Genomic DNA, 230,686 nt, shown 5'->3' on the forward strand with positions numbered 1-230,686 from the left:
GCGAGAATTGGGACAACGCCCACGAATAAAACGGTTGGGTTCTCAAACTACAGATTCGGCTTAATTATGAGTAGCCTTAACCTATCCCTAAGCAACTTAAATTCTGGCAAGATTCGTACCTTGGCTACCAGAACCCTGGATGGCATTCGGGCGATCGGCGGCGCAAAAACTCAAAACGAAGATGAAGACGGCAACGTGCTAGTCAGAATTTTCAACAAAGTTAACAAGCTTGGGGCAGGAGTTTCTGGCTTTCTTCTTAATGCCATTGGCGGGGGGCTTCAGTGGACGTTCACCAGCATCATGACCCAAGTTCAAATGGGGGTGCGTTATCTGTGGAATTTTAACTGGAATGCCACTGATGCAGAGTTGGATCAACAGTATGTAACTTACATGACTATGTTGGCGGGAACCCTTGGAGGAACTATTGGGAATGCGGTGGGGTGGGCAGTTTGCGGGGCTGGGCCTGGGCTGATCATGATGAAATTCAATAAGCTTCTGGCGTTGCGAGTGTTGAAAGAGGTAGGGGAAGAGGCCCTTAGTGAACTTGTGAATAACTTGCGGATGCTGGTTCAACAGTCGGCCCAACTGGTTTTTCGACAAACCCTAATCACTTCCTACAAAAATGGGCGGAGATTATTAAAAGAAATTCTGTTAGACCCTGATGGAAGAGGAAAAGTATTCCGAGATGCACTAGGAATTAACGCCAGCAGAGTTAAGGAGTGGGGAGAGAAAGGAACCAAGCCATGGACTTTTGCCCTTGCCCTAGACAATTGGATTGAGTCAATTAAAAACCCAATAATCCAAAACTTCACCGAAGAATTAATTGAAGAATTTTTTGATAGTTGCTCGGAGGCTTTCTATGTAGTCGCTAACACCGCCGACCAATACATGCTGGAGCAAAAGCTTAGCCAAACCACATTGTTAGGCGATCAAGAATTTGTAGAGATTACACCCAATCGAGACTATGAAGAAGAAAAAATAATTATTGCCGGGCCAGCAGAATTGATTAAGCCCACCATTGTCCAGACCCTAGCTCAGCACCAGTTACTAGAGGAACGTGATCTGGGAATGTGGGTGGGAGAACCTGTTAGACAAAATATAACCGGATCTCCCTTGCCGATTATGCTCCGAGTAATTTTGAGCGATCGCGAAGGGGTTTTAAGTGGAGCTAAACGAGTCCAAATCACTATTCCAGATGTGAGACGGGAGAAGCTGGGCTGGAATGAAATTAAATCAGCAGTGGGAGGAATAAATGGTTATATGTGGGGAGAATGGAAAACAAGTGCTCGTTTAGATGGGGGCCGAGAAATAAGCGTTTATACGGCATCAGAGGACGAAGGGCTAGACATGGTAGCCAAACTAGCCGTATTTAGTAACCAAGAAATTATAGGGATTACTTCAGTTAGAGAGCGTAGGGAAGGCGCAAGAAAAAGACTAGATGCTTTACGAAAAAAACCAACAAGAATTTATCCCTACGGGTTTACCATCCTGAACCAGCAAAAAGTAATCAATGAAGAAGCAGGGACAGCAACTCTGTCAGGGGTTTACCAGCGGCGCAAAACTTCTCTCATTCCTCTATGGACAGACACTCAACCCACCGGATATTCAGAGTTAGTTGCAGAATTGTTTAGGTCGCCGGGGGCAGATGGATAAGCTCGCAAAATTCAATTATTCTCCTTTTTTTAAATCAAGGGGGAACCAGGGGTTAGCTAACAGCCAGAATCTCTCCCTTTCAATTTCGGTGCGTACCTTTTGCTCTGACCAGCCAAATTCCCGGGCCACATTCCTAATTAAGTCTTTGCGCGGTTCATAGACGTATATTTTTCCATAACGCCATTTTTTGCGGCGCATACAAAGGCGAGTCTTGCGAGAAGAGCGGGCATAAATTGGTACAAGGCTAGATAGCGTCATGGGACAGAACCATCATGTAACCCCTACGGGTTGTACGATCTCCAATTATCTCCGATTTGCCCATAGTACGGGGTTTTACTGGCTACGATCGCCTTATAAATTCACCCATTGCCAGGAGGCAAAATGCCGTTATCAACGAGGGGGCGCAAACGCAATGTGCCCATGGCAGTAAAAGTCAATACGACCCTAACCTATGGATTTATGAGTTCGGATCTATCCGCTATTCCGGGGGTTTCTGCGGGCGACATAGCCGCAATTGGACAAACCGCGTTAGCTGGGGCTAGCGGGTTAGTAGTTTTTTCGCCTCGATCTCCTAAGCCGGCTCAGTTTCGTAAAAAGCTTTCCTCAGGTACACAAGGCAGTGTTACTGCCTACGGTGATGGCACTACGGCCGGAAATATAAACCGAGCCGCAGGCGCAGGCTGGAAAATGGCTAAAGGTGTACGTCGCACTTCCTTTGGGAATACCCGGACACAAACGGCGATCGCCGTGCCTGTTAGTAACGGTTTGTTGGTAAAACGGTTTGTGCCTAACAGTGACGCGGGGAACGCAGGGCTATTGGGCTGGGATGTAACTATGTCTGCGGCCAATTTGGATAAACTGGTTGCCGCTCCCCAGGGGGCAAAATTGGCCCTTGTTGCTCAAGTTTCGGACAATTTCACCAAAACTTTGCCCGTAGCTAGCAGTAAAATTGCCGATGCTATTCAAGCGGGTTGGAAATTGGTGCAACCTGAATCCGGGTTTGAAGCAGTAGCGGCCGCTGAGTAATAGCCATGCCGATCGCCACTAGAGGAAGAAAAAGGGTAATCCGGGCGGTGCGCGTCAATCAGAATCTTCATTACGGATTCAAAGGCGCGGATATTACTGCTATCCCTGGAATTTCCCAAGGCGATGCTACGGCCATAGGGCAAAAGGAAATTTCCCAAGGCTTAGGATTGGTGGTCTTTTCCCCCGATGCTCCAAGACCGGCACAATTTACCAAGAAAATTTCCAGCGGTTTGCAACGCAGTGTCACTGCTTTTGGCGATGGTTACACCAGCCAGGCGATCGCCAGGGCCATTGGAGCCGGTTGGAAACTGAAACGCCCCGTTTTCCCGCTTGTATTAGGAACAACGAAAAAGAGCAAGGAAATAGTAGTTAGCACCACTAACAACCTATATTTTGCCTATTACGTGCCTTTAATCGATGCCACCGCCGAAAACGGAGCAACGCTAGGTTGGATCGCTAACGTTGGGCCAGTGACTCTTTCTAAGACAGCCCGGGCCCCCAAAGGCGTAAAAATCCCCCTGGTTACCAAAGATTCTCGGACTTTGCCCTGTTCCCCAGCCAAGCTGGGCAATGCCTTGGCTGATGGCTGGAAGATAACTAGAGCAGAAAGAGGACTCGCTAGCCTCACTTAATGCCATGCCTGGACTAATTCTTACTCCTGGTGATCCCGGATTTGACGAAATTCTTTACAGTTCACCCCCACCCGACGTTAAGCCCACCGATAACAATTTCTGTTATGTGGTGGGGGCCGATGGCATCCCTCGATCCATCACTGGCGATCGGGAATTAGAGGACTTCCTTTATGGAGGGGAATATGACTTGATGATGCAAACCTACGGAGAACCCGAAGGCTGGGAATTAGAGGAATGGTAAATGGCTACTGATTACGCCGGGGAATGGATTTACAAGGGGACAGTAACGCCACGGTTTGACCAATGGACACAATTCCCTTTTGCTTCCAATGATGGCAATTCAATTATTAGAATCACCGGCATTGGTGCCCGCCCTGACAAAATTATTAGCTACGGACATTTGCGCGTAGTTTACGATGTAGGTAACCTAAACTATTCCCCTTGGAGGCGTTTTTACTTCTCAGAAACACCGCAAATAATTAACCTTAACACCCCAGAGGAAGTCCTGATCAATCCCACCGTTATTCGCCATTTTCAAGTTAAGAAAACCTTAAAACGGGCATGGCGTAGGATAGGGACAGTGGAGGATGAACCCTGGGCAGTGAGCCTGGAAGGGTTAGCTCAAACAAATTTACCCGCCGACGTTTTAGCCGCATTAGACGGCGCTCCCACAAGGATAATAAACGCTGGAGGGTCAGGCAATATCGTAATTGTTTTAACTGCAACAGAGGAAACCACAAATGGCTAAGCCGTTACCGACTGATTTATTTCCCGGTTTTGAACTTCTTGAAACCGGAGACACCGCCGCCGCCGATTCTATCGCAATCCCCCTTACTGCTTTAGAAGGATTGACCACGACCGAAGCTAATCCTTTGACCGGAGATGGGCGGGAAATTATGCTTTCCCTTTTAGGTGCCTTGTACGACAACTACACCACTTTGCCCAGTCCATCGGCACGGATGCAGGTGACCCGAGGGGAAGCCATCACCGGAGACACCACCCGCCGTGTGGACTTTAGCGTTTCCATTGCTGTTCAAATTCCCACCAGTACCTATCAAGTGTTGGCCGAACCTGCCTAATTAACTCCCCAATAGCACCATGGCTTTAATTCCTTCCCTAAAAACGGAGAGCTAACTTTTTATGATTACTTACCTTTCAGTTTTCCCCAATTCGATGGGAGCAGGGGTTGGGAATGGTGTTCCGGCGGGGCTTTGGATTGGAGCCAATGACTTAATTGGGTTGGAATCGGCAGAATTATCTGATACAGGGGCGATTCTAGAGGGCAAGCTTGCCTATGCCCTTCTAAATTCCCTTTACGAAGCCATGATGCAAACCACCCCATTAGGTTTTCCAGAACCTACTAAGCTTCAACCTTTTGGGGTTGGGATTAATAAATTTACCGAGGGGGTGACCTTTGGAATACTGCGAATGCTCGATATTCGGGATGGCACTGTTACTCTTCCCCCTGCTCCTACCTTTGGGAGTAATTTGGGGACGGGGAAAATCACCTTTGAAGATATTTGGCCAGCGGCCGCCTTAGTGGCCAATGAAGGGGCTGTTTCTGCTCCCGGAGTAATCATCCCCAACAGCATAATCACCAGCTATGGGGGAACTGTTCCTAACACGGTTTCTGACGATGCCCGGGAATGGGTAGCGGCTTTGATTGTGTTTCTAATCCATCGCATTGGAATAAGAACGGCTTCCACTGCTAGTGCAATAACCAGAAGAACAGATCCTTTAGCAGTTAGACCGACAGGGCTAAGCGTTCCCCAGGAATATTACGACGCTGGGAATCCCACCGCAGGAATAACCAGTTCTGATCTGCCTTTTCTCCGATTAATTAGAGAAACCTATTCCATTGAATACGAAGTTTTGGTTAATCCTGACACTCAAACTTTAGAAGTAAACATCGCCACCAGCTAGCCATGGATGAAAGACAACACGAACACCATCGCCAGAGCGACGAGTGGGTAAAAACTTCTTTGGTAGCAACGGTAATCACTGTGGTTATCGGAGTAGTTGGATTCAGTATTCAGATCACCAATTTGACCAGAGTGTATGAGCAGAGACAGACAACCGTGGAGGTCAAGCTCCAAACATTGCTGGAAGACCTAGCGGAATTGAAACAAACTTTAAAATGATTAATTCCATTTACCCCGTCAAGCATCCCGTCAGCCTGGACAAATTGACGGATCAGGATCTGCTTCAACTCCAGAAATGGCTATTGGCGGCAAAATTTAGCCCTGGCCCATTAGATGGGGATTTGGGGCCACGGACGATAGAAGCTTGGGCCCAATTTAAGGAATCAGTCCATCTCCATGACCCTGACCAAATTGATCTGATTGGCCCCAGTAGTTATTCAGCATTGAAAGCGGCTGTTAAACGGCAGGAAGAGGGCAGATACCACGATTTCAGCACTAAACAAGGCGTTATTGATGCGATCCGCTGGGAATGCAATCAGCACGGACTTATTTACAAAAATCAGCAAGCCTATGTCCTGGCAACTACTCAACACGAAACTGCTTCAACATTTCGCCCTTTGGAAGAATACGAAAAAGGAAAGGGACGGAGCTATGGCAGACCAGACCCCCAGACTGGCAAGACTTATTACGGCAGAGGATTCGTACAGCTCACTTGGCGGTCAAATTATGAGCGATACGGAAAAATCCTGGGTATCGATCTGGTCAATAAACCAGAATTGGCTTGTGAACCTAATGTTGCGCTATTCATCTTGGTTCACGGCATGAGAAACGGTAAATTTACCGGCCGCAGTTTGCCGGAGTTTGTTAACGCCACCAAATCAGACTTTTACAATGCCCGTCGGGTGGTGAATGGGATGGATCGGGCCGGGGCGATCGCCGAGTTAGCAAGGAAGTATTTATGAGAGATCTAGATCCTGAATGGGCCAGTTTGGCCCAGATTGGTATCGGGGTGACCTTAGCAGTGGCCACAGTTTTTTTGCCCATTGAGAGATCGGAAGGTTTGATGGGGATGGCCAATTTTTTGGCCGGAATGGGGGCCAGGGGATTAGGCACGGCGATCGAATCCCATTACCGGGATGGCAGAGAAGACTAATTTATGCAAGTTTTATGCAAGTTTATGCGATATGCAAGTTTTCAGAAACTCCACCCGTAGAGTCTGAGTGCCGAAACCCATGCTGTATATGGTGTTTTGATATGCCAGGAGGCGGACTTGAACCGCCGACACGAGGATTTTCAGTCCACTGCTCTACCAACTGAGCTATCCCGGCTTTTTTAGCGCATTAACAACATACCAAGAAGTATCACCCTTGACAAGCTCTTTGAACAAATCCATAAACCGGGGTGTTAACTCCCCGATCGCCAGGGGTTATGGGAGTGTGGCAGAATAGAGGGCGGACAATCTGTCAACAGAGAAACTAAACAGCGATGCAGATCCGCGGAACCGACTACACAGCTTTGACTTGGCAGGGGGATGCCCTCGCCCTAGGATTTTTTGAAAATGCGACGGAAATCACTGGGGATCTGGCCCAACTAGACGATCGCCTGGAAGGGGTGTTACGGGAATTGATCGAGGAAAAGGAATTTAAAGGCAAAGCGGGACAGAAGTTAGTGGCCCGGGTGGGTAGTAAAACCCCGGTGAAAAGGTTGATACTGGTAGGTCTAGGGGAAATTGAAAAATTTGATAGCCAGGTTTTAGGAGAGGCGGCGGCGGCGATCGCCCGGTTAGCAAAGGGTGAAAAAGTAAAAACCCTGGGGGTGAGTTTGCCCCAACGGGAGCACGATCAAGCGGTAACAGCGGGCATTTTAACGGAAGGTATTTTATTGGCCTTGCATCAGGACAATCGTTTTAAGTCCGATCCGGAAGATAAGGAAATTAAACTGACTACGGTGGAATTGCTGGGTCTAGGGGAGCAATCAACGGCCATTGGCAAAGCAGAAAAAATTGTCTCTGGGGTCATTCTGGCCCGGGAAATGGTGGCTGCTCCGGCCAATGCGGTGACCCCTCTAACCTTTACGGAAATTGCTGCGGAGTTGGCCCAAACCTATGGCTTGGAACTGGAAGTGCTGGGGCAGCAGGAGTGTGAAGCCCTGGGCATGGGAGCATTTTTAGGCGTTGCCAAAGCTTCCGAGTTGCCACCACAGTTTATTCACCTCACCTACCGCCCCGCTAACCCGGCGAAAAAATTGGCTATTGTTGGTAAAAGTCTTACCTTTGACTCCGGTGGTTTAAACATCAAAGGGGCCGGCAGTGGCATTGAAACGATGAAAATGGACATGGGGGGCGGCGGTGCTACCCTAGGAGCGGCCAAGGCGATCGCCCAACTGAAACCCAATGTGGAAGTGCATTTCATCTGTGCCGCCACGGAAAATATGATCAGCGGTAAAGCCATGCATCCTGGCGATATTCTCACCGCTTCCAACGGTAAAACCATTGAAGTTAATAACACCGATGCGGAAGGTCGTCTGACCCTGGCCGATGCCCTGGTTTTTGCAGAAAAATTAGGCGTAGAGGCGATCGTCGATCTAGCTACCCTCACCGGAGCTTGTATTGTGGCCCTGGGGGATGACATTGGCGGTTTGTGGAGTCCCAACCAAGCATTGGCCGATGAGTTGAAAACAGCAGCAGAAAAAGCAGGGGAAAAATTCTGGCAAATGCCCATGGAAGCCAAATATTTTGATGGTTTAAAATCCCCCATTGCTGATATGAAAAATACGGGGCCCCGCTCTGGCGGTTCCATTACCGCGGCGTTATTTTTGCAACAGTTCATCAAGGAAACCCCCTGGGCCCATCTGGACATTGCTGGCCCCGTGTGGACAGACAAACAAAATGGCGTACATAATGCCGGAGCCACGGGCTATCCGGTAAGAACTCTGGTGCAATGGGTGTTGGGATTAGGGGAATAGTTTTCCTCACTAATCTTTACGCCCGCATTTTCCCAGACTGAATCTGACTCCTGGTCCAAGCACTGGTTGGCTGACAAAATCTGTTTGAAAATGGGTAAAGCCATAGACCCCGATCGCCATATCCTATGGACGTTGACATCCTCCCTAGGCTAAAGGCGAAGGATTCCTACGAAGCAAACAGATTTAACTGAATAGCTTTTCGGTGGGTTGACGCTTCACAGGATGCCGCTACCGAAGTAGTCTGATGGTTTCCTCCACGTCCGTTTTGGGTCTCCGAATGTCCTCCGGCGACCAGTATATTTGTTGCGGCATTAATATCTCTGTCGTGGTTTGCCCCACAGAAAAGGCAAGTCCATTCACGGATATTTAACTCTTTTTTGCCGCCAATTTCACCACAACAGGAACAACGTTGAGAAGTCGGTTCCCAACGAGAGATGATCCGAAAGTCCCTACCATACATTTCTGCTTTGGCTTCTAACATAGTGCGAAAGCTACGCCAACCAAGGTCAGAAATGGCACGGGAAAGACAACGATTTTTCATCATCCCGGCGGTGTTTAAATCCTCCAAAATCACCGTTTGGTTTTCACGGATCAATCTGGTGGACAATTTATGCAAAAAATTGGTGCGGGTATCTTTTACCTTTGCATGAACTTTTGCAACCCTTAACCGTGCCTTTTCCCGTCGTTTACTGCCCTTTTGTTTACGGGCAAGATTGCGCTGGCACTTCCTGAGTCGGTTTAACTTCGCCTTTAAGGGCTTGGGGGATTTAATCTTTTCCCCTGTACTTAAAGTGGCAAAGTCAATGATGCCCAGGTCAATCCCTACAGACTGCCCATTGTCGGACAACTGTTCTGGGTTAACTTCAACAACAAAGCTCAAAAAGTACCGATTAGTCGCATCTTTGATTACCGTTACTGAACTAGGTTTTGATGGGAGAGGACGACTCCACACCACATCAAGAAATCCAATTTTGGCAAGGTAAATTCTGTCATTGTCTTTGAGGGTAAATCCTGAGTTAACAAAAGTAGCAGATTGTTTTGATCTTCGACTCTTGAACTTAGGGGGATTAACCTTTTTGCTCCTGCGTTTTCCTTTAACAGAATCAAAGAAGTTTTTATAGGCTGTACTGAGATTCCTAATGGACTGTTGCAATGGAACAGCCGAAACATCAGTCAACCATTTTCTTTCCTCCGTTTGCTTGCATTCTGTTAATCGTTTAGACAGAGCATTGTACGAGGGTAATTTCTCTGAATCTTTGCAAAAAGCTAAAGCATCATTCCAGACCACACGGACGCAACCGAACAACTGAGCTAAACTCTGTCGCTGTTGGTCTGTTGGGTAGAAACGGTATTGATACCTTAACTTCATTGCTTGCGCTAAAATGGGTATGTATCTGATTTTAGCTTAGACAACCCCAAAATGACAACTAATTTGCGTAGGGAGAGAAACAGTGTATCTAGCTTAAAAATTCACTTGGTTTTTGTCACCAAGTATCGTCGTCAAGTCCTAACTTCAGAAGGGCTTGCTATACTAGAAAAGTCGTTTAATGATGTCGCAAAGAAGATGAATTTCCAAGTGATTGAATTTAATGGCGAGTCAGATCATGTTCACGCTTTAATTGAGTTTCCACCTAAGCTATCTGTGTCGCAAATAGTCAACGCCTTAAAAGGTGTCTCTAGTCGTCGATATGGACAAGCAAACCTCCCTAAACCCTATGGCAAAGATTCTTTGTGGAGTCCTTCTTATTTCGCTTCTACTGTTGGTGGTGCTCCTATCGAAATGCTCAGACTCTACATACAAAACCAACTAAAGCCCTCCTGAAGGAGGGGGTTTTAAACCCATTTTTCTGATAACCTTATGGTGGCCCTAAAACTAACAATTATGGCGCTATTGGCCCAGATGCTATTACGCCAACAGTAGATGACTCCGCTGAACAAGACTCTCCGGAACAGGGATTCACCTCCACAATCACATGGGCTAGGGAAGAAATGTGGCTCAGTTGTTGTTTGTAGTATTCCGGGCTTTGGGGAAAGTGGGTGACTAAGGCAATGGTGCCAGCTAGATAATTCTCATTGAGATACCAAACATGGAGGTCCATGACGCGGGTGTCAGTATTGGCTTCCAGGGCCGTCAGAATTTCTAATTGAATTTTTTTGTCCACCGAACCATCAAGGAGAATGGCACTGGTGTCATTCACTAAACCATAGGCCCATTTGATAATCACCGCCGCTCCCACTAGCCCCATGGCCGCATCCAGCCAAACCCAGCCCCAAAATTTACCAGCTACTAGGGCAACAATGGCGAGGACGGAAGTTAGGGCATCAGCTAATACATGGAAATAGGCTGCCCGGAGATTATGGTCTTGGTGTCTATGGTGGTGATGATCATCATGATGTTCGTGGTGGTGCCCATGGTGGTGATGGTCGTCACGGTCTTGTAACAGCCAGGCACTAACAAGATTAACCAATAGCCCCAGAATAGCCACGGCGATCGCCTCGGAAAATTGAATGCTATGGGGAGAAAAAAAACGACCAATAGACTCAAAAGCCATCAGAAAGGCAATTACCCCTAGGGCCACCGCGCTGGCAAATCCCCCCAAAACACTGACTTTGCCGGTGCCATAGGTATATCGGGGACTAGTGGCATAGCGACGGGCGTATTGATAGGCGAACAAAGTAATGCCAAAGGCCGCAACATGGGTGGCCATGTGCCAACCATCCGCCAATAGGGCCATGGAACCAAACACGGTGCCTGCAATGATTTCTGCCACCATGGTGACAGCGGTGAGCACCATAACAATTTTGGTATTTTTCTCGGCGTGGCTTTGGTGTTGGTTGGCAAAATCATGGGAATGTTGCCAGGACTCTGGGGTGTGGAAATGCATAGTTAATCAACCCGGCTCAAGGTTAAATCCGATTATGCCATGGAAAAAAGGGAGAATTTAACAATAAATAAAAATGTTCTCTTATCTATCAAAAGAGGGAGAGAAACAGCTTTATTGAGCCTTGCCCAGCAATGGATACAATGGGTAACAGCCCAGAATGGGTTTGACTAGTCCTTGGTTCCCCCAACCCCGGAGGAAATCCACATAATGGCCATTATTGCCGGGGCTTTAGTAGGTTGCTCTGGGGGCCAGAATCGGACTTTATCAGCAGGTTATCAATTATTTTTTCTGACTTCGCCATGGTCAACGCTACTTTACCCCCTAATCTTGCCAAAATTGTCGAGCGCTTTCAACGGCACACTGACCCCAAAAAACGTTATGAGCAGTTGCTGTGGTACGGCAAAAAGCTAGAGCCGATGCCAGAGGAGGGGAAAATTCCCGCCAATAAGGTGCAGGGCTGTGTTTCCCAGGTTTTTATCACCGCCGATCTCGAAGATGGCAAAGTCATCTACCAGGGGGACTCCGATGCCCAATTGGTTAAAGGTTTGGTGGCTTTGTTAATTCAAGGTTTGAACGGTTTAACCCCCCAGGAAATTGTCGAGTTAACACCGGATTTCATTGAAGCGACGGGTTTACAGGTTAGCTTGACCCCCAGTCGGGCCAACGGTTTTTACAACATTTTTAAGATGATGCAGACCAAGGCGATCGCCTTTCAGTTGGGTCAGTCCTATGGGGAAAGTTGAGAAGTCTAAACTTTTCCTTGGTTTAGACTTTGGTACATCCGGGGCCAGGGCGACAATTATTGATCAGCACAAACAATTAATTTGGCAGAACAAAATCCGGTTCCAGCAAGTTCCTGGTTTGCAATTAGCCAGCATTTGGCAGGAAAGTTTATTTCATCTTTTGGACCAAATCCCCGTTGAACTAAGTAGCCAGATTCAGGCGATCGCCATTGATGGCACTTCCTCCACTGTTTTGTTGTTGGATAGCCAGGGCAATGTTTTAATGGAGCCTCTTTTGTATAACGATGACCGGGGCAAGGAAGTTAAACATTTATTGTCACAAGTAGCTCCGCCGGATCATTTAGTACAAAGTGCTACTTCTAGCCTGGCTAAATTGCTTTGGTACTCCCAACAATCGGAATTTCAGCAAGCTCATTACTTTTGCCATCAAGCAGATTGGTTAGCAAGTTTACTCCACGGTAGCAGATCGGTTAGTGATTATCACAATGCCCTCAAACTGGGCTACGATCCCCAGCAATTAACCTATCCTAATTGGTTAAAAAATGCCCCTTGGTTTTCCCTTTTACCTCCAGTAATTACCCCTGGCAGAGTAATTTCTCGGTTATCTTCTAGCATTGTCAATGCAAAAAAGTTTGCTAAAAATTGTTTAGTTTGTGCCGGTACTACGGACAGCATTGCTGCTTTTTTGGCCAGTGGCGCAACGCAACCAGGGGAAGCAGTGACTTCTTTGGGTTCCACTTTGGTGCTGAAGTTACTAAGTGACAAACCAGTAACGAATTTAGCCAGCGGCATTTATAGCCATCGTTTGGGCGATTTATGGTTAACAGGGGGAGCTTCCAATGCTGGGGGAGCGGTGTTGCAACATTATTTTTCGTCGGCACAGTTAACGGCATTAAGTGCCCAAATTAACCCCCATCAACCCAGTGGTTTAGATTACTATCCCCTTTTGCAACCGGGGGAAAGATTTCCCATTAATGATCCTAATTTATTACCCCGATTGGAACCCAGACCAGGGGATGATGTGGCATTTTTACACGGTTTGTTGGAAAGTTTGGCTCGCATTGAAGTCCAGGGCTATGAAAAGTTGCAAAAGTTGGGAGCAACAACCTTAACAAAGGTGTTTACTGCTGGGGGGGGAGCACATAATTTAACTTGGCAAACCATTCGGCAAAATTTGCTCCAGGTTCCGGTACAAAAATCCGCTCAGTCTGAGGCAGCCTATGGTTCTGCTTGCCTAGCCATAAATAGTCAATCTTGGGAATAAAGTTGAATGGTCGTCCCTAAATGGTTGCCTACAATATAATCAACCAAACCCTATACCCCAATTTTATGAAGCTGAAAGTATTAGTCTGGCAAGAACAAGACCAATGGTGCGCTTCTGTTCCCGCCCTACCCGGTTGCCACACTTGGGGGAATAGTTACGATCATCTGATGGAAATGGTTAAAGAGGCGGTGGAAGGATGGCTTGAAGTTGCTAGTGAGCAAGAAGAGGCGATCGCCTATGGGAGTATAGGCGTTTATCACTACGATCACAGATAATTTAATCACTTTCATGAGCAGCACATCCGTAGCAGAAGTCATCACCGGGAATTGGAGGACGATTACAAAAGCGACAGGTTTTAGAATAAACACTGAGAGAAATAATTTGTTTTTGAATATGTTTGGGAGATCTGGATTTTTGGAATTTAGGCATGGTAATGGTGCAGTTTAAAATATTGAATTTTTTACAGATTTTGAAGATAAAAGTAACAATTTTTAATTTAGTTGTAGGAATTCAACGGGCACGTTGTTTTGTTTTGGTGTGCCAGTAAGCGGTGATGATTTCGGGTGTAGATTCCGTAGAGCGACAAACAACTCGTAGTCCCCGAAGAGAATCAGCGAACTTGGCGTAGGGGGTTTTGCTCAAAGTGCGGTCTGTCAAGGTGAAGCGTACTGCGCCGTAGCTATAATCTTTATTTCCATAGGTCAGAGCCACTTTAATCATGTCGTCGTTGATCGCACGCTGTTGTTGGCGGCGTTGCAAGTGATTCTTGTCTTTGTGAGAATTAAACGAGTTAAGAGTTTGACAGGGAACGATGTTGTTATCCTGTTGAATTAGTTGATTAATAATGGTGGATTGTTTGCTCATAGGATTAAAGTTGGGGGTAAATTGGATTAGTGACTCAGGCAGTTTAAATAGTCATGTTTTTTCTTTCACTGGCCCATCACCAGGTTGGGAACCTTCTCTCAGGGGTCTTGGGGGTTTGCCCTCTCGGTCTTTGGTTTTCTGCCCTCGACAATTCCAGATTAAGTATTTCAATCCTCAGAAACCAGTGCTGTTAAATGAACTTAAGCATCGTCTTAACTTCACTTATTTTCACTAAACGTCACTGGGCAGATACCAGAGTTTCTTGGTAGATTGAGAAGCACACGGGATTTTGAACGACAAAATGAGCGAACAACCCAAACAACGCCGTAAGCGTAGTTATCCTGTCAAACCTGAAGTATTGCCTCTGTTGGAAAAAACAATGAGGGAAAAGGGTTTTGTGTACACTACGCAAGAGCAAATGTATGAAGAATTGTACGAAAAGACAGGGAGAGCAATAAGTATTGATACAATCAAAAACTTTTTTAACCCACAATTTGGACGTAATCCAGAAAAGAATACGATTCAAACTATTGCCACTACTCTTGGATGGATGCCGGAAGACTTGGTAGAAGAATGGGTTGCTCCAACAAAAATCAAGAAAATATCAACAAATAATTCAGAAGTCACCATAGATATTTCCATTTTCCAGAGAATGCTCGATAAGCAAATTAATAACTTGACATTCAATAATTCTTTTTTAACTGAAAAACTAATTAAAACAGCGGATATCTATGTTCCTCTAGGACTAATTGAACGCAAAGAAAAATCAAAACATGGAGAAGTTAAACCTGAACAAGGATCAGCCTTATATCGGGCGAATGAGTATGAAATTTCCCGTAAATTTGAAAATGATCAATTTTTGACTGAGGTATTGCTCCAAAGAGATAGCCCCAAAAGTCAGGGTCGAAGGATAGCTATTATTGGGGAACCAGGATCTGGTAAGTCAACCCGCTTACAACAAGTTGCTTTATGGCTAATAAAGCAATCATCAGAAAATCATGTGATCTGGATTTCATTAGCTGATCTTAGAGGTTGTTCCTTAGAAAATTATTTACTTCGAGTATGGTTAAAAAATGCCTTGAGTAAATTAGAAAGCAGTAAAGAAGACCAAGAGGAATTAGTTGAAATATTTAATCAGGGTAATGTCTGGTTATTGCTTGACGGGATTGATGAAATGGGATTGTTGGAAAATCCCTTAGCTTGGGTTAATCGTCAACTTTGTGGTTGGCTTGATCAAGCCAAAATTATTACAACATGTCGAATTAATATCTGGGATGGCAATCGTCAAGCCTTAAATGGGTTTGATGTTTATCGCAATTTAGATTTTTCTGACTATCAGCGTGATAAATTCATTAATATTTTTTTAGATAATAAAGAACTATCTGAGGGGCTAATAAATGAATTAAATAAACCAGGAAAAGAGAGAATTCGTGATTTAGCCCGAAATCCTCTGCGTTTAAAGTTAATTTGTTGGTCATGGCAAAAACGACAAGGAACATTACCCAATACTAAAGTAGAACTTTACGAAGAATGCGTTGAAAAGTATTATGATTTGAAACAAGAGCCTTCAACTACACTGACTCAACGAAAGGAGTTAAATAGAGCTTTAGGAGAGTTAGCAAAACAGGCTTTGGACCGGGATGATTTTCGGTTTCGCATGACTGAAACACAAGTAAGTCAGGTTTTAGGTGAATCAGATCAAGGATTATTTAAGCTAGCTCTAAATTTAGGCTGGCTAAATGAAATTGGAGAGGCAGAGGAAAATCATAAAAAAATTTATGCTTTTTTACATCCTAGTTTTCAGGAGTATTTTGCAGCAATTACCATTGATAATCCTAGCTTTTTCTTTCATCACGATAATGAAAAACCTAACCCATTCAAAAACATTAATGGACAACAATGCCAATACCGTATTTTTAGAAGTCAATGGAAAGAAGTTTTTTTACTATGGATGACAAGAAGTAATATTGCAAATGAGGTACAAGAAAGTTTAAGATATTCTCTTATTAACTTTAATGATGGATGTGATGGTTTATTTGCCAAAGATTATATTCATATTTTGATAGATGAACTTATCGGAATAATAGCTACATCATATCCAGGACATGATCAAGATTGGGATAAGTTAGAGAATGTGATACAAAAAACGAAAAAAATAAAAGATATTTATTCTTGGAATTCTGGAATCAAGGATTTGTTTTTTTATAAAACTTTTTATAATTTGGGTATTTGGATTCATGATTTTAAGAAGTGTAAAATTCATTATTCTTCTCAGGTACTTGAACAAAAATCAGTCACGGTAAGTTTTGTATCAAAGCTAAAAGAAGACAATTATTATGGTCATAGATTTTCTATGATATTTTTGCTGGATAGCTTTTATGCCAAAAATTATAAGCAACATTATGAGCGAATAAGGGACATAAATATAGTTTTTGAAGATCATGTAAATAAAATTCTTTTGTCAAAAGATCTCGCTTTTTTATGCGATATTATTGGCGGAGGAACCTTTGAGCGCGGGCTTGCAATTAGACAATTGACAGAATTAGTAAGCTTTAAACAAGTTAGCATTATAAATTTACTTGATGAATATCAATTAAAAGAACGGAATGACATTTTCTTGTCTTCACTAATTTATATTTTAGGCGATGTTTTTTGTATAACCAATATTCGAGAAGTCAGAGAAGAAGTAATTGATACTTTACTCACACTAGATTTCAACGGTAGAGAAGAACCAACACTAAGCTTTTTGCTAGCATTTATCAAGATCATTCTTGAAGACTTTGTTATACATGGTTTAATTATCAAAGATAAACTATGCATTATTGTTAGATTATTAAAATCAATATATTTAACAAATTTTGGTCACAACAATGAATTATTACATATAATATCTGAGGATTTACTTAGGATATTGTCTAATCAAATGTCATATCCTGAGTTTTATAATGCATGGAATAATGAATTTATTAAACTACAATCTCAGCAAGAATTTCTTGATGAGCAAATTAAAAGCTCTCCCTATTCACTCTCAATCAAAACTGAAAACTTGAACTCTATTGTTGACAAAATAAAATTATTGCAACGTTTTAAAAAACGTATTTTTCAGTCTTTACCCTTAGAGATTAAGCCTCAAATTCAAATAATATTTGGTCAACCAACTCAAAACATAGAAGTAATTGCTGAAGATTTAGTTGATCAAATAGAAGACATTTTTATAGAAATAAAAGATCAATTAAAAATCAATGATCTTGTATTATTTCTGGATAACCGACAACCTAGTCAACTACTTTTAGAAACCTGCGATCAATTTAATGATCTTGTCAAAATTGAATGGAATCGCTAAACATTTTTATATGGTAAATTATATCAAGTCACCAATTAAAAATGAAGCATTTTTATCAAAGAAGTTAACTTGTACGGTAAATATATAATGAAAACTATTGAATTCACGGCTAAAATTAATCAAGGAATGATTGCCATTCCCAAAGAATATGATCAAGAACTTCAAGAAGAATTAGAAGTAGAAGTTACTGTTAAACCCAAACGAAAAAAACGTTTAATGGATCGACTTGCAGAAAATCCGGTTTCTGTCGAAGGATGGCGTAACCTAACAAGAGATGAAATCAACCTTAATATTAATCGTCACTTGAAATGATTTGTAGCAAAAAGGGTCAGACTTAGACCCCTATGTATTATATGAAGTGATTAGCCAATCTCCGTTTGGGGCGTTTCCGTTGTCGAGTCATTCCCCTTGCCCCACTGTTTGGTAATAGCCCCCGTGATCAGATGGGACAGCAGACCAATAGGGCCAGCGAATAAACATAAAATGAGGGAATGGACTGTCCAAACTCCTGTTTCCCGTCCCTGCCAATAAATCCAGCGACCCACAAACAAATCCATCACCAGATAGTGGACCCAACCCACTGCCATAATTTTTTCGTCAGCAAAAGCTTGGGCAATAGCCGATAATTCCGGACTGGCCAACGCCGCCGCCGATTCGGAACCCAAGGAACCGATAAATAAAAATAGATAAACCGCAGCTAAAATGGCGATCGGGATCAGGGACTTCATCACCTTTTCCGTCCATTGCCACCGTGGTAGTAGAATCATCAAGCCCCAAAACGGCAATACAAATAGATTGCTTAGATTAAAAAGTAGTTCGGTAGCCATTTTCAATAACAGTTGCTTACCAACAAGTCGATAGAACAATTTAGAGTATAAAAGAATTTACAGAATCATGCCGTGCAGGCGATCGCCTTATGTAGCAGACAGGCATCTATCAAGCTCTGTCGTAAATGCAAAAAAAATCAACAATTCGAGTAAGCCATGCTACAAGACATTGTCGCTGTTAACCCTCTCAAAAACTACAAGCTTTATTTACGATTTGAAGACAATCAAGATGGAATAGTTGACATTAAAAAACAAATTGAATTTACAGGTGTATTCGAACCACTTAAAGACCTTGAATATTTTGCTCAAGTCAAAATCAATCCGGAACTTGGAACTATTCAATGGCCCAATGGAGCAGATTTAGACCCCGACGTGCTGTATGAAGTAATTACCCGATCGCCGTCTCCAAGCCCCTTAAATCTTGAAGTTTAAGGAAGGGGAAAAAGGCTTTTAACTAAACCTAAACCAGCTTATGATTAAGCAATGGAAAAGCTTACCATCACTCGACCCGACGACTGGCACCTGCACCTACGGGATGGAGAGGCCCTAAAAGCGGTTCTGCCCCACACTGTCCGTCAATTTGCCAGGGCGATCATCATGCCCAATTTAAAGCCTCCGGTGCGTTCCGTCACTGATGCGGCCGCCTATCGGGAAAGGATTCTCGCCGCCATGCCTGCGGGGAGCCAGTTTGAACCGCTGATGACCCTTTATCTGACGGATAATACCAATCCCAAAGAAATTATTGCGGCTAAAGCGTCCCAGTTTGTTAAAGCCGTGAAATACTATCCCGCTGGAGCCACCACCAATTCTGACTTTGGCGTTACGGATATCAGTCGGTGTGATGCAGTGCTGGAAGCAATGGAACGGGTGGACTTACCCCTATTACTCCACGGCGAAGTAACGGATAGCCATATTGATATTTTCGACCGGGAAAAAGTTTTTATTGAAAAGTATCTAATTCCCCTTAGGGAAAAATTTCCTCGACTGCGGGTGGTGCTGGAACATATTACTACCTCAGATGCAGTGCAATTTGTTTTATCTGCTAGCAATATTGCCGCTACCATTACCCCCCAACATCTACTATTCAGTCGCAATGCTTTATTCAAAGGTGGCATTTGTCCTCATTTTTATTGCCTGCCAATTTTGAAGCGGGAAGAACATCGTTTGGCATTGCTACAGGCGGCTACTTCTGGTAATCCTAAATTTTTTCTGGGCACCGATAGTGCTCCCCATGCCCGCAATAGTAAAGAGAGTTTTTGTGGTTGTGCTGGTTGCTATTCTGCCCTCCATGCCATGGAGTTATACGCCGAAGCTTTTGAAAGTGTTAATGCCTTGGATAAACTGGAAGCCTTTGCCAGCTTTTATGGCCCAGATTTTTATCAATTGCCCCGTAATATAGAACAAATTACGTTGACGAAAATCCCTTGGCGTATTCCCGCTGAATTGCCCTTCCCTGAGTCTGGGCTGGTGCCACTACGGGCCGGCGAGGAAATAACTTGGCAAATGGTGTGATCCAAAAAGGTGGAGTGCAGTGAAAATTATTGATAGTAATTAAATGGATTTGCTTTTTCTTTTCACTGAGCCACAATCATGACCTACTTTGCCAGCGATTTTCAAGATTTAGATAACTCTGGAAATATTGAAAACTTTATCAGTTGTCTGGAATTACAACAGTCACTAGACCTGTATAAACATTACAAACAAAAAACGTTTGAGAAAATGCAGTTAAAGCCCGGTGATTCAGTGCTGGAGGTGGGATGTGGCACCGGCAATGACGCACTTTTGTTAGCTAATTATGTCGGAGAAACGGGTAAAATTACAGCGGTGGACCGCAGTCAATTTATGCTCAAACAGGCAAAGGAACGGGCAAAAAAATCCACCACTGAGTTTGCCTTTGTCTTAGCTAACGCAGAGCAATTACCCTTCCCGGATTACACTTTCACTGCGGCCAGGGTTGACCGAACCCTACAGCATATGTCCCATCCCCAGCAGGCGATCGCCGAAATGACCCGAGTTGTGCAATCCAATGGTTGGGTGGTGGCCTTTGAACCGGACTGGGAAACATTGGTCATAGATTCAGACCAGCGGGGCATAACCCGTGCATTGGTTAATTTTTGGTGTGATAACTTTCCTTCTGGCTGGGTGGGTCGCTATCTATTTAAATATTTCCGGCAAGCAGACTTAACTGACATTACGGTAGAACCCGTTACCATTTCCCTAACCGAGTTTGAGTTGGCCGATAAAATTTTAGACCTATCTCGGACGGTAGAAAAAATTAGCAAACAAGAAATAATTAGCCAGGATGATCTTACACTTTGGCTCAGGACTATTAATCAAAGTGACCGGACTGGGCAGTTTTTCTGTGCTTTTACTGCATTTTTAGTCAGTGGCAAAAAACCTTAGGTCTTCACCAGTATTAAAGATCAAAATTTTTATATTTGCTTAATTGTCTGGCCACCATCATTGTCCATTAAGTAATATCACTGAACATAGCTATTTTTCTAACCTTCTCTGACTTTCAAACTAGTTGTTTTTACTGTTGTTTCGTTATAATAGCGGAGAGCAAAGAGGGAATCGGCGAAAAAGCAAAGTAGTATCTCAGTATTGAGTGGGCAAGCCAAGTTAAAGCCACTGGTTTTGCCTGTTTTCCCAGCAATTAACCGAACTTATGACTATCAATTTGGCCGATCGCCTTTCTGCGCTCACTACGGATTCAGCAGGTACTACCCACATTGTTTGGGTCGAGAATTCCTTACTCTGGCACGCTGTTTATAACGTTAATTCCGGTACTTGGGAGAACGCCCAGGCGATCGCCGACGTGGGCAATCAATCCCTCACCAGCTTGAACTTGATTGCTAATGATAAGTTAATCCAACCCACTAGTGGAGAAAGCAGTGCCGCCCCAGCCCCAGGACTCGTGGTGGTTTATCAGCAGGGCAGTGGCAATGACAGCAATCTTTTTTACACCGCCGCCCGCTATAACTCCGGGGGCAGAACCCAATGGTTAGCCACTCCCCAAGCCCTAACCGCTGATTCCGTAGGAGATTTGGCCCCCAGGGCGATCGCCGAAGAAAATGGCACCGTGTTTGTGGTTGGGCAAAAGGTCAATGTGGACAGTGCTAACAATCAAGCCATTCGAGAAGATACCGATCTTTATTATCAAAGTTTTACTATCAATCAAAATCAGTTTAGCGGCAATGTAAACTTATTTACAGCTTCCGTTGATGGTGTTACTCAGAGCAGTTCTTACAATTATCTAGGTCGTAATCTCAACGCCCCTGCGGCTAATTACACCGTTCTGAGTGAAGGGGAACAAAATTTCCTTGGCAATAAACCTAGCTACCAAGGATTAGGGCAAAACTGGAACGCATCCAGTGATTTTAACCTCAACGGCTTATCTTTAATACTGGCAAAAAAATTAGGTCAACAACCCGATAAAGTCCTAGAAACAATCTTTGGCCCTTTAATTCTTTCTGTCTCTTTACAGGGTTCATCCGGCAATAATCCCGAGTGGAGTTTGTTTGGGGGCGGTGAGGCAACCAATGGACGGCTGCTACTGAATGCCCTAGCTACCATAGGCAGAAAACAAAGGCGGAATATTGGTAATAACGAGGATAGTAATCGTTTTGATAAATGGAGAAGACAAGGAAGAGGGGCCCTAAGCAAAGACTCCAAAGATGGGTTTGATCTGTCTTTTACCCTATCTTCTCTATACAGCTACGGCAATAGTAATGGTAATTCAGCTGGAAAGTTACCACTCTACGTTGAAACCGGAGGAGCACTAGCTAGTTTTGCAGCCTCCATTCCTTTGTTTGGCTTTGACGACATATTAGACCTTGGTTTAAATGCTAATTTTGGTCTATTTTTTAATGCCGGTGTTGCTCTGCAATGGCAAGTGGAACCAAAAGATCCAAATACATATTCTCCCCTACTAGCTCCCTATCTTGACTTAAGCGGCAACACGGATCGTTTATTAGTTACTGATTCTCTCTCTTTATTGCCGGGTTTTTCCCAATCCACAGCAGCCCTAGCATTAATCTCCAATCTGGAAGCGGCTTTTGCCTCCATTAATCAAAATAGCTCCGTGGAATTGGAATCTTTATTGTTGGGAATTCCCGTTACCTTAGGGTTTGAAGGCAGTATAGAAGTTCCCTATATTTTTAAGCTTTTTGGTTCCATTGGCTTTTTTGCCGATGGCACGTTTACTTTGAAAGGGGATACGCCATCTTCAGTAACCGTCGGTGCCCCCTATAATATTAACGTTAATTTGTTGGGCTTTCTGAGTGCAAGATACGCAGGTTTTCCCACTTGGACACAGGTTTTTCCCACATTTTTGCCGATAGAAAATCCCCAAACTAATTTATCCTCCGCCGTTGATTCAGTTGCCAGTGTAGATGGCTTTCTCCTAACAATTAACCTTTCCCAATCCCTAGCCCCTAATACTAATCTTACCCCCACAGAATTTACTGTTACTGTTACTAGCCCCGGTGGCCAAATATCCACTATTCCCGTCTTTGGAGTAGTTTTACAAACTGATGCCCAAACTAATACCAGTCAGGTTGTTTTACGACTAGAAAAGGAAATCCCTTACACCACCCTGAATGATCAACCTTTTGCTAATGTAGTAGTTAGTTACTCGGGCAATCAACTAGGCAATTTTACCAGTAGTCCTGTTGCTATTAATTCTGCCGATACTCTCATTTATACTTACAATCCCACCAGTGGTACAGGCAATAGCTATAGCCAAGCAAATCAACAGATTGTTATCGCTTTTAATGGTGAATTAGATACGGATATTGTTCCGTCACTAGATGAGTTTATTGTGACTAATGGTAATAATGGTAATAATCAAATAGTCAATACTGCTAGCATTACCCTCAACTCTAAAAGTATTGTTTTAACCCTTGCTTCTGGTTCAACTATTGCTTTGGGGGAAAACTACACTGTTCAATATAATCCTGACCCAAATAGTTCCAGTAAACTACAAACCGCCAACCAAGAGGCGATCGCCGCTTTTTCCGTCAGTAACACCACCCCTCCCACCGCTAGGGGTCTAATTAACCGCACTTTTGCGAGTTCCGCTAATGTTCAAACCCAACCTGTTCTCAGTAATTTAACCAGTGATTTTGCCCAGGATAGTTCCCCCGCCTTAGCCCTCACCAGTCAAGGGGACATATTACTGGCTTGGAGCAGTGACACACCCCCCATTACCCCGATTTCTGTTTTAGCAGAGGGAGACTACCTCTATTTAGTCTTTGCCGATAACCTTAAAAACGATTCAGCCAATCCCCCCAGTAATGATCAATTTACGATTAAAACCAGTGATGGTAATTCAGCCAATCCCACTAATATTTCCCTGTCGCAAAATACAATTATTCTGACCATTGGCAATGGTATTGATCTTACCCAAATCACTGAGGTTAGCTATGGTTTAAGTGGAACAAATCTGGGTAATAATCTCTATTTATCTGACGCTACCAACACTGAATTTTGGGTTCCAAATTTTACCAGTGCTGTTCAAGTTTCTAGCAGTGTTACCACCGCCCCTACCACTCTGCAAGGGTCAGTAATTTCCAATTTAATTACTATTCCCTTCAGTCAAACTTTAAATAGCAACAGTATTCCCAATGGTAATCAGTTTACCGTTGTTGTCAATGGTGATACTAACAGCCCAGTTAATGTCACTAGTGTCACCGTTGCCGATACTTCCGTCACCCTGGTATTAGCCAATATTATTGGCCAGGGTCAATTGGTGTCCGTCACCTATAATCCTAACTCCAATGGAGAAAATAATTTAGTTAGCAATGCCAGCACTCCCCAGACTGTTCAGCAATTTACCGCCAATAATTTTTTAACAACAGCATCCAGTACCGGCACGGTTATTAAAACAGCCTTTTCTCCCTTTGGTGACAGTGGTATTTCATCCATTACAACCATTCCCGGCACTAGCGGTATTAACTCCGATGTTGTCGCAACTTTGTACACCAATCCCACCACGAACATAGCCCAAAATATTGTGGCTTGGGTTAACGTGGATAGTTCCGCTTTAGCACTGAAATCGGTTCCGGGACAAAACTATAATTCCGATGAAGCAGAATTAATTAATACCGCCCTCAGTCAATCAGACATTTACTATTCTGTGCTTGGTCCCGATAATCAATGGAGCTTGGCCGCCCCCATCGTTTCTAACCAGACTGGTTCTAATAATTCTGGTCAAGATCAAAAAGTAACTTTGGGAATTGGCCCAAATGGCAGTTTATTAGCGGCTTGGTTAAATACCCAACTGGACAGTAATAATAATCCCAATACCACTATTCAATTAGCAAGTTTTGATGGCACCAGTTGGACAAGTCAAACTACCTTAGGGGGAGCTAACTCAACCATTGCTCCTAATAGTTTTAGTGAATTAACTATTAGCTCTATTAATGGTCAACCAGCTATCTTTTGGACAGAAAGTCAGCCCGCTTCTTACAGTAATTTGGTCTTCAACGAAAACCCTTTACTTTATCTACGACTGGGGGAATTAAACGGCACAACAGCGGTCAATGAAGGGCAATTATCTCTGGCAGGAAATGGCACCTACAGCGCAAGTGGAGTTGGCCTTGGTCAAGTGGGAGCCCTGGAAAATACTGATACCAATACGGGAGACTTTAACCCTGCAGCATTATTTAATGGCGGTAGCGTCACAATTAATTCTCCTATATCCATTCCTGTTCAGGGCTTTTCCGTTGAATTTTGGTTCAAGCTGCCGACGGCGGGGGGTCTAGTTAATTTAGTCGATTTAGCAGGGGTTTTTGACCTGAGTTTAAATGGAGAAATTCTAACTTTTGCTCTCAATAATAGTGCTAATTCCCAAATTACCCAGACGATTACCACTAACCATTGGCATTATGTGGCGGGAATCTATGACCCCGTTGATGACATTCTGACTCTTTATGTAGATGGGCAACTGGCAGGTAGTTTAGAAAATGTTGTTTTTGCCAATTTGCCCCAGTCGGGAACGTTAACTTTAGCGGGCAATGGTGGGCCAGTTTATTTGGATGAATTTGCCTTTTATAACTCGGTTCTTTCCCATACTTCCACGAGTCCTAGCTCCGGTTCCCCCAGTGATAATTTATTGAGTTTAACCGGCAGTCAATTGGTGGACGGCGTTTTGGGAGTGAACGAAATTGGTGGTCGCTACGAAGCCCGCTTTTTTGAACCAGTAACGGCGGGGCCAGAAACCTATTACAGCGTTTGGGATAGTAACAGTAATAGCTGGCAAACTCCCACAAATATTGATCCCATTGATGAAGTAATACCCACCATTTTATCGGCGGCGAATAACCCGATTTGGGACATTGTTTCCGCTGACTCAGCTCCCAATAACAATAGTCAAATTGCGCCTAATGGTAATCCTGATGCCATTTTTCAAGTTAATTTAACCGGGCAACAAGGCCTTGAGATTGTTGGTGTTTCCGTTACCACAGCTAATAAACAACTTTGGAGTGTGGGTACGGATGGCACGGAAAATCCCCTCGGTGGTTGGCAACTAGGGGTGGTTTTAGCAGAAAACGCAGATACGACAACGCCCCAGCTAGAGTTTATTTCCGGCGATCGCCTGCTGAATAGCCTGAATCCCACGTCTAGTTTTTCCCATCGGGTGATGGGGGCAACGGAAACCTTGACTATTTTTGTGGATACGGAGGGTAGTCCCCTCACTTCCTCCGCCACGGTTAATGTTTACCTCCAGGGGGTAAAAGATCCGGTTCAATTTATGTCCCTTTCCCCTTTGCCTAATCAGGGCGGCCCGGTCTCTACTAACGCTCTGGACTATTTAGGCAATCAGGTGTTGGGCATCGCAACGGTAAAAGAAGCCAATGATGCTTCCCTTTCCCTGGTGGACAGTGGTTTTGTGGTTAATACCGACAATCCGGCGATCGCCGCAGTTATGGCCAGTGGTTTTAGTAACGGGGATTTAGCCTATGTGGCGGTGGGCAATCGGGGTTATACCAGCCAGGGAAACTCGGTGGGGGGCACAATCCAGCTTTTATTTGCCGGGGGCCAAGTTTTAAGCCAACAGTCCACTAATCCCTTAACAACAACAAATTTATCCGGTAATCCTGATGGTGTACTAATTACGGGCATTACCGACGGGGGCGATATTAACAACAATGTGCCCATGGCCCTGGTGACGGGGAATTTAGACGGGGATGGCATTGATGATTTGGTGATCGGTGACGCTAACTACAACGGGGGAACGGGGCGCATTTACGTCATTTACGGCAAATACCTTGAAAGTCTGAAGGGTCAAAATCAAACCATTAATCTTAGTAATGCTAGTCAGTGGAGTAGTGATCAGGGTGTGGTCATTGACGGCATAGATACGGGCGGTGGAGCTGGTTTTTCCCTGGCGATCGGCAATTTCACTGGTAATGGCCCCCAAATTGCCTTTGGTGCGCCCTTTGCCCAAAACAGTGATGGAGTTGCAGTGGGTAAGGTCTATCTCGTTTCCCTCAGCAGTCCCAGTCAACTTTCCCCAATCCACACTGGGAAAACGTTTAATCTGACCAATCCCCAAAATCCAGCCCAGACCATTACCGTTGGGGAAACGGCGGGTTACAGCTTGGGGGTTTCTCGCCACATTACCGGTGGTCCTCTTACTTTTACCAACAATGTCACCGATGACTTATTTATTGGTTCCTCCACCTATGGGGTGAACATCAATAACCAATGGGTAGGCAAAAGTGCCTTACCAACCGGCAACCAAGGTAATTACCCCGATAACATCATGATCGCCGCTGGGGCAGTTCATGTTTTTTCCCAACCCAGTGGTCAATCCTTTGGCAAAATCGCTACCTACACCGGGCCCAATGTTCCCGCCGCCAATGGAGTAGGAGCCAACTATTTGGCCGGAGCGGCGATCGCCCTGGGGGACTTTACGGATTTAGATGGGGACGGTCAACAGGATTTGGCCATTTCGGCCCTGGGGGTCAATGGCAGTGCTGGAGCGGTCTATGTGCTGAGTGGGGACAAGGCTGTGGCCTCCAGTTCTGACCAAGCCCTCAACGAAGTCAGTCATCTGACCATCAATGGTGGCATTGCTGGGGGTAAAGCAGGGATAACCATCATGGCTCCGGGAGATGTGAACGGCGATGGTTACCAGGACTTTTTAATTACCGCTCCCCAGGCCAGCAACGGTACAGGGCAGAGTTATTTATTATTTGGCCCCTTAGATTTATCCGAAGTGGGGCGACAATTCGATCTCAGTGCGACGGGCAGTGACAGCAAAAACGTGTTCTTGCTCAATGGCAGTCTCCCTAATCAGTTGGCAGGAACAGCGGTAACTAGGTTAGGTAATATCACGGGAAAAACTGGCACCAATAACAATCCCATTGATAGCTTTCTGATCAGTGCTCCCAACGCTCAACAGTTTTATGTAGTCTATGGTCAGCCCTGGTTAGCCGACGATGGCAGTCTCAATTTAGCCGATGTCGCCTCTGATAATGGTTTTGTAATTGACGGCAATTTGATAGGCAATCCTCCTACGACCTTTGAGACCACTTCTCAGTATATTGACACTACTCCAGCCATGCTGGTTAATGGCACAACCCTATATCTGGCCTATAAAGGTTTCGGTGGCAATAACCAAATTTATTTCACCGCCAGTACCAATAACGGTCAAAGTTGGAATTGGGAAGTACAGTTACCTCAGGCCGCCCAAACAATCTTTCCCCCAGCGATCGCCTTTTTTAACAATGTTTTATATCTAGCCTATGTGGATAGTTCTAATCAACTTTATATCATCACCAGTCAAGATGGAGGACAAAACTGGAATTCTCCCACTCCGATAGAGCAACAATATTCTTCGGTGCCACCAACTTTAGTGGTTTATCAAGGAACCCTATCTCTGCTCTTTGCCGCCAATAACAGTAATTCCAATGTTTTGCAACTTTACTTAAACAGCAGTAATGAGTGGATTTACGCCGGCGAGATTGGCAGCAATCAAACCGCCATCAGTGCCATTAGTGCGACGGTGTTAGGAGATACCCTCTACCTCGCCTATAAAGGGGGAACCATCGCCAATCCCAATGCCGACGATTTTCTAACTTCTACCAATAACCCTGACCTTTCCGCTTCCGATTGGAATAGTATTCCCATTCCTGGAGTTAGTTCCCAGGGCGGCCCTAGCCTTACCAATGATGGCCAAAATCTCTATCTGAGCTACGTCGATACCACTAGCAATCAGCTTAATCTCGTTAGTTCCAACAATGGCAGTAATTGGTCACCGCCCCAAGTTATCAACAACAGTATTACCCAAGCTCCCCCGGCCATTACTTTTGCCAACAATGAACTTTATCTAAGCTATCCGGGCCCCCAAGGTTCCCAAGAAATCAATGTCACCAGTTTTCCCCTTCCCTTCACAGGAAATATTGTCGGCAACGGTAGTTTAGTCCGCTTCCTGGGGGATGTTAACGGTGATGGCTTTGCCGATGTTTTTTCCGGGGGAAATAATGCCGGAGCAATTATTTTTGGTAACAGCACCAAAGATTTATTAACGACGGCCAGTGGCAGTGAAGATTTACTGATTTACGTTCCCAATGCCACCCTTCGGGACTTGATTAGTTTGGGGGATTTCAACGGCGATGGTTTTAAGGATTTCGGGATTTTAGATAGTAACAGTAATTTTTATGTTGTTTTGGGAGATACCAGCCTTGGGGACTTAAAAACATTAAGTATTACCTCCAGCTCTTCCCCTGTGGTCATTAACCAAGTGGGGGGAGTGACAAAATCCATGGCCATTGGGGACTACAACGGCGATGGTTATGATGACGTACTACTGTGGGGAGATAACGGCAATCAGGTGGCCTGGGGTAACGAAACTGGTAGTCTCAACAGTTTTACCAATGTTGATTATCCCGAAACCCAAACATCCGCCACCGGGGTTGATCTCAATGGGGATGGTTATACAGAGATTGCCATTGGTAGCGATCGCCGGGAAATAGCGGGACAGATTTCCACCGCCGGTAGTTTTTCCCTCCTGCCCACCCCCACTAATGCTTCCGTCATTGATACCCTAGCTGGAGCTAACCAATTAGAAAATATTGGTGATTTCAACGGGGATGGCATCGCCGATTTAGCTGTCCTAGCTTCCAACTACTATGCGGCGGCGATCGGGGAACCGAATAATCTGCCCAACTATTTAAGTCGCCCCGGCAACCAAGGGGGTGTTTTCATTTATTACGGCACTACCCAGGGTTTAAACAGCAGTGCCCAACCCGATGTAATTCTTGCCGCTCCCTTTACTAATCCCAATGGACAAATAAGTACATATCAACTTTCCCACATTGCCCGAGCAGGAGATGTTAATGGGGATGGTTTTGATGATTTATTAATCAGTTCCCCCTACACCGTTGATGCAGAAAATAACCAGGGAAGTGTGTTTGTCGTCTTTGGTGGGGAAGAATGGAATAGTCAACCCTTCGATCTAGGTCAACTGCGGGCTAACCAATCCCAGGGTTCCAGTGTCCAAGGTTTTGCCATTGACGGCCTGCCGGACTCCCAAGCCGGTATTGCCATCAGTGGTGGCAGTGATATTAACGGTGATAGTTTTGCTGATTTTATTATCGGTGCCCCTGGTCAACAAAATTTGCAATATAACCAGCAGAGCGTATTTATAGAAAATGGTCGAGATAACATCGACCAAGATTATACATTTATCTATTATTTCGACGGTAGTCAGACTAGTATCCTTGGCAATCCAGAGTGGAACGAGACGGACAACAGGACTAATCAAATTTCAACCAATTGGAATAATCCCGGTCAACCTCCCCAAGCTATCATCGGTCAATCCAACGGCGACATTTGGTACTATCCCGGTGGCACTGGCCAAGACTGGCAAAAATGGGGCAAATTTTCAGAGGCGATCGCCGAACTGGCGGTGAACTGGAACACGGGAGACAATCCCCAAATCGTTGCGGGGTTAGCAGGCAAAGGGGGTATTGAATACTATAACGGTTCAACCTGGGTCAACAGTGGCCCTTACCAGGGAGAAGGTTGGCGATCGGCCATTACCCAGATGGCAGTGCAATGGGGTAGTGATGGCGCTCCCGCGCAAATTGTAGTGGGGCTACAGGATGGGGCCGTTATTTACTACAACATCCAATCTGGCTGGCGAACTCTCAATAATTTTGGCAAAGGCGTTACCCAATTATCAGTACAGTGGCAGGAAAACGCTAATCCTAATATTGTGGTTGGTCTGGATAACAGCGAAGTGCAATATTACCAAGGCAATAACAACACTTGGACTCAATTCCACGACGATGGCTGGGTTTATCCGGTGCAACAAATGGCAGTACAGTGGACAAGTCCCAATGCTCAACCTTTAGTGGTAGTCGGCCTGGGGGATAATAACGGCAATAATGGCACCGTTTGGTATTACCAAGGTTCCGGTGGCCAGGGGGGCTGGACTTTGTTATCTGGTCTGCCCTCCGGAGCGGCGATCGCCCAAATGGCCGTGCAGTGGAATGTTAGCCCTAGTCCCACTTCCTCTAGCAATGTCAGCAATTTAAAAATTGTTGTTGGTCAAGCGGATAGTACGGTCAGTTACTATAACGGCTCTGGCTGGACTGCCACACCAGACATTAACTCCCCAAGTTCCCCCTTGAATGCCATGACCGTACAGTGGAGTGCTGATGGCCAGCCCCAGATTACGGCGGGCTTAGGGGATACCCAAAATCAAAACGGCGAACTTTGGTATTTACCGAACCCTGGTCAGTCTTGGCAACAGCTTCAGGGTAATTCCCCCGTCACCCAAATTGATAGTTTATGGACAGAATCTCTCGTTCCCAATAGTCAAGCCGATAACCTGAGCTATGTTTTCTTTGGCAGTGATTTTAACCAGACTGTAAATCAAACTGGAACCATCGGTGATGATGTGATGCTGGGAAGTCCCACGGGGGAAAGTTTTCTGGCGGGCCAAGGGGATGATCAGATTTACACCAAAGGTGGGTTAGATGTGGCCTATGCGGGCCCTGGGGATGATTGGGTTTCCGTCAGCGATACCTATTTTCGACGGCTGGATGGGGGAACCGGGTTTGATATTTTGGCTTTGCAGGGCTACAACGGCCAAAATTGGGATATTACTACCCTTTCACCGGGACTTAGATTGAGGGATTTTGAAAGCATTGATATTCGGGATTATGGGGCCAATCAGTTAACCCTTAATTCCCTAACAGTCACTAATTTATCCAGTGACAATACCCTCGTTGTGTTAATGGATGAAAGTGGCGATAGTCTGCAATTGAGCAATGACTTTAGTGCGGATGGAACGATTTATCAATATGGGCAAAGATTTTATCAATATAAATCCAATAATTCTGCTGCCATTGTATTAGTTAACCAACCAACGGTACCGAGCTTTACCGCTCCAAATCAGAATACCCCCCAGCTTATTTTACCCAGCGGTAATGGAACGGCTAATGGCAATAATTTAATTGACTCTGACCAAAGTTTATTTACTTTTTCTGATCCCAATGCTCCCACCAAATTATTTGTTTCCAATCCCATTACTTCCGAAGCCAGAGAGGAAGTAGATTTTGTCATTGAGCGAACAGGGAATTTAGACAAATATGTTTTAGTTAGTTATCTCACCCAAGACTTGGACGGCAAAGCAGGTAATCGCTATTTACCCGTGGCAGGACAGCTAATATTTAATCCTGGGGAAACGAAAAAAACAGTCAATGTTAAAACTCCCAATGATGGTATTTACACTGGCGATCGCCAATTTGGGTTATTGGTTTCTTTAGTGAATGAAAGGTTACAGTGGGGCAACTGGGGAGAAACTTTTTCCGTAGTGGGGGATGCCAATGGCGCACAAATCCGCAATTGGAATTATCTGACGGAAGAATTAGAAAATGGCTTAATGGCAGGGGCAATTAATTTTTCTAGCACTGTTGACGATGGTTATGGTGAAATTAACCTCAACGTTAATGGCTTGACAGAATTTAACGACTTTTTGGGCTATGATCCCCTCACCCAAACCTATCAATCCCTGATGCTTAATGGCATGACCGGGGCTAAATTTACCACCTTTAATAGTCAAAATAATCCCCAGGCAGTGGCAATTCAACTGTGGGATGGCGATCGGGGTGATGCAGACGGTTTAACCAATGGTTTGGTAGAAACTAAAGGTTATTTGAGCCGGGTAATTCCGGGCTTGCTCACCAATGATAATCGAGTTTTTTGGGCTCCCACCAATGCCGATGGGCAAGTGCAATTACGGTTAATCAGTAGCCCTAATCAAAATTATGAACTGGGCTGGATTGCGGTAGATAATGCTGATGGTTTAATCAATGGTTTGCGACCTGATGATCCTGGCTATGAAGCGGCAGCTTTAGCCCGCAAGCAAATCATTTTCAATAGTCAAAGCAGTGCTTCTACCAAGGCCTTAACCCGTAGTTTAGCCCAGCAAAGCTTCAGTGATGTGGATAAGCTGATTGAAACAGAATCGCAACTTTTTGGTAGCTTTAGTAATTCCAATTTAGAAGCTAATCGTTACTATTTACTCTACAGTCAACAGGGCTCCCAGACAACTTTTTCTATTAACGCTCCTCCCACCGTAGAAACGGATAGCCGGGGTTATCATCAACTGAATTTTGATGGTATTACCGCTGAAATTGGCTCCAAAACCTTGGTGGTACCGGGCCCATTGGGTCAATCCGTCACTGCGGAAGTTTCCATCAGTCGGGCCGGAGCCTATGACAATTTCATTGCCCTGTACCAAGTTGACAGTCTCACTGGGGGATTGGATGTTAATGGCGATCGCCAAATTGATCTCAAACCCGGCGATCCAGGTTATACCGAAGCGGCATTAGGCCGTGCCCAAGATCCCTTAACTGGTGTCAGTTTAACTGCCCCTGATGGCTTTTTTAGCACCAGCCAAGAAACGATTAAATTATTGGGCAATGGTATGTACGGTGTGGTTATTATTCCCAATGCCACCATTTACCAAGTTTTAAACCAGAATCCTACTAACGATCCTAATCTTGGCCCCGTTGCCCTATTCTCTTTCAATGGAGCTAACCCCACCGGCATCAGTCAAGTGGCTCGTCTAGGTAGTAATCTTTTCGGCTTTGAAGATATGGTCGGTGGCGGAGATCGGGATTATAACGACTTGATTTTACAATTGGAATTTTCACCTTTGTAAAATAAGTAAAAATAAATTGTCCTAAAATGTTTAACTTTAGTTTTTTGCATAACTTAATCCAACTTAGTAAACGTAGTTTAGTCCACAATTTATTCCACTGATTGACACTACAGCGACGTAACTTTTCTAGACAACTTATGGATAATGAAACTATTGTCAAATGAGCAGTTCATTGCCGGTGTGTTATTCAGTGGGGTAGCTGGTTTTATCGATGCAGCTAGCTTTTTAGGGCTCAATGGTCTCTTCACTTCTCACATCACGGGAAATCTGGTCATCGCAGCAACGGAAATCATTGGGGTAGGGGGAAAAGCTTTATGGGTTAGGATTGCAGTCATTCCGGTTTTTATGTTTGCTGTACTCTTGACCACTGTCCTCGCCCGTCGCCACCAACTACGGCTAGCCCATTTAATTAGCTTGGAAACTTTGGTCTTATTGCTGTTTACAATCACCGCAGTTGCCTTGGATCCAACTAACCATAAATCAGCTAATAACTTACCACTATTTGTGACTGGTTCTCTGGGGGTATTTTCCATGGGAATGCAAAATGCACTAATGCGGGAATCCCTGGGTCGCATTGCTCCCACCACTGCCATGACCAATAATTTAACTCAGTTCACTATGGATTTGACATTGATTAGCGGATTGCAAAGTCATGCTCGACTACAACTATCCTTTCAAGATCTTGATGCTTCCCGCACCAGATTAATCAAATTTGGTAGCTCCTTGCTTGGATTTACTATCGGTGCTGTCTACGGTGGAGTATTAACCGCTAAGTTTGGCTTAATTTCCCTATGTTTTCCCCTGATCTTGATGATATTTTTATCGTTCAGAGTGGAGTTGGTATTTGGAAACACTAGCCTTGATGACAAGATAAAATAAAAGGTCAAAGCAAAGGTCTTGCATGCTATCAAAGAATCTGGATACTGTTCTAATTGCCTAATTCATTGGGATGCACTAGTAAAAACATAGCTGAAACAATGTCCCCGATCTACCTAAATTTATTGCAATCAACCTCCTATCAGGTGGGGGGGAGCTTGGCCGCCAACCATCCCAGCTACAGTCAACGGGAGGCGGATAAAGAACTATTGGCCCAGTTGCGGGGGGGCAAATTTTGCTATGTGTTCAACTGCCGGCAGATGGGCAAATCTAGCCTACGGGTGCGTACCATGCATCAACTCCAACAGGATGGGGTGGTGTGTGTGTCCATTGACATTACCAGTTTGGGCACCGAAGCTGACCCACAGAAATGGTATAACGGCATTATTACCCAGCTTTACCTTGGTTTGCCTTTGGCGGGGAAGGTGGCCCTCAAGCCCTGGTTACGGGAGCGGGAACAACTCAGCCCGATCCAGAAGTTACGGGAATTTGTTGAAGCAGTTATTCTTCAGACCATTGGCGATCGCCAGATTGTCATTTTTATCGATGAAATTGATAAAGTATTGAGTCTGCCCTTTTCCCTGGATGACTTTTTTTCCTACATTCGTTTCTGCTATAACCAACGGGCTGATGACCGCGAATATAATCGCCTGAGTTTTGCCCTGTTTGGGGTGGCCACCCCTTCAGATTTAATTGATAACAAAACCCAAACGCCATTTAACATTGGCCAAGCCATTGCCCTAACAGGTTTTACCCTGACGGAAGCTCTGCCCCTGAGTGCTGGTTTGCCGGTGGACGAAGTTAGCGCCCAGGAAATTTTAAGGGAAATTCTAGTTTGGACAGGGGGTCAACCATTTTTAACCCAGAAGGTCTGTGAACTGGTGGCGGAAGCTTTACAGGAAGGGGATTTAGATTTCCAAGCTCAAACTATTCCTACTACCATTGCTCAACTGATTGAAGAAAAAATTATCCGCCATTGGGAGTCTAACGATGAACCAGTGCATTTCCGCACCATTGGCGATCGCCTATTGAAAGATGAGGCCCGTAGTGGACAACTGTTGGGACTGTACCAAGAAATTTTGCATCGGGGTTTTATCCCAGCGGACGATAGCGTCGAGCAAACCGTGTTACGTCTAACGGGACTGGTGGTGAAAATTGAGGGACAATTGCGACCCTATAACCCCATTTACCAAGCAATTTTTAATGCCCAATGGGTGAGCAAGGAACTGAACAAACTCCGGCCCTACGGCACCAACCTCCAAGCCTGGATCAATTCCGACTACCAAGACTCCTCCCGGTTACTGCGGGGGGAAGCCCTACGGGAGGCATTGGCCTGGGCCAGCAGTAAAAACCTCAGCGGGGTGGATTACCGCTACCTCAACGCCAGCCAAAATCAGGAACAGGAAGCTTCCCTAGCCGCCAACCAAATTTTGACCCAAGCTAACGTCAAGGCCAAACGGATGATTAGTTTTGGCATTGTGGTGCTGATGATGTCCCTGGGGGGGTCGGCGATCGCCTTGAGCCAGGCCTACTTTGCCACTCTCAAACAACAACGGAGCCAACAGGGTACGGAGTTGCAACGGCTAGGCACCAGCGCCCAGCGGCAATTTACCTTTGATCAAATTCCAGGATTGGTGACAGCTTTGGAAGCGGGGCATCAACTCTATCACCTGGTCAAAGCGGACGAAACCCTGAGCCAATATCCCGCCACCAGTCCTTTGGTCAGTTTGCAAAAAATCCTTAGTCAAATTGCCGAAAAAAATATTCTCACAGGGCATAGGGATGGGGTCACTAGTGTGGCCATCAGCCCCCACAAGAATTTGATTGCTTCCGCTTCCCGGGATGGGGCGGTGCGGCTTTGGACTCCCCAGGGGGAATTTTTGCGGGAATTCACCGGCCATACAGGTAGTCTATACCGGGTGGCTTTTGCCCCCAATGGCAAGATTTTCGCCACCGCTGGTCAAGATCAAACGGTCAAAATTTGGGACCTAGACGGTAATCTACTCCAAACCCTTAGGGGCCATCAAGATTCTGTCTACAGCGTTAGCTTTAGCCCCGATGGGGAAACATTAGTCTCCACTTCCCGGGATCGTACTGTGCGCCTTTGGCATTGGCGATCGGGAAAAACTTTGACTGTGCTGGCCGGGCATACCAAGTCCGTAGATGATGCCCAATTCAGCCCCGACGGCCAAACCCTAGTTAGTGTCTGTCGGGATGGGCAAATCCGCCTCTGGAATTTACAGGGCAATCTCATTCGTCAATTTGGTTTACCGGACGTGGCTTTTTTTGGGGTGAGTTGGCATCCCCAGGGAAATTTGCTGGCAGTAGCGGGGGACGATGGCACCGTCAGGCTCTGGAATACCCAGGGAGAGATTAAAGCAACCCTATCGGGCCACGATGAGTTTGTCACCAGGGTTGTTTTTTCCCCCGATGGTAAGCACTTATTTTCCAGTAGCAGTAATGGTAGTGTGATCCACTGGTCCAGCGGTGGCAAAATGCTGAAAAAATACCAGAGTTACCCGGAGGCAATTTTTGGTTTGGACCTGGCTCGCAATGGTACCCTGCTGGCCATTGGCGCGGAAAATAATTTGGTCAAGTTGTGGGATATGACTCCCAAACCGGATCTGATTAGTCTCAATTTGCCCGGCATGCTTGGGGCTGTGGCGGAAAATGCCAATACCAACACCATTGCTTTGGCCATGGAAAATGAGCCCTTGATTTTGTTCAATACAGAGAATCAAAGCCGACAGGTTTTATCCGACACTAGGCAAAACTTTGATCGCCTACAGTTCAATGCCGATGGTCAATGGTTATTGGGGCAACGGGGTCGGGAATGGCAACTGTGGCGACGCCAAGCCGAGCTTAAACAGGTCAAAGTCTGGAGAACGGACATCGGCCGTGTTTACGATGTGGCCCTACGTACCAGCCCCCAATCCCCCCAGTTGGCGATCGCCATGGCCAGTGGCAGCGGAGAAATTTGGCTTTGGCAGGGGGAATATAACGAATATAAAAATGGTGATAGGGTTGATGGGGTTGAATTGGAAGACCCCATGGCTCTGGCCCTGGGTAACAACGTGCAACGCAAAGAACCTATCCGTAGTACTAGCATTCACCCCACCTTGCCTCAATTAGCGGCTGGGGATGAACAGGGTAATCTCACCCTCTGGAATTTCGACGGCAGCCTGATTAAAAGTATTGTCGCCCACGGTGATCGCCTCAATCAACTGCAATACAGCCCCAATGGCAAGTATTTGCTCAGCGCTGGAAGGGAAGGCACCGCCAAAATTTGGACTGTGGACGGCGAACTATTGCATACCCTGAGAAGTGACCCCCTACCCATCGACCAAATTGCCATTAGCCCCGACAGCCAATGGATTGCCACCGCCGCCAGTGATGGCATGGTTAGACTATGGGATCAACGGGGCAACCTGCGGGGAGAATTTACCAGTGCCTCCAGTTCATTATTGGGACTAGGCTTTAACGAGGAAGGGCAATGGTTGCTTGCAGTGGGCCAGAACGGTGACCTCCAAAGTTGGCCCGTCACCCCAGAAAAAGAACGCCTCCGACAACTGGTGGAACAGGGCTGTAACTGGTTAAAAGACTACTTAGCCACGGAAAGTCAGCCAGACCAATCATATTCCCCTGAATTCTGCCATGGTGACTGGTAACTATTGGCTTCAGTCCACTGCTTATCTGGAATTGGCAAGGTGAAATGGTACTATTTCTGTCCTATTCCAAAGGCCTTTGTCCCTGAACAGGCCCGGGTATTTAAGAAGGCATCAGGCTATTTTGTAATGATCACTCCGCTCCGCGTTCCCCGTTGCTGTTTTTCCATTGTTCCGTCCTCGGGATAGGGGATAATTTAGACGAGAACATTAGGGAGCTTGACCATGCAGAAAGCCGATGAATTTGCCATTCACCTATTTTTGACCAATGGTCATCGGGAGGAGGTGCGCTTCATGACTATTCAGGATTTTCAAAAATGGTACAGCAATGAAGTTGTGCCCAGACATGACTCCCAGGAATTTATCAATGTGCCGATTAAAAATGTCCAGGGTGAGTATATGGTGGTGCGGCCCTCGGCCATTGTGGCCATCCGAGTGGAGCCAATTTTCTTTGGCAGTGTGGAGCGTATGTAGTCAATTGTGTATAATCTCGATACAGAATGGGGTTTTGCACTTCCCTTGATGCCCCCATTACCGTGAGTGTCAATGGACCAGTCCCTAACCCAAGATCGCCCTCTAGCGGCAGTTTTCCGACGCTTAGGCAATGAGTTGATGCCCCCGGTGGTGGAAACTTTTGAGCGCAGTAAAACAATTTTTTTCCCCGGCGATCCGGCGGAGCGGGTTTATTTTTTGCTCAAGGGGGCGGTGAAGTTATCTCGAGTTTACGAGGCCGGTGAGGAAATTACCGTCGCTCTGTTGAGGGAGAACAGTGTTTTTGGGGTACTATCCTTAGTGACAGGGCAACGTTCCGACCGTTTTTACCATGCGGTGGCGTTCACTCCGGTGGAGTTACTTTCTGCTCCTATTGAACAGGTGGAACAGGCCCTTAAGGAGCATCCTGACCTGTCATTGCTGATGTTGCAAGGGCTTTCTTCCCGCATTTTGCAGACGGAAATGATGATTGAAACCCTAGCTCACCGAGATATGGGTTCTCGTTTAGTTAGCTTTTTGTTAATCCTCTGTCGGGATTTTGGCGTACCGGCTCCAGACGGCATTCGCATTGACCTCAAGTTGTCTCACCAGGCGATCGCCGAAGCCATTGGTTCTACGAGGGTGACGGTGACCCGCTTGTTGGGGGACTTGCGGGAAGGCAATATGATCTCCATCACAAAAAAGAAAATTACTGTGCATAATCCCGTTGCTCTCAGTCAACAGTTTACCTAGCCCATCCCTATGACCAGTGCTTATATTCTGGTTCTTTCTGTCCTAATTTTGGGCGGTATCATTGCTGCGTTGGGGGATCATTTAGGCAGTAAGGTGGGCAAAGCTCGCCTGCGCTTATTTAAACTCCGCCCCCGACAAACAGCGGTGGTGCTGACGGTGATCACTGGCACTCTAATTTCTGCTTCCACCTTGGGTATTCTCTTCACTTTCAGCAAGTCCCTACGGGAGGGAGTATTTCAACTGGACGACATTCTTGGTCAGCTGAGGGTGGCCAAGGCAGAATTGGAGGAAGCGAGTCGGGCAAAGGAAGAAATTGAGTCGGAACTGAGTGCGGTGCGCCAAGAACAGCAGTTGGTACAGGAACGGAGTCGGGAGTTGGACCGGAACTATAACCAAGCGTTGCAACTATTGCGGCGGGTGTCCCAGCAGTCCCGCAATCTGCGTCGAGAAGTGGCTAATCTTTCCACGGAGAGGGCAGAGTTAAATGAGCAAAAGGACAACCTGTTGGCCGAGGCTGCGGAACTACAGAGCCAGGTCAAACTGAGGGATCAGGAGTTGTCGAAGCGCCAGGAACGCATTGCCCAACAAGAACAAGTCCTCACCCGCCAACAGAAGCAGGTGCGCTCATTGGAGCAACGTTTTGCCTCCTTAGAAGCCCAACGCCAACAGCTACAGGCGGAAATTAATCAACGGGACGCCAAAATTGATCAACTCGACCAGGCGATCGCCGCTAAAGACAATGATATCCAAGTGCGGGAAGACAAGTTGCAGGGGCTAGAAACGGAGCTGAGTTTTTTGCAAAGGGAGGTAGAGGAGCTAGAACGTTACTACCAAGATTATCAGGAGTTGCGGGGGCAACAAATCGCCATTTTGCGGGGCCAATTATTGGCCTTTGGGGCTCTAAAGGTGGTAAATACGGAGGCCATCAGTGGAGCAGTAGATCAACTATTACGCCAAGCTAATCGCACTGCCCTACAACTAGTCAAAACCCCCAATATGCCAGTGCCCGATGAGCCCATTGTCCGGGTAACCACAGCCCAGGTGGATAACATCAGAAGTCAGCTCCAGCCAGGGCAAGAGTACGTGATCCGGGTTTTATCGGCGGGCAACTATGTGCAGGAGGAAAGGGAAATTCGTGTCTTTTTTGATGTTGTGCCCAACCGTCAAGTTTTCCGAGAGTCAGAAACCATTGCTACTATTTCCCTAGAATCTTCTGATTTTAGCGAAGCTGATGTGCAAAAACGAATTGATTATCTGTTGGCGGCGGCCCAATTCCGGGCTCGGCGGGAGGGAATCCTTGGTCCTATCCAGGTGGAGGATGGTCGCATTAAAACTTTGATCGACTTCATTGAACAACTCCAGCGCCAGTCCGATAATCCCCCCAATGAAGTGCGGGCGATCGCCGCAGAGAACACTTCCGTGGTGGGACCTCTCAAAATCAGAATTATTGCCCTGCGGGGAAGTCAGGTGGTTTTTGAAAACTGATAACCACTTTGCCCAATCAACCCACTAACCAACGATGCCCACGGTCAACCGCATCAACGGATTGGCTGGCCTGGGGGGGCTGACTACCATGACTACCAGAGGGTGTTTTTGGGATCAATCTGCCGGTCGTCCATGGAGGGCGTTCTGACGGGGGGAGGCAGAGGTGGTAATGGTACAGATCGCCGTTCATTAATGGTGGAAGGAGGCGGAGTTTGGGCAGTGGTCAATTTTAAAAAAGCTTGCCTTAATAAGGGCAAACAATTTTCCCAGGTGACCTCCTTATTCACCGGCTCCAAGAGACGGTAACGCTTGAGTAATTCTTGAATTTGTCCCAGGGTATTTTCCGCCCCTCGATAGTTCACCTCAATTTCCGAAACGATGGGTTCTGAACTGCGTAAAGGATCCCTCTCCACTGCGGCGATCGCCCGACGAACAGCGGAAGTTAGCTCACTGCGATATTGGCGGGCTGCCACCCGTCGTTGCTCTTCCACCCCCTTAACACTGGAAGCATAGAGGGGAGGCAAACGGTTGAGGGCATAGGTGGCCACCTCCGTCAGATTGAGATAATTTCTCAGGTTTTTGGGGTAGAAACGGAGTTGCTTATCAATCTCCTCATAGACCAACGTTTCCATCACATTGACATGAACGCCGGAACTGACTGGGGCGGGAGACTCGGAAGCGAGAAAATCCATGGCAGAGAGTTGGGACAGTGACGACTAGGGGAAGAAAAATATCACAGGGTAGCAGGTTCCAAAAAGTAAGGAGGAAAATACTGAAAAAATATCTTCCTGGATTCAGGGGTCACTCTGATTTTAGCCGAATTGAGCGATTCTCGGTGTGCCAGTTCAACACAATTTAACCAGTGTGGGATAATGTAACATTCCGTCATTTACCTAGGTTTACTATGCGACTGTCCCAGATGCTCTTTGTTACCCTCAGAGACGATCCGGCGGATGCGGAAATTCCCAGTCATAAACTTTTGGTAAGAGCTGGATTTATTCGCCGTTTGGGCAGTGGTCTGTATGCCTATTTGCCACTGATGTGGCGGGTGCTGGAAAAAGTTAAGCGCATTGTCCAGGAAGAAATGAATCGCACTGGGGCCCAGGAATGTTTATTGCCCCAACTACAGCCGTCGGAGCTGTGGAAAATGTCGGGGCGTTGGGATACCTATACGGAATCTGAGGGCATTATGTTTGCCCTACGGGATCGGCTGGAACGGGAATTGGGCCTAGGCCCCACCCACGAAGAAGTGATTACGGCGATCGCCAAGGAAATGATCCGTTCCTATCGTCAATTGCCGGTGAATTTATATCAAATCCAGACTAAATTCAGAGATGAAATTCGTCCCCGTTTTGGGCTGATGCGGGGGCGGGAATTCATTATGAAAGATGCCTATTCTTTCCACAGTGACGAAATTAGTTTAAAGGCAACCTACGGGGCCATGGACCAGGCCTACAGAAACATTTTTAGCCGCTGTGGGCTAGATTTCCGGGCGGTGGATGCGGATTCCGGGGCGATCGGTGGTTCTGGCTCCCAGGAATTTATGGTGCTAGCGGATGTCGGGGAAGATGAAATTCTTTACACCGACGATGGTTTATATGCTGCCAATGTGGAAAAAGCGGTGTCTCTCCCCTCCGATGCCAAGCCCTCCCCTTTCAGTGGGTACAAAAAACAGTCAGCCCCTGATACCGCCACGATCGCCAAGATGTGTCAATGCCTGGACTGTGACCCCAGCAATGTGGTGAAAAATGTTCTATATCAAGCGGTCTACAATAACGGCAAGACGGTTTTGGTACTGGTGAGCATTCGGGGTGATCAAGAAGTCAACGAAGTGAAGTTGACTAATGAGTTAACTAAGTTAGCGGTCAACTATGAAAGTAGTAATGTTTTAAATCTCATTGTTCCCGATAAAAACGAACAGCAAAAATGGTCTACAAAATCTTTACCTTTGGGCTATATTTCCCCTGGCATTAGTGATGATTACATTGCCACAAATAAACAGGTAGTAGGCAAATTTCTCCGTCTTGTGGATCAGACCGCAGTGGAGTTGACCAACTTTGCCACCGGGGCCGATGAAGTTGATTACCATGTCACCGGAGCTAACTGGGGCACCGACTTTATCCTCCCCAAACTGGTGGTGGATGTGCGTAAGGCCCTAGTCGGCGATCGCCCGGTGCACGATCCCACGGGGGAAGTGAAAAGTGCTCGGGGCATAGAAGTGGGGCATATTTTCCAGTTGGGTACCAAATATTCCCAAGCCATGGGAGCTACCTTTACCAACGAACAGGGAGAGGAAAAACCCTTGGTCATGGGTTGTTACGGCATTGGCGTATCCCGTTTAGCCCAAGCTGCTGTTGAGCAACGTTACGACAAAGACGGCATTATCTGGCCCACGGCGATCGCCCCCTATGAAGTAGTGATCGTGGTGCCCAACGTCGGGGATGGGGAACAAATGCAGGTGGCGGAGCAAATTTATACGGAATTACAAGCTGCTGGGGTGGATGTCCTGCTTGATGACCGCAACGAACGGGCTGGGGTTAAATTCAAAGATTCGGAACTAGTTGGTATTCCCTACCGCATTGTCACTGGCAAATCCCTCAAACAGGGCCAGTTGGAAGTGGTTAAGCGGGCCGATAAAAGCGTTGAAAATTTGGCGATCGCCGCAGTGGTACCCACCCTAACAGCTTGGATCCAAGCCGATAAAAAAGCTAGTTAAAATTCCCCACCATCAAAGTCAGTCCAGTTGCAGAAATAGCACTCTTTTGCCCCAGGCTTTTAGGGGAAAATGCTATGGTCAATATGTCTTGAATATCTTGAATCACCTTTTCAAGGGGGTAGGTTGTGATGAAATCTTTACTGCGGGGTGTTGCTCTGTCAGGGTCGATATTACTGGCCACAGGGGGCTATGGATTGACAGCCTCAGCCCAAGTCGCCCCGGGGGACAATATACCTACTGTGGAAGAAGCCTTGGATAATCCAGATGTGGATGACATTACCGATCAGCCCGACCAGTTGATTACCTGGGTGTGTAAAAGTGGCGATAAAACCGTAGCAGTGGAAGTCAAAGAACTTCAAAACTGGCAAGAAACTGTTGACCCAGACCAAACTTGGCAATGTGAACAGAACATTCCTGTCGTTGATCCAGGAGACTCCACTTTTTCCTGTGAAACCAATGCCACCATGGGCCTAATCACCGTTTTCTGGCTGGAAGGGGAAGGTGGCAAGGCAGAAATGACAAGCTGGATGAATAATTTGGCCAACAACCAAAATATGGTCTGTACCCATGGGCAAACTAATCCCTTTTGGGAATAGCAATTGATGTTTCTATTCGGGTGAGTTAGGGGGACGCTGTTTTCGGCCTTGGATAACAGTTTCCCTGGCTCCACTTTGTTAATTTGTTTTTGTTAAAGTTAAAGCATTGACTATTAACAGTTTTCCATGGCAATTCATCTGAAGGCATCACATTTCGGCGTGGCGTTCCTTTTGCTACTGTGCGGCGGGGCGATCGGTGCCGCAGGGGGACGCTATCTTCTGTCTTCAGGCCCAACCTATTCTACCGAGAACCCTTCGGCCAGCACTGGTGCTGAAAGTTTCTCCCCAAAGGATGAAAATTACCGCAGTGCCCTCCCCTTGTCTCTACCTCGTTCCCCCCAGGATGATGGGGAGTTAAATTTTATTGCCCGGGCTGTGCAGAAAATTGGCCCCGCGGTGGTCAGAATCGATGCGGAGAGAGTGACCAACACTGAGAATAATCCCATCCAGGATCAACCATTTTTTCGTCGCTTTTTTGGCGAAGAAATGCCCCCTAACCCCGATCCTAGGGAACAAGGCACTGGCTCTGGTTTTATCCTGAGTGCTAACGGGGAAGTTTTAACCAATGCCCATGTGGTAGAAGGGGCAAGCACCGTTAAGGTCACCCTCAAAGATGGTTCTGTCCTGGAAGGTAAAGTGGTAGGCATTGATACCATGACCGATGTGGCGGTGGTGAAAGTTGAAGCAGAAAATTTGCCCGTGGTGGAAATTGGCCAATCCGATCGCCTGCAGGCGGGGGAATGGGCCATCGCCATTGGTAATCCCTTGGGTTTAGACAACACTGTTACGGTAGGCATTATCAGTGCCCTGGGGCGTTCCAGTTCCGAGGTAGGGGTGCCGGACAAAAGGGTGCGTTTTATCCAAACCGATGCCGCCATTAATCCGGGTAATTCCGGTGGCCCTTTGCTTAATGCGAAAGGGGAAGTGATTGGAGTCAACACTGCCATCCGGGCCGATGCCCAGGGGCTAGGATTTGCCATTCCCATTCAAACAGCCCAAAATGTGGCCGAGAATTTATTCGCCAAGGGCAAAATGGAGCATCCCTACCTTGGCATCCACATGGTTACCCTCTCTCCAGAAATGACCAAGCAGTTGCGGGCTAGTGGGGAATTACCAGCCGGCGTGACAGCAGAAACAGGAGTTTTAATTGTCCAAGTTAGCCAAGGTTCTCCCGCAGCCCAAGCAGGATTAGCGACCGGAGACATTATTCTCGAAGTGGGGGGAGTGGGGGTTAAAACGGCCACTGACGTTCAAGAACGGGTGGAAGTCAGCCAAATTGGAGAACCATTGGCGATCGCCGTTAAGCGTCGGGATAAACAGGAAATGATCGCGGTGCGACCGGGGCCTTTTCCCGAAGACTTTAACCGTTAGGGCAAACCCAATTTGTTCTTGAATATCAAATTATCTCTCTATCCTTATCCTTGGCGATGGTTGAATTTCCACAGGGCACTGGAAACCCAATTGGTGAGAATATGGGCCACAATGGGCACCAATAAATTACCACTGGCGATCGCCCCATAGCCCAGCACCAGCCCCACCACCGTTGCCCAAACCACGTAGGGCCATTGTTCCGTACTGCTGAGGTGTAAAACGCCAAATACTAAGCTAGAAACCACCACCGCCAAAACACCTCCCCCCAAAGCGGAAAGCATCACTCCCCGAAACAGTAATTCTTCGCTTAAACCGGGCAATAGTCCCAACCAGAGCAAGTCTGCCCACACTAAGGGTTTAATGACAAAGGCGAGATAGGCATCGGCACTGGCACGATAGGCGGGCCAAACCCGATAGATCAATCCACTGGTCAGAATAATTGCCGCTGCCAAGCCCAACCCTAATAAAGCATCTGGGACATTGAAACTGATTTTCAATAGGGTGACATCCCCCCACCACTGCCAAAGTTTAGCAATGATCAGCAGTAACACCGCTGTGAATCCCATCACCGCCAGAATTTGGGTACGGCTCAGGGGTTCCATTTCGGAAGGACTATTGGATGAAGACACAGATATTTAGGGTAGGCGGTGGAGAGCAGGAAAATTCGGTTGGAAACAATCGAGGTTAATGCCGGCCCGATGGGCACAGAGCACTCCGATCGCCTCTAGATAAGAGTTTACCCTAACCACAGAAATGCCTAGGTCTTCGGGATAGACTTCTAGCTGGGTGGAATTATTTTCCACGGCAATAATACGAGCCGAAGTGTCACTAAAACTCATCAGGGCGGAACCACCGCAGGCACTGGCGGGTACAACCAGCGCATTCACATCCCGATTCCAAAGGGTTTGGCTGTTACTGTTGGGAAACCTTTGGTAATGGGGAGCCCGGCTTAGCCCCATCAACACACAGGGTAAAAAGGTGTAGCCCAATTCCTCCGCCGCTGACCGGGGGGAAATGTCTGGATCTAGAGGCAAAGGACTCAACGCTGGGGCATGGGCACAGGGCACTTGAAATTGCCGCACAATTAAATGGGAAATCACCGCTTCTGCCCCTGACAAGGGATCCACCCCATGGCCATGGCGATAATCGGTCAAAATCTGACTGCCCACATCATCGGGGAAACGGGCAATGACGGCGATCGCCTGGGCTTTGGTTTGGGTTAGTAATTTATCGGCAGCTCGCAATAAACTTTCTGGGTTGGCAATGGTCCCCCAACTGGTGCTGGAGTCCGACAGGCGCAATTCCACCCCCAAAGGCTCATCGGTGATAACGTAATCAGTCAGGGTCAAACCTAGGGTTGCCCGGGCCCCGTCCGCCACCTGGAGATGGCGCCAAAGTAAATCATCTTCAATGCCCTGGTCAAAAATTAGGCCGATGGCGTTGTTACCCACAGGAGTTAAACCCCAATCCCCCTGGGCAAAACGATCCAGGGCGTAACCTTCCACGTACAAAGCATTGGCAATGGGGTAGTAAAGCTGGGCCCCGTTCAATACATTGGGATGGGTAATGAGGCGATCGCACACCTGGGAAATGGCCCTGGCGATCGGTAAAGCATCCCCGGCATAGCCACCAATGGCAGCCCCCACCCCAGTGGGAATAATTAAAGTGACGTTGTAACTCAAAGTGACTGTAAAGGACTGGAATTTTTCGGTCTGGATCGCTTGATCTAAACTTCCTGCACTGCTGTTATCGTTACCACCGCTTCCACCTGAGCTTTTTGTTGCTCTTTATCCACCACTGTCACCGCCCACCGCAGGGGATCGCCTCGTTTAGCCAATTCCTGTTCAATTTCCTGTTGCAGTTTCAGGGGGTTTTCCTGGAGGTCAATTTCGGCAGTGATGAAATGTGTGGTCATGGTTGATTTGAGCAATGTATGGGGGCTAGACAAAGGATAGTCTGACTGAATCTTAGCAAAACCCCGGGAATTTTCCGCTAAAATTTGAGACTATCATCAAGTTTTACCCCGGCAAACAATAGCTTGAAAAAGGTTTTAACTAGCATTGTTGCCCTGCTCATTTGGACTTTACTGGTGGGGACAGTGTTATGGGGAGAAAGTGTTTGGTTCTCCCATCCTCCTCTACGGCCCAGGGAGCAAACTTCCGTCAAAGAATATTTAGTTAACCGCCTCAACCAAGCAAAGGGTAAAGCATTGGGCAGTGCGGCCCTAGCCCTGATCCGGAACGGGAAAGTAGAGACAATACAGACCTTTGGGGTTCAGGAGTTTGACCCAGATTCCCCGGTGAATCCCCAAAAGACCCTCTACCAAATGGCTTCTGTGATTAAATTAGTCCCCACCTGGGGGGTGATGATTGGGTTTATTGGGAAACTGGTAAGTTAACCAAGGCGGCCAGGAAAGATTTTGGCAATCCCGTCTCCTAACGGGTTTAGTGGCCATTGGGGCCGGGACGATCGCCATTGTCATTCTGAATGGTTGGTGGCGCCGATTTTGCAACCCCTGAGGGAGGCTGGGAATACTGACCTTGGCCCTAAGCTAAACGCAGACAGGAAGCCGGAACAGCAAATTCTTTACTTTGGCTAGATGTCGTTCTCTGCTCACACTTGAGGTAGATGGTTAACACTTCCTCCGATGGCGATCGCCGTCTGATGGTTAACTTTCCCCCCAGGAGTTGGAAGAGGTTTTTGGTCACATCCCAATTCAAACTCAGACATCCGGTTTCCGGCTGGAACATGAGCAGTTCTCCCAAAGCCTTGACGGGGTTGGCCTGGTGGGCTGATTGGGTATGGAACTGCACTTTCAGCTGATCACCAGCAACGGTGATCTGTAAATGAATTTCCCCACCCCCATTAAAATTACGCACAAATTTTTCGATCATCCCCCCCAGCACTTGATCCAACAGACTGGGATTACTCCATACCTGGGGCAGGGAATGGGGAATCTGAGCTTTTAAGTTGACCTTGTAGCGTTGGGCTTGCCTTTGCCAGCGGGGAATGCCAGTTTGAAAAACCGCTTCTAGGGAGGTCACTGTTAGGGGCACCACCAATTCCGGTAGAGGGGTGGATTCCAATTCCGTCGCCCGGAAAATTAAATCCATACGGCTAATTTGGTCGCTACATTCCCGGTCAATGGACTCAATGCGTTTGAGCACTTCCGGAGAAAGGTCTTTGCGCCGTAGCAACAGTCGGGTCAGGGTACGAATACTAGTTAACGGGGTACGTACTTCATGGGTCAAAGCTTGGAGCAATTCCACATCCGGGGATAGTTCCGGGGATTCCCGTTCCTGTAAGGGAGTAAAAATAGGGGCGTTGGGTTGATAGTCCAACATCAGTTGCCCAAAATAACTTACCAGGCGGAAATCCGGAGTGGGAAAGTCAAAGTCAGCTACCGTTTTTTCTAGAAAAGGTAGATCTGGACTAAAAACACAGCGTAATCGAGTCTGGAGACTCAGCCAAGCTCGTTGTAGAATCTCCGGGTCAAAACTCCAATAAAACTGGGTTAAGCCCTGCTCATTTTTGCCCAGTAGTAGAAGTAAACCGAACTTAGGGGTCATTAGCCAGCAAAACTGCTCTTCTGCCAAGGGATCCCGGGGAAACAAGGGAATTTCCCGCATCCGAGGAATTTGCACCCAGGCCGACTGCCCACCGGCTAAACAAGGCAACGGGGAAAATTCTTCCCAGGGAGTGGGGACGGCAATGCCTTGGTAGAAACTTTGCGTCAACAGAGGATCTTTCAACACCGGAGCAGGACTGGCCAAACAAATTCCCGCCAATTCTTCCCCACCATTGGGCAACGTCTGTCTTAAAAATGGTTCCAAAGCGGCGATCGCCCCAAACCATTGCTGCTGGGCTTTAGGATGGGCCCACTGGGGGGCCCGCCCCTGGTCATATCCTCCCCAACCAGAAGATACAAACAAATCGCTCAACTTTAGACAAACTTCATTCACGGGAACCAGATTCTAGAATGGGAAGATTAATAGTTTAAATTTAACAATGCAGAACGCTACTCCGAAAAAGGCTTGGGGAACAGCAAAACCCCCTGGTTGCCATTGAACAAACTTAACAGTAAGCGGCATTGCCCATATCCCCTGATGGTAAGCCCATTTTCCCCACCTTAATTAGCCGTAAAACCGAACCAGATCCGGCGGATGGGCGAAAAAAGACAGAAGCTCCACAATAAAAATATTTTTCAGTAAAAATTAGTGAAAAAAGAGAATTATGGCCACCGGTGAACAAACCCATCCCCAAGGAAATAGAGACCAGGCAATTGTTGACCGCCTCTTGCAATCCCCCGCTGAACCGGCCCATCTGTTGTCCTTAGCCCGGCTGAGAATCCGTTACAAAAATTTTCCCGGAGCTAGGGGTTTACAACGGGATCTGGATACTGTGCTCCAGCAATGGCACTTGACTGAAGAAGAACTTTTTGCCCAAACCAGAGCCCTCTACGCCAGCGGTGCCGCCCATGCTAAGCAAGGTGTCGAGGAGCAGCAAGATTGGAGTTAGAGGGATTTTGAAAAATCCTTCTGTATTGCCCGAGCTCTAGTAAAGAAATCTAGTAGACAAGCTAAAACCATGTGAACACGGTCTTGGGGGCCATTTCTCACCCCATTTTTCCCACCGTCATAGACATTGATTTTAGTCTATTGTCTAGCTTTTCAAGAATGATTAATCTCGATTATTGATGCAATAAGCAATCCCAAAGCCAAAAGTAAAGACTTTCCCCTATGCTTGATGCAGAAACTACATGTTACAAAAGTTCACGAAATGTCCAATTTTATTGCTGTTGCCTTCTGTGGCTACTTTGCTTTACTGATCATTCTTTTCTCCGTTAAAAATCTGCTCCTCAAAGACAAAACTAGCCTCAATCTCCCTGAATAATCGTCTCCAAGCTAGAAAAATGGGGATTAAGTCGCTATAATCTTGTTTTCCCAGGTCTGGACCAGACTAGCCCAGATTTAGATAGGCCAAAGCAAGGTTATGAATCCACCCCAAACATCGGGGCATAAAAAATTGGGATTGGTTTTACAAGAAGCCGGTCTCATTACCCCTGCCCAGTTGGAGGTGGCACTTAATAATCAACACCATTTTGGTTATCTAATTGGTGAAGTAATTGTTCTCCATGGCTGGCTAACGAAAGATACCATCGAATTTTTTGTCAATCAATGGTTTGACTTGATTTATCGTCCCAATCCCATGCCCTTGGGCCACTATCTACAGATGGCAGACCTGTTAAATCAATGCCAGATTGACGAAATTCTCCGGGAGCAGAAAAGGCTAGGGCTACGTTTTGGGGCCACCGCAGTGCTCCGAGGCTGGCTAAAACAGGAAACAGTGGACTATTTCATTGCCCATCTGAAGGTGGATATGGTTAGTCAATCGGCTTTCAACACCCATGGGACAGGAAGGGGAAAAGAATCCCGCATTGGTCAGACAAAAACTAGCAAGACGGAACCCCTACGACCGAAGGATAATCGGCCCACGAAAAAGAGTGTTAAAGCTAGGGAAGAAAAGAAAAACCGCCGTTCCAAAGTTGGCAGACATAAGTCCGCACTGGAACTTTCGGGGGAAGTGTCGGGAGCCCTGCCGGAAAACTTTGATATTTTTATCGCTGACGACGAAAATTTCGATTTAGCTAGCGTACTCGAAACGGATGATGGGAATATTTCCTTCTGATTTGGTTGAAAAAAGTTTTTGCCTGCCCTATGGGCACATTGCCCTCAACCTTGCCTTGATGGGTTGTGGCAATGGGGGAAAGATTGTTGCTTTAGTGCGGTTTTTCATCGGATTACCGCCCTTTCAACGGAGGAAACTTTAGGGTAAAGTGGGAGCCATGGAATCCCCTATTGAGTAGAGAATTTAAATTTAAATGGCTTACGCACTACCTAACTTACCCTACGACTACACGGCCCTGGAACCCTGCATTTCCAAAAGCACTCTGGAGTTCCACCATGATAAACACCACGCCGCCTATGTTAACAATTTCAACAATGCAGTGGCGGGTACTGATTTAGATAATCAATCCATCGAAGACGTAATTAAGGCCGTTGCTGGGGACGCTAGTAAAGCCGGTATTTTCAACAATGCCGCCCAAGCTTGGAACCATAGTTTCTATTGGAATTGCATGAAGCCCGGTGGTGGTGGCCAGCCCACTGGTGCTTTGGCGGATAAAATCAATGCCGATTTCGGTAGCTTTGATGCTTTTGTAGAAGCTTTCAAACAGGCTGGTGCCACCCAATTCGGTAGCGGTTGGGCTTGGTTGGTATTGGACAATGGCACTTTGAAAGTGACCAAAACTGGCAATGCCGAAAATCCTATGACTGCGGGTCAAACTCCTTTGTTGACCATGGATGTGTGGGAACACGCCTATTATTTGGATTACCAGAACCGTCGTCCCGACTACATTGCTGATTTTCTCGGTAAGTTGGTCAACTGGGACTTTGTGGCGGCTAACTTAGCAGCGGCCTAGTTTGCTCGGTCAACCCTAAACATTCTCTCCGAGTCAGTCATTATCTAAATGGAAGACCTTAACTGGCTTTAGTTTAGAGAACGTTCGACAAATCTCCCCGATTCTCAGTTATGGGGCAACTTAAGTCGGATTGGTCATATTCTTAGTTTCAATTACCCTTTCCCTGAACTATTGGGGGAGGGGTATTTGCTGGGTGGCGATCGCCAGTGGCCGAAGCTTCTAATCTGCGGCCCCAATCCTCTACACTGGGAAAGCTTATGGAATCCATTCCCAAAGCCCGTTTAAATTTACTTATTCGATCAAAGTTTTTCCAGTTTTTCCACTACCATGTCCCAGACCTATAACGTAACCCTGCTCCCCGGCGATGGCATTGGCCCCGAAATTATGGCGGTGGCGGTGGCGGTGTTAGGCAAAGTGGCCGACCAGTTTGGCTTTGTGTTTAATTTTCAAGAGGCTTTAATTGGGGGAGTAGCCATTGATGCCACGGGCCAACCCCTGCCGGAGGCAACCCTAGCCCAAGCAAAGAATAGTGATGCAGTACTATTGGCGGCGATCGGGGGTTATGCCTGGGACAATCTACCCCGTTCCCAAAGGCCAGAAACTGGTTTGCTCGCCATTCGGGAAGGTTTGGGGCTATTTGCCAATTTACGTCCCGCCAACATTTTCCCCCAATTGATTGACGCTTCCAGCTTGAAACGGGAGGTGGTGGAAGGGGTGGATATTATGGTGGTGCGGGAACTGACCGGCGGCATTTATTTTGGCAAACCCAAGGGTATTTTTGAGACGGAAGCGGGGGAAAAACGGGGAGTCAATACCATGGCTTACACCGTGGGGGAAATTGACCGCATTGCCAAAGTTGCCTTTGAAACGGCTCGCAAACGACGGGGCCAACTCTGTTCTGTAGATAAAGCCAATGTACTGGATGTGTCCCAACTGTGGCGGGATCGGGTCATGGCGATCGCCGTGGATTATCCCGATGTGGAGCTATCCCATTTGTATGTGGACAATGCAGCTATGCAGTTGGTGCGGAGTCCCAGACAATTTGACACCATTGTGACGGGCAATTTATTCGGGGATATTTTGTCGGATATTGCGGCCATGTTAACGGGCAGTATCGGTATGCTACCTTCCGCCAGTTTAGGCAGTGACGGCCCAGGCTTATTTGAACCGGTCCATGGTTCTGCCCCCGACATTGCCGGCCAAGATAAAGCTAACCCCCTAGCCCAAGTGCTTAGTGCAGCCATGATGTTGCGCTACGGTTTAGATCAACCCCAGGCGGCCGATCGCCTAGAGGAAGCGGTGAGAAAAGTTTTGGCACAGGGTTACCGCACCGGCGATATCCTTTCTCCGGGCACCCAATTGGTGGGCTGTCGACAAATGGGAGAGCAATTATTGAGAATTTTGGACGAAGCGTAAAATCTTGGTTACACAGCTAAGAATCTTCTGGGCTGGCCCTTACGTCAAACCCTATTGTTATTTATGATGATGGCTAACCTGGCTGACGGTTTTCGGTCAATGGCTAGAACACATATGCGTCCTGAGTGGGGAGTTTGTTATGGTTTTTATTCCTGATGAGAGCGACTTTGATGTGGAGTACCGCAGTGTACCCATGCCCCTAGACCCCAAAATGTTGCGGATGGCCCGGCGCATTTACCGCAGTTACCGCATGCTCCATCCCAAATCCCAACGGCAACCCTTGGGCATTGCCATCCATAAGGAAACCCACCGGGGCCAGTTGATGTTCAATCGCCAACCAGTACTATTGCCGGGGGAATGCTTTGTGCCCTTGAATCAATTGGAGGCGGAAGCCCAAGTGGTATAAGATTTTTACTAAAACTCCTGCATTATCCCTGTTATGAGCGAATCCCCCCTGGTGGTGGAGTCCAATCCTCCTTCTGAGCGCAAACTCTGGCTGGCGGCCATTAAGCCTCCCATGTATACGGTGGCGGTGGTGCCCATTACCGTTGGTTCGGCGGTGGCCTATGGTGCCACGGGACAATGGCAGGGAGGAGTTTTTACCATCTTTTTACTGTCGGCGATCGCCATTATTGCCTGGATCAATCTCAGCAACGATGTGTTTGACAGTGACACCGGCATTGATGTGCGGAAAGCCCATTCAGTGGTTAATTTAACGGGCAATCGTAATCTAGTTTTTTGGCTGAGCAATTTTTTTTTGCTGGCGGGCTTAGTGGGGCTAATTAGCATTAGTTGGCTGGCCCAAGATTGGACAGTGTTGGGATTAATCGCCGTGGCCATCTTTTTGGGCTACACCTATCAAGGCCCTCCTTTCCGCTTGGGCTACCTCGGTCTGGGGGAATTAATCTGTCTGATTACCTTTGGCCCCCTGGCGATCGCCGCTGCCTACTATTCCCAGGCCCAGGCTTTTAGTTGGGATATGGCAGTTCCCAGTTTTTTTGTTGGCCTCAGCACCGCCATTATTCTGTTCTGTTCCCACTTTCACCAAGTGGAAGATGACCTGGCCGCTGGCAAAAAATCCCCCATTGTTCGTTTAGGTACCAAGCTAGGTTCCCAGGTTTTAACTCTCTCGGTTATTAGTCTTTATCTAATTACGGCGATCGGCGTTTTGTTTAACCTTGCCCCCTGGCAAATTTTATTGGTAACCGTTAGTTTGCCCTGGGCGGTGCAGTTAGTTCACCATGTGGGGCAGTACCACGATCAACCGGAGAAAGTAAGCAACTGTAAATTCATTGCCGTTAACCTGCACTTTATCAGTGGAATGCTGATGGCGGCGGGCTATAGCTGGACTGGGCTAGCATAGGGGCTAATTCCAAGGCTGGGGTAAAATGGGGGTTATTATGAGCAATGGTTTGTCCTCTCCCCACATCAATGGCCCAAGCTGGTTGAATACCGGGGTCGTCAATTTGTTAGCCGATAACCATTCTCCCCAGGGTTTGGAGTTGGCCAACCAGAACCTGGCTGGTTTAGTGTTTCCCCACGGAGATTTGAGCCAGGTTACCCTAATCGGCTGTGACCTCCGCTTTGCCAACCTAGAGGGGGCGGATTTGTCCGGGGCCAATCTGATTGCCGCTAGTCTTCATAAAAGCAATTTACGTCAGGCTAATCTTTGTCGGGCTTTATTAAACCGTTGTAATTTAAGTGAGGCGGATTTGACCGACGGGGACGCCAATGAAGCCTTTTTTTGCCAGGCGGTGTTTACCGAAGCAGAGGCCCATGGCCTGAATCTTTATCGGGCTAATCTCAGCCAAGCTAAGTTAATGAAAGCCCACCTACAGCAGGCCTATGCGCCGGAGGCGGATTTCAGTGCGGTGGCGGCGATCGCCGTTGATTTACGCTGGGCCAATCTAAGAAAAAGCAATTTCCGGGGGGCGGATTTGCGTTACGGCAATTTTCGGGGGGCCAATCTGGCCCAGGCGGATTTCACCGGAGCCAACCTGGCCGGGGCTAATTTGCGGGGGGTCAATTTGGTCGGCACTAACCTACAACGGGCTGATCTGAGCGATGTTACCTGGTAGATGTAAAAATCTTGCTTTCAACTTCGACAAAAATAATAGAAATTGACCTTTGCAATACCGTCGTTTTGGCCGCACTGAGCTAAATTTATCCGTTTTTTCCCTGGGTACCATGCGGGGCCTAGGCGATCGCCAACAATTCTTGGCCACGGCGGCAAGGGCCTTGGGGGGGGGCATTAACCACATTGAAACGGCGGCGGCCTACGGAGAAAGTGAGATTCATTTGGCAGAGTTGCTGAAAAATTACCAGCGGGAGGATTTTTACCTCACCAGTAAGGTTTGTCCCACGGAGAATCCAGGGAAATTCATCCAAGCCATTGATCGTTCCCTGCAACGGCTCCAGGTGGATTATTTAGATTGTTTTGCCATCCACGGCATCAATACCCCCCAGCATTGGCAATGGGTTCAAGAACTTTGGCCTGTGATTGAAACGGCCCAACAACAGGGAAAATTTCAACATCTTGGTTTTTCCACCCACGGTAGTTTGCCCTTAGTACAAGAAGTAATTGCTTCCGGGAAATTTGCCTTCGTTAATTTGCATTACTACTGGTTCAACCAACATCTCGCCCCGGCGATCGCCCTAGCTCACCAAAGGGATATGGGCATTTTTATCATTTCCCCCGCCGACAAGGGAGGGCAATTGTATGCACCGTCCGTAACCTTACAAAACCTCTGCCAACCTTTTACTCCCCTGGGTTTAACCTACCGTTTTCTTTTGAGTGACCCCCGCATTACCACCCTCAGTGTGGGCCCTGCCATACCCCAGGAATTGGACGAACCATTATCCCTAGGCGATCGCCTGGAACCGTTAAGCGATCAAGAACAGGCAATTTTGCAGAATTTAGTTGACCATCAACAACAAATATTGGGGATCGACGCTTGCCGCCAGTGTTATCAATGTTTACCCTGCCCGGAAGAAATTAATATTCCCGAAATTTTACGTCTGCGTAATTTAGCGGTGGCCTTTGATATGCAAACCTTTGGCCAGTATCGCTATCAAATGTTAGAAAATGCCGGGCACTGGTTCCCCGGTAAAAAAGGCGATCGTTGTACCGACTGTGGAGATTGCTTGCCCCGATGTCCCCATAATCTCAATATTCCTGACCTACTGCGGGATACCCACCAACGGTTGCGGGGTAAAAGCCGTCGTCGTTTATGGCAGGATTGATCATTGAGCTGAAAAGTTAAGACTTTCACTCTTTGTCTAATTGTCTAAACAAACCAAATTAATTAGGACAGAAGCCTATCGATACCATCTACGGCCAAGCCCAACGGCTCAAAACCAGTCAAATTAAGCAACTCCAGCGTCTCTATCAACAGCGTCTCCCCGGCGATCGCCTGCTGACGGTGGAATTAGCCCAGCGTTTAGGGGCCATCAGTCAGGAAATTAAACAGCCTGTTTCGGTGTATGTGAACCGACGGGGGCAAATTATGCGGGTGGGGGTAGGTACGCCCCGGCAAACCCAAATTCCGCCCCTGGAATTACCCCGCTATGGGGAGAAACGTTTATCAGGTATCCGTTGCCTCACCACAGATTTAAAAGGGGAAGCTCCCAGGGAATCCAGTCTAATTGCCATGGCCCTACAGAGGTTAGATGCGTTGGTGGTGTTGAACGTCACGGGTCAGGGTTTTGCCAAACGGGGCGGCGGCGTGACAGGCTATGTGGAAACAGGCTATTTAGCCCATTTATTACCCCAAGCTATTGAGGCGATCGGCGATACCGTAGCGGATTGGACCGTTTCCCCAGCGCTGGATTTGGAAGATTTAGCTGAAGAAGCCATCCTCGATTTGGTGGAAAGCCTAGAGGCAGAATTTGAGCGGGAATTCGTTGCTCGCCAGGTGGAGGCGGGGCAGGAAAGGGTTTTGGTGATGGGACTAAAAACCAGTGAGGTGGATGACCAAAGTTTTGCAGAGGGTTTGACGGAGTTAGAACGCTTAGTGGACTCCGCCGGGGGCCAGGTGCTCCAGGTCATGCGGCAAAATCGCAGTAAACCCCATCCCCAAACTGTAGTGGGGGAGGGCAAAGTGGAAGAATTAGCCCTGGCTGTACAAACCACCGGGGCAAATCTAGTGGTTTTTGACCGGGATCTGTCCGCTGCCCAGGTACGGAACCTCGAACAACGCTGTGGGGCTAGGGTAATTGACCGCACGGAATTAATTTTGGATATTTTTGCCCAGCGGGCCCAGTCCAGGGCCGGTAAATTACAGGTGGAATTGGCCCAATTAGAATACCTGCTACCCAAATTGGTGGGTCGGGGCCAGGGTATGTCCCGGCTGGGGGGCGGCATTGGCACCAGGGGCCCAGGGGAAACCAAGCTAGAAACAGAACGGCGTACCATCCAAAGTCGCATTGCCAAGTTGCAAAAACAGGTTAATGAGTTACAGTCCCATCGCTCCCGCCTCCGCAATCAACGGCAACAACAGGCTGTCCCCACCGTGGCGATCGTCGGCTATACCAATGCGGGCAAATCCACCCTGCTCAATGCCCTCACCCAAGCGGATATTTACGCCGCTGACCAACTGTTTGCCACGCTAGACCCCACCACCAGGCGTTTATCTTTGTTGGATCCGGACAGTCAAACCTACCAGCCAATTTTGTTAACCGATACGGTGGGCTTTATCCATCAATTGCCCGACGCTTTGGTGGATGCGTTTCGGGCCACCTTAGAGGAAGTAACGGAAGCGGATCTACTGCTCCAAGTAGTGGATTTATCTGACCAGGCTTGGCGACGACAAATTGCCTCCGTGGCCAATATTTTGGCGGAAATGCCCTTGGCTACAGCCCCCATGGTGATGGTGTTTAACAAAATTGACCAGGTTTCCAGTGAAGCTTTAGCGGCGGCCCAAGGGGATTACCCCCAGGCGATTTTTCTAGCGGCGGCCCAGGGTATTGGTTTAGAAACCTTAAAAAAACGTTTACTGGAACAAATTTTGGCAGATTTGGCCAGTTGATAAATTTTTCTGCTCCAATTACCAGCGAATTACGCTAGCAGCCCAGGTTAAACCAGCGCCAAAACCGGCTAGGGCAATTAAATCCCCCGGTGTAATTTTCCCCGCCCGCACGGCCTGATCCAGGGCCAAAGGGATGGAAGCAGCGGAAGTATTGCCGTAGTCCCCCACGTTACTGATGAGCTTTTCCGATGGAATCCCCAGGCGATCGCCAACGGCATCCATAATGCGTTGATTGGCTTGGTGGAGAATGACCCAATCCAAATCAGCGGTGGTCAACTGGGCTTTAAACAGCACTTTTTCAATAATCTCCGGCACCTTAGCCACAGCAAAGCGATACACTTCCCGGCCGTTCATGGTGATGGGTTGATAGCCCCCTTGGCCGACGGTTTTGCCAGGAATTAACTGCCGAGGTACTGCTTGGTAGGGCAAATTAAGACAACCATTGCTGCCACCATCGGTGTACATTTCAAAGGCCAATAAATTGTCTTGGGATTGGCGTTGTAAGACCACCGCCCCAGCCCCATCGCCGAACAAGACACAGGTGGTGCGGTCAGACCAATCTACCCAACGGGAAAGCACATCCCCCCCCACTAATAGAATATTTTGGTAAACGCCGGTGCGTAAAAACTGGGCCGCCACGTTTAATCCCACCACAAAGCCAGAACAGGCCGCGGTCAGGTCGAAAGCAAAAGCTCTGGTGGCCCCCAGTCCCCCTTGAATTTGAGCGGCACTGCCAAACAGATCATCGGGGGTGGAGGTGGCCAAAATAATTAAATCCAAATCCTCCGGCTGTAGTTCTGCCATGGCCAGCGCTTGTTGTCCGGCTTTTATCCCCAAACTGGCCAGGCCCTCGGCGGGAGAACAAATATAACGTTGACGCATACCCGTGCGGGATTGAATCCACTCGTCGGAAGTCTCAACAATGTTGCTCAGGTCTTGATTTGTTAAACTCTGGTCGGCGATCGCCGTGCCACTGCCAATAATTTTGAGGCCACTGCCAAGGGTATTCAAAAGTCCTGACTCCCGCTGATGTCATGGTGAGCGATTACAGGCTTAAAGCATAGGACAAAGCCGGCCCCCGAGTCACTATGGCCAGGGGACTTTCTAGATATTCTGCAATTCTTCGGTTTTTTGTCGTTCCATCAACAGGGAAGTGGAATTGTTAATCCGTACAGAAACCTGATTATCGATTGCCTCCTTAGCCAGGCGAATGGCGTTGAAAATCGACCCACTGCGGGAACTGCCATGGCTAATCACACAAATCCCATCGACCCCGAACAGCAAGGCTCCTCCATGTTCTGCATGGTCCACCCTTTGCTTAATACGTTTGAGGTTGGGAGCCAAAAGAATGGCACCTAATTTGCCCCGCCAGCCCCTGGGAAGTTCTTCCTTAACAATGCTCAGTAAAATTTCCCCCACCGCTTCAGCAAATTTAAGCACAATATTGCCGACAAAACCGTCACAAACAATCACATCAAAGTTACCGGAAAGTACGTCCCGCCCTTCGGCGTTACCCACAAAGGGAATTTGCGGATTACTTTCTAGCAATTCATGGGTTTGCAAGGCCACAGTGTTACCTTTGTTTGCCTCTTCACCAATGTTAAGCAGACCCACTTTGGGGCTATCAACCCCCAACACATACTGGCTGTACACTGTCCCCATTAGGGCAAACTGTTCCAGATATTTGGGCTTGCAGTCCACATTGGCCCCCACGTCTAGCACAATTACCGATTTCCCGGGAATCATCGTGGGAAAAAGGGTGCCGATCGCCGGCCGGTCAATGCCTTTTAAACGTCCTAGCCGTAGCAGGGCCGCCGCCATAGCCGCCCCCGAATGGCCAGCGGAAACCACCGCATCGGCCTGTTTTTCTTTGACCAAATTCATGGCCACATTAATGGAAGCTTTGGGTTTGCGGCGCACCACCACCGCATCTTCCTCCATTTCCACCACCCCTTCCGCATCGACAATGGTAAGGTGAATGCCCTGATGGGGATGGCGGTTTAAACAATCCTCAATGGCTTGGCGATCGCCGACAAGAAAAATTTCCACATCTAATTCCTGACTCGCCCGGATAGCACCGATAACAATCTCTTCGGGGGCATAGTCACCTCCCATTGCGTCTAAAGCAATTTTCGCCCGCATTACAGCCATTGATCACAACCCATTGAATCTCAAAAATTGTAGCAGACAGCCCGGGGAAGCAGAACTTTTCGCCATTCAACCGATTAACTTAACCAATGGCCTGCACCTGTTTTCCCTGCTCTTGTTTTTCCTTGAGGACACGGCGGACAAAATGGATCATCTTAATGTCGTTTTCTTGGATGTGGTGCCTGAGCCAATCAGCCAGAAAACTCGAAACATCGAAGAAAACAGCCAAAGTACTTTCTTCGTGTTGTAAACGAAACTGTAGATCCATCACCTGTTTGGTTAATTTTTCGTGGATGGTGCGGTGCTCAAACAAATGGGGATAGTCCAAGCTCCACATCAATTCTTCTTCGCAACGGAAATGGAACCCAGTGTATTCAAGCAAGTCCGCCAGTAATAAACTCAGTTCTTCCCTGGTGATGGGTTTTTGTAGAGATTCATCCAGGGAATTAATCAGGGAAAACAAATGTTGGTGCTGTAAATCAATTAATTCATAACCACAGGCCAAATCTTCAGACCAAACAGCAATGCCCATGTAACTGTCCTCGTTAGTTCTCCACCCTCTACTCTCCATTCTAGTTAGCCAGGGGAGGAACCGCATCAGCCCACCAGCAGGTTTTCCTCTGGGTATTTAATCAAACTGGGCTTAGGATCTCCAACAATCGCCGCCATCAAAATCGTAATCCCCACCCGGCCAATGAACATGGTCACAACTAACACCAATTGGGACAGGGGTTTTAGTTCCGGGGTAATGCCGAGGGAAAGTCCCACCGTAGCAAAGGCGGACACTGCTTCAAATGCCAAAGACACAGTTTCCTGTTCCGCTTCCAAAAAAATTAGCAAGCTCAAGCTACAAACCACCGTCACCACTGAGCCAAATACCACGGCGATCGCCTTGAGAATTAACTGGGGGGGGATACAGCGGTCATCAATAATTACCCTTTCTTGGCCCCGCAAAGCTGACCGAGTGCAGTTGGCCAAAATGGCAAAGGTCGTGGTTTTGATCCCTCCTCCGGTGCCACTGGGACTAGCACCAATGAACATCAACAACATCACCAGCACCAAACTAGTGGAACTAAGATCATTCAAATCAATGGTGTTAAAACCCGCTGTCCGGGTGGTCACCGATTGAAACCAGGCAATTAACAAACGGTCCTGCAAGGAAAACTGAGCTAAGGCCTGATTGCCCTGGGCTTCCAAAATAAGAATGCCGAAAAAGCCCAACAACAGCAGGAAGATTGTTACCCGCACCACCACCCTGAGGTTGAGGGAAAAAGCAAACCGCCGCTGGGACTTTTTAACTTTTCGCACTAGCCAAAAATAGGATTCAATAATTACCTGGTAGCCAATGCCACCGAAAATAATCAGGGCCGAAACCGCCAAATTGACGGTTAACGAACTTTGATAGCCAATCAAACCGTCCGAAAAAAGACTAAACCCAGCATTATTAAAAGCGCTGATGCTGTGGAAAAGAGCATACCAGAGGGCCCTGGTGGGCGGGTAATCCTGGACGAAAACTCCGAAAAGAATAATAGTCCCGGTAATTTCAAAAATTAAAGTGGTGGCAATAACTGACTTAATTAGATTATTACTACCCTGGGCAAAGCGATGGTCGAAGGATTCTTGGATAGCAAACCTTTGCTGTAAATCGAATTTGCGTCCAATCAGAATCATCAAAAAAGTGGTCAGGGTCATATAGCCCAATCCTCCCAACTGGGCCAGCAACACCACCGTTAATTCACCCCAAAAGGAAAAATACTTACTCACGTCCACCACACTCAGCCCTGTGACGCAAACAGCCGAAGTGGAGGTAAACAAAGCCACCAAAGGACTGCCCCATTCCCCAGTACTGGTGGCAAAAGGCATTAACAATAACAACGTGCCCACGGCGATCGCCGCAATGAAACCGAGGCAAATAGTACGGGAAATGGTCATTCCAGCAGATAAGAGTAAGAAGTTAGGTTCGCAGAGTGCCCCAGGTGGGACACCAAGGTTCCATAGAGGGACTCCAATTGGACCATATTGGCGGCAAAAGTGTAGCGCTCCAGTACCCTTTCCCTTGCCTTACGTCCCAAAAGCTCCGTAATTTCTGGATGGTCCCTTAGTAAGGGTAGAAGAATTTTTAATTGAGCCGTTACCCCCTGGGTTTTGAGCACAATGCCCGCCCCGTTTTCCAACACTTCCCCATCTGCCCCCGCATCGGTGGCCACACAGGCAGTGCCACAGGCCATAGCTTCCAACAAAGAAAGGGACAAGCCCTCTACCAGGGAAGGCAAAATAAAGGCATCGGCAGCCCGCAACAGTTGAATCCGGGTCAACTCATCGGCCACAAACCCCAGCCAATGTACCCCCATTTCCGGGCCATAGTGGGTCTGTAGGGTGGATTTTAAAATGCCGTCCCCTACCATGAGTAATTTGCAATGGGGGCCCATATCAGAAAACTTCCAGCCTTTGAGCAGAGCCTCCACATTCTTTTCCGGGGCAATGCGTCCTAAGTAAATAAATAGGCGCCGGGCTTGGTACTGTTTTTTCAGATCATTTTCCCCGGGACAATAACGCTCCACCGCCACTCCGTTGGGGATAATGGCTAGGCGCTGGCGGGGTACCCCTAGTTTGAGCAACAGGTTTCGCTGTAGACGGGAAAAGACGATCACCTTATCGTACTGGGCCAACGAGGGAGCATAGAGTTGATAGGTTAAAAATTGGGTACTGGAGGAGAAATTACGGAGCTTGCTGTCGAAGGGGGGATGAAAGGTGGCAATCAGGGGCAGGCCCAACTCCTCGCAAATTTCCGGTAAACGAAAATCTAATGGGGAAAGGGTCAGTGACGCATGGACTATATCCGGCTTCAATTTTGCTAGGGCATCGGCCAGCACCCGGTTGGAACGGGGGGTAGGGATGGTGTAAATGGTGGACTTAAACAGAAACGGCAAAGCCACCTCAGCGCATGCCCTTTCAGTGGGAGGATCCCCTTCATCCTCCTGGGCAAAATGTAAAAAGCTCACCTGATGGCCCCGGTCTAATAATGCATTGGTGACCTCTCGACCGTAGGTTACATTGCCGCAAAAAGGCGTTTTCTTTCCTAACCAAGCAATATGCATTCAAATAACCAGACCATGAACGAAACCGTGACAATCAGGGAACGGCAAAGGGAACTATAAACTCGGGCATCTGTAAATTTCTTCGCCAATCATAGGTGATCTTTTGGCTTCTGGCGATGTATCCCCGGGCTTAAGCACTGATTAAACTGCCCATGGCCCGACCCATATTGGCGGGGTTGAGGGCGTCGAGGGCCGCAGTGGGTTCATAGCCACAATGCACCATGCAGTCTTGGCATTTGGGATTATCACTTTTGGGACCATAGTTTTCCCATTCGGTTTGCTCCAGCAGTTGCTGAAAACTTTGGTAGTAGCCTTCGTTGAGTAGGTAGCAGGGTTTCTGCCATCCCAGCACGCTGTAACTAGGACTCCCCCAGGGAGTGCAATCATAGTCCTTTTCCCCCATGAGGAAGTCTAAAAATAGGGGATTATGGTTGAAATTCCAGGCTTTTTTACCCTTGTTCCAAGGGGCTAGTAATTCCCGGAACAAGGCTTTGGTTTGCTCCCGTTTAAGGAAATGGTCTTGATCCGGGGCCCATTCATAGCTGTAACCAGGGGAAATCATCATGCCATCGATGCCCAGGGTTTGAAGGTAGTCAAAAAAGCTCTGCATTTCCTCCACGTTGGCCCCGTCAAACACCGTGGTGTTGGTGGTTACCCGGAATCCTTTGGCTTTAGCCGCTTTGATGGCCGCAACCGCTTTGTCAAATACGCCCTGGCGATCGACGCATTTATCGTGGTGTTCCCTGGGGCCATCAAGGTGAATACTGAAGGTTAGGTAGGGGGAGGGCTGGAATTTGTCCAAGCTTTTTTCCAGCAAAATTGCATTCGTACAAAGATAAATAAACTTCCGACGGTCTACTAAACCTCGCACAATTTCATCAATTTGGGGATGGAGCAAAGGTTCGCCGCCGGGGATGGAAACTACTGGGGCGCCGCATTCTTCCACTGCCCGGAAACAATCCTCGGGGGAGAGGTTCTGTTTGAGAATTTCCGTAGGATGTTGAATTTTTCCACAGCCTTGACAGGCCAAGTTACAGCGGAATAGGGGTTCCAGCATCAACACCAGGGGAAAACGCTTTTTGCCTTGGAGCCGCTGGCTGACGATGTAGCTACCTACCACTAGGGCTTGCTTAAAGGATACGGCCATGATCTGTTTCACACCACCATAAATTTTTAATTATCACCAAAAGTATGACACGGGAAAAGGCGGCCCTTCCTGACCGAGTTGGAGCAAAAAAAGGGAAGCCGGAGCCTCCCTTAAAGTTTATGAGAAAAAAGTTGTTAGGGCACTAGATTGACCCAGACCAAACCTTAGTAGTCGAAGTCACCACCGGGGGCACCAGCGGGAGCTTTTTCTTTTTCCGGTTTGTCGACAACGATACATTCGGTGGTCAGCACCATGCCGGCGATGGAGGCAGCATTTTGCAGAGCAGAACGGGTTACTTTGGCGGGGTCAACGATACCAGCGGCCAGCATGTCCACATACTCGAGGCTAGCGGCGTTGTAACCAACGTTGAACTCCTTCTCTTTGACCCGTTCGGAAATTACGGCACCGTTTTGACCGGCGTTTTCCGCAATCCGTTTTAGGGGAGCAGGCAAAGCCCGGGCTACGATTAGCGCACCGGTGAGTTCTTCGTCTTTGAGGTTGCCATTGGCCCACTCTTCCAATTGGGGAGCTAAGTGAGCCAGGGTGGTACCACCACCGGGAACAATACCTTCTTCCACAGCGGCTTTGGTGGCGTTGATGGCATCTTCCAAGCGGAGTTTGCGGTCTTTCATTTCGGTTTCTGTGGCGGCACCAACTTTGATTACCGCTACACCACCGGCCAATTTAGCCAAACGCTCTTGGAGTTTTTCTTTGTCGTAGCTAGAATCGGTCTCTTCGATCTGACGACGGATTTGCTCACAGCGGGATTTGACTGCGGCTTCGTTACCTTCGGCCACAATGGTGGTGTTGTCTTTGGTGATGTTGATGCGACGGGCAGAACCGAGGCTATCGACGGTGGCACTTTCCAGTTTCAAGCCAGCATCTTCGCTGATTACTTGACCGCCGGTGAGGGTGGCAATGTCTTCCAACATTTGTTTACGGCGATCGCCAAAGCCGGGGGCTTTCACAGCGGCCACATTCAACACACCGCGCAGACGGTTAACGACCAGGGTAGCCAAAGCTTCTTTTTCAATGTCTTCGGCGATGATCAACAGGGGCTTACCTTGGCGGGCCACTTGTTCGAGGATGGGCACTAAGTCCTGCACCAGGTTGATTTTTTTGTCGGTGATCAAAATCCGGGGATCTTCCAGGACAGCCTCCATCCGTTCCGCATCGGTGACGAAGTAGGGGGAAATATAGCCCTTGTCGAAGCGCATCCCTTCGGTGATTTCCAACTCGGTGGTCATGGATTTGCCTTCTTCCAGGGAAATAACCCCTTCTTGGCCTACTTTATCCATGGCATTGGCAATCATTTGGCCAACTTCTTCATCGTTACCGGCGGAAATAGCTCCCACCTGGGCGATCGCCTTGGAGTCTCCCACGGGTTGAGCGTGCTCTTTGATGCGGGCAACGAGGAAATCAGTGGCCTTATCAATACCCCGCTTGAGGGAAATGGGGTTAGCACCAGCGGCCACATTCCGTAAACCCTCTTTAACAATGGCGTGGGCCAAAACCGTAGCGGTGGTGGTACCATCCCCAGCCACATCATTGGTTTTGGATGCCGCTTGGCGAATTAGGGAAACCCCGGTGTTTTCCACATGGTCTTCCAGTTCAATCTCTTTGGCAATGGTGATCCCGTCGTTAATAATTTGGGGAGAACCAAATTTTTTCTCGAGCACCACATTACGACCTTTGGGACCGAGGGTAACGGCAACGGCTTCCGCCAAAATGTCCATACCCCGTTCTAGGGCACGGCGGGCTTCGTCATTGTAAATGATGGATTTAGCCATAAAAGTAAAACCTCGTGGGCAAATTAATGGAATAGATGAATGGGTAAAATCCTGAAAGCTTTAACACCGCTCAGGATTGGTAAAAATTAATCGACCTAGGCAACGGAGGCCAAAATATCTTTTTCAGTTAACAGAACATAGTCGTCGCCACCGAGTTTGATATCGGTGCCAGCATATTTGGAATAGAGAACTTTATCGCCAACTTTGACTTCCACAGGGGAGTAGCTGCCGTCATCGTTGCGTTTGCCGGGGCCCACCTGGACAACCTCACCAATTTGGGGCTTTTCTTTGGCATTATCGGGCAACAAAATACCCCCAGCGGTTTTTTCTTCAGCGGGGCTTACTTTAACAAACACCCGATCGCCAAGGGGTTTCACAGTAGAAACATTGATGGTAATAGCGGCCATAGAAGTCATCCTCCAGATGATAGTCTTTCACGGACAGTACTTAACTTGGAGGGGGGTTAGCACTCCCACCTCACGAGTGCTAATTTAGCTAAATTGCTTGACCCAGCGCAACAGTCGTTTAAGTGTGGTTTCCCGAACTCGGGGCAAAAAATTGGGATCTGATTCAGATTTTTAGATTCAAAATTGCCTGGAGGCGATCGCTGCTTTTGTTCAGGACGGGGTCTTCAGTGACCAAACTCTTGGCAACGTATATCATATATGTATTTATATGTGCATGAACTTTAAGTATGGCATTTTCTTTCTGGCCATTTCTCCGCCATTTGTTTTTGAGTTAAATGACCATTTTCCTCCGCAAATTCTTTGAATTTATTCAAGTCATTGATTTTTAGTTATGGGCCATGATGATAATCCGTTACTGGACACACACCTCCTGTTTCCTGTTTCTTTATTAATCCACGAGTCTAGCGTGTTGCGACGAATGTTTAGCTTCCGACACATCTAGCTTTTTTCTTGCCTCTTTCCACTGCACCCACTGCTTTTTTTAAGATCAATGCTGTAGGGAGCTGGGATCCTTTTTTTTCCTTATCTGTTTCCTATATCATGTCCTAATCTACACAATTTTTGCTATAGATTATGGTATAGAAAGCATTGTAATCATAGATGAAGCCGGTTTTGAAGAGTTTGCGTCCTCGGTGTATGAATGGTCAAAAAGAGTAGAAAGAATGTGTGGAGAGAGACAAGGAAAAAGAGGAGCAAAAGAAAACCTTGTAGTAGGTAGAAGAAAAAATAGAAAAGAGCTAATAGTAGCAATGCTATTTATTGAAAATTTAAATGCCGCAGGTTTTGAAGGGGGGCTTGAATTATGTTTGATGCCTGCATTGACAATTACATGAGTGTCAATTATGGATAATGTGTCTAATCATAAAAAAGTAGGATTAAAAGAACGGTGAAAGAGGCAGGATACAAAGTTTCATTTTTACCTACCTACTCACCGGATGTTAACGATATAGAGCATGATTTTAGTGCACTGAGAAACAACAAGAACATATGCCTCTAAAGATATCAGCATGGATGAAATTATCCGTAACTACTGTGCACCTTGACGCCCTACATTTAGTTTAAACAGCAATAATTACCAATTGTCTGGTCTCCAATTAACTATGGATTTTTCGCTAAATCTCTGCACAGGAGTAAAGCTCACTGCTGCTTGATTTCACCACAATCACTGATGACGATCGCCTGTTTAGTTTTTCCACTTTGGGAACCATTGGCTTCTAGTTGTTCCAGAATTTCTAAGCCTTCTACCACTTCACCGAAAACTACGTGTTTACCATCAAGCCAGGGACAGGGAACAAAGGTTAAAAAGAATTGGGAGCCGTTGGTGTTGGGCCCCGCATTGGCCATGGATAGTAGACCAGGGCGGTCGTGCTTTAACTGGAAATTTTCATCGGCAAATTTTTCCCCATAAATGGACTCACCGCCGGTGCCGTTCCCCCGGGTAAAATCCCCACCCTGGGCCATGAAATCCGTAATGACCCGGTGGAAATGGGAGCCTTTAAAATGCAGGGGTTTACCGGCTTTACCCACACCCTTTTCCCCAGTGCAGAGGGCCCGGAAATTTTCAGCGGTCTTGGGGGTAACTTCGTCAAACAATTCCATCACAATGCGACCTGCGGTATCGTCACCGATGGTAATATCAAAAAAAACTTTGCTCATCGTACAAATTTCATTGGGCAACCCATTCTACCAGATTCTTGAAGGGCAATATTTTGGCCAAGGGGAATAAGAGCCTGTTGGCAAAGTTTCTGTTTATTCCCTTAACTAACCCAGTAAAGCTCCGGCAATGATGGGTAACTTGTATCTACTCTCCCCACAACTTTTGAAGCAGGGGAGGATTGTAAAACACGCTCTAAGCAAAAAGAGGAACAGTCAAGGCAAACAATAATCCCGCCACCACTAACCATTGGAGCCACTGTAGACTTTTTGAAGATAGCTTCCAGCGAAAATCCCTGAGCCATTGCTGGGGATTATCCTTAGCCCTGCGGCCCCAACTCACCATCGATCGCCAGAGGGCAATTCCCCCCACTTTGGCACTGAATAGTAAATGGAATCCTAAACAGAGGACAACTACTAACCAGCCCAGGAGATGGAAAAAGTAGGGCAGATGATTGAGTTCTTTTTGGGGTAACCAACTTTCCTGCATCATGCGTCCGCTGACCACCGCCATGGTTAAAGCCACCAGCATGAGGCTATTGGCCAATCTCTGCAATGCAAGCCAAAAGCCAGCACTGCCCGGTCGTTTTAGCTGTGGCCAACTTTGGTCAGACCATAAATAGCGATCGCCAAGGTGGAAGCAGTAGAGGGCAAAGGGAAACATGAGCAGAAATAGGGCCAAAGCTCCGGTGCCATGGAGATCCTGGGTATAGTAGGGCTTCGGCAACGGCAAAGATCCCCAGCGACCGTCATAGGTGTTGTAGACCCAAAAGCCACTGGCGATCGCCAACAGGGTTAACAGGGCCATGGCCCCATGGAGGAGCCGCAGTAGCAGGGATTGATAGGGACGGGTCGGAGACATACGGAAAACTTTATGGTCAGGAAATTACAACAAACCTAGAGAACTAGGCCATGTCAGTGGTCTCCTGGGCCGGTATGGCATTGCCCTCAGCGTTACGGTTTAGTTTCAACACCAACACCGAGAGGGGGGGTAAGCATAAATCCAAGGAATAGGGCTGTTCATGGAAAGACCATTCCTCCGTCCATTTTCCGCCCAGATTGCCCATGTTACTACCGCCATACTGCCGGGCATCACTGTTAAATAACTCCGTGTAGAAGCCTGCCTCCGGCACTCCCACCCGGTAATGGCTATGGGGTTGGGGGGTGAAATTACAAATGGTCACCACAAATTCGGCGCTATTTTTAGCCCGGCGAATAAAAGAAACTACACTGTGGCGGTTATCACTGCAATCGATCCATTGGAAACCCGCTTCTTCAAAATCATTGCTGTATAAAGCCGGCTCATTTTTATACAAATTGTTCAATTCAGTGAAGAATTGTTTTAACTGTTGATGGGGCGGATAATTGAGCAGATGCCATTCCAAATCTCCCCACACATTCCACTCACTCCACTGGCCAAATTCCATGCTCATAAACATGGTTTTCTTGCCGGGATGGGTGAACATATAGGTGAATAAGGCCCTAACGTTGGCGTACTTTTGCCATTCATCCCCAGGCATTTTACCCAGCATATTGCTCTTACCGTGCACCACCTCGTCGTGGGAGAGGGCCAGCATATAATTTTCGCTGTGGTTGTACCACATACTAAAAGTAATACTGTTTTGGTGAAACTGGCGGAACCAGGGGTCCATGCTGAAATAGTCGAGCATGTCGTGCATCCAACCCATATTCCATTTGAGGTTAAAGCCCAAACCCCCAACATAGGTAGGCCAGGACACCATGGGCCAGGAAGTGGATTCCTCCGCAATGGACAGGATACCGGGGAAGTAGCTATAAACAACGCTGTTTACCTGCCGTAGAAAGTCCGCCGCTTCTAGGTTTTCCCTACCGCCGTACTCATTGGCCACCCATTCCCCTTCCTCTCGGCAATAATCCAGGTAAAGCATGGAAGCTACCGCATCCACCCGCATGCCGTCAATGTGATATTTATCGAACCAGAACAGGGCATTGGCCACCAAGAAGTTCCGCACTTCGTTGCGGCCATAGTTAAAGATTAGGGTGCCCCATTCCTTATGTTCGCCTTTACGGGGATCGCCATGTTCGTACAAATGGGTCCCATCAAAAAAGGCTAGGCCATGGCCATCTTTGGGAAAATGCCCCGGCACCCAGTCGATGATTACGCCAATGCCGTTGAGGTGACATTGATCGACAAAATACATGAAGTCTTCGGGACTGCCAAAGCGGGAAGTGGGGGCATAATACCCTGTCACCTGATAACCCCAGGAGCCGTCAAAGGGATGTTCGGCGATCGGCAGTAGCTCAATGTGGGTATAGCCCAATTCCTTGACGTAGGGGATGAGTTTATCCACCAGCTCGTAATAGGTCAAAAATCTGGCGCCGGTATTCCATTCCGAAACTTCTACCGGAACCCCATCCCCATGGAGGGTTTTCACCGGTTCATCGTAGGCGGTATGGAGCCAGGAGCCTAAATGGAGTTCGTAAACGGAAACTGGTTTGCTGAGGGGATCACTGGTACGTCTAGCTTCTAGCCAATCTTCGTCGTGCCATTGGTAATTGTCCAGATCCGCCACAATGGAAGCGGTTTTGGGGCGCACTTCTTGATAAAAACCGTAGGGATCAGTCTTTTCGTAGATGTGGCCTTCCCAGTTTTTGATTTCGTACTTGTAGGAGGTGCCGACCCCCAACTCAGGAATAAATAATTCCCAGACCATATTGTTGCGTTTCCGCATTTGGTGCAGTCTACCGTCCCAATTGTTGAAGTCCCCCAAAATAGAGACATTGCGGGCATTGGGAGCCCACACAGCGAAATAGACCCCTTTCACCCCATCCACTGTCATCAGATGGGCGCCAAGTTTTTCGTAAATGCGATGATGGTTCCCTTCCCCAAATACGTGGAGGTCAAAATCCGTCAGTTTGGGGGTTTTAAAACCGTAGGGATCGTAAATTACCCTTTCGTGGCCATTTTCACTGATCCGCAGTTGGTAATTCTTCGGTTCTTCCAACTCCAACACGCATTCAAAAAAGTTGGGATGGTGGGCCGTGGTCATCACCACTTCCCGGCGATCGGTGGGGAGCAGCACTGTTACCGCTTCAGCGGTGGGTAGATAGGCACGAATGACCCATTGATTGACCTTGCCGTGGTCCCCAAGGGGATGGCAGCCCAACACTTCAAAGGGATCGTGGTGAAGATTATGGACAATCTGATGGACTTGGTCAGCGTTGATGGTGTAGGTCATTCGGCTATGGTGATTTTTAAACGTTGGCTGTACTGCAAGGAGTCTGCCTAGCCAAAGCTAGGGGAAGACAACTCGCTTCGCTGGCAATATTCCTACTCCTGGCTATGACTGCGGGAAAAGGATTTTGATTCAGGAATAAACCTACTTTATACACTTTTTTGCGGTTTTCCCCTGGCTGACCATAATTTGTAAAGCATTAGATCAGGCAATAATTTGAACATTCCAACCTAGCCAATGGCGGATTGGGGCACATTGAGGGGAACAGTTAGGGGCACCCCCACCTGGGGTTCCAATAGGGAAGCTTGTATCCCTTCGTTACTTAGGGACTGGCGAAATTGGTCGAGATCGCCGTCTAGACGTAAAACTTTAGTCAGTAAACCCCCATAACTTAATTCTGCCGCTCCGGAGGTGGGAACGATCGCCTGGGGATTGACCATTTTACAAAGCTCTATGGTGGTTTTTTGACCATTGAGCACCGGCAGGAATCCGAGGATATTAATACCAATGACGGGGGTTAAAACCACATCAATGGGCCCCAGGTCTTGTAATTGGGGAGAGTGGAAACCGTGGGGTTCGTAGTAGAGTTTGGTTCCAGTTTGTAGATCCGTTAACACATAGGCATTTTCCACCAGGGTGGGGCCAATGGGGGAACCGGGCAGGGCAAGGATTTCCACCCGGTCATGGAGGACAAATTTTTGATTATGGGGCAAAGGCTGAACCTGTGCATAGCCTAAACCAGTTGCCACTTCAGCGGCCTTAGGGGAACCGAGGACAGGGCAAGTTTTATCCAACTTTTTTAATGTGGGGGGATGGGCATGGTCTTCCAAACCTTGGGACAGCAAAATGAGGTCAATGTTTTCGGGAATTGCCAAGGGCTGGGAGCGAAAACCGCGAAATAACCAGGGAGTATTGCCAAAGGTTAAGTCCCCCACTAACCAAGGATCGAGCAAAATTCTCTGTCCGCCAATTTGAATTAACCAAGAGTTGCTGTCGTACCAAGTTAGTTCCATAACCAAATTTTTCCCTGCGGATTTTCTCCTCTATTGTAAAGGATTGTAAAAAAGGACTAGGGATAGGACGAAGATATTCAGTTGTTGCAAGTGGAAAAGTTCCCATTAACTAAGGCTCAAGACTTTACAGGGCTGGCTCGACTTGTGCTCTATGGGGGGTATGGGTGTGGGCCAGGAACGAAAACGCCAATGGAAAAAAGGAGGTAAAAACGGCGAAAAATGCCAATCCATCGACCAAGTCCGAGGCGTACTATCACTAGCCAAGCAATGGAAAGCCAGCCGTTCCCAGCTTAAATTTTCTGCCACCAAACGACTGCCCCAATGGGTAATCTGGGCCCATTGCCGTTGGGGAGAATTAACTAAGCAAAGGCTGTTGGCTACGTAATTGTCGCTGGAAGCCATCAGTAACAGGTTTTCCCCCGTTTCAAAACAGTTAAATTGTCCGGGTTGCCAAGTTAACAGAGGGGTTTGGTCGGTGGCGGTTAAATATTCCGTTAATCCCACCTTTTGCACATCAAAGTTGGGAATGGCATTACCGAAGGGGGCTTCCTGTTTGACTATGCCGTGGAAGATGCCCCGCAGTTGACTCCCGTCGTTGAAAGTATAAATCCATTGCCAAGGTTGGGCCGATGAGTCGTTTTTTGTCTGGCGCACTAGATTGACGTTAACGGCGATCGCCAAGGGGGAGAAGGAGTAACCTGCTAAATAATGTGCCGTGCCCATGCGTTCCCCCTTATTCCTTAGCTAGGAATTATTACTCAATGCTGTCACTTCCAGCTTATCCGTATTGGGCTTCCCTTGGGGGCCAGGCAATGAAAAGTTAATGTTTTGCCCAATCAATGGATTTTCACCGTACTTTTTTACTTTGGAGTAAACCATCGAAGTAGATTTCTAGAACTTTTCGCGACTTAGTGACAATGGAATTTTTGCTTGCCAAACTGATTAAGACAATTTACTTAACCATTTCAGTAAACGCTTAGTGTTGCTAGTAAGTAAGGTTCGGCGGTAGGCATCGGCGGCTTTTTTAATTACTTCCGCCTGGGTAGGATAAGGATGGATTACCCCTGCTAATTTACTCAAACCAATTTTATTGACTATAGCTGTGGTGATTTCCGAAATCATTTCCCCTGCGTGGGGGGCAACAATGGTGGCTCCGAGAATTTCATCACTATTAGCGATATGAATAATTTTTAGAAATCCCTCCGTTTCCCCTGCGGCGATCGCCCGATCAACATTAGAAAAAGGAATTTTGATAGTTTTATAGCCAATATCCATAGCTTCAGCGGCCATTTCAGTTAAACCAACATGGGCAACTTCTGGGTCGGTGTAAGTAACCCAGGGCATAGTTAAATGGCTTAATTTACTACGCCCTAAACCAAAGGGAGAAAAGAGAGTATTTTTAATAACAATGCGAGCAGCAGCATCGGCGGCATGGGTAAATTTCCAATCTAAACAAATATCCCCAGCGGCATAAATTTTCGGGTTGGTGGTTTGCAAATAATCATTAACTTTCACTCCCCGGTGATCAAATTCCACTCCCGTCGCTTCTAAATTTAAGCCTTCCACGTTAGGGACTCGCCCTGCTCCAGCAAGAATTTCATCTATTTCAATTGAACCAGATTGACCCTTGGCGATATAGTGTAAAATCTTGCCATTTTCCGTTAACTCTGCTCGCTCTAATTGGGCATTTAAAATTAATTTAACCCCATCTTTAATTAAGGATTGCTGGACAATGGCCGCCGCTTCCGGATCTTCTTTATTCAATAAATAACTCCCCCGATGCAGTAACGTAACTTGCGCCCCCAATCTTTGAAAGGCTTGGGCTAACTCGCAACCAATGGGGCCACCACCAATCACCGCTAGGCGATCGGGACATTCCGTTAAGGAAAATACTGTTTCATTGGTCAAAAATCCCACCTCTTCAATACCAAGAATATTAGGCCTTACCGCCCTAGCTCCTGTGGCAATGACCGCTTTTTTATAGGGTAAAACTGCTTCCCCCACTTCAATGCAATTATTTTTTAAAAAATGCCCTTGGCCAAGAAAAACATCAATGCCTAAATCTCGAAATCTTTGGGCAGAATCATGGTGACTAATGCCCGCTCGAATTTTTCGCATTCTAGCCATCACTGCCGGGAAATCTACTTCAATCTTGGCTGGTTTTTTAACACCTAAACTATCAGCATAATTCACCATCCCGACCACTCGGGCAGAGCTAATTAAGGCTTTGGAAGGAACGCAACCAAAGTTAAGGCAATCACCCCCCATCAAATTCTTTTCAATCAGGGCAACTTTTAAACCAATGCCTAAGCCGGCCGCTCCGGCCGCCACCACTAGACCAGCGGTTCCTGCCCCAATAACCACTAAATCATATTCTTTTTCGGGAGAAGGATTTACCCAATCGGGGGGGTGAACCTGGGATAGCAATTCTTGATTATATTTATCCTTGGGCAGAATATCAACGGCATGGGACAGGGAATTATCCATAGGTTTTAATTAATTAAAAATAGTATTGTTTTTACTTAGCGCCCCGGATTGGGCATTTATTCTTGATGATAAACTCTATGCTAAAAAGCATTTCCTTAATGGGAGGATAACCAAGAAGACTACTATTAATGCCAGTGTAAATCAATATGCCATCCGCATTAACCAGAAAGAAAACGGTTCACAGAATAGAAGTGGTTCGTGATCAAATTCTCCGTTTGATATATACAATGCCCAATGTCGCATTCGTTTTAGGATTAGGCCATAGCCCATAGTAAGATTTTTAATGTCCCATTCTTGCTTCGATTGCTCTGCATCTTCCTGGTTATGACCACTAATGGCGATCGCCGCAATGCTCACCTTATTAAATTCAACTAAAAGTAGATCTAGCCGGGATAGATATAGTTGATTTAATTGAAAGTAAAACACTGAACGGAGCCAAAACCTTCTTTGGTAAAGACCTTAGCTATCTCAATCTTACTTTGATTGACTATAGCTATGACAAATGGAACAAAATTTGTCGCGTTAGAAGAAAATAAAGCTAAAATTTTCCGGCTTTTATTCCGACAATTGCCAAAGGGAACCACCAAGGGTAGCAATTTCAAGTTGGGGCGTATTTTGACCACTGGCTAGTTTGTGACTCATTAGATTAGTTCCTCTCAATAATTAGGTTGACAATTATAGTCATTTCTAGTAAAACTGAGGCAGTCGAATTCACCGAAAAGCTTGTCAATAAAGACTTAAGTAGTCTCGAAATTATTTGAAATGACTATAACTGTTAATGGTCGATTAAAGTTAGATTCATAGCTTAGTGAAGCTATGCTTATTCGGTCATTTTTGGTTCCACAATTACTTCATTTAAGGCTTTTTTAGCAATCTTAGTGATGTAGATAGTGACAGCAAGGGTGGCGATAAAACCAATAATGCGAATTGTCCATTGTATGGTGGGATTGGCCTGAGTTATTTCAGCTCCAACAGTGGCTAAACTGCCGGCTAAAGAACCAATATAAACATAGGTAATGGTGCCGGGAATCATGCCCAGGGAACCAATGACATAATTCTTTAAAGAAACTCCAGTGACACCATAGCCATAGTTCAACAAATTAAAGGGAAAAACTGGGGAAAGCCTAGTTAAAAGAACAATCTTTAAACCTTCCTTACCCACCGCTTCATCAATGGCTTTAAATTTTTGATTACCGGCGATTTTTTTTGATACCCAACCCCGGGCCAAGTATCGTCCCACCAGAAATGCCCCCGTTGCCCCAAGTGTTGCGCCAATGAAAACATAGACTGAGCCAAGGATAACTCCAAATACCACCCCAGCCCCCAAAGTTAAAATCGATCCCGGCAGAAAAGCCACCGTGGCTACCACATAAAGCAAGATAAAGGCGATCGCTCCGGCAGTGCCTAAACCATCAATCCATTGCAGGGCATTTAGTAACCAACTTTGGGGGTTAAAACCACCAGCACCACTTTCCTGGGCTAGGGCAGGGCTGGCCAAAAAAAACATGGCAACACTAAAGCTAGAAATAGCCAATGCTTCCAGTAAATGAATGAGGGCAAAAGCACCGATGGTTAAAAGTCCAAAACCTTGCCATCGGGGTGATTTAGATTGTTTTTTGAAGATTTTCAAGAAATGGGTAAACATAGTAATTGTTGTGAGAAATGTAAAAAAGTCATCAGTAATTAGTTAAAATTAAGTTGGTTTAAGTCAATGCTCCTCCACAGCTAGATCCAGCTCCGGCGGTGCAACCATAACAATAATCGGCAGTTTTAATCTCTTGGATTAAATCTAAATTATCAGCTTTTAATAAATCGCTAACAGTTAATTTTTTATGTAAAGCGGATTGGGCAGAAATATTTTCCATTTGGTTAAAATCGCAGTCATAAATATTACCCAAATAATCAACGGATAGTTCGTTGCGACACATCAGATTATCAACTGTTACTGGATTAAAATTATTTTCCAAGAAAGCCAGATATCTTTGATGTAATTGATATTTTTCAAGATGAAATTTACTCCGACCAATGGGCAAGTTAGTAATGGTCAGTAAATTATTAAAATTAATGTCAAAATGTTCTTTGAGGAATTTTTTATAATCCTGTTCAAGGGACTGCTGAGGAGGGGTGAGGGAGAATTTTTCTGAAGTTGGTAGCGGCGGATTATAAACTAGGTCTAAAATTAAACTTTCATTCTGGCCATAACCCAATTTATTCAACCATTGCAGAGCTTGAATAGATTTTTCATAAACCCCATTACCCCGCATTTTATCTACATTATCTTCGAGATAGCACGGCAAAGAAGCAACGATTCTGACTTGATGCCGGGCACAATATTCAGGAATATCCTTAAATCCTGTTTCAAAATAGATGGTCAAATTAGAACGAACAATTACTTCTTTACCTGTGGTCCTAGCGGCTTCCACCAGGGGCTTAAAACCGTAGAGTATTTCCGGTGCTCCCCCGGTGAGATCCACCACTTTTATTTGGGAAAATTTTTGAATAATTTCGATTAATTGTTGGCAGATTTTTGAAGAAAGCTCCTCAGTGCGTTGGGGACCAGCATCCACATGGCAATGACTACAGGCTAGATTGCAACGCTTTCCCAAATTAATTTGGAGGGTAGAAATTTTTTGCTTGGTTAGAGGAATATCTAACTTTTGAGCAAAGGGAGTAATTTTAGGTTTTTGAAAGGAACCCTCTAATTGTTGAACCATGTTATCTGAATTGCTTAAACTATCTCAAAAATGTTAATTATCAAATATAAACTAGACCAAGTCTAACAACAACCGCCACCGCTATAATGCCAAGTAGAATCGGTGATCATAATTTTGTCTGGATAGGTAGAGCTTAATTTTAGGGCTGTTTTATCGCACACCGCACTGGGAACTCCCTGTTGTAAGATATGCCCTGCTTGGTCATCAAATAGGGGTTCTGATCCGGCATAAATGGCAGTTTTACCTGTAAAAATACAAGCTCCATCGCCGGGAATAGGTACTTTAAAGGAAACAGAGTCTAAACTTTCTAACAATAAATGTTCATCCAGTTTGTAAGTGACGGAATCGAGCAAACGATAGGGGCGGCGGGCTCGAATTTCTATCTGTCCAAAACCGGTATCAATTAAGTGTTGAATGTATTCTGCATAGGTTAATGCTCCGGATAAACACATGGCCCGTAACCGTTCATCCTGGCGCAAATGTTGAGGAATAGGCCGGGTAGCAATGGGATCGCTCATGATCAAACGGCCATGGGGTTTTAAAACTCGGTAGGCTTCTTTGAGGGCTCGGGATAAATCTTCCGGCTCAAAAATATTAAACAGACAATTCTGGGCCACCAGATCCACGGAATTATCCGGTACAGGTAAAGCAAAGGCATCCCCTGGCCGAATTTCTACAAACTTAGTCTGGAACCAATTATTTTCCTCGGCAGCTAATTGCAAATTACGCACAGCAGCAGCCCGCATTGCTTCCACCGGCTCCACCGCAACCACTCCCCCAGGACGACGGCAAAAATAGGCAAATTGCAATGCTTCCAGACCACCTCCAACGCCGACGTAAAGCACTGTGGGTTCTCCGGCCAATTCATTGGGGTGCACCGTAGTTCCACAACCATAATTCATTTCCTGCATGGGAAGAGGAATGGTTAATTCTGGCAGGGTGAGGGGATTACTTTGCACGCAACAAAGTCCCACTTCTGGAGTTTGGGCGACTTCTGCGTAAAAATCGGCGGCGGTTTGTAGGTAAGTCATTGTGAATTTTAACTTTGGGAAATTTGATAATTGGGCCGGAATTAGTAACTTAGTTTTTTGATTTTAGATCGAATAGACTTTAGTGAAAATTTTTTCTAATCATTCTTTAAAATCAATAGCAAAAAATAAAGTTGCCATCAAATTATAGCGGTGTAGAGAAATGTCGGCCAATTAAAAAAATAATAATAGCTCCAATTATTACATCAACAATTATATAAATTGATATAAATTGCAGCCTACTATCCACCAAATCAAAAATATTTTTCTGATTTTATTTACTCTAAATTTATCCCTTACAGTGTTCTTCGATGGTAGCCTAAGCCCGCCGCAAATGAAGCAGGACCTAAATGGAAACTTCTTTGGGCGCAATGATGACCCGATTTCTGCCGGCTTGCTTGGCATTGTACAAAGCTTTATCTGCCATTTGCATAATTTCTTGCCCCGTTTGACCATGATCGGGGTAACAAGAAACACCAAAAGAGGCGGTGATACTATTTAGAATCTGTCCACTGTATTCTATTTCCATTTCGGCGATCGCCTGACGTAAAAATTCTGCTTTTTGCAAAGCCTCTTCGAGGGTAGTATCAGGCAAAATTACAGTTATTTCTTCGCCTCCATAACGACAGGCCACATCGGAAGCCCGAATATTATTTTTCAGAAGAGCACCGATGGAAGCTAAGACACGATCGCCGGCGTCATGGCCTAGGGAATCGTTAAAATGCTTGAAGTGGTCAATATCAATCATCATCACACTAATCGAATAGCGATGACGTTTTGCCCTGGCCAGTTCCTGGATTAAACATTGCTCTAGGTAACGGCGGTTGAAAAGCGTGGTCAATGGATCCCGCAAACTCCGTTCTTCCAGTTGTTCCCTTAACTTCAAATTGGCGATCGCCAAGCCAAGCTGTTCCGCCACTGTTTTTGCCAATTGTTGCCGTATTTCGGGCAAAACTTGTTCTTTGAAAGTGCAAAGAAACAGCAAGCCAAGGGTTTCTCCCTGGGCAATGAGGGGAATACACAAACTTGCCAACGGTAAGTGTTGGTCATTAACATGATTGCAAAACAAAGCATGTTGCCCCTGCTTCACCCCATGGGAGCGTCCCCGTCGCAAAGCCCAACAATCTAGGGGGGTGAACACATCATCGGAGCATAACGGATTACCCCAAAAAGTGACCCGTTCGAGGTAATTATTTTGGGGAGCTAAGATAAAAATCCCACCGTAACAACCAGGAAATAGAGGTTGGGCTAGGGCTGCAATCACCCCACACGCATCTTTGACGGTAAAACAAGACTGGAGATAATCGGTAATGCCCGAAAGTATTAACATTTCAGCATTACGCTGTTTCAATTCATCGAGACGATCCTCTAGGGTTTGGTTAACTTTTCGTAGTTCCTCCTCAAATTGTTTACGGCGGGTAATGTCCACATCCACCCCAATGACACGGATGGGAAAATTGTTTTGATCTCGAATCACAATGGCCTGACTTGCCGCCCAGCGGAGGGTCCCATCGGGTTTGATAAAGCGGAACTCTAAATCATATGGTTCATTATTATGGATACTTTGGTCTAGAGCTTCCAGTACCATGGTCCGGTCATCAGGATGCATCATTTGTGCGACTTTTTGTAGATCGCCATCAAAACTTCCCGGCTTAAGTCCCATCATTTGCTCCAGGCTTTCTGACCACACAATGCCATTAGTTAAAAGATCCAAATCCCAATAGCCCATATTGGCCGCATTAAACGCTAACTTCAAACGTTCTTCATTTTCCTGGAGGGATTGGGTGCGATCTAAAACACGCTGTTCCAACTGGGCATTGAGTTCCGCCAGTTTTGCTTCCGTTGCTTGGTACCGATGCAGGGTTTCCTGCTGCTCAGTCATATCCACCACTATACAGACTGTATATTTAAGCTCCACATCTATGCTGGCAACACCGACCAGCACGGGAATGCGGCTGCCATCCTTGCGGTAATACTCCTTTTGCCAAGGCTCCGGGGTTTCGTGATTCCGCAAACGGGCAATAATTTCTCGATCTTTTTGGTCGTATTCGGGGGGAGTTAGCTCATCCCAGCGCACCAGCCCAATATCTAATTCTTGTCTGCTAAAACCGATCATTTTTAGAAAACGGTCATTGGCATCGAGAATTTGCCCTTGATTGGAAGCAAAAAACATCCCGACAATATTGGACTCAAACAAATTTCTAAAGCGGGCTTCGCTTTCCCTTGAGGCTATTTCGGCCATCTTGCGATCACTAATGTCCATGGCCACCCCCTGCAATCCCCTTACCTTTCCCTGATCGTCGATAACTGCTTCGATTCTGGCCCACACCCAACCTGTGGAAAAGTCAGCGCGGGTTATTGCATACTCTATGGCCTGGGTTTTTCCAGTGGCAATGACGGTGTCAACAATACTCTGGTGGAGTTCTCTAAATTCGGGCTGAATGCTCTGGACTAACCAGTCATAACTGGGGGCAAACTGATGGGGCTCTAGACCAAATAATTGATAAATTTCCGCTGACCAGGTGATCTCACCGGAGGCAATATCAAACCGCCAAAAACCCAATTTAGCAATACGTTGAATGTCTGCTAAATCCGTTTCCCGCTGTTGGAGGACGGTTGCTTGGGCCTGGGTTGCTGTGGAATACTGTTGCCGAAAGTCTGCCAATTCCTGCCTCAACCCCTCCATTTCCTGGAGTAATTGAGCTTTAGTTTTGTGGCGATCGCTCATGGTTTTGCGGAATGAAGCCACTCCAAATCGGGCAAATCAACTAGTATGGCCATCGTTTGAGATGATATTTTCTTCTGGGCAATATTTTAGTCAAGGTTGTGTCCGCAATTTTTCCAGAAGTAAAAGCTTTTGGCCCTTGCCGTAGGTGAACTGCCACTCCTAACATTGGCTACATTCTAGCTCAAGAGCCCAAATTAACGGATCATTACCCTTGCCAATTAAATCGAGCAAAATTTGTATATTTGGTCAGGGAATGACTGCCCATTTGACCCATTGAGCCTACGGAAGGGCAAAGGGAATTATCACTCAGATCTAAACTATGGTTCACTGTCCATTGCTTTTTCCACCTCCGCAATGCGTAAAACAGTTTTAAGTACGGAATCGGGATTCAGGCTGATGGAATCAATACCCAATTCCACTAAAAATTCGGCAAATTCAGGATAATCCGAGGGGGCTTGGCCACAGATGCCAATTTTACGGCCGTTAGCTTTTGCCGTTTCAATGGCCATTTTGACCATGCGTTTGACCCCTTGATTACGTTCATCAAACAGATGGGCAACGAGGGATGAATCCCGGTCTAAACCTAAAGTTAATTGGGTTAAATCATTGGAGCCAATGGAGAAGCCGTCAAATACCTGGCTAAATTCATCGGCCAGAATGACGTTACTGGGCAACTCACACATGACGTAAATTTCTAGGCCGTTTTCCCCTTGTTTCAGGCCATGTTTCGCCATTTCCGCAATTACCCTGCGACCTTCATCGGGGGTACGACAGAAGGGAATCATGGGAATGACGTTGGTTAAACCCATTTCGTCCCGTACCCGTTTCAGAGCTTGGCATTCCAAAGCATAGGCTTCTCGGTAATGGGGATCGTAGTAACGGGAAGCGCCCCGCCAGCCGATCATGGGGTTTTCTTCCTTCGGTTCAAACTGGCGGCCACCGAGCAGGTTAGCGTATTCGTTGGATTTAAAATCCGACATCCGCACCACCACAGGTTTGGGGTAAAACGCCGCCGCAATCATGGCAATGCCATGGGCCAATTTGTCGACAAAGAACCGAGGGCGATCGCCGGCGTAGAGTTTGGTTAACTCAGCAATTTCGGCTTTGGCAACGGGATCCTTTAGCTCGTCGAATTTCATCAGGGCCAGGGGATGGGCCTTGATATGATTGGCAATGATAAATTCCAAACGGGCCAGACCCACGCCATCGGCGGGATAACTGGCAAAACCGAAGGCCTGTTCCGGATTACCCACATTCATCAAAATTTGAGTTTTGGTGCGGGGGATATTGTCGAGTTTAGTTTCATGAATTTCATATTCTAAAATGCCGCTGTAAACAGTGCCTGCATCCCCTTCCGAACAACATACAGTTACTTCCTGGCCAGTTTTAATGCTATCGGTGGCATCCCCACAACCGACGATCGCCGGAATCCCCATTTCCCGAGCAATGATGGCGGCATGACAGGTTTTGCCCCCCTGGTTAGTAACGATCGCCGAAGCCTGTTTCATGATCGGCTCCCAATCAGGGTCAGTGCGGTTGGTGATCAAGACCTCGCCGGGACGAAACTGATTAATTTGGGACACATTACGAATTACCTGGGCTTTACCCTGGCCGATCGCCGCCCCCACACTGCGGCCTGTGGCCAAAATTTTGCTGTGCTCTTTTAGCTCATAGGTTTTAATCACATTGGCGGATTTTTGGGATTGCACCGTTTCCGGCCGGGCTTGGACAATGAATAATTGCCCGGTTTGCCCATCCTTAGCCCACTCAATGTCCATGGGAGTATAAACCTCCCGCACGGCGGAATAATGATCCTCAATGATGCAGGCCCAGCGGGCTAATTGCAGAATTTCATCATCATCGATGCAATATTTTTCCCGTTCCGGTTCGGCCACTTCCACATTTTTTGTCAGTTTAGAACCGCCCACATCGTAGACCATTTTGATGGTTTTACTACCCAGACGTTTTTCTAAAATAGGCTTGAAACCCTCTTTTAAAGTGGGCTTGAAGACGAAGTATTCATCGGGGTTGACGGCCCCCTGCACCACATTTTCCCCCAAGCCATAGGCGGCGGTAATCAGAGCCGCATTTTTGAAACCCGTTTCCGTATCGATGGAGAACATTACCCCAGAAGTGGCCAGGTCAGAACGCACCATTTTTTGTACACCCACCGATAAAGCAACGGCAAAGTGATCAAAACCGTTGTGATGACGATAGGAAATGGCCCGGTCCGTGAACAGCGAAGCAAAACATTTATGGCAGGATTCCAGCAGGCAGGAAAGACTATGAACATTGAGGTATGTTTCCTGTTGCCCGGCAAAACTAGCTTCCGGTAAATCCTCCGCCGTAGCACTGGAGCGCACCGCCACATCCACCCCTGTACCACCCATTTTTTGGCCATAGCGTTCACACATGGCACCATAGGCTTCGGCGATCGCCATCTGTAAATCAGAGGGAAAGGGAGTATCTAATATCAGCTGTCGGGCTAAATATCCCCGTTCCTGCAAATTAGCCATGTTATTGACATCTAGGTCTGCAAAGAGCTTCCGCAGTTTTTCCTCTAGACCAGCTTCTTCGATAAAATGACGGTAAGCGTAGGCCGTGGTGGCAAAACCAGAAGGTACATTCACCCCCTTACTGGTTAACTCTTGAATCATTTCCCCTAAGGAAGAATTTTTGCCCCCCACCAGTCCCACATCATGGGTCCCCACCTCTTCAAACCAGAGAATCAAGGCGGTTTCTTTGTTACTCACAGAGGCTTTTTCGATGATTGAACTTACCATATTTATTTACCCCTAATCAATACCTTAAGTTTATCGAGGTTGATCTACCAAACTTTATTTTGTTGGCAATTGTTTATAAATTGATAAGTTTCTTCAATATAGTGTTAATTAATTATTAAAAAATCAGGACAAGGCTAAATTGTGCGGTAGGATAAGGGGTGTTATCGGCCTAGAATTTATTGGAAACATTAGCCTACAGATTTGAAGAACCAATATCGGTAAAATGGTTGGTTAGCCCTAAAGTTTTTTAGTCTTTTTGATCCCAAGCAAAATTCCCCCGAGGTTTGTCCTCTAAAAGATTTCCACTTCAACTTAATATTAAATGTTTCTCTTTGGTAGTGGAGGAGCTGATGGATTTTTAAGGCTATTACTGACCCTGGATGCTGGTCTTTATTAATAAAAACTAATACATTTCTTCATAGATAATATTTAATCTAATTTGCCGTAGACAGGGCCTTTGGTGTTCTGCCGCAGGGGTATAATTGAGCTTCGTCCCCGGTACCTGTTTATGTCTGCTGAATCCCCTTTGTTATTACTGGTTGATGGCCATTCCTTGGCATTTCGTGCGTACTATGCTTTTGGTTTGTCAAAAAAGGGTCCTCTGCGGACAACGGCGGGCATTCCCACCAGTGTATGTTTTGGTTTTTTAAACTCCTTGATACAGGTGATGGAATCCCAAAAACCAGCGGCGATCGCCATTGCCTTTGACCGCCGGGAACCAACTTTTCGCCATGAAGCCGACGTGGCTTATAAGTCTAACCGTCAGGAAACACCGGAGGATTTTGCGGAAGATTTAAGCTACCTCCAGCAATTGTTAGAGGCCCTTAATTTACAAACCATCACCTATGCAGGCTATGAAGCCGACGACATTTTAGGCACCTTAGCCCACCAGGGTAGTGATGCCGGCTATCGGGTCAAAATTCTCAGTGGCGATCGGGATCTATTTCAATTGGTTAGCCCGGAAAAAAATACTTCTGTCTTATATCTAACCCGTAATCCCTTTTCTAGTAACACCGGCTATGACGAATTAGATTGGCCGGGGGTGATGGAGAAAATGGGAGTGACCCCCGCCCAAATTGTCGATTTTAAAGCCCTGTGTGGGGATAAATCCGATTGCATCCCAGGGATTAATGGCATTGGCGAAAAAACCGCCATCAAGCTTTTAGCTGAATACGAAACCCTAGAGGGGGTGTATGAAAACCTAGAACAAATTAAAGGGGCGCTGAAAACCAAATTGGCTAACGGCAAAGATGATGCGCTCCATTCCCAAATGTTAGCCCGCATTGTTATTGATGTTCCCCTGGAAGCAACCTGGGAAGATTTGCAATTAACAGGATTTTCCACCGATCGCCTGGTGCCCCTGTTAGAAAAATTGGAACTCCGAACTTTTATTGACAAAATTCCAGCCTTCCACCGCGCCTTTGGTGGTAATCAAGGTCCAATACCAGCGGGCAATGAAGCTAAAAATGAAGAACCAAAGAAAACTGTTAAGGCAAAAAAAAGCAGAGAAAAAGTCAATCCGGACGATTCCCAGCAATTATCTTTGTTTGATGGCGTGCCTGTGGTTAATCAGGAAGATGGTTTAATTACTATTCAATTACCAGAACAGATTCAACCCCAAATTATCACCACCATTGTCCAACTCGAAGCCTTGGCTAAGGAATTAAAACAACATACTGATGCCAACTTTCCCGTTGCTTGGGACACAGAAACCGACAATTTAGATCCGCTGATTGCGAACTTAGTGGGCATTGGTTGTGCTTGGGGTCAACAGCCCGATCAAGTGGCCTATATTCCCCTGGGGCACCATCAGGGGGAACAGTTATCCCTCGGCATAGTTAAAAATTTTGTAGGGGAAATTCTGGCCAATTCTGCCTATCCCAAAGTCCTACAAAATACCAAATTTGATCGACGGGTTTTGGCCCACCACGGCATGGAGTTGGGGGGGGTAGTGTTGGATACTATGCTAGCTAGTTATGTGCTCCAACCGGAGGAAACCCATAATTTAACCGATCTTTGCCGTCGCTATAACCTCGGTTTAGTGGCCCTGAGTTATAAAGATTTGGGCTTAAGAAAAGACCAGACCATTGCGGATTTACCAGTGGAAACAGCGGGGCAATACTGTGGCTTAGATTGCTATGCTACCTATTTACTAGCAGAAAAATTACAAAAGGAATTAGATAATTATCCTGAGCTGGCAAAGATTCTTGGGGAAATTGAACAGCCCTTAGAAAAGATTTTGGCTGGGATGGAAGATCATGGCATTCGCATCGATTGTGATTATCTACAAACCCTATCGGAGCAATTGGCAAAAAATTTGCTCACCATTGAAACCACAGCCTATGCAGCGGCGGGGGAAAGTTTTAATCTCAGTTCCCCCAAACAATTGGGCAGTATTTTGTTCGAGAAATTAGGCCTAGACCGAAAAAAATCCCGTAAAACTAAAACTGGTTACTCCACCGACCACGCCACCCTGGAGAAACTTCAGGGAGACCATCCTATTATTGATGCCATTTTAGAACATCGTACCCTAGCGAAATTAAAGTCCACCTATGTGGATGCTTTACCAGAATTAGTTAATCCCCACACCCAGAGAATTCACACGGATTTTAACCAGGCTGTCACTTCCACTGGGCGGCTCTCTTCTTCTAATCCTAATTTACAAAATATCCCCATTCGTTCCGATTTTTCCCGACAGATTCGGCGGGCTTTTTTACCCCAACAAGATTGGCTTTTGGTGTCGGCGGATTATTCCCAAATTGAGTTACGTATCCTCGCCCATCTCTCCCAAGAACCGGTATTACTACAGGCCTATGGCGATCGCCAAGATGTTCATACGGTGACGGCTAAATTACTATTTGGCAAAGAGGACATTACCCCAGCGGAAAGAAATCTCGGTAAAACGATTAATTTTGGGGTGATTTATGGCATGGGCGCCCAACGCTTTGCCAGGGAAACGGGAATTTCTGCGGTGGAAGGTAGGGAATTTATTGACCGTTACCATCGCACCTATCCCCAGGTCTTTGATTACCTGGAAACTATGAAGCTAGAGGCGATCGCCAATGGTTATGTCACCACCATTGTAGGCCGGAGACGTTACTTTAATTTTGTTACTGAGGCCCTCAGACAACTGAGGGGAAAGACCGTGACGGAGCTGGATTTGGTTGACCTGAAAATGAATTATAACGATGCCCAACTGCTACGCTCAGCGGCCAATGCCCCCATCCAAGGTTCCAGTGCCGATATTATTAAAATTGCGATGGTTAAGCTGGCTAAGCTCTTGGAAAGTTATCAAACCCGGATGTTATTGCAAGTACATGACGAACTAATTTTTGAAATGCCGCCGGAGGAATGGGAAGAATTAGCTCCCTTAATCCAAAACACCATGGAGCAGGCAATAACCTTATCAGTGCCGTTGGTGGTGGAAATGCATCGAGGTAAAAACTGGATGGAAGCTAAATAGTTTTATTACAGGTTGTGGCAGTCACTTAACTATTCTTAAAAATTCTCCCTTGTTAAAGGTGATACTGAAACTAAAAACTGGTGTGATAATAGCAAAACTAGATTTAAGCAGAAGACCAAATTTGCCCAGGATCTAGCCCCTCACCTTGAGAACAAAGAATAGTAATCACCACTGTTTACCCATGTCCCGAAATCCTTTCCCTGGTTTCCCAAAGGCCAAGTTTTTAACTGGTTTGACCAATAGTCTGATGGGCAAGGCTGTACTAGCTTTAGCCTTGGTTTTGTTGATGGCTTTTCCCACCTGGGCTTTGTTGAACAATGCTATTAAAAGTAGCTTGTTGCTAGATTCCCAAATGAATGTTTACTACGCTAAATCCCTCGACCGTTACACCGGGGAATTTAGAGCAAAGCACCCTATTATTCTCGGCTTATTCAGCAATGAGGGGGGTGATTTTTATTTGTATATGCCGGGTAAAACTACCCCAATCCAGGCCCCGCCGGTACCGGTGCAATACCAGGTGGTCAAAGGGGTTTCCCATAGTTCCATGGCCATTTACGCTATTCTTCAGCCCTACTTTGCCACGGCCGACAATGCTCCTGTGGCCGGGGATGGCTGGAAAGCGGAATTGACGGCCTACCGAGCTGAACAGGCCAATACATTAGCCCAGGCGGATCAGTTGGGTCTAGAGCCCGATGCCTTGACTGCGGTTAAAGAAATTTTGACCAATAATATTAGCTTTATTGACGAAACCTTGGCATCTGGAAAAATCGATCGCCAAAAGATCAATGCTTGGATTAAGGAAGTAGTGCCCCATTTCACCACCACCATCGGCACCGCCGCCACTTACCAAGTGGACCATTGGATGGAAGTTATGGCGGAATGGAAAAAAATGATCGGCGACCAGTGGGACCAAACCTTTGGGGTGACTAATACCCTTTACGTAACCCGCACCAACAACATTTTGTTTACCTTAATGGCCCAGTTTTTCGGCAAGGAAGCCATCAACGATCGCCTATTACTCTTTGAAACCACGGAATTCACCACCAAACCGGACACTATGTTGTCCCTGCTGACCCGCATTGTCAAAGACCGGGAATTGGGGCTTGCTTTCTTTGACGATTATTTCCTCATGGATGTGGAACTGCTCAGCACCGGGGCCCGGGAGGCGATCGCCAGGCAGGACGGAGCCAGAGTACCGATGGCCGCATCCCAAGGTTCCTATGCCGTGGGGCCAGCTCATGCCCGCATCCGTGCCTACGACGAAGCCAATGGCATTACCCCCATGTTGCCCCCCCTAGCTCCCTTCCATTCCCAGGAATGGCCCTGGCGTACCGTTGCCAGTGAAGGGGAAGGCCCGGAAACCTTACAGGAGGCATTGGAGCAAAAATAACGCCCCATTAACCTACGCTTAACTCTCAACGCCATGGAGATTGCACAGTCTTTCTCCATGGTTATGTTTTTACCTTTTTCCCTTTTGGTGTGCAGGATTGAGGCTTGACCATGGTTTCTAAATTTGTTTTTCACAACCCCAGCGATGGTTGGCGAAAATTAATCTCAAAATTGATATGCAGTGTTGCTATTTCACCCAGTTTAATTTTCGGTTTACAGCCAATAGTTTTAGCTGAATCTGGACAAAATAAGCAGAGTCAATTACTGGATTTGATCCAAGAAGATGTTGTTAATGATGATAAACAACAGCAACAATTAGAACTATTCTTCGATCCGCAATCCGATTTTAAAATAACTAAAGATATTGAAGGTGATCGCCTCACACCTATAACCATAGCAACGGGAAAAAATTGGTTAGCAAATAATCCTAACTATGACAACTTAACAGGAACGAATTACAGAACTCCTACAAAAATAGTTAACTCTAACCACCCAAAGGAAGAAGCAGAAAAAAGCCATTCCCAGCTACAAACCATGGCTGGCATCAGCGGGAACCCTGCCGCATCGAATATGTTAGTAGGCACTGGAGATTTAGGTCGTTGGTTAGGACTAGACGAAAATAGTCCCTTTCGCCTAGGCGGTGTTTTCATGGGCAACGTCAGCCAACAAATTTCCGGCGGCAATCAGCCGGGTTCCACCGATTTTAATGGGGCATTAATTTTGGGGTTGGGGATAGATTTAGAAAAGGCAGTAGGTTGGAAAAACGCCTTTTTTGAAGTGGAAGGTTTGCAATATAACGGCCAACCGGTGAACTTTGCAGCGGGTTCTGTCCAAGGCTATAACTCCGTTGAAGCTGGCCCCCCATTAAATCGAACAGAATTGTACCAACTCTGGCTCAATCAAACCTTTCTCGATAATCGCCTTTCTTTTCGGGTGGGTAAGCTAATTCCTTCGATGAATTTTGGCTATGTAGGAAGGCCCTTTGTGACCCAAACGAATCCACAACTGTTTACCTCCACCACGGGGCTAATCTATACTCCTGCATTTGTGGGTCCGGCCATGTTGGGCTTTATTCCCGGCTATTACAATTCGGCCTTTGGTTTGTACGGCAGTTGGAAATCCTGGGGCGGCCCCGGTGACAATCCTGCTACCCCCAATGGTTGGTACGCCCAGGCGGGAATTTATGACGGTAGGGGAGCCCAAGGGGTACAGACAGGGTTGGTGTGGCCAAACTTTTCTGGCCCCCTATTCAAAGTGGCGGAGGTGGGGGGAACCTGGACTCCCTACGCTGATGCACCGGAAATTGGTTGGGGCAGTGTGGCGGTGGGGGGATGGCGGCAGAGTGGCCCGCTAACGGCTCCTGGGGGAGCGTTTGAAACTCAAACAGGGGGCATCTATGGTTACCTAGTCCAAAAACTGGGTAAATTCCGGGATAGTGAAGACCAAAATGGCATTGTTGGTTTTGTCCAGGGAGGTTGGAACAGTTCCAACACAGCTTTAATACACAGTTCTTTGGGCTTTGGTTTAACTTTCATTGCGCCTTTTGGAGATCGCCCGTTGGATAGCTATGGTTTTGGCTTTTCCTGGGCCAGGTTAAATGCTAATCCCTTAGCAGGCTACGGTTTTAATAGTTACGAAACCATGGTGCAGTTCTATGCTCAGTACCATCTAGTGGGTAATTTGTTCATCCAACCGGTGCTGACGGTGTTACCAACTCCCGGCAGTGTAGGGGCCAGCGGCCCCAGTGTGAGCGGTACGGTGCAACTTACTTTTCCCTTCTAAAACACCATTTGATCTTGAATAGTTGAACGATCTAATTTAGGGGGAGGGGGGCAAAATATCTACATCGGTCAATTGCCGACCCAGTTTTTGCCGGAGCCAATGCCAGACTTTTTCTAGTAATTGTTCCAGTCCATACACTAGGCGATCCAGCCATTCCAAACACCACACCAAAATGTGCTTGTCATAGCCCAAACTCTGGGCCTGGGTTTCGATCCAATCAAAGGCGGTTTCCAATTCCTGGGGCGATCGCCGTTGACTGGCTATTTGCCCAGTAGACTGAAGTAATTTCCCCTTTGGTTTAATCTCCCCCTGGTCAGACAAAGCTTTTTCATCTAAAGCCCAATCCTCATCCAGCCAGGGATCTTGCACCATCTTCACAGCGGCATGGGGGGAAACGGAATTTACCAAGGCAGATTTTTTCCGGCTAGGGCGTTTACGACCACGGCGGTTAGGGGCGATCGCCGGGGAAAGATGGTCGGGATTATTCCCAGGAACCGAGAGAGCAAAATTGTTGGGGTTTTCAATACTTTCCTCTGTCCATTGCTCAATGGTACTAGCTTCCATTGATGGGCCATTACCTTGCCCCAATAGGGGCGTAACCATGGCGGGCATTGGTAAATCAGCAAATAAATCTTCCCAAGTTAACCAAGGACTGGCATTTTCCCCTGGTAAAGCGGGATTATTCCCCTGCTCCCCTCCTAAAGATTGGTTTGAATTCCCCCCCTGGGGGCCAAAAAAGTAGGCGATCGCCGCTTGGAGAATAACCTTCAACTCAAACGGGTCGGGGCCATTAACCGGATGGCGATCGGGATTGAATAATTGCTCCAGAGTTTGTTGTACCCGGTGCTGTAAATCTTGCCCCAGATGTTGCACGGTGGGGGGCAGCACTTCAACAATTTGTTGGGACAGTTGCTGGGATTTAACCACTGTGGCTTCAATAACCGGTTGTTGCCCTAAATTTTTTAGATGGCGGTTTGTTTGTCCGAGCCAATGTTTAATACCAGCTAGATTAGCCTGGACAGGGTTAGTTTGAACAATTGCTGTGGATGCAGGTAAAGCCGGCCTAGTTTGCCAACGGTAAATGCCCCGCCAGAGCCAATCCAGGGGCGCAATCACTTGGGCTGTCTGTTGCGTACTAATATCACCACCTTTGCCGGTTTTGCCGGTAATCAGAGGGATACCCCGCCATTGTTGAGCATTCAAAGCCCATTGCCGACGGCGTTGATAATGCCATTGGGCCAATTCCCGCCGGATTTGCCTTTGCAATTGTTGTTGTTGCTCCGGGGAAAACACATCCAGGGTTAAGTTATCTTTGGTGGTCAGTACCAAACGGCGATCGCCACAACGGGAAGCTAAACCTTGAATGACAATGGTGTCGTTACCGGAACGAAAAATATTCTTCACCTGTTCACCAAATTTAGCCAGTGGGGATGGCCCATTGCTGGGGAGTAAAGCAGGTTTTTCTGGCTGTCCGGGTAAAGCTAGGTCTTGATTGTTAACCGAAACATCATCTTCCCCAAGGGATTGATTATTGATTAAAGCTGGGAAGTCTTGGGCTAAAACTAAACCCCGACTGGTTTGATTTAACTCAGCATGGTCAAACCAAGCCTGTAGGGAGGTAAGTACTGTTTCAATGGCCTGGTCAGCGGCGATCGCCAAATATTCTTCATCCCCAGAGTTAACTTTGTCTCCATCTTTTCCGGGAGGTAAAGCCCGTTGATTGTGATTCCCCTGACCCCCTAACACAGGCCCCAACCATTTTTCTGGATGCAGTAGCCAGTAAAAGGGATAAATTAAAGCCTGTACGCCCCATTCCGCCGCCACCCGCAGATGACGCACCGTTTCCCCCAGGCGATCGCGCAACCGTTGGGATTGGCGATTGAGATTGGTAAAGAGACGACTCTTGTAGGGGCCACGGGAACTAGACATGGGGACTACCGAATTACCAATGGGACGATCACAAAGATCAGATTGTGTTCTATCCTACCCCGACTAGATGGGGCTGACCGACTTCGCATAGAATCTAACAGGGATGTAAAACCCTGCCCCTTCCATCTACTGCAAATTGTACTATGGTCTCAGAACGCATTTTGCCCGAATTGAACACTGCGGAAATTTCCCTGGACCGAGAAACGGCCCTAGTTCTTTACGAAGACATGGTCCTGGGTCGCTTCTTTGAGGACAAATGCGCTGAAATGTATTACCGGGGCAAAATGTTTGGGTTTGTCCATCTCTACAACGGCCAGGAAGCAGTTTCCTCCGGGGTAATCAAGGCCATGCGTCAGGACGAGGACTACGTTTGTAGCACCTACCGGGACCACGTCCATGCCCTCAGTGCTGGGGTGCCTGCCCGGGAAGTGATGGCGGAGTTATTTGGTAAGGAAACCGGCTGTAGCCGAGGCCGGGGGGGGTCCATGCACCTATTTTCCGCCGCCCATAACCTCCTGGGGGGATTTGCCTTCATTGGGGAAGGTATCCCTGTGGCCCTGGGGGCCGCCTTCCAAACCAAGTACCGCCGGGAAGTTTTAAAAGATGACAGTTTTGATCAAGTGACGGCCTGCTTTTTCGGAGATGGCACCACCAATAACGGCCAGTTTTTTGAATGTTTGAACATGGCCGCCCTGTGGAAATTACCCATCCTCTTTGTGGTGGAAAATAACAAATGGGCGATCGGCATGGCCCACGAGCGGGCTACCTCCCAACCGGAAATTTACAAAAAAGCCAGCGTGTTCAACATGGCCGGGGTGGAAGTGGACGGCATGGATGTGGTGGCGGTACATAAGGTAGCTACGGAAGCGGTGGCTAGGGCTAGGGCCGGGGAAGGGCCGACATTGATTGAGGCCTTAACCTATCGTTTCCGGGGCCACTCCTTGGCAGACCCCGATGAACTCCGTTCCGCTGAAGAAAAACAATTTTGGGCCGCCCGGGACCCGATTAAAAAGTTTGGCGCTTTCATGACAGAACACGAGTTGGCCAGCAATGAAGAGTTGAAGGCGATCGAAAAACGGATTCAAGGGGTCATTGATGATGCGTTGACCTTTGCCGAGTCCAGCCCCGAACCGAATCCCGAGGATCTAAGAAAATACATTTTTGCTGATTAGTGTCCTGGGGAAACGGCGCAATAGGTTCACCGTTTGGGAGAATAGAATGATCACCTGTTAGAGCTTGCTGATGACCTGGCGGCCAACAAGTTGGTCGCATGTTTCTCTCACACCCCCTGTGCATGGAATCCAAGTTGCTGAATGTAAATCAAGGCTTTGGCCCGGTTTTAAGAAATTCCCGCTTTTTGTTCCTCTGGGTTGGCCAAATTTTTTCCCAGTTGGCAGATAAATTTTATCTGGTTTTGATGATTGCCTTAATTGCCAACCATTACCAGGGAGAAAATCAGTCCATCAGCGGTTGGGTGTCGGCCATTATGATTGCTAACACTATTCCGGCGGTGCTATTTGGTTCCCTGGCGGGGGTCTACGTTGACCGTTGGCAAAAAAAACAAGTGTTGGTGGTCACTAATTTTTGCCGGGGCATTTTGATTTTGCTCCTGCCATTTCTACTCTGGTTCGGCGATCGCCAGAATATCAACCTTCCGGTGGGATGGTTGCCTAATTTTCTGCGCCGTTGGCAAACGGAGGAACATCAATATTTTGCCCTACCGTTGGGGTTTGTCATTCTGCTGGGGGTCACCTTTGCGGTGTCCACCCTGACCCAATTTTTTGCTCCGGCGGAACAATCGGCTACGCCCCTGGTGGTGCGGCGGCGGAACCTGTTAGCGGCCAATTCCCTCACCACTCTCACCATGATGGGGGTATTGATTATTGGTTTTGCCATTGGAGAACCCCTGTTGAGCTTGGCGGATAATCTCTTTCCCCAGGCGGGGGACGTGGGGCCGGTGTTGGTGGTGGCGGGCTGTTACCTGGTGGCAGGTTTCGTATTGCTAATGCTGAAAACGGGGGAAAAAAAGTTTGATCCGGATTTAGTCCATCCCCATGTGCTGAGTGACATTAAAGACGGCATCCGCTATTTGCAGGAAAATCATCGGGTACGCAATGCCCTAATCCAGTTATTAATTCTTTTTTCCATTTTTGCCGCTCTGTCAGTATTGGCGGTGAGTATGGCCGCCCATCTGCCGGGGTTAAAGGCTTCCCAGTTTGGTTTTTTGCTGGCCTTTGGCGGTTTAGGCATGGCGATCGGGGCGGTGAGCATTGGCTACATTGGTCAGCGATTTTCCCCCACGGAATTGGCCCTCTGGGGGTCTTTGGGCATGGGGGTTTGTCTGACGGGTTTAGCCCTGTTTGACCACAGTTTGGTACTAACTTTTATTACCATCACCATCATGGGATTTTTCGCCGCCATGGTGGGGGTGCCGATGCAAACGTTGATGCAGGTGGAAACAGATCCGGAATTCCACGGTAAGGTGTTCGGCTTGGAAAATAATGCTAATAATATTGCCCTGTCGTTGCCCTTAGCTCTGGCCGGGGTGGCGGAAAGTTTATTCGGTCTAACCCCAGTGTTGTTATTCTTGGCGGCGGCGGCGATCGCCGGAGGGTTGCTGAGTTGGTACATCAATGAAAATAGTCCTTCTGTGACCCCCCGTAAGGCCAAGGGCTCTTCAAGCTAGCTGATTATTGATTATTAATGGTTACCACCACTGGAGCATGGTCACTGGGTTTTTCCCAACCCCTCGGTTCTTTGTCTATCCAGCACTTTTGGGCTTGGGCGTAAAGTTTGGGGGTTAAATAATGGTGGTCAATGCGCCAACCCCGATCGCGGCTAAAGCCCCTGGTGCGATAATCCCACCAACTGTAATGGCCTGTTTCCTCGGTAAATTTGCGAAACCCGTCCTGCAACTCGGCGATCGCCAACACATCTTTTAAGGCTTGGCGTTCAACGGGGGTGGCCATAATATGGTTTTCTCGGCCCTTGGGATCATGGATGTCTCGGTCTTCTGGGGCAATGTTGAAATCACCACAGACTAGGAATTCTGGAGTGTCACTACGGCGCAGTTGCTCCAGGTAGATTTGTAGTAACTTTAACCACCGCAATTTGTACAAATACTTTTCAGTGTCGGGGGCCGAACCATTGGGCACGTAGAGATTAACTATCCGCAGACCACCATAAACGCCGCTGATTACCCGTTTTTGTTCGTCCAAATCCCCTGTCAAATCTGGCCCCACCAGAGACGCGAAGCCAATTTGTCCATTTTGCAACGGCTCCCGACTGATTATAGCCACGCCGTTATAGGACTTTTGTCCGGAAATGTAGCAGTGATAGCCCACCTGCTCAAACGGTTGGCGGGGAAAATCCTCATCCACCACTTTTGTTTCCTGTAAACAGAGCACATCAACGGGATTTGTGCCCAACCAATCAAGGATATGTTGCTGACGACTGCGGACAGAGTTAACGTTCCAACTGGCGATGTCCATGGGAAAAACGAGGAAAGATAAGTTTGCCATAGCCCCGGCCTACCCCCCGCCAGCCCAGATCAAAATCAATGGCTGCTTGCTCTAGCACCCATTGGGCATAGGTGTTGCTATTGGGGCCTGGCCAGTAACGATAGCTATAACAGTGGGGATAGGTGTGGGGACTGTGGAGAATAATTTCCCCCAGGCGATCGCCAAGGGAACCGGACCATTGCTGGGCCAAAAAACTAGGACCATTGCCCACCCCAGCCTGGGGCGCCAGCAAGTTTCGGTGCAAATGCCCCCAACTCTGGGGCTTTAACTCCCGCCGTTGCCACACTTCCCATCGCTGTACATTGGCTAAGGTTTGACCATGGCGATCGCCGATCACATACCAATAATGCACCGCCCAGCGACCGACGAAGGGAATCTTTGCCCACCGTAGTTGCACTTCCATGGCCATGGGAATAGATCAAAAGGCTGTGAAAAGAAGCTAATTATTCGTACAACCAGGGGTTGAGGGTGGCATCCCATTCATTCACTTCTTCTTCCTTAAACCAAAGGGAAATTTCCCGCTTAGCGGTTTCAATGGCATCGGAACCGTGGATAATGTTGCGACCAACGGACACACCGTAATCTCCTCGGATAGTGCCGGGGGCAGCGGCGTGGGGATCCGTAGCACCAATCATTTGGCGAGAGGTGGAAACGATGGAATTACCTTCCCACACCATGGCCACCACGGGGGAGGAACAGATGAAGTTTACCAAGCCAGAAAAGAAAGGTTTATCATTCAGAGCTTCGTAATGTTTTTCTGCCAATTCTTGGGAAACAGTCATTACTTTCATGGCGACCAATTTAAAGCCTTTTCTCTCAAAGCGACCGACAATTTCGCCAATTAATTGCCGTTGTACCCCGTCGGGCTTGATCATAATAAATGTGCGTTCCATGGCAACCTCCTTTTGCTTTTTCTGTTAAAAAACTTAACAATCAGTCAGTATTTTACATGGTTTGGGGGCGGTGATTCTCAATGTTCCTCCGGCTCCCAGCTCTGGAACAGCCCCACCGGGTGATCGCCGTTCAAGAACCGTGGGAGAAAAGAAGATCGAGAATAATTTTGGCGAAAGGCTTGACAAGGGGATCTACTTTCAGCACAATGGAATACTGTGACTCGGGGCTATAGCTCAGTTGGTAGAGCACTTGCATGGCATGCAAGGGGTCAGCGGTTCGAGCCCGCTTAGCTCCATAAAACCTTTGGGGATGCTATCCTCGCTTCCGGTGGTTGATGGGACCATTGTTTCTCTGCCGGGACTTTCTTTGGCTAAACCCTAGGGAAAATTGCCCAACCAAGGTTATTAAAGGTTATTAAATTATTACTTTCTATCGAGTTGTTCACTAGCCCAGTCGTACCAAAACTGATGGTTTAATTTTCCCAATGGCGATCGCCTTAGATCTGGGACAGGGAACCAATGCTTAGGACATTTCGGGCCGCTCAACTGACTTTTCAAATACTGGGCTAAGGCATTAACGTCGTCCTGCTGGTCAGCTTTTGGTACGTAAATGGCCACCAACATTTCCCCCCAATGGCAATCGCTCACTCCAATAATTAGCACGTCTTGAACTAAATTCTGGTCGAGTAAAAAAGCCTCAACTTCGCCTGGATCAATATTTTCTCCGCCACTGATAATGCGTCGACCCTGGCGGCCCGTGATGTACAGATAACCGTTTTGGCAATAACCTAAATCCCCAGTGGTGAAGATTTTACCGGGAAAGTCTGGATGTTCTGGTATGTAACCCTGACATAAAGCACCAGAGTCAATACAAATCGTACCCACAGCACCAGACATAATCGATTCGCCTTGGTGGTTAATAATGGTTAAGCGAACATGGGGCAAAGGTTTGCCGACCCCTTTTTGGCCGGCCAAAAATTCCCCAGGGGTCAAAGTGGCAATTTGGGCGGCGGTTTCCGTCATGCCATAGGTGGGAGCCAAGTTAATGGCGGTGGTTTTTGCCCTTGCTAAAAGTGCGGGCCAAGCCGGTGCTCCTCCTAAAAAAATGAGCGGAAAGTTTTTAAGCCAATCCCCATGGCGATCGAGCAGATATTCCAACTGGGTAGGCACCAGGGAGGTGACATAGTTGGGGGGCAAAGGAGGGGGAATTTGTTTCACTAAGCCATAATCCAGTGGGCTGAACTTTCCCCCAGTTAAAGCGGACCGCCACCATTGCATAAAGCCCCCCACATGGTGCATGGGCAGTACACAAAAGCTATTGATTTGACCATTATTGGACAGTAAAGGAACTAAAAACTCCTGCAATCCTGCCACTGCTATGGCTAGGGTTTGGGGGGTGTGGAGAGCAAAACGAATTCTGCCTGAAGATCCGCCGGTGGGGAAACCAATGATCAACCCTGACTTTGGCTGTTCTGGCTGACATTCCAGGGTGCTTGTCTTATGGGCCAAGGGCTTGGTATTCCAACTGTCAGATTGAAGCCTTAACCATTGTTGTTGCCATTGGGATGATCCCCAGAGGCGATCGGGTTGCAAAAACTGTACCACCTGCTGCCATTCCCGTCCTTGCCATTGGTGATTAGCAATGAACAACTCCCCCCGGCCAATCCGGAAAAACGCCACCACTGCCGCCCGAAATTTGACCCCATCTGGTTCCACTAGCAAAATTTTGGGATATTCAATCTTTGCCAGACTTTGTTGATATTTATCCACCCATTTTTGCCAATCAGGGGGCAATTGCTCACCCAAAACTGCTAAACCTTTTTCTAAAGCAAGCTCCAGGGCCGAGGCGATGGAATTGGGACAACTTAACCAGGGGGGGACTACAATCTCCATGGGGCGTCAATGGGGAAATTCTTGGCATCCAGACCAACATCCCGTGGGCAGATAAATTCCTCCGTACCGCTCGATTTTCCTGGGATCCATGCGGTAAAGCCAAGCTCCGGCCATCTCCCCTCCCTGGGGGTCAAATACTGTTGCCCAACAACGCTCATAAACATTTTCTTCGGGGTCACGTTCTGCTTGGTAATCTTCCAAACTATCTAGCTGATCTAAAAAAAAATTCGGGGGAAAGGTGAGGCAATAACCCCAAACCCTATCTTGGCCGATCGCCATAGCCGGATAGCCAAAATGTTGTAGATGGTAGATTTGTCCGAGTACATAGCCCCGGGCAGGGGGCTCAATTTGGCTGGGGCAATAGGCTTGGTGATTGCACTCTCCCGGCATGAGAGTACCATAAACAAAAACCTTCACTGTCATTGCATTCATTTTTACCAATTAAGCACCCAGGGAACCACCGAGGCTCAGTCAAAGAATCAGAGCCCGGGACCTATCGCCCCTCCACTTTTAAGTTACTAGATAATTTACTAGCGACGGTGCGGTCAACTGGCCGGTAAGGTAACCGTTTCCAGCCAGAAGGACTCAATGCCCTGCACCATTTTGAACAAATCCTTCAAATTACGGGATTTGGTTAGATAGCAGTTGACGTGCAGTTCGTAACTAGCAATTACGTCATCCTCATTGTGGGAAGTGGTCAGTACCACCACAGGAATCCTTTTCAGGGTCGGATTTTGTTTGATTTCTGCTAACACTTCCCGGCCATCTTTTTTGGGCAAATTTAAATCCAGCAAAATCAGGTTGGGACGGGGACAATTTTCGTATTCCCCCTGTTGTTGCAAAAAGGCCATGGCCGCCAGACCATCCCGGAGAATGATCAGTTCATGGTCAATGGTGCTGGTTTTCAACACTTCTTGCACTAGGCGGCTATCGGCTTTACTGTCTTCCACCAGCAAAATAACCTTGGGGGGATTAGATTCGTCGGACATGTTTTAACAACCCCCTTAGTTACCGATGGGAATGGAGAAATAGAAAGTGGCCCCTTCCCCTGGGTTAGACTCTAACCAAATTTGCCCTTGATGGCCTTCGATGATTTTTTTACAAATGGCTAGGCCCATGCCAGTGCCTTTATATTCATCTCTGGTGTGGAGTCGTTGGAAAATGACAAAAATCCGTTCGAAGAATTGGGGGTCAATGCCAATGCCGTTATCCTGCACCGCAAATACCCAGGCATCTTCCCGGCGATCGCCCCAGATTTTAATTTTGGGTGGTTTATCCCCGGCAAATTTGATGGCATTACCAATCAGGTTTTGGAATACTTGCATTAGCTGAATTTGATCCGCCATCACGGCGGGCATGGAACCCACTTCAATTTCTGCCCCGCTTTCTTCAATGCGTTGTTTGAGGTTGGCTAAGGCCTTATCCACCACTTCCTGCACATCGGTGAAGGTGAGTTGGGCATATTGGGTATCCACCTTGGCGTAGGTCAAAATATCATCAATCAACGTCTGCATTAGGGAAACCCCATTTACCGCAAAGTCGATGAAATCCTTGGCATCTTCATCCAGAGCTTCGCTATAACGCATTTCCAGCAGTTGCACGTAGTTGCTCACCTGGTTGAGGGGTTCCTGCAAATCGTGGGAAGCAATGTAGGCAAATTTCTTTAAATCAGCGTTGGAGCGTTCCAAATTGCGGGCTAATTGGGCCAACTCTTCCGCCTGACGCAAAATTAGGTTGACGATCGCCTTTTTCAGGGCTAGGGCACTCTGGATTTCCACCGGTTGCCAGGGCAGGGATTGGAGCCGGACAATTTCTTTCCAGAGGTCAAAGGATTGGCGGGGATGGAGTTCAATCTGGCCGTTTTCCTGGGTAGCTTCGTAGGCATTGTTCGGGTCACCGCCCCAATTAACCGTTTGCAATACTTCGGGCCGGAACCAGAGTAAAAAGTTGTGGCGGGCAATGGGGATGGCCAATAAACCACTGGCCTCCGCCTTAAAGTTCACCGCATCAGGGTAAATTTGCGATAGGGAAGAGGTGGAAAAAACGTCCTGCACATCCCGGCTCTCTAACCATTGCAATAAATATTGCACCGCCTTTTCATTGGGAGTCTGTCCCACTAAAATCAATTTTTCCCCAAAGCAGATGGCCGCTCCCTGGGACCCCGTCAACCCCAATAGGCGATCGGGATTGTTGGTTAAACCTTCGACGAAATCCGCTGCTGTGGTCATTTTGTCCAACAAAACTGCCTCATGCTCCGCCAATTGCACCCGGTAGTCAAAGGTTTCCGTATCTTCCTGGGCGGAAATGTTACTGAATACTACCCGACCAAAAAATTCGCAGGCTTTACGCAGTTCAAAGGGAATTACCTTCGGCGTTTGGTGATGGCAGGCAATCAAACCCCAGAGATGACCATCCTTAATTAAAGAAATGGTTAGAGAAGCCCCCACTCCCATATTTTTCAAATAGGTGAGATGACAATGGTAAGCACTGCGGAGAATGGATTCTGTTAAATCTACCGCTCGGTTAGTGTTGGGGTTAACCGCTGGGGTCAGGGGCACCGGCACACCATAAACATCAGGAATCACACGGATGGGGTTATGGATAAATAAACGGCGGGCGGGTTGGGGAATATCTGATTCGGGATAATGCAGGCCCAGATAGGGTTCCATATCTTCCCGTTTATCTTCGGCAATGACATCACCGTGGTTATTTTCGTCAAAGCGGTATAGCATCACCCGGTCAAAGCCCGTCATCCGCCGCACTTCTTGGACAATGACATCGTAGAAATCCCGCAGGTTAGCCTGTTGCCGCAACCGATTCAAAGCGGCGTTGGCCATGTGGTAAAAGCCCAGAAAGAGCAAATTGTCGGCGGTGTAGGCCGGTTCCAGTTCACACACCAATAGGCCATCGCTGTTACGATGAAAAACCCCATCAAACACCACAAAGTCATCCCCCATCACCCTGGCCCAGAGTTTACTAGGGTTAAGGCCACTGATTTGTCCTGCCGTTAGGCGACTTTGGATCGGTTCAATTTGAAAACTATCAAACACTTCCCCCAGGGTTTTATCCAACAACTCCTCCGGCGATCGCCCTAAAATACTAGTGCAGTTGGCACTGATTTGACTGATGGCAAGATCCGGCTCCTGCAACACCATCACTAGGCCGTGGGGCTGAATTAAATGGGCGGTGTGGATGGCGAGGGTTTCTAATTGGCGCAGGGACTGATCGCTGAGTTGTAAAGTATTAGCCATGGGCTTTTTATCTCTCGATGTTGATATCAATTCACAATCTAGGTCGTAACTTTGGCTTTAATTAACTTGAAACAAGCCTTAATCAGCTAATAGACAAATAATTCCATCCCCCATTGATAACAGCTGAATATGCTCGGTGCCTTCATCCTAACTAAGCTTTCTTATTTCCCAACCGCAATGTTACACAACGAAACCGTTTCGCAATTTTTCTTAACTTTAAATGTGCCAGTAAATTCCCCCGTCTCACCACGGGTTAATAGTAAGTGTTTATGCTCAAAGGCGATCGCCATTTTGACTAAATTTAAGTTTTGATTGTTTAATTGTTTGTAACTGTCAATCCATTGATTGGCTGCTCCTAAACCATCAAAATGCCTGCGGTGAGCTGGATGGGTATCCGTCAAATTAACTGTCCGAAATAAATCCATTTTTGCAGGCGGGCTTTGCCCCCTAGAATTTTCGATGACTAGCGATGATGCCACGGTCGGTTTAGCCAAGGTTCTTGATGCTGCCCAGGAGGCGTTCCTTGCCCTCGACGCCCATACCGGTAATGAACGCAGTCGGGCCGTTTTAGCCATGGCGGAGGCTTTGGAGAGTTCTTTTGACCGCATTTTGGAAGCCAACACCTTGGATTTGGTGGTCAGTCGAGAAATGTCCGTGGCGGATTGTCTCTGTGAATGGCTCAAGCTCACCCCGGAACGGTTGCAAAATACGGTGGTGATGCTCAAGCGCCTAGCTTCTTTACCGGATCCATTACAACGGGTGATGGCTTCCCCCTACCAATTCAACCGAGCCCAGACCTATTGCCAATTGATGCCCTTAGGGGTGGTGGCCCTAGTGTATGAAGCTTTCCCTGAATTGGCGGCGATCGCCGCCGGCTTTTGTCTGAAAACAGGCAATAGCTTAGTTCTCAGGAGTTGCGGTGCTTCTAGCCATTCCACCGCGGCCATTTGTGAAATTTTGCGGGAAGGTTTGCTCGATGGGGGTCTACCAGTGGATAGTGTCAGCCATATTCCCAGCGAAACTCTGCCCAATGTGCAGGATTTGGTAGGGGGAGCCACCCCGATTAATTTGGTCATTCCCTACGGCCGTCCCAGTTTTGTGGAGCAAATTAGCCAACAATGTACCCCCCCGGTGCTGAGGGCCGCCATGGGCAACTGTTACCTCTACTGGTCTAGTAAGGGAGACTTGGAAATGGTGCGTCAAATGATCATCGACAGCCATGTGGGCTATCCGGATCCGGTCAATGCCATTGAAAAAGTTTTGGTTAGCCCCGGTCAAAATCCCGCTCCATTGGTGCGATTGTTGAATAATTTACAGGCCAAGGGTTTTAAGTTAAAAGGCGATGGTGGACTTTGTGAGCAGTTTCCCGACCACCTCAGCCTAGCCAAGGAAAGTGAGTGGAATAAAGCCTATCTGGACCGGACAGTGGCGTTCCGCACCACCCAAAATCTTAAAACGGCGATCACCTGGATTAATAGCCATAGCAGCGGCCATGGGGACTGTATTGCCACGGATTCCTACCAGGAAAGTCGGCAGTTTTCCATGGGCGTGGACAGTGCGTTGGTTTATGTCAATATTCCGCCCCATTTTTGCCGTAATCCCCAGCAGGGGGACTCATTGTTTTTAGGGGTATCCAGCCAAAAGGGTCAACGGCGGGGCCTAATTGGGTTGGAAGCCTTTATGACTCCCAAACAGATTGTCCAGGGGGAAAGTCGCAGTTGAGCCATTGTCCATGTCACATTTAAATTCTTTGGCATTATTGGCCCTAAAAGTGTTGCTTCCTTCTTTGATCATTTCCTGGGGCATTAAATTTTTGGTGCCCGCCTTTGCTCCCCCGGCAGAACTGCCCTGGGTTTTACTGCTGGTATTTGCCCCCGTTTTGGCGATCGCCCTTTGGTTGGGGCTACAGGAATGGCAGGGGAGGAAAATGCCATGACCTTTGCCCAATGGTCTGGTTTTATTAGCCTACTTTTGATAGCAGGGGTGCTGTGGCAAATTCGCCAGTTACTCCTACTGTTATTTGCCTCGGTGGTGTTGGCCAATGGTTTAAATCACCTTTCCCACTGGTTCCAACGGCGGGGGGTAAAAGCACAATTATCCATTCCCCTAGCGGTCATTGTTTTACTGTTGGCCCTGGTGATGGTGGTGGCCCTGATTATTCCCCCCTTTGTTGACCAATTTCAGGAGTTACTGACCCTAGTACCCGCTAGCATTGATGACACCCTGCGTTGGCTGCGAAAAATAGCCAGGGCGATCGATCCAGAATTAACGCCGCTCTTACCTAACTGGCAACAAATCACCGCCCAAATTAGGCCCATTTTGCAGGAATTGGCTGGCAATGGCCTGGGTTTGTTTTATAGCACCCTCGGTTTACCCCTAACTTTGCTGCTCCTAATTGTGCTCAGTCTGATGTTTTTGGCCAATCCCAGGGCCTATCGTCAGGGCTTCATCCGCTGTTTTCCCGCCTTTTACCGGGAGCGCATCGACTCGATTCTCAATCAATCGGAGGTTTTACTAGAGGATTGGCTGCGGCTAATTGTGGTCAGTGGTGTGGTGGTCACCGTCACAACTTGGTTGGGTTTAGTCCTGCTCCAAGTACGACTTCCTTTGGCCTTGGCCCTAGTTGCGGGCATTCTTGTCGTTATCCCCAACATTGGCCTCCTGATTAGCCTAGTACCCGCCATGGCGATCGCCCTATTGGATAATCCCTGGAAGCCCCTGTTGGTGTTGGTGCTGTATGGGCTGATCAACTATTTTGAATTCCATTGGATTACCCTCCAGTGCATGGGCAAACCCAGGCCAATTTTGCGGGGAGTCTTACTCTTAGCCCAGGTTTTCTTTGTCAGCGTGTTTGGACTGTTTGGGTTGTGGTTGGCGGTGCCCCTTACGTTAGTGGGGCAAGTATTAGTCAAAGAAATTCTGATCACAGACATTCTTGACCGTTGCCAAAGGTCACAAGGGCCAGAAGAAACTAAGAAAGGAAAACCATCCCAAATCAACATAGTGATGGCTAGGGATTCCCAAGGCTGAAAAAAATCTCCCCAGAATTAAATTAGGGAGGAGAAAATTAGGATTCCTGCACAATAGCGTAAAACTCAGGTGTGGTGGGCCCCATTAACCCGCAATACTTCTCCGGTGACATAGCTACTGGCCACGGGGGAAAGCAAAAAGGCTACCGCCCAGGCAATTTCTTCTGGTTTACCAAAGCGACGGAAGGGGATTTCCTTGGTGATTTTTTCCCGGATGTCTTCCCGAATAGCTAAGGTCATTTCTGTGTCAATGAAACCCGGAGCCACCGCATTAGCCCGCACCCCATACCGAGCCCCTTCCCGGGCCAAGGATTTCATCATGCCAATCACCCCAGCTTTGGTGGCGGAATAGTTAGTCTGGCCTACGTTGCCCCGCTCCCCGGAAATGGAACTAATGGCGACAATGGAACCGGATTGGCGTTCGTACATGCCCTCAATGAAAGGTTTAATGCTATAGGCCACCCCTTTGAGGTTGACATTGAGTACCGCATCCCAATCGGCGGGGGTTAATTTTGGGAAAAAGTTGTCTTTTGTGATGCCCGCATTGGCCACTATGCCGTAGACAGGCCCCAGCTTTTCCGTGATTTCCGCCGCCGCCGCCGTCATGGATTCCAAATCTGTGACGTTGGCCACTACCCCCAAGGCTTCGGCATTACCCCCGTCCGTAGCTAAATCGGTAAAAGCTACTTTTGCTCCCATTTCCTGGAGCAATTTAACGATCGCCGCGCCGATGCCCCGATTGCCCCCGGTGACGACAATGACTTTATCTTCTAAACCAAGGCTTAACATGGTGACTCCTGGGTGAATTAGGTTGAATTTTGGGAAATTTATGAACTGGATGGACTAGGGATTGAGGGCTTGAAACTGTTTAAACCCTTTCAATGGCAACAGCCGTTCCTCCCCCAGTGCCATGGCAAAGGGCTGCTAATCCAAAGGTTTTATCCCGTTGTTGCAAAGCATAGAGCAGGGTAACGATAATCCTGGCTCCCGATGCCCCGATGGGATGCCCCAAGGCGATCGCCCCACCGTTGACATTTAGTTTGTCCCGCTCCACCCCCAACTGCCGTTCAAATAACAGGTTGCTGACGGAAAAGGCTTCGTTATTTTCAAACAAATCAAAATCAGCAATGGTTTTATCCAGTTTGGTCAATAGTTTTTGACTAGCGGCAATGGGCAATTCTGGAAAACGGCTGGGAGTACCCGCCGCCCAACTGCCACCCAAAATTTTCGCCAGGGGTTTGAGCTGATATTTCTCCACCGCTTCTGCACTGGCCAATACTAATGCCGCCGCCCCATCGGTAATTTGGCTACAGTTGCCCGCCGTTAGTACCCCTTCCTTGGCAAAGGCTGGCCGTAACTTGGCTAAACTTTCTACGGTGGTGTCAGTGCGAATGCCTTCATCGGTGTCCAACACCTGGGTTCCCTTGCGACTGGTGATTTCAATGGGGGTAATTTCCGTCGCAAAATGTCCCGACTCCGTTGCCTGGGCCGCTCTCTGTTGGGACAAACAGGCCACTTCATCCAATTCTGCCCGGCTGAAACCATGCTCTGCGGCCAACTTTTCGGTTTGATCCCCCATGCCTTCCCCGTTGGTGCTATCCGTCAAACCGTCATGGAGCAGAAGATCCGTTAAACTCTCCGGATTGCCCAGCAAAAACTTATAGCCCCAGCGGGCCCGGTGGGAAAGGTAAAAACCCGTTTGGGACATGGATTCCGTCCCCCCAGCCAAAATTAAATCCCCTTCCCCCGCCCGGATGGTCAACATGGCATTGATCACACTCATCATGGCCGAGGAACAGACCATATCAATGGCGTAACCGTCCACTGTATTGGGAATGCCCGCTTTCAGGGCCGCCTGCCGGGGAATAAGTTGCCCATGGCCAGCCCTCAGAACGTTGCCCATAATGTAAAGGTCCAGATGCTCTCCCCCCACTCCAGCTTGGGCAAGGACACTTTCCATCACGTGACCCCCCAGATCCGCCGCCGAAAAATTGGTTAGAGATCCACCAAAACGTCCCAGGGGAGTTCGTTTAGCAGCCACAATAAAAACATCACGCATAATTGCTTTCCAATGGCATGGGTTAGGAAGGACGGGGATTAATCCCGCCTCCAGCTTAATTATGGGGATGAATTCAGAAAGCAGCGCACCTTAAATTCAAGCTTTGAAAACAAAGTGCCCCACGGCGATCGCCCGGAACGAATTGAATGGTCAACACTTTTACCATTATCAATGGCCTAATTTGCGATCAATGTCGACGGCAAACCATCCGGCCTGCAACCATGGAGGAATATTGCAAGTTTTCAAGACCTTGAGGGATATCGTTGTTGTAGTTTGAGAAGACCAAAACCAATAACTGGAATTAGAATATCTGTGTAAAGCACTGTGCCTGCGTTACCAGGGGCCAGATTACTTGCGTGAAAAATTTGCCAAATATGACCCACCGCCGCTCCCCAGAGAAAACAAGCCGGCCCCACCACCGCCGCTAACCTGAGGTCAAAACTTCCCCGGAAGGCCAATATTCCTACCATCGCAAATCCTAAACTCGCAAAACCCACTTCTGCCTGGAAGGGACTATCGGCCCAACCAATAAATTCGGCGATCATCTCTCCAAAAAAGACATGGATAACAAAATTGTAAAAATAGCTAATGGCCACCGAGTAGAGTAAAAAATAGGCCAACAGTGCTTCAATTATGCTCCCTAGATGATGATTTTTTGGCGATCGCCAAAGAAATAACCCACTGTGCATCAGACCGGCCATTAATAGGAAAACAGTAAAGTTTTGTAGCACCAATCCTATGGATTTTTCCATGGTAAATACTGCTTTTTTGACAGTTTTTTACCAATAAAATACCCCATGCCTAGGGCCGGGGTGAAAATTGCCACAAGCTTAATGGAAGACAATTTTTGTCTTGCTTACGCCCAAGAACTTAGCCCAAGGCTTTTTCGATCGCTGCTTTGAGGCCTTCGTCATCGGGCTTGGTTTGGGGATCAAAGCGAGCCACCACTTGCCCATCGCGACCGATTAAAAATTTGCCAAAGTTCCAGCTAATGTCTTCCCCATCGCCAACGAGGAATTGGTAGAGGGGACTGCGGTTGGGCCCGTTAACATCCTGCTTTTCTAGCAGGGTAAAATCGACGTCGTACTTGGTTCTGGTGAATTCTTTAATTTCCTCTGGAGATCCGGGCTCCTGGGCACCGAACTGATTGCAAGGAACACCGATAATAACTAAACCCTTATCGCCATAGGCCTGATCCAGGGCTACCAAGCCGCTGTATTGGGGGGTTAAACCACATTTGCTGGCAACATTAACAAAAAGGACAACTTTATTGGCAATTACCTCCGGAGCCAGGGGAGTTCCGTCCAGGGTGGTCAAGTTAGTGGGTAAGGACATAAATGTTAAGAAATATTACAGCGACTTCTATTATCGACCATTAAGGCCCTTCCGTGGCAGGGGTAGTACTTTCCCCCAGGGTAGTGTTATCTAACAAATATCCCAGGGTAGCAAAGGGCAGTCCGTAAATCGCGATGGGATTAGTGTAGCCCTTTAATTCGATGGTGTGCTGCTGAATTTTTTCGGGCCAGAGAGGCAATGTCTGCAAATAACTAAAGGTTTTTTCGCTCATGGCCAGGTCAAAATCTGCTTGTTTGGTGGCAGATTCTAGCCGAAAAGCGGCATTCACCGTATCACCGATCGCCGTGTAGTCAGGATGATCACCACTGCCGGTATTGCCCACCATGGCATAACCAGTGTTTAGGCCGGTACCAATGCGGAGGGGAAAGGGTAAATCATATTTTTGATTTAGTTTCGCAGTCATGGCCTGTAGCCGGTGGACAGCATGGAGAATTTGGATTATTTCCGCCGGAGTAGCTTCGTTGTAGCCGTGGAACCAGAGGGCCATCACTGCGTCACCAATGTACTTATCCACCCAACTGCCAGCTTCCCGTAGGATGTGCCCCGCCTGGCGGAACCAATTGCCAATCAGCATGGACAACAACTCCTCTTCCACCTGTTGGGCCATGCCGGTAAAGTTACGCATATCCGCCACCAGTACCGAAATTAACCGCCGTTCGTGGAGTACGCTAGTTTGGGTATCCCATTCCGCTGGGTTACGCAGTAGGCCCGAAGGAGTGCCATTTTGGTCCGAGTAAAACCTCGCCTCTGTTTTACCAAAGGTAATCTGGTCTTGATCGTGAATGGCGATCGGCACACTCACCCGGCGACCGTTGACGAAGGTGCCATTGCGACTACCCAGGTCAATTAGGAGAAAGCTTTCCTCTTCCGTAGCTTGCAAAATGGCATGGTTACGGGAAATGCAACTGTCTCGGATGACTAAATCATTCTCCTGACTGCGGCCCACAGTCCAATAGTTCCGCCCCTGGAGAGGAAAAACTATGTCCCCATGGGAGAAGTGTACTATTAGGTGAACGGGGGAGGCGGACTTATCCACAGAGTAACAGTCAGGGTGACAATCAATGTTGACTAGGCCATCATAGCCCCAAGCCAGAAAAGGGCATCTACAACAATGGTACTCAATACTGCCCCGGCAAAGGCCTGCCAAGGAGGAGATTTTCTCTGCAACCCCCAGCTCCCCAATGCCAGCAATAGGGCCAACAGTAGTCCGCCCCAAGCAATGCCCCAGGGGGTATGGATTTTAACCAGGGCCGCCTGGAAGACAAACCGGGCAAATTCTGGATCCACCACCATCACCTGCCGCCAATGATCCATCAGGTTCGTTAGGTAAAAATAGGCATCCGTCACCGCTGTGCCACAGAGGGAACCCAAGTAGAATAGATGGCCGATTTTGCCCCAGCCCCGTTTCAGTCCCCACAGAGCAAAGGGTAAACCGATCGCCTCGATGGGTAAATGCCAGAGGGGTTCCCAACGAAACCAACCCCAATAAATGGCCCCCGCCAACCAACTCCAGCTAAAGCCCAACAGCAAATCTCCCCAAATTGCTTGGCTAGGTCGTTTCATTAACCAAACGGCGATCGCCACCCAGGGGAGGGTTAAAGCGAGGGAAATCCAGGGAAACTGTCGTACCAGGGGAGCTTGGATAAACACTGGCACCGAAACAAGGAAGCCGGCCGCCAATTGCATGCCAGTGGTTTCGGAGTTAATAGTTAAGCTAGAACGCCAACGGTGTAGACGGCGAAAAAAATCTGGCCCCGGCTGGGCTAAGGCGGTGGTTAAAAGGGGAATCACTACAGGGGCTGAGTAAAGTTGACTAAAGGGGATTTTTAAAAAAGGGTACTCACTCTGTCGTGAACAAACAAAGGAGCAAAGGAGAAATCTTAAGTTTTGTTACTTTAAATTAATCCTGCTCATTATATCCAAAAACTTCTAGGCTTTCTAGGGAAAACTCCCTATGCTTTAACCCCCCTTCCCCCCAGGAATCGGAAATATTGCTAACGGTTATCCCCCAAGCCGCTAGAATGGGCTACGGAGATCGGCCCAGGATAGCAACTACATCTAGTCAATTTAGCCTGGCTCCAGGGATTTTTTCTCGCCCTTTTGTCCCCGCCGGCCCCAGCGCTATTAATTTTTCGATCATTCACCATGGCTAAAGTTTTAGTTTCTGACTCCATTGACCAAGTCGGCATTGATATCCTCAAACAAGTCGCCCAAGTTGACGTCAAAACTGGGCTATCGGAAGCAGAAATTATAGACATTGTTCCTGAGTACGATGCCATCATGTTGCGCTCTGCCACCAAGGTGACGGAGAAGATTATCCGGGCGGGTAGCCAGCTAAAAATTATCGGCCGGGCTGGGGTTGGTGTGGACAACATTGACGTACCGGCGGCCACCCGTCAGGGCATTGTGGTGGTCAATTCCCCCGAAGGTAACACCATTGCCGCGGCGGAACATGCTTTGGCTATGATGATGGCTTTGGCCCGCCATATCCCCGATGCCAACAAATCCGTCAAGGAAAGCAAGTGGGAACGGAAACAATTCATTGGTACAGAGGTTTATAAGAAGACTTTAGGAGTGGTGGGGCTAGGGAAAATTGGTTCCCACGTGGCCGGTGTGGCCAAGGCCATGGGGATGAAATTGTTAGCTTACGATCCGTTTATTTCCCAGGAACGGGCTGATCAAATTGGTTGCACCCTGGTGGATTTAGATTTGCTCTTCAGTGAAGCGGACTTTATCACTCTACACATTCCCAAAACGCCGGAAACCGCCAACTTGATCAACGGTAAAACCTTGGCCAAAATGAAGCCCACCGCCCGCATTGTTAACTGTTCCCGGGGCGGCATTATTGATGAAGATGCCCTGGTCACCGCCATTGAAACGGCCCAGATTGCTGGAGCAGCCCTGGATGTGTTTGCCCAGGAACCCCTGGGGGAATCCCGACTACGGGAATTTAGCAATGTGATTTTGACCCCCCATTTGGGTGCTTCCACCGAAGAAGCCCAGGTGAATGTGGCGGTGGATGTGGCGGAACAAATTCGGGATGTGTTACTGGGATTACCGGCCCGCTCGGCGGTGAATATTCCTGGCCTTACCCCCGATGTGATGGAAAAATTGCGTCCCTATCTCAAGCTGGCGGAAACCCTTGGTACTTTAGTGGGTCAATTGGCCGGAGGTCGCATCGATCGCCTGACTGTTTGTTTACAGGGAGATTTAGCGGAATATACCAATAGTCAACCCCTGGTGGTGGCGGCCATTAAAGGTCTGCTCTCCCAAGCTCTACGGGAACGGGTTAACTACGTCAATGCGGCGATCGAGGCCAAGGAAAGGGGCATCCGGGTGATTGAAACTAAAGATGCTTCGGTGCGGGACTATTCGGGCTCTTTACACCTCAAAGCCACTGGCACCATGGGAGAACATTCCGCCACCGGTGCTCTGCTCAGTAATGGAGAAATCCGCATCACCGACGTGGATGAGTTTCCCATTAATGTTCCCCCCAATAACTATATGTTGTTCACGTTGCACCGGGATATGCCGGGCATCATTGGTAAAATTGGCTCCCTGCTGGGTAGCTTTAACGTCAACATTGCCAGCATGCAGGTGGGGCGCAAAATTGTCCGGGGCGATGCGATCATGGCCCTGAGCTTGGACGATCCCCTACCCGATGGCCTGCTGTCGGAAATTACCAAAGTGGCTGGCATTCGGGATGCTTACACCGTTAAGCTCTAGGGAAGCTCTGCACAAGGCGATCGCCGATGGTTCAGCTGGGGGAGGTCAGTCGAGCCCCTACCATGGGTGCATATCAGCGAGGAATGAATAGCCATGGCTAATAGTTGGTGGGAAATTAGAATCCTCTGTCATCCTTCCTTGGAAGAGTCTACCTTTTGGCGGCTAGAGGAGTTCGGCTGTGTGGGTACTTCCACCGAAAAAAAGGCCCATTCTCTGCTTGTTCGGGGCTATTTGCCCCAGGAAAAGGCCGAAATTCTCGACTTGGCCGCCCTAGCCCTCTGGTGTGAGCAGGACGCCTTGCTGCTACAGGTGCCCAAGCCCCGCTTCCATTGGCAATTAATTGACGAAGAAGATTGGTCCATTAGCTGGAAAGAGCATTGGCAGCCCACCCCCGTTGGCGATCGATTTACTATCTACCCAGCCTGGATTGATCCTCCAGAAAATTCAGAACGGCTCATTCTCCGCTTAGATCCCGGTGTGGCCTTCGGCACCGGCACCCATGCCACCACCCAGCTTTGTTTAGAATCCCTAGAAATGCGGGTGGAACCCGGAAGTAACCAGATTTTGGCAGACTTGGGCTGTGGTTCCGGTATTTTGGGCATTGGGGCTGTGTTACTAGGGGCAGCTAAAGTATACGGGGTGGATAATGACCCCCTGACGGTGGAATCGGCCCGCAATAATCGCCATTTAAACCAAATTCACCCCGATAATTTGGTCATCAATGAAGGCAGTGTACCGGAATTGGAACAGTTAATTGCTGAGCCATTGGACGGCATTATTTGCAATATTTTGGCGGAGATAATTGTCGATTTATTGCCCCAATTCACCCCCCTAGTCAAACCCCATGGTTGGGCTATTCTGAGCGGTATCATGGTGGAACAAAGTCAGGCGATCGCCGATGCGTTGGAGCAGACCGGCTGGACAGTGGCGGCCATATGGAAACGGCAGGAATGGTGCTGCTTTCAAGCGAGAAGGGAAGAAAGTGATTGAGATATAGTTGATCGAATTGAAAGTAAGACACTGACCGGAGCTAAAATCGTCTTTCGCAAAAAATTTAGTCGTCTCAATTTTAATTTGGTTGACTATACTAGGATATTCGATCTTAGTTGAGGCCCTGAACCAGAAATCCAAAATAGTGATGTTTGGAGAATCTTTTGCCTTCCGGTAGCAGAGTATGGCAGGCAAAAAGGTTCCAACTAAGGCCAATCTTGTGGGCCCTTGCCCTGAAGGGAAAACCTCAGCTAATTTGGGCGACGATTTTTTCCGCTATCTGGCGATCGCCATCTTTGGGCAATTTTTCAGCCAATCTTGGTTTTTGGGGAGATTGCAACAGAAAATCCCAATGGCCAGCGAAGAACTGTTGATGGGGGACAATCTGATGGTGACCATAATTCCTTAAACCATCTAGTAAGACCTGGGCTTCGGCAAAACCTTCCCTGGTGAGGGAGATCACTGGCACCTCCCATTTCAATGCTTCGGCAAAGGTGCTAAAACCAGGTTTGGAAAATACACGGCCGCAGAGGGGCATGAAATCCACCGGTCGATAGGTTTTTTCTTGAATCACAGTCAGGTTATCTAACTTGGGAGCTTGGGCATCAAATGTAATGAATTGATGGTCGGGAAATTGGCTTAGCCCTTGGTAGGGAATGGCCTCTAAACCTAACCCACCAAAAGTTAGCAAAATTGTTTTTTCCTTGCCAGTTTGAATAGCAAATTTTTCCCTTAATGTCTGCTCACTGTAGCGGGGATTTCCCCCCAGTAATCCCATCACTGACTTGCAGGGAAAAACTTCCATCGGTTCCGATAAAGGCAGATGAAACAGTAAATCACATTGGCGATAATCCCGCTCAATTTTTTCCACAACTTCCGCAAATTTATCGCCCCATTGCCGATAGATAAAATTCCAACCAAAATTACTGCTCATCCAACAAGGGATATCTGCTTGGTGGGAGATCGCCACTGCCAGGGCTGGAATATCCGCTAGCACCAAATCCACCCGATTGTTACGCAAATAGTTGGCCTCCGTTGCCACTAGGGAATTTTCCCGCTTGTAGATGTCGGTTAATTTGGCCAGGGTAGCGTCTTCGTCCATTCGTAAACTGTCCGCCTGCACCACACCAATGTCAAAAGCCACAGGGCGGTGGATGAAAGGCTTGTCCAGATAACCTTCCAGCAACCACCGGGGACTACGGGTGGCCATAATCACCAATACATGGGGGCACAGTTTCTGCACCCAGCGGACAATGCAGGCAGTGCGTACTGCGTGGCCAAAGCCATGGCCGGTAATGGCACAGTAGAGGGTGGGACGTTTCATCAAATTGCTAAAAAGTGGCGAATTATGAAGATTTCTGTTTACCGGTAGGGCGATCGGGATTTTTCCCGCACAATAACAGTAATAGCTGGGTGAGTTTAGAGGTAAAGTCCATGCAGAGCAAAAAGTATTACGCTACCCCATCGACCTTTACCAATCCGGCCGAAGCTTCCACCTATGATCGCATTTTGAAGGGGGCGTTAAAATTATTTGGCACCAAGGGTTACGAGGGTACCACCACCAAGGATTTGGCCCAAGCGGCCAATGTGGCTGAAGGAACGCTATTTCGTTATTTCACCAATAAGAAAGCCATTCTAGTGGAAGTGGCCACCGCTGGCTGGGTGGAAATTCTCACCGATTTGCTAACAGAATTGAGTGAAATGGGCAGTTATAAGGCGATCGCCCAGGTAATGAAGCGGCGGATGTTCCATTTACGGGAAAACAAATATCTATTGCAAGTGTGCTTTGTGGAAGCCCAATATCATCCAGAATTACGGGAAAAAATCCAGTCGGAAATTATTGACAAAATGACAGATGTGGCGGAGGCATTTTTTCAAACCGCCATGGACCGAGGCATTTACCGGCGGATGAATCCCAAAATTGTGGCCCAGGTTTTTTTGGGTATGTTTGCGGTGGCGGGTTTTTCCGAACAAACAGTGATTGACCCCCATGCCTCTCCCCAAGCTTTACAAGAAATGGCGGAAGGTTTAGCAGATATTTTTCTCCATGGAGTGTTGGCTAAAGGAGAAAAAATGTGATTCATCAACCCTTGGTAAACTTTAACCAAGGCTGGGAATGGTTTTAAAAACACCGTCAATCTTGGCAAACCAAGACAGTGACACAAAGCTTGATTAATAGAACCCTAAACGCAAAAACTAGAATTTCACCAATGACAAAAGTTTTAACGTTTGCCTTGGAAAATTTGTTGTATCTGCTCCCACACTTCGGCAGGAGTGATTTTAAAGCCTACGTAAAGGACCAACAAAATAATAGCGATAATAGCCCCGTTTTTGAGTGTTGCCGCTGTTACTTTGAAAAACCAGCTTAGGACTAAACCAATAATCAAAATAGTAGCTAGGAAAAGGACAATTTCCATTAATTTATTCTCCTAATTTCCCCCTCACTGGGCTGGTACAGTAAAGAAGGCAATGGCAATGCCCAATGCTAAACCGGCCAAAACTTGCACAGGGGTGTGGCCCAGCAATTCCTTGAGTCGTTCCTCGGTTAGGCTTTGATCTTCCTGGAACAGTTCGTCAATTAATTGGTTAAGGATGCGGGCTTGCTTACCGGCGGCTTGTCTTACCCCCGCCGCATCGTACATGACGATGACTGCAAACAAACAGGCAATGGCAAATTCATTACTTCCCCAGCCTTTTTGTAATCCCACCCCGGTGGCCAGGGCTCCCACCAAGGCAGAATGGGCACTAGGCATTCCTCCGGTGGAAACAAGGGAACGGAGATTGATTTTACCGTTGCGGAAAATTTCCACGATCGCCTTGATGCCCTGGGCCAGGAAGCAGGCGGCCAGGGAAATCAGAAGTACTTGGTTGTGGAACACTGCGCCAAAATCTTGCATAGGTAATGCGGGCTGGAAGAAGGCCGGGCTTCGCTAGACTACCATGATCAACCATACCTTAAACGTAGGCGATCGCCGTTGCTGACCGGGGCCACTGGGACAAAATGGCTTCAGCTAATGGGCGTTGTCGCTTCCGTACTGGGCACAGGCAGGGAAAAGTAAAAGGTACTGCCTTCCCCTAAATGGCTATGGACGCCGATGGTGCCGCCGTGGTGTTCAACGATCTTTTTACAAATAGGTAATCCCAACCCCGTACCCTGGGGTTTATCGGTGAGTACATCTCCTCCCCCCTGTTGGAATGGCTCAAAAATTTTCCCTTGATCCGCTGGATGGATGCCGGGGCCATTGTCAATAATTTCCGCCCTCAGATAATCCTGCTCCCGATAACCCTGGGCAATGATCAGACCATTGGCGGTGAATTTAACTGCGTTGGAAAGTAAATTCAGCACCACTTGCAAAATCCGATTTTCATCACCGATAAAGTCGGGCAAATTCGGTTCCAATACCACCTGCAACGTAATATTTTTCTCCTGGGCCTGGGGTGTGATGGTGGCGATCGCCCGTTCAATAATGGCCCCCAATTGACAGGACCGTTGTTCCCAGGACTCTTGTCCTGCTTCCATTTTGGCAATGTCTAACACATCGTTAATTAGAGCAGTGAGGCGGTGGGCTTCCGACTCAATAATGGCCAAATTCCGCATCACCCGGTCCATGGCTTTGCCAAGTTTGGGTTGAGACAGATCCAACTCCGGCATGATCACCCGCCCTAATTTATCTTGGATTACCGTAGCAAAACCCAAAATCGAAGTCAGGGGGGTGCGTAACTCGTGGGACACCGTGGCCAAAAAGTCCGTTTTCATCCGCTCCACTTCCCGTTCGTGGGTGACATCCCGGATCATAATCACTGTCCCTAAACACTGGGGATATTTATGGCCATTTTCAGTGGCGGTGATGCTGGTCACCAAAGCTTGGCCCTGGCGACCTTGGCTCAGTTCCACATCGGCAGTAATCACCTTTTGCTCCTGTCTTTCCGGTTTATTGAGCAACTGATGTAAAGTGGCGGGAAAATAGGATTCTACTCCAGCCCCCAGCAGGTCTAGACCCTCCAGATCAAACATGGCCAGCAGAGCTGGATTGTAGCGGGTAATGCGACCGAACAGGTCAATTACTAACAGGCCATCGGCCAGGTTATCAACGATCGCCGTCAGGTTAGCCAGGGTGTTTTCCATGGTTTTGGACTGTTCCTGGAAGCGGGCCAACAACTGAGTTTGGTACACTGCGACTCCTAATTGGTTGGCAATTTGGTTGAGTAGATGGGTTTCCCTGGGTTGCCAATGGCGGGGGGCTCCATTTTGATAGGCTCCCAACAGCCCCCAGAGTTGTTCCCCCACAAATACCGGCGCTGTCAAAAAAGCCCGAATTTCAAACAGGCGTAGATTGGCCAAATGACAATCACTAAAACCCGCCGTTTCTACATCTTCCACCCCTAAGGTTTCGTGGTGACGGTAACGCCCCCCCTGGGTTTCCTGGAGATAGGTATCTTGCCATAGGGAAAACTGATTTTGCCGATCCATCAGTGGTTCCCACATTTGAGCCACGGACTCATGGATAAATTCTCCACTCCAATCTGGGTTAAAGCGATACACCAACACCCGGTCACAACTGAGTAAATGGCGTACCTCTTCACTGGTGGCTCGGAAAATGGTTTCTAGCTCCAATGTTTGACGAATGCCTTCAATGACTCTGGTAAGGGCCCGTTCTTCCTCCGCAATGCGGGCCAAGTGATCCTTTTGGGCTTGCACTTCCCCCAATGCACTCTGGAGCGCAGCCGATCGCCGTTGGGATTCCGCCAATAATTCCGCCTGTTGTAAGGCCACCCCCAAGTTGAGGGCAATTTTCAGGGCAAATTCAATTTCTGAACTTTCCCAGACCCTAGATTGGCCATACTGATGCACCGATAATACCCCCCAAAGGCGATCGCCGGAAAAAAGGGGCACCACTAAATTCGCTTTGGGTAATCCCAGCAGTGGGCCAGCAAAATCCCCCCCCTTATCGTCCGTGTCATCCATGGCCAAAATTAAACCTTTGGCAAAATGGGCAATCCATTCTGGCAACAAAGGCACCGGTTCCTGGGGCGGCGCAGGACAGAACTTTTCATCCATCTGGGCTGCTGCTTGAACTTCTCCCCAGGGCAAATTTTTATCTTCCTTAACTTTGATAATCACCACCCGGTCCACCGCCAACAATTTGACTACCTCCGTCACGGTGGTTTGAAACAGGGAGCGGAGATCAAGGGTGAGGCGAATCTTATCGATGACATCGGAAATGGCCCGTTCCCGTTGGGCGGACTTGAGATAGGCTTCCTTTTGGGCTTGACCTTGGGTCACCACTGTTTGCAACGAGGCTTTGTGATTCTGGCAATGGAGCCAGAGTTCTGTTTTTGCCAGCCCCAAACAGAGCAAATGGGCCATGCGTTGGGCAAATTGTTGGTCCCCCATGGGCCAGGGACGGGCTTGGTGGAGATCTTGCAAGCTCAGAATACCCCAATGGCGCTGGTCAACCACTAAAGGCAAATGCAGTAGGCTCTTAATGCCCAAAGTCTGGCAAAATTCCCCCTGCACCGGCCCTAGGGCAACGAACTCCTCTGGCGGTTGCCGCAATGTCCACAACCCATAGCGGGGAAGCTGTTCGAGCAACTGGAGCCAATGGCGATCGCCCCATGGCCGGGGCAAGGTTAGGGGGGCAATGCCTGGGGCTTTGGCCTGGGCTAAAAGACGGGGTTCCTGGCTAGGGGGCACCGCATTTTGCAATAACAAGACCCGGTCTAAACCCAAGCCCCGTTGTAATCCCTCCACCACCACTCCATACACGTTATGTAAATCCCGGCACTGGAGAATCATTTCCAACAATTGGTCGGCGATCGCCTGTTGTTGCTCAGGGGACAAAGGGAAAGACATTGTTACAAACCTTAAAGAATTGTCACAATAGTTAACTTGACCGTCTAACTACTAGCACACATTTTCTGACCGGGGATGTGTACGGCAAATTTTATTGAGGAGCCTTTGATTTCCTAATCCTAGACTAGGGCTGCCATGGAAACCTTGCCGGCAATTTGTTTGGCGATCGCCGTTAGGGCTTTGGCTGACTCTGATTGGGGATGGGAAACAACGATGGGAACACCTTTATCCCCTCCTTCCCGCAACAAAATTTCCAAAGGCACACAGCCCAACAGAGGTACATTCAGTTCTTTGGAAGCTTTTTCACCGCCGCCGGAACCGAATAAATCATATTGGCGATCGGGCAGATCCGGGGGAATAAAGTAGCTCATATTTTCCACGATGCCTAATACGTTTACCCCCATCTGTTGGAACATTTTCAAACCCCGCCGGGCGTCCAACAAAGAGACGGTTTGGGGAGTAGTGACAATGACTGCGCCGGCCATGGGGACGGATTGGGTTAGGGTGAGCTGGGCGTCGCCGGTACCGGGGGGCATATCAACGATTAGATAATCCAAGACTCCCCAATTAACTTGGTAGAGGAACTGACGGATAATGCCGTTGAGCATGGGACCCCGCCAAATTACCGGTTGGTCTGGATCAATTAAAAAGCCCATGGAAACCATTTTGATGCCATGGTTAAATACCGGCTCCAGCACTTCCCCCTGGGGACTATTTTGCACCTGTACCGCCGCATCGCTCAGACCCAACATGGTGGGGGCATTGGGGCCGTAAATGTCTGCATCCAACAGTCCCACCGTCGCGCCGGTTTGGGCCAGGGCCACCGCCACATTCACCGCCACAGTGCTTTTACCGACTCCCCCTTTGCCGCTGGAAATGGCAATGATATTTTTCACCTGCTCCACCGATTGGCGATCGGGTAAGGATTTTTGTTGGGGGGTTTCCGCTGTCACCCTTACTTCCACCTTTTCCACCCCCGGCAAAGTTTTCACCGCCTTTTCGCAATCTTCCACAATGAATTCCCGCAAAGGACAGGCCGGCGTGGTTAATACCAGGGTAAAATTGACCGTCCCCCCGGCGATCACCACATCCCGGATCATATTCAGTTCCACCAAGCTTTTTTGTAGTTCGGGGTCTTGAACGGGACGGAGCACGGTTAAAACGGCATCGGTGGTTAACATAGTGGCAAATGATGACAAAAATTGGGAGAATTCTCTTGGGGATTACAGTCTATCCCTTGATCTTAAAGGTTTTTGGGCAGGTTCCAGCGGTTTGGCCCCCAGGAATAGTTAAGCTTTACCATTGGGCAGGGCCTCAGCAAAGAGAAGAAAATGCCCCCCAAACCTAAGCATTGTGTCAGAGTGGAAAGAGACATAGAGCAAACCCTATCCGTTTCCCTCCATGACCCCCAGCCTACTGCCTCCTCGCCTCAATCGTCCCCACGTTGAAGTGTTACCCAATGGTTTGACCATTATTGCGGAGCAGATGCCGGTGGAGGCTGTGTCTTTCCAGATTTGGCTACGGGTGGGTTCCCGTTGGGAAGGGGATGACATTAACGGTACTGCTCACTTTTTAGAACATATGGTTTTTAAGGGGACTCCCCGCTTGGCCATGGGGGAATTTGAGCGGACCATCGAGTCCCGGGGGGCGGGCACTAATGCAGCCACCAGCCAGGATTACACCCAGTTTTACTTCACCTCAGCACCCCAAGATTTTGGACATTTGGCCCCTTTACAGTTGGATGTGGTGCTCAATCCCACCATTGCGGATGAACCCTTTGAGCGGGAACGGTTGGTGGTGCTGGAGGAAATTCGGCGATCGCAGGATGATCCCCAACGGCGTATTTTTCAAAAAGTGGTGCAGTTGGCTTTTCCTGACACGCCCTATGCCCGCCCTGTGTTGGGGCAACGGGAAGTTATCAAAAACCTTCAAGCTCAACAAATGCGGGATTTCCACGCCCATTGGTATCAACCCCCGGCGATGACGGTGACGGTGGTGGGCAATCAACCCGTTAGTAATTTAGTGGAAACCGTAGCCCGCAGTTTTGCCGATTGTTACCGAGTCAAATCCCCTTCCCAGGGCCTAACGCCGCCCCCCATCAATCTTCCTCCAGCTTTTACTACGGTGGAAACTACCACTGTGGTGGATAAGGGTTTACAACAGGCCCGTCTGATTTTGCTCTGGCGATCGCCGGGGTTAGACCAGTTTGAGCAAACTTTACCCTTGGGGGTATTGGCGGCAATTTTGGGGCGGGGTCGTATATCCCGCTTATTTCGGGAGTTGCGGGAGGAAAAGGGTTTAGTAACGGCGATCGGGGCCAGTAATTCCAGCCAGGCCACCCAGGGAATGTTCTATGTTTCGGCCCAGTTACCGACGGAAAATATTCCCGCCGTAGAGCGATGCATCCTGGATCAGATTGAACGACTCCATAATGAACCCATTCCAGAAAAAGATTTGCAACGGGTCCGCACCCAGGTGGCCAACCGCTTTATTTTTGGTAACGAACGCCCCGGCGATCGGGCCAATTTATATGGCTATTACTATGCCCAAATTGGTGATTTAGAGCCGGCATTGGCCTATCCCGCCCAAATTCAAGCCTTAACGGCTGCAGATCTACAAAAATCAGCCCAAACTTATCTTTCCCCCACTGCCTACGGCAAGGTTATTGCTTTGCCAGAATAGGATTGATCAACGTTAACAACCATGGCTCACCGAGGTAACAAAGCCCATCTGCCCAGCAAAATTTGTCCCGTTTGCCAGCGTCCCTTCACCTGGCGGAAAAAATGGGCCAATTGTTGGGACGAGGTTAAATATTGCTCCGAACGTTGTCGTCGTTCCCGTACAGGTAGCCCGTAAATAGCCAATCGGGGCCGATCGCCTGGCAATGGAGATTAGTTAAATTCAACGCCTGGGTCATTTGCTGGAAACCTAGTTCCCCCACCGGGGTTGGGGCTGTAACCCCACCGATAATTTTCGGGGCTAGAAAAGCATGGATTTTTTGCACCGTTCCCATGGCGATCGCCTCAGCAGCGAGAATACCGCCACATTCCCACAACACCTGCAAACAATTCCGCTCATATAACTCTTCCATCACCGCCAAGGGAGTTAAATGCTCCAACATTAGGGTTTCTACCCCTAATTTTTCTAGGTGACTAAGCATATTTCGATCACAGGTTGTTTCCGTAACAACCAAGGTTTTAGCCACACCTTGATCCCATAACTGGGCCTCCAAGGGTAAATTTAAACTGCGACTCAACACCACCCGCCAAGGGTTTACCTCGCCTACCCCATGGGTAGTTAACAATGGATTATCCCGCCGCACCGTATTGCCGCCAATAATTACCGCCTGGCATTGACTGCGTAATTGATGCACCCAATGACGAGCGGGAACACTGGTTATCCAACTGCTGTGGCCCTGGGCAGTGGCAATTTTGCCGTCTAACGTCATGGCGTATTTGAAAATGCCAAAGGGGCGTCGGTGCTGAGTGCGGAAACAAAATGCTTCATTCAAACGCCGACAAGCTTCCTCTTCCACCCCCACTTTTACTTCAACACCAGCCTGTCTTAACCTGGCAATGCCTTTACCTGCCACCAAAGGATTGGGATCCACCATGCCCACCACCACCTTGGCCACCCCTGCTTGAATAATTGCTTCCGTACAAGGGGGAGTACGGCCCTGGTGATTACAGGGTTCTAAATTGACGTAGAGGGTAGCTCCCCTGGCCCGATCGCCAGCTTCCCGGAGGGCAAAAATTTCCGCATGGGGCTGTCCTGCCTGGGGATGGAAACCTTGACCAACAACCTTATCTCCCTGGACAACGACTGACCCCACCAGGGGATTGGGGGCGGTTTTACCGATCGCCGTTTTTGCCAGGGTCAAACAACGACGCATGTGGGCTTGGTCTGAGATCATGGCGGGCGAGGGGAAAAGAATCTAATCAAATTTACTAGATTTTCAGCAACGGATTCTTCCAAAGTCCCAACGGTGGGCAATGGGTATTAATAGGTATTTTGTCTTGGGCCTTTTCGGAAAATCACCGATAAATTATTGGCCGGCATGGTGACCACAGCCAGATTGTGTAGGTTTCTTTTTTTTGCTTCCCCAATCACATCTTGGAGCCTCCTCAAACCCCACGCTGGGTTGCGACTACGTAAAGATTGATCAAACACTTCATTGCTCGGGGCGGTGGTTACGCCATCCTGACGATAGGGGCCGTAAAGGTAAAGTATGCCGCCCTCCGGTAAAATTCGTTCCGCTCCCGTCAACAGTCCTAAGCACGATTCCCAGGGGGAAATGTGGATTAAGTTGATCGCCACAATACTAGTGATGGGTTCTTGTAATATTTCTTCCTCCACTGGCCAGACTTGGGCATTTACGTCCAAATCCAACGGCGGCCGAAAATTAGCCAATGCTTCGTGGTCACGCCAAGCGGTGATGCTTTCCCGGCAAAAGGGATCGGCATCGGAAGTAATCCACCACCGGGGGGAAAAGAGGGGGGCAAAAAAGCAGGCATGTTCTCCGGTGCCACTGGCAATTTCTAAAATACTGCCCTGATGGGGTAAATATTCCTGCAAAACAGCGGCGATCGCCTCTCGGTTGCGTTGGGTAGCAGGGGCATACTGGCGGCGATCGGTCATGGTTAAAACAGCAAAAATTTGATAGAAGGCAAGAGCTGGGGAAATGGAGGAATAAATATTCCTAACCCATTATGGTGACATTTTTTAAGTTCCCCTGACTCCTCAAGGATGAAATAGAATCAAAATTAGAGAATTAAACTGGAGATAGCGTCGATAGTTTTTATCAATCTCTTAATCTGTTGGGAGCGATGGCGGGTATGGTAATTCTTAACGAAATGAATCACTATGCCTACCGTCAATAATTATTTATAATTGCCGAATCCAGGGAAAATTTAGCTATTCTTAATAATGCTAATTTTAAATCTAAAGCTTGGTAGTTGGTAGTGGATTAAATACGATTATTAATCTAAAGAAATCCAATGGCCGTTTAGCCTTTGTACTATCGCCGTAGCCTCTTCATAACTTTTGGCGATCGCCCAAGTATGGTGGGTTTTACCGTTACTTTCCCGCAGATAAATTTGATTGGGTAACAGGGGATGGTCTGCCGAAGTACGGAGATAATCCTTGTTAAATTTGCTATGGGATTGGGAATAAATGGATGTATCCCAAGGCACTCCCCGGTCCCAACCTGGAACCACCAGGGGATTGGCTCCCAATAAGATTTGGCACGGCACTAGCATGGGGCCTTTGTAAATGGCATAGGCGATCGGCATACAGGTATTGATAGCTAAGGTAATGAGCTCGCCATATTTTTGCACTAATGATTGTTGCCAATATTGGGTAATCAAAGTGAAATCTAGCCCGGCACTACCCCTTGCATCCAATAGCTTATTGAACTTCTCATATTCCTTTCTCACTGTGCTAATTTCCTGTTGCCAAGCATATTCCAATGGACATTGACCAAAAACTATTTTGCCTGCTTTGAGCAATTTCCATTGTTCACCAATTTTTAAAACATCTAATTTAGCTGGAGTTTGCAGGGTGAATTGATAGCTTTCTGCTGGAGTTTCGTTAATTGCTTGAAATAGTTTGACAAAGCTGGCTAATGAGCTAAAACGGCTAAAGGATTCGGGTCGGGGAAAGAGATAAAATCCTTGATTTTTTAGTTGTATTACCCAAAAATTACCAATATTATTTTTCTCTAGAATATCTTCTTGGTCCGTTAGCAGGGAAACCCGTTGACAATAAACTTCTAATATTTGTGGTGTTTCATGGTAGATATCAATGATTTTGCTGATGGGTAAATCTAACAGGGGGCGGGGTGGTTCAACTATTAAATGGGGATAGGCGTCAGCAGGAAAAAGATTAGGCCGATTAACCAAATTTTCAATTTGGGCAATTTTTTGCTTCAGGGTTTCTACTTCTTTAATCAATTCCTCTTTATTTTCTTTTTGCGATTCATCTTTTTTTTGTGCTTCAAAAAATCGTAGCGCCGCAAATTCTTGTTGTAACTTAAGTTGATTGTTTTCCAACTGAATTAGCTTAGCTTGATTTAATTTATCCGGTTGATTGCTAGCCATGTTGTTTAATTTATCTCTTACTGTTAATGATTTTAATTAAACACGCCCTTTTCAACTATTTGCCAACGGCGATCGCCTACTAAGATGAGTTTAGCGGGCTTGACTAGTTTAGGGTTTTGTAAATTAGAGTAACTGTCAAAAAAAGAACTATGGGCCAGTAATCTTTGCCAACGGCTCAGCATTAGATTCGGTATTAACCAAATTTCTTCTCCAATGCTAAAGGCTAAATAGGACGCTTGGCTTTTTTCCCCTTCCTCAAATTCCTGGCGATCGCCAAGGCCTAGATTTCCTACTTTACCGTGGATGGTATTTTCAGTAGGCTTAAGATATTGAAACTGAGATTGATCATCAAAAAAATTTTTATTGTTCTGGTTAAAATTAGTTATGCAGTATTCCAAATTTAATCCAAAAGATTGGCTCAATTCTTCAATGTTTTCTAGATCAGTATTTATATTTATATCGTTTTTTCTTGTGGTAAAATCATTTGCTAAAAAATAACCATAGATATCTGCTCCAGCAACCGAATTTGGTTTATTTTCTCCGGCTTCATCTGGTAAAGTAATATCAGTTTGGGTAACATTAATAACTTTTTGTTTTGCGTGCCCCTTAACCCTAGAACCCGTAAGTCTTTTTAAACTTTGATTTCCTATTTGCATGAGAGATTGATTCTTACCAGGCTTAGTCGAAAGATTATTTAACAAATCAACTGCTAACTTGCCAATGATAATGCTCAAACCAATGGCACCAGCAATAAACAGGTAAACCGTAACGAGCAAATCTTGGCTTTTCTGGGCACTAATTTCAGCGGTGGTTTCTGGCCTACTCGAATTTACTGTGGGAGTCGGCGTGGGCGTAATAATCGGACTGGTCGGCTCATCTGGATAGTAAGGAGTATTATTAACTTGACTTTCCTTTGGTTGTAAACCAATCCAGCCCCTTTCATCTACAGAAAAAGTAATGATTTCATACCAACAAAAACCGTCATAATACTTGGCATAAATGTCAGATAAAGAAAATCTTCTACCAGCGGGGATTTGGGCGATAACTTCACCATTAATATTGGGAATATCGTAAACGTCTAAATTAAAATCAGAAAATGATATCTGATAATCTCTCATCACTGGACAAGGGTTATTTTCCTGGGCATTAACCGGCTGAATACCCCAGATTATTGGAATAGCAAGAATAGGAATGCATTTAAAATTTAACATTGCCTCAAAATCAATCAAATTTTCCAGGCTTGACCAGTCGCCAGATATCATTACCAATTGCTTCTATAACCGCCGGCTCAACTAGAGTGTAGTTAGAACCATGCAATTCAAAGATTTTATTTTCATTATTGCTTATCACTTGTTTCCACTTTGAAATTAACAAATTAGGAATTAAATAAGTACAATTATCATCAAGGTGAAAGCCAATATAAAGAGCAGGATCAGTGTTGTCTATAATTTTTTGAAATTCAACTATAGGTTTTACATCAATACCAACACCCTGAATACCCAAACGTGTTGCAGCAGTTAGGTTTAAAAAAAAGAAATTATCACTCTGAAAATAATCAGTATTACCAATATTAAAATTTTCAAGAATTGCAGAAAATAAAATCGGATATTCTAATAATTCCCAATTGTCGACTAATTTCCGCAGAATAGCAGATGCTTCTTCATAACTCTTTGCAATTGTCCATGTATGGTTAATTTCCCAGTTAGTTTCCTTTAAATAGAGTTGATTAGGCAAAAGCTTATGGTTCGGAAACGTTCGAATTTCTTGTCGGCTAGTATTTTCACTAGCATGAAGCTTAACATATATTGAATGTTCCCACGGAATACCTCGATCCCAACCTGGGACAATCACTGGGTTAGTTCCCATTAATATTTGGCAAGGAACTAAAATTTGATCTTTATAGATTGCATAAGCAATCGGCATACAAATATTAACAAAAACCTTATATACAGTACCATATAGCTTTGTCAGAGATTGTTCCCAGTGTTGACTAACAATTGTAAAATCCAAGCTGGCATATCCTCTTTCGTCTAATAATTGATTAAATTTTTCATGCTCTTTGCGAATACTCTTGATTTCCTGTTGCCACTGAAATTCTAAAGAAAATTCTTCAAATTTTATTTCTCCTGGCTCAATTAATTGCCAAGAAAAATCAACCTTTAAAATCTGTAGCTTTGCTGGCTTGAGAACAATAAATTTTCCATTAGTTTGATTTTCTTTATTTTCTATAATAAAGACTTTACTAAAGCTATCAGAAACACTAGCTCGTTGAAGTTGGGCAGGCTTGGGGAACAAATAAAAACCTTGATCTCTTAGCTGAAATAACCAGAAATTTCCAATATTGTTCAGTTCAAAGATGATATTTTTGCGATCATCAATTAAAGAAACTAAACAGCCATTAGCTTCTAGAATTTGAGGTGCTTCGTGATAAATATCAATTACACGACTTAATGGAAAATCAATTAATTTAATCACATTTTTGTCTTGCAAAAGATAAGGATAAAGCGAAGCTGTAATATTTTGCAGATTAAATTGATTAACTTTTATCTTAAGATCTTCAATTTCTTTTTTTAATAATTCAATCTCATTCTTTTGATCAAATAAGTTCAATTTTTCCTCTAAATTATTGGACTTATTGTACTGATTGTCTTGCAAAATATCTTCAGCGAAATTAATCCTATCAATTCTTTTGTGTTTATTTTTGGCACCATTATTGTCGTGATTATGTATTGTTTCTTCATCAATTTGGTTTAATGCATGTTGGGCGCATTCAATTAAATCCTGACGCTCAGAAAATTTAATGACAGCACGATAAGCTTGGTTTGCAAGATTATAATTTTCTAGACCTACACAAATATGTCCTTGAAGTAATAAAACATTAGGATCTTGAGGAAAATCAGCAATCAACTGTTTAATGTAAGAATAAGCTTCTTGATAATTTCCCTCTCCAAAGTTAGAGTATGCTAAACCATATAAATAGGAAAAATTAGTCTTTTTTACCATGATTATAAATGTTTAGAGCATGAATAATATGTTAACACTTAAATAAACTATTGGAATTTTCCTGGCTTTTTTAAGCGCCATATATCATTATTGACACTCTCTATTATTGCCGGTTTTATAAGTGTAGTTGAATTAGTATATTCAAAAATTTTATTTTCGTCTTTGGCAATGATTTGCTTCCAACTATTGCTAAGTATATTAGGAATCAGATAGGTCTTTATATTTCCTATGGTAAATGCAAGATAAGACGCTTGCTTTGTATCTTCAGTAACTTGCTGAAACTCAACTTTAGATCTTGCGTCTATCCCGACTCCTATACTTCCTACATTTGTAGCAAAAGTTGGCTGAAGAAAAATAAAAGCATCGCTATAAAAATACTCAATGTTATTTCTGTTAAACGATTCAATTACTTTAGTTAAAAAGCTCGAATCTTCGCTGTTGATATCTTCTGAAAATAGTATATTTTCGCCTTGATTTATTTGATTTTTTATTGGACTCGATGTCGGATCAAATAGCTCTAAATTTTTATGCTTAAATTCATGTTGGCTATCCGATATTTTATTCTGGCTTTGTTGTTTATTAAGAAATTCTTTAATGTGAAGTATGCCAGCATTGATTGATGATTCCACTGTTTTCAGATCACTACAAATTTTATTGACCATTTGCTGTTTTCCATAGTCAGAATTAGCTTTTATTCCTTGCAATTGATCCGCAACTGTACTAATTTTAGTTGTTGTATCTTTCAATTCTTTTTCTATAAATTTTATCTTCCTTACTAAATAAAATTTCCACCAAGCCAGAAAACCAATACCAAAAAGCAACACCAAGAATAAATTAAGTGTAATTAAAACATTAAGATAATGAGAGCCAATCCAATCCTGTATTTTATTACTCTCAGCATTAGCAGTACGAGTTAAGTTCAAAACGATATAACTCACCAATACATATATCAAGAATTTGATTGTTTTCATGTTGTTATTTATCCTGTAATTTTAGACCATTGTTCAGCGAGAATAGCAATAAAAGACTTAAGAATTATTAGAAATGGAGGATCAATTTCAAATTCTGATGTAGGTCCCACTTTCCTTAAGCAAACCTGTTTAATCTTTGCTTCTAGCAATATACGGAAGTCGCTATCCATATTAAATAGCCCACCTTGATTAAAGTTTCTAAGCTGATCAATTTCTTGGATAGATTCTTCTCGTAAGATGTCATTAAAATTTTTCAAATATTCTTCCAGGTGATTATAGGAACTAATTTCAAAAGAGCTGATTTCCTCCCAACCGCGTTCTAGGACATTTAATCGATCACTACTACTAAAATTTTCCCCGTTGATAACACAGTTTTCTCCAGTAAAAGGATAATCTTTTTTCTTACCTAAAAAACCACTTAGCTTAGTTCCTGCTGATGATACGACTAATCCACCACAAGCTTCTTCCTTAGGTTGAGGGGAGAGAGTTAATAGGTCAGGATTTTTATTTAGATCAGAAGCTCGCATCAGAATACCACGGGCTAGATTGTTAATTTCCGAGTTTTGGGTATAGACACCACTAGAAGTCAACCAATGCAAGAAACGAGATCCGTTGCCTCCCATTAAAATCGATGTAATGATACTAGAATCATTAAAAAATTCTTCTTTCTTTAGTTCTTTTTGTATCATGCCCAAATAATGAAAAAGTCCACCAAAGGATAATGCTAACAAAGTGCGAAACTGACGATTACGAGGCTTGTCTGCATTCATAATGTAGCCTTCAGACAGAATTCTCTCTGAATTAGCTCGTAAATAAATATCCAAAGAAGCATTGAAGTTACGCTGATTTCCCAACACTTTAGCCACCGATCTTCCTGCTTCTGGTGGGAGTCCAAAAATGTCACCAATAAAGGCTAGATTCGGCTCTAAAATGCTGTGAAAGATATCCCTTCCTGCATAGGGAACTGATGCCTGGTGCACAAGTTGATTATCTTGCCAAACGGAAATGTCTGACGTGCCCCCCCCAATATCAACACAGGTGGTATAAATTAAGTTTTTCTTTAGAACATCGCCAAAGAATTGTGCAAAAGCAATGCTTTCTGTTTTTAGACCCTGTCCTTGTAAACTATGATTTTGATTTGAGGTTATATCCAGATCTTTTAATACCTGTTGCCAAGCTCCGTTATACCGATTGATGTCCATAGGGGAAAAGGCGGACGGATAAGATACACTCCATTCAATGTTGCGGACTCCTTCCAGGGCGGCTTTAGCAGAAATCATTCGCACCAATTGCCCCAAAAATGGTCGTTGATACTGTACTTGCTTCCACTTGATATTGGTTTTGATATATTCTTTATCAAACTCATACTTATCAAGGCGGGGAATATAAATGCGAGCATTAGTAATCAAATCTGGAATTTCCCCTTCACTTTCCGCCCATCCTTTAGTCGTTAACACCGTTGACATAGGAGGATTATTTCCTTCAGGTAAAAGTAATTCAGGGATAAAAAACTCTCGATAAATTGGAGTTTCAATTTCTGAATTTCTCTTTGTTACTTTTAATAAATAGGGTTTGAGTTGTAATCTTTCTGGAGTACCATTAGCTCCTTTCCGCACATAAATATTAGTAAATGAAGTCCCAAAATCCACTCCCACTGTCCAACTGGTGGCATTTCCTCCTTGGGCCTTGGGCATCCGTAGAGGAATTAAACCCAGTGGCTGAGCATTTTTGTCGATCGCCAGGAGGACATCGGGGTAGGAATCGCATTTCCAGTACTGGTAACTTTCTTGGCCCGATCGCCGATTTTCTGCTTGGGCATTGGGGGTAGGTTGATCCACCCGAAAAGCTAATTCGCCATATTCTTCTGTGGTTTCCACCAGGAGGAAATATTCTTTCCATAAATCAGGGGGTACATTGGGCCAGAGGGCGAGGGTAGGGAAATCTTGCTTAATTTCATTTTCTGCCTTCAGCGCATATTCTTGGGACATAGTATAGGCCACATGACGATCAAAGCCGGATATTTGCACCGTTAATGAAACCCTTACCCCTGGACCTTCTGGAGTGGAAACAGGACTTAATTCCACTTGTTTTTCCAAATCTTCACTGGTGAAATATTCCCGTAAAAAAGATTTAAAGGGTAACAGAATAGTTAGATTATCCAAATTTAACTTTTGGTCTAGCCATGTGCCGGGCAATAAACCTTTTGTTTTATGGAAATAAAGATTGTCTTGGAAAATATCCGCTGGAGTAGCAAAGCGGGCATCGGAGCGACGGTGATGATTGGGATCAAAATTGAGTAACGGAGACGAATCAATGACATTAATTTCCTGGAGCTGTTTGCCCAAAAGCCCCGGTAATTGTACTGGATCAATAATGTAAAGTTGCTTGCTAGGATGGCGACTGCCCGAAGCAATTACCAGTACATTGGAAGGAGTCTGCACCGCCTCTGCTGGGTGGAGGGCCTGGAAAAGGGCAGGGGCTAGAGAAATGTCGAACGGCAAATTTTTGGTGGTGGGTTGAAAGACGTTACTGGTGGTGATGCCCAAATCTTGGATATAGTCATCGATCACCCCGGAGACCCGCCCTGCCAAATCCTCATTTTGGGGATTCCGCATCAAATTCCCCTTCAAATTTTCCAACCAAGGGGATAGCACCTCCCTTTGATTGGGGGCTAAGCCATTTTTGATGGGGTCAGTGAAAAAGCCATTTTTAATCCAAGCAATGCGCCGACTTAAAGAATCGGGAAAATACCCTGTGGGACAGACAATGGTGGCCGGACTGGTCATACCGATCGCCACGCCGTCCAGTTCAAATAAATACAACTCCGCCCAGGGACCATCGGGCAGCACCAGGGGCAAAACATTGTCCCCATCGTTGGGTCGCAACTTCCACAGACAACGGGCAAATTCTTTATCTTGATAATCCTTCAGTCGTACCTGGGTGGCAGTGATCTTAAGATTTAAGTTTTCCGCCAGGGCTAGGGCGGTCAATAAACCCCGATATTGCTCAATCAACCAATCCCGACTGGGGTACTGCCTATTACGAAAGGCTGAGATCAACTGCAATGGCCGGGACCAGGGACTAGGAATGGAATTCACTTCCCGGTAAGCCCCCGCCTCAAATTCCAAACTATTACCCAACGTGTTGAACAAACCCACCCCATTGGGAATCCACTCCCCCGGAGCGGCACCACCAGCAAAATCTTGGTTGGTTTTGGGAAGTAGGGGTTGGTTAGTCATGGTTGGGAAGGGGTTTAAGGACGAAAATTAGACAAGATAAAAATAAGAAAATAAAAGTAACAAAAAGGCAGATAATTATTCAGTATTGTTAAGCCCCAAGTAATCTTGGGTAAACTTTAAAAACTCCCAAGCATTGGTGATTTGAGTTTGAGTCTCTTCACAGGAAATAGCATCAGGCATACCGTAATCCCCTAGATTACGTAAATCATGGGATTTTTTAAGATACTGATGAAATTTTAGAGGCACCTTACCAGTTTTAATAATTTCTTTACCAAAAAAAGAAATTACCGCCGAATGTTTAGAGAAACGTAAATCCTCTGTAGCCAAAATTGCCGATGCCAAATAAAACATAGTATAGTAAGCCCTGGCAACAGCAAAATCATTGTAACCTCCCTTGAATAAATATTCAGCAGCATTTAGACTTTGTGATGCTTTTTCAAGTAAATTATGCTGTTCCTTATTCATAGTAAAATCCCCTCCCTCCTTATATTCTTTAGCAAGGCGGTGTCCTCATGGGCAAAGTCTGTATCCGATAAATAAAGACAGTTAACTAACTGCTCTGTCTCCAGACAAAAATCACTTAACCAATTACTATTAGCATTAATTTCTGCTACGGGATCAACTTTACCTTTTAATACCACCAAAATATCAACATCAGAAGTGCTTTCCGCCTCTCCCCTAGCCTGGGAGCCAAAAAGAATAACTTTCGCCAATCTGTCCCCATAGCGTTTCTCCAAATCAGCTCTGAGTTTTGTCAGGGTATCAGCCAGGGTAAATTGACTAAAAAGATTGCTAGTTGCCATAATCAAAAAACTGATTAGCAGTTAAATTAATGTCGGGAAATTGCGGAGAAATAATTAGGTCATTGTTAGTAAGCGGACTGTCACAAATTGCCACTCTGTCAAGGGCAAAAAAATTAAATCCCTTTCAAACAGATAGGTATCCATCATTTTTTGCCTCCGATAACATCTTCATAAAGGGATGCTAACGAACATTCCCAATTGATGATTTCTAGGGATAATGAATCCCCTTCTTCATAACTAATTAGTTCCCAACGCCCTTGGCTATTACGGCTAAAAAGATCCACTGCCATTTTGTTGCTGTCAACCAACAAGTACTCCATCAAACTTGGTAGTTGTCGGTAACGACGAAACTTGTCACCCCGATCATAGGCCTCCGTGCTAGGGGATAAAACTTCGGCAATAAAGCAAGGAAATTGAATAAATTGCACTGCCTCTTGATCTCTCCCATCGCAACTAATCATCACATCGGAATAATGGAAAGAACTCGCCAAGGCCACTTTTACCTTGACGTCGGTCATAAACACTCGGCAACCACTGCCCCGGAGATAACTTTTTAGTAAAGTAGCCAAATTCAGACCGATTAAATTATGGGCAATAGTTCCGCCAGTCATAGCTAAAATTTGTCCATCCAGATATTCATGCCTAAATTCCTGCAGGGCTTCCCAATCTAGGTATTCTTGGGGAGTTTGATAGTTAATTTCAGCATTGGCTAGCATGGCTATATTCCTCAGATAGCAAATGTTTTCTATCCCAATCTAAAGCAAAGCAAACAAAGCATGGGCTAGGCCAAAAACGCCGTTATCATGATTTTTGCCCTCATCCGCCAAACGGTTCTTAATTGTGTCTAGGCGATCGCCATTTTGGGCTGCTTGACTGCGCTCTTTATCAATAATTAATTGGTGGAGATGTTCACGGTAACCGGGGTTTTGTTTCAAATCGTCCAAATGTTTTAACTGAAAAAGTTGTTCTCCATTGACGTGGGCTGAAGATACCTGTTGGGCCCATTGCAAAAACTTCCTAGCCCAGGCTGTGAGTAAATCATTTTTAGCCACTTCCTGGGCATCATCCACTAGGGGTTTTTCCCCTTCCCCCAGTCTAAGGGCAAAAAACTGCTGGAACCAGGGAGCACCCTTCGCAAACTTTTTGCCCCCTAACTTACGGGCCGCTTCTAATTCTAAGGAGAAGTTGTAGAACCAAGCGTAGGCAAACCTTACCCCCTTACTGAGGGCTAACTTGGCAGTTGCGCTGTCCGGTAGATCAGTCCAAATTAGACTATTAATATCTGCTCTGCTAATGTAGTGAGCCACCGTTTCCCCCATCGGTTGACCAAAGCCATGGTTAGCAGCTAGGGCGGCGTAAAGTTCCACGAAATGGGCCCCATTTTCCTGATTTTTGCCCCCAGTGTGGGAGTCATACTTCGTTTGGGCATTGTCCCCAATGAGATACACACTGTCGAAACAACCTTCCGACTGCTCGGTTAGGTACTGCAATGCCGCCTGAGTATTAAGGGCAAAAAAGCGAGTTTCGGCAAATACGGTTTGACCCCCGTCGTCGGGCCGCTCAAAGGCAAAGTAGGGCAACAGTAAAGATGCGTGGATACGCACCCGGAGATTGTCTTGTTTTAATTGATTACTAATTAACTTCGCCAGGGTAGGAACCCCGGAAGCACCGGTGCCCCCGAAAATACTGCCAAAGAAATGCACCACTACTTCATCGCCATGGCCTACCCCTAAATCCGTGGTCAAATTATTAAATAGCTGTTGCCAGCCCCCGGCTTGGGTTTGTCCGAGATTGTTCAATTCCAAGCGACTCATCACTGCTGAACCGATGGGGGGACGACCCCGAAATCCCACCCCCAGATCGGCATTTTGTTCCGCCGGGCTGTAGAGAGCATCAAATAATTTTGCCAAAGGGGGAGCGCTGGCCCGCAAAGCCTGTTTGTTGAAAACTGCCGCTAGGTTAGTGTTGTGGATTTGATCTCCCAAGGGATTCCAGGTGCCGTAATGGAAAAATTGCCCGCCCATGAGGGGACTTTTCCCTTGGCCAAAGGCTTTTTGGGCATCGTCGGTGGTGCGGAAATTTACCCCAGTTCTTTGGGAGTTACCGTTGGAAGTATCCGCATCGACCAATAAAATTTTTAGTTCGGAGTTCTCGCCGTACAAGCCCAGGGAATGGAGAAAAATGGCCGCTTCCACACATTTGGACCCACTGCCCCCCACGCCGATGGCATAAATTTTTCGCATGGCTTAAGCTTTAACCTCCGTAAATTTTGCGTAACAACATTGACCCTGGTGGCACGTAGCGCATGGATTTGGGGGTGGCTAGGGCTGTGGGCAGCCAGAAAATTAACAACACATCGACAATAATGAAGCCCAGTAGCCAGAAGAAGGGTTCTAGGTTACGGGTGTCATCAAACCAACCGTTGAAGAAACTTAGACCCACTAGGGCCAGCATAGTCACCACACCGAGGAGAATGGCCAAGATCCACCAGAGACCGCCGGTGCTGAGTACGTCTTGAGCCCTGGTAAAACTACCATTAAGAGCTTTGGCAATCCAGAATAGGAGTAGCAGTGCTCCTAGGGCATAAACCAGGTAAAGGGTGGGAAATAATATCTCTGCGGCCCATTTGTCCAAGTTACCCCGGGATAAGCTCAAAGGTAGTCCATTTCCCCCTAACAACCATGGCTGTAACCCAAAAACCACAACGGTGGCGATCGCCACTGTAACTACCAGGGCCACTATCTCCGTAATTTTCATAACCCCTATCCTGACGAACTAATACGTGAAGATTAGCAAAAATTTTGATTAAGCAATTTAATAGTGGCTGTAGCCGAGACAAAACTTAACAGCGTCTTGGTCATTGGCCACTGCCCCCCGCAGTCCGGAAACAAACAACTGTAAATTTTGGGTTCTGGCGCCATCGGGGTTACTAATGTCCATATCCCAGTCCCGCCACACCGCCTGATCCAATTGGCGATCGCCGAGGGTAACGTAAACCAATTTCCCCTCCCCCTGAGGTAACTGATTGCCATCAAAAACAGCAGTTAACAAAAGGCGGGCATCCTCACCCCCTGGATTTTGGACAATTTCCGCTTTTTTCACCGTCACAAAGGGTTCAGAAACGTTGAATAGATCCGGGGTTAGCTCTCCGCCAGTGAGGGAAACGGTACTTTTAGAAGGAATATTTAACTCGAAAGGTGGCAGGGGACTCGAAGAATTTTCTCCACAATTAGTTTGTTCCAGCATTAGCCAATCCTTTTCCTGGTCTTGATTCGGCCGTTGTCGGTTGATGGAGCCAATGTCGATGACACATGCTTGAATAGTACCTCTTAAAGAACTATTGTCCAGGGTGACCGTATCCGCCCGGCCAAGCTCAAAGGCAGAGGCCCGAAAAGCTTTGTTGACGTCCAAAGGAAGACGGCGGAACTCCTTCACTAACTCATCCACGGTGTCCTGGGGCCCTGTCATCAGGATGAAAAATGGTCGTCCCTTTTGGTCAATGTCCTGACCAGCGGTGTCATAGACAAAAGTGGGATAACTGGCGTTGGCAGAGTACACATTGCCCCGGAACTGACTCCTAACCCCTAGCAGTACGGCTTTGTAGTTAGGATTGGACTTTAACTCTTTGCTAATTAACCCGGAAATTTGCCCCACTGCGGCATCGTCCGGTTCCAGGTCAGTGAGTAAAATTTTCAGATTACGGGAGGCCTCGCCATTGCCTGGGGTATCGCTATTCTCTTCAGCTTGATCATTTTGCCCTGCTTGAACTGATTCTGGGCTATCTGTTGGCAATTCATACAGTTGCCCCAGGGTACTGGAAACGCAGGGATAATCTGCAATGGGCTGGTCCCGACGGCAATAAAATGGCGCTTTACTGGCGGTGAGAAATTGATTAGCGGAAATGGGTTGGGCCCGATTGATATTCTCGTTACTCCCCACCCGCCAATAGGAAGTGGGCAGACCCTTATTTTGTAATAGCGTATGCAAAGAGGCGATCGCCTGACCATAGCGACTACTGGGCTGGCTGACAAAACCCACCATAGATTCACTGGCATCTACCCCGACCATTACATTCAAGTTCTCAAAGGGGCCGGGGGAAGATTCTTCGTCTCTGCGCTCCACTATCCCTGGGTCTGTTTCCACACAGGGCAACCCTCCCCTCTGGCCACAACCGCCTAATACTAGGGCTAAAAGCCCAAAAGTTAACCACCATGGCGATCGACGACGCTGAGAAGCTAAGCTAATTTGCACAGGAAAATGGGGAAAAACAATAACAAAAAATATTCAGGGCACCAGTTCGCCCCTCAGCCTACTTTAACTGTCCCGAAAAGATCAAGGAAAAATTTAACCCCGTCAAACTTTGTAACAAATTCGCCAGAGACTATGACAACTACCACCGCAGAAACTTCCCCCATTATTTGGCCCGCCATGGGTTGTGGCACCTGGGCCTGGGGCAACAAATTGCTCTGGGGCTACCAACCGGCCATGGATGGGGAACTGCAAAAGGTGTTTGATCAATGTGTGTCCGCTGGTATCACCTTTTTTGATACTGGTGATTCCTATGGCACTGGTCGACTTCAGGGACAAAGTGAAAAACTGCTAGGAAAATTTTCCCAAGTCTATGGAGGAAAAAATGAGGAGAAAATCTGCTTAGCGACTAAGCTCGCTCCTTACCCCTGGCGACTTACTGCCCAAGCTATGGTCAAAGCGGGGTTGGCTTCAGCGGAAAGGTTACAAAGACCCATTGATTTGGTGCAACTCCATTGGTCCACCGCTAACTATGCTCCCTGGCAGGAAAAACCATTGCTCAAGGGTTTGGGCCAACTTTGTCGACAAGGTCATGCTAAAGCCTTAGGTTTATCTAATTTCGGCCCCAAGCGTCTACGGGCAGCCCATGACTTTTGCCAGAATGAGGGAGTTAAAATTGCCAGTCTCCAGGTGCAATATTCGTTGCTCTCCACCGATCCGGTTAGCAAATTGGGTTTAAAAGACCTCTGTGACCAACTAGATATCAAACTAATTGCCTATAGCCCCCTAACCCTGGGACTGTTAACGGGTAAATATGGCCCCCAAGGACCTTTCCCCAAAGGTATCCGTGGCTTATTATTCCGCCAATTAATACCAAAAATTAAACCTCTGCTAGATACCCTCCAGGCGATCGCCGAGGGGAGGCAAAAAACCATGGCCCAGGTGGCGCTTAACTGGTGTATTTGCCAGGGTACTATGCCCATTCCAGGGGCAAAAAAGTGCCAACAGGTGCAGGACAATTTAGGAGCATTGGGTTGGCAACTCGATAGCGGAGAAATGGAAGAACTTAATCGGCAGGCGGCTTCTCTGCCCCAAACCATGGTGCAGAACATTTTTCAAAGTCGTTAGTGGGTCAAGGTCAGACCATTGCCCAATCGCCGGGGGTTGGGGTTATAATGGCTGGGAAGTAACTACTGCGTTGGTGACTGCCAACAACGTTTTTTGATCTATGCTTGAAAGATAAGGGTGTCTCTGTGCATTCTGCGTGGTAGTAGACCGGGCTCGTACCCGGAAACGAAAACGGGAATTGATGACTCCCCCCTGGTTACACCAGGTCATAAACTGAGGTAAAACGGCGTGGTGGTGCTTCTCCCTAACTTTTCAGGCTCTTGCCTCCCCTTTTGGCAGATTTCCTAGGACTTTCTCTATTACTTAACATCCAGTCTCTAACCGGTCTAGGCTAGGGATTCCGGCAACACTTCCGTCAATGGCTCCCGGGGGGATATTTCTCCCGTTGCTCCGTTCCGCACATCATCTACTACTTTTTTAACGACACTGGCGATCGGTACGGCAAGCAAAACTCCCAGCAAACCCGCTATTTCCGCCCCAATAAAAATTGAAATTAGGATCCAGACAGGATTTAAACCAATTTTGTCTCCCATTAACTTAGGCGCAACACCATTGTCTGTAATTTGGTCAATGACAATGGCGCTGACGAAAAATTTCATCGCTACAACCCAGCCTTTTAACAATAAAATTAGGGTTCCAATAAGGGTGACCACCGCTCCAGCAAAAGGAATTAAACTAGCCAAGCCTAAACTAAAGGCAAAAAGAATGCTGTAGGGAATGCCCAAAGCAATAAAAACTATTAACCGAGCTAGACTGGAGCCCGCCGCGAGAATTAAACGGCTGATAAAATATTCACGAAACACTTCACCAGCATATTGGGGAATTTTTGTTTGCCAAGGAGAAGGCAACCAACTGAGAATGCCCTGCCAAAAGTTATCGCCTCCCACCATCAGAAAAATAGTTAAAACCAAAATTATCAGGGTATCCACCACCCCGCCAATAGTTTCCGTCAATACCTTTAAACTAATTTGGCCGATGCGGTCTAATTCTTTGCTCAAAGTGAGGTAAGCTTTCTGAAATAAATCATCGATATTGATCCCCGCATTGTCCAAAGCTACAAACAAAGTGGAGTTTTTTAGGTTGGCTAAATGCTCTTGGCTGCCGCCGAGCCAACGGGGAACATCCTGGGCAAGATTTCCTAACTGATTGCCCATCAAGGGAATGATGGTAATGCCCCCCAGAGCAATCAGGGCAAAGCTGATGGTGATAACGGCAAAAATTGCCAGCCTTTTACCGATGCCCCTACTGACCAAAAAGTTGATAGTTAACTTAAGTAAAAAAGCTACTAAAGTTGCAATAATAATGTAGTCAAAAAGCTCCCGAAAGCGATTAATAATTAAACTCAGCAAGACCCCATTTAGAAAAAAAATGGGAAAAATCAGCATTAGCTTTAGCCAACCCGGTAAAGATTTAATTAACTGTGTCATTACTATAGCGGTTTTCTAAAAAGTTAGATATGAAAGATTTCCCTAGACCAGTCTAATCCAGGAAGGTTAGAAATGAAAGCATACCAAGTAGAATTTCGTCAAAAAATTGTTGATACCTATTTTAATGAAGGGATTTCCATAGTTAAAGTTGCCAAAAGATTTTCCGGGGCAAAAAGCTTTGTTCAAAATATTATCAAACAATGGCGCGAGAGCGGAGATTTAAGTCATCATAAGCCTTCATGGAGACAATAGTTAAAGTTATCTCAATCACAGATTATTATGGCTGGAGATTGGGCAAATCAGAGAAATTATATATAGCAATTGACTAAATTTTCTGGATCACCAATGTTCATCCCTGAATGATGTATCAGGTTTTTTAATTTATCCGGCTCCCCCACTGGTAGTATTTGTAGGCGTTTACCTCCTCGATTGATTTCCCGCGGTATGTCAGTTGCCAGGAGATCATCTAGCAAGTTGTTAAAGATGACAATTCATTTAACTTATAGTTATTTCAAATGATTTTGGGACTGCTTAAGTCTTTATTGACAAACTTTTCGGTGAATTTGACTACCTCAATCTTACTAAAAACGACTATACGCTTGGGTTCATTTGAACTTACATCAATGACTGTGGTTTTCCTCAAAAGTTTATTTTGGCAAAGTCCCAATCATTGAGGTTGTTTATTATGGTGAAATCTACTATAATTGAGTTAATCCTCGGAGAGAGGATGTTCACCATCCAGGGAGTCTGGTATGCAAACCAAATATCAATATGGAATCTACATCGGTCGGTTCCAACCTTTTCATCTCGGTCATTTACGTACCCTCAATCTTGCCTTTGAAAAAGCTGTTCGGGTCATTGTCATTTTAGGTAGTCATCGGGGGGCGACGGATACCCGTAACCCTTGGCGATCGCCAGAACGGATTGGGATGATTGAGGCTTGCTTAACTCCAGAAAAATTGCAACGGGTGCATTTTTTAGCGGTGCGGGATTGGCTCTACAGCGATAATTTGTGGCTGGCGGCGGTTCAACAGCAGGTTTTGGAAATTACTGGGGGTAGCAATTCCGTGGCGATCCTCGGTCATCGGAAAGATGCTTCTTCCTATTATTTGAATCTGTTCCCCCAATGGGATTACTTGGAAACGGGTCATTACCCTGACCTTAGCTCTACTCAAATTCGTGGGGCTTTTTTTGAGGGTAGGAAGGGAGATTATCTCGACAAAGTACCCCAGGCGATCGCCAATTATTTGCAAACCTTTGAAAAGAGTGAGCGCTACACTGCCCTGTGTGACGAATATCAATTTTTGCAGGCTTATAAACAGGCCTGGGCAACGGCTCCCTATCCACCTACTTTTGTGACAACGGATGCGGTGGTGGTGCAAGCCGGTCATGTGTTAGTGGTACGTCGTAAAGCGAAACCAGGATTGGGTCTAATTGCTTTACCCGGCGGTTTTATTCGGCAAAATGAAACCCTAGTTGAGGGAATGCTGCGGGAGTTAAAGGAAGAAACCCGTCTCAAGGTTCCCCTGCCGGTTTTACGGGGTTCCATTGTGGAAAGTCATGTTTTTGATGCCCCAGGGCGCTCTCTGCGGGGGAGGACGATTACCCACGCTTACTTCATCCAATTACCCGGAGGAGAATTACCGGCCGTAAAAGGGAGCGATGATGCCCAGAAAGCTTGGTGGATGTCCTTGGCGGATCTCTATGCCCAGGAAGAGCAGATTTACGAGGATCATTTCCAAATTATTCAACATTTTGTCAGCAAGATTTAGATCCATTCGCTTCAGTTAACTACCATGAATAATAATCTCATTCTCGATGTGGACTCCTATAAAGTGAGCCACTGGTTGCAGTATCCCCCCGACACGACGGCGATGTATTCCTATGTGGAAAGTCGTGGGGGAAAGTATCCTGTTACTGTCTTTTTTGGCTTGCAATATATTTTAAAACGATATCTCAGTCAGTCCATTGAACTCTGGATGGTCGAGGAAGCTAATGCTCTTTTAACAGCCCATGGTTTGCCCTTTAATTATGAAGGTTGGCGATACATTGCTGAGGAGTTGAAGGGTCGTTTACCGATACGCATTAAAGCGGTTCCCGAAGGCTTGGTTATCCCTGTCCATAATGTTTTGATGACGGTAGAGTCCACAGATCCGAAGGTTTTTTGGTTAACGTCTTGGCTAGAAACGTTATTGATGCGGGTTTGGTATCCCATTACGGTGGCAACCCAAAGTTGGCATTTGAAACAGCACATTTATCAATCTTTGCAACGTACTGCGGACGACCCTGATGGTGAAATTTGTTTTAAACTCCATGATTTTGGAGCCCGGGGCGTTTCTACTTGTGAATCATCGGGCATTGGGGGACTGGCCCATCTAGTCAACTTCCAAGGTTCTGACACGGTACAGGCCCTTGTTTACGGGCGGAAATATTATCACTCTCCCATGGCGGCCTATTCGATTCCTGCCGCAGAACATTCCACCATTACTGCCTGGGGAAGGGAAGGGGAAGTTTTGGCCTATGAAAATATGTTGACCCAATTTGCTAAACCGGGCTCGGTGTTGGCGGTGGTTTCCGATTCCTACGATCTATGGAATGCCATTGATCATCTCTGGGGCGATCGCCTGCGGCAACAGGTGATTGATTCGGGGGCGACGGTGGTTCTTCGCCCTGATTCGGGTAATCCGGTGGAGATTGTGGCTCAAACTTTAGAAAAATTAGCAGCTCGTTTTGGCAGTACGGTCAACGGTAAGGGCTTTCGAGTTTTAAATGCCGTAAGGGTTATCCAAGGGGATGGGGTTGATGGGGACAGCATTGCCACTATTTTAGAAAGGACTGAAAGCCTTGGTTTCAGCACCACCAATTTGGCTTTTGGCATAGGGGGAACCTTACTACAAAAACTGAATCGAGATACCCAAAAATTTGCCATGAAATGCAGTGAAGTGACGGTGGCGGGTAAGGCAACTCCGATTTGTAAAGACCCCATTACTGATCCTGGTAAAGCCAGTAAAAAGGGGCGATTGTCCTTGATTAAAACAGAGTCCGGCTATCAGACTGTGCCCACTTCCACTGAAGATTTGCTGCAGGTTGTTTATGAAAATGGGCAGTTATTGCAAGACCAATCTTTGGATGTTATTCGCCAACGGGCGTGGCTTGGGATTGATTTAGTTAATGGATAATCCCAATCGTAGCAAGCTGCGGAGCATGGATAACCAAGTGACCATCAACGTCAGCGAGGCTAATGATAGCCGTACCACCACCGACCAACACAATGCCAGTCAGTTGGCGCGAGAATTAGAATCCGCTGTGGTGACTTTCCTGCAAAAACAAAAACACCCTGGGAGGAGTCCTAGCAGGGAGATAATACTCAGGCCGGCTGTGGTGCGGCAATTACTACCTCCCAGTCCCATATACAGCAAGGATTTTGAATCCTAACGCACGATTTCTCCCTTTTTGTTGCGAGCCCTTGTAGTGTTTCTTATAGTGTTCAAGGTATGAAAAAACAACATCATCACATTCTGAAAAAATTGCTACTAAGTGTGATGGGCCTAGGTCTAGTCATCACAGGTTATTGGGGGTGGCGCATATACCAAAATTTTCGTATCTTGCAGAACCTACAAAGCCAACAAGAGCAACTTTCTCGCTACCGACAAGAAGCAAAGCAAAGGCCCCAAGAGCCAGAGGTTTGGCTTCAGTTTGGAGATGCGGCATTCGATTTTTGGCAGAATGCAGGACAAGGGATTCGCATTGCCAAAGAAGTAAATCAGATATCTTTAGTCTGGGAATGGTTGGAGGAAAGGAATTCTGCCCTAGAGGAAGCAAATTCTGCCTATAGTCGAGTGTTAAAACTAGCTCCTGAATCTGCAGAAGCTATGGCAGGTTTATGTCAGGTTTTAATTGAACAATTTGAGCCAGCCAAGGCAGTAACAATATGTCAACGGGCAGTACAAATTAGTCCGGCACAGTCAGATCTCTATTTAGCTTTGAGTACAGCCTTAATTCAGGATAGTCAATGGGCAAAAGCCGAAGTGGTAGCCCGTCAAGTAATAGCGATTGAATCTAATAATGATGATGCCTATTACCAACTGGGAAATGCTCTTTTAGGTCAAGAAAAGGTAGATGAGGGGATTGTGGCCTTGCAGAAATCAATTTCTCTAGATCCAAATGCTAATCTAGCCTATATTCGTTTAGGGGATGCTTTGGACTGGAAAAATCTTAGTGAGGAAGCAATTCTTGCCTATCGTCAATCAATCAAAGTTGCGCCATCTTATCCACTAGCATATGAAAGATTAGGTCAAGTTTATTCCAAACAAAAACGTTGGGAAGAGGCTATATTGGTCTATCGCGAAGGGTTAAAGTATTTCCCGAGTGAGGTAAATAGCCTTAAAGGTTTGGGCAATGCTCTTGTCAAGCTAAAGCGGTGGGAAGAAGCGCTCGCTGCCTATGAGAAAGTATTATCGTTTGATCCAGAGGATGCAGAAAGTCGTCAAATGCGGGAACGCATTGTACAACAACAAAAAGTGAAGCCTACATCCCCATAAATCCTGTACTTTTTTGAAGTTACAACACAGAAAAGGGAGAAAATTTATGCCGTATATCTAACTGAAATAAGAGTGGGGCGGATGGTATGTATAATGGTATATTATAAATAATGACTAAACTAATAAGCAACTTATGGCATACGATCTAGATTTACGACTAAGAGTAATAGGTTTTCTAGAAGAAGGGAATGGTGTAACGAAGGCATCAAAAATATTTAAGGTAGGTAGAGAGACAATTTATAGATGGTTAAGCCGGGAAAATCTGGAACCAACGAAGGTAAAGAACCGGCGTCGGAAGATAGATATAAAAGAGCTGGAGAAAGATGTGATGAAAAATCCAGATATGGCGATGAAAGAGAGAGCAAAGAAATTCGGTGTAACTGCTAGCGCACTGTCATATAGATTTAAAGAAATGGGAATTACGAGAAAAAAAATAGTTACTATATAAAGAAAGAGATGAAGAAAAAAGAGCAGAATATCAAAAAATCCTGAAAGAGCTAATTCTAATTTATGGGGTTGCAAGCCTTGTATTCATAGATGAGGCTGGTTTTGAGGAGTTTGCCTCTTCAGTGTACGGATGGTCAAAAAGAGGAAAGAAAAAACAAAAAAGACCTGATAGCACCGATGCTATTTAGTGGAAGTTTAAACGCCGAAGGTTTTGAAGGATGGCTTGAATTATACCTGATACCTGCATTAACAATTCCATCGGTATTAATTATGGATAATGCGCCTATTCATAGAAAGACTAGGATTAGAAAAATAGTGGAAGAGGCAGGACATACAATTTTATTTTTACCCACCTACTCGCCAGATCTTAATGACATAGAGCATGGTTTTAGTGCATTGAAAAGAGCAAGAACATACGCCTCTCCAGATGTAAGCATAGATGAAATTATTCGTAACTACTGTGTAGCGTAGTGTCCCATAGTTAATTTAACTAGCTATACCCCTCTTCCGTCGATCTGGGAAACAAATTTAAACTTGAATCGCTGAGGTTCTTACCAGGTATGTCTCTCAGGATTATTTGAAGAGAAAAAATAGGAGATGGAATTTTTATTGGGTACGATCCCTAAAACCTATGCTATCAAAGAGTTTTGGTGATTTGGTCTGAAATTTCCTGCTCAGACTGACGGAAGAGGGATACTTGGGCTATTGATGCGAGGCTAACCGGCAAATGCAAAGTAAACAAACTGCCTTGCCTCAATTCACTTTGCACGGTTAAAGACCCTTGATGCTTAATGGCGATCGCCAGCTTTCCTTCTACTAATCTCGGCGATCGGGACAGTAAACAACTTGGATCAGAGTGATTTGCATGAAAATAAAACTGGCAGCAGTGACAATGGAGAGTTTTAAATATTTTTTATCCCCTAGTAAAATTCTAAGAATGATTGCCCCAGTGAAATATTGCCCTGTTGTCTCCGGTGGCAGTGAAAATGGCAAGGGAGCACAGGGCCTTGAGACTGCCACGGGAGTTGTTCCCCGGATCGTAGTCGCAATGGTGAACCGTCATCAGTTACCCGTGAAGATGGAAGTCTATGCTGTACTGCAGGTCAAAGAAAGTAGTTCACATGTAGCTAGTATCAATCCAGCAGATCTCAAAAAGCCAGCCAACAAACATGATAACCGCCCATGGGTCCTCATTTCAGGAATATTTCTTGCTCTTGTGGAAGTTCCAATAAAGTTCGCATTTTTTCCCAACCCATAAGCTGAACGGCACAGTGGATTTTTATTTAGGGTGTGATAATTTATACCCCATGTGCCAATACCAAGGAAAATAAGGGGTCATTGCGGATCGAGGATACGAAAAAATCTTAGTCATCACAGCTTAAGATTTGTACCAATTCCTACAGCGATCGCCATTGGGAAAAATTCTATTAGGCAAAAACGAATGGATTAAATATGGGAACTCTAGATTATTTAAAGTCCCCTACATTTCAGATGACAACGCAAGAATCAGGTACAACGGCGATCGCCAAACCGGGGACGTAAAACCCCTGGAACATTGCTCTACAACGTAGCAAAATGAGATGAATCAACCAACCTTGTTACTGCAAATATCAACGGAACTTGTTCAGTGGTTACAGCGGGAAAACATTAGCATTGGATTAAGTACCTATCAAACCAATCGTTTAATTTTACTGGGAAGTAATGCAGACGGTCAGCTAGCCATAAATGAAAGGCTGTTTGACAAACCCATGGGGCTGCATGTTAAGGAAGATAGCCTTTATATGAGCACCCGTTACCAAATTTGGCGACTGGATAACTGCCTGAAACTTGGTGAAACCTATCAAAAAGCCGATCGCCTTTATCGACCAAGCCGGAGCTATATCACGGGTGGTCTTAATGTCCATGACTTGATATTAGATAAAAATGGCACTTTGTTATTCGTCAATACTGATTACAGTTGCCTCGCCACCATAGAAGAAGGGCATAGTTTCAAACCCCTGTGGCAACCGCCCTTTATCAAGAAATTGGTTTCTCAGGATAGTTGTCATCTCAATGGCTTAGCGTTGGTGGACGGAGAACCCCGTTATATGACTGCCTGTGGACACACTGATAAACCAGCTAGTTGGCGTAACCATCGGCGGGGCGGCGGCATTGTCATGGACATTAGCACCAATGAGATCATTGCCACGGGACTCTCTATGCCCCATTCTCCCCGCTGGTATGACCGCAAGCTCTGGCTACTCAATTCTGGCACTGGCGAGCTGGGTTATATCGAAAATGGTAGTTTTGTTGCCATTACCTTCTGCCCTGGCTTTGTGCGGGGACTAACATTTTGGAAGCACTGGGCGATCGCCGGTTTATCGCAACTCCGCTCAAAAAACTTTGGTGGTTTAAGGTTAGAGGAGCGCTTAAATGAAATCGGTCAGACGCCCCAATGTGGTGTGATGGTGATTGATCTACGGACAGGAGAAATCTTTCATTCCCTCATTTTTGAAGAAACCATCGCAGAACTTTATGACGTAGTGGTGATACCTGGAGTGACTAGACCGAGGGTCATTGGTTTTGAAGATGAAGACATTGAACGGCTAATTACTTTCCCCGGTTGTAGTGGCTTAATTACCACTAAGCCTGCTGTAAAACGTCCTAGCCTTGGCCCCAAACCTCCCATTCCTGGCCTTGCAAGCAAAGAACAGGTGGAGGGAGACAACCAAGAAGGGCAAGAAATAGAGGAATTACAACCGCAAGCAGAACTGACTGCGGCTCCAATCAAATATCAACGGGTCTATCACCTCAATCCCGAAAACCTTGCCCCCTATGACGAAATGACATTTCCCAGCTTGCAACAACGCTGGCAAAAACAACCCCAACGGGGAGAAGTGGTAGGCATTTCTGCATCCCATGGGGGAGACCTAGTGGGTTTTGTCATTGGGGAAAAATTCAGCCCGGATAGGCTAGAAATTATTTCCCTCAAGGTTGACTCCAGCTACTGTCGTCAGGGTATTGCTACTCAAATGTTGAGCAATCTAGAGCGGCAAGTTTTCTATGAAGGTATTACTCAATTAATTTTGGTTTACTCCAGCACAGTTGAGGTGACCACTATCTTAGAGCCGTTATTGCAAAAACTAGGCTGGCAACCTCCAACAGTATTCAATCCCCACACCAAAGGCAGTTATAAAACCCTTAGTGAGATCGTTTCAACGGAAAAAGTTTCTGAATCAAAGCCTATCAATGGAATTATCCAGCAAATATTTCAAACTGCTAAAAAGTTAGTCCAAGCAGGAAATTTACAAGAGGCGATCGCCAAATTTCAAACTATCCTAGACCAACAACCCGACTATATTCCTGCCCTCAATCAATTGGGGAATGCTTGGCAAAAGTTAGGGAAATCCGATAAAGCGATCGCCTGCTATCAAAAAGTCTTAAAAATCAATCCAAACATAGCCGTTGCCCATTGTAATTTAGGCAGTATTTGGCAAATACAAGGCAAGCATGAAGAGGCGATCGCCGCCTATCAAAAAGCGATTGAACTAAAACCTGATTTTGTTTTAGCCTATCGAAATTTGGCAAATCTCCATGGCACTCGCCGGCAATTTAAGCGGGCGGAAATGGTTCTTCGACGACTTCTAGAATTTCAGCCTGAAGACCCAGAAAATCACCAACTTTTGGGAAGTGTACTCCGTCAACTAGGCTATGTAGAAGAAGCAAGTAGTTGTTTTCAGAATGCTATTAAGTTAAATCCCCAGTTCAGTGAAGCTTATTATAGTCTGGGATGTTTATTGATTACCAAAGGACAACTTAATACAGCCAAGCAATACCTTGAAAAAATCATCAAGACTCCATTGGATCAGCTTTCCTTTAATCCATCTTTCGTCTATAGCAGTTTAGGTTTTATCTTGGAAAACCAAAATAAATTCATAGAAGCTCTCCATGCCTACAATCAATCTTTACAACTCAATCCAGAAGCAACAGAAATTCTTTATCAACAGGAACATCTACGGCTAACCCTTTGTGATTGGGAAGATTTTGATGGTCGGAGACAAATCCTAATTGAACGTATTCAAAAACACCTAGAAACGCCCCAATCTGCGAAACTTACCCCCCTGAGTTTGAATAGCTTTGGAGCCCCGATCGCCTTACATACCGCCGTTAATCGTCACTGGAGTCAAACGATTACGGAGACGATGGCGGAACTGAAAAACATCTGTGGATTTATGCCCCGACAGTTTAACCGAGAAAAAATTCGCTTAGGCTATCTCTCCGCCGATTTTCGTAGCCATGCGGTGGGTTCCCTCATTGCCGAGATTTTCCAGTACCATGATCGTGCTTCATTTGAGATCTATTGCTATTCCCTCACGGATATCAAGGATGGAACCACAAAAATCATCGAAAGGGGGTGTGATTATTTTATTGATATTGCCCATCTCTCCGTGGAAGCGGGGGCACGGCGTATTTATGCTGACGAGATTGATATTTTGATTGATTTAGGGGGTTACACCACCTTCTGTCGCCCAGAAATCCTCGCCCTCCAACCCGCACCGATTCAAATACAATATTTGGGTTACCCTGACACTATGGGGGCAGAGTTTATTCAATATATTCTCGGCGATCGCCAAATTATTCCTCCAGAACTTAGCCAGTATTACACTGAGCAGGTGATCGAACTCCCCCAGGCTTTTGTTGCCTCCCCAGTGGAAATCACCCAAAATGCTCCCCCCCGCTCGGCCTTAGGATTACCCGAAAAAGGATTTGTCTATTGCTGTTTTAATCGCACTGATAAATTTGATCCTCATTTATTTGCTGTATGGATGCGTATTCTCCAACAGGTTCCCGACTCAGTGCTCTGGCTAAGTGACATCTCCCCCAACATTACCCGAAATCTCGAAGCTAGAGCCGAAGACCAAGGTATGAACCCAAAACGGTTAGTATTTTTACCCAAATTGCCCCTCATGAGTTTTATAGCTCATCTACAACGGGCAGATTTATTTTTGGATACTCTTAACTACAATGCGGGAGCAACGGCGATCTCCGCTTTACAATCAGGATTACCCCTATTGACTTGTCCAGGGGAAAGTTTTGCTTCACGGATGGGAGCCAGTATTTGTTACAGTATTGGGTTAGATGACTTTATTTGTGACAGTTCCCAGTCCTATGAAGAAAGAGCAATTTATTGGGGCAATCATGCTCAGGAATTACGGGCTGTTCGACAAAACTTGTTGCAACAAAAGAAAAAATTGCCTCTTTTTCAGCCAAAGCAATGGGTTCGTAATCTGGAAATAGCATTAAAAAATTTGCTCAAGACTCCTGGCTAAAACAATACTTCCTAGCATAAGCCTTTATAAATTCCTTTAAAACTAAGCGAAAAATACAAATTTTATGACTAACTTTTTTATCCAGCAAACCGGCAGCGTTAACCCCTTCAATGGCATTGATATCGGGTCTAGAAGCACTCCTACCTTTGCTGACTTGGACGGAGATGGCGACCTCGACGCGATCATTGGTGAACTTGACGGCAGTCTCAACTACTACCAAAACACGGGTAGTACCACCAACCCAGTCTACACAGAGCAAACCGGCAGCGTTAACTCCTTCAATGGAATTGATATCGGGTCTAGAAGCACTCCCACCTTTGCCGACTTGGACGGAGATGGCGACCTTGATCTGCTCAGTGGGAACGTCGCTGGCAATTTTAACTATTACGAGAATACGGGTAATCCTATTAACCCAGCTTATACACAGCGAACTGGTACTAACAACCCTTTCAATGGGTTTATTGTGACAAATTTGAGTGCCCCCGCTTTTGGCGACCTGGACGGAGATGGTGACCTTGATGTCATGTCCGGGTTAACCAATGGCGCATTTCCCTATTACGAGAATACGGGTAATCCCATTAATCCAGCCTATACACAGCGAACTGGTACTGCCAACCCTTTCAATCTGTTAACCGGTTTTGGTGACCGCCCCCCAGCCTTGGCTGATCTTGATGAAGATGGAGATTTCGATGTCATTAGTGGAGGAACTGATGGCACCCTCAAATATTATGAGAATACGGGCACTATCACTAGCCCAGTTTATATAGAGCGAACAGGCACTGCTAACCCCTTCAATGGTATTGATGTGGGAGATTTCAGTGCCCCTACCTTTGGAGACATTGATGACGATGGCGATCTCGATTTACTTGTTGGTGCATCTGACGGTACTCTCTATTACTTCCTGAGTGTTGATCTGATCGCCATTACCCAATCCGGGGGCAATACCCAAGTCACTGAAGGCGGAACCACGGATAGCTACACCGTAGTTTTAGGTGAACAACCCACTGCCGATGTAGTAATTACCCTCAATAGTGGCATCCAACTCAGCACCAACGTCACCAGCCTCACCTTCACCATTGCCAACTGGAATGTGGCCCAAACTGTCACCGTCACCGCCATTAATGACACCGTAGGCGAAGGAACCCACCAAGGAGTTATTACCACCACTATCAGCAGTACTGATACCCGTTTCAACGGGCTGTCCATTGCTCCTATCCAAGTGGTGATCGCCGACAACGACCTCCCCACCACTCCTCGCGTTTACACCCGGCAAACAGGGACTGCCAACCCCTTCAATGGCATTGATATTGGAGTATACAGTGTCCCCACCTTCGCTGACTTGGACGGAGATGGTGACCTTGACGTCACAATCGGGTTAACCAGTGGCGCATTTGCTTATTACGAGAATACAGGTAATGCTACTAACCCAGCCTACACGGCACGAACTGGCACCGCCAACCCCCTTAATGGCATCGATGTAGGCACATACAGCGCCCCTGCTTTCGCCGACCTGGACGGAGACGGCGACCTTGATATGCTCAGCGGTATACAGAACGGGCTGTTCAATTATTATAAAAATACTGGCAGCACTAATAGTCCCGTATACATACAACAGACTGGCACCGCCAATCCTTTCAATGGATTTGATGTGGGAAATTTCAGCATCCCTACCTTCGCTGACTTGGACGGGGATGGTGACCTTGATATGCTCAGCGGGGACACCATTGGCAGATTTCACTACTACCAGAATACAGGTACCAATGTCAATCCAGCCTACACAGCACGAATTGGTACTGCCAACCCTTTCAATGGTTTTGATACGGGGAGTACTGCTGGCAGCGCCCCAGCCTTGGCTGACCTTGATGGAGATGGGGACATCGATGCCATTGGTGGAGCAAGTGATGGCACCCTAAAATATTATGAGAATACGGGCACTATCACCAGCCCAGTTTATACAGAACGAACTGGTGCCGCCAATCCCCTCAATGGCATCGATGTAGGAACGTTTGCTGTCCCTACCTTTGGAGATCTCGATGGCGATGGCGATCTCGATTTACTCGTTGGTGCAGGTGACGGCACTCTCTACTACTTCAAAAGTGTGGTTCCGCCGAATTCTGCCCCCACCAACTTGTCCCTGTCTGCTACCACTATTAATGAGAATGTAGCCGCCTTAACTATCATTGGTAACTTATCCACGACTGATCCCGATACGGGAAATACTTTTATCTATACTCTGGTGAATAGCTACGGAGATAATACCGCTTTCACCATTAGTGGCAACCAGTTGGCGATTAATAATTCTCCCAACTATGAAACACAATCAACGTACGATATTAAGATAAAAACTACTGATCAAGGGGGACTGTCTTTTGAAAAAGTCTTCACTATTGAAGTTAATAATCTCGATGAAGTAGCCCCGACGATTACCTCTAGTAATACAGCAACAGCGATTAATGAAAACAGTGGAGCCAATCAAGTAGTCTATACAGTTACTTCCACCGACACAGGGGATATTGCCACAGGTTCAACCACCTATAGCCTGAAAAATGTCGGAGACTTTTCTTCCTTCACCATTGATGGGACATCAGGACAAGTCACACTTACAAGCAATCCAAATTTTGAAGCTAAATCAAGCTATAGCTTCACCGTCATTGCCACCGATGCCGCCAATAATGCGTCGGAAAAAATAGTCACTCTAGGTATCAACAACCTAGATGAAGTAGCCCCGACGATTACCTCTAGTAATACAGCAACAGCGATTAATGAAAACAGCGGACCTAATCAAGTAGTTTATACAGTTACCTCCACCGACACAGGGGATATTGCCACAGGTTCAACCACCTATAGCCTGAAAAATGTCGGAGACTTTGCCGCCTTCACCATTGATGGCACATCAGGACAAGTCACACTTACAAGCAATCCAAATTTTGAAGCTAAATCAAGCTATAGCTTCACCGTTATTGCCACCGATGCCGCCAATAATGCGTCAGAAAAAATAGTCACTCTAGGTATCAACAACCTAGATGAAGTAGCCCCAACGATTACCTCTAGTAATACAGCAACAGCGATTAATGAAAACAGTGGAGTCAATCAAGTAGTCTATACAGTTACCTCCACCGACACAGGGGATATTGCCACAGGTTCAACCACCTATAGCCTGAAAAATGTCGGAGACTTTTCTTCCTTCACCATTGATGGGACATCAGGACAAGTCACACTTACAAGCAATCCAAATTTTGAAGCTAAATCAAGCTATAGCTTCACCGTCATTGCCACCGATGCCGCCAATAATGCGTCAGAAAAAACAGTCACTCTAGGTATCAACAACCTAGATGAAGTAGCCCCGACGATTACCTCTAGTAATACAGCAACAGCGATTAATGAAAACAGTGGAGTCAATCAAGTAGTCTACACAGTTACCTCCACCGACACAGGGGATATTGCCACAGGTTCAACCACCTATAGCCTGAAAAATGTCGGAGACTTTGCCGCCTTCACCATTGATGGGACATCAGGACAAGTCACACTTACAAGCAATCCAAATTTTGAAGCTAAATCAAGCTATAGCTTCACCGTTATTGCCACCGATGCCGCCAATAATGCGTCAGAAAAAACAGTCACTCTAGGTATCAACAACCTAGATGAAGTAGCCCCGACGATTACCTCTAGTAATACAGCAACAGCGATTAATGAAAACAGTGGAGTCAATCAAGTAGTCTACACAGTTACCTCCACCGACACAGGGGATATTGCCACAGGTTCAACCACCTATAGTTTAAAAAATGTCGGAGACTTTGCCGTCTTCAGCATTAATGGCACATCAGGGGAAGTAAGACTGATAGCAGATCCTGATTTTGAAACCAAGCCTAGCTATAGCTTCACCGTCATTGCCACTGATGCCGCCAACAATGCGTCAGAAAAAACAGTCACCCTGGCAATCATTGACCTATTCGATTTAACCAATGGTGATGACAACTACTCCGGAGATGGAGGAGGAAAAGCCATTTATGCCCTAGCCGGCAATGACATAGTTTATGGACAGGGAGGAAACAATAGCATTTATGGAGGAAGCGGCAGTGACAAGCTGTACGGAAATGGAGGTAATGACTTCCTAAATGGAGATGAAGGCAATGATTCGCTTTACGGTGGGATAGGCAATGACATCCTGAATGGCGGGGTCGGAAATGACCGTCTATTTGGAGATAGTGGCAATGATATTTTGAGTGGAGGAGTAGGTCGTGACACGCTAACTGGGGGAGCCGGAGTAGACGTGTTCCGATACCAATTTGGAGAATCAATGGTGACTCAGCTAGATGACATTGTAGACTTTGTCTTTGGGGAGGATAAAGTGAATCTCATAACGGGAATTCCCGTTCAGTTCAGTCGAGCCAGTGATAATGCCAGTACATCACTGACGAATATAGTCAACAGCGTGTTTGCAGATGCAAATGGTAGCTTAGCGGGAGCGCAGGCATTGGGAGCAAATAGTGCCGCTTTCGTAAGGGCAACAGCGCCGGGTTTTGAAGAGATTTACTTCATCATCAATGATGGTACGGCTGGTTTTAATCCAGTTAATGATTTGGTTATTAATGTCAGAAATTATCAAGGGACTCTGCCCCAAGGAACCTTGGCTACATCCTGGTACATAGATCCGACAACTGTCTTTGTTTAAAAGCTTAGGTCTAGTTCTGAGGTGATGAACTTTCATCCTGACCGCTCTCCTTCGCAGACCCAACCAACAGACTACTTTTTATCCAAGGCGGTCTGATTTCAGTTAGCAGAATAATGCTCATCTTTCATGCTAAAATTCCAGTAAAAAACTTGAGCCTAAAATATATCTGGTTACGATGATAAATTACCGGTAAATAGAATAAATCTCTCATGTTTGTCAAAGACCGAGCTAAGATAAATGTCAACCGTATTTCAAATAGTAATCTAGAGTTCAAGATTGGGTAATCTGCACTCGGTAATAAATGGAGGATGGGCTTGATTATTTCTTCAGCCCCCCTAACATAGTAGGTATTATTTACTTGCTTGGAGGATATTTTGTCCCCCTTTTTTCCTCCTTTACCTAATCTTTCAATACTTTTGCATGTTCACTTTCTGATTCAGTCAGTTACTATTTACGGCCTAACTAGCTTAGTCAAGATGATTAAAATTAACTGCTAGAGAAATATTTGAAAAATGTCCTCATGTAAAAAGCGATTATGGGAAGGAGAGTTCTGGAGTAATGGTGATTTTGTAATTACAGTTGGTAAACATATAATATGGAAATGAAAATATGATATCCAAGTATGTAAAAGAGCAAGGAAGAGAATATGAAAAATTACATCAATCCCAGCAACTTAGTCTTTTTTGATCCTAATACCCCATTGCAAGCAGCGGAGAGGCTTCATTTTTTTTCTTATTCTTAGCTCCTCTTGCTTATTAGGCAAGTCTTTTTTAAGAGCATATATTAAATCTTATTACGCTGTATCGATGGGATAATCTATTTTCTAAAATTCCGGGTAGAATGTGCCGAATATTGATTCCTATCTTCAAAAATTATATGGGGACTTCTCGGCGTTTTTTCCTTGGTGCCACAACAGCAGGGTTAGCGACTGCTGCATCTGGTTATGAATTTTTTGGTAAGGCAAGTGCAGAGGCGAAATCATCACAGTTATCAAGTAATTCTTCCGTTGATGTTGTCGTGGTCGGTGCTGGTATTTCAGGCTTGATGGCCGCCCGGGAGCTGGAAAAACAGGGTCATACTATAACAATATTGGAAGCACGTCCACGCATTGGTGGCCGTTGTGTACGCAAAAAAACCATACAGGATTGGTGGGTAGATTTGGGTGGCCAATGGATGGGAAAGACCCATTATCTTTTTAAGGCTTTAGCGGAAGAGCTGGGGTTGAAAAAATTCGATAGTTATTACGATGGCAACTCAGTTCTGATTTGGAATGATAAAAAAATTGCTGCCCCCATGGCCAGCGACTGGGCCAACTCATTTCTCTATGTAAATTACGAAGATGTCCCTGCCCCAGTTAAAGAGCGCGAGGCAGCTCTGAAACTACATCGAGAATTTCTCCAGTTAGTGCAAACCATTGATGCGGAACATCCCTGGCGATCGCCCCAGGCGAGAAACTTAGACACCCAGACCATTGAGAGCTGGATGCGGGATCGTACTGATTCTGAACTTGCGTATCATATCTTCAAATGGTATTCGCGGGTCGGAGGATCTGGTGGTTTTGAACCAGGGGATTCCTCGATTCTGCATTTGGCCCAGACCCAAAAAGCTTCACCTCAAGAGGAAACTCCTGAACAGTGGCTTCTCTACGGCGCGGCCGGTCAGATGCCAGAGCTATTGGCGGGTCAGATTAAGGGGGAAATCCGCATGAATGCAGCGGCCCAGGCTGTTATTCGCCAGGGAGAAGGTTACCAAGTAAAAGCCGCGGACGGAAGCGTACACAATTGCCGGGCTGTGGTGGTGGCAGTGCCGCCCCCGGTGCGGGGCCAAATTTTCTTTGAGCCAGGGTTACCGCCCCAGACGTCCGGTTTGCTTCAGCGCTTTCCCATGGGTTCCATGTTTAAAGTTTTTGCCATTTACCCATCCGCTTGGTGGCGTGAGCAGGGTTTCAACGGTTTGGGGCAAGGGAATCTGCCGACCCTTGAGCTGACCGCCGATTCTTCTCCTCCTTCCGGTACACCCGGGGTTCTCGCTTCCTTTGTTGCTGGCGATCGGGCTGTAACCTTAGCCCTCCAGAGTGAGGCTGAACGACGAAAAGCTATTTTGGCTGATCTTGTCACTTACTGGGGGCCACAGGCCAAAGAACCCGTTGATTACATCGAGATTAATTGGGGAGAAGAAGCCTGGACAAGGGGGGGATTTACTGCCTACATGACGCCGGGCACATGGACAAGCTTTGGTTCTGCCTGGCGTGAACCCGTGGGACGCATTATTTGGGCTGGTACGGAGTCCTCTCCCCGATGGGCTGGTTATTACGAAGGTGCCATTCAGTCCGGCATTGATGCGGCTAAGATGGCACATTCCATGGTGGGCTGAAACTAAACTAACTCTGTCTGGGCCACGGGGCAGAGGTAGGGGCTGGTTTTTCCCCCGCTCCCATTGGTTAGGATGGGGTATTGTTGATGGCCCATGGAAGGCGAGGGGATGAATTTGAGCACGACTTTTACGGCGGTGTACGGCCCCGTTAATTCCTGGCGCTATGGTCGTTCCCTGGGCATTGATCCCATTGGCCCTATCTCCACCTGTTCTTTCAATTGTATCTACTGTCAATTGGGGTAAATTGAACACCTCAGCGACGATCGCCAAATTTTCGTTGCCACCGCTGACATTTTGCGGGAATTGGCCCAGTTTACCCCCTGGGAAGTGGATGTAATTACCTTGAGCGGTAGTGGGGAGCCGACGTTAGCGAAAAATTTGGAGGAAATTCTCCAGGGCATTAAAACTTTGACGGGGAAACCAACCTTGGTACTTACCAATGCCACTTTGTTAAATGATCCTAAAGTGCAGCAAGAATTAGCTTGGGCAGATAAAGTGTCCGTCAAGCTGGATGGACTTTGGCCAACCCAGTTGAAAAAAATCAACCGACCGATCGCCGCCATTGACCTGGAGCAAATTTTGACCGGTATTCAAACCTTTCAGCAGGAATTTAGGGGAGAATTATCGGTTCAAACCATGGTCATTCAGCCCTGGGATCAGACAGCCGAGAACCGCTATGTGGAACTTTTATCCCTAATTAAGCCAACCGAAGTGCAACTCAACAGCCCCACTAGGCCTAAGCCACTCCAGCGGGAACTGGAAGGCCGGGGCAACCATACCGGCACCCCCTATGGCGATCGCCCTGTGCTCCAGCTTAAATGTGTTGATCGACAAACCTTGCATGGGCTGGCAGAACGTTTACAGCATCAGACCGGCATTACTGTCCGTTGTGCCCCGGACTGTCACCTAGTCAATTGACTGTCCTTGATTTTGCTAATTATCCAGACCTTAGGAAAGTAACGGGCCGATTTTGTTCCACAACCACACAATTCATCGGCAAAATTAAATTGGTTTAGCTAAACATCCCCATCATTATTGGAAGCGTATTTTTGTAGGATTAATTGCATCATTAATAAAATCAAGCCGATCGCCACAAAGGCAAAAATGAAGGTGCCCATGGAAGCTAGTCCCAATACCAGGGTTCTCACCGCCGAGGCAATGCGCTGAACGATCGCCTTATCGGACAACACCGGCTTACTGGCAAAACTAACGGCGATCGCCGAAGTCAAAAGATATAAACCCCAAGCCAAGGTCGCGGAAATACCCGAACCGACCAAACATCGTAGGGGCGTAGGGGGAACAGGTTCTTTTTTTTCTGGTTTTGAGGAATCTTCGCTCATATTTGGGAAAATCTGACAACGGCTTGGGCTAAACAAATAGATGGCTGAAAATAATTGCAATTTCGCTAGCTAGTCTCCCTATTGTACTACTGGTGCCGCTGTCCACCACAAAATCCACTAGAATTTGCCATAGGTACTTTCCCTTTCCCCACCATGGCCATTTCCTCCCCCGTCAACGCCGTCACCGATATCATTCCCCAGCTCGAAAAAATTGTTGGTCAGGATGGAGTGATTAAACGCAAAGACGAGTTATTTACCTACGAATGCGACGGTTTAACCGGTTATCGACAACGGCCCGCCCTGGTGGTTTTACCTCGCACGACAGAACAAGTGGCCACGGTAGTCAAACTCTGTCACGATCGCCAAATTCCTTGGATTGCCAGGGGCGCAGGCACAGGATTATCGGGGGGAGCTTTACCGGGAGAAAATAGTCTGTTGATTGTCACCACCCGAATGCAACAAATTTTGGCGGTGGATTACGATAATCAAACCATTGTGGTGCAACCAGGGGTAGTCAATAACTGGGTTACCCAAACCGTCAGTGGGGCTGGCTTTTACTATGCGCCTGATCCTTCTAGTCAGATTGTCTGCTCCATCGGCGGTAACATTGCCGAAAATTCCGGTGGAGTTCATTGTTTGAAATATGGGACAACAACAAACCATGTGCTGGGCTTGAAACTGGTTATTCCCGATGGCTCCATTGTGGAAGTAGGGGGGCAAATCCCCGAAATGCCGGGCTACGATTTAACCGGTTTATTTGTTGGTTCCGAAGGAACCCTAGGCATTGCCACAGAAATCACGCTGAAAATTCTGAAAACTCCAGAATCCATCTGTGTGGTGTTGGCGGATTTTCTTTCTTTGGAAGCCACTGCCCAATCCGTAGCGGACATTATTGCGGCGGGCATTGTGCCAGCGGGTATGGAAATTATGGACAATTTCAGCATCAATGCGGTGGAAGATGTGGTGGCCACCAATTGTTATCCCCGGGATGCGGCGGCTATTTTGTTAGTGGAACTGGACGGTTTACCCATTGAAGTGGCATTAAACCAAGCCAAAGTAGAAGAAATTTGCCGCCAAAATGGGGCCCGTAATACGGCGATCGCCTACGACCAAGAAACCCGCTTAAAAATGTGGAAGGGTAGAAAAGCGGCCTTTGCTGCGGCAGGAAAATTAAGCCCCAGTTACTTTGTCCAAGATGGAGTAGTGCCCCGGACTCAATTGGTACAAATTTTGGCCGATATTAATGCGCTGAGCAAAAAATATGGTTTCCCCATTGCCAATGTTTTCCACGCCGGAGATGGCAATTTACATCCTTTAATTCTGTATGATCAAAAAGTCCCCGGAGCCTGGGAACAAGTGGAAGAATTGGGGGGAGAAATACTCAAGCGTTGCGTCGAATTGGGCGGTAGTTTATCAGGGGAACATGGCATTGGCATCGATAAAAACTGCTTTATGCCCAGTATGTTTAATGAAGTGGATTTAGAAACTATGCAATGGGTACGGCAATGTTTTAATCCTGATAATTTGGCCAATCCGGGTAAACTTTTTCCCACTCCCCGCAGTTGTGGTGAAGTAGCTAATGCCCAACGGCTTAACTTGGGACAGGATCAAAAAATGGGGGAAATTTATTAGTTCTAAAACAGAAAAACGAAGATAATCAGCCCTGGCTCAAACTACTTAGAGTTGAGAAATGGTCAAAGGAAAAAACTAATTGCTTTTTAGGACGAATGGGGTCTGAATAAATTAAGATAATTAATCCATACTCTTAAACCAGCATCGATGCAACAAGAACCAGCAAATCAAAATCTCAGGGCGATAGGATGGATCGGCGCTTTCATGCTGGCGGTTTGCGGTATCCCCCAGGCCTACGAATGTTGGCTTAATGGCAATGCTAATGGTCTTTCTCCCTTATTTTTAGGCTCATGGTTTGTAGGGGAAGTGCTCACTCTAGTTTTTGTTCTTTACGAGCAGGCAAGGACTGATGCTAATATGTGGCCCCTTTTATTTAACTATGCCATCAATATCTTGACTATTTTTGTGATGATTTATTACAAACTATTTCCTATTGTTTGAAATTAGGAAGTTTTTGGTAAAGAATTAACCCGCATTTTTGGCGATCGCCTATGGGCAAGAAACCCGATTTAAAATGTTCAAGGACAGAAAAGTGGTCCCCATGGCGGCGGACAAATTAAGCCCCAATTATGTTTCAAATAATTTCGAGACTGCTTAGGTATTTATTGACAAGCTTTTCGGTGAATTTGACTACCTCAGTCTTACTAGAAACGACTATACTTTGTCCAAGATGGGGGCGTACTCCGCACACAATTGTTACAAATTTTGGCCGATATTAATACGTTGAGCAAAAAATATGGTCTTCCCATGGTGAACGTTCTCACGCTGGGGATGGAAACCTATAGTTGATTTAATTGAAAGTAAGACACCTACTAAAGCTAAAAGCGTCTTTGGTAAAGACTTTGGTCATCTCAATCTTATTTGAATTGACTATAAATCCTCTAATTTTGTACGATTAAAAACTGCCCGGGGCCTGGGAACAGATGGAAGAATTGGGAGGAGAAATTCTCAGACGCTGTGTAGCAATGGGAGAAGTTTATCCGGGGAACACGGTGTTGGTATGGATAAAAATTGCTTTACACCCAGCAAATTCAACTTATTTTATACTGATACAAGAACAATAATAGCCAGAAAAATAGAATCGAAGATTAAGTGTATAGTAATACCGGGAAAGTATTTGTGACTTGTCTTTAAGAATGCCCAAGGGCTTTGGCTAAATTGCAACAATACCTTTAGAGAAATTGGAAAAAACATCAAATTTCCATTGCTTGATAGGTATAAAACTGTTTCATTATGCCAATGGTTTGAAACTCGTAAGTGGGCAAGGGATCCGGCAAAGCTAGGGTGGTTTGGTAAATGCTAAATAGCAAGAAATTTTGTTGATTGGTAGTTTGGGCGATGACCTGCTTAATTTGCGGTTGTCCCACATCCACCAGGGTTTTGCAATAACTCTGGACAAAGCCACCAAAATCCGCCGGTGCTTGGGGGCAAATCTCCGTTTTTAGGTAAATGCTGAGGGTTTCCACCGCATAATGTTCATAGTCTGGTTTGCCAGGATTGCCGATCGCCATCAAAGCACCGCTGGCCAACATCATCACTCCCCCTATCGCCCCAAACACCGATAACACTCTCATCAGGGATGCACACTCCCATCGGGCATAATTGTTTTCGCCAAGTTTATGCTGCTAATATGACTATTCTGAAAATTGACATTGCGTAGGTCCGCCCCCCGTAAAGAGGCATCAACTAAATTCGCCCCCCGGAGTATGGCCCCGGCTAATAAAGCTTTTTCCATCAAAGCATACTCAAAATTAGCATTCTGGAAATTAGCTCCCTGGAAAATGGTGCCCCGCAGAGCGCAACCGGCACAGTTAATCTGCTCCTTATTGGGGAGAGCTTTAAGGTGAATTTCCGATAGATTAATCAAACTGAGGTTAACTTCCTTCATTAATGCCCTGCTTAAATTCGCCCCTTTCAAATTAGCTTGACTGAGGTCGGCTCCCTGGAGAAAAGCTTCCTCCACTGTGCCGTGACGTAATTGGGCTTGACTTAGATTCACCTTATACAAATTTGCATGGTCAAAGTTGGCCTTACGAAAATCCGCTCCACTTAGGTCCGCCCGACTAAAATTAGCCTCCGCCAGATCAACTCGAGTGAGATCGGCTCCACTTAAATCTGCCCGACTGAAATTAACCGCTTCTAGGGTTACTCCTTGGAAATCAGTTTCCACCAAGTTAGCCCCTTCTAGATTTGTCCGTATCAGCCGGGCTTGTTTGAGCTTGGCATAGGCTAAATTGGCTCCACTGAGGTCACAATCGGTTAAGTCCGACCAACTAAGGTCTGAGTAACTTAAATCTATGCCAGTCAGGTCTGACCCAACGAATTTTACTCCCATCAAACGGCCATGGCTTAGGTTAGTACGCCGTAGCTGGGCCCGGGATAAATTGCTGCCGCTGAGGTTGCCATATTCCAGCAGGGCCCGGTTGAGGATAATACCTGCTAGATCGGACTGGATTAAATCGGCGTGATGTAGTTCAATGCGGCTAAAATCCCTAGTGCCTTGGCCATATTGCCAAAGAAGTTGCTCAGTTTCCATTGTGTCCTAACGGTGGTGGGAGGGGAAAGCAAAGCTGTGTATTCTGATGATTCAGACATAAACCAACTCTGGGGGCATTGTGCCCAAAAAAGCTGGCTTACCGACACACCCAACGGAAAAAAGCACTGGTTCTAGGCGGCAGAAGTATGCCAATGGAGATAGGGCAATTTTTCGGTGGTGGCTGCAATTTTCCGCTGATTTTGCACCAGTTGGCCACAGGTGTCCCATTGCCCATCCAGTAGCATTTGCTGGGCCCCGTCGGAGAGAATTACGGAAAAACTCCGATCGCCGTAGTTAACGGAAGCGGTGGTCAGGTCTAAATGCACCGACAAATCAGGGTCTGCTGTAATGGCTTGTTGTAAATCCGCAACCTGGCTATGGGGGGCAGTGACACAGGGCACACCATTGGCTAGGCAGTTACCCAAAAAGATTTCAGCGAAACTTTCCCCGATGATGGCCTTAATGCCCCATTTAATAATGGCTTGGGGGGCGTGTTCCCGACTGGAGCCACAACCAAAGTTGCGGTTGACTACTAACACTTTGGCGTCTTGGTGTTGGGGCAGATCAAAGGGGTGGTTACCCCCCCGTTGCTGGCGATCGTCGGCAAAGACAAATTCCCCTAGGCCATCAAAGGTGACACAGCGCAAAAAGCGGGCGGGAATGATACGGTCAGTGTCGATGTCATCCCCCACTAGGGGCAAGGCTTTACCCTGAATTTGTTTAATTTGGCTCATGGTCTTCGGTAACGGTGTGGCAGTTAATCGCTATCTTAGCAGGGGCATTGCGACGTTTTAAGACCGCGTTAATAAAGCCGCTAAAGAGGGGATGGGCTTGGTTGGGGCGGGAGTGAAATTCCGGGTGAAATTGGCAGGCAATGAAAAAGGGATGGTGGGGATATTCAATGATTTCCACTAGGCGGCCATCGGGGGAAGTGCCACTAACCACAAAGCCGGTGTCGATGAATTGGGTGCGGTAGGAGTTGTTAAATTCATAGCGATGACGGTGCCGTTCGTACACCACTTCTTTTTGATAAAGGGAAAAGGCGAGGGTGTCCGGGGCAATGCGACAGGGGTACAGGCCTAGCCGCATCGTGCCTCCCAAATCCACCACATCCTGCTGTTCTGGCAATAAATTAATTACCGGGTTGGGGGTTTCCGTTTCAAATTCGGCGCTGTTGGCTTCCGTTAGCTTGGCCACGTTTCTGGCCCACTCAATGACCGAGCATTGCATCCCCAAACATAGACCCAAAAAGGGCATTTGATTTTCCCTGGCATATTCGATCGCCTGGACTTTGCCGTCTACCCCCCGAATGCCAAAACCGCCGGGCACCAGCACCCCATCCACATCCCCTAAAAATTTAGCTGCTCCCTGGGCTTCGATTTCTTCGGCACTGACCCAACGCAGATGGAGTTTGCTGTCACTGGCGATCGCCGCATGGCCGAGGGCTTCCACCACGGATAAATAAGCATCACTCAGTTGAACGTATTTACCCACCAGGGCCACGGTGATGTCATGGTGCGGGGACTGCATTTTTTCCACCAGGGATTGCCATTGGGATAAATCCGGCGATCGGTTTTCCATTTTCAGCAATTCCAAGGTCTGTTGGGCTAGCCCTTCTTTTTCTAAAATTAGCGGTACCTCGTAGATACTGGTGGCATCCTGGCAGGTAATGACCGACTCCACCGGCACGTCACAGAATTCCGATAACTTTTCCTTCATGCCTGGGTGCAACGGGCGATCGCAACGACAAACTAGAATGTCTGGCTGAATGCCAATGGAACGTAATTCCTTAACGGAGTGTTGGGTGGGCTTGGTTTTCATCTCCTTGGCGGCGGGAATCCAGGGAATGAGGGTAACGTGCATATAGATAACGTTATGGCGACCCACCTCCTTGCGGAACTGGCGAATAGCTTCCAAAAATGGCAGGGATTCGATGTCCCCCACGGTACCGCCAATTTCGGTAATTACCACATCGGGACTAGTGTTTTGGGCCACCCGGAGAATTCTTTCCTTAATCTCGTTGGTAATGTGGGGAATCACCTGTACTGTGCCCCCCATATAGGCTCCCCGCCGTTCCTTATTGATCACCGCCTGATAAATGGACCCCGTGGTAACACTGTTGAGGCGGGACATGGAAGTGTCGGTAAAACGCTCGTAGTGCCCCAAATCCAAATCCGTTTCGGCCCCATCTTCGGTGACAAACACCTCCCCATGCTGAAATGGACTCATGGTACCAGGGTCCACATTGATATAGGGGTCGAGCTTGAGGATGGAGACGGAATAGTGGCGGGATTTGAGTAACCGTCCCAAACTAGCGGCCACAATGCCCTTGCCAATGCTGGATACTACCCCCCCAGTCACGAAAACAAATTTTGACATTGACCGAACTTCCTCAAATTGCGCTTAAATCCCCGCCCATTTTACCGGAGATACCAGCTAATAACTAAACCTAACGTCCAATTTAGTACTGCTTAACGTTCTAGTAAAATTGGCTGATCGTGTAAAGCCATTAATTTTTCTCTGGGAACCGCCAACATGGCATAAGCCTGACCATCTCCATCTGCAAATTCGACTTCAAAAGCTTCCCCTTCGCCCAGAATCTCAATAATTGTCCCAACTTGTCCGTGACGCAATAGAATTGGCTGGTTGGTCATAAAAAGCTTGGAAGTGATATCTTCTTTTAACGCCACAAGATTATGTAGCTGCAGGTTGTCCATAATTATAATTTCCTCAATACTAATTGCGAATGGGATAAACACTGGTTAGTCGAGGATAGGTCTCTCCAGGACGAATTATCCAAGCACTAAGTATTTGTGCTGTTCCGACGGTCGTGGTCATGGGAAAAACTGCCACATAACGCTCTCCGTACTGATCAGAATTTGTCAACTCAAAGTTTTTGTAATGGGCAGCTACTTCTCTGAGCTTAGTAATAAGAAAATCTTGGTTATTTATTGTTATACCTAATTTAGCTCGAAAAAGTCTAGCTTTATGTTTGCCATTAGGATGGGTCAGGCTAAGGGAATATGTCTGTAGTTTATCAGTTATTTGCTTCACATCAGCTTGGTCTCCGTAGGGCAATTTCATAACTTAGATTAAGGATATTCCAGAACTTAACTCAGGATAGAGGTTACGGCATCGATTAGTATGATCATAGGTTTTTCCTTAGAGGTTTTGCCATGATCGATCGCCTTTCTCCTTTACTTACATTGCTCCAACAACGCACAGAATTAGGCCAGCTTCCCCCGGACATACTAGAGGCGATCGCCAACCAATTAATTGGATTTTCCCTGGGTACAGGGGAAAGTTTACCCAAAAGTAGGGATCAAGGGAAAGGGACCGACCTTTATATTCTTGGGCAAGGACAGTTGCAGTCCGACACCAGAAAGATTTGTTTATTGCCGGGGGCGATCATTAACTTAGAAGCTTTCATAATTGATAGTCCCTGGGAACAGGATTTTCTTGCCCTTACTGACTGTGAGTTGTGGTGTTTACCGGAGCAAAAAATGCGGCAATTACTCCAGGATTACCCCCAAATAACCCAGGCTTTTTCCCAACAATTGGTGCAAGGATTGAAAGAAATTAATGCCCAACTATCCCTTGAACAGGAAAAACAAAAAATTGTCCGCCCCTACCTTGTGCCAGCTGCTAAGCGGGCCATCATGGGCAAAAGTCGCTACGCCCAAAAGCTACGGGAACAAATTAAAGCGGCGGCGATGGATCAAAAACCAGTCTTGTTATTTGGTGAACCTGGTTTAGAGAAAGATAATACGGCAGCTTTGATTCATTTTGGCTCAGCGGAAGCCCAAAAGTCGGTGATGGTGAAGATAAATTGCGCCTTCCTCTCCGCCAGTGGCCAAGAGTTATTTGGTAGTAGCCAAGGCAGACCAGGGCTTTTGGAAGCTTTAGACCAGGGCACCCTATTGTTAAATAATATTCAGGAGTTAAATCCCCAGCTTTTACCGGCGATCGCCAATTTGATTTGCGAAGGGATATATCAACCAATTAGCTCCCCAGGGGAACCACTGCCCCCCTTCAAAACCAGTCGGGCTAAGGTGATTGCGGTGGCAGAAAATATTATTCCCAAACTGACACCTTTATTTGAAAACACGATTAAAATTCCTCCCCTCAGGGTGAGAAAAGCGGATATTGAAGATTATTGTCACTATTATTTATCCTTAATTTGCCGCTCCAAAGGCATTGAAGTACCCGCTTTAGCTCCGGAAGCTTTACGAAGATTGCAAGCCTACGATTTTCCCAATAACATTCGGGAATTAAATAATCTGATCGAACGGGCAGTGACCCAACTCCAGGGAGATAAGGTAATTACTGAAGAAATTATTTGGCCATCCCAAAGTAAGAAACAATTATTTCGCCTCAACTTACTCAATCGCTATCCCCAACTGCGGCAATTTTTACGCAGTGCTTGGTGGCCCGATCGCCTCAATTATGGCTTTACCGTATTTGCTTTTCCTGTCATTGTGGCCATTCTTTTCCTCGGACCCCAAACTAGGGCTGAAAATTTTGCGTTGAACTTATTTTGGGCCTGGTGGTGGCCATTAGTGTTATTGGGCTTTATTTTTGTCGGTCGCCTTTGGTGCGCCGTTTGCCCTTTTATGATCTATGGAGAAATAACCCAAAAAATCTCCCTTTGGCTCTGGCCTAGAAAGTTAAAAAAATGGCCTAGACAAGCGGCGGAAAATTGGGGCGGTTGGTTTTTATTTGCCCTCTTTGCTCTGATTTTACTCTGGGAAGAACTGTGGCATTTGGAAAATACTGCCTACCTTTCCGCTTGGTTACTGCTGCTAATTACCGGGGGCGCCATGGTTTGTTCGGTAATTTTTGAGCAAAGATTTTGGTGTCGCTATCTTTGTCCCATCGGTGGTATGAATGGCATGTTCGCCAAATTAGCCATCACCGAATTAAGGGCCCAGCAAGGAACCTGTTCGGCAGAATGTACTACTTATCAGTGTTATAAAGGAGGCCCCGCCAAAGGGGAAGGTCAAGCCACGGAAGGTTGTCCCCTGGGTACTCATCCCGCCCAACTAACCGACAATCGGGATTGTTTACTGTGTATGACTTGCCTCAAAGCCTGCCCCCATCGTTCAGTGGAATTTAATTTACGTCCTCCGGCGATCGCCATTGTCACCACCCACACTGTGCGCCCCTACGAAGTGGCATTATTGTTATTGCTACTCGATAGCGTTCTGCTAAGGAGATTACCCCAGTTTATTGAAGTTTGGCATTTGCCGCCGATGGGAACATTTACTAACCATGGTCTACTTTCCCTCGCCTTGCTATTTTTACCAGCTTTATTGCCACTGATGGCCTACTTTTTGATTCCCACCCCTAAAGTTGGGCAAAAGATCCCTTTTATTAACCTAGCCTATGGTTTATTGCCCCTGACGTTAGCGGCCAATTTGGCCCATTATCTCAACCTGGGTTTGGGGGAAGCAGGTCAGGTGTTAACCCTGGTGCCCAAAACTTTTCACTGGTCTTTACCCTTTGATTTACCAGTGTTAGTGGCAGACCCGGCGGCGATCGCCTTTTTGCAGGGCATGGTGCTTTTAGGGGGACTGTTATGGTCCATCTTTCTCAGTCAACAGTTGGGCAAACAATCCTTTTTTAGTCTTCTGCCCCACCATGGCACTGCCCTGGGCCTAATGGTAATTTTTTGGAGTGTTATCGTTTAATTGAATTGTTAGGGCTAACTTTCCTCACTTGAGCTTTGAGCAACTAACCTGGGTTTCGGGTAACCTGGATCAAACTGAGTGTGTTGACCGGGAGTATTTTCCGAATGAAGCTGGCGAAGGATGTACAACTAAGACGTTACACTCCCCCTACCTGTACTTTAGAACTGTGGCAAACTCGACGGGTGTGGCAAAGGCCCCCCCAAACTTTGCCCGGGGACTATCGTTTTGTGCTCCACTTTGACGATCCCCGTTTACCGGAAGTGGAACAATTTACCCTGGCCGGCACCCCGGAGGAGTTGGAAGCCTTGGCCCTAGCCGTGGAAACCTATCTCCAGCAACGCCTCAATCCTTTTTCTTCCCTCGATGCCAACAGCTACCAAGAACCGGTCTTCAATCCAGACGGGGAACCATCTTTTTGCCTCCGGCCCCAGGGATCATTGGGCCATGAACTGTTGGGCATGGGGGCTCCCATTACCTTTAACACCTCCCAGCTATATGACCTTATGCTGGCCCTGGAAAGTTTTCGCCTGCAGGATTTGGAGCCGAGCCGGATGCCTGGGCCCCTGCCCCAAGGAAATTCCCCTCAAAAGTTGCTGGGGTGGGGACTCATTGCCGCTGGCGGTGTGGCGGCGATCGCCGTGGGAGCTTCCTGGATGCGTCAACCCCAAGGGGAAGTAATAGTACAAGATAATTTCCAGCTACCGGTGCGAAGCCAATTTCAGTTCAACGAAGTTAGCTCCATGGTGCCCCCTCCACCCCGGGGTAATATCCCTTCCCCCCAATTGGCGGAAACCTTAACCCTACGGGACCCCCTCCCCTCCCCCAGTGCAGTGCTAGTGGGCACTCCGCCTCCCCGCAATGCCAATGTGCCCCTGGTGGTGCCCCCAGAAAGGGTACGCCCCCCGGATTTACAGGCTCCCCCAGCCCCCGGAGAAACGGCGATCTTCATTCCCGATCCCACCAACCTACAGCCCTTAACTCCCCCGCCGGAGCCACCTTCCCCCAATGCCTTAGCAATTTTGCCCCGCCCCGATGGTCAACCATTGCCCTACGGTGGTCAGGTTTTAGGGAATCCCCCTGATTTGCCCTCCCTGCCTCCGGCATCCAATCCCGTCAGTTTTCGGCCTCCCCGGCCCCGCCCAATACCTCCCCGTTCCACCAATTTGCTAGATACCATTCCCCAGGTGGGAGAGGTACGTCAGTTTTATCAACAGCGGTGGCAACCATCGGAAGATCAAACCCAAACCCTGGAATATCGTTTGCAAATCAATGCTGACGGCATGGTGGAAAAAACTGTCCCCTTGGGGAGGGCTGCGAGTATTTACATGGCCCGCCTGCCCCAGCCTACTCCGGGGGAACCCTTGGTGTCTCCTTTGGCCGATGATAGGGTGGAGACTATTCGTTTGGTGCTAACCCCCCTAGGGGATGTGAAAACTTTTCTGGAAGAACAGCGTTAATTTTCCGGGGGATGAACTTAACTTCTCTGCATGGGCTCATCAATCTAGTATGGGATTTTTTGACTAAAGTCTCCTATTTGGTCGATGGATTACTGGCCTAAAATAAGGCCGGAAGGTTATTGATTTTTCACCATTGCACCATGGCCAGTCAGCCCCTAGTGAGCATTATTGTCCCCGCCTACCGGGCTGAAGGTACCATTGCTTTTACTATTCGTAGTGTGTTGCAACAAACCTATGACCGTTGGCAGGTGGCCATCGGCGTAGATGACCAGGTGGACTATCTGCAACTCCTAGCCCAGCAGGGCATTGATGACCCCAGACTGAAACAAGTTTTTACCGGCGGCATGGGCAGTGGGGAGGCGATCGCCAGAAATAAAGCAGTGAGCATCTGTGATGGAGACATTTTGGCCAACCTGGATGCAGATGATGCCTTTGCCCCCGATCGCCTGGAAAGATTGGTGCCCTTAGTGGAAGAATATGGAGTGGCGATCGACAATACCGGGGTTTATAACAGTGAACTAGTTTTGTACAAACAGCCCTTTCCCCAACGGCGGGAACTTAGTTTTGCCACAGCGGCGGATATTCTCAGCCCCCGCATTCCCTTTTTTCCTGTTTTTCAGCGGCGGTTTTTGGGCAATGGTTGGACAAAAGTGCCCTTTGCGGCGGATGTACTTTTCAATTTGGAGTTGTTGAGTCGTACGGAAAAAGTAGCCATCCATCCCGAACCCCTCTACCGTTACTATAAGCGGGACAATTCCATCACCCAGTCCGCCAATGCCTTTGAGACGGCGGAAAAGGCCTACTTGGCTATTTTGTCCCTATTGGACCAGGGAGCCTTGACTTTAACTCCCTCCATCCGCCAGGCGGCCCGCCAAGAATTTAGCGAAAATTTGGCATTGAATAAAGTTTTTCGTCGTTATATGGAAGAAGGCCGTTGCCAAAATTTAGAACAGTTTTTAGACATGACAAATAATGGTCGACAAATTATAGGGGAAGATTAAAAGCGTTTTTGGAATTCCACCACGCCCCGGCTGTCATTTTGAAAATTGCTGGAACCCCGGATCACGGTGCTATCGTTAACCCGGTATTCCAAACCCCACTGAGGTAGACGGTCAGAGTTAATAATTTTTTGCACTGAAACTCCTATTTGGGGGGTAAGGTCAATGCCCGCTTCCGCCGCTACCCCAATTTGATTCCCCTGGAGGCGATCGCCTTCGTTCATTAATGGGGTGGAGAAAATACGAAATTCACTCAGTCCCAAAGCCTCACCGATGCGACCCTGAACCGGGCCCAACACCGCTGATCCAGCTAAATTAGCCAGCCCCACCGTGGTTTGGGTACTATCTTGACCGAGGGTACTAAGTACACCGCCCCCTAGCAACGTAATAATTTCCTGGGGCGATCGCCGGGGGGTGCTGGTCAACTGGATATTGTCGTTAATCTCACTGCCATAACCGTTGATATGGGCTTGGATACGCACCGTTTGCAAGCTATCCTGGTTGGCACTAAAAGGCTCGGGTATCTCGGAGGATTGGGAGGGACGATTGTTGATATTCCGGCTTGTTTCGCTGACGGAACTGAGCAAATATAGATCTAGATAGGGATCTAGACCCCGCTGAGGCAGAAAATAAACCCTGTTATTTTGGTTATTATCCAACCTTAGTTGACTGGCAAAAAGATTTATTTGTCCCCCTTTGAGCTTAATTTCTCCCTCAGGACGTAAATTCTGTGGTGTACCATTCAGCACCATTTGGCCCGCGGCGGCAAAGTCCAAGAAGGGCAGATTTTGTACCCGGATATTCTCCGCCAAAACTAGGCTCAAATTATTGAATGTTAAACCCCGATGTAAAGACGAACCGGGAGCAATGGTAGGTAAGGTTTGGCCGATAAAAATACTGCCATTACCCAAAGCTAATTGGCCTCCCATTTGGGGAGCCATCGCCGTGCCAGTAATTTCCACCAACCCATCCAAAGATCCTTGGTAAAGATTGGGCAGATTCACCGCTAAGTTATTCAAGCTAAGTTGTAAACCCTGATCCACATTGGGTAGGGGATTTTGCAGGGGTAAAGTACCCGCCATGGCCAAGCTCCCACCGCTAATTTGCCCCGTTAAACTGGTCACCTGGAGAGTATTTAAATCCGCCACAATTTGGGCATTGACCTGGGTTAGGGGTTTGTCCGGTAACATCCGAGCGGCGATCGCCCCGTTTTGAATGGTAATTTCCCCCAAACCCTGTAGTTGATAAAGGGCTTGATTATAGGGATCAAGACGACCCAACAAAGCTAAATCTACTTTGCCCTCTCCCCCCAGCCAATTCAATTGCCCGTTACTAATTAGATCAATCAATTGGAAACTATCATTTTTTAACTTTAACGCCAGGGAAAAATGATCACTGGCGGGGGCTTGGCTAGCGAAGGGAAAAACGTAGGGGACACTGCCCTCTAGCCGTAACGGTTCCGTTAGGGAATTGACCAGACTTTGCAACTGGAAATTTAAGCGTCCCCCCTGGTAATTAAAATCTCCTTCGGTTTTTTCCAGAGCCAGGGGACCAAAACGATTATCTTTAATTTGCACTTTGCCCTGAAATTGCGGATCTTGACGGCTACCCTGGAGGCGCAAATTAGCAAACACATTGCCTTCCGGCGCTAAATGGGGCGGTATCTGTAAAAGTTTAGCCAGGGGGCTGAGGGGCAGTTGATGCAATTGAATTTCCCCCTCTTGACTCTCTGGCCCCAATGCTCCGGTCACCCGCAAAAAGCGATCGCCACTCCGTAGCTCTAAGGGGACAAGGCTAAGATTATTTCCTTGCCACTGACCGACCAATTGCAATTGTTCCAGATGATGATCACCCCACCGCCAACTTTGACCCGCAAGATTAAAGTTAGCTGCCAAAGGAGATTGGCCCCGTTTCTCCACGGTAATTTTGCCTTGCACTTGGCCCTGCAATTGATCTAAATCCGGCCAGGGTTTCTGATGAGTTTCTGTTTTAGGTAAGCTAGCTTCACTTAGAGCTAGTTGATTAAATTGAGTCGCCAAATCATCCAGGGCGTTGCCCACACTAACCAACGGCGGCAGATTTTCTTGGTCTAAATCCTGCTCCACTTCACCGTACAAATCCTTAGCAGTACCGTAGGTGGGGGGCTGAAAACCCCGGCTAAAATCTTCCCAGGTGAATAGTTGCAGGGCAGTCAAAATATCTTCAACCTGGCTCTGGCGAAAACTAATTTCCCCGCCCCATTGGGGTTCTTCTCCCTGGAAATTAGCTTGTCCCTGGATTAATACTGTGCTCCGGCCATGGCGTAAACGGCCATTTTCCATCGTTAGTTGCCCCTGGCCGTAGCGGAAATTTCCCGTCAGATCCCGGGCTCGAAAATTGCCCCAGCGGGGTTGCTGGATATTGACCCGACTGGCGATCGCCGTTTTTTGGGCCAGGTCGAGCTGAAAATGACCGGACAGTTCCCCCCCCCAGGATTGACTCTGGAGTTTCCCTAAGGAATCCCTTAAGGATTTGTCGCCATCGGGCACAAGGGTTAAAACCAGGGGCAGACTATTCTGTAAAGCTTCCAGTGGCAGGGAACGGGTCGTTAAAGACCAGTGGTCAGCCTGCTTTTGCCCCACCAATTGTAATGGCCCCCGCTCAAACAGCACCGCCGTTGGTTGTTGCTTGGGGTCTAGGCTGAGGGCAATTTGTTCTTCTTGCCCCTGGAGAGCTAGCTGTAAACCCTCAGTATTTCGTTCTACTTTGCCGCTTAAATGGGGTGCAAACTGAAAATTTCCTAACTGCAAATGGTTAACCGCCAACTGGCCTTGCCATAGGGGTTGCTGACCAGAGCCGGTTATCTGGCCGGTAAAATCTAAATTTCCTGTCAGGGGAGCCGCTTTCGGAGTGGGAACAATCTTGGCCAGGGGTAAATCCTTCGCCTGCACCTGGAGGTTAATAGCTTTCACTGCCGCTTGAAAATCAAAACCGGATTGAACTGCGGCAATGGGAATTTGTAAATTTCCTTGGGCCTGCAGACCTTTGCTACGGAGTTGGCCTAAGTTAAGCCGAGAACCTTGCCAATCAAAGGCTACAGCAACGGGTTCCGATAATAGTTGCCAGCCCTGGGAGCTGCTTAAATTTCCCTTTAAGTTTGTTAACTGAGCCTTTTCCCCAGTCCATTGCCCCATTAGGGCTAGCTGCCCAGCTAATTGCCCCGGTTGAGGGATCCGCAAAGCCCGCCAATCTATGCCTGCTGTACTAAGTTGGGCGCTAAATTGCTGGTCTTGAAAGTTAATTTGCTCGATGTTGACCCTGCCCTTGGGGGACTGCCATTGGCCCGAACCGGCTAAACTCCATCGGGAAATCGGTTGATCAAGCTGACCTTGCCCAGTCCATTGGCCAGCTAAATTGCCTAACCAATGTTGCTCCATGCCTGGCAAAGTGCCTAGGGGAATATCTGTGGCGGTAAAACTTCCCTGCCATTGTTTGCCCTGGAGCTGAAACTGATTGATTGCCACTAACCCCTGGGGCAAAGTTACCCGGCCTTGACCCTGCAATTGCAATGGTTGCTGATTTTGGCGATCGCCTTTTACCTGCACCTGGCCCTGGAGTTTGCCCCGTTTAAAACTAGCTGGAATAGATGGGGAAATGTGGTTGGTTAAAGCCCCTAGGGATAAATTTTTCAGGTGAAAATTGCCCTGCCATTGGCCCTGTTGGTAGGTAAAATCATCGGTTTTGACTAATCCCCCGGCGAGGGAAAAGTTGGCTGTAGCTTGGGCTTGCCAAGTCTGGGGATCGGATAATTTTCCAGCAACTTTAGCTTGCCCTGAAATAGGTAAAATCGGCGGTAATTGAGCGTTTACATCCCCCTTTAACCAAGGCCGAGCATCAACATTTTCAGCTTTGATTTGCAGTTGAAACGGTTGCCATTCCAGTTTATTCCCCTTTCTTTGGGCTTGAATTTGTCCTGATCCCGTTAGATTGCCGCCGCTGTGGGGCCAGGCTTGGAAGTTTTTAATTACTACTCGATCGCCCTCGAGGTTGAGATTTGCTTGTAAATCATCTAGGGCTAAGTTTTCGATCTGGAGGGAATTTTTGCCTGCTTTTTGTAAGGCAACACTAATTTGGGGCTTTTCCAACGGTCCTTTGATGACCACCGTGGAAACCAATTCACCACTGAGGGGAAAGGTGGCGGGGGGAAATTGTAACCCTTGGAAAATTTTCTTGGTCTCCAACGGCGCTGTGGCGATCGCCAGGTTAAAACCGTCCTGCCAGTCGATGTATCCTTTGCTTTGGGCTTGGATTTCCCCGAGTTGTCCCTTCACTTGCCCCAGTTGAATTTGGCGACCTTGGAAAATTAAGGGGCCATTGATGGCGGTGAGGGGGCGGGTCAATTGGGGCAGTTTCAAGCTAGCTTGGTGTAAATTTACCTCCCCATCCAGGGAAACCAGTTGTTGATCCTCAACGGCGATCGCCAATTGACTATCTAGACTTCCCCCCTGAAAATCCAGGGGCAGAGGCAAAATTTCCTTCAGGGGAGTGAGAGGTAAATGGTGAGCATCAACCTGGAGGTGGAGACTTTCCTTGGCTAAATCAACCTTCCCCACCAAGGCTAGGTGACTGCGGCGGTGAACAACGGGCAAAAGTTGACCTTGGAGGCGAAATGCCAAGACTTCCTGCTCCGGTTCCTGCCAAAACTGAGCATTGTCCAACAGCAGTTGAATGGGTCGATTGAGGCTTTGGTCACCATTGCGACTGACTATAGTGCCCTCACCACGGTGGACAATTAATTTTTCCAGTTGAAAGGGAAAATCTTCGGCTAATTGTCCCATTTCCGTGTGCCACCATTGCCCCGACCGTCCCTGTTCTAAATAGGCTTGGGGTTCTATGGCGGTGATGGTCAGCCCTAGATGTTGATCCTGCAAATATTGCCAGGGGTTATAGCCAATTTTTAAGCCCTGGAGTTCCACCCGGGTGGGGTCAGTACTTGTAGCGGGAATGCTGGTGGCGCCAAATTCTAGATGGGTCAAAGAAACGCCAGTTAATGGCCCCAATGCCACTGGACGATTTAAAAAATGCTCAATGGCATTCCCCACCAAAGGGGATACTTCCCGCTGTAGCCAATAATTGCCGTAGGTCACTGCTCCGGCGATCGCCACCACCAGACCACTGCCAAAGCCCAACAGAATTGGCCGCAGAAGAGCTGCCCTGGAATGCTTAGCCACCAGGGGTAATCCCAAAGGGGATTCAGACTTTTGGCGATCGGTGACCATAGTTTCCGGCCCGATTTATCCCTCACAACCACCATGCTAGGCTAACACTAGCCAACCGGATCTAGGACGGTGCCAATCTAGGTATAGCCCATAGAACACTTTCCCCAAGGGACGAAACAGTACCTTATCCTAGTTCCCCTTAGCGGAATTTTCTTGCCTAGAAATTGGGCAATGGCGATCGACGGAGTAAGCTATAAAATTACCTCCATAGATCCCCCCATGGTTACCGGGCTAGCCGAACCCAGGTTGTTTAATACTGGTAGCTAGGCTTTGCCGGGCCTAGGTTTGAATGGACATGGACTTGCTCGCAGTTGTTGTGTTTTGTATGCAAACCCCTTCCTTTCTTCCTCCAGAAACAGACCACCAAAGATTACAAGAAATTTGGGAGGATGGTTTGGCCATGCAGTACCTAACACCTTTGGCGGGCAATTATTTTCCCTGGAGTGGCTACGCCCTCCGTCCCAGTGGTTTGGTGCAAATTCTCAACACCATTTTAATTCGCCAATATTTGACCGTTGTGGAATGTGGGGGCGGGGTTTCCACTTTTTACATTGCCCGTTTATTTCGGCAAAATCATCTCAAGGGGAAACTGTACTGCATTGAAAACAATTTGGATTGGTTCCACTTTTTGCAGGACTCATTGGCAAGGGAAGGGTTGAGTAATTACGTCCATTTAATCCATGCTCCCTTGGCTCCCTGCGATCTATCTTTGGAAGGAATGGATTGGTACGATCGCCAGAAGATTCGACATCATTTACCGGATAGCGTCACCATTGACTGCCTGTTGGTGGATGGGCCGCCGGCCTACCGGGAGGAAATACAATATTCCCGTTTTCCCGCAGTGCCCTTTTTCCAACCGCAATTGGCTCCCCACAGCACTGTCATTTTGGATGATATTAACCGAGTAGGGGAACAGGAAATTCTCGCCCGTTGGCAAACACTACTCCAAGTCAATTTTGATAGCTCCATCGGCAATGTGGCGATCGCCCATCTATAGACTGAACAGGAAAGTGCAGTAAAGTGTCAAATTGGTGCAGAACCATTATGTTTGCCCCGTAGATTACCTTTAAGCTTTTGCCATGAAATCCCAACAGGCTCAACAAATACTAGACCAAGCCCGTCGTTTGCTCTACGAAAAAGCCATGGTCAAAATCAATGGGCAATACGTGGGGACCGTGGCGGCCATTCCCCAGTCCGATCACCATGATTTGAACTATACGGAGGTTTTCATCCGGGATAATGTGCCGGTGATGATCTTTCTGTTACTGCAAAATGAAACGGAAATAGTCCAGAATTTTTTGGAAATTTGCATCACCCTCCAGAGTGAAAGTTTTCCCACCTATGGTATTTTCCCCACCAGTTTTGTGGAAGCGGAAAACCATGAACTGAAAGCGGACTATGGTCAACGGGCGATCGGTCGGGTTTGTTCAGTGGATGCGTCCCTCTGGTGGCCCATTTTGGCCTACTACTATGTGCAAAGAACCGGCAATGAAGCTTGGGCCAAGCAAATCCATGTGCAGTTAGGGCTACAAAAATTTTTAAACCTTATTCTCCATCCAGTCTTTCGGGATGCTCCCACCCTATTTGTGCCCGATGGGGCCTTTATGATTGACCGTCCCATGGATGTGTGGGGGGCACCGTTGGAAATCCAAACCCTTTTGTATGGAGCGCTAAAAAGTGCGGCGGGTTTACTGTTAATTGATCTCAAGGCTAAAGGTTATTGCAGTCAAAAGGATCATCCCTTCGACAATTTCACCCTCGAACAAATCCATCAATTTAATCTCAGTGTAGATTGGCTGAAAAAACTCCGCACCTATCTGCTCAAGCATTATTGGATTAATTGCAACATTGTCCAAACCCTCCGTCGTCGTCCCACGGAACAGTACGGTGAAGAAGCCAGCAACGAACACAATGTCCATACGGAAACCATTCCCAACTGGCTCCAGGATTGGCTTGGCGATCGGGGGGGATATTTAATTGGCAATATCCGCACGGGCCGTCCCGATTTTCGCTTTTTCTCGTTGGGTAATTGCTTGGGGGCAATTTTTGACGTTACTAGCTTGGCCCAACAGCGTTCCTTTTTCCGTTTGGTGCTCAATAATCAGCGGGAATTATGTGCCCAAATGCCCTTAAGAATTTGCCATCCTCCCCTCAAAGATGACGATTGGCGCAGTAAAACCGGCTTTGACCGCAAAAATTTACCCTGGTGTTACCACAACGCCGGCCATTGGCCTTGTTTATTCTGGTTTTTGGTGGTGGCAGTGCTCCGCCATAGCTGTCATTCCCACTACGGCACGGTGGAGTATGCGGAAATGGGTAATCTCATCCGCAATAATTACGAAGTGCTTCTCCGGCGGTTACCCAAACATAAATGGGCCGAATATTTCGATGGCCCCACGGGGTTTTGGGTGGGGCAACAGTCCCGTTCCTATCAAACCTGGACTATTGTGGGTCTATTATTGGTACACCATTTTACAGAGGTTAACCCAGACGATGCGCTGATGTTTGACTTGCCTAGCTTGAAAAGTTTGCACCAGGCATTGCATTAGTTTGAACTACTGCCATCTAGTAAAGGGAACAGGGGAAATTAATTCCCCCCGGATTTGCCCAAAGGGAAGAAAGCGAATTCAACCATTGTCAGCCAAGCCATTCTGCCCTAGGATGGCATTCGTCACAAAGCGGAATCCGTGAGGTTGTAATGGGTCACAAGTACGATGTCTATGGCATGGGCAACGCCCTGGTGGATATGGAATTTGAGGTGACCCCAGAACAGTTGGTCAGTCTAGGCATTGAAAAAGGTGTAATGACCTTGGTGGAGGAAGAAAGGGAAAATGAACTGATTGCCCAATTGGCCCATCAACGGGGCAAGCAAAGTGGTGGTGGTTCCGCGGCCAATACCCTGGTGGCGCTGGCTCAACTGGGGGGCACTGGTTTTTACGCTTGCAAAGTTGGTAAAGATGAAGCGGGGGCATTTTACCTCCAGGATTTAAACAATTGCGGCCTAGATACCAATCCCCACCATGAGACCGCTGGGGAAGGCATTACCGGTAAATGTTTGGTTTTTGTCACCCCTGATGCCGATCGCACCATGAATACTTTTTTGGGCATCAGTGGTAGTTTATCCGTGGCGGAAATGGATTGGCCCGCACTAAAACAGTCCCAATACCTTTACCTGGAAGGCTATCTGGTCACTTCCCCCAGCGCCAAAGCGGCCTGCATTGAAGCCAAGGCGATCGCCGAACAGTCCGGGGTAAAAACCTGCTTGTCTTTATCTGATCCGAACATGGCCAAGTTTTTCCGAGACGGTTTAAAGGAAATGCTAGGGTCAGGGGTAGATCTACTATTTGCCAATGAAGCGGAAGCTCTGGAAATGGCCGACACCGCTGATCTCAACCAGGCGATCGCCTATTGTAAAACCATCGCCCGACGGTTTGCCCTCACCAGGGGCGGGGAAGGCTCATTGATTTTTGACGGGGAAAACCTATTGACCATTGGCACCCCAACTGTAAAACCCATCGACACAGTGGGGGCTGGGGATATGTACGCGGGAGGGTTTCTATACGGTTTAACCCACGGCATGGATTATGGAAAAGCTGGTCAATTGGCTTCCCAAACAGCAGCGAAGGTAGTTACCTGTTATGGTCCCCGGTTAGAAACGAAAACCCTACAGGAAATTTTACGATCCGTCCAGGTGGTTTAGGGTAGGAGGACTGTTTTCACAAAATCACAGGAAAAACGAGTCAAACTTTAGGGCGACCGTAGTCCCCACCCCCTCTCCTCAAATTTGCCTTAGCTTTAATCAGGGAGATGGGGATAGGAGCAGATGTTCTTACAAAAAAAGGACTTAGAACTTAGAAAACAGTCGGCAACTGAGCCTAGTTATTGCCCATGCTGGAGTTTTCGATTACTTTATCGATCAGACCATAATCCCTTGCTTCCGCCGCCGAGAGGAAATAATCCCGGTCAGTGTCCTTGGCAATTTTTTCCACAGTTTGCCCAGTGCGTTGGGCCATAATTTCATTCAACTGTTGACGGATACGGAGAATTTCCCGGGCTTCAATGTCAATATCCGTTGCCTGGCGGCGACCAGTGCCCCCCATGGGTTGGTGAATCATAATCCGAGCGTGGGGCAGGGCTAGGCGTTTACCCGGCGCCCCCGAAGCAAGTAAAAATGCTCCCATAGACGCGGCTAAACCAACGCAAATGGTGATCACTTCTGCTTTGATATATTGCATGGTGTCATAAATGGCCATGCCAGCGGTGACAGAACCACCGGGGGAATTGATATACAAATAAATTGGCTTACTCGGATCGTCGGAATCCAGATACAACAAAAAGGCCACAATCCGATTGGCGATCGAGTCGTTTACTTCTTGGCCAAGGAAAATAATCCTTTCTTGGCTCAGGCGGGTATAGATATCAATCCACCGTTCATACTGACTGCCAGGAAGACGAAACGGAACACTGGGAACACCGATAGGCATGGGTTTCTACGCTTAAATGTGGGAACAAAGTTTGAATAATCGACAAATGATCGATAACAGTCAGGGTTTTTCCAATGGAGCTTGTTGGGGATTTAGGAAAGAAATCAAATCGCCTAAATCACGGCCATCGGCTTGGGTAATTCCGCCGGGCTTTCCAAAACTCGGTCAATCAGGCCATAGTCCTTGGCTTGGGCCGGGGTGAGGTAAAAAGTCCGGTCCATATCCTTAGCCAATTTTTCTTGGGTCTGCCCCGTGTTAAGGGACAGAATTTCCAGCATAGTTTGCTTATTGGAAATGACTTCTTTAGCCCGAATTTGAATATCCGTAGCCTGACCCTGGGCCCCAGTACGATTTTGATTGAGCACAATGGTGGCATGGGGCAAACTAGCCCGATAACCCTTGGTGCCAGAGGAAAGAATCATGGCGGCAGTGCCCATGGCCTGGCCAATACAGATAGTATGTACCGGAGGTTTGATGTAGTTGAGGGTGTCACAGATGGCAAACGCTTCAGTCTCAAACCCCACTGCATCGCCAGTGTACCAAGAGGTGCCGGTGGAGTTGATGTAGAAATAAATCGGTTTATCGGGATCGTCAAATTGGAGATATAGCAGTTGGGCAATAATTAATTGGGTGACATCAATGCCGACCTGTTGCTTCACCTCATCGGAAGAGAAAAGAGGCATCCCCAAATAAACGATGCGCTCTTTGAGCAAAAGGGATTCAAGATCCGGCGGCGGGGTTTTAAAGGCCATGTCGCCATAGTAGGAGGATTGAACCGCAGTTATTTCCATGCTGTCAGGTTGGTGTCGATGGATAAAAAGGCGAGACCAGAGGAATGCCTTATTTGCCCGTGGATATTGATCACAATCATTTTCCTTCAAGTTTAACCATCTCTGCAAGTTTGCCCTCCCAAGAACCAGCTCCCATCATCATGGTTCGGGCAATGGTTTGCTCCTTTAGTCCCCATTGCCTGGCTTTGGAGGTAAACAACTAAAAACTTGCTCCAAAAGTTCAATTACCTATGAATGTCGTCACTGGAAATAGAATAATTAGTCATAGCTGCAATGTTCATTGACTTGTCAAAAACCAATGGGATTATTAGGCGGATGTCCTATTTTTAACGCTCCCCCATTGGCTTGAGGAAGACAAAAGAAGATTACTGTTTGCAAAGCTCTGGGCTAAAGGATAACGCAATCATTGTGGCGAGATTTTTAAAGTTAGAAGTCCCCGATGTCAGCAATCAAACCAATAAACAGAAAAAACTGTATACAATACCGTTGGGAATTCTATTGTTGACTACATTTTTTCGTATTTTGTTTTCTCAGTTACAATGAGCTCATCACCATTAGATCAAATACAGAAACGTAAACCAAGGTTAAATTCCCCCTTTCAGTCACTGATGCGAATCCATTGGTGGATGGCGGCCTGCTACGTAGTTCTATTTTGTACAGGCCCTTTGATGGTTAGGTTGGAGAGGGGACAGTTTTTACGCAGTGAATTATACGATGTCCACAAGTCCATTGGCGTATTGACCATGGCACTACTAACTTGGCGAATTTTGACACTATTACGGGTTTGGTGGCGAAAATATACGAAACGTATACCTAAATTGTCTCCAGCTTGGTGGGGAACTTTGAGTCTACACCTCAGCTTATATGTCTTCATGTGGGCAGTGCCAATTTCTGGATTTCTGTTGTCAAATTCCTTTAAGGCCAACAATGTTAAATTTTTGGGGATTACATTGCCAGATATTTTTCCTGAAAACGAAGCAATGATAGAAATTGGCCGCAATGCCCATTTCTGGTTGGCTTATACTTTCCTAGCTTTCATTGTCATACACATGCTTAATTATCGGAAGGTGATCAAAGCTAATTGGCGCAGGTGGGCCAATTTTGTCCGCAAATTTCAACAACTTACCTAAATTTTTCACTCAAAAACTAGCGCTATTATGCCCAACTTTCTGGTCAGACTATCTGCCATCATGGGAATGGGGTTAGGAGCAATGGTTGCCATTGTGAGTGGGGCCTGGGGGGTTATGCATATGGCGCATTTGACGGAAGCTAACATCCTGGTGCAACGGAAGGCACGCCAATCTTCCGCCCCTAGGGCAGATTACCTTCATAGCCGGAAGCCGGGAAATGACCCACCGTATTAACGTCTTTGCTGAAGGTCTATGGGCGTTGGGAGGCGGTATTTTGTACATCAACTGCCTATCCCTGTTACAGCAAACAAAGGTCAATAACAGTGGCGATCGCCAGGGTTAAATCATCTTAAATATCAGCATGGCCAGTGAAAACCCGTTGGGCGGGGCCGGTCATATAGAGGCGATTATCCTGGACAGACCATTCAATCTCCAGATTGCCGCCGGGTAACTCCACCGTACAATGGCGATCGCCTTTGCCCGTCAACACCGCCGCCACCACCGTAGCGCAGGCCCCCGTCCCACAGGCCAAAGTAATACCCGCTCCCCGTTCCCAAACCCGCATTTTCAGGCGATCGCCGGCTAAGACCTGGATAAACTCCGTGTTAGTACGCTGGGGAAATTGGGGATGGTTTTCAAACAAAGGACCAATCTCCGTCAAATTAAGACTGTCCACATCATCCACAAAGGTCAAACAATGGGGATTGCCCATGCTGACACAGGTCACAGCCCAGGTTTTTCCCGCCACTTCTAGGGGTAGATCCACCACCTTTTCCCCCGGTTGGGCTAGGGTGGTGGGAATAGTTTCCGCTAACAATTGGGGTTCCCCCATATCCACCTTCACCTGGCCATCGGCCAACAGTTGGGGCGTAATTGTCCCCGCTAAAGTGTGGATGCGATAGGTTTTTTCCTCCAGCCCTTCCAAATCGGCCAAAAACTTGGCTAAACAACGAATACCATTGCCGCACATCTCCGGCTCTGAGCCATCGGAATTAAAAATCCGCATGGTGTAATCCGTTTCCCCTTGCCCCGGCAAAGCAAAAATTACCCCGTCCGCCCCAACACCAAAATGGCGATCGCACAGTAGTTGGGCTTGGTCTGGGGTCAAGCAGGGAGTAGCGCTCTGACGGTTGTCTACCAAAATAAAATCGTTGCCGAGACCGTGGTATTTGCTGAAGCTAAGGGCCATGGGTAAAGAATGAAGTCGTGCTATGTTGGGTTGGGACCAGGGGTCCCCCTTGATTGTACACCTACTGCCGAAACCCCCACTATGCTTGAACTTTACCAGTTTGAACTATCCCAATATTCGGAAAAAGTCCGCCTCATTCTCGACTTTAAGGGTTTGGATTATCGGACAGTGGAAGTGGTGCCAGGGGTTGGTCAGTTGGACTTGCTCCGCCTTTCTGGACAAACCAAAGTGCCGGTGCTCAAGGATGGGGAGATTGTCATTGCTGACTCAACGGAAATTGCTCTGTACCTAGACCGTAAATATCCCGAAAATCCCCTTCTGCCCCACGATCCTGTGCAACGGGGTCAATGTTTGCTGATGGAAGAATGGGCCGACGAATCCATCGGGCTGAAAGGTCGGGTAGCTATGGTGGGGGCATTGAACCAAAATCCTGGTTTGCGGGCTTCTATTTTACCTAAACAAACCCCTGGTATTTTTAAAAATCTAGTCACGGCGGTGCCCCCGGCTATGTTAGACCTCCTGGGTAGTGGGGTTGGTTTCGGTGGCGATGCGGTCAAGGAAGCAATGCGGGGTTTACATCAGGATTTGGAGGCTTTAACTTTAATTCTGCAACATCAACCTTATCTAATCGGCGATCGCCCGACTTTGGCGGACTTAACCGTGGCGGCGTTGAGTATGGTGATTAAAATTCCCGGTGGCGATTATTTAAACATTGCCCAGGAACTAAAGGGTAAAGGCATTCCCGGTTTGGCGGATAACAGTGCCTACAGTGTATTTTTTGAATGGCGCGATCGCCTTTATCGAGAATATCGGCGCAGTCATCGGCAGAGCAATAACGGCGGCGGCAGCGGTGATAGTGGTTCCCCCACCACCATTAACATCGAGTAAATGGTCTCAGACCACACTATTTTCCCTACACTATTGTCCAAAGGGAGGGCGGTAATTTAGCTGGAAATATAAGCCGTCATTTTGCCAATTGCCGGTTAAATTATCCAACTTCACCACGGGAATGCCGTAGTCAAACCGGAAGCTAAGTCCAGTCATACCCAAAATATCGCGCCAGATAATGCCCAATCCAGGGCCCACCAGCACAGAATTAGGAGGCAGTTGGGTGGGGTTGCCAGCACTGTTCCACACCGCCCCAAAATCCACAAAGGGAGCTAGTTCAAACACTGATCGGTTCTCTCCGTCCCGGGCTAAAGTAATACGATTTTCCACCGAGAGGCGAATGCCATTGTCAGCGGAACGGGCATTTTGGCGATAGCCCCGCAGGGATTGTCCCCCACCGATAATAAACAGATAATCCGGTAGTAGACTATCGGGGGTGAGCTGCAAATCCGCCTGCACAATGAGCAGGTTATTATCGTCCAATCTTTGCAAGCGCTGGGCTTGCCCCAACCAACTGAAAAACTCTCCGCTGGGCTGGGGACTGGGATTGGTGGTGGCATCAAATAGTCCTGTGCCCAGGTTCATTTGGGAGCGGAAAAACCATAGCCCCCCCGGATCCCGTAGGGTATAGTCTTGGCCAAACTGAAATACACTAGTGCGGCTGATATTGGTTAAATCGGGACGATTAAGCCCCAGGGTACGACCGTCTTGGTAACGGAAACCAAAGCTAAGGGCAAACTCATCTGTCAAAGATGTCCAGAGGGGTTGGCGATAACTGATTTCGTAGAGGGGGTTACTGCCGGTGATATTGAACACATCGAAGGGGGACTGGGTGATGCGAGTCCAAGTGGGTACAAAGCGTAATTGCAGAGTACCGTCGGTGGGATTGAGGGGAACCCGATAGTTAAAATCGAGGATGTCTAAACCCCCTGTAGTGGAAACGTAGTAGCTCCCCGACAGGCGATCGCCAAGGCCAGTGAGATTTTTATAGTCCAAGTTAATGCCGACCCGTTCACTGCCCAAACTGATGGGGGAATAGTTATCAAAGCTGAGGTTGGCACTGAAGGGGAAAGCCTCCTCCACCGTGACGGATAAATTACTCAGACCCACCTTACCCGTGGGCAAAAGACTACCTTGCACCTTCTTCAGCATGGGATTAATCTGCAACAGCCGCAGACTTTCCTCCAACTCGCCAACATTGACGGGGCTACGAACTCCCCGGGCCACCCGGTCACAAATATAGGCCGGGCGCAAACGACCCCGACCCCGCACTTGGATGGATTCCACCTGACCTTCCACCACTTGAATTGGTTGTTGTATAAATCCTGACTCCGGATTTTGGTTCGGCTCCATCGGTTTGGCGATCGCCTGGGAAGTGATGTAACCGCGATTGATGTATAGCTGGGTAATGCCGTCTACTAAGCCTTGGTATAAAACTTCAAACTCCGCCGCCGTCAAATCCGGGGCGATGGTGAGGAGAGCCTTGGTGCTGGGGGGAGCCGTTTGCCAAGGTTGGAGGGCCGGTAGAGTTAATAACTCCGAAGCCGAAAATACCGTCATGCCCAGTAGATTAACTTCCACAGGCGTGCCATCCACCGAAGCTTTTAACAGAGGTATTGTCGCCCCGGCGGCTAGAGCGGAAGGGCTAAAGCCACAGGTGTCCACCGCTTCGTCTTGGGAGGGGGCAGATTCAGTACCTAAATTCAATGGGGGGGAGGAAGGAGATAGATCTACATCATCTTCCGAAGGTAACGGTTGCACCGGTGGGGTGGGAACCTGCCCTTGGCTGAGAAAAAATCCTTTTTGACTGAGGGCTCCTGGATCTCCACTCTGCTCAATAACATTAAGGGCAAGGGGGGAGGTAATACTCAAATTTTCAGCCAGAGCCCGGCCGCCCATCAGCAGGGGCAGGGAAAAGCACAATGTCAATTGCAGGGCATAACGGCAACTCAACATAGCCCTGGTAATCTCCGGTAATTGACGGATCAGAATGGAAGTCTAGGAACTATTCAGTTAAAGTTTAGAGGAGATATCCACCCCTCCGGCCATGATATTAGACGGATTACAGCCATAGGATGGTTTCAACAGAACTTTAACAGTATTATCGGTTTTTGTCAGCCCCGGTGGGGAACAACCAAAATGTGTCCAATCGCTGCCTATGGAAAGTTCTGATCGGGATTTTTTGCCCATGGCTTTGAGCCCAATTTTTTCACCAGTGGTGCTTTGCTAGGGGTTGATAACAATGGACAATGGGAAAACTGAGTTTGTGGCGGTGGATTGGCCCTAGGCTGGTGCCCAATGGTCTTAATCATGATCATCCCGTCCTATCTTTTTCCCTTGAGAGTGTTAACCCATGGCTCCTTCCCCTGCCCAGATTGTTGACCCCTGCATGTTGGCAGCGATCGACATTGGTACCAACTCCGTTCACATGGTCATTGTCCGCATTGATCCAGTTTTGGCCACCTTTACCATTGTGGCCCGGGAAAAAGATACTGTTCGCCTTGGCGATCGGGACCCCCAATCCAATAACCTCACCCCAGCAGCGATGAATCGGGCGATCGCCGCTTTGAAACGTTGTGTGGAATTGGCCAAGGGCTTGGAAGTGGAAAATATTATCGCTGTGGCCACCAGTGCTACTAGGGAAGCAAAAAATGGCCAGGATTTTCTCACCCGGGTGCAAACGGAAGTGGGGCTAACGGTGGATTTAATTTCCGGCCCCGAGGAAGCCCGGCGGATTTACCTAGGGGTCTTTTCCTGTATGGATTTCCACGAAGTTCCCCATGTAATGATCGACATTGGTGGCGGTTCTACGGAGCTAATTTTGGCCGATCGCCGGGATGTAAGGTTTTTAAGCAGTACCAAAGTGGGAGCGGTACGGCTCACCCAAGACTTTGTCCACAGCGATCCCATTGATGCCACCGAATTGGCCGTGTTGCGGGCCTATGTGCGGGGCATGCTGGAACGCCCAGTGGATGAGATTAAACAACGGCTCAAGGGAGGGGAAAAAGCTCAATTGGTGGGCACTTCCGGCACCATTGAAACCATCGCCACCATGACCGCTTTGCAAAAACAAAAAGAAGTTCCCAATCCCATTCAGGGTTACAGCATTGGCCAAAAAGATGTGGAGGAATGGGTCAAAAAATTGGCTGGTCTCAACTGCCAAGAGCGATTTGAAGTAGCGGGCCTGTCCGATCGCCGGGCGGAGATTATTTTGCCGGGGGCGGTGATTTTGCTCGAAGCCATGGCCATGCTGGAGTTGGACAGCATCACCATCTGTGAGCGGGCTTTGCGGGAAGGCATGATTGTCGATTGGATGCTTACCCATGGCCTAATCCAAGACCGGATGCGTTTCCAGGGAGAAATCCGCCAACGGGGGGTACTAAAAATTGCCCGCAAATACCAGGTGGATCTAGGCTTTGGACAAAGGGTCGCCCAATTTGCCACCAGCTTTTTCGATCAACTGCGGGGAGTATTGCACCATTGGGGCGAAACGGAACGGGAATGGCTCTGGGCCGCCGCTATTTTGCACAACTGCGGCACCTACATCAGTCATTCCGCCCACCACAAACATTCATACTATTTAATTCGCAACGCCGAATTGCTGGGTTACACAGAAATTGAACTGGAGTTAATTGCCAATATTGCCCGCTACCACCGCCGCAGTAAACCGAAAAAACGCCACGAAGATTACATAAAATTGTCCGAACCCCATCGTTTAGCAGTGCGGCAATTGAGTTCTTTGCTACGCTTAGCCGTAGCATTAGACCGTCGACAGGTGGGAGCCATTGAAAGCTTTGACTGTCAGTATGATCAAGATAAACGGCAGTTACATTTGCATATTACGCCCAAAGATCCTGACGATGACTGTGCCTTAGAACTGTGGAATTTGGATTATAAAAAAGTCATTTTTGAAGAGGAATTTAACACTAAAGTAGTGACAACCCTAGCAATTTTGCTCAGATCCAGTCAGGGTTAGGAAAAAGTTTGAAATGCCCCCTGGCCTCCCAACTATGTGGGAAATTCAATTCAAAGTCTCCCCGTATTGCCGTTGCTTGGGTGGGGAGATGTAGGGGAAAACTTAGACTTTTAAAGCCCTCCCTAAAACTAAACTTTCACCTAAGTTAAGGGGAGATTTTTCCGGAGTTATTTATGTAGTTATGGCCAAAAAAGTAGCGGCCCTGGGTTTAGATGTAGGGCGAAAACGCATTGGGGTGGCTGGGTGCGATGGCACTGGTTTGATTGCCACTGGCATTACCACCATTGTCCGCAGTTCCTACGACCAAGACATTGCCCAGATTAAACAATTGGTGGAAGCACGGAATGTTAATCTGCTGGTGGTGGGATTGCCCTACACCATGGCGGGGGAGATTGGCAGTCAGGCTAAACAGGTGCAAAAATTTGCCCGACGGGTGGCGGAGCAGTTAAATTTGCCGGTGGAGTATATGGACGAGCGGTTAAGTTCAGTGGAAGCGGAAAATCAACTCAAAGCCCAAAAGCGTTTTTCTAGCTACAACAAGGGTTTAATTGACCAACAGGCAGCTCAAATTATTTTGCAACAATGGTTAGACCTCCGGCGGGCTAATTTACAGGAAGATAATGATAACTCTGTCCAATAAAACTAGAGGGTAACTGAAAAAATAGTTGCTAGTATTTTTGACATATTGACTAGCCTTTGGCTACGATGGCTATGCCAAACTTGACGTAATTGTTTGCCCTTAAAACTAACTAATGTTATCTAGTATTATCGCCATTCTTCTGCTGGGTTTTTTCGTGGGGCAAATAGCTCGACGGCTCAAACTACCAGCTTTGGTGGGCATGGTGCTAGTGGGCATTATTCTCGGGCCCCAAGTGGGCGATCGCCTGAGTCCGGCCATGTTGGTCTTGGCGGATGATCTACGCACCATAGCAGTGATGGTGATTTTAATGAAAGCAGGGTTAGGACTAGACCGGGAAAAACTTAAGCAACAGGGTTCCGTTGCCCTCCGATTGGGATTTTTGCCCGCCAGCCTAGAGGCGATCGCCGTGGCGCTGATGGCTATGGTTCTGTTTCAATTTGACTTTGCCACGGGCTTATTGCTGGGGTGCATTATTGGGGCGGAATCCCCCGCGGTGATCGTCCCCGGTATGTTACGGCTCAAAAGTTTAGGCTGGGGAGTGAAAAAAGGTATTCCCGACGCAATTCTGACCGGCAGTGCTTTATCCGATGTCTTGCTTTTATTAGTTTTCAGTTTACTACTGGCTTTTTTAACCCAGGGGGAAGCAGAGGGTTTTAGGGTGGGGAATATCAGCCTCAGTCCGTTACAGTTATTGCCTTTGCAGATTGTTTTACAAATTGGTTTGGGGATTGTCTGCGGTGGGGTCATGGCCAAAATTTTGGTATCTTTGTTAGCCAAGCAAAATTGGACGCAAACGGCGGTGCAGGATGGTTTGGTGGCCGCATCCCTAGCCTTATTTTTAGTAGTATCCGCTACCCAGTTGCCCATTTTTTCTGGTTATTTAGCGGTCATGACCACAGGCTTTTTTCTCATTGAACTAGATAGTCCTTTGGCCCGGAGATTGCGGGGAAGCTTTGATGGGCTATGGACGATCGCCGAAATTTTTTTATTTGTGCTGTTGGGGGCAAGTATTCAATTGTCGGTGTTAGAAAGTAGCTTATTACCGGGCCTGCTCCTGTTAATGGTGGGAACATTGCTGGGAAGGGGATTGGGTTGGTACATTTCCACGTTGGGGAGTAATTGGAATAATCGGGAAAAATTATTTTTACTGCCGGGAAATTCCGCTAAAGCCACGGTGCAAGCTGCCCTGGGCGCTGTACCACTAACCCAAGGTATTGCCGGAGGAGAAGTTATTTTAGCCATGGCGGCCCTATCTATTCTGGTTACTGCACCGTTGGGAGCCTGGGCCATTCCCACCTTTGCCCCCAAGTTATTGCAGAAAGGGGCAGTGGACCCCACCAAGGTAACCGTTAGTCAATCCTTGACTATTTTGGCCGCAGTGGATACCTCGGCGATCGCCAAATCGGTTTTAACCAAAGCGGCTGAATTGGCCCGCCGTAATGATGCCAGGGTAATCGTTCTGCACGTAATCCAGTTGGAGGATCCCCCTGGGATGGAAAGGCTACGGGGACAAACAAAGGAAATTTTGGCTGATATTCGCCATCAATGGATTGCCACCGAGGGAGTAGTGGCCGAGCAAATTCTCCGCATTGCCCAGGAACAGGGAGCAGGGGAAATCATCATTGGCAAGCGGGGGCACAGTGTTTTGGATGACCTACTATTGGGTTCCGTTTCCCGATACTTGTTAGAAACCAGCGTTCTACCGGTTATGGTGGTGGAATTGGAGGATTGGGTTAGGCCATCTCCAGCGCCATTGAGTTAGGCTAGTCACCGTCCATGTACTACGCTGAGCAGTTAACCATTTACGTTACCGAGGGCGATCGCCTGGGGGGAAAACTTCTTTATCAGGCCTTAATTGAAGAAGCCCGCCAACTTGGTTTAGCCGGGGTAACAGTCATGCGTACAGCCATTGGCTACGGCCCCCGAAGTCGTCAGATTGCAGTGGATTGGACCCTGGAATTGGCCCCGCAAATGATTATGGTGCTAGTGGTTATTGATCAACCAACGGCGATCGCCAGATATGTTGCCAAATTACAAGCCTTAATTAAAAAGGGTTTAGTGACCAAAGAATTGGTGCAAATCGTACACCATGCCCCCATTGACCAAAACCCAGAAACTTTTTCCCCTTTGCTTGAGCAATCTGCCATGGATAACTTTAACAATTCCAACAATGCCGACCAAGCCACAGACTATGAAAAATTAACCATTTACGTGGGGGAAGCGGACCAATGGCAGGGACGGGCTGTGCATTTAGCCCTAGTACAAGAAGCCCGACGCTTGGGCATAGTAGGGGCTACGGCGGTGCGGGGGGCCACTGGCTACGGTAAGCATAATCAGGAAAGGGTGATGTTACTGGGGATTATTGAACTATCTGCTGACCTACCAGTTGTTCTAACTTTCATTGACCAGCGGGAAAAGATTGACCAGTTTTTGCCCATTGTGCAAGAAGCTGTACAAGGGGGAATTGTTTTGCGAGATGCGGTCAATGTGGTTCACCATGTCCCCAGCCATTAAATTATCGGCAAATTACCAGGTAACTTTTCCCCGCAGACCCTCGATCTTACTAGGGCCAATACCTTTAACTCGCCCTAAATCTTCTAGGGAGGTGAACGCCTTTTGTTCCCTGGTGGTAATAATTTTTTCAGCGGTGCTGGGGCCAATACCCGGTAAACTTTCCAGTTCCTCCTGACTACCCCGATTAAGGTTAACTAAACGATTCGGGGTGGCCTTGGCCAAAGGTTTAGGACTGGGTTGGGGATTAGCACATTCCTGTTCCTGGCGCTCAATACGGGCTTGTACTGTGGGGGGTAAACCGTATTCCGCAATGCCGTAGAGTCGATCTAATTCCCGTTGGTAATGGACTGCTATTTGGGGGTTCCGTAAAACCAACACCGTTTCATCATTGTTATGGTTAGCGGCGGGGGACCAATTGTGGGAACCAGTGATCACAGTATCATCATCCACCAGGGCAAATTTATGATGTAATTTATCCCCCCTGGGTAGGGCCGGTGTCCCGACAAATTCCGTCGCCAAGGGCCAAGGGGCATTACCGGGTTGTTCTAAGCAATTTTCCAATAGGGTTACCCCCAATAAATCCAGTCCTTCGCTGTAGTAACGAAAGGCAAATCCCCGATCAATTAAAGCTTTAACCTCCGTACCGGCCTGAAATCTTTGATTAATCACATTGGATAATTGCTGTTCACTAAAAACAAACAAAGCCAACTGAATCCTTTGCTGGGCCTGGTTCAAATATTGGGCAATTAAACCATTACTTGTTTCCGCAAAAGGCACCGCCCGGCGATCGGGGGAAAATTTCACGGTCACCTGGGTTTCCCCGACTTTGACTACTTTAGCGGCCCTTCTGGGTTTATTAATGGCAAATAAACTATTTTTTTCTCCCCCGGGGCCGTCTCCCCAAAGCAAATTAAATTCCTCAGTGAAAAGGTGGGCCACCGCAGGGGATTGTATGACTAATAAATTATTTGCATTGCCCCTGGTGAAATGATCGTCATAATCCCCGTACTGATCGCTGGGGGTGAAGTTAGCGGAGGTAACAATGATCGTTTTGTTGTCCACCACCACGAACTTATGGTGCATTAACCCTGATCCTTTACTGCCATCCTCCGTGTCATCAATGAGGGGAATTTTGTGGGTGCGGAGAATTTCGACGGCATCCCGTTCAGCACTTTCTGTGGCGCTGATGCGACCGTCCTGATTTTGATCCAAATAGGCTAGGGGAGCACGGTAACGGTAGGGATCCCTATTCGCCTCCACCGCTTCTTTAATGGTTTGATTATAGATATTTTCCAGCACCAACCTGACCCGTACACCGGCCGCTTGTTTCTCCACCAATGCTTGGGCAATGCGGGGTAAGCGCAATTCCTGCACCGCTAGGTCAATGCTGGATTGGGCTTGGTTAATTTGCTCTATGATTATTTGCTCAAAATTGTCCCCCTGGCGTTTAAAATCGCGGTCGGGATCGATGAAATCAGCTCCTTTGGCATCATTGAGGTTGAAATAAACTTTAATATTCTGCTGTTGGGGCAGAGGATCGGTCCGGGCTAGGGATTGCCCCAACCCCGATGGATCAAATTTGCTGATGCCAATAATGGCGATCGCCACCACCAGAGCTAGGGTAAACAAAATTACGATAGATCTTTGTTTCTGGTTGTGATTAAATCCTTTCATGCTTCAATTTTTACGACCGCCAACTCAATTTTACTTTTAATTGAATCTCGAAAGGAAACATGTTCTGTTAAGCACAAAACTAATACTTTGAATACTGTATTCTCCAATGCTGTTTTGGTCGGGTTTTGCGAGAATACTAGCAAAGGTTATGGAAAGTTTATTAATTTTTTTGCTAGTCTCCGCCGCAATAATCCCCGTTGGGGGAAAATGCCAAGGAACTACCGCCAACGTGAGGAGTGAAGGGCATGGTTAAACTGGGCCATTGGGGCAAAACCTGGCGTTATTATCTATTGTTGGCCTTGGGAGTACTGTTGGCGATCGCCATACCGTTATTACCGGCCTTTTCCCAGGTTTCCCGCCAAACCATCATTGTGGCTACGGAACCAACCTTTCCCCCCTTTGAAATGACCGACGAGGCCACGGGGCAATTAACTGGGTTTGATGTGGATTTGATTCGGGCTATCGGAGAAGCAGCCCAGGTCACCGTTGATATTCAGGGTTATCCCTTTGACGGCATTATTCCGGCCTTGCAATCCAACACGGTGGGGGCGGCCATTAGTGCCATCACCATCACCCCGGAACGGGCCCAATCGGTTTCTTTTTCCAGTCCCTATTTCAAATCTGTGCTGGCGATCGCCGTACGGGATGACAATGACACCGTCAAAAGTATTAAAGACTTAGAAGGGAAAAAATTGGCGGTGGCGATCGGGACCACCGGGGCCATGGTAGCAACCAAAGTACCTGGGGCTAATGTTACCAATTTCGATTCCATTACCTCTGCTCTCCAGGAATTGGTCAACGGCAACGCCGATGCGGTGATCAATGACCGCCCAGTACTGCTCTATGCCATCAAAGATGCGGGTTTGAAGAACGTCAAAATTAGTGCTGATGTTGGCAGTGAAGACTATTACGGCATTGCTATGCCCCTAGCTCCCCCCGGGCAAATTAACCAAATTAGAGAAGTGCTAAACCAGGGTTTATTCCAAATCATTGAAAATGGCACCTATAACGCCATCTATCGAAAATGGTTTGGGGAAACCAATCCTCCCTTTTTGCCCTTAGTCGCTCCTTCCCTGGTGGGTAAAGTAGGCACTGCCCAAGCTTTGGCGGAACGGAGTCAAGCTAACCCCAACGATAACTTTCTTATTACTCTGTTCCGCAATCTTTTCAAGGGTTCTATCCTCACCGTTCTACTCACCGCCTTTTCCGTTTTCTTCGGTTTGATCGGTGGCACCGGAGTGGCGATCGCCTTAATTTCCGACATTAAGCCCTTACAATTGCTCTTCCGCATCTATGTGGAATTTTTCCGGGGTACCCCCATGTTGGTGCAACTATTCATCATCTACTTCGGTTTGCCGGCTCTGTTTAAGGAGATTGGCTTGGGCTGGTCCATTGACCGCTTTCCGGCCGCTATTATTGCCCTCAGCCTGAATGTGGCCGCCTATCTAGCGGAAATTATTCGGGGTGGTATCCAATCCATTGACCAGGGCCAGTGGGAAGCCTGCGAATCCCTGGGTATGTCCCCCTGGCAAACCATGAAGGAAGTCATTTTTCCCCAAGCTTTTCGCCGTATTTTGCCCCCCCTGGGTAACGAATTTATCACCCTAATTAAAGACACCAGCTTAACCGCTGTCATTGGCTTCCAGGAGTTATTCCGGGAAGGACAGTTAATTGTGGCCACCACCTACCGAGCGTTTGAAGTGTACATTGCCGTAGCCCTGGTGTACTTGCTCCTGACCACCATTTCTTCCTTTATCTTTAAGTGGCTAGAAGGTTACATGGATCCCATTGGTCGGGCTAAAAAGAAAGCCGCCTCTGCTTAACCCTTGTTTTTTCTTTTTTTTAATGTTCCTCGCCAGCAATTTTGTCACTGTATCCAATACTCAATTTTTTTGAATAATTTTCAGTAAACAAAACGATGATCACTTCTAAGCAATTTTCTTGGTTATCTGCTGTAGTTATTGGTGTATTAGTAGTGGGTATTGGGGAAGGAAAAAATACAAAATCTGCCCTGGCGGAGTCCATCATTGCTGACAATTCAGTTCAGTCCTTAACGAGAAATTCTACTTTTCCCCAACGGCGACGGCTAGGTCGTATTTTTGCTGTGGATGACAATGTCCAAACCTCGGTGCATAGCTTGCAAAATGGTGGACAATCTACTGCCCTAAACCAGGTCACCAACGTCAGTGAATTACGGGACGTACAACCTACGGATTGGGACTATGAAGCCCTGACCAGTTTGGTGGAACGCTATGGTTGCATTGTGGGTTACCCTGATCGTACCTACCGTGGCGCGCCGCGTAGCGGATCCCTGCGGGATCGCCCTTTGAGCCGTTGGGAATTTGCCGCTGGGCTGAATGCTTGCATGAATGTGATGGAACGTTTGCTTCAAGAAAATGCAGCGGTTTTACGGGAGGATATTGATAAGCTCAAGCTTTTGGCCCAACAATTTCAACAGGAATTACAAGCCTATGGGCAACGTATTGATAACCTAGAAACCCGCATTGCTTATCTCGAAGACCGTCAGTTTTCTGTTACTACTAAGTTAACTGGCGATTCCATTTGGGTTTTGTCCGGGGTTGGAGGCAGTGAACAGGCGGACGGCCCACCGGATCAACCAGTGCAAAATGGTCAAGTCACGGTTAACTTTCGTCAGCGCATTAATTTTAATACTAGTTTTTCTGGAGAAGATAATCTCTTGGTGCGCCTGCAATCGGCTAACTTTTTCTTGGCGCGGGGGGGGAGTAATTTAACCGACTTTAACTTTGCCGCCACTGAAGAACAGGGCAATCTTAATATTAATAAAGTTCAGTACAGTTTCCCCGTTGGCGATCGGACCCGCATCTGGCTAGCGGGTAATCGCATCACCATGGATGACATCATGGACCCCCTGGCTCCCTATACCAATTCCTTCACCGATGGGGCCGTGTCCTTTTTCGGGGCGATCGCCCCTATTTATTTGCCCAACGATAATTCCGGGCCAGGGGCGGGTTTTTCCTACAATTTCACCGATGAGTTGGGATTAGGGGCATTTTATTCCGCCGGTAAGGGCTTTTCCCCCAACCAAAGTGAAGGGTTATTCAATGGTCAGTTTGGAGTAGGGGCCCAGTTAAATTACGCTCCCGCCGCCAACACAGGGGTGGCCTTTTCCTACCTCCATAACTACATTCCCCAGGGGCAATACGATAGTTTTTCCGCTTTGGGTTACACCGGCTTGGCTAACACAGACAATCCCTTTGATGATGCCGCCAGCAGCACCAATCATTACGCTGTGATTTGGACTTGGCAATTGGCCGATTGGTTTAGCCTCGAAGGTTGGGGTATGTACAGCGATGCTACGGCCAAAAGTGGCGATCGCCAGGGGGACAAAGCAGATATTTGGAACTGGAAAGTGAGCTTTGCTTTCCCTGATTTGGGTAAGGAGGGTAACGTCGGTGTGGTATCAGTGGGACAGCCTCCCTATGCTTCTTTCATTAGCAATAACAACAATTTGCCCGATATTACCCCCGCCACCACCGATGCCCCTTGGTTTGTGGAAACCTTTTACCTTTACCAATTCAACGATAATATTTCCCTCACCCCAGCTTTTTGGATTGGTATTAACCCCGCCAATGGCCGGGATCCCCTCTGGGTGGCCGCTTTAAGGACCAGCTTTAAATTTTAACAGAAAAGGCGATCTACCCTTGGGATAAATCGCCATCAACTCTAGAAATTTCTTGCAAACTTTGTCTCAACTGTCAGTCAACTCTCTTGTTGGCATCCTTTGAGCTTTGGAGCTTATTCCCTTCCAAACTTACAGGTGGAGATAAGCAGCTTCCGCTTCCAGTTGACTCACTAGGGACTGATTGCCGGTGGCCCGGGCCCGCTCTAAACGGTGTTGGAGGTTCTGACGCAGGGTTTCTTTGTGGGCGATCGCCGTTTGGGTCAAAACACGTTTACGATTATTCATTACTTCTACCCTCCGAAAGGCAGTTAAAAGCTTACATTTAGATTTACATTCAACATAACACAAAATCCTGGTCAATCTCGACAATGGTATCTATTGTTACTGAAGTTAACAAAGATCTGTGGGCGGAACAGGGAAAAAGGAAGAACTTGATTCCCCCCTCCCCCCAGTGGGCATTGTACTTTTCAGACAGCCAAGGTTAAGTGGGAGTTGTGCTTTTAATCTACCCAGTGTCAGGTAAATTTTGCCTGCTGTTATCCACGGGAAAAGACCGTTGTTTGTGCTTTAAGGAAAAGATATGCGATCGCCAATTAAGGCCGGCTTTGTCTTGGGACCGCCGCTGTTAATGTTTTTATCTGCCTGTGATGGGCTAACGTCTTCTCCACCGGAGATGAAAGAAACATCCTCCCCTATGGTTGGCCAAGGAACTTTGCTGGTGCGGGCCAATGGAGAAGAAAGGGCCCGGGAGGGTCTAACCACTAAGGATGGCTGGTCTCTAGACTTTGACCACGTTTATGTCTCTTTGGCGGAGATTAATGCCTACCAGATAGAGTCGGCCTTTGATGCCAGCACCGATGCTCCCTTGCCAGACACCGCCGTGGCGATCGCCATACCGGGGCCCCCAGTGGTGGATTTAGCAGTGGCGGGGAAAGACGCAGAAACTATTTTAGTGGGGGAAACCCCTGCTCCTGCGGGAAAATTTAACGCTTTGTCTTGGCAAATGCCCCTGGCCACAGAAGGCCCCGCCCAGGGTTACTCGATTTTGCTAGAGGGAATAGCCACTAAAGATGGTCAAACAATTCCTTTCAAACTAGGGATACAAGAGGAATTGGGCTTTGTCTGTGGTGATTATGTCGGCGATGAACGTAAGGGAATTCTCCCCCCTGGCGGCAAGGCTGATCTAGAGGCAACATTCCACCTTGACCATCTGTTTGGGGAGGGAAAAAACCCAGCCGATAGTGAAATTAATCTTGGCTCCTTTGGCTTTGAACCTCTGTTGGCTTTTGCCCAGGACGGCAAAATTGCGGTCAACACCGAAACCCTGAAGAAGTCCTTACCGGAAGCAGAATATCAGGTTTTTTTGCAGGTTTTGGATAACATCGGCCATGTGGGGGAAGGACATTGTCGCAACGTGGGTTTGAACCGATGAAATTCTCTGTTTTATTAACTATGGTTGGGGCGGGCTTAGTGGGGATAACATCCCCGGGCCTTGCCCATGGGGTGAAAATTCAATATCAGGCGGTGGAGGCGATCGCCGTGGCGGCCCATTACGACTCCGGGCAACCGATGGCCGAAGCCCAAGTCTTAGTCTATGCCCCAGATAATTCCACCGAACCTTGGTTAACAGGGGTCACCGACAAAGAGGGCAAATTTACCTTCACCCTAGCAGGCGATCGCCCTGGCAATTGGGAAGTGACAGTGCGGCAAGGGGGCCACGGAAGCATGATCACCATACCTTGGCAACCGAAAACAGCGGGTAACAATATTGGTAGTGACACCGTCAACACCAGCGAGGATTCCCCTGACCCTAACTCCAATCAAACTGATCCCCAGCTCACCATCGCTTCTATGTCTAATGGCACTGCCGTCCTGTCTCCTCTGCAACGGAGCATCACCGTTGGGGCCGTAATTTGGGGCTTTGTGGGCACCGCCCTATTTTTTAGCAGAAGCAAAGGTGAGGGCAGGGCCTAGATGCACATTCCCGATGGTCTATTGCCACCCCAGATAGTGGCGGGGGGCTACGCGGTGACGGGATTGGCCACTTGGTATTGTTTACGGCAAATTAACCGCCAGGGCCGCGCCCAGGAAAATATTCCCAAAGCTTCTTTGCTGACGGCCGCTTTCTTTGTTGCCTCTTCCATTTATATTCCCCTGCCTCCCGTGAGCATCCACCTAATTCTCAATGGTCTGTTGGGGGTAATACTGGGCTATTTTGCCCTGCCGGCCATTTTAATTGGCCTCTTTTTCCAAGCTTTGATGGTGGGCCATGGGGGGCTTACCACCCTGGGCATCAATGGAGTGTTGATGGGTTTACCCGCCCTAGGGGCCTATTACATTTTTCAACTACGCCATGGATTAGAAAAATTTCTGCCGGAGCCCTGGGCCACGGGCATTGGTGCTTTTCTCGGGGGCAGTGGTGGTTTGGCTTTAACGGTGCTAATTTTTATTGCCCTCACCGTTACCAGTTTGCCCACGGGCTTAAATGCTGCTGTTGAATATCGAGCGATTATGGTGCTGGCGTTGGGACATTTACCCCTGATCTTGCTAGAAGGTATATTCACCGCCATGGTAGTTCTCTTTCTGCAACGGACTAAACCGGAATTATTGGGGAGTTAACAATGGGGTTAATGGCGCTGGAAACCTATGTCCCTGGGCGATCGCCAATTCATGGTTGGGAGCCTCGACAAAAACTGTTTAGTCTGATGGCGTTGATGTTTGCTTTGGCCATGGTAAAGCAAGCTTGGTTAATTATTCCCATGGTGGCCGTAACTGCCTTGCTTTATTGGTTATCCGATTTACCCCTTAGTTTTTTACTGCAACGGTGGAGCTATCCTGGCCTATTCATCCTGGCGGCGGTTATTTTGCTTCCCTTTGTCAGCGGGGAAACAGTGCTGGGACAGTGGGGCTGGCTCAGTATTCGTCAAGAGGGATTAATAGCTATGGTGCTCATTGCCGGACGATTTTTCTGCATCCTCAGCCTAGGTTTTATTCTCTTTGGCACCACTCCTTTTTTAACCATGGTTACTTCCCTGCGCCGTTTAGGTTTGCCACCCCTGATGGCGGATATGGCCCTGTTGGCTTACCGTTACCTGTATGACATCGGCCACGCTTTTAGCACCATGCACCAAGCAATGCAACTGCGGGGCTTAGGACAACGGCGGGAAAAACGGCGATCAATGCAACAGTGGGCTTTTTTGCTGGGGAATCTTTTACTGCGTAGTTATGAACAATCCCAACGGGTTTACCAAGCCATGGCTCTGCGGGGTTATGGTCAGGCAATATCTCCAAAGGTCAACCAGGTTAACACCCTGGGCCAAGGAAAATCTCCGACGGATTTAGGCTTAACAGTGGCCGTATTGGCGATCGCCATTGGTTTTGTGGTGGCGGAGGTGAGCTGGTGATTTTAACCAATGTGCGGGGCATGGATCGAAGTTTAGAGGAGGAAGGAACCAAATTACCAATACCACCAGCAATTACGGTGCAGGCATTATCTTTTGCCTATGGCGGCCAAGAGCCGGTGTTGAACAATTTATCCTGGCAGATTGCCCCAGGGGAAAGGTTAGGCATTATTGGCCATAACGGTTGCGGCAAAACCACCTTGTTTTTACTACTCTGCGGGCTGTTAAAACCCAGTGCTGGCACCATTAAGCTATTGAATAATCCCCTGCAAGCAGGAAAATTTTTACCGGAAGTGGGACTATTATTTCAAAATCCCACTGACCAACTATTTGCCACCTCCGTTTGGGATGACATTGCCTTTGGGCCGCAAAATATGGGTTTGTCCCCGGCTGAAGTAACGGAGAGGGTTAACCAAGCAGTAAGGGCCACGGGCATCGCCGGTTTGCTGGATCGTTTGCCCCAGCATCTGTCCGGGGGAGAAAAGCAAATGGTGGCGATCGCCGGATTGCTGGCCATGGCCCCGAAAATTTTGCTCTGTGACGAACCCACCGCTAGCCTAGATATTAAAGCCCGCCGTCAGTTGATTAATTTTTTGCGTCAGTTTAGGGAAACGTTACTAATTTCCTCCCACGATTTAGAATTTGTGCTGGAAGTCTGCGATCGGGTAATGGTAATTGACCAAGGGCAAATGGTCGCTGACGGCCCGGCCCGGGAAATTATGGGTAACGAAATCCTGATGGAAAGCCATGGCCTGGAAAAACCCTACTCCCTCCGTTGATGGAAAATTAGGTAGGTTAATGAGCACTAATCCAAAGGGTTTCCTGGCTGATAATTTCTCCGTTACTTCGTAACCAAACCAGGGCGATTTTTTCCACTGCACCATTAACCAAAGTCACCAGGGAAAAATTACGGGCCCGATCTCCGGGGGGCAAACCGTCTTTTTCCGTTTGGATACGGGGCACACAGGCCGCATTCAGATATACCGTTCCTTGCTGATCCACATAAACCCTCTCCCGGAGGCGATCCTGACGATGTCTAAGGCGATGGTGCATATGGCCGAAGGTCACCAACGGTACCCGTTTACCCTGTTCCCGCACGGAGGCGATCGCCCAAGCTAAATCGGGATCCCCAAAATCACCCCCCAGGGGATTCCAATCCCGACCACAGATGGACTCTCCCTGATTTCCTAGGCCGCTGGGACCATTATGGGCTAGAAAAATTAACGTTTCATGGGGGCTAGCCATGGCCGTTGCGGCAATCCGGGTTTGGGACTGGGTAAAGTTTTCTATGTCATACCGTTCCCGCATAAATCGTTCGTTTTTCCATTCATTGCCCCCCCAGGTAAATGGCCGTCCCCCCACCACCGAGAGGTTAAATTGCTGAAAATCCCGGCGGCCATAGCTAACATCTGCCAACCCCAGTAGTTCCTGCTGAGCTTTTACCCGGTCTTCCTTTTGACGATCATAGGGGCACTTTTTTCGACCCCAATCGGAGGCGGTGAACCAAGCATCGTGGTTACCAAATACCGTTGCCTTGGGGATAGCCAAGGAGGCAATTAAGCTGACCACCGGCAATGATTCGTTGCCAAAATCCCCCACAAACAGGGCTAAATCGGCGGAGATTGCCTGGAGGGCTTGGTGGTCTGCTAATTCCCATTGCTCATGGATATCGCCCACAACGGCCAGGGTAATGGTGGCAGTAGGTTGGGAGTCCATTAGTTCTCTTCACTTTCCGACATTTCCGCCAATTCCTCCTCACCAGATGGAGGCACCAGGGCCACAGCGGCGATCGCATCATCGGCATCTAACCGTTGTACCCTTACCCCAGTGGCACTACGGGATTGGGGCGAAATATCATTGACCGATTGGCGGATAATAATGCCCCGGTTGGTGACAATCATTAACTCATCGTCGGCGTTGACCACATGCAAAGCCACTAGTTGGTCATCTTTGGATTTAAAACGGATTGCTTTGACCCCCAGGCCCGCCCGATGTTGCAAGCGGAATTGACCAATGGGAACCCGTTTCCCGAAACCCTTCATAGTTACCCCCAACAACCAAGGGCCAGGATTGTCGCTTTCTTCCAAAATGGCATCGGTATCAGCACCCAAATCTTCTTCAGGTTCATCTTCGGAGCTAACGGCAATATTGGCCACCACCTGGCTGGGCAAAATATCCATACTAATCAGGGCGTCACCGGAGCGCAGGCGCATGGATTTGACTCCCCGGGTGGCCCGACCGAGGGCCCGTAGTTCATCCTGATCCGCTTTGAAATGGATAGCCATACCCTTTTGGGAACCAATAATGACGCTATCTTCCGCTTTAGCTAGGCGTACCCAGCGCAACTGGTCTCCTTCCACCAGGGAAATGGAAATTAACCCATTGGCCCGGATATTGCTAAAAGCTGAGAGGGCCGTTTTTTTGATATAGCCCTGCTTGGTCAACATGATGAAATAGGTATCATCGTCAAATTCCGAAACGGACACCAGGGAGGTAATTTTTTCATCCTTGGGGATGGGCAACATTTGTACGATAGGCACCCCCCGGGCTGTGCGGGAAGCAATGGGAATTTGGTAAGCATTGAGGCTATAAACCACTCCCCGATCGCTAAAGAACAACACTTTGTCGTGGTCGCAACAGGAAAGGAAATGCTCCACCCCATCGTCTTCTTTGATTTTGGCGGCGGCTTTACCCCTGGTGGCCCGATTTTGGGTGCCAAAGGTGCTGGCGGGCATCCGTTTGATGTACCCCTGTTCTGTTAATAAAATTAGGGCTTGATCGTTGGCAATTAAATCGGTGTCAATTAATTCCCCATCTTCTTGGACAATGACCGTGCGGCGGGGGGTGGCATGGATGGCTTTAATTTGCTCCAATTCTTCTTCGATGATGGCATTGACCCTTTCCCGACGGGCTAAAATATCCCGAAAATCGGCAATTTTTGCTTGCAGTTCATCATGTTCAGCGGTGATTTTATCCGCTTCCAAAGCTGTTAACCGGCGCAGTTGCATTTGCAAAATGGCATCGGCCTGCACTTCGGAGAGGGAAAAGCCTTCCACCAGTTCCGTTTTGGCAGAGGCCGTGTCTGCCGCCCCCCGAATCAGACGAATAACCGCATCCAGGTTATCCAACGCAATCAATAAGCCCTGGAGCAGATGGTCCCGTTCTTCTGCTTTCCGCAATTCGTAGCGGGTACGACGGGTGATGGTTTCAATGCGAAATTCCCAAAAGACGGTCAGGAATTTTTTAATGGTTAAAACTTCGGGAGTGCCGTTGACCAGCGCCAACAGGTTAGCCCCAAAGTTACTCTGGATGGGGGTTTGTTTATAAAGATTATTGAGCACCACCCGGGCGTAGGCATCCCGCTTCAGTTCGATGACAATCCGCATACCATCACGGTCGCTTTCGTCTCGGATGTCGGCAATGCCATCAATTTTTTTCTCGTTAACTAGATCGGCAATGCGTTCAATTAAAGCGGCTTTATTGGTTTGGTAGGGTAGCTCGGTGACGATAATGGCATCCCGATCAGGTCGGCCAGGATATTCCATGGTTTCAATGGAAGCAACCCCCCGCATGGTGATGGAACCCCGGCCGGTTAAATAGGCTTCCCGAATGCCCGATCGCCCGAGGATCTGGGCCCCGGTGGGAAAATCGGGGCCGGGAATAATCTGCATCAATTCCTGTTCCGTAATGTCCGGGTTACGAATTAAGGCGATCGCCCCGTCGATTACTTCCCCGAGGTTGTGGGGGGGGATATTGGTGGCCATGCCCACCGCAATGCCGGAGGAACCGTTAATTAACAGTTGGGGAATGCGGGCCGGGAGAACAGTGGGTTCCTGTTGGGAACCGTCAAAGTTATCAATGAAATCTACGGTTTCTGCTTCAATATCCCGCAGTAACGAGTTAGTGGAAAGGGGTCTGAGCCTAGATTCGGTGTACCGCATCGCCGCGGGGGGGTCATTATCCACGGAGCCAAAGTTACCATGGCCGTCAATGAGCGGTTCCCGCATGGAAAAGTCCTGGGCCATACGCACCAGGGCATCGTACACCGCCGTATCGCCATGGGGATGGTATTTACCCAGCACTTCCCCCACCACCCGGGCACATTTCCGAAACGGGCGATCGGGGGTTAGCCCCAATTCATACATGGCATAGAGAATCCGTCTATGAACGGGTTTGAGCCCATCCCGTGCATCGGGTAACGCCCGCCCGACAATCACACTCATGGCATATTCCAGGTATGACTGTGACATTTCGTTTCTGAGGTCAGTCGCAATGAGGCGATCGGGCGAGTCAGTCATGCAATTACTCCAAGGCAGTTTGAAAGGTTTGAGCTGCCTCGTAATTTCCCACGTAGGAACCCGATAACAAGGCTCAAATCAGCCTCCATTCTACCATTGGCCCGGGCAAGGGTCTGGCTTGACCAGTCTCTGCCAAGATATGTGAAGATCGTTGAATTTACCTAAGGATCGGGTCAATGAACTCATTACTGCAAAGACTAAAGTGTTGGCGGAGTATTCCCTGGGCTTGGCTCGTGGGAGCCGCTACCACCCTAGCTATTCTGGTGGCAACCCTCCTACCGAGTTTGGCCAATAACCCTAAAAACAGTCTTTATACCCCCATGGCGGATGGGGACTATACATTTTCCGAAACGAATCGTCGGGGAATGACCGAGAGAATTACCTATGATTTCCCTGTCACAGGTTTGAAGTTGACAATGCCCCGATTCTTGAAAAATCCCGAGGCCATCCAAACCCCTGGCAAGGATATTGTGGTCTTTTTACGGACAATTCCTGATACCTGCGGACTATACGAGATGTCGGAAACCATCTTGCTCCCCAATGCAGGGCCGCCGCCCCATTTCCATCTTGACAACGACGAATGGTTTTTCTCGACGGAAAATTCTCAAATTCGACTCTACAGTGCCCAGGAGAAACAGGAAACCATCAAAGCCGGCCAAGTACCGGGGATCAATCTTGCCCCCATCAAAATAGGATCCGTGGTGCAAAAACAGGGGGAAATTTTATTCTCTCCCAAGGGTTCCGTACATTTCTTTCGCAATGAAACCCCCGGCAAGGATAATGTGCGGGGTTTTTATAATGTCTGGTCACCGGGCTATGGCACCCTAGAGCGTTTTCAGGGCATTAATCGTATTGACCATGGCAATGAACCTTTGCCCCTACCAGAAGATCAGGCAGTACTTTTGCAAACCAGTCTTTGGGGCTTTCCCCACGATATTACGGGACGGTTTGTGGGCGTTAAGGATTTCTACGGCATCCGTGGCCCGGTCTTTGAACATCCCGATAATGTGCAGAAACTCCAAGAACTGTTTGATGCTGGAGAAGCTTGCTATCCTCCCGATGGTCTGAGAAAACCGAAACCACCCCTGCCGGAGCCGCAATAAAATCTTGCCTTTTGGCTGGGAAGATTTTACGCAGATGTATGACTCTGGCAGTTTTTGAGATTAACTTTGTCCCAAACAACCAGAGTTATTTTAGTCATCAATTGTCAGTGTCTCCCATGTACTCTAAATTAAAATTGTCCGCATTTTTTGTATATTTCACCTAACCTAGACAGTATTTGAGAAACTGACCAATTCCACCGCTTCCGATTGTTACCCCCAGTAAAAATTTAAGCATAGGGATCGCCAAATAAAACGAAGGAACTGGTGATTTCCCGCAAAATTTTATCGGTCACTTCCCCCAGGGCTACTCCCCCCACCGATCGCCGGCGGAAGGAACGGAGCACGACTAGATCAAAGGTGTGAGAGACCCGCACAAGCACCTTAGCTGCGTCATCATGGCAAATGACTTTAATGGGATAGTCCGCCGTGGCCTGGCACTGGCCTAAAAACCGTTCCATTTCCGTTTTAAATGCTTGTACCTGGGCGGGGGATGTGTTGTGGGGACAAACATGGAGCAGGGTGACGATGGCTCCATTGGTTTCCGCTAACCGCTGGGTGAACTGGAATAGCTCCAGCGTTTGGGGAGTGAGGTTTTTAATTGGGAATAAAATGCGATGGAAAGAACGGGGGTCAGACAATAACCGCATCACCGCCACCGGACAATGGGCCGACCAAAATACGCTGTCAATGGTGCTACCGAATAATTTAGCCCGTAAACCCAGGGATTGTTGGCTCCAACCCATGATGATTAAGTCAGCATTTTTTTCCCTTGCCGTGTGGCTGATGGCCCGGGCCACATCGTCGTCGATACGGAGGGCTGGGTGGGCATCGACTTTTAGATTAGTGGCCAGTTCCGTGGCCTGTTGCAATAACAGCTCATTTTTAGCTAACCGGCTGGTCAGCCCAGGATCATCCATGTGCACCGGCGCTTTGGCGATCGCCAAGGGAATCACCACTCCACTTTCATGGCGGGCAATCAGGGCTCCTACTTCCAATAAATAACCCAGGGTTTGGGGATTTTGGGTTGGCACCAGAACGGTAAAGGTGGAAGCCTTTGGAGGGACCAGGGTCACGGCTCCATTTTCCTCTGGATCGTTTAAGTCATCTTCCAAACTGGACAAACCATTGGGAATCGGAATTTTGGGGGCAAATTTGGCCGTCATTAACGGGCCAACGATGGACGTGATCAGCATTAAAACAATAATGGTGTTTAACACCGTCTCCGACACCAGGCGATCGCCAGCGGCATTAACCGCTTGGTATCCGGCCACCGCCGCCGCCAATGTAGCCGCCACCTGGGGAATGGAGAGAGACCACATGGTTAAACCTTCGGCCCAGCTATACCCTAGTTTCAGTTGCGCCAAGATCGCCGCCACTCCTTTGGAAAGGATTAACCCGGCCACAATGGCCACCACCAAGGGAAATAGTGTGGTGAGGGTAACCATAAAAGCTGGTAAATCCAACAGCAGCCCAATACCAATAAAGAAAAAAGGAATGAATAGAGTAGTGCCCAGAAACTCAACCTTTTCCTTCACTGGCCCGTTGCCCAGCACATCATTGACCGCCAGCCCCGCCAGAAAGGCACCGACAATTTTGTCTACATTGATCAGTTCCGCCCCCACTGAGGCCAGAAAAACCGCCAACAACACAAATAAAAACTGGTTACTTTGTTCATCCCCCGTGCGACGAAAATATTCCCGTCCCGCCCAATCAAAGCCGATTAAAACCAAGGCACTGTAAACGGCGATCGCCACCAATTGCACCACCAAGCCCGCAGGGGAAAAACTGCCACTGTGGATGGAAATACAAATGGCCAAAACCAACAAAGCGGCAATGTCAGTGAAAATTGTGGCCCCAATGGTGACCATCACCGCCTGATTCCGTACTATGCCCAACCGCTGGACAATGGGATAACCCAACAAGGTGTGGGAAGCAAACAGAGAGCCGAGCAACACAGACGCATTGAGGGAGTAGCCAAAGGTTAAACCAACGGCCAACCCCGTCAGCAACGGCACCGCAAAGGTCAGGGAACCATACAGTAAGGAGCGGTTCTTGGTCCGGCGGAAATCCACCATGTCAATTTCCAGTCCCGCCACAAACATTAAATAAATTTTGCCAATGTCGGTGAAGAGCTTGATGCTTTCCGAATCTTCGTTGAGCACCCCCAGACCACTCTTGCCCAGCACAATGCCAGCGAACAAAAGTCCCACTAGTCCTGGTAACTTCAACCGCTCAAAAATGGGCGGCAGGATCAGGGTCACCAGTAATAAAATGGTGAAGTCGATTAAGGGATTACTCGGAATCGTTGCCAATAAGCCATCCATAGATTGGGGTTGTTTAGGTCATAGGCAAAGGCCATGGGCATCATCATACCGTTCCCGCTCCCGATCGCCATTACCACCTCCTTTGCCCTGGTCGGCCTTGCAATTGCGCCCCTTTTCCCCTCTGCCCCCATGCGTAATCAGTATTTCTTTTCCCTCAACCTAGCTTTCTTGCCCGCTGTAGTGCCCACCCTGGCTAGTGTTTACCTAGGAACTCTGGTCATCTCCTCCCCGGCGATCGCCTTAGATTGTGCCGAGATGGGAGAACTAGCACAGTATGATTCCCGTTGTTGGGAAAATTTGCCCCCCACCATGGCCCCCAAGGCCGGAAACAATAGCACCAATGCTCCCCCAAATGCCATTTTAGGCAATGGACTGCAAGCTTTTCAGGGCACCTGGAAGTTCGATTACGAAAAAACCATGGAAGCGTACAGACAAAGCCCTGACTATAGGCCGGAGGAAGACATCGAAGCATTATCCGGACTGCTGAATTTAATGTTTGGCATGGTTTCCCTGAAAATTAGCGGCAATCAGCTACAGATGGGCGTTGCTGACAGCAGTGAAGTTATTACCACCATCGACTGCCAAGTGGATTCCGCCACCGCCACCGTGGTTACAGCCCAGTGCACCAAGGAGGGTGACACCAAAACAATCAAATTTGAAAATGTTTTGCCAGGACAATATATGAGATTTAATGCGGTAGGGGAAAATGATTGTCCCTACTGCACTTGGCGTCGGGTGGAACCATAACTACCCATTGAAGCTGTACCCTGAACCTTGTTAAGTAGTTAGTCTAGCCAGCAAAATTGCCCTAATTGAAACTAATTAGCCTTAAATCGGCAGAAAATATCTAAAAAAATACCCATTATGACCCTTAACCTCTATTTTCTCCGCCACGGTGAAACCACCTCCAGTCAAACGGGGACCTTTTGCGGTCGCCTGGACATTGACCTCACCAGCCATGGCTATCAGATGGCCCATCAGTTTGCCGAAGCCTATCAAAATGTGCCTTGGACAGCTATTTTCGCCAGCCCTTTGCACCGAACCATGGCCACTGCTACCCCTTTGAGTGAATTGATTAATCTCCCCATTCAAAAACGCGACGGCCTAAAAGAAATTGCCTATGGGCAATGGGAAGGGAAAACCCCCGCCGAAGTTAATCAACAATTCCACGATGATTATGTGCGGTGGTTGGCGGACCCGGGCTGGAATGCCCCTTCCGGCGGAGAAAAAGGTATTGACATTGCCCGCCGTAGCTCCGAAGTGCTGGAGGAAATTGAACAAACCTTTGCCACGGGAAATGTGTTGGTGGTGTCCCACAAATCCACCATCCGCATTATGCTCTGCAGCTTGCTGGGCATTGACATTGGCCGTTTTCGAGACCGGATTGGCATGCCAGTGGCGGCGGTGAGCATTGTCACCATGTCCGAGCATGGTCCTTTAATCGAAGTGATGGGCGATCGTTCCCATCTCAGCCATGATTTGCGGGATAGATACGGAACCTAACTCCTAGTCCCACTGATTGTGAACCATGGGAAGTGGGGAGCCCAATTCATTGACATAGTCAGAATTCCGTAGCTCTTTTGGTCTAATGGGGCGCAAAACTTGCAATGGAAGAAAGAACAAGGCAAAACCATGGTTATGGATATTAGAGAGCAATTCCCAATGGGCAGATGGTGATTGGGTATAGTTAGAGTCGTTATCCCCCAATAACGGAATTTCTCCGCAATTGTTTTATCCTCGCATGGCAAAATCTCCTCAAAATAAACAGTGGTTAGCCAATACCCTACTGGTGTTGGGCAGTTTGGGTTTTGCCGTGGTGGTGGCGGAAGTGGCTCTAAGGTTAATGGGCATTAGTTATCCTAGCTTTTACCAAGTGAATCCCCAGCGGGGCCACAGCTTAATCCCTAACTTATCCGGCCAATGGACCCATGAAGGCAATGGCTTGGTGAGAATTAATGCCGATGGCCTCCGCGATCGCCATTATGAAAAGGAGAAAGGAGCCGATACCTATCGCATTGTGGTGTTGGGGGATTCTTTTTCCGAAGCAATTCAGGTTAACGAAGATCAGACCTATTGGAGCGCCATAGAAAAAAATTTGCCCTCCTGCCCCGGCTTAATGGGAAAAACGGTGGAAGTAATTAATTTTGGCGTGGGGGACTACGGCACTGCCCAGGAATATTTAACCCTCCAGCACCATGCCATTGAATACCAACCAGATTTAGTCTTACTGCAAATTTTCACCGGCAATGACATTGTCAATAATTCTCGCCAACTCAGCCCCGGCGATCGCCTAGCACCATTTTGGGAAGAAGTGGAAGGCCAATGGCAAATGCAGTTTGATTTTCAGGAAACAGCGGCCTATCAAAGGCGGGACGGTACTCCAAGACGATTGCTGTACAGCTTGATTAATCGGGTGCGACTGCTACAAGTACTTAATGAAGCTAAACGACAATGGGTAACCCAACGGACTTTAACCACCCAACAGCAAGGCAATGCTGACATCATTCCCGCCCTAGATTTCGACGTTAATTTATATCGGGAACCCACCGATCCCGCCTGGGAGCAAGCTTGGGCCGCTACGGAATCTTTGGTGACAGCCATCAACCAAGTCAGCCGGGAAGAAAATGCCGATTTTTTAGCGGTGGTTATTAGCAATCCTCCCCAGGTATATCCCGATCGCCAGGTGCGGGAAAAGTTAAAGCAGTTGGGGGCGGAAAATTTGTTTTACCCTGACCAGCGGTTGGCCCAGTTAGGAGAAAAAGAGAACTTTGCTGTGCTGACTTTGGCGGAAACCATGCAACAAAAGGCCGATGCGGAGCAAACCTATTGGCACGGTTTTGATAACACCATCCCCGGAGTGGGTCATTGGAATGTTCAAGGCCATGAACTGGCCGGTAAGTTAATTGGCGATCGCCTTTGCCAAATGGTGACAGAAGAAAAAAAGTAAAACGCTATCCTGTAAATCTAAGTCCAGCAAAAGTTAAGCAAATTAGCCATTAGACCAAGAAATGACCGGACAAGTGGGAACAGGAAAGCACCATGGAACGGCCCCTTTACTTCGATAACCATGCCACCACCGCCCTCGATCCTAGGGTGCTAGAAGCCATGGTCCCTTACCTGACGGAGCAGTATGGCAATGCCGGCAGTGCCCATTTTTACGGTTGGCAAGCCCAAGGGGCGATTAAACAAGCTAGGCAAGTAATTGCCGATACCATCGGGGCCCGGCCGGAGGAAATTATTTTCACCAGTGGCGCCACAGAAGCTAATAATTTGGCCATTCGGGGAGTGGCAGAGGCTTACTTTGCCGAAGGGAAACATCTGGTGACGGTGGAAACGGAACATCAAGCGGTGCTGGCCCCCTGTCGTTATTTGGAAACCCTGGGGTTTGAAGTGACCTATTTGCCTGTGCAGCCCAATGGTTTGGTGAATTTAACCGAGTTGGAAAAGGCTCTGCGACCAGATACCATTCTTGTTTCCGTGATGGCGGCGAATAATGAGATTGGTGTGATCCAACCCCTGGAAGAAATTGGCAGGTTATGTCACCGAAAATCGATTATTTTCCATTGCGATGGGGCCCAAGCCCTGGGCAAAATTCCCCTTGATGTGGGGCGATTAAACATTGATCTACTGTCTTTCACCGGGCACAAAGTCCACGGGCCGAAAGGCATGGGGGGATTATATCGTCGTCAAAATCCGGGGGTGAGGTTAGCGCCCCAACTGTTGGGGGGAGGACAAGAAGGTAATTTTCGTTCGGGAACCCTACCCGTGCCACTCATTGTCGGCTTAGCCCAAGCTCTCGCCATTGCGGGGGAAACTTTGGTGTCGGAAGGCGATCGCCAGCGACAACTACGGGATCAACTTTGGCAGGGTCTAGGAAAAATTGGCGGGGTGGTGCTGAATGGGGACTATGAACAAAGGTTACCTGGGAATCTCAATGTCAGTATTACTGGGGTCGATCCCAAGGCTTTGCTGACCAGCCTACAACCTCGATTGGCCCTATCCTCCGGTTCCGCCTGTTCTTCCCATCGCACTGAAGCTTCCCATGTGTTGTATGCCCTTGGCCGGGATAAAACCGCCGCCCAAGCCAGTCTAAGGTTTGGTCTAAGCCGATTTACTACCGAGGCAGAAATTGACCAGGCGATCGCCATTGTGACCAATACGGTGGCCCAGTTGCGGGCCGATGCTTCTAACCAGGGTTAATTTCTCCCAAGTTTGTCTTCCATGTGGCAATCAATTCGCTCCCTCCTCTTTCAAACTCCCTGTCCCCTTTGTCAAAAACCCAGCCAGGATCAGTTTTGTCGGGATTGCACTGGACAAATTTTCAGCCATTGTTTTGCCCCTAACCTCCCGCAATGGCAAGGAAATTTTCCCCGCTTTGTTTGGGGCCAGTATGAAGGACAACTGCGGCGGGCCTTGACGGTGATGAAATTTGAGCAACAGCCCGACATTGGCATTTGGCTGGGAGAACAGCTTGCCCAAGCATGGCTTAAACAACCCCAAGCTAAACTTAGAATACGTCCCCAGGTGGTGCCCATTCCCCTCAGTAACCGCAAACAAGCTGAACGGGGATTTAACCAAGCTGAAAGAATTGCCGCTGGTTTTTGCCGCCTGACTGGTTATGTTCTACGCCCCCAAGCATTGCGACGGGTTAAAGATACCCAAGCTCTGTTTGGTCTTGGCCCAGGCGATCGCCGCCGGGAATTACAATCAGCTTTAGCCACGGGGCCAGCGTTTAACCCCCATCACCCTTGGTTAATAGTGGACGACATTATAACTACCGGCACCACCGCCCTAGAAGCCCGACGGGCCATGGAAGAAAAGGGAGCTAAAGTGTTGGGCATCGTGGCGATCGCCGCACCGTCTTTTTCTCGGACTATGGAACTTGGACAGCACTGATAATGATCATTTAACATATTATTCTCGTATATTTCCATCAATTTGTATTTAATTTCGTATTGTTAACCCTAGCCTGCTTCCCTTCAATCATTTTTCAACCTTAATCCTATGCAGAAACAAGTCTCTCCCCTAACCCATGTCGCCCTTTGGTTGGGTGGTGTTAGTTTGACTGCAACCAGCTTGGTCATTCCCACTGCCGCCCAGGCCCAAAGCAATCTCAATGGAGGTAGTGCCATCCCTCCCCTCAAACCAATTCCGGAGTCCACCTTCACTCCTCCAGCGGTACCAACGGCGACCCCCACTAATCCCAACAGTCAAGCCCTGGCTACCCATATTGTGCTCGTGTTGGGGGAACGGAAGGTTTACGCCTACCAAAATGACAAAGTTTTAGCCAGTTACCCGGTGGCGGTGGGCAAAAAAGGCTGGGAAACGCCCCAAGGCAATTTCCAGGTAATCCAAATGGTGGAAAATCCCGTCTGGGAAAATCCCTGGAATGGCAAAAAAGTTGCCGCTAGCTTGGATGGGCCCATCGGTATCCGTTGGATCGGTTTTTGGAGTGACGGCAAAAATACCATTGGTTTCCATGGCACCCCGAAAAAACATGAACATTTCCTGGGCACAGCGGCTTCCCACGGTTGCGTCAGAATGCGGAATCAAGATGTGGTGGCTTTGTTCAACATGGTACAAAATGGCACCCCAGTACGAGTAGTGCAAAAAAAATAGATTGTTTGCACTGACTGAATCAAAAAGGCGATCGTGTACAACCGTTAGGAATTGGGAATTGTAGCCCCGGTTTCTGAGTTTTAACTTCTGATCGCCACTCAAGGTAACTCTGCATTACCGAGGAAATACCAATGGTGACAACCCTAATCAATCATATTGAGATCACCCCAGGAACCTGGGTCGGAAAACCCCGCATTGCTGGGCACCGGATCACAGTTCAAGACATTGTGATCTGGCATGAACGCATGGGTCTATCTCCCGACGAAATCGTCCATCATTATCCTAGTATTACTTTAGCTGACGTTTATGCAGCCTTGTCTTACTATCACGATCACCTTGAAGAAATTAGGCAAGGAATTATTGATGATGAAATTTTTGCTGAAGAAATGCGATCCAGTACCCCTTCTTTGATGGAAGCAAAGTTAGGAAAAATGCATAGCAAATTAGAGATTCTTGTCAATGCGTAACTCCTATCACATTGAATTTTTGTAGTCTGTTTACCGCAGGCAGATAATGATAAATACTTATGGCCATCGTGTCTAACCATTGAGGATGGCGTAAAAAACACTAAAATCCTAATTACAGCAAACTTTTTCAAAAAATAAACACATTATGGTTAATGGAAGTACGTCTCTCTAGATATATTCCTGTAACCACTGTCGAAACTCACGACGTAAAGTACTCATAGGAATCACCTGGCTTTTTTTTAAACAAAGGGAAATTCCTTCAATAATGGGAATAGAGGGAAAAGCTTTGCTCATAAAAGAGTTAACGTATTTTCCTTCTTCTAGTAAACTAATTTCCAGTTTTCCATCTTCATATCGCCAAATTTCAGGAATACCCAATGCCTCATAGGCACTGACCTGGGTAACAGAAGTGAAATCTACTTCGATCGCCAAATCGGGGACAGGATCAACATCTAAATTCAGCCGTTGTTTGCCCACCATAGCTTGATAGTTGTCAATATAAAAACAATCATCAGGCTCAATACCTGCTTGCATAGGTCTGCTTTTAAAAGTAGTGGAGCCAAGGGATTCCCATTCCATGCCTAATTCTTCTAGTAAAACCACAAGTAAATGGGAAATCAAAACTTTAGTGCGTTCATGGCCAGGTAAAGGCATCCGAAATTCTAAAACTCCCTTGTAATAAGCGATATGGGAATGACGATGTTCCCCTAAATCTTCCAAAATTTCCTCAAATTCCTGCCAGGAGATTTGATCGAGAATAATACGCTGACCCGGCTCAACTTTTATTTGGGCGATCGCAATTTTGACAGGCATACCCTCAAACTCCAACTTTGAATTGGCATTGGTTTAATCATAAATCGAAAAAAACAACTAACGACAGCCTCTGTGATTGTGCAAAACATACGGTGCTGACTTTGGCGTATTGACCCCCAGAACCTAAAGTTATGGTTAAAAATACTTATGAAGATCATGTCTAACCATTAAGAATTGTATGGAAAGCCATAAAAAAATAATTGAACTAAATAAAGCTGAAAGTCAATCAGAATAAGCATTACAGAAGATTAAAGGCTCAACTAAAATGTAAAGTTACCGCTCGACAAGGCTAAGGCTTTTACCGACAATTTGAGGGTGAATTATGCCCCCGGAGTCTGAACCCTATGAAATTGGCCTATTGGATGTACGCTGGCCCGGCCCACATTGGTACCCTACGCATCGCCAGTTCCTTTAAAAACGTCCACGCCATTATGCATGCTCCGTTGGGGGACGATTATTTCAACGTCATGCGCTCTATGTTGGAACGGGAGCAGAACTTTACCCCCGTCACCACCAGTGTGGTCGATCGCCAAGTGTTATCGAGGGGTTCCCAGGAAAAAGTGGTGGATAACATTGTCCGCAAAGATGGGGAAGAAGCGCCGGATTTGATTGTGCTGACCCCCACCTGTACCTCCAGCATTTTGCAGGAAGATTTGGCCAATTTCGTTGACCGGGCCCAGATGGATGCCCACTGTGACGTACTTTTGGCGGACGTGAACCATTACCGCTATAACGAATTACAAGCTGGCGATCGTACCCTCAAACAGATTGTGGAGTTTTATATTAAAAAAGCCCGTAAACACGGTAATTTAGCGACGGAAAAAACAGCTAAGCCATCGGTGAATTTAATTGGCTTCACCACCCTGGGTTTCCACAACCAGCACGATTGCACCGAATTAAAACGGCTAATGACGGATCTGGGCATTGAAGTGAACCTGGTTTTGCCGGAAAAAGCCACAGTGGACCAATTGGCTAAAATTCCCCAAGCTTGGTTTAACCTCTGCCCTTACCGGGAAATCGGCCTAATGACAGCGGGGTATTTGCAGGAAGAATTTGCCATGCCCTACGTGGATATTACCCCCATGGGAGTGGTGGAAACGGCCCGTTGCATCCGCAAAATTCAAGAAGTTCTGAACGCCCAAGGTGCAGAAGTCAACTACGAAAATTTCATCCAGCAACAAACCCGGTATGTTTCCCAGGCGGCTTGGTTTTCCCGCTCCATTGATTGCCAAAATTTAACCGGCAAAAAAGCAGTGGTCTTTGGGGATAACACCCATGCGGCCGCTATGACCAAAATTTTGGCTCGGGAAATGGGTATCCACGTTGTCCTGGCGGGTACCTATTGCAAATATGATGCCGATTGGTTCCGAGCTGAAGTGGCTGAGTATTGCGACGAGGTGTTGATCAGTGAAGATAATGGGGCGATCGCCGATGCCATTGCCCGCATTGAGCCGGCGGCCATTTTTGGCACCCAGATGGAACGGCACGTGGGTAAACGGCTGGATATTCCCTGTGGTGTTATTGCGGCCCCCATCCACATCCAAAATTTCCCATTGGGCTATAAACCCTTTTTCGGCTACGAAGGGACGAATCAGATTGCGGATTTGGTCTATAACTCCTTCACCCTGGGCATGGAAGACCATTTGTTGGAAATTTTTGGCGGCCACGACACCAAGGAGGTGATCACCAAGGGTATTTCCAGTGATTCTGATTTAGGTTGGCACAGCACCGCCCAAGCAGAGTTGAATAAAGTGCCAGGGTTTGTGCGGGGTAAAGTCAAACGCAATACGGAAAAATTTGCCCGGGAGCGGGGTCTATCGGAAATTACCTTGGAGGTTATGTACGCCGCCAAGGAAGCAGTGGGTGCTTAAGAGTACATAGGCCAAGTTCCAGTTCCTTGCTCAACCCTAAAAATTCCCCGATCACACCTTGGTGGAGATTGATCGCCATCAGTTTCCGCTAACTTCCACTACAATCGAGCCTGTTGTCCAACGGGTTAAAGATGTACATTCTCATCGGTGGCATGGGGAGCATGGGCTCTAATTTGGCCAAAAACCTCTTAAAAATGGGTCACACTCTAGCTACGGTGGATATTGATCCCATTGCTTGTCAGTATGCCCGGGAAAAAATTGGGGTGATGGCCTTTGAAGGCAGTGCGGTTAATACGACAGTGTTGATGGAAGCGGGTATACGAAAAGCGGAAGCGGTGATTGCCACTCTCCAAGATGATGCTTTGAATCTAGCTCTAGTTACCCTCTGTAAACATTACGGTGTACCCCAAATTGTTGTCCGCATGAGCGATGGGGATTTTGCTGAACCGTATCGCTTGGCCGGTGCCACCCACATTATCAGCACCACAGAATTGGCCCTTAATCGGGTAATTAATGCCATTGAGTATCCCCAAGTGGATGCCATGATGCACTTTGAACAGGGACAAATTGAAGTGCTCAAACTTTCCATTCCCCCCAATTGCACCATTGTGGGCCGTAGCGTGGCGGCGATCGCCCAGGATCCCCGTTTTCCTTCCGGTACTCTAATTATTGGTTACCAGGCCAATGCCCATGAAGATCTAAAAATTCCCAACGGTAATACGTTGCTGGAGGACGGTTCCACCATTTTGGCAGTGACCAAACCGGAGTTGGTGCGGCAGTTAATCAATTTTATGGGGCTGTGCCAGTCTTGATGGCTGGATTATCAGAACAAAAAGCTGGTGCGTATATGGCCCACATATTGGGTGGCGTTATTGCTGTTGGCCTCAGGATTAAGCACGACCCAAAATCCGGGGGTGATGGAAATATTGTCATTGATTTGAATGCGGTAAAATGCTTCCAAATGGTAGGGGGTGGTTTGTCCTACTGCTCCGGATAAGTTACTAGCGGTGACAGTGGGGGGAATACCCAGGGCAATGCCCGGTAAATTACCTTCCCCTCCCACATCCGGGAAACTAATACCCACCAAGCCATACCAAATGGCCGAACGGTTCCAGGAAACTGACTGCAAAGTGGTTCCCCCGACTCCATTGGACAAATTGCTCAATCCTCCCCCCTGGGCTTGGGCATCCACAAAACCTCCCCAGCCATGGATTTGCACATGGGGCGTGATGCGATAGTAACCCTGCAAAGTGTAAAAATTCCCCGCCGTGGCGATCGCATCTCCGAAGGGTTGAATGGCGAGGAAACTGCCGGTGCCCGCCATTAAATTTGTCTCGCCAGCGGGAAAATAGGAGCGGGAATAGGTGAAGCCAATGCCTCCGTCGGTGTTTTGATAAGCCAATTGGGCCAGGGTATGATAGCCCCCATTAAAAAGGCCGTTACCTGGGTCAGTATCGTTGGGATTGGTGGCTAGGTAGCCTACACTAAATTGCACTGTGGGAGTTATTTGCCAATTTAGGCCTGCTCCTCCCCCACCCCGGCGATAAATGGGGTCATACTCCCCAAAGCGGGAGGGAATACCTAGGGCATCATCAGCAATGGTAGGAGGAGTTAACGTATCCACCAAATCTGTGTAGCCGACCCCTACAGAACCCAGGCGTAGAGTCAAATTATCCGTTAGGGGAGTACGGTACCAAAGATGGCTCACCTCCACATTGTTGTTGGAATTGTCATCATAATTGAAGCGAGTCATATTGGTGCCAGTTTGTGCCACTCCGTTGAAGAAATTGGAGAATTGCAAACGAGTTCTGAACAGATCCTTGCCGGTAAAACTGGTTTCTAAATTAAACCGGACTCGATAGGCGAACTGGGCTTGAAATTCATTGCTGTCACCCCCCACCCGATCGCCAAAGACATTATCCAAAGAAACAATGGTTTGACCATAAAGTTTTGTAGTAACGGAAAATTGATGGTCTTCCAAAAAAGCGGTGCGGCTGGCTAAATTATCAACCCTAACCCCCAGTTGCTTGAGCTCTCCTTGGAAATCCTGGGCTAATTTTTTCAGCAGGTCTAAATCTGCCTGGGCAACGGAGACATTTTCTTGCAATAGTTGCTCAATGGTGTTTAAACAAGCATTTAATCCCGCCGCAAATTCGTAACGACCCAGAGGGCGATCGCCTCGGTAGGTGCGGTCTGGATAACCAACGAGACAACCGTAACGTTCCACCAAACTCTGCAGAGCGGCAAAGGCCCAATCATTGGGTTGCACATCCCGCAATTCTGCCACTGAAGTGATCTGATCCGCTGTTTTTAGGGGATTATTACTGCCCAACTGGTAACGGTTAACTGGGAAAAAGGGATCAGCTGGGGGAACGTTTTGGCCATAGCTGGGTAATGTCGCTGTTAGTCCACCGGCGATCGCCAAACTAGAAACAAAGCCCATGGATTGAGTCAATTTTGCTAATGACAATGTGGTATCCTCTCGGAAGAAATTAAGCCAGTGTTGGATGAAAAATTAACTTAAAATGCAATCGGATCAAAGTTAGGAATAAAAGTTACGCATAAAAAAATTTAAGTGATTTAAGCTAACGGCAATTAATCCGTTCCAGCAGAGAAAGCCAATTACATTTGCTCCAAAGTTTTGCCCTTAGTTTCTTTAACAAAAAACCAAACAAAGAAAATGGAAATAGCCGCCGACGTAGCGTAAAGGCCATAGGCGGGCCCTAAACCCACCGTGTCCAATAGGGGCGGAAAGGTGGTGGAAATAATAAAATTAGCAATCCACTGTACCCCCGCCGCCACTGATAGGGCCGCCGCCCGGATTTTGTTATTAAAAATTTCCCCTAACAACACCCAAACAATGGGGCCCCAGGAAAAGCCAAAACTAAATACATAAAGATTAGCCGTAACCAAAGCAATCACCCCCGCTGCCCCGGTCAAAGTGGGTTGCCCATTAACCACCGTCGCCCCTCCAAACACCACAGAAAGGATGCCCAGGGTGATGGTCATACCAATGGACCCCATGAGCAACAACGGCTTGCGGCCAAATTTATCCACAAAAGCGATCGCCACTAGGGTGGTGAGGATATTGATAAAACCGGTGATCACAGTGATCAATAGGGATTTTTCTTCGGTAAAACCTACCGATCGCCAGAGCACACTGCTGTAATAAAAAATTACGTTAATGCCAACAAACTGTTGTAATGCCGATAGCCCCATGCCAATCCAGACAATGGGTAATAGCCCTCCCCGACGGCTGAGCAGATCACTAAACCGGGGTTTATGGTCTAAGCTGACTGTCTGTCGAATTTCTTCTATGCGACCGGCCACGTCTCCCCCCTCCACTTTATGCAAAATGACCGCCGCCTTTTCTTCCTGACCCAAAGCCACCAAATACCGGGGAGATTCGGGAATCAGGAAAGCGCAAACACCATAGAGCAGGGCGGGAATTAACTCTGTCCAGAACATCCAGCGCCAGGCCGCCGCACCGAATAGCCAGGGATTTTGCGCCGATCCCCCCGCCATCAAAGCAATAAACCAATTACTCAACAGGGCGATGAAAATGCCGGAGACAATGGCCAATTGTTGCAAGGAACCTAAACGCCCCCGCAGATGGGCCGGAGACACTTCAGCAATGTAGGCTGGGGCAATAACGCTGGCGGCCCCCACCCCAATACCCCCCAACACCCGCCAGAAAATAAAATCCCAAATGGTGAAAGGTAAACCCGATCCAATGGAACTGAGGGTAAATAGTACCGCCGCTAAGATCATTGTTTTGACCCGCCCATGGCGATCGGCGATCAGGCCCGCCCCAAAGGCCCCCAGCGCTGACCCTAGAAGAGCCAGGGACACCGATAAACCCGTTAAAAGACTGTCAGTCTGAAAATGTTTTTGTAGCGCTGCCACAGCGCCATTAATCACTGCGGTGTCAAAGCCAAACAGGAATCCCCCCAGGGCCGCCACCCCCGAAATCAGGAGGACAAACTTAACGTTAGCCGTAGATTGGGAAGGGGAAGAGGAGGGATTCATGGTTAGCAGAGATTGAAGAAGTTAGCCTATGGCAAGTCGTACTTACCCAAGGACTAAATCCTACCAAGCAAAAAACCTATGTCATGAAGTCTTAATCAAATGTTGCAAAACGGAAATTTCCATCGTGATTTGTCTAAATTTAGTTCAAAGCAATTAAATCAAACAAAAGTTAGTTAGTCGATACAATTAGAATTGGCAAACTATTTTCTTAGACACTGTAGCCCTTGCTAGTGGGCGATCGCCTTGGGATTGACCCGTGGCACGATAGAATCGAACATTGTCCCCGATCACTTCCCTTCCATGCAAAGACTGCGTTGGCTACTGCTTTTAATTGTTGTCTTGGTCATTGGGGCCAGCTTTGTGCTGGTCAAATTACCCCTGCAATTGGGTCTAGACCTACGGGGGGGCGCTCAGTTAACCATTGAAGTTCAACCCACCGAAGAAATTACCCAGATTGACAACGATAGTTTGGTGGCGGTGAAAACAGTGATCGAAAACCGGGTCAACGCCTTGGGGGTATCGGAGCCATTGGTGCAAACGGCCGGGGAAGATAAGATTGTGGTGCAACTGCCGGGGGTGACCGATCCCGGACAAGCAGAACGAATTTTGGGTGGCACTGCCCAGTTAGAATTTCAGCAACAACGGCCGGGCACCGAAGGGGAATTTCAAGCGGAATACAGCATTAAACGGCAGCTAGATGCGGAGTTGGAAAATCTGCGTCGCTCCGGCGCATCCCCGGAAAATAGCGATCGCCTGGAAGAATTGTTAAAAGCAAAGGAAGAGTCAAACAAAGCCCTATTGGCCCTATTTGAGCCCATGGGGTTAACGGGCAAAAACCTCACCGATGCCCGTCCCAGTCCTAACCAAGCAGGTAACGCCTGGGAAGTAGCCCTCCGGTTTGACGAGGAAGGGGGACAAAAATTCGCCGAATTAACCCAAGCGGTGGCCGGCACGGGTCGGAGTCTAGGAGTATTTCTGGACAATGACCTGATCAGTGCTCCGGTGGTGGGAGTGGAATTTGCCAATACAGGTATTACCGGAGGTGCGGCGGTGATTACAGGTAATTTCACCATCGACACTGCTAACGATCTGGCGGTGCAACTGCGGGGTGGTTCTTTGCCTTTCCCGGTGGAAGTGGTAGAAAACCGTACAGTGGGAGCTACCCTGGGGCAAGAAAGCATCCGACGTAGTTTAGTGGCTGGATTTGTCGGCCTATTTCTAGTACTAGTTTTCATGGCGGTTTACTACCGTTTACCGGGGGTGGTGGCGGATATATCCCTAATGATTTACGCCATTTTGACCCTAGCGGCCTTTGCCCTGGTGGGGGTGACTTTGACCTTACCTGGTATTGCCGGTTTCATTCTCAGTATCGGCATGGCGGTGGATGCCAACGTGTTAATTTTTGAGCGCACCAGGGAAGAATTGCGGGCGGGTAATACCCTCTACCGTTCGGTGGAATCGGGCTTTTTCCGGGCCTTTTCCAGTATTTTGGACAGTAACGTCACCACTCTAATTGCCTGTGCGGCCCTATTTTGGTTTGGCTCCGGCTTGGTGAAAGGTTTTGCCCTCACCCTGGCGATCGGGGTCATGGTCAGCTTATTTACCGCTTTGACCTGTAGCCGTACCCTGTTGTTAGTAATTGTGTTGAGTTTGCCAAAGGTGCGTCAAAATCCTAGACTGTTCTGTCCTAACCTTTCAGTACCCGCCAAGTCTTAAATTATTCTGCTAAAAGTTCTGTTCTATCTTGATCAATAATCCCCAAAAAGCATGAAATTAGACCTGTTCAAATGGGAAAAACCCACCTGGATTTTGTCTGCAATCTTGATAGTTATTAGCATTGTGGCTATGGCAATTTCCTGGGTGCAGTTCCAAGCTCCCTTCAAGCCCGGTTTAGATTTTGTTGGGGGAACCCGTTTACAACTACAACTGGAGTGTGCCACCACTAATAATTGTCCAGGGGCGATCGATGTGGCTAAGGTGCAAGATGTTCTGGGGGGAGCGGGTCTAGGCAACAGCAGTGTACAGGTGATTGAGGACTACACCCTTTCTATTCGCCAACAGACCCTGGATGTGGAACAGCGGGAAGGGGTAATCAAGGCGTTGAATGAGGGCATTGGCAAATTTGATCCAGAAACCATTCAAATTGATACTGTTGGCCCCACAGTGGGCAAAGCTTTATTCCAGTCTGGGGTTTTAGCTCTGGTGCTATCTTTGTTCGGAATTATTATTTATCTGAGTGTTCGTTTCCAGATTGACTACGCATTTTTTGCCATTGTTGCCTTGATACATGACGTGGTAGTAACCATGGGGGCTTTTGCGATTTTTGGTTTGCTGGGGGGAGTGGAAGTGGATAGCCTTTTTCTCGTCTCCCTGCTAACTATTATTGGCTTTTCTGTAAACGATACGGTGGTAATTTATGACCGCATTCGGGAGACTTTGGATCGTTATCCAGATTGGAGTATTGACCGGGCTACGGACGATGCCGTTAATCAAACTTTGACTCGTTCCATTAATACTTCTTTGACCACCTGTTTACCCCTAGTGGCGATTTTTCTCTTTGGGGGAGATTCGTTAAAGTTCTTCGCCTTAGCCCTGTTGATCGGTTTCACTTCTGGGGTTTATTCGAGTATTTTTATTGCCACAACCCTCTGGGCCTGGTGGCGTAAACGGCGATCGCCAAAGAATCCCCCCAGGGAAATGGTGGTGGAAGCTTAACTGGATCGGAATTTGAGTACTCGTTAATTAACCACATCACATCAACCACTGTTGTTGGGGCACTCCAATGGCAATGCCTTCAGATGCAAAGGCCACGTTCACCCGTAGTCGCAATTCCCTAGCCACATCCCACTGTTCCCCCGGCAGGGTTTTGAGCCAAATGCGAATCCTAATGCCTTGATGGGAAACTTCCTCAATGCCCTTTAGCTCAGGGGCCTGAATCATTTTTGGATGCCACCAGGGGTCATGGTACAGTCCCAATGCCACCTGTTGCAAAACGGCGATCGCTTTTTTGGGGTCTGCATCGGCGGCCACCAGAATAGAATAGTCTACCCTCGACCAATCCTTAGTTTGATTACAGACAGTGCCAATGGCCCCATTGGGAATGGTGACTAAATCTCCATTAGGACAGCGGATGCGGGTGACAAATAGGTTTGTATCTTCCACTACCCCTTCAAACTCGCCAATCAGAACAAAATCATTAATGGCAAACGCATCACTCATCAGATTAGAAATACCGGCAATTAAATCCTTGATCAAGTTTTGGGAACCGAAGGACACCGCAAAACCAATAATCCCGGCCCCAGCCAGTACCGTGGCCACCGGCACATCGAACAAACTAAGGGAAAAGACAAAAGCAGTGAAAATGCAGATGACGATGTTAATGCCTCTAATAGCACTACTGATAGTATTAATTCTGATTTTTCTTCGTGTATATTTGGCAGTTTGTAAAATAGCATAATCATTTTCAATAGTATGAAAAAAAGACTCAATTAAAAAATCCGATATTTTGATTAAAATTATTGCAGATAACCAAATTAAGGTTAGGGAAATCGGGGTACCCGATAATTGTCGGCCTAAACGTCTGGTATTGGGGAAAACTTGGAGCAAAAAAGCACTGCCCCGAATCCAAATGATGAAGAGAAAAAAGATTAGGATTCTGCGGGTAAAAACTACTTGCTTGAGGCGATTCTTGAGAAAATCATAAAAATCCTTGCCCTGGAAAAGTTCGAGGATATTTTCAAAGATTTTCTGGTTATTTAAAGAAAAGGCTAGTGGGGGATGTTTTTTGCTATCTCCCCAGCCAACATTGCCAAACAATATGTATTTAAAGTAAGCACTGAGATAATAAATAAAAATTGCTATTCGGTCTAGAACTTGGAAAGCGAAGGAGTAGCGAGGAATTGCTGCAATATCACTAAAAATAGAAGCATCAATATTATTGTAGTCAAAATTTTGGTCTTGATCCTCCGCTTTTATTAAACAATTGATAGCCATTTTGAGTAAATGAATTCTATGACCCAGCCAACGGTAAATAAAGAGTACTGTTAAGGAAACTGTGAGCACAATAATGATGATAACTAGAGCAATTCTTATTTGTCTTCGCAGGGCTTCCGGTTGTCGTTCCTGCCTCGCTCGTATTAAGGCATTGCGGACTTGTTCCACCGTTTCTGAAGCCAAGTCTTCCGGAGTGAGGGCATATAAATCCGCATCGGCTTTGGTAATGGTCCGAAGAATTTGTGGCCGAAGATTTTTGCCGTCGCTAATTTGGATAATAATAGCTCCATTGAGAATGGAACTAGCCACGTTCAAGGTCTCTGGATCAAAGCCCCGCTGGACAATTTCTTTAAACTTACTCTCAATACGTTGTTGACGATAAACAATCGGACTAAGGGAAGAATCTCCTTCTTGATTGGCATTTCCTGTGGGCACAGCAATTAAAAAAATTGGCTCCCCATCGACCCTAACGGTAGTGTAATCCAAGTTACCAATTCTACCGGATAAATCTGGTTCAAAGCCTAGGTTAAAAGCTTTATTTTGTAGGGGAAGATCAGGGTTGACGGGTTCCACTAGGTCAATTTGGGGCGGTAGTTGACTAAGGAGAGTTTTTCCCGGTTGGGCCTGGGCAACACCTAGGCTCAGCAGCAAGGTGAGCAGGATGAGGGCTATTAGTTGCCTTAAATTTAATCCTTGATGGCGAAAAATATGATTTTCTTTACTCTTTGGGTGCAGTCTGACAACGAATAAATTCCAAAGGGAGGTTATCACTGTCAGCAATGAATAAAACTTCATAAATATGATCACCAATTTGTTGTTGCTGGGGGGGTAAAAGAATTTTTAATGGTTCAATTTGTTCTGGATTAATCTGGCAGGCTTCGGCAAATTGCCCCGTTAATTTTTCTAGCCATTCAGGCAAACTTTTTACCTGGTTAGTTAAATCAAAGGAAAGATGGTAATAACCCACATAATGCTCATCAGTAAAGGCATCGGGGGCTGGTCTAGGCTCAGGAATTTGAATTAATTCAATGCGTCCTCCCAAACCAGTGAGCCAGCAAGCTAAGGTGTAACCAGTGGTGAATCTTTCCCCAAGAGTAAAACCTAGTAGTTCGTAAAAGGCGATCGCCCGGTGGATATTAGCAGTACGAATAGAAACATGGTGCATGGTGCTCTATGCTGGGGGAGTCAAGGGGAAATTAACTTTTCAGCGACGCTTAATTTATTACAACCTTACCAATGTCTGAACTGAAAATCCTAATTGTTGACGATGAACCCCACATTGTAATTCTGCTGGAAGAGGTGTTTGAACTTTTGGTGGAAGAATATGAGGTGGAACTGTTAACTGCCATGGATGGGGAACAAGCCCTGGCCCTAGCAGCTGAACATCGTCCTCAATTGGTGATTTTGGATGTAATGTTACCGAAGATTAGTGGTTTAGCGGTGTGTCAAGGCATTAAGGAAAACCCTGATTTAGCGGGTACGACGGTTATTTTGCTGACCGCCAAAGGTCAACAGTTCGATCGCCAGGTGGGGTTGGCCATGGGGGCGGATTGTTATGTGACTAAACCCTTTCGACCCAGGGATTTATTGGCCCAGGCCAAGGAAATTTTGGGCATTGGAGAAGACTGAGAGCCAGTTTTAGAAAGATTCAGAGTTAGGGGCAATGGTCAATTTCCCCGTTGAGCCAACGTTTTTTCCAACGGCTGGTGGGTTCCCATGCACTTTTGCTCTGTTCCCCTTGACGACGGGCTAGGATTACCTCCGCCGGGTCTGTCCCCAGGGGATCACGGTAGGGTATGGCCGCCTTAGTTTGCAGATGTTCCATTTCCCATGGGGCAAATGTCGATGGGGGCAATGGTTGGGGGCTCGCCAGGGTACCCAGGGGCCGACGACGGGGATGGGGCGGTTGGCCGTCTCCCATGGTGGCAATGGACAGTCCCGACAGTTGTAAACCATGGCGCACCGCCGCTGCACTGCAATAGGTGGCTAAACGGCCTGTTGGAGCCAAGCGATCGCCTAGATGACGCAAAAACTCCACCGTCCAGAGCTGAGGACATTTGGGGGGAGAAAAAGGATCTAAAAAAATGGCGTCAGCCCCTATATTCTGGGGAACCACGGACAGCAATGTTTGTCGAGCATCTCCGATCGCCAGATGGGCTGTTAAAAATTCCCTGCTAACCGTTTCTGTTTGGGCTAGATCCTGCAAAATCTCCTGCACTAAATCTGGCCAACCCTGGAGCAAACCATTGGCGATCGCCTGGCGGGGCACTTGCAGATCATTTTCCAGACCGTATAGGGTGACATGGCAGTGGGGATTAACCTCCCAAATGGCCGTCAGGGCTGCCGCTGTGTTGTAGCCCAAGCCATAGCAGACATCAATAATGGTTAAGTGGGAGCGTTCTTCTGCTAACTGGGGTAAAAGGCAGGGATGAACAAATTTTTCGTCCGCCTCCGCCTTAGCACCCCGCTGGGAATGGAACGTTTCCCCAAACTGGGGCGAATAGAACGTAAAAGAACCATCCGCCGTCAACTGGGGAGTAAAAGGGGCCACAGTGGTCAAAAATTAGCCCTCCCTTCCCGGCTTACCCTGGGCCAATTCCCCTTTCAGGGTGGCAATTTCCTCCGTCAGGCGATCGAGCTCCCTTTTCGCCGTCGCAAAATCGATGATGTTATTGGATGCATTAGTAGTGGTTTTACCCAAGGGATTGGGTACCGATCGCCGCCATTGCTCCAGAAGTTGATCCACATACTGACGGGCTTCGGTTTCCGTAGTGGTGCCCTTTTGGGCCCATTGGCTGGCCCGTTGGTCCCATTCCTGTTGCAAATCCTGGAAAGTGCCCTGGCGTTTTTGCGGATCCTGCAATGTTTCCACCAAACTAGCGGTGGCTCCCACCGTAATCCGAAAACCTTGCTGGAGAGTGTTTAACAAAGTGCTGTTGTTGGTAGTCATCGTTAAAACTTGAGGTAGTTGAAGGTTAGGATTGAGTTCTCCAATGGTCGTTGCACTGATGGAAGTGGAACTGTGAAATACACCGTGGGTGAACCACGTTTGACCCTAAGCTAAACCAAAATGTCCTGTTTCCGCCACTGGACGGGGCACCAAGCCAGTTTCCCAACAAAGTTTCTGGAAATCTTTGATCAACCCACTGCGCTCAATTTGAGAATACTTATTCAGGTGACCTTTTTGGTTATAGACCAGCAACAGATCAAGCTCCGGTAGGGTGGCAAAGTGCAACAGTAAATTAAAAATGTCAATGGACTGAATTTGATATTCTTCCCTGGAAAAATTGGGATGTCTTTGGGCATCCTGTTTATTGCCAAAGCAAAATATGGCCGTCGCAGTCTTTCCCCCCCCTTTGGCGCTCAGGGTAAGTTTGACTAGGTTGTCATTGTGGCGACCAGTCCAAATATAAAGCTTATCCACGTTCAGCTTTTTGCCAATTTCTTCAAACAGAGGAGCCATCACCAACTGCACCACCTTTTTCTCGTCTCCGGTCCCTTCCGCTTGCTGGGACTGTTGCAGGAATTCTTCCTTAAATTTTTTCAAGCTCATAGGTTTTTCAATTTCCAGAGGTTTTGAGGCGGTCGGCGATCGCCGTGAGAAACTGATTGCTCAATTCCGGTAACTGAGCTAAATCCCTCATTAATCTAGTTTTGGCCCCCGGGGAAAGGTGCATAATCATGCTAACAATTTGCTGTACCGGATCCATCGCAGGCAATGTGTCTTTAACCTGGCTGGGCTCTTCCGGCTGGCGATCGCCATGGTCAGTGGCAAAGGGATCTACCGGGCTCGGGGCTGGAGGTCGGGGCAAAGGAGAATTGGAAAAACCGGGATCCGTAGGGGAAAAAACTTCCTCAACGGCAACCGCCCCTGGCTGTAATGGAGGGGGACTGGGGGGGGAAAACTCAATGTAACCGGGGTCGTGTTGGGTGTCGATAAACGCTCCATCTTTGGGGGGCAGAGGTTTTGGTTTGGCTAGTCCATTTACCCTGGGGAAATCCGTTGCCATGGCCAAACACTTTTGTACCATATGATAGGCCGGACGATTTTGAGTAAGGGGAATCCATTCCACCATCACCCGCTCAAATCCACTCATCACTGTCAAAACTTCTCGGTGCAGTTGACGCACAGTGGTCTGCCCAATTTCTTCTAGGCCATTGACCTGGTTAAATACCCTTTCGTCGTGGCCCTTGACCTCAATTTCCCGGATTCCCAATTGCCAGGCCTTTTGCAAACCGATGAGCAAAGCTTTGTAGGCGGCTTCCGTACTGCTAACGGAGGCAAGTAATTGTTTGACGCTGGTTCTTTTGCCTGTGGGCAATAACAGAATGGCCACTGCCGCTCCCCGGTCTTTTTTTCCTAGGGAATCTCCGGCATAAAACAAAATTGGCACACATTTACCTGTAATGCTGGGGGAAGGGGAATTAGCCATTGGTGCCGGTGTGTTTACTGATTGAATTAGGAACCCTATGCCCCACTGGGAAGTACAGACTAAGTATGCCCTTTGATTCCGCCATGGGAGGATGTCAGAATGACAGGGCAACTAATCGGAGTAATTAATCCATGTTGGAAAGAATCCTTGAGCCAGAGGTGATGGATACCGAAGCAGAGGCGCTGGACTACGATGCCATGGATTTTCGAGCAGTTAATCTCGCTTTTGCCGAGAGGGCTTGCCAATTGGGCCCAACCCGGGGCACGGTGTTAGACGCTGGTACTGGTACGGCCCGCATTCCCATTTTACTCGCCCAGCTACGTCCTGGATGGCAAATTACAGCCATTGATTTTGCCCGTTCCATGTTGGCGATCGCCAGGGAAAACGTCATTGATGCGGGGTGTGAAGCACAGATTTGCCTGGAATTTGTCGATGCCAAGCGGTTGCCCTATGCCAATGGTTCCTTTGACGGAGTGATTGCCAATAGCCTTTGTCACCATCTGCCCCGGCCGTTAGATTTTTTGCGGGAGGTGAAACGGGTACTGAAACCCCACGGTTTTCTATTAATTAGGGATTTAATTCGCCCGGAGTCCCAAGCAAGATTGGCCGAATTGGTAACGGCGATCGGTTCTGATTACAATG

The 230,686-nt window shown here is 47.4% G+C and carries 193 protein-coding genes, 2 tRNA genes, 1 other RNA gene and 2 pseudogenes (2 of these 198 cut by a window edge); 105 read left to right on the plus strand and 93 right to left on the minus strand.

Annotation, left to right across the window (positions count from 1 at the left end):
- Together D082_RS05995 and D082_RS06000 are read left to right on the plus strand one after the other, a co-directional pair.
- Positions 1-64: the 3' portion of a hypothetical protein gene (locus D082_RS05995; RefSeq protein WP_028948892.1), read on the plus strand. 1,859 nt of this gene lie to the left of the window's left edge; 64 of the gene's 1,923 nt are visible here — the last part of the coding sequence; the start codon falls outside the window, past its left edge; its stop codon occupies positions 62-64.
- Between the two features lie 2 nt (positions 65-66).
- Positions 67-1,653: a hypothetical protein gene (locus D082_RS06000; protein WP_028948891.1), complete on the plus strand. Its 1,587-nt coding sequence runs from the start codon at positions 67-69 to the stop codon at positions 1,651-1,653.
- 15 nt (positions 1,654-1,668) lie between these two features.
- Here D082_RS06000 and D082_RS06005 read toward each other — a convergent pair whose 3' ends face one another.
- Positions 1,669-1,911, minus strand: a complete 243-nt coding sequence (locus D082_RS06005; protein ID WP_144428719.1) for a hypothetical protein — start codon at positions 1,909-1,911, stop codon at positions 1,669-1,671.
- 123 nt (positions 1,912-2,034) lie between these two features.
- Here D082_RS06005 and D082_RS06010 point away from each other — a divergent pair, with 123 nt between their 5' ends.
- From D082_RS06010 to D082_RS06045, 9 genes are all read left to right on the plus strand, one after another.
- Complete coding sequence (locus tag D082_RS06010) at positions 2,035-2,679, plus strand: hypothetical protein (RefSeq protein WP_028948889.1); 645 nt, start codon at positions 2,035-2,037, stop codon at positions 2,677-2,679.
- A gap of 5 nt (positions 2,680-2,684) precedes the next feature.
- Positions 2,685-3,311 (plus strand): hypothetical protein, encoded by a 627-nt coding sequence (locus D082_RS06015; RefSeq protein WP_028948888.1) that lies wholly within the window; start codon positions 2,685-2,687, stop codon positions 3,309-3,311.
- A gap of 4 nt (positions 3,312-3,315) precedes the next feature.
- Positions 3,316-3,552 (plus strand): hypothetical protein, encoded by a 237-nt coding sequence (locus tag D082_RS17650; RefSeq protein ID WP_071880780.1) that lies wholly within the window; start codon positions 3,316-3,318, stop codon positions 3,550-3,552.
- Entirely contained in the window at positions 3,553-4,059 is a 507-nt protein-coding gene (locus tag D082_RS06020) for a hypothetical protein (protein ID WP_028948887.1), read from the plus strand.
- Positions 4,052-4,390, plus strand: a complete 339-nt coding sequence (locus tag D082_RS06025) for a hypothetical protein (protein WP_028948886.1) — start codon at positions 4,052-4,054, stop codon at positions 4,388-4,390. Before D082_RS06020 ends, D082_RS06025 begins: the two co-directional genes overlap by 8 nt.
- A gap of 61 nt (positions 4,391-4,451) precedes the next feature.
- The gene (locus D082_RS06030; protein ID WP_038530363.1) at positions 4,452-5,234 is read left to right on the plus strand and encodes a hypothetical protein; all 783 of its coding nucleotides are present in this window, start codon (positions 4,452-4,454) and stop codon (positions 5,232-5,234) included.
- A gap of 2 nt (positions 5,235-5,236) precedes the next feature.
- Positions 5,237-5,452 (plus strand): hypothetical protein, encoded by a 216-nt coding sequence (locus D082_RS06035; protein WP_028948884.1) that lies wholly within the window; start codon positions 5,237-5,239, stop codon positions 5,450-5,452.
- On the plus strand, positions 5,449-6,195 hold the full coding sequence (locus D082_RS06040; protein ID WP_038530366.1) for a glycoside hydrolase family 19 protein: 747 nt from the start codon (positions 5,449-5,451) through the stop codon (positions 6,193-6,195). The genes D082_RS06035 and D082_RS06040 overlap by 4 nt, the downstream gene beginning before the upstream one ends.
- Positions 6,192-6,386 (plus strand): hypothetical protein, encoded by a 195-nt coding sequence (locus D082_RS06045; protein ID WP_028948882.1) that lies wholly within the window; start codon positions 6,192-6,194, stop codon positions 6,384-6,386. The genes D082_RS06040 and D082_RS06045 overlap by 4 nt, the downstream gene beginning before the upstream one ends.
- A gap of 102 nt (positions 6,387-6,488) precedes the next feature.
- On the opposite strand, the gene D082_RS06050 is transcribed toward D082_RS06045, so the two are convergent.
- Positions 6,489-6,561, minus strand: a tRNA-Phe gene (locus D082_RS06050).
- Between the two features lie 157 nt (positions 6,562-6,718).
- Between D082_RS06050 and D082_RS06055 the strand changes: the two genes are divergently transcribed.
- Positions 6,719-8,197 (plus strand): leucyl aminopeptidase, encoded by a 1,479-nt coding sequence (locus D082_RS06055; RefSeq protein ID WP_028948881.1) that lies wholly within the window; start codon positions 6,719-6,721, stop codon positions 8,195-8,197.
- 166 nt (positions 8,198-8,363) lie between these two features.
- Here the strand turns inward: D082_RS06055 and D082_RS06060 are convergent, their stop codons facing one another.
- Entirely contained in the window at positions 8,364-9,566 is a 1,203-nt protein-coding gene (locus tag D082_RS06060) for an RNA-guided endonuclease TnpB family protein (protein WP_038530369.1), read from the minus strand.
- A 51-nt stretch (positions 9,567-9,617) separates the two neighbouring features.
- Between D082_RS06060 and tnpA the strand changes: the two genes are divergently transcribed.
- Positions 9,618-10,019, plus strand: coding sequence for an IS200/IS605 family transposase (tnpA, locus tag D082_RS06065; RefSeq protein ID WP_028948880.1), 402 nt, complete (start codon positions 9,618-9,620; stop codon positions 10,017-10,019).
- A gap of 58 nt (positions 10,020-10,077) precedes the next feature.
- Here the strand turns inward: tnpA and dmeF are convergent, their stop codons facing one another.
- Positions 10,078-11,082 (minus strand): CDF family Co(II)/Ni(II) efflux transporter DmeF, encoded by a 1,005-nt coding sequence (gene dmeF / locus D082_RS06070; protein WP_028948879.1) that lies wholly within the window; start codon positions 11,080-11,082, stop codon positions 10,078-10,080.
- A gap of 263 nt (positions 11,083-11,345) precedes the next feature.
- Here dmeF and D082_RS06075 point away from each other — a divergent pair, with 263 nt between their 5' ends.
- From D082_RS06075 to D082_RS06085, 3 genes are all read left to right on the plus strand, one after another.
- Entirely contained in the window at positions 11,346-11,825 is a 480-nt protein-coding gene (locus D082_RS06075) for a SufE family protein (protein ID WP_193386684.1), read from the plus strand.
- Entirely contained in the window at positions 11,812-13,089 is a 1,278-nt protein-coding gene (locus D082_RS06080; RefSeq protein WP_028948877.1) for an FGGY-family carbohydrate kinase, read from the plus strand. Before D082_RS06075 ends, D082_RS06080 begins: the two co-directional genes overlap by 14 nt.
- Positions 13,090-13,154: 65 nt before the next feature.
- Positions 13,155-13,364 carry a type II toxin-antitoxin system HicB family antitoxin gene (locus D082_RS06085; protein ID WP_051738921.1) on the plus strand — a complete coding sequence of 70 codons (210 nt, stop codon included), beginning with the start codon at positions 13,155-13,157 and terminating at the stop codon, positions 13,362-13,364.
- Positions 13,365-13,599: 235 nt separating this feature from the next.
- Here the strand turns inward: D082_RS06085 and D082_RS06090 are convergent, their stop codons facing one another.
- Positions 13,600-13,953, minus strand: a complete 354-nt coding sequence (locus D082_RS06090; RefSeq protein WP_028948876.1) for a DUF4258 domain-containing protein — start codon at positions 13,951-13,953, stop codon at positions 13,600-13,602.
- Positions 13,954-14,254: 301 nt separating this feature from the next.
- Between D082_RS06090 and D082_RS17320 the strand changes: the two genes are divergently transcribed.
- Together D082_RS17320 and D082_RS06100 are read left to right on the plus strand one after the other, a co-directional pair.
- Positions 14,255-17,296 carry an NACHT domain-containing NTPase gene (locus D082_RS17320; protein WP_051738702.1) on the plus strand — a complete coding sequence of 1,014 codons (3,042 nt, stop codon included), beginning with the start codon at positions 14,255-14,257 and terminating at the stop codon, positions 17,294-17,296.
- Between the two features lie 87 nt (positions 17,297-17,383).
- Positions 17,384-17,608: a hypothetical protein gene (locus D082_RS06100; RefSeq protein ID WP_238546862.1), complete on the plus strand. Its 225-nt coding sequence runs from the start codon at positions 17,384-17,386 to the stop codon at positions 17,606-17,608.
- Between the two features lie 50 nt (positions 17,609-17,658).
- Here D082_RS06100 and D082_RS06105 read toward each other — a convergent pair whose 3' ends face one another.
- On the minus strand, positions 17,659-18,123 hold the full coding sequence (locus D082_RS06105; RefSeq protein ID WP_028948874.1) for an ABA4-like family protein: 465 nt from the start codon (positions 18,121-18,123) through the stop codon (positions 17,659-17,661).
- Between the two features lie 156 nt (positions 18,124-18,279).
- Here D082_RS06105 and D082_RS06110 point away from each other — a divergent pair, with 156 nt between their 5' ends.
- The 9 genes from D082_RS06110 to D082_RS06150 all read left to right on the plus strand — a co-directional run bounded on the left by D082_RS06110 (position 18,280) and on the right by D082_RS06150 (position 40,560).
- Entirely contained in the window at positions 18,280-18,555 is a 276-nt protein-coding gene (locus D082_RS06110; protein WP_028948873.1) for a DUF2442 domain-containing protein, read from the plus strand.
- A 51-nt stretch (positions 18,556-18,606) separates the two neighbouring features.
- The gene (gene pyrC, locus D082_RS06115) at positions 18,607-19,635 is read left to right on the plus strand and encodes a dihydroorotase (RefSeq protein ID WP_028948872.1); all 1,029 of its coding nucleotides are present in this window, start codon (positions 18,607-18,609) and stop codon (positions 19,633-19,635) included.
- A 78-nt stretch (positions 19,636-19,713) separates the two neighbouring features.
- Positions 19,714-20,526: a class I SAM-dependent methyltransferase gene (locus D082_RS06120; RefSeq protein ID WP_028948871.1), complete on the plus strand. Its 813-nt coding sequence runs from the start codon at positions 19,714-19,716 to the stop codon at positions 20,524-20,526.
- Positions 20,527-20,791: 265 nt separating this feature from the next.
- Entirely contained in the window at positions 20,792-33,310 is a 12,519-nt protein-coding gene (locus D082_RS06125) for a SwmB domain-containing protein (RefSeq protein ID WP_028948870.1), read from the plus strand.
- A gap of 144 nt (positions 33,311-33,454) precedes the next feature.
- Complete coding sequence (locus tag D082_RS06130) at positions 33,455-34,189, plus strand: YoaK family protein (RefSeq protein WP_028948869.1); 735 nt, start codon at positions 33,455-33,457, stop codon at positions 34,187-34,189.
- A 98-nt stretch (positions 34,190-34,287) separates the two neighbouring features.
- Positions 34,288-37,854 (plus strand): AAA-like domain-containing protein, encoded by a 3,567-nt coding sequence (locus D082_RS06135; RefSeq protein ID WP_038530381.1) that lies wholly within the window; start codon positions 34,288-34,290, stop codon positions 37,852-37,854.
- Positions 37,855-38,076: 222 nt separating this feature from the next.
- Entirely contained in the window at positions 38,077-38,325 is a 249-nt protein-coding gene (locus D082_RS06140; RefSeq protein WP_028948867.1) for a hypothetical protein, read from the plus strand.
- Between the two features lie 72 nt (positions 38,326-38,397).
- Entirely contained in the window at positions 38,398-39,075 is a 678-nt protein-coding gene (gene ntcA / locus D082_RS06145) for a global nitrogen regulator NtcA (protein WP_028948866.1), read from the plus strand.
- Between the two features lie 9 nt (positions 39,076-39,084).
- Positions 39,085-40,560, plus strand: a complete 1,476-nt coding sequence (locus D082_RS06150; RefSeq protein ID WP_028948865.1) for a DUF3084 domain-containing protein — start codon at positions 39,085-39,087, stop codon at positions 40,558-40,560.
- Between the two features lie 92 nt (positions 40,561-40,652).
- Here the strand turns inward: D082_RS06150 and D082_RS06155 are convergent, their stop codons facing one another.
- Entirely contained in the window at positions 40,653-41,252 is a 600-nt protein-coding gene (locus D082_RS06155) for a late competence development ComFB family protein (protein WP_028948864.1), read from the minus strand.
- Between the two features lie 212 nt (positions 41,253-41,464).
- Between D082_RS06155 and proS the strand changes: the two genes are divergently transcribed.
- The 3 genes from proS (at position 41,465) to D082_RS06170 (ending at position 45,243) form a co-directional block, all read left to right on the plus strand.
- The gene (proS, locus tag D082_RS06160) at positions 41,465-43,276 is read left to right on the plus strand and encodes a proline--tRNA ligase (protein ID WP_028948863.1); all 1,812 of its coding nucleotides are present in this window, start codon (positions 41,465-41,467) and stop codon (positions 43,274-43,276) included.
- Positions 43,277-43,404: 128 nt separating this feature from the next.
- The gene (locus D082_RS06165) at positions 43,405-43,872 is read left to right on the plus strand and encodes a hypothetical protein (RefSeq protein WP_238546863.1); all 468 of its coding nucleotides are present in this window, start codon (positions 43,405-43,407) and stop codon (positions 43,870-43,872) included.
- Between the two features lie 126 nt (positions 43,873-43,998).
- Positions 43,999-45,243 carry an HhoA/HhoB/HtrA family serine endopeptidase gene (locus D082_RS06170; RefSeq protein WP_028948861.1) on the plus strand — a complete coding sequence of 415 codons (1,245 nt, stop codon included), beginning with the start codon at positions 43,999-44,001 and terminating at the stop codon, positions 45,241-45,243.
- Positions 45,244-45,287: 44 nt separating this feature from the next.
- Here the strand turns inward: D082_RS06170 and D082_RS06175 are convergent, their stop codons facing one another.
- The 3 genes from D082_RS06175 to D082_RS06185 are packed head-to-tail and all read right to left on the minus strand — an operon-like array spanning position 45,288 to position 47,158.
- Positions 45,288-45,872, minus strand: coding sequence for a CPBP family intramembrane glutamic endopeptidase (locus D082_RS06175; RefSeq protein ID WP_028948860.1), 585 nt, complete (start codon positions 45,870-45,872; stop codon positions 45,288-45,290).
- Between the two features lie 6 nt (positions 45,873-45,878).
- A complete protein-coding gene (locus D082_RS06180) occupies positions 45,879-46,925 on the minus strand; it encodes a DUF3326 domain-containing protein (RefSeq protein WP_038530386.1) in 1,047 nt (348 codons plus the stop codon).
- 44 nt (positions 46,926-46,969) lie between these two features.
- A complete protein-coding gene (locus D082_RS06185) occupies positions 46,970-47,158 on the minus strand; it encodes a hypothetical protein (protein ID WP_028948858.1) in 189 nt (62 codons plus the stop codon).
- Between the two features lie 123 nt (positions 47,159-47,281).
- Here D082_RS06185 and D082_RS06190 point away from each other — a divergent pair, with 123 nt between their 5' ends.
- Complete coding sequence (locus D082_RS06190; RefSeq protein ID WP_028948857.1) at positions 47,282-47,641, plus strand: serine hydrolase; 360 nt, start codon at positions 47,282-47,284, stop codon at positions 47,639-47,641.
- Between the two features lie 148 nt (positions 47,642-47,789).
- On the opposite strand, the gene hik34 is transcribed toward D082_RS06190, so the two are convergent.
- A complete protein-coding gene (gene hik34 / locus D082_RS06195) occupies positions 47,790-49,205 on the minus strand; it encodes a two-component system sensor histidine kinase Hik34 (RefSeq protein WP_028948856.1) in 1,416 nt (471 codons plus the stop codon).
- A gap of 271 nt (positions 49,206-49,476) precedes the next feature.
- On the opposite strand from hik34, the gene D082_RS06200 reads away from it, so the two are divergent.
- The 9 genes from D082_RS06200 (at position 49,477) to hflX (ending at position 58,167) form a co-directional block, all read left to right on the plus strand.
- Complete coding sequence (locus D082_RS06200; protein ID WP_028948855.1) at positions 49,477-49,761, plus strand: DUF3288 family protein; 285 nt, start codon at positions 49,477-49,479, stop codon at positions 49,759-49,761.
- A gap of 474 nt (positions 49,762-50,235) precedes the next feature.
- Positions 50,236-50,931, plus strand: a complete 696-nt coding sequence (locus D082_RS17325) for a hypothetical protein (RefSeq protein ID WP_051738704.1) — start codon at positions 50,236-50,238, stop codon at positions 50,929-50,931.
- 193 nt (positions 50,932-51,124) lie between these two features.
- Positions 51,125-51,724, plus strand: coding sequence for a superoxide dismutase (locus tag D082_RS06210; protein WP_028948854.1), 600 nt, complete (start codon positions 51,125-51,127; stop codon positions 51,722-51,724).
- A gap of 327 nt (positions 51,725-52,051) precedes the next feature.
- Positions 52,052-53,140: a 3-isopropylmalate dehydrogenase gene (leuB, locus tag D082_RS06215; RefSeq protein WP_028948853.1), complete on the plus strand. Its 1,089-nt coding sequence runs from the start codon at positions 52,052-52,054 to the stop codon at positions 53,138-53,140.
- A gap of 139 nt (positions 53,141-53,279) precedes the next feature.
- Positions 53,280-53,546: a hypothetical protein gene (locus D082_RS06220; RefSeq protein ID WP_028948852.1), complete on the plus strand. Its 267-nt coding sequence runs from the start codon at positions 53,280-53,282 to the stop codon at positions 53,544-53,546.
- A 33-nt stretch (positions 53,547-53,579) separates the two neighbouring features.
- Positions 53,580-54,503: a 2-carboxy-1,4-naphthoquinone phytyltransferase gene (gene menA / locus D082_RS06225; protein ID WP_028948851.1), complete on the plus strand. Its 924-nt coding sequence runs from the start codon at positions 53,580-53,582 to the stop codon at positions 54,501-54,503.
- Between the two features lie 37 nt (positions 54,504-54,540).
- Positions 54,541-55,218: a pentapeptide repeat-containing protein gene (locus tag D082_RS06230; RefSeq protein ID WP_238546864.1), complete on the plus strand. Its 678-nt coding sequence runs from the start codon at positions 54,541-54,543 to the stop codon at positions 55,216-55,218.
- Between the two features lie 109 nt (positions 55,219-55,327).
- Complete coding sequence (locus tag D082_RS06235; RefSeq protein ID WP_051738923.1) at positions 55,328-56,383, plus strand: aldo/keto reductase; 1,056 nt, start codon at positions 55,328-55,330, stop codon at positions 56,381-56,383.
- A 179-nt stretch (positions 56,384-56,562) separates the two neighbouring features.
- Positions 56,563-58,167, plus strand: coding sequence for a GTPase HflX (gene hflX / locus D082_RS06240; RefSeq protein WP_028948849.1), 1,605 nt, complete (start codon positions 56,563-56,565; stop codon positions 58,165-58,167).
- 18 nt (positions 58,168-58,185) lie between these two features.
- Here hflX and D082_RS06245 read toward each other — a convergent pair whose 3' ends face one another.
- From D082_RS06245 to groES, 8 genes are all read right to left on the minus strand, one after another.
- A complete protein-coding gene (locus D082_RS06245; RefSeq protein WP_028948848.1) occupies positions 58,186-59,178 on the minus strand; it encodes a beta-ketoacyl-ACP synthase III in 993 nt (330 codons plus the stop codon).
- Between the two features lie 93 nt (positions 59,179-59,271).
- The gene (gene plsX / locus D082_RS06250; RefSeq protein ID WP_028948847.1) at positions 59,272-60,318 is read right to left on the minus strand and encodes a phosphate acyltransferase PlsX; all 1,047 of its coding nucleotides are present in this window, start codon (positions 60,316-60,318) and stop codon (positions 59,272-59,274) included.
- A gap of 79 nt (positions 60,319-60,397) precedes the next feature.
- Complete coding sequence (locus D082_RS06255; protein ID WP_051738708.1) at positions 60,398-60,847, minus strand: bacteriohemerythrin; 450 nt, start codon at positions 60,845-60,847, stop codon at positions 60,398-60,400.
- 65 nt (positions 60,848-60,912) lie between these two features.
- Positions 60,913-62,247: a TrkH family potassium uptake protein gene (locus D082_RS06260; protein WP_028948846.1), complete on the minus strand. Its 1,335-nt coding sequence runs from the start codon at positions 62,245-62,247 to the stop codon at positions 60,913-60,915.
- Positions 62,244-63,413 carry a glycosyltransferase family 4 protein gene (locus tag D082_RS06265; protein WP_038530396.1) on the minus strand — a complete coding sequence of 390 codons (1,170 nt, stop codon included), beginning with the start codon at positions 63,411-63,413 and terminating at the stop codon, positions 62,244-62,246. Before D082_RS06265 ends, D082_RS06260 begins: the two co-directional genes overlap by 4 nt.
- A 130-nt stretch (positions 63,414-63,543) precedes the next feature.
- The gene (hpnH, locus tag D082_RS06270) at positions 63,544-64,560 is read right to left on the minus strand and encodes an adenosyl-hopene transferase HpnH (protein ID WP_028948844.1); all 1,017 of its coding nucleotides are present in this window, start codon (positions 64,558-64,560) and stop codon (positions 63,544-63,546) included.
- Positions 64,561-64,724: 164 nt separating this feature from the next.
- Entirely contained in the window at positions 64,725-66,350 is a 1,626-nt protein-coding gene (groL, locus tag D082_RS06275; protein ID WP_028948843.1) for a chaperonin GroEL, read from the minus strand.
- A 95-nt stretch (positions 66,351-66,445) separates the two neighbouring features.
- Positions 66,446-66,757 carry a co-chaperone GroES gene (groES, locus tag D082_RS06280; RefSeq protein WP_028948842.1) on the minus strand — a complete coding sequence of 104 codons (312 nt, stop codon included), beginning with the start codon at positions 66,755-66,757 and terminating at the stop codon, positions 66,446-66,448.
- Positions 66,758-67,449: 692 nt separating this feature from the next.
- On the opposite strand from groES, the gene D082_RS18280 reads away from it, so the two are divergent.
- Together D082_RS18280 and D082_RS19410 are read left to right on the plus strand one after the other, a co-directional pair.
- Positions 67,450-67,650 (plus strand): hypothetical protein, encoded by a 201-nt coding sequence (locus D082_RS18280; RefSeq protein WP_144428720.1) that lies wholly within the window; start codon positions 67,450-67,452, stop codon positions 67,648-67,650.
- A 41-nt stretch (positions 67,651-67,691) separates the two neighbouring features.
- Entirely contained in the window at positions 67,692-67,814 is a 123-nt protein-coding gene (locus tag D082_RS19410; protein WP_369796144.1) for a hypothetical protein, read from the plus strand.
- Between the two features lie 140 nt (positions 67,815-67,954).
- Here the strand turns inward: D082_RS19410 and D082_RS06285 are convergent, their stop codons facing one another.
- The 13 genes from D082_RS06285 to ppsA all read right to left on the minus strand — a co-directional run bounded on the left by D082_RS06285 (position 67,955) and on the right by ppsA (position 84,438).
- Positions 67,955-68,473: a peptidylprolyl isomerase gene (locus D082_RS06285; RefSeq protein WP_028948841.1), complete on the minus strand. Its 519-nt coding sequence runs from the start codon at positions 68,471-68,473 to the stop codon at positions 67,955-67,957.
- 193 nt (positions 68,474-68,666) lie between these two features.
- Entirely contained in the window at positions 68,667-69,332 is a 666-nt protein-coding gene (locus tag D082_RS06290) for a cytochrome b/b6 domain-containing protein (protein ID WP_028948840.1), read from the minus strand.
- Positions 69,333-69,375: 43 nt separating this feature from the next.
- Positions 69,376-71,688 carry a 1,4-alpha-glucan branching enzyme gene (glgB, locus tag D082_RS06295; protein WP_028948839.1) on the minus strand — a complete coding sequence of 771 codons (2,313 nt, stop codon included), beginning with the start codon at positions 71,686-71,688 and terminating at the stop codon, positions 69,376-69,378.
- A gap of 227 nt (positions 71,689-71,915) precedes the next feature.
- On the minus strand, positions 71,916-72,698 hold the full coding sequence (locus D082_RS06300; protein ID WP_028948838.1) for an MBL fold metallo-hydrolase: 783 nt from the start codon (positions 72,696-72,698) through the stop codon (positions 71,916-71,918).
- Between the two features lie 105 nt (positions 72,699-72,803).
- Positions 72,804-73,421: a hypothetical protein gene (locus D082_RS06305; protein ID WP_238546865.1), complete on the minus strand. Its 618-nt coding sequence runs from the start codon at positions 73,419-73,421 to the stop codon at positions 72,804-72,806.
- A 21-nt stretch (positions 73,422-73,442) separates the two neighbouring features.
- Positions 73,443-73,577 (minus strand): hypothetical protein, encoded by a 135-nt coding sequence (locus D082_RS19290; RefSeq protein ID WP_255356937.1) that lies wholly within the window; start codon positions 73,575-73,577, stop codon positions 73,443-73,445.
- Between the two features lie 63 nt (positions 73,578-73,640).
- Positions 73,641-75,185, minus strand: a complete 1,545-nt coding sequence (locus D082_RS06310) for a mercuric reductase (protein WP_028948837.1) — start codon at positions 75,183-75,185, stop codon at positions 73,641-73,643.
- Positions 75,186-75,326: 141 nt separating this feature from the next.
- Positions 75,327-75,611 carry a hypothetical protein gene (locus tag D082_RS18805; RefSeq protein ID WP_051738710.1) on the minus strand — a complete coding sequence of 95 codons (285 nt, stop codon included), beginning with the start codon at positions 75,609-75,611 and terminating at the stop codon, positions 75,327-75,329.
- Between the two features lie 394 nt (positions 75,612-76,005).
- Complete coding sequence (locus D082_RS06320) at positions 76,006-76,830, minus strand: TVP38/TMEM64 family protein (RefSeq protein ID WP_369796140.1); 825 nt, start codon at positions 76,828-76,830, stop codon at positions 76,006-76,008.
- Between the two features lie 58 nt (positions 76,831-76,888).
- Positions 76,889-77,899, minus strand: coding sequence for an arsenosugar biosynthesis radical SAM (seleno)protein ArsS (arsS, locus tag D082_RS06325; RefSeq protein ID WP_028948835.1), 1,011 nt, complete (start codon positions 77,897-77,899; stop codon positions 76,889-76,891).
- 62 nt (positions 77,900-77,961) lie between these two features.
- Positions 77,962-78,930: an arsenosugar biosynthesis arsenite methyltransferase ArsM gene (arsM, locus tag D082_RS06330; protein WP_028948834.1), complete on the minus strand. Its 969-nt coding sequence runs from the start codon at positions 78,928-78,930 to the stop codon at positions 77,962-77,964.
- Between the two features lie 343 nt (positions 78,931-79,273).
- Entirely contained in the window at positions 79,274-81,676 is a 2,403-nt protein-coding gene (locus D082_RS06335) for a diguanylate cyclase (RefSeq protein ID WP_238546866.1), read from the minus strand.
- Between the two features lie 296 nt (positions 81,677-81,972).
- The gene (gene ppsA, locus D082_RS06340; RefSeq protein WP_028948832.1) at positions 81,973-84,438 is read right to left on the minus strand and encodes a pyruvate, water dikinase; all 2,466 of its coding nucleotides are present in this window, start codon (positions 84,436-84,438) and stop codon (positions 81,973-81,975) included.
- A 502-nt stretch (positions 84,439-84,940) separates the two neighbouring features.
- Between ppsA and polA the strand changes: the two genes are divergently transcribed.
- From polA to D082_RS06355, 3 genes are all read left to right on the plus strand, one after another.
- Positions 84,941-87,901 (plus strand): DNA polymerase I, encoded by a 2,961-nt coding sequence (gene polA / locus D082_RS06345; protein ID WP_028948831.1) that lies wholly within the window; start codon positions 84,941-84,943, stop codon positions 87,899-87,901.
- Between the two features lie 181 nt (positions 87,902-88,082).
- Entirely contained in the window at positions 88,083-89,291 is a 1,209-nt protein-coding gene (locus D082_RS06350; RefSeq protein ID WP_028948830.1) for a hypothetical protein, read from the plus strand.
- Between the two features lie 110 nt (positions 89,292-89,401).
- The gene (locus D082_RS06355; RefSeq protein ID WP_051738711.1) at positions 89,402-91,072 is read left to right on the plus strand and encodes a carbohydrate porin; all 1,671 of its coding nucleotides are present in this window, start codon (positions 89,402-89,404) and stop codon (positions 91,070-91,072) included.
- A gap of 36 nt (positions 91,073-91,108) precedes the next feature.
- Here D082_RS06355 and D082_RS06360 read toward each other — a convergent pair whose 3' ends face one another.
- Positions 91,109-93,001, minus strand: a complete 1,893-nt coding sequence (locus D082_RS06360; protein WP_028948829.1) for a hypothetical protein — start codon at positions 92,999-93,001, stop codon at positions 91,109-91,111.
- A gap of 143 nt (positions 93,002-93,144) precedes the next feature.
- On the opposite strand from D082_RS06360, the gene pdhA reads away from it, so the two are divergent.
- Together pdhA and D082_RS06370 are read left to right on the plus strand one after the other, a co-directional pair.
- On the plus strand, positions 93,145-94,173 hold the full coding sequence (gene pdhA, locus D082_RS06365; RefSeq protein WP_028948828.1) for a pyruvate dehydrogenase (acetyl-transferring) E1 component subunit alpha: 1,029 nt from the start codon (positions 93,145-93,147) through the stop codon (positions 94,171-94,173).
- Between the two features lie 122 nt (positions 94,174-94,295).
- Positions 94,296-95,687, plus strand: a complete 1,392-nt coding sequence (locus tag D082_RS06370; RefSeq protein WP_028948827.1) for an MFS transporter — start codon at positions 94,296-94,298, stop codon at positions 95,685-95,687.
- Between the two features lie 4 nt (positions 95,688-95,691).
- On the opposite strand, the gene xth is transcribed toward D082_RS06370, so the two are convergent.
- From xth to D082_RS19295, 4 genes are all read right to left on the minus strand, one after another.
- On the minus strand, positions 95,692-96,492 hold the full coding sequence (xth, locus tag D082_RS06375; protein WP_028948826.1) for an exodeoxyribonuclease III: 801 nt from the start codon (positions 96,490-96,492) through the stop codon (positions 95,692-95,694).
- Positions 96,467-96,931: a DUF3750 domain-containing protein gene (locus D082_RS06380; protein WP_028948825.1), complete on the minus strand. Its 465-nt coding sequence runs from the start codon at positions 96,929-96,931 to the stop codon at positions 96,467-96,469. Before D082_RS06380 ends, xth begins: the two co-directional genes overlap by 26 nt.
- Positions 96,932-96,965: 34 nt before the next feature.
- The gene (gene ndk / locus D082_RS06385) at positions 96,966-97,415 is read right to left on the minus strand and encodes a nucleoside-diphosphate kinase (RefSeq protein WP_028948824.1); all 450 of its coding nucleotides are present in this window, start codon (positions 97,413-97,415) and stop codon (positions 96,966-96,968) included.
- A 130-nt stretch (positions 97,416-97,545) separates the two neighbouring features.
- The gene (locus tag D082_RS19295) at positions 97,546-97,671 is read right to left on the minus strand and encodes a hypothetical protein (protein ID WP_255356938.1); all 126 of its coding nucleotides are present in this window, start codon (positions 97,669-97,671) and stop codon (positions 97,546-97,548) included.
- On the opposite strand from D082_RS19295, the gene D082_RS06390 reads away from it, so the two are divergent.
- Positions 97,639-97,711: transfer RNA gene (locus D082_RS06390), tRNA-Ala, on the plus strand. The two genes, D082_RS19295 and D082_RS06390, sit on opposite strands and share 33 nt — an antisense overlap.
- Before the next feature lie 127 nt (positions 97,712-97,838).
- Here the strand turns inward: D082_RS06390 and D082_RS06395 are convergent.
- The 5 genes from D082_RS06395 to D082_RS06415 form a co-directional block, all read right to left on the minus strand.
- On the minus strand, positions 97,839-99,308 hold the full coding sequence (locus D082_RS06395) for an AMP-binding protein (protein WP_028948823.1): 1,470 nt from the start codon (positions 99,306-99,308) through the stop codon (positions 97,839-97,841).
- Positions 99,309-99,314: 6 nt separating this feature from the next.
- On the minus strand, positions 99,315-99,740 hold the full coding sequence (locus tag D082_RS06400) for a gamma-glutamylcyclotransferase (protein WP_028948822.1): 426 nt from the start codon (positions 99,738-99,740) through the stop codon (positions 99,315-99,317).
- Positions 99,741-99,853: 113 nt separating this feature from the next.
- A complete protein-coding gene (locus tag D082_RS06405; protein ID WP_028948821.1) occupies positions 99,854-100,297 on the minus strand; it encodes a response regulator in 444 nt (147 codons plus the stop codon).
- 15 nt (positions 100,298-100,312) lie between these two features.
- Complete coding sequence (locus D082_RS06410; RefSeq protein ID WP_028948820.1) at positions 100,313-102,559, minus strand: ATP-binding protein; 2,247 nt, start codon at positions 102,557-102,559, stop codon at positions 100,313-100,315.
- 161 nt (positions 102,560-102,720) lie between these two features.
- Entirely contained in the window at positions 102,721-102,984 is a 264-nt protein-coding gene (locus D082_RS06415) for a hypothetical protein (protein ID WP_028948819.1), read from the minus strand.
- A 34-nt stretch (positions 102,985-103,018) separates the two neighbouring features.
- Between D082_RS06415 and D082_RS06420 the strand changes: the two genes are divergently transcribed.
- Genes D082_RS06420 through D082_RS06430 form a run of 3 tightly spaced genes read left to right on the plus strand, consistent with a single transcriptional unit; the run spans position 103,019 to position 105,589 of the window.
- Positions 103,019-104,281 carry a gamma-glutamyl-phosphate reductase gene (locus tag D082_RS06420; RefSeq protein ID WP_028948818.1) on the plus strand — a complete coding sequence of 421 codons (1,263 nt, stop codon included), beginning with the start codon at positions 103,019-103,021 and terminating at the stop codon, positions 104,279-104,281.
- A gap of 10 nt (positions 104,282-104,291) precedes the next feature.
- Complete coding sequence (locus tag D082_RS06425; RefSeq protein WP_028948817.1) at positions 104,292-104,495, plus strand: hypothetical protein; 204 nt, start codon at positions 104,292-104,294, stop codon at positions 104,493-104,495.
- Entirely contained in the window at positions 104,492-105,589 is a 1,098-nt protein-coding gene (locus D082_RS06430) for an AI-2E family transporter (protein WP_238546867.1), read from the plus strand. The genes D082_RS06425 and D082_RS06430 overlap by 4 nt, the downstream gene beginning before the upstream one ends.
- Before the next feature lie 65 nt (positions 105,590-105,654).
- On the opposite strand, the gene phaB is transcribed toward D082_RS06430, so the two are convergent.
- The 6 genes from phaB to D082_RS06460 all read right to left on the minus strand — a co-directional run bounded on the left by phaB (position 105,655) and on the right by D082_RS06460 (position 110,794).
- Positions 105,655-106,377 (minus strand): acetoacetyl-CoA reductase PhaB, encoded by a 723-nt coding sequence (phaB, locus tag D082_RS06435; protein ID WP_028948815.1) that lies wholly within the window; start codon positions 106,375-106,377, stop codon positions 105,655-105,657.
- Positions 106,378-106,456: 79 nt separating this feature from the next.
- Entirely contained in the window at positions 106,457-107,647 is a 1,191-nt protein-coding gene (gene phaA, locus D082_RS06440; protein WP_028948814.1) for an acetyl-CoA acetyltransferase PhaA, read from the minus strand.
- Positions 107,648-107,889: 242 nt separating this feature from the next.
- Entirely contained in the window at positions 107,890-108,399 is a 510-nt protein-coding gene (locus D082_RS06445; protein ID WP_028948813.1) for a DUF6790 family protein, read from the minus strand.
- Positions 108,400-108,517: 118 nt separating this feature from the next.
- Positions 108,518-108,982, minus strand: a complete 465-nt coding sequence (locus tag D082_RS06450; protein WP_028948812.1) for a glutathione peroxidase — start codon at positions 108,980-108,982, stop codon at positions 108,518-108,520.
- A gap of 40 nt (positions 108,983-109,022) precedes the next feature.
- The gene (locus tag D082_RS06455; protein WP_028948811.1) at positions 109,023-110,039 is read right to left on the minus strand and encodes an adenylate/guanylate cyclase domain-containing protein; all 1,017 of its coding nucleotides are present in this window, start codon (positions 110,037-110,039) and stop codon (positions 109,023-109,025) included.
- Between the two features lie 32 nt (positions 110,040-110,071).
- Entirely contained in the window at positions 110,072-110,794 is a 723-nt protein-coding gene (locus tag D082_RS06460) for a DUF3120 domain-containing protein (protein ID WP_028948810.1), read from the minus strand.
- A 354-nt stretch (positions 110,795-111,148) separates the two neighbouring features.
- Here D082_RS06460 and serA point away from each other — a divergent pair, with 354 nt between their 5' ends.
- Both serA and prmA read left to right on the plus strand, forming a co-directional pair.
- Positions 111,149-112,729, plus strand: coding sequence for a phosphoglycerate dehydrogenase (gene serA, locus D082_RS06465; protein WP_028948809.1), 1,581 nt, complete (start codon positions 111,149-111,151; stop codon positions 112,727-112,729).
- A gap of 87 nt (positions 112,730-112,816) precedes the next feature.
- A complete protein-coding gene (gene prmA / locus D082_RS06470) occupies positions 112,817-113,719 on the plus strand; it encodes a 50S ribosomal protein L11 methyltransferase (RefSeq protein WP_081857619.1) in 903 nt (300 codons plus the stop codon).
- A gap of 247 nt (positions 113,720-113,966) precedes the next feature.
- Here prmA and D082_RS06475 read toward each other — a convergent pair whose 3' ends face one another.
- Positions 113,967-115,043, minus strand: a complete 1,077-nt coding sequence (locus tag D082_RS06475; RefSeq protein ID WP_028948807.1) for a hypothetical protein — start codon at positions 115,041-115,043, stop codon at positions 113,967-113,969.
- A 110-nt stretch (positions 115,044-115,153) separates the two neighbouring features.
- Here D082_RS06475 and D082_RS06480 point away from each other — a divergent pair, with 110 nt between their 5' ends.
- The gene (locus D082_RS06480; RefSeq protein ID WP_028948806.1) at positions 115,154-115,798 is read left to right on the plus strand and encodes a TetR/AcrR family transcriptional regulator; all 645 of its coding nucleotides are present in this window, start codon (positions 115,154-115,156) and stop codon (positions 115,796-115,798) included.
- Between the two features lie 143 nt (positions 115,799-115,941).
- On the opposite strand, the gene D082_RS06485 is transcribed toward D082_RS06480, so the two are convergent.
- The 4 genes from D082_RS06485 to D082_RS06500 form a co-directional block, all read right to left on the minus strand.
- On the minus strand, positions 115,942-116,136 hold the full coding sequence (locus D082_RS06485) for a hypothetical protein (RefSeq protein WP_028948805.1): 195 nt from the start codon (positions 116,134-116,136) through the stop codon (positions 115,942-115,944).
- 24 nt (positions 116,137-116,160) lie between these two features.
- Positions 116,161-116,616: a divergent PAP2 family protein gene (locus D082_RS06490; RefSeq protein ID WP_028948804.1), complete on the minus strand. Its 456-nt coding sequence runs from the start codon at positions 116,614-116,616 to the stop codon at positions 116,161-116,163.
- A gap of 110 nt (positions 116,617-116,726) precedes the next feature.
- Positions 116,727-119,573, minus strand: a complete 2,847-nt coding sequence (locus D082_RS06495) for a GAF domain-containing protein (RefSeq protein WP_081857621.1) — start codon at positions 119,571-119,573, stop codon at positions 116,727-116,729.
- Between the two features lie 119 nt (positions 119,574-119,692).
- Positions 119,693-120,754, minus strand: a complete 1,062-nt coding sequence (locus D082_RS06500; RefSeq protein ID WP_028948803.1) for an Mrp/NBP35 family ATP-binding protein — start codon at positions 120,752-120,754, stop codon at positions 119,693-119,695.
- 220 nt (positions 120,755-120,974) lie between these two features.
- On the opposite strand from D082_RS06500, the gene D082_RS06505 reads away from it, so the two are divergent.
- Together D082_RS06505 and D082_RS17665 are read left to right on the plus strand one after the other, a co-directional pair.
- Positions 120,975-122,255 carry a pitrilysin family protein gene (locus D082_RS06505; protein ID WP_028948802.1) on the plus strand — a complete coding sequence of 427 codons (1,281 nt, stop codon included), beginning with the start codon at positions 120,975-120,977 and terminating at the stop codon, positions 122,253-122,255.
- A gap of 21 nt (positions 122,256-122,276) precedes the next feature.
- A complete protein-coding gene (locus tag D082_RS17665) occupies positions 122,277-122,429 on the plus strand; it encodes a DUF2256 domain-containing protein (protein ID WP_071880781.1) in 153 nt (50 codons plus the stop codon).
- On the opposite strand, the gene ribD is transcribed toward D082_RS17665, so the two are convergent.
- The 13 genes from ribD to D082_RS06570 form a co-directional block, all read right to left on the minus strand.
- A complete protein-coding gene (gene ribD, locus D082_RS06510) occupies positions 122,380-123,486 on the minus strand; it encodes a bifunctional diaminohydroxyphosphoribosylaminopyrimidine deaminase/5-amino-6-(5-phosphoribosylamino)uracil reductase RibD (protein WP_028948801.1) in 1,107 nt (368 codons plus the stop codon). The genes D082_RS17665 and ribD overlap by 50 nt on opposite strands.
- A gap of 86 nt (positions 123,487-123,572) precedes the next feature.
- Entirely contained in the window at positions 123,573-124,211 is a 639-nt protein-coding gene (locus tag D082_RS06515; protein ID WP_028948800.1) for a class I SAM-dependent methyltransferase, read from the minus strand.
- A 341-nt stretch (positions 124,212-124,552) separates the two neighbouring features.
- A complete protein-coding gene (locus tag D082_RS06520; protein WP_028948799.1) occupies positions 124,553-125,671 on the minus strand; it encodes a hypothetical protein in 1,119 nt (372 codons plus the stop codon).
- A gap of 32 nt (positions 125,672-125,703) precedes the next feature.
- Positions 125,704-126,882 carry a hypothetical protein gene (locus D082_RS06525; protein WP_038530412.1) on the minus strand — a complete coding sequence of 393 codons (1,179 nt, stop codon included), beginning with the start codon at positions 126,880-126,882 and terminating at the stop codon, positions 125,704-125,706.
- Between the two features lie 10 nt (positions 126,883-126,892).
- Positions 126,893-128,674, minus strand: coding sequence for a tol-pal system YbgF family protein (locus D082_RS17335; protein ID WP_051738712.1), 1,782 nt, complete (start codon positions 128,672-128,674; stop codon positions 126,893-126,895).
- Positions 128,675-128,721: 47 nt separating this feature from the next.
- Positions 128,722-129,645 (minus strand): hypothetical protein, encoded by a 924-nt coding sequence (locus D082_RS06535; protein ID WP_028948797.1) that lies wholly within the window; start codon positions 129,643-129,645, stop codon positions 128,722-128,724.
- Positions 129,646-129,653: 8 nt separating this feature from the next.
- A complete protein-coding gene (locus tag D082_RS06540; protein ID WP_028948796.1) occupies positions 129,654-132,884 on the minus strand; it encodes a hypothetical protein in 3,231 nt (1,076 codons plus the stop codon).
- Positions 132,885-132,959: 75 nt separating this feature from the next.
- Positions 132,960-133,349 carry a HEPN domain-containing protein gene (locus D082_RS06545; RefSeq protein ID WP_028948795.1) on the minus strand — a complete coding sequence of 130 codons (390 nt, stop codon included), beginning with the start codon at positions 133,347-133,349 and terminating at the stop codon, positions 132,960-132,962.
- Entirely contained in the window at positions 133,346-133,687 is a 342-nt protein-coding gene (locus D082_RS06550; protein ID WP_038530416.1) for a nucleotidyltransferase domain-containing protein, read from the minus strand. Before D082_RS06550 ends, D082_RS06545 begins: the two co-directional genes overlap by 4 nt.
- 143 nt (positions 133,688-133,830) lie before the next feature.
- Complete coding sequence (locus tag D082_RS06555; protein WP_028948793.1) at positions 133,831-134,403, minus strand: Uma2 family endonuclease; 573 nt, start codon at positions 134,401-134,403, stop codon at positions 133,831-133,833.
- Between the two features lie 39 nt (positions 134,404-134,442).
- Complete coding sequence (locus D082_RS06560) at positions 134,443-135,930, minus strand: hypothetical protein (protein ID WP_028948792.1); 1,488 nt, start codon at positions 135,928-135,930, stop codon at positions 134,443-134,445.
- Between the two features lie 10 nt (positions 135,931-135,940).
- On the minus strand, positions 135,941-136,444 hold the full coding sequence (locus D082_RS06565) for a hypothetical protein (RefSeq protein WP_028948791.1): 504 nt from the start codon (positions 136,442-136,444) through the stop codon (positions 135,941-135,943).
- A 57-nt stretch (positions 136,445-136,501) separates the two neighbouring features.
- On the minus strand, positions 136,502-137,938 hold the full coding sequence (locus D082_RS06570; protein ID WP_238546869.1) for a hypothetical protein: 1,437 nt from the start codon (positions 137,936-137,938) through the stop codon (positions 136,502-136,504).
- Positions 137,939-138,070: 132 nt separating this feature from the next.
- Here D082_RS06570 and D082_RS06575 point away from each other — a divergent pair, with 132 nt between their 5' ends.
- Both D082_RS06575 and ssrS read left to right on the plus strand, forming a co-directional pair.
- Positions 138,071-139,063, plus strand: coding sequence for an aldo/keto reductase (locus D082_RS06575; RefSeq protein WP_028948453.1), 993 nt, complete (start codon positions 138,071-138,073; stop codon positions 139,061-139,063).
- Positions 139,064-139,119: 56 nt separating this feature from the next.
- Positions 139,120-139,305: non-coding RNA, 6S RNA (ssrS, locus tag D082_RS17670), on the plus strand.
- A gap of 84 nt (positions 139,306-139,389) precedes the next feature.
- Here ssrS and D082_RS06580 read toward each other — a convergent pair.
- A complete protein-coding gene (locus D082_RS06580) occupies positions 139,390-140,490 on the minus strand; it encodes an AI-2E family transporter (protein WP_028948454.1) in 1,101 nt (366 codons plus the stop codon).
- 72 nt (positions 140,491-140,562) lie between these two features.
- Here D082_RS06580 and D082_RS06585 point away from each other — a divergent pair, with 72 nt between their 5' ends.
- From D082_RS06585 to D082_RS06640, 11 genes and pseudogenes are all read left to right on the plus strand, one after another.
- Positions 140,563-140,742, plus strand: a complete 180-nt coding sequence (locus D082_RS06585; RefSeq protein WP_051738714.1) for a hypothetical protein — start codon at positions 140,563-140,565, stop codon at positions 140,740-140,742.
- Positions 140,743-141,242: 500 nt separating this feature from the next.
- Positions 141,243-142,262, plus strand: a complete 1,020-nt coding sequence (locus tag D082_RS06590; RefSeq protein ID WP_028948455.1) for a bifunctional nicotinamide-nucleotide adenylyltransferase/Nudix hydroxylase — start codon at positions 141,243-141,245, stop codon at positions 142,260-142,262.
- Between the two features lie 24 nt (positions 142,263-142,286).
- Positions 142,287-143,669 carry a nicotinate phosphoribosyltransferase gene (locus D082_RS06595; protein WP_028948456.1) on the plus strand — a complete coding sequence of 461 codons (1,383 nt, stop codon included), beginning with the start codon at positions 142,287-142,289 and terminating at the stop codon, positions 143,667-143,669.
- Positions 143,662-143,925 carry a hypothetical protein gene (locus D082_RS06600; protein ID WP_028948457.1) on the plus strand — a complete coding sequence of 88 codons (264 nt, stop codon included), beginning with the start codon at positions 143,662-143,664 and terminating at the stop codon, positions 143,923-143,925. Before D082_RS06595 ends, D082_RS06600 begins: the two co-directional genes overlap by 8 nt.
- Positions 143,926-143,984: 59 nt before the next feature.
- Positions 143,985-145,031: a lipopolysaccharide assembly protein LapB gene (locus D082_RS06605; RefSeq protein WP_028948458.1), complete on the plus strand. Its 1,047-nt coding sequence runs from the start codon at positions 143,985-143,987 to the stop codon at positions 145,029-145,031.
- A gap of 133 nt (positions 145,032-145,164) precedes the next feature.
- Positions 145,165-145,949 (plus strand): annotated as a pseudogene (locus tag D082_RS18045) (IS630 family transposase).
- Positions 145,950-146,343: 394 nt separating this feature from the next.
- Positions 146,344-146,736 carry a hypothetical protein gene (locus D082_RS18545; RefSeq protein WP_051738716.1) on the plus strand — a complete coding sequence of 131 codons (393 nt, stop codon included), beginning with the start codon at positions 146,344-146,346 and terminating at the stop codon, positions 146,734-146,736.
- Between the two features lie 322 nt (positions 146,737-147,058).
- The gene (locus D082_RS17690; RefSeq protein WP_071880784.1) at positions 147,059-150,787 is read left to right on the plus strand and encodes a TIGR03032 family protein; all 3,729 of its coding nucleotides are present in this window, start codon (positions 147,059-147,061) and stop codon (positions 150,785-150,787) included.
- Between the two features lie 64 nt (positions 150,788-150,851).
- Positions 150,852-155,459, plus strand: coding sequence for an S-layer family protein (locus tag D082_RS17345; RefSeq protein WP_051738718.1), 4,608 nt, complete (start codon positions 150,852-150,854; stop codon positions 155,457-155,459).
- 876 nt (positions 155,460-156,335) lie between these two features.
- Entirely contained in the window at positions 156,336-157,832 is a 1,497-nt protein-coding gene (locus D082_RS06635; RefSeq protein ID WP_038530425.1) for an FAD-dependent oxidoreductase, read from the plus strand.
- A 114-nt stretch (positions 157,833-157,946) separates the two neighbouring features.
- Positions 157,947-158,750: pseudogene (locus D082_RS06640) on the plus strand (radical SAM protein).
- A gap of 98 nt (positions 158,751-158,848) precedes the next feature.
- Here D082_RS06640 and D082_RS06645 read toward each other — a convergent pair.
- Positions 158,849-159,172: a DUF3082 domain-containing protein gene (locus tag D082_RS06645; RefSeq protein WP_028948463.1), complete on the minus strand. Its 324-nt coding sequence runs from the start codon at positions 159,170-159,172 to the stop codon at positions 158,849-158,851.
- Between the two features lie 153 nt (positions 159,173-159,325).
- Here D082_RS06645 and glcD point away from each other — a divergent pair, with 153 nt between their 5' ends.
- Both glcD and D082_RS06655 read left to right on the plus strand, forming a co-directional pair.
- Positions 159,326-160,804 (plus strand): glycolate oxidase subunit GlcD, encoded by a 1,479-nt coding sequence (gene glcD / locus D082_RS06650; RefSeq protein ID WP_028948464.1) that lies wholly within the window; start codon positions 159,326-159,328, stop codon positions 160,802-160,804.
- A 147-nt stretch (positions 160,805-160,951) separates the two neighbouring features.
- Entirely contained in the window at positions 160,952-161,245 is a 294-nt protein-coding gene (locus D082_RS06655) for a PQ-loop repeat-containing protein (protein ID WP_028948465.1), read from the plus strand.
- Positions 161,246-161,997: 752 nt separating this feature from the next.
- Here D082_RS06655 and D082_RS06660 read toward each other — a convergent pair.
- The 6 genes from D082_RS06660 to D082_RS06685 all read right to left on the minus strand — a co-directional run bounded on the left by D082_RS06660 (position 161,998) and on the right by D082_RS06685 (position 166,424).
- On the minus strand, positions 161,998-162,378 hold the full coding sequence (locus tag D082_RS06660; RefSeq protein WP_028948466.1) for a DUF4359 domain-containing protein: 381 nt from the start codon (positions 162,376-162,378) through the stop codon (positions 161,998-162,000).
- A complete protein-coding gene (locus tag D082_RS06665; protein WP_028948467.1) occupies positions 162,378-163,340 on the minus strand; it encodes a pentapeptide repeat-containing protein in 963 nt (320 codons plus the stop codon). The genes D082_RS06660 and D082_RS06665 overlap by 1 nt, the downstream gene beginning before the upstream one ends.
- Positions 163,341-163,471: 131 nt before the next feature.
- Positions 163,472-164,074 (minus strand): 3-isopropylmalate dehydratase small subunit, encoded by a 603-nt coding sequence (gene leuD, locus D082_RS06670; protein WP_028948468.1) that lies wholly within the window; start codon positions 164,072-164,074, stop codon positions 163,472-163,474.
- Positions 164,061-165,719, minus strand: a complete 1,659-nt coding sequence (gene pyrG, locus D082_RS06675) for a glutamine hydrolyzing CTP synthase (RefSeq protein WP_028948469.1) — start codon at positions 165,717-165,719, stop codon at positions 164,061-164,063. The genes leuD and pyrG overlap by 14 nt, the downstream gene beginning before the upstream one ends.
- A gap of 92 nt (positions 165,720-165,811) precedes the next feature.
- Positions 165,812-166,057, minus strand: coding sequence for a DUF4926 domain-containing protein (locus tag D082_RS06680; RefSeq protein WP_028948470.1), 246 nt, complete (start codon positions 166,055-166,057; stop codon positions 165,812-165,814).
- A gap of 19 nt (positions 166,058-166,076) precedes the next feature.
- Complete coding sequence (locus D082_RS06685) at positions 166,077-166,424, minus strand: DUF6883 domain-containing protein (protein WP_028948471.1); 348 nt, start codon at positions 166,422-166,424, stop codon at positions 166,077-166,079.
- Positions 166,425-166,516: 92 nt separating this feature from the next.
- On the opposite strand from D082_RS06685, the gene D082_RS06690 reads away from it, so the two are divergent.
- The 3 genes from D082_RS06690 to D082_RS06700 all read left to right on the plus strand — a co-directional run bounded on the left by D082_RS06690 (position 166,517) and on the right by D082_RS06700 (position 171,488).
- The gene (locus tag D082_RS06690) at positions 166,517-169,030 is read left to right on the plus strand and encodes a sigma 54-interacting transcriptional regulator (protein WP_028948472.1); all 2,514 of its coding nucleotides are present in this window, start codon (positions 166,517-166,519) and stop codon (positions 169,028-169,030) included.
- Between the two features lie 104 nt (positions 169,031-169,134).
- Entirely contained in the window at positions 169,135-170,487 is a 1,353-nt protein-coding gene (locus D082_RS06695) for a DUF4335 domain-containing protein (protein WP_028948473.1), read from the plus strand.
- Between the two features lie 140 nt (positions 170,488-170,627).
- Positions 170,628-171,488, plus strand: a complete 861-nt coding sequence (locus D082_RS06700) for a glycosyltransferase family 2 protein (protein WP_028948474.1) — start codon at positions 170,628-170,630, stop codon at positions 171,486-171,488.
- On the opposite strand, the gene D082_RS06705 is transcribed toward D082_RS06700, so the two are convergent.
- On the minus strand, positions 171,485-176,743 hold the full coding sequence (locus tag D082_RS06705) for a translocation/assembly module TamB domain-containing protein (RefSeq protein ID WP_028948475.1): 5,259 nt from the start codon (positions 176,741-176,743) through the stop codon (positions 171,485-171,487). The genes D082_RS06700 and D082_RS06705 overlap by 4 nt on opposite strands.
- Before the next feature lie 325 nt (positions 176,744-177,068).
- Between D082_RS06705 and D082_RS06710 the strand changes: the two genes are divergently transcribed.
- The 3 genes from D082_RS06710 to D082_RS06720 all read left to right on the plus strand — a co-directional run bounded on the left by D082_RS06710 (position 177,069) and on the right by D082_RS06720 (position 180,443).
- A complete protein-coding gene (locus D082_RS06710; protein ID WP_028948476.1) occupies positions 177,069-177,740 on the plus strand; it encodes a class I SAM-dependent methyltransferase in 672 nt (223 codons plus the stop codon).
- An 82-nt stretch (positions 177,741-177,822) separates the two neighbouring features.
- A complete protein-coding gene (locus tag D082_RS06715) occupies positions 177,823-179,292 on the plus strand; it encodes a glycoside hydrolase 100 family protein (protein ID WP_028948477.1) in 1,470 nt (489 codons plus the stop codon).
- Positions 179,293-179,441: 149 nt separating this feature from the next.
- The gene (locus D082_RS06720) at positions 179,442-180,443 is read left to right on the plus strand and encodes an adenosine kinase (protein WP_028948478.1); all 1,002 of its coding nucleotides are present in this window, start codon (positions 179,442-179,444) and stop codon (positions 180,441-180,443) included.
- A 175-nt stretch (positions 180,444-180,618) separates the two neighbouring features.
- Here the strand turns inward: D082_RS06720 and D082_RS06725 are convergent, their stop codons facing one another.
- Together D082_RS06725 and D082_RS06730 are read right to left on the minus strand one after the other, a co-directional pair.
- Positions 180,619-181,227 (minus strand): ATP-dependent Clp protease proteolytic subunit, encoded by a 609-nt coding sequence (locus D082_RS06725; RefSeq protein WP_028948479.1) that lies wholly within the window; start codon positions 181,225-181,227, stop codon positions 180,619-180,621.
- A 113-nt stretch (positions 181,228-181,340) separates the two neighbouring features.
- Positions 181,341-182,018, minus strand: a complete 678-nt coding sequence (locus D082_RS06730; protein ID WP_028948480.1) for an ATP-dependent Clp protease proteolytic subunit — start codon at positions 182,016-182,018, stop codon at positions 181,341-181,343.
- 608 nt (positions 182,019-182,626) lie between these two features.
- Here D082_RS06730 and D082_RS06735 point away from each other — a divergent pair.
- Positions 182,627-183,148, plus strand: a complete 522-nt coding sequence (locus D082_RS06735; RefSeq protein WP_255356939.1) for a cytochrome b — start codon at positions 182,627-182,629, stop codon at positions 183,146-183,148.
- 217 nt (positions 183,149-183,365) lie between these two features.
- The gene (locus D082_RS19300) at positions 183,366-183,491 is read left to right on the plus strand and encodes a hypothetical protein (RefSeq protein WP_255356940.1); all 126 of its coding nucleotides are present in this window, start codon (positions 183,366-183,368) and stop codon (positions 183,489-183,491) included.
- Between the two features lie 6 nt (positions 183,492-183,497).
- Here the strand turns inward: D082_RS19300 and dapF are convergent, their stop codons facing one another.
- Positions 183,498-184,337, minus strand: coding sequence for a diaminopimelate epimerase (gene dapF / locus D082_RS06745; RefSeq protein WP_028948483.1), 840 nt, complete (start codon positions 184,335-184,337; stop codon positions 183,498-183,500).
- 81 nt (positions 184,338-184,418) lie between these two features.
- Here dapF and D082_RS06750 point away from each other — a divergent pair, with 81 nt between their 5' ends.
- Entirely contained in the window at positions 184,419-185,225 is an 807-nt protein-coding gene (locus tag D082_RS06750; RefSeq protein ID WP_028948484.1) for a glutathione S-transferase family protein, read from the plus strand.
- 30 nt (positions 185,226-185,255) lie between these two features.
- Here the strand turns inward: D082_RS06750 and D082_RS06755 are convergent, their stop codons facing one another.
- The gene (locus tag D082_RS06755; protein ID WP_238546870.1) at positions 185,256-187,181 is read right to left on the minus strand and encodes a ShlB/FhaC/HecB family hemolysin secretion/activation protein; all 1,926 of its coding nucleotides are present in this window, start codon (positions 187,179-187,181) and stop codon (positions 185,256-185,258) included.
- Between the two features lie 397 nt (positions 187,182-187,578).
- On the opposite strand from D082_RS06755, the gene D082_RS06760 reads away from it, so the two are divergent.
- The 4 genes from D082_RS06760 (at position 187,579) to D082_RS18055 (ending at position 192,355) form a co-directional block, all read left to right on the plus strand.
- Positions 187,579-189,201, plus strand: coding sequence for a Ppx/GppA phosphatase family protein (locus tag D082_RS06760; RefSeq protein WP_028948486.1), 1,623 nt, complete (start codon positions 187,579-187,581; stop codon positions 189,199-189,201).
- A 181-nt stretch (positions 189,202-189,382) separates the two neighbouring features.
- Positions 189,383-189,841 carry a Holliday junction resolvase RuvX gene (gene ruvX, locus D082_RS06765; RefSeq protein ID WP_028948487.1) on the plus strand — a complete coding sequence of 153 codons (459 nt, stop codon included), beginning with the start codon at positions 189,383-189,385 and terminating at the stop codon, positions 189,839-189,841.
- A gap of 112 nt (positions 189,842-189,953) precedes the next feature.
- The gene (locus D082_RS06770) at positions 189,954-191,603 is read left to right on the plus strand and encodes a sodium:proton antiporter (RefSeq protein WP_028948488.1); all 1,650 of its coding nucleotides are present in this window, start codon (positions 189,954-189,956) and stop codon (positions 191,601-191,603) included.
- A 14-nt stretch (positions 191,604-191,617) separates the two neighbouring features.
- On the plus strand, positions 191,618-192,355 hold the full coding sequence (locus D082_RS18055) for a DUF190 domain-containing protein (RefSeq protein WP_081857624.1): 738 nt from the start codon (positions 191,618-191,620) through the stop codon (positions 192,353-192,355).
- Positions 192,356-192,367: 12 nt separating this feature from the next.
- Here the strand turns inward: D082_RS18055 and D082_RS06785 are convergent, their stop codons facing one another.
- Entirely contained in the window at positions 192,368-193,984 is a 1,617-nt protein-coding gene (locus D082_RS06785) for a phospholipase D-like domain-containing protein (protein ID WP_238546871.1), read from the minus strand.
- Positions 193,985-194,274: 290 nt separating this feature from the next.
- Here D082_RS06785 and D082_RS06795 point away from each other — a divergent pair, with 290 nt between their 5' ends.
- Together D082_RS06795 and D082_RS06800 are read left to right on the plus strand one after the other, a co-directional pair.
- Complete coding sequence (locus D082_RS06795; RefSeq protein WP_028948491.1) at positions 194,275-195,852, plus strand: ABC transporter permease subunit; 1,578 nt, start codon at positions 194,275-194,277, stop codon at positions 195,850-195,852.
- A gap of 95 nt (positions 195,853-195,947) precedes the next feature.
- Entirely contained in the window at positions 195,948-197,693 is a 1,746-nt protein-coding gene (locus D082_RS06800; protein ID WP_028948492.1) for an iron uptake porin, read from the plus strand.
- A 129-nt stretch (positions 197,694-197,822) separates the two neighbouring features.
- Here the strand turns inward: D082_RS06800 and D082_RS18740 are convergent, their stop codons facing one another.
- Positions 197,823-197,978, minus strand: a complete 156-nt coding sequence (locus D082_RS18740) for a hypothetical protein (protein WP_193386680.1) — start codon at positions 197,976-197,978, stop codon at positions 197,823-197,825.
- 295 nt (positions 197,979-198,273) lie between these two features.
- Here D082_RS18740 and D082_RS06805 point away from each other — a divergent pair, with 295 nt between their 5' ends.
- Genes D082_RS06805 through D082_RS06825 form a run of 5 tightly spaced genes read left to right on the plus strand, consistent with a single transcriptional unit; the run spans position 198,274 to position 201,873 of the window.
- The gene (locus D082_RS06805; RefSeq protein WP_028948493.1) at positions 198,274-199,125 is read left to right on the plus strand and encodes a hypothetical protein; all 852 of its coding nucleotides are present in this window, start codon (positions 198,274-198,276) and stop codon (positions 199,123-199,125) included.
- Positions 199,122-199,667, plus strand: coding sequence for a carboxypeptidase-like regulatory domain-containing protein (locus tag D082_RS06810; protein ID WP_028948494.1), 546 nt, complete (start codon positions 199,122-199,124; stop codon positions 199,665-199,667). Before D082_RS06805 ends, D082_RS06810 begins: the two co-directional genes overlap by 4 nt.
- Positions 199,668-200,312 carry a cobalt transporter CbiM gene (cbiM, locus tag D082_RS06815; protein WP_028948495.1) on the plus strand — a complete coding sequence of 215 codons (645 nt, stop codon included), beginning with the start codon at positions 199,668-199,670 and terminating at the stop codon, positions 200,310-200,312.
- Positions 200,313-200,314: 2 nt separating this feature from the next.
- Complete coding sequence (gene cbiQ / locus D082_RS06820) at positions 200,315-201,097, plus strand: cobalt ECF transporter T component CbiQ (protein ID WP_028948496.1); 783 nt, start codon at positions 200,315-200,317, stop codon at positions 201,095-201,097.
- Positions 201,019-201,873, plus strand: a complete 855-nt coding sequence (locus D082_RS06825) for an energy-coupling factor ABC transporter ATP-binding protein (RefSeq protein WP_193386686.1) — start codon at positions 201,019-201,021, stop codon at positions 201,871-201,873. Before cbiQ ends, D082_RS06825 begins: the two co-directional genes overlap by 79 nt.
- A 16-nt stretch (positions 201,874-201,889) precedes the next feature.
- Here D082_RS06825 and D082_RS06830 read toward each other — a convergent pair whose 3' ends face one another.
- Positions 201,890-202,810, minus strand: a complete 921-nt coding sequence (locus tag D082_RS06830; protein ID WP_028948498.1) for a TIGR04168 family protein — start codon at positions 202,808-202,810, stop codon at positions 201,890-201,892.
- On the minus strand, positions 202,810-205,392 hold the full coding sequence (gene gyrA / locus D082_RS06835) for a DNA topoisomerase (ATP-hydrolyzing) subunit A (protein WP_028948499.1): 2,583 nt from the start codon (positions 205,390-205,392) through the stop codon (positions 202,810-202,812). The genes D082_RS06830 and gyrA overlap by 1 nt, the downstream gene beginning before the upstream one ends.
- Positions 205,393-205,568: 176 nt before the next feature.
- On the opposite strand from gyrA, the gene D082_RS06840 reads away from it, so the two are divergent.
- Positions 205,569-206,495: a hypothetical protein gene (locus D082_RS06840; protein WP_051738720.1), complete on the plus strand. Its 927-nt coding sequence runs from the start codon at positions 205,569-205,571 to the stop codon at positions 206,493-206,495.
- 227 nt (positions 206,496-206,722) lie between these two features.
- Here D082_RS06840 and D082_RS06845 read toward each other — a convergent pair whose 3' ends face one another.
- The gene (locus D082_RS06845; protein ID WP_028948500.1) at positions 206,723-208,819 is read right to left on the minus strand and encodes a cation:proton antiporter; all 2,097 of its coding nucleotides are present in this window, start codon (positions 208,817-208,819) and stop codon (positions 206,723-206,725) included.
- Between the two features lie 33 nt (positions 208,820-208,852).
- Here D082_RS06845 and D082_RS06850 point away from each other — a divergent pair, with 33 nt between their 5' ends.
- The 7 genes from D082_RS06850 to D082_RS06880 all read left to right on the plus strand — a co-directional run bounded on the left by D082_RS06850 (position 208,853) and on the right by D082_RS06880 (position 214,905).
- Positions 208,853-209,566 (plus strand): hypothetical protein, encoded by a 714-nt coding sequence (locus D082_RS06850; protein WP_238546872.1) that lies wholly within the window; start codon positions 208,853-208,855, stop codon positions 209,564-209,566.
- Positions 209,567-209,683: 117 nt separating this feature from the next.
- Entirely contained in the window at positions 209,684-210,322 is a 639-nt protein-coding gene (locus D082_RS06855) for a histidine phosphatase family protein (RefSeq protein ID WP_028948502.1), read from the plus strand.
- 238 nt (positions 210,323-210,560) lie between these two features.
- On the plus strand, positions 210,561-211,766 hold the full coding sequence (locus tag D082_RS06860) for an SGNH/GDSL hydrolase family protein (RefSeq protein WP_038530441.1): 1,206 nt from the start codon (positions 210,561-210,563) through the stop codon (positions 211,764-211,766).
- Between the two features lie 92 nt (positions 211,767-211,858).
- Positions 211,859-213,019, plus strand: coding sequence for a cysteine desulfurase family protein (locus D082_RS06865; RefSeq protein ID WP_028948504.1), 1,161 nt, complete (start codon positions 211,859-211,861; stop codon positions 213,017-213,019).
- 21 nt (positions 213,020-213,040) lie between these two features.
- Positions 213,041-213,715, plus strand: a complete 675-nt coding sequence (locus D082_RS06870) for a ComF family protein (protein ID WP_028948505.1) — start codon at positions 213,041-213,043, stop codon at positions 213,713-213,715.
- A gap of 108 nt (positions 213,716-213,823) precedes the next feature.
- Positions 213,824-214,438, plus strand: coding sequence for a L,D-transpeptidase (locus tag D082_RS06875; RefSeq protein ID WP_028948506.1), 615 nt, complete (start codon positions 213,824-213,826; stop codon positions 214,436-214,438).
- A gap of 131 nt (positions 214,439-214,569) precedes the next feature.
- Positions 214,570-214,905, plus strand: a complete 336-nt coding sequence (locus D082_RS06880) for a DUF433 domain-containing protein (RefSeq protein ID WP_028948507.1) — start codon at positions 214,570-214,572, stop codon at positions 214,903-214,905.
- Positions 214,906-215,073: 168 nt separating this feature from the next.
- On the opposite strand, the gene D082_RS06885 is transcribed toward D082_RS06880, so the two are convergent.
- A complete protein-coding gene (locus D082_RS06885) occupies positions 215,074-215,718 on the minus strand; it encodes a Uma2 family endonuclease (RefSeq protein ID WP_028948508.1) in 645 nt (214 codons plus the stop codon).
- 344 nt (positions 215,719-216,062) lie between these two features.
- Between D082_RS06885 and bchB the strand changes: the two genes are divergently transcribed.
- Both bchB and D082_RS06895 read left to right on the plus strand, forming a co-directional pair.
- A complete protein-coding gene (gene bchB / locus D082_RS06890) occupies positions 216,063-217,589 on the plus strand; it encodes a ferredoxin:protochlorophyllide reductase (ATP-dependent) subunit B (RefSeq protein WP_028948509.1) in 1,527 nt (508 codons plus the stop codon).
- 131 nt (positions 217,590-217,720) lie between these two features.
- Positions 217,721-218,401 carry a TrkA family potassium uptake protein gene (locus D082_RS06895; protein ID WP_028948510.1) on the plus strand — a complete coding sequence of 227 codons (681 nt, stop codon included), beginning with the start codon at positions 217,721-217,723 and terminating at the stop codon, positions 218,399-218,401.
- Between the two features lie 11 nt (positions 218,402-218,412).
- Here D082_RS06895 and D082_RS06900 read toward each other — a convergent pair whose 3' ends face one another.
- Entirely contained in the window at positions 218,413-220,032 is a 1,620-nt protein-coding gene (locus D082_RS06900) for an iron uptake porin (RefSeq protein ID WP_028948511.1), read from the minus strand.
- A 179-nt stretch (positions 220,033-220,211) separates the two neighbouring features.
- A complete protein-coding gene (locus D082_RS06905; RefSeq protein ID WP_028948512.1) occupies positions 220,212-221,618 on the minus strand; it encodes a sugar porter family MFS transporter in 1,407 nt (468 codons plus the stop codon).
- Between the two features lie 300 nt (positions 221,619-221,918).
- On the opposite strand from D082_RS06905, the gene secD reads away from it, so the two are divergent.
- Positions 221,919-223,334, plus strand: a complete 1,416-nt coding sequence (secD, locus tag D082_RS06910) for a protein translocase subunit SecD (protein WP_028948513.1) — start codon at positions 221,919-221,921, stop codon at positions 223,332-223,334.
- 51 nt (positions 223,335-223,385) lie between these two features.
- On the plus strand, positions 223,386-224,333 hold the full coding sequence (gene secF, locus D082_RS06915; protein ID WP_028948514.1) for a protein translocase subunit SecF: 948 nt from the start codon (positions 223,386-223,388) through the stop codon (positions 224,331-224,333).
- Between the two features lie 36 nt (positions 224,334-224,369).
- Here the strand turns inward: secF and D082_RS06920 are convergent, their stop codons facing one another.
- Both D082_RS06920 and D082_RS06925 read right to left on the minus strand, forming a co-directional pair.
- Positions 224,370-226,262, minus strand: a complete 1,893-nt coding sequence (locus tag D082_RS06920; RefSeq protein WP_238546873.1) for a mechanosensitive ion channel family protein — start codon at positions 226,260-226,262, stop codon at positions 224,370-224,372.
- 67 nt (positions 226,263-226,329) lie between these two features.
- Positions 226,330-226,776, minus strand: a complete 447-nt coding sequence (locus D082_RS06925) for a VOC family protein (RefSeq protein ID WP_028948515.1) — start codon at positions 226,774-226,776, stop codon at positions 226,330-226,332.
- Positions 226,777-226,847: 71 nt separating this feature from the next.
- On the opposite strand from D082_RS06925, the gene D082_RS06930 reads away from it, so the two are divergent.
- Positions 226,848-227,240 (plus strand): response regulator, encoded by a 393-nt coding sequence (locus D082_RS06930; RefSeq protein ID WP_028948516.1) that lies wholly within the window; start codon positions 226,848-226,850, stop codon positions 227,238-227,240.
- Between the two features lie 25 nt (positions 227,241-227,265).
- On the opposite strand, the gene D082_RS06935 is transcribed toward D082_RS06930, so the two are convergent.
- The 4 genes from D082_RS06935 to D082_RS06950 form a co-directional block, all read right to left on the minus strand.
- On the minus strand, positions 227,266-228,162 hold the full coding sequence (locus D082_RS06935; RefSeq protein ID WP_038531449.1) for a tRNA (5-methylaminomethyl-2-thiouridine)(34)-methyltransferase MnmD: 897 nt from the start codon (positions 228,160-228,162) through the stop codon (positions 227,266-227,268).
- Positions 228,163-228,174: 12 nt separating this feature from the next.
- Positions 228,175-228,561: a hypothetical protein gene (locus tag D082_RS06940; protein ID WP_028948518.1), complete on the minus strand. Its 387-nt coding sequence runs from the start codon at positions 228,559-228,561 to the stop codon at positions 228,175-228,177.
- Positions 228,562-228,666: 105 nt separating this feature from the next.
- Complete coding sequence (locus D082_RS06945) at positions 228,667-229,164, minus strand: hypothetical protein (protein WP_028948519.1); 498 nt, start codon at positions 229,162-229,164, stop codon at positions 228,667-228,669.
- A 7-nt stretch (positions 229,165-229,171) separates the two neighbouring features.
- Positions 229,172-230,044: a reverse transcriptase-like protein gene (locus tag D082_RS06950; protein WP_028948520.1), complete on the minus strand. Its 873-nt coding sequence runs from the start codon at positions 230,042-230,044 to the stop codon at positions 229,172-229,174.
- A 131-nt stretch (positions 230,045-230,175) separates the two neighbouring features.
- On the opposite strand from D082_RS06950, the gene D082_RS06955 reads away from it, so the two are divergent.
- On the plus strand, positions 230,176-230,686 hold the 5' portion of the coding sequence (locus tag D082_RS06955; RefSeq protein WP_028948521.1) for a class I SAM-dependent methyltransferase. It continues 173 nt past the right edge of the window; only the first 511 of its 684 coding nucleotides appear in the window; it begins with the start codon at positions 230,176-230,178; its stop codon lies beyond the right edge, outside the window.

The sequence above is a fragment of the Synechocystis sp. PCC 6714 genome, from assembly GCF_000478825.2.
In the GTDB taxonomy this organism is placed as follows: Bacteria; Cyanobacteriota; Cyanobacteriia; order Cyanobacteriales; family Microcystaceae; genus Synechocystis.

What these genes read in the sequence shown, in the direction of transcription:
- D082_RS06845 (WP_028948500.1), bottom strand. Translation starts at nt 208,819, where the DNA reads ATGGATGGCTTATTGGCAACGATTCCGAGTAATCCCTTAATCGACTTC.
- ntcA (WP_028948866.1), top strand. Translation starts at nt 38,398, where the DNA reads ATGGACCAGTCCCTAACCCAAGATCGCCCTCTAGCGGCAGTTTTCCGA.
- secF (WP_028948514.1), top strand. Translation starts at nt 223,386, where the DNA reads ATGAAATTAGACCTGTTCAAATGGGAAAAACCCACCTGGATTTTGTCT.
- ruvX (WP_028948487.1), top strand. Translation starts at nt 189,383, where the DNA reads ATGGCCAAAAAAGTAGCGGCCCTGGGTTTAGATGTAGGGCGAAAACGC.
- D082_RS06800 (WP_028948492.1), top strand. Translation starts at nt 195,948, where the DNA reads ATGATCACTTCTAAGCAATTTTCTTGGTTATCTGCTGTAGTTATTGGT.
- D082_RS06420 (WP_028948818.1), top strand. Translation starts at nt 103,019, where the DNA reads ATGACTAGCGATGATGCCACGGTCGGTTTAGCCAAGGTTCTTGATGCT.
- groL (WP_028948843.1), bottom strand. Translation starts at nt 66,350, where the DNA reads ATGGCTAAATCCATCATTTACAATGACGAAGCCCGCCGTGCCCTAGAA.
- D082_RS06605 (WP_028948458.1), top strand. Translation starts at nt 143,985, where the DNA reads ATGAAAAAACAACATCATCACATTCTGAAAAAATTGCTACTAAGTGTG.
- D082_RS06595 (WP_028948456.1), top strand. Translation starts at nt 142,287, where the DNA reads ATGAATAATAATCTCATTCTCGATGTGGACTCCTATAAAGTGAGCCAC.
- D082_RS06645 (WP_028948463.1), bottom strand. Translation starts at nt 159,172, where the DNA reads ATGAGCGAAGATTCCTCAAAACCAGAAAAAAAAGAACCTGTTCCCCCT.
- D082_RS06950 (WP_028948520.1), bottom strand. Translation starts at nt 230,044, where the DNA reads ATGGCTAATTCCCCTTCCCCCAGCATTACAGGTAAATGTGTGCCAATT.
- D082_RS17325 (WP_051738704.1), top strand. Translation starts at nt 50,236, where the DNA reads ATGAATCCACCCCAAACATCGGGGCATAAAAAATTGGGATTGGTTTTA.
- D082_RS06360 (WP_028948829.1), bottom strand. Translation starts at nt 93,001, where the DNA reads ATGTCTAGTTCCCGTGGCCCCTACAAGAGTCGTCTCTTTACCAATCTC.
- D082_RS06170 (WP_028948861.1), top strand. Translation starts at nt 43,999, where the DNA reads ATGGCAATTCATCTGAAGGCATCACATTTCGGCGTGGCGTTCCTTTTG.
- D082_RS06520 (WP_028948799.1), bottom strand. Translation starts at nt 125,671, where the DNA reads ATGGCTAGCAATCAACCGGATAAATTAAATCAAGCTAAGCTAATTCAG.
- D082_RS06020 (WP_028948887.1), top strand. Translation starts at nt 3,553, where the DNA reads ATGGCTACTGATTACGCCGGGGAATGGATTTACAAGGGGACAGTAACG.
- D082_RS06260 (WP_028948846.1), bottom strand. Translation starts at nt 62,247, where the DNA reads ATGACCATTTCCCGTACTATTTGCCTCGGTTTCATTGCGGCGATCGCC.
- D082_RS06710 (WP_028948476.1), top strand. Translation starts at nt 177,069, where the DNA reads ATGCAAACCCCTTCCTTTCTTCCTCCAGAAACAGACCACCAAAGATTA.
- D082_RS06555 (WP_028948793.1), bottom strand. Translation starts at nt 134,403, where the DNA reads ATGCTAGCCAATGCTGAAATTAACTATCAAACTCCCCAAGAATACCTA.
- D082_RS17690 (WP_071880784.1), top strand. Translation starts at nt 147,059, where the DNA reads ATGAATCAACCAACCTTGTTACTGCAAATATCAACGGAACTTGTTCAG.
- D082_RS06140 (WP_028948867.1), top strand. Translation starts at nt 38,077, where the DNA reads ATGCAGAAAGCCGATGAATTTGCCATTCACCTATTTTTGACCAATGGT.
- D082_RS06515 (WP_028948800.1), bottom strand. Translation starts at nt 124,211, where the DNA reads ATGACCGATCGCCGCCAGTATGCCCCTGCTACCCAACGCAACCGAGAG.
- D082_RS06130 (WP_028948869.1), top strand. Translation starts at nt 33,455, where the DNA reads ATGAAACTATTGTCAAATGAGCAGTTCATTGCCGGTGTGTTATTCAGT.
- D082_RS18740 (WP_193386680.1), bottom strand. Translation starts at nt 197,978, where the DNA reads ATGAATAATCGTAAACGTGTTTTGACCCAAACGGCGATCGCCCACAAA.
- D082_RS06735 (WP_255356939.1), top strand. Translation starts at nt 182,627, where the DNA reads ATGCGAATCCATTGGTGGATGGCGGCCTGCTACGTAGTTCTATTTTGT.
- D082_RS06635 (WP_038530425.1), top strand. Translation starts at nt 156,336, where the DNA reads ATGGGGACTTCTCGGCGTTTTTTCCTTGGTGCCACAACAGCAGGGTTA.
- D082_RS06755 (WP_238546870.1), bottom strand. Translation starts at nt 187,181, where the DNA reads ATGTTGAGTTGCCGTTATGCCCTGCAATTGACATTGTGCTTTTCCCTG.
- D082_RS06720 (WP_028948478.1), top strand. Translation starts at nt 179,442, where the DNA reads ATGGGTCACAAGTACGATGTCTATGGCATGGGCAACGCCCTGGTGGAT.
- tnpA (WP_028948880.1), top strand. Translation starts at nt 9,618, where the DNA reads ATGACAACTAATTTGCGTAGGGAGAGAAACAGTGTATCTAGCTTAAAA.
- D082_RS06795 (WP_028948491.1), top strand. Translation starts at nt 194,275, where the DNA reads ATGGTTAAACTGGGCCATTGGGGCAAAACCTGGCGTTATTATCTATTG.
- D082_RS06480 (WP_028948806.1), top strand. Translation starts at nt 115,154, where the DNA reads ATGCAGAGCAAAAAGTATTACGCTACCCCATCGACCTTTACCAATCCG.
- D082_RS06235 (WP_051738923.1), top strand. Translation starts at nt 55,328, where the DNA reads ATGCGGGGCCTAGGCGATCGCCAACAATTCTTGGCCACGGCGGCAAGG.
- D082_RS17650 (WP_071880780.1), top strand. Translation starts at nt 3,316, where the DNA reads ATGCCTGGACTAATTCTTACTCCTGGTGATCCCGGATTTGACGAAATT.
- D082_RS06305 (WP_238546865.1), bottom strand. Translation starts at nt 73,421, where the DNA reads ATGGGCACGGCACATTATTTAGCAGGTTACTCCTTCTCCCCCTTGGCG.
- ppsA (WP_028948832.1), bottom strand. Translation starts at nt 84,438, where the DNA reads ATGGTAAGTTCAATCATCGAAAAAGCCTCTGTGAGTAACAAAGAAACC.
- D082_RS06105 (WP_028948874.1), bottom strand. Translation starts at nt 18,123, where the DNA reads ATGGCTACCGAACTACTTTTTAATCTAAGCAATCTATTTGTATTGCCG.
- D082_RS06265 (WP_038530396.1), bottom strand. Translation starts at nt 63,413, where the DNA reads ATGCATATTGCTTGGTTAGGAAAGAAAACGCCTTTTTGCGGCAATGTA.
- D082_RS06655 (WP_028948465.1), top strand. Translation starts at nt 160,952, where the DNA reads ATGCAACAAGAACCAGCAAATCAAAATCTCAGGGCGATAGGATGGATC.
- D082_RS06700 (WP_028948474.1), top strand. Translation starts at nt 170,628, where the DNA reads ATGGCCAGTCAGCCCCTAGTGAGCATTATTGTCCCCGCCTACCGGGCT.
- D082_RS06880 (WP_028948507.1), top strand. Translation starts at nt 214,570, where the DNA reads ATGGTGACAACCCTAATCAATCATATTGAGATCACCCCAGGAACCTGG.
- cbiM (WP_028948495.1), top strand. Translation starts at nt 199,668, where the DNA reads ATGCACATTCCCGATGGTCTATTGCCACCCCAGATAGTGGCGGGGGGC.
- D082_RS06580 (WP_028948454.1), bottom strand. Translation starts at nt 140,490, where the DNA reads ATGACACAGTTAATTAAATCTTTACCGGGTTGGCTAAAGCTAATGCTG.
- D082_RS06475 (WP_028948807.1), bottom strand. Translation starts at nt 115,043, where the DNA reads ATGAAACGTCCCACCCTCTACTGTGCCATTACCGGCCATGGCTTTGGC.
- D082_RS06895 (WP_028948510.1), top strand. Translation starts at nt 217,721, where the DNA reads ATGTACATTCTCATCGGTGGCATGGGGAGCATGGGCTCTAATTTGGCC.
- secD (WP_028948513.1), top strand. Translation starts at nt 221,919, where the DNA reads ATGCAAAGACTGCGTTGGCTACTGCTTTTAATTGTTGTCTTGGTCATT.
- D082_RS06395 (WP_028948823.1), bottom strand. Translation starts at nt 99,308, where the DNA reads ATGGAGATTGTAGTCCCCCCCTGGTTAAGTTGTCCCAATTCCATCGCC.
- D082_RS06525 (WP_038530412.1), bottom strand. Translation starts at nt 126,882, where the DNA reads ATGTTAAATTTTAAATGCATTCCTATTCTTGCTATTCCAATAATCTGG.
- D082_RS06575 (WP_028948453.1), top strand. Translation starts at nt 138,071, where the DNA reads ATGACAACTACCACCGCAGAAACTTCCCCCATTATTTGGCCCGCCATG.
- D082_RS06715 (WP_028948477.1), top strand. Translation starts at nt 177,823, where the DNA reads ATGAAATCCCAACAGGCTCAACAAATACTAGACCAAGCCCGTCGTTTG.
- hpnH (WP_028948844.1), bottom strand. Translation starts at nt 64,560, where the DNA reads ATGGCCGTATCCTTTAAGCAAGCCCTAGTGGTAGGTAGCTACATCGTC.
- phaB (WP_028948815.1), bottom strand. Translation starts at nt 106,377, where the DNA reads ATGTTAAGCCTTGGTTTAGAAGATAAAGTCATTGTCGTCACCGGGGGC.
- D082_RS06090 (WP_028948876.1), bottom strand. Translation starts at nt 13,953, where the DNA reads ATGAGCAAACAATCCACCATTATTAATCAACTAATTCAACAGGATAAC.
- D082_RS06120 (WP_028948871.1), top strand. Translation starts at nt 19,714, where the DNA reads ATGACCTACTTTGCCAGCGATTTTCAAGATTTAGATAACTCTGGAAAT.
- leuB (WP_028948853.1), top strand. Translation starts at nt 52,052, where the DNA reads ATGTCCCAGACCTATAACGTAACCCTGCTCCCCGGCGATGGCATTGGC.
- ribD (WP_028948801.1), bottom strand. Translation starts at nt 123,486, where the DNA reads ATGATCTCAGACCAAGCCCACATGCGTCGTTGTTTGACCCTGGCAAAA.
- D082_RS06680 (WP_028948470.1), bottom strand. Translation starts at nt 166,057, where the DNA reads ATGGACAACCTGCAGCTACATAATCTTGTGGCGTTAAAAGAAGATATC.
- D082_RS06030 (WP_038530363.1), top strand. Translation starts at nt 4,452, where the DNA reads ATGATTACTTACCTTTCAGTTTTCCCCAATTCGATGGGAGCAGGGGTT.
- D082_RS06850 (WP_238546872.1), top strand. Translation starts at nt 208,853, where the DNA reads ATGGGCATCATCATACCGTTCCCGCTCCCGATCGCCATTACCACCTCC.
- D082_RS06400 (WP_028948822.1), bottom strand. Translation starts at nt 99,740, where the DNA reads ATGAATGCAATGACAGTGAAGGTTTTTGTTTATGGTACTCTCATGCCG.
- D082_RS06945 (WP_028948519.1), bottom strand. Translation starts at nt 229,164, where the DNA reads ATGAGCTTGAAAAAATTTAAGGAAGAATTCCTGCAACAGTCCCAGCAA.
- D082_RS06415 (WP_028948819.1), bottom strand. Translation starts at nt 102,984, where the DNA reads ATGGATTTATTTCGGACAGTTAATTTGACGGATACCCATCCAGCTCAC.
- D082_RS17665 (WP_071880781.1), top strand. Translation starts at nt 122,277, where the DNA reads ATGGCTCACCGAGGTAACAAAGCCCATCTGCCCAGCAAAATTTGTCCC.
- D082_RS06760 (WP_028948486.1), top strand. Translation starts at nt 187,579, where the DNA reads ATGGCTCCTTCCCCTGCCCAGATTGTTGACCCCTGCATGTTGGCAGCG.
- D082_RS06080 (WP_028948877.1), top strand. Translation starts at nt 11,812, where the DNA reads ATGGGGAAAGTTGAGAAGTCTAAACTTTTCCTTGGTTTAGACTTTGGT.
- ndk (WP_028948824.1), bottom strand. Translation starts at nt 97,415, where the DNA reads ATGGAACGCACATTTATTATGATCAAGCCCGACGGGGTACAACGGCAA.
- D082_RS06405 (WP_028948821.1), bottom strand. Translation starts at nt 100,297, where the DNA reads ATGTCCGACGAATCTAATCCCCCCAAGGTTATTTTGCTGGTGGAAGAC.
- D082_RS06150 (WP_028948865.1), top strand. Translation starts at nt 39,085, where the DNA reads ATGACCAGTGCTTATATTCTGGTTCTTTCTGTCCTAATTTTGGGCGGT.
- D082_RS19295 (WP_255356938.1), bottom strand. Translation starts at nt 97,671, where the DNA reads ATGCAAGTGCTCTACCAACTGAGCTATAGCCCCGAGTCACAGTATTCC.
- D082_RS06100 (WP_238546862.1), top strand. Translation starts at nt 17,384, where the DNA reads ATGAAAACTATTGAATTCACGGCTAAAATTAATCAAGGAATGATTGCC.
- D082_RS06830 (WP_028948498.1), bottom strand. Translation starts at nt 202,810, where the DNA reads ATGGACTCCCAACCTACTGCCACCATTACCCTGGCCGTTGTGGGCGAT.
- D082_RS06565 (WP_028948791.1), bottom strand. Translation starts at nt 136,444, where the DNA reads ATGAAAATTACGGAGATAGTGGCCCTGGTAGTTACAGTGGCGATCGCC.
- D082_RS06005 (WP_144428719.1), bottom strand. Translation starts at nt 1,911, where the DNA reads ATGACGCTATCTAGCCTTGTACCAATTTATGCCCGCTCTTCTCGCAAG.
- D082_RS06500 (WP_028948803.1), bottom strand. Translation starts at nt 120,754, where the DNA reads ATGTTAACCACCGATGCCGTTTTAACCGTGCTCCGTCCCGTTCAAGAC.
- D082_RS17345 (WP_051738718.1), top strand. Translation starts at nt 150,852, where the DNA reads ATGACTAACTTTTTTATCCAGCAAACCGGCAGCGTTAACCCCTTCAAT.
- serA (WP_028948809.1), top strand. Translation starts at nt 111,149, where the DNA reads ATGGCTAAAGTTTTAGTTTCTGACTCCATTGACCAAGTCGGCATTGAT.
- D082_RS06255 (WP_051738708.1), bottom strand. Translation starts at nt 60,847, where the DNA reads ATGGGCATTGCTGTTTGGTCTGAAGATTTGGCCTGTGGTTATGAATTA.
- glcD (WP_028948464.1), top strand. Translation starts at nt 159,326, where the DNA reads ATGGCCATTTCCTCCCCCGTCAACGCCGTCACCGATATCATTCCCCAG.
- D082_RS06010 (WP_028948889.1), top strand. Translation starts at nt 2,035, where the DNA reads ATGCCGTTATCAACGAGGGGGCGCAAACGCAATGTGCCCATGGCAGTA.
- D082_RS06285 (WP_028948841.1), bottom strand. Translation starts at nt 68,473, where the DNA reads ATGAGCAAAGTTTTTTTTGATATTACCATCGGTGACGATACCGCAGGT.
- menA (WP_028948851.1), top strand. Translation starts at nt 53,580, where the DNA reads ATGAGCGAATCCCCCCTGGTGGTGGAGTCCAATCCTCCTTCTGAGCGC.
- D082_RS06290 (WP_028948840.1), bottom strand. Translation starts at nt 69,332, where the DNA reads ATGTCTCCGACCCGTCCCTATCAATCCCTGCTACTGCGGCTCCTCCAT.
- D082_RS06685 (WP_028948471.1), bottom strand. Translation starts at nt 166,424, where the DNA reads ATGAAATTGCCCTACGGAGACCAAGCTGATGTGAAGCAAATAACTGAT.
- D082_RS06585 (WP_051738714.1), top strand. Translation starts at nt 140,563, where the DNA reads ATGAAAGCATACCAAGTAGAATTTCGTCAAAAAATTGTTGATACCTAT.
- D082_RS06860 (WP_038530441.1), top strand. Translation starts at nt 210,561, where the DNA reads ATGGCAAAATCTCCTCAAAATAAACAGTGGTTAGCCAATACCCTACTG.
- D082_RS06370 (WP_028948827.1), top strand. Translation starts at nt 94,296, where the DNA reads ATGGAATCCAAGTTGCTGAATGTAAATCAAGGCTTTGGCCCGGTTTTA.
- glgB (WP_028948839.1), bottom strand. Translation starts at nt 71,688, where the DNA reads ATGACCTACACCATCAACGCTGACCAAGTCCATCAGATTGTCCATAAT.
- D082_RS18055 (WP_081857624.1), top strand. Translation starts at nt 191,618, where the DNA reads ATGTACTACGCTGAGCAGTTAACCATTTACGTTACCGAGGGCGATCGC.
- arsS (WP_028948835.1), bottom strand. Translation starts at nt 77,899, where the DNA reads ATGGTTCAACAATTAGAGGGTTCCTTTCAAAAACCTAAAATTACTCCC.
- D082_RS06810 (WP_028948494.1), top strand. Translation starts at nt 199,122, where the DNA reads ATGAAATTCTCTGTTTTATTAACTATGGTTGGGGCGGGCTTAGTGGGG.
- xth (WP_028948826.1), bottom strand. Translation starts at nt 96,492, where the DNA reads ATGGACATCGCCAGTTGGAACGTTAACTCTGTCCGCAGTCGTCAGCAA.
- D082_RS06695 (WP_028948473.1), top strand. Translation starts at nt 169,135, where the DNA reads ATGAAGCTGGCGAAGGATGTACAACTAAGACGTTACACTCCCCCTACC.
- cbiQ (WP_028948496.1), top strand. Translation starts at nt 200,315, where the DNA reads ATGGGGTTAATGGCGCTGGAAACCTATGTCCCTGGGCGATCGCCAATT.
- D082_RS06000 (WP_028948891.1), top strand. Translation starts at nt 67, where the DNA reads ATGAGTAGCCTTAACCTATCCCTAAGCAACTTAAATTCTGGCAAGATT.
- D082_RS06660 (WP_028948466.1), bottom strand. Translation starts at nt 162,378, where the DNA reads ATGAGAGTGTTATCGGTGTTTGGGGCGATAGGGGGAGTGATGATGTTG.
- D082_RS06840 (WP_051738720.1), top strand. Translation starts at nt 205,569, where the DNA reads ATGAACTCATTACTGCAAAGACTAAAGTGTTGGCGGAGTATTCCCTGG.
- D082_RS06085 (WP_051738921.1), top strand. Translation starts at nt 13,155, where the DNA reads ATGAAGCTGAAAGTATTAGTCTGGCAAGAACAAGACCAATGGTGCGCT.
- D082_RS06035 (WP_028948884.1), top strand. Translation starts at nt 5,237, where the DNA reads ATGGATGAAAGACAACACGAACACCATCGCCAGAGCGACGAGTGGGTA.
- D082_RS06730 (WP_028948480.1), bottom strand. Translation starts at nt 182,018, where the DNA reads ATGGAAATAACTGCGGTTCAATCCTCCTACTATGGCGACATGGCCTTT.
- D082_RS06450 (WP_028948812.1), bottom strand. Translation starts at nt 108,982, where the DNA reads ATGTCCTTACCCACTAACTTGACCACCCTGGACGGAACTCCCCTGGCT.
- D082_RS06805 (WP_028948493.1), top strand. Translation starts at nt 198,274, where the DNA reads ATGCGATCGCCAATTAAGGCCGGCTTTGTCTTGGGACCGCCGCTGTTA.
- D082_RS06875 (WP_028948506.1), top strand. Translation starts at nt 213,824, where the DNA reads ATGCAGAAACAAGTCTCTCCCCTAACCCATGTCGCCCTTTGGTTGGGT.
- proS (WP_028948863.1), top strand. Translation starts at nt 41,465, where the DNA reads ATGCGACTGTCCCAGATGCTCTTTGTTACCCTCAGAGACGATCCGGCG.
- D082_RS06135 (WP_038530381.1), top strand. Translation starts at nt 34,288, where the DNA reads ATGTCCCCGATCTACCTAAATTTATTGCAATCAACCTCCTATCAGGTG.
- D082_RS06025 (WP_028948886.1), top strand. Translation starts at nt 4,052, where the DNA reads ATGGCTAAGCCGTTACCGACTGATTTATTTCCCGGTTTTGAACTTCTT.
- D082_RS06885 (WP_028948508.1), bottom strand. Translation starts at nt 215,718, where the DNA reads ATGCCTGTCAAAATTGCGATCGCCCAAATAAAAGTTGAGCCGGGTCAG.
- D082_RS06320 (WP_369796140.1), bottom strand. Translation starts at nt 76,830, where the DNA reads ATGTTTACCCATTTCTTGAAAATCTTCAAAAAACAATCTAAATCACCC.
- D082_RS19300 (WP_255356940.1), top strand. Translation starts at nt 183,366, where the DNA reads ATGACCCACCGTATTAACGTCTTTGCTGAAGGTCTATGGGCGTTGGGA.
- bchB (WP_028948509.1), top strand. Translation starts at nt 216,063, where the DNA reads ATGAAATTGGCCTATTGGATGTACGCTGGCCCGGCCCACATTGGTACC.
- D082_RS06110 (WP_028948873.1), top strand. Translation starts at nt 18,280, where the DNA reads ATGCTACAAGACATTGTCGCTGTTAACCCTCTCAAAAACTACAAGCTT.
- D082_RS06200 (WP_028948855.1), top strand. Translation starts at nt 49,477, where the DNA reads ATGGCCACCGGTGAACAAACCCATCCCCAAGGAAATAGAGACCAGGCA.
- D082_RS06040 (WP_038530366.1), top strand. Translation starts at nt 5,449, where the DNA reads ATGATTAATTCCATTTACCCCGTCAAGCATCCCGTCAGCCTGGACAAA.
- D082_RS06770 (WP_028948488.1), top strand. Translation starts at nt 189,954, where the DNA reads ATGTTATCTAGTATTATCGCCATTCTTCTGCTGGGTTTTTTCGTGGGG.
- D082_RS06045 (WP_028948882.1), top strand. Translation starts at nt 6,192, where the DNA reads ATGAGAGATCTAGATCCTGAATGGGCCAGTTTGGCCCAGATTGGTATC.
- D082_RS06220 (WP_028948852.1), top strand. Translation starts at nt 53,280, where the DNA reads ATGGTTTTTATTCCTGATGAGAGCGACTTTGATGTGGAGTACCGCAGT.
- D082_RS06750 (WP_028948484.1), top strand. Translation starts at nt 184,419, where the DNA reads ATGCTTGAACTTTACCAGTTTGAACTATCCCAATATTCGGAAAAAGTC.
- D082_RS06380 (WP_028948825.1), bottom strand. Translation starts at nt 96,931, where the DNA reads ATGGCCATGGAAGTGCAACTACGGTGGGCAAAGATTCCCTTCGTCGGT.
- dmeF (WP_028948879.1), bottom strand. Translation starts at nt 11,082, where the DNA reads ATGCATTTCCACACCCCAGAGTCCTGGCAACATTCCCATGATTTTGCC.
- D082_RS06060 (WP_038530369.1), bottom strand. Translation starts at nt 9,566, where the DNA reads ATGAAGTTAAGGTATCAATACCGTTTCTACCCAACAGACCAACAGCGA.
- dapF (WP_028948483.1), bottom strand. Translation starts at nt 184,337, where the DNA reads ATGGCCCTTAGCTTCAGCAAATACCACGGTCTCGGCAACGATTTTATT.
- D082_RS06900 (WP_028948511.1), bottom strand. Translation starts at nt 220,032, where the DNA reads ATGGGCTTTGTTTCTAGTTTGGCGATCGCCGGTGGACTAACAGCGACA.
- leuD (WP_028948468.1), bottom strand. Translation starts at nt 164,074, where the DNA reads ATGAGCCAAATTAAACAAATTCAGGGTAAAGCCTTGCCCCTAGTGGGG.
- D082_RS06665 (WP_028948467.1), bottom strand. Translation starts at nt 163,340, where the DNA reads ATGGAAACTGAGCAACTTCTTTGGCAATATGGCCAAGGCACTAGGGAT.
- D082_RS06310 (WP_028948837.1), bottom strand. Translation starts at nt 75,185, where the DNA reads ATGGATAATTCCCTGTCCCATGCCGTTGATATTCTGCCCAAGGATAAA.
- D082_RS06350 (WP_028948830.1), top strand. Translation starts at nt 88,083, where the DNA reads ATGTCCCGAAATCCTTTCCCTGGTTTCCCAAAGGCCAAGTTTTTAACT.
- D082_RS06905 (WP_028948512.1), bottom strand. Translation starts at nt 221,618, where the DNA reads ATGAATCCCTCCTCTTCCCCTTCCCAATCTACGGCTAACGTTAAGTTT.
- D082_RS06485 (WP_028948805.1), bottom strand. Translation starts at nt 116,136, where the DNA reads ATGGAAATTGTCCTTTTCCTAGCTACTATTTTGATTATTGGTTTAGTC.
- D082_RS18545 (WP_051738716.1), top strand. Translation starts at nt 146,344, where the DNA reads ATGAAAATAAAACTGGCAGCAGTGACAATGGAGAGTTTTAAATATTTT.
- D082_RS06505 (WP_028948802.1), top strand. Translation starts at nt 120,975, where the DNA reads ATGACCCCCAGCCTACTGCCTCCTCGCCTCAATCGTCCCCACGTTGAA.
- D082_RS06550 (WP_038530416.1), bottom strand. Translation starts at nt 133,687, where the DNA reads ATGGCAACTAGCAATCTTTTTAGTCAATTTACCCTGGCTGATACCCTG.
- D082_RS06055 (WP_028948881.1), top strand. Translation starts at nt 6,719, where the DNA reads ATGCAGATCCGCGGAACCGACTACACAGCTTTGACTTGGCAGGGGGAT.
- D082_RS06210 (WP_028948854.1), top strand. Translation starts at nt 51,125, where the DNA reads ATGGCTTACGCACTACCTAACTTACCCTACGACTACACGGCCCTGGAA.
- D082_RS06545 (WP_028948795.1), bottom strand. Translation starts at nt 133,349, where the DNA reads ATGAATAAGGAACAGCATAATTTACTTGAAAAAGCATCACAAAGTCTA.
- D082_RS06725 (WP_028948479.1), bottom strand. Translation starts at nt 181,227, where the DNA reads ATGCCTATCGGTGTTCCCAGTGTTCCGTTTCGTCTTCCTGGCAGTCAG.
- D082_RS19290 (WP_255356937.1), bottom strand. Translation starts at nt 73,577, where the DNA reads ATGGTTTACTCCAAAGTAAAAAAGTACGGTGAAAATCCATTGATTGGG.
- D082_RS06230 (WP_238546864.1), top strand. Translation starts at nt 54,541, where the DNA reads ATGAGCAATGGTTTGTCCTCTCCCCACATCAATGGCCCAAGCTGGTTG.
- D082_RS17335 (WP_051738712.1), bottom strand. Translation starts at nt 128,674, where the DNA reads ATGGTAAAAAAGACTAATTTTTCCTATTTATATGGTTTAGCATACTCT.
- gyrA (WP_028948499.1), bottom strand. Translation starts at nt 205,392, where the DNA reads ATGACTGACTCGCCCGATCGCCTCATTGCGACTGACCTCAGAAACGAA.
- D082_RS06355 (WP_051738711.1), top strand. Translation starts at nt 89,402, where the DNA reads ATGGTTTCTAAATTTGTTTTTCACAACCCCAGCGATGGTTGGCGAAAA.
- D082_RS06855 (WP_028948502.1), top strand. Translation starts at nt 209,684, where the DNA reads ATGACCCTTAACCTCTATTTTCTCCGCCACGGTGAAACCACCTCCAGT.
- D082_RS06600 (WP_028948457.1), top strand. Translation starts at nt 143,662, where the DNA reads ATGGATAATCCCAATCGTAGCAAGCTGCGGAGCATGGATAACCAAGTG.
- D082_RS06445 (WP_028948813.1), bottom strand. Translation starts at nt 108,399, where the DNA reads ATGGAAAAATCCATAGGATTGGTGCTACAAAACTTTACTGTTTTCCTA.
- plsX (WP_028948847.1), bottom strand. Translation starts at nt 60,318, where the DNA reads ATGGCTGTAATGCGGGCGAAAATTGCTTTAGACGCAATGGGAGGTGAC.
- D082_RS06425 (WP_028948817.1), top strand. Translation starts at nt 104,292, where the DNA reads ATGTCACATTTAAATTCTTTGGCATTATTGGCCCTAAAAGTGTTGCTT.
- D082_RS06865 (WP_028948504.1), top strand. Translation starts at nt 211,859, where the DNA reads ATGGAACGGCCCCTTTACTTCGATAACCATGCCACCACCGCCCTCGAT.
- D082_RS06125 (WP_028948870.1), top strand. Translation starts at nt 20,792, where the DNA reads ATGACTATCAATTTGGCCGATCGCCTTTCTGCGCTCACTACGGATTCA.
- D082_RS06590 (WP_028948455.1), top strand. Translation starts at nt 141,243, where the DNA reads ATGCAAACCAAATATCAATATGGAATCTACATCGGTCGGTTCCAACCT.
- D082_RS06430 (WP_238546867.1), top strand. Translation starts at nt 104,492, where the DNA reads ATGACCTTTGCCCAATGGTCTGGTTTTATTAGCCTACTTTTGATAGCA.
- groES (WP_028948842.1), bottom strand. Translation starts at nt 66,757, where the DNA reads ATGGCCGCTATTACCATCAATGTTTCTACTGTGAAACCCCTTGGCGAT.
- D082_RS06540 (WP_028948796.1), bottom strand. Translation starts at nt 132,884, where the DNA reads ATGACTAACCAACCCCTACTTCCCAAAACCAACCAAGATTTTGCTGGT.
- D082_RS06185 (WP_028948858.1), bottom strand. Translation starts at nt 47,158, where the DNA reads ATGACCACACATTTCATCACTGCCGAAATTGACCTCCAGGAAAACCCC.
- D082_RS06925 (WP_028948515.1), bottom strand. Translation starts at nt 226,776, where the DNA reads ATGCACCATGTTTCTATTCGTACTGCTAATATCCACCGGGCGATCGCC.
- pyrC (WP_028948872.1), top strand. Translation starts at nt 18,607, where the DNA reads ATGGAAAAGCTTACCATCACTCGACCCGACGACTGGCACCTGCACCTA.
- D082_RS06870 (WP_028948505.1), top strand. Translation starts at nt 213,041, where the DNA reads ATGTGGCAATCAATTCGCTCCCTCCTCTTTCAAACTCCCTGTCCCCTT.
- D082_RS06535 (WP_028948797.1), bottom strand. Translation starts at nt 129,645, where the DNA reads ATGAAAACAATCAAATTCTTGATATATGTATTGGTGAGTTATATCGTT.
- D082_RS06300 (WP_028948838.1), bottom strand. Translation starts at nt 72,698, where the DNA reads ATGGAACTAACTTGGTACGACAGCAACTCTTGGTTAATTCAAATTGGC.
- D082_RS06690 (WP_028948472.1), top strand. Translation starts at nt 166,517, where the DNA reads ATGATCGATCGCCTTTCTCCTTTACTTACATTGCTCCAACAACGCACA.
- pyrG (WP_028948469.1), bottom strand. Translation starts at nt 165,719, where the DNA reads ATGTCAAAATTTGTTTTCGTGACTGGGGGGGTAGTATCCAGCATTGGC.
- D082_RS06705 (WP_028948475.1), bottom strand. Translation starts at nt 176,743, where the DNA reads ATGGTCACCGATCGCCAAAAGTCTGAATCCCCTTTGGGATTACCCCTG.
- D082_RS17320 (WP_051738702.1), top strand. Translation starts at nt 14,255, where the DNA reads ATGAGCGAACAACCCAAACAACGCCGTAAGCGTAGTTATCCTGTCAAA.
- D082_RS06410 (WP_028948820.1), bottom strand. Translation starts at nt 102,559, where the DNA reads ATGGCTAATACTTTACAACTCAGCGATCAGTCCCTGCGCCAATTAGAA.
- D082_RS06495 (WP_081857621.1), bottom strand. Translation starts at nt 119,573, where the DNA reads ATGTCTTTCCCTTTGTCCCCTGAGCAACAACAGGCGATCGCCGACCAA.
- D082_RS06930 (WP_028948516.1), top strand. Translation starts at nt 226,848, where the DNA reads ATGTCTGAACTGAAAATCCTAATTGTTGACGATGAACCCCACATTGTA.
- D082_RS06015 (WP_028948888.1), top strand. Translation starts at nt 2,685, where the DNA reads ATGCCGATCGCCACTAGAGGAAGAAAAAGGGTAATCCGGGCGGTGCGC.
- pdhA (WP_028948828.1), top strand. Translation starts at nt 93,145, where the DNA reads ATGGTCTCAGAACGCATTTTGCCCGAATTGAACACTGCGGAAATTTCC.
- D082_RS06940 (WP_028948518.1), bottom strand. Translation starts at nt 228,561, where the DNA reads ATGACTACCAACAACAGCACTTTGTTAAACACTCTCCAGCAAGGTTTT.
- D082_RS06165 (WP_238546863.1), top strand. Translation starts at nt 43,405, where the DNA reads ATGAAATCTTTACTGCGGGGTGTTGCTCTGTCAGGGTCGATATTACTG.
- D082_RS06560 (WP_028948792.1), bottom strand. Translation starts at nt 135,930, where the DNA reads ATGCGAAAAATTTATGCCATCGGCGTGGGGGGCAGTGGGTCCAAATGT.
- D082_RS06490 (WP_028948804.1), bottom strand. Translation starts at nt 116,616, where the DNA reads ATGCAAGATTTTGGCGCAGTGTTCCACAACCAAGTACTTCTGATTTCC.
- arsM (WP_028948834.1), bottom strand. Translation starts at nt 78,930, where the DNA reads ATGACTTACCTACAAACCGCCGCCGATTTTTACGCAGAAGTCGCCCAA.
- phaA (WP_028948814.1), bottom strand. Translation starts at nt 107,647, where the DNA reads ATGCGTGATGTTTTTATTGTGGCTGCTAAACGAACTCCCCTGGGACGT.
- D082_RS06155 (WP_028948864.1), bottom strand. Translation starts at nt 41,252, where the DNA reads ATGGATTTTCTCGCTTCCGAGTCTCCCGCCCCAGTCAGTTCCGGCGTT.